At 70.7% G+C, this 226,338-nt stretch carries 211 protein-coding genes, 8 tRNA genes and 2 pseudogenes (2 of these 221 running past the window's edge); 144 read left to right on the forward strand and 77 right to left on the reverse strand.

Going from position 1 to position 226,338, the window contains the following annotated elements:
* Positions 1-537, forward strand: the 3' portion of a protein-coding gene (locus OIE74_RS31055; RefSeq protein WP_329389507.1) for a TetR/AcrR family transcriptional regulator. 177 nt of this gene lie to the left of the window's left edge; only the last 537 of its 714 coding nucleotides appear in the window; its start codon lies beyond the left edge, outside the window; the stop codon is at positions 535-537.
* Between the two features lie 30 nt (positions 538-567).
* Here OIE74_RS31055 and OIE74_RS31060 read toward each other — a convergent pair whose 3' ends face one another.
* From OIE74_RS31060 to hmgA, 3 genes are all read right to left on the reverse strand, one after another.
* On the reverse strand, positions 568-1,761 hold the full coding sequence (locus OIE74_RS31060) for a type ISP restriction/modification enzyme (RefSeq protein ID WP_329389510.1): 1,194 nt from the start codon (positions 1,759-1,761) through the stop codon (positions 568-570).
* 109 nt (positions 1,762-1,870) lie between these two features.
* The gene (locus OIE74_RS31065; RefSeq protein WP_329389512.1) at positions 1,871-2,620 is read right to left on the reverse strand and encodes a GntR family transcriptional regulator; all 750 of its coding nucleotides are present in this window, start codon (positions 2,618-2,620) and stop codon (positions 1,871-1,873) included.
* Positions 2,621-2,677: 57 nt separating this feature from the next.
* Positions 2,678-4,027, reverse strand: a complete 1,350-nt coding sequence (gene hmgA, locus OIE74_RS31070; protein ID WP_329389514.1) for a homogentisate 1,2-dioxygenase — start codon at positions 4,025-4,027, stop codon at positions 2,678-2,680.
* Positions 4,028-4,321: 294 nt separating this feature from the next.
* Between hmgA and OIE74_RS31075 the strand changes: the two genes are divergently transcribed.
* The 3 genes from OIE74_RS31075 to OIE74_RS31085 all read left to right on the forward strand — a co-directional run bounded on the left by OIE74_RS31075 (position 4,322) and on the right by OIE74_RS31085 (position 9,144).
* Positions 4,322-4,987 (forward strand): TetR family transcriptional regulator, encoded by a 666-nt coding sequence (locus tag OIE74_RS31075; protein WP_443076284.1) that lies wholly within the window; start codon positions 4,322-4,324, stop codon positions 4,985-4,987.
* A gap of 117 nt (positions 4,988-5,104) precedes the next feature.
* Positions 5,105-7,342: a molybdopterin oxidoreductase family protein gene (locus OIE74_RS31080; protein ID WP_329389516.1), complete on the forward strand. Its 2,238-nt coding sequence runs from the start codon at positions 5,105-5,107 to the stop codon at positions 7,340-7,342.
* Between the two features lie 389 nt (positions 7,343-7,731).
* Positions 7,732-9,144 (forward strand): aldehyde dehydrogenase family protein, encoded by a 1,413-nt coding sequence (locus OIE74_RS31085; protein WP_329389518.1) that lies wholly within the window; start codon positions 7,732-7,734, stop codon positions 9,142-9,144.
* Between the two features lie 55 nt (positions 9,145-9,199).
* Here OIE74_RS31085 and OIE74_RS31090 read toward each other — a convergent pair whose 3' ends face one another.
* Both OIE74_RS31090 and OIE74_RS31095 read right to left on the reverse strand, forming a co-directional pair.
* Positions 9,200-9,967, reverse strand: coding sequence for an ArsR/SmtB family transcription factor (locus OIE74_RS31090; protein ID WP_329389520.1), 768 nt, complete (start codon positions 9,965-9,967; stop codon positions 9,200-9,202).
* Between the two features lie 14 nt (positions 9,968-9,981).
* Complete coding sequence (locus OIE74_RS31095) at positions 9,982-10,638, reverse strand: TetR/AcrR family transcriptional regulator (RefSeq protein ID WP_189110462.1); 657 nt, start codon at positions 10,636-10,638, stop codon at positions 9,982-9,984.
* Between the two features lie 131 nt (positions 10,639-10,769).
* Here OIE74_RS31095 and OIE74_RS31100 point away from each other — a divergent pair, with 131 nt between their 5' ends.
* Complete coding sequence (locus OIE74_RS31100; RefSeq protein WP_329389525.1) at positions 10,770-11,420, forward strand: TetR/AcrR family transcriptional regulator; 651 nt, start codon at positions 10,770-10,772, stop codon at positions 11,418-11,420.
* Between the two features lie 3 nt (positions 11,421-11,423).
* Here OIE74_RS31100 and OIE74_RS31105 read toward each other — a convergent pair whose 3' ends face one another.
* Entirely contained in the window at positions 11,424-11,885 is a 462-nt protein-coding gene (locus OIE74_RS31105) for a MaoC family dehydratase (RefSeq protein WP_329389527.1), read from the reverse strand.
* A 141-nt stretch (positions 11,886-12,026) separates the two neighbouring features.
* Here OIE74_RS31105 and soxR point away from each other — a divergent pair, with 141 nt between their 5' ends.
* Entirely contained in the window at positions 12,027-12,497 is a 471-nt protein-coding gene (soxR, locus tag OIE74_RS31110; protein WP_329389529.1) for a redox-sensitive transcriptional activator SoxR, read from the forward strand.
* A gap of 36 nt (positions 12,498-12,533) precedes the next feature.
* Here soxR and OIE74_RS31115 read toward each other — a convergent pair whose 3' ends face one another.
* Entirely contained in the window at positions 12,534-13,145 is a 612-nt protein-coding gene (locus OIE74_RS31115) for a hypothetical protein (RefSeq protein WP_329389530.1), read from the reverse strand.
* 174 nt (positions 13,146-13,319) lie between these two features.
* Positions 13,320-14,585: an exo-beta-N-acetylmuramidase NamZ family protein gene (locus tag OIE74_RS31120; protein ID WP_329389533.1), complete on the reverse strand. Its 1,266-nt coding sequence runs from the start codon at positions 14,583-14,585 to the stop codon at positions 13,320-13,322.
* Between the two features lie 366 nt (positions 14,586-14,951).
* On the opposite strand from OIE74_RS31120, the gene OIE74_RS31125 reads away from it, so the two are divergent.
* Positions 14,952-15,716, forward strand: a complete 765-nt coding sequence (locus OIE74_RS31125; protein ID WP_329389535.1) for an SDR family oxidoreductase — start codon at positions 14,952-14,954, stop codon at positions 15,714-15,716.
* A gap of 134 nt (positions 15,717-15,850) precedes the next feature.
* Positions 15,851-16,444: a TetR/AcrR family transcriptional regulator gene (locus OIE74_RS31130; RefSeq protein WP_329389536.1), complete on the forward strand. Its 594-nt coding sequence runs from the start codon at positions 15,851-15,853 to the stop codon at positions 16,442-16,444.
* A gap of 12 nt (positions 16,445-16,456) precedes the next feature.
* Here the strand turns inward: OIE74_RS31130 and OIE74_RS31135 are convergent, their stop codons facing one another.
* From OIE74_RS31135 to OIE74_RS31160, 6 genes are all read right to left on the reverse strand, one after another.
* A complete protein-coding gene (locus OIE74_RS31135) occupies positions 16,457-17,671 on the reverse strand; it encodes an acyl-CoA dehydrogenase family protein (protein ID WP_329389538.1) in 1,215 nt (404 codons plus the stop codon).
* Between the two features lie 7 nt (positions 17,672-17,678).
* Positions 17,679-18,701 carry a phosphotransferase family protein gene (locus OIE74_RS31140; RefSeq protein ID WP_329389540.1) on the reverse strand — a complete coding sequence of 341 codons (1,023 nt, stop codon included), beginning with the start codon at positions 18,699-18,701 and terminating at the stop codon, positions 17,679-17,681.
* Between the two features lie 214 nt (positions 18,702-18,915).
* Complete coding sequence (locus OIE74_RS31145; protein ID WP_329389542.1) at positions 18,916-19,212, reverse strand: hypothetical protein; 297 nt, start codon at positions 19,210-19,212, stop codon at positions 18,916-18,918.
* Positions 19,213-19,295: 83 nt separating this feature from the next.
* Positions 19,296-19,616: a DUF202 domain-containing protein gene (locus OIE74_RS31150; protein ID WP_329389544.1), complete on the reverse strand. Its 321-nt coding sequence runs from the start codon at positions 19,614-19,616 to the stop codon at positions 19,296-19,298.
* Positions 19,616-20,008, reverse strand: a complete 393-nt coding sequence (locus OIE74_RS31155; protein ID WP_329389547.1) for a YidH family protein — start codon at positions 20,006-20,008, stop codon at positions 19,616-19,618. Before OIE74_RS31155 ends, OIE74_RS31150 begins: the two co-directional genes overlap by 1 nt.
* A 10-nt stretch (positions 20,009-20,018) precedes the next feature.
* The gene (locus OIE74_RS31160; protein ID WP_329389549.1) at positions 20,019-20,549 is read right to left on the reverse strand and encodes an NUDIX hydrolase; all 531 of its coding nucleotides are present in this window, start codon (positions 20,547-20,549) and stop codon (positions 20,019-20,021) included.
* Between the two features lie 91 nt (positions 20,550-20,640).
* Here OIE74_RS31160 and OIE74_RS31165 point away from each other — a divergent pair, with 91 nt between their 5' ends.
* A complete protein-coding gene (locus tag OIE74_RS31165; protein WP_329389551.1) occupies positions 20,641-22,296 on the forward strand; it encodes an FAD-binding dehydrogenase in 1,656 nt (551 codons plus the stop codon).
* 39 nt (positions 22,297-22,335) lie between these two features.
* Here the strand turns inward: OIE74_RS31165 and OIE74_RS31170 are convergent, their stop codons facing one another.
* Complete coding sequence (locus OIE74_RS31170; RefSeq protein WP_329389553.1) at positions 22,336-22,770, reverse strand: ASCH domain-containing protein; 435 nt, start codon at positions 22,768-22,770, stop codon at positions 22,336-22,338.
* Positions 22,771-22,916: 146 nt separating this feature from the next.
* Between OIE74_RS31170 and OIE74_RS31175 the strand changes: the two genes are divergently transcribed.
* Together OIE74_RS31175 and OIE74_RS31180 are read left to right on the forward strand one after the other, a co-directional pair.
* Positions 22,917-23,582, forward strand: coding sequence for a molybdopterin-dependent oxidoreductase (locus tag OIE74_RS31175; RefSeq protein ID WP_329392516.1), 666 nt, complete (start codon positions 22,917-22,919; stop codon positions 23,580-23,582).
* Entirely contained in the window at positions 23,524-24,225 is a 702-nt protein-coding gene (locus tag OIE74_RS31180) for a cytochrome b/b6 domain-containing protein (RefSeq protein ID WP_329389555.1), read from the forward strand. Before OIE74_RS31175 ends, OIE74_RS31180 begins: the two co-directional genes overlap by 59 nt.
* 46 nt (positions 24,226-24,271) lie before the next feature.
* Here OIE74_RS31180 and OIE74_RS31185 read toward each other — a convergent pair whose 3' ends face one another.
* Complete coding sequence (locus OIE74_RS31185; protein WP_329389557.1) at positions 24,272-25,678, reverse strand: GntP family permease; 1,407 nt, start codon at positions 25,676-25,678, stop codon at positions 24,272-24,274.
* A gap of 41 nt (positions 25,679-25,719) precedes the next feature.
* On the reverse strand, positions 25,720-26,259 hold the full coding sequence (locus OIE74_RS31190) for a gluconokinase (protein ID WP_329389559.1): 540 nt from the start codon (positions 26,257-26,259) through the stop codon (positions 25,720-25,722).
* A 131-nt stretch (positions 26,260-26,390) separates the two neighbouring features.
* Here OIE74_RS31190 and OIE74_RS31195 point away from each other — a divergent pair, with 131 nt between their 5' ends.
* The 3 genes from OIE74_RS31195 (at position 26,391) to OIE74_RS31205 (ending at position 28,888) form a co-directional block, all read left to right on the forward strand.
* Complete coding sequence (locus tag OIE74_RS31195) at positions 26,391-27,092, forward strand: FadR/GntR family transcriptional regulator (protein ID WP_329389561.1); 702 nt, start codon at positions 26,391-26,393, stop codon at positions 27,090-27,092.
* A gap of 66 nt (positions 27,093-27,158) precedes the next feature.
* On the forward strand, positions 27,159-28,244 hold the full coding sequence (locus OIE74_RS31200; RefSeq protein WP_329389563.1) for an S-(hydroxymethyl)mycothiol dehydrogenase: 1,086 nt from the start codon (positions 27,159-27,161) through the stop codon (positions 28,242-28,244).
* Positions 28,244-28,888 (forward strand): MBL fold metallo-hydrolase, encoded by a 645-nt coding sequence (locus OIE74_RS31205; protein ID WP_329389565.1) that lies wholly within the window; start codon positions 28,244-28,246, stop codon positions 28,886-28,888. The genes OIE74_RS31200 and OIE74_RS31205 overlap by 1 nt, the downstream gene beginning before the upstream one ends.
* Before the next feature lie 32 nt (positions 28,889-28,920).
* Here OIE74_RS31205 and OIE74_RS31210 read toward each other — a convergent pair whose 3' ends face one another.
* Complete coding sequence (locus tag OIE74_RS31210) at positions 28,921-29,706, reverse strand: thioesterase II family protein (RefSeq protein WP_329389567.1); 786 nt, start codon at positions 29,704-29,706, stop codon at positions 28,921-28,923.
* Positions 29,707-29,915: 209 nt separating this feature from the next.
* Positions 29,916-30,003 (reverse strand) — tRNA-Leu (locus tag OIE74_RS31215).
* 88 nt (positions 30,004-30,091) lie between these two features.
* On the opposite strand from OIE74_RS31215, the gene OIE74_RS31220 reads away from it, so the two are divergent.
* The 3 genes from OIE74_RS31220 (at position 30,092) to OIE74_RS31230 (ending at position 32,703) form a co-directional block, all read left to right on the forward strand.
* Positions 30,092-31,456: a M20/M25/M40 family metallo-hydrolase gene (locus OIE74_RS31220; RefSeq protein WP_443076287.1), complete on the forward strand. Its 1,365-nt coding sequence runs from the start codon at positions 30,092-30,094 to the stop codon at positions 31,454-31,456.
* A 133-nt stretch (positions 31,457-31,589) separates the two neighbouring features.
* Positions 31,590-31,823 carry a chaplin ChpH gene (gene chpH, locus OIE74_RS31225; protein WP_329389571.1) on the forward strand — a complete coding sequence of 78 codons (234 nt, stop codon included), beginning with the start codon at positions 31,590-31,592 and terminating at the stop codon, positions 31,821-31,823.
* Between the two features lie 133 nt (positions 31,824-31,956).
* Positions 31,957-32,703, forward strand: coding sequence for a chaplin (locus tag OIE74_RS31230; RefSeq protein WP_329389573.1), 747 nt, complete (start codon positions 31,957-31,959; stop codon positions 32,701-32,703).
* A gap of 111 nt (positions 32,704-32,814) precedes the next feature.
* Here OIE74_RS31230 and OIE74_RS31235 read toward each other — a convergent pair whose 3' ends face one another.
* A complete protein-coding gene (locus OIE74_RS31235; RefSeq protein ID WP_023542774.1) occupies positions 32,815-33,003 on the reverse strand; it encodes a DUF5703 family protein in 189 nt (62 codons plus the stop codon).
* Between the two features lie 47 nt (positions 33,004-33,050).
* Between OIE74_RS31235 and OIE74_RS31240 the strand changes: the two genes are divergently transcribed.
* Entirely contained in the window at positions 33,051-33,722 is a 672-nt protein-coding gene (locus OIE74_RS31240; protein ID WP_329389576.1) for a hypothetical protein, read from the forward strand.
* Positions 33,723-33,805: 83 nt separating this feature from the next.
* On the opposite strand, the gene OIE74_RS31245 is transcribed toward OIE74_RS31240, so the two are convergent.
* Both OIE74_RS31245 and OIE74_RS31250 read right to left on the reverse strand, forming a co-directional pair.
* On the reverse strand, positions 33,806-36,064 hold the full coding sequence (locus OIE74_RS31245; protein ID WP_443076389.1) for a helix-hairpin-helix domain-containing protein: 2,259 nt from the start codon (positions 36,062-36,064) through the stop codon (positions 33,806-33,808).
* Positions 35,995-36,978, reverse strand: a complete 984-nt coding sequence (locus OIE74_RS31250; RefSeq protein WP_329389580.1) for an aldo/keto reductase — start codon at positions 36,976-36,978, stop codon at positions 35,995-35,997. Before OIE74_RS31250 ends, OIE74_RS31245 begins: the two co-directional genes overlap by 70 nt.
* A gap of 150 nt (positions 36,979-37,128) precedes the next feature.
* Between OIE74_RS31250 and OIE74_RS31255 the strand changes: the two genes are divergently transcribed.
* A complete protein-coding gene (locus OIE74_RS31255) occupies positions 37,129-38,181 on the forward strand; it encodes an LLM class F420-dependent oxidoreductase (RefSeq protein ID WP_329389582.1) in 1,053 nt (350 codons plus the stop codon).
* A 270-nt stretch (positions 38,182-38,451) separates the two neighbouring features.
* Complete coding sequence (locus OIE74_RS31260) at positions 38,452-39,234, forward strand: ferritin-like domain-containing protein (RefSeq protein ID WP_329389584.1); 783 nt, start codon at positions 38,452-38,454, stop codon at positions 39,232-39,234.
* Between the two features lie 24 nt (positions 39,235-39,258).
* On the opposite strand, the gene OIE74_RS31265 is transcribed toward OIE74_RS31260, so the two are convergent.
* Positions 39,259-40,275, reverse strand: a complete 1,017-nt coding sequence (locus tag OIE74_RS31265; protein WP_329392517.1) for a magnesium and cobalt transport protein CorA — start codon at positions 40,273-40,275, stop codon at positions 39,259-39,261.
* Positions 40,276-40,408: 133 nt separating this feature from the next.
* Here OIE74_RS31265 and OIE74_RS31270 point away from each other — a divergent pair, with 133 nt between their 5' ends.
* The 4 genes from OIE74_RS31270 to mshC all read left to right on the forward strand — a co-directional run bounded on the left by OIE74_RS31270 (position 40,409) and on the right by mshC (position 43,967).
* Complete coding sequence (locus OIE74_RS31270) at positions 40,409-41,113, forward strand: histidine phosphatase family protein (protein WP_329389586.1); 705 nt, start codon at positions 40,409-40,411, stop codon at positions 41,111-41,113.
* Between the two features lie 106 nt (positions 41,114-41,219).
* Positions 41,220-41,810, forward strand: coding sequence for a DUF3090 domain-containing protein (locus OIE74_RS31275; RefSeq protein WP_078078138.1), 591 nt, complete (start codon positions 41,220-41,222; stop codon positions 41,808-41,810).
* Complete coding sequence (locus tag OIE74_RS31280; RefSeq protein WP_329389588.1) at positions 41,774-42,607, forward strand: SCO1664 family protein; 834 nt, start codon at positions 41,774-41,776, stop codon at positions 42,605-42,607. Before OIE74_RS31275 ends, OIE74_RS31280 begins: the two co-directional genes overlap by 37 nt.
* A gap of 130 nt (positions 42,608-42,737) precedes the next feature.
* The gene (mshC, locus tag OIE74_RS31285) at positions 42,738-43,967 is read left to right on the forward strand and encodes a cysteine--1-D-myo-inosityl 2-amino-2-deoxy-alpha-D-glucopyranoside ligase (RefSeq protein ID WP_329389590.1); all 1,230 of its coding nucleotides are present in this window, start codon (positions 42,738-42,740) and stop codon (positions 43,965-43,967) included.
* Between the two features lie 111 nt (positions 43,968-44,078).
* On the opposite strand, the gene OIE74_RS31290 is transcribed toward mshC, so the two are convergent.
* Complete coding sequence (locus OIE74_RS31290) at positions 44,079-45,116, reverse strand: PAC2 family protein (RefSeq protein WP_329389592.1); 1,038 nt, start codon at positions 45,114-45,116, stop codon at positions 44,079-44,081.
* 254 nt (positions 45,117-45,370) lie between these two features.
* Here OIE74_RS31290 and OIE74_RS31295 point away from each other — a divergent pair, with 254 nt between their 5' ends.
* From OIE74_RS31295 to OIE74_RS31315, 5 genes are read left to right on the forward strand one after another with little or no spacing between them, the layout of a single operon-like run.
* Positions 45,371-46,744 carry an enolase C-terminal domain-like protein gene (locus tag OIE74_RS31295; protein WP_329389594.1) on the forward strand — a complete coding sequence of 458 codons (1,374 nt, stop codon included), beginning with the start codon at positions 45,371-45,373 and terminating at the stop codon, positions 46,742-46,744.
* The gene (locus OIE74_RS31300; protein WP_329389596.1) at positions 46,741-47,529 is read left to right on the forward strand and encodes an SDR family NAD(P)-dependent oxidoreductase; all 789 of its coding nucleotides are present in this window, start codon (positions 46,741-46,743) and stop codon (positions 47,527-47,529) included. Before OIE74_RS31295 ends, OIE74_RS31300 begins: the two co-directional genes overlap by 4 nt.
* 58 nt (positions 47,530-47,587) lie before the next feature.
* Positions 47,588-48,658 carry a sugar ABC transporter substrate-binding protein gene (locus tag OIE74_RS31305; protein WP_329389598.1) on the forward strand — a complete coding sequence of 357 codons (1,071 nt, stop codon included), beginning with the start codon at positions 47,588-47,590 and terminating at the stop codon, positions 48,656-48,658.
* Between the two features lie 2 nt (positions 48,659-48,660).
* Positions 48,661-50,229 (forward strand): sugar ABC transporter ATP-binding protein, encoded by a 1,569-nt coding sequence (locus OIE74_RS31310; RefSeq protein WP_329389600.1) that lies wholly within the window; start codon positions 48,661-48,663, stop codon positions 50,227-50,229.
* Positions 50,226-51,257, forward strand: coding sequence for an ABC transporter permease (locus tag OIE74_RS31315; RefSeq protein ID WP_329389603.1), 1,032 nt, complete (start codon positions 50,226-50,228; stop codon positions 51,255-51,257). The genes OIE74_RS31310 and OIE74_RS31315 overlap by 4 nt, the downstream gene beginning before the upstream one ends.
* A gap of 131 nt (positions 51,258-51,388) precedes the next feature.
* On the opposite strand, the gene OIE74_RS31320 is transcribed toward OIE74_RS31315, so the two are convergent.
* The 5 genes from OIE74_RS31320 to OIE74_RS31340 all read right to left on the reverse strand — a co-directional run bounded on the left by OIE74_RS31320 (position 51,389) and on the right by OIE74_RS31340 (position 57,237).
* Entirely contained in the window at positions 51,389-52,060 is a 672-nt protein-coding gene (locus tag OIE74_RS31320; protein WP_329389605.1) for a FadR/GntR family transcriptional regulator, read from the reverse strand.
* Positions 52,061-52,213: 153 nt separating this feature from the next.
* Positions 52,214-53,827: a glycerol-3-phosphate dehydrogenase/oxidase gene (locus OIE74_RS31325; RefSeq protein ID WP_329389607.1), complete on the reverse strand. Its 1,614-nt coding sequence runs from the start codon at positions 53,825-53,827 to the stop codon at positions 52,214-52,216.
* Between the two features lie 27 nt (positions 53,828-53,854).
* Positions 53,855-55,408 carry a glycerol kinase GlpK gene (gene glpK, locus OIE74_RS31330; RefSeq protein WP_329389609.1) on the reverse strand — a complete coding sequence of 518 codons (1,554 nt, stop codon included), beginning with the start codon at positions 55,406-55,408 and terminating at the stop codon, positions 53,855-53,857.
* A 45-nt stretch (positions 55,409-55,453) separates the two neighbouring features.
* Complete coding sequence (locus OIE74_RS31335; RefSeq protein WP_329389611.1) at positions 55,454-56,245, reverse strand: MIP/aquaporin family protein; 792 nt, start codon at positions 56,243-56,245, stop codon at positions 55,454-55,456.
* Between the two features lie 227 nt (positions 56,246-56,472).
* Positions 56,473-57,237: an IclR family transcriptional regulator gene (locus tag OIE74_RS31340; RefSeq protein WP_329389613.1), complete on the reverse strand. Its 765-nt coding sequence runs from the start codon at positions 57,235-57,237 to the stop codon at positions 56,473-56,475.
* Between the two features lie 239 nt (positions 57,238-57,476).
* Here OIE74_RS31340 and metH point away from each other — a divergent pair, with 239 nt between their 5' ends.
* From metH to OIE74_RS31355, 3 genes are all read left to right on the forward strand, one after another.
* Positions 57,477-60,998 (forward strand): methionine synthase, encoded by a 3,522-nt coding sequence (metH, locus tag OIE74_RS31345; RefSeq protein ID WP_443076289.1) that lies wholly within the window; start codon positions 57,477-57,479, stop codon positions 60,996-60,998.
* Positions 60,999-61,334: 336 nt separating this feature from the next.
* Positions 61,335-62,036, forward strand: a complete 702-nt coding sequence (locus OIE74_RS31350; RefSeq protein ID WP_329389617.1) for an HAD family hydrolase — start codon at positions 61,335-61,337, stop codon at positions 62,034-62,036.
* Positions 62,037-62,501: 465 nt separating this feature from the next.
* On the forward strand, positions 62,502-64,106 hold the full coding sequence (locus OIE74_RS31355; RefSeq protein WP_329389619.1) for an ABC transporter substrate-binding protein: 1,605 nt from the start codon (positions 62,502-62,504) through the stop codon (positions 64,104-64,106).
* 72 nt (positions 64,107-64,178) lie between these two features.
* On the opposite strand, the gene OIE74_RS31360 is transcribed toward OIE74_RS31355, so the two are convergent.
* Together OIE74_RS31360 and OIE74_RS31365 are read right to left on the reverse strand one after the other, a co-directional pair.
* Positions 64,179-64,850 (reverse strand): response regulator, encoded by a 672-nt coding sequence (locus OIE74_RS31360; protein ID WP_023542799.1) that lies wholly within the window; start codon positions 64,848-64,850, stop codon positions 64,179-64,181.
* A gap of 86 nt (positions 64,851-64,936) precedes the next feature.
* Positions 64,937-65,839, reverse strand: a complete 903-nt coding sequence (locus OIE74_RS31365) for a RecB family exonuclease (protein WP_329389622.1) — start codon at positions 65,837-65,839, stop codon at positions 64,937-64,939.
* Positions 65,840-65,908: 69 nt separating this feature from the next.
* On the opposite strand from OIE74_RS31365, the gene OIE74_RS31370 reads away from it, so the two are divergent.
* The 3 genes from OIE74_RS31370 to OIE74_RS31380 all read left to right on the forward strand — a co-directional run bounded on the left by OIE74_RS31370 (position 65,909) and on the right by OIE74_RS31380 (position 68,929).
* Complete coding sequence (locus OIE74_RS31370; protein ID WP_329389624.1) at positions 65,909-67,195, forward strand: site-2 protease family protein; 1,287 nt, start codon at positions 65,909-65,911, stop codon at positions 67,193-67,195.
* Positions 67,196-67,248: 53 nt separating this feature from the next.
* A complete protein-coding gene (locus OIE74_RS31375) occupies positions 67,249-68,151 on the forward strand; it encodes a tRNA (adenine-N1)-methyltransferase (protein ID WP_329389626.1) in 903 nt (300 codons plus the stop codon).
* Positions 68,152-68,335: 184 nt separating this feature from the next.
* Positions 68,336-68,929 carry a hypothetical protein gene (locus tag OIE74_RS31380; protein WP_329389628.1) on the forward strand — a complete coding sequence of 198 codons (594 nt, stop codon included), beginning with the start codon at positions 68,336-68,338 and terminating at the stop codon, positions 68,927-68,929.
* A gap of 73 nt (positions 68,930-69,002) precedes the next feature.
* On the opposite strand, the gene OIE74_RS31385 is transcribed toward OIE74_RS31380, so the two are convergent.
* On the reverse strand, positions 69,003-69,323 hold the full coding sequence (locus OIE74_RS31385) for a ferredoxin (RefSeq protein ID WP_329389630.1): 321 nt from the start codon (positions 69,321-69,323) through the stop codon (positions 69,003-69,005).
* 253 nt (positions 69,324-69,576) lie between these two features.
* Here OIE74_RS31385 and arc point away from each other — a divergent pair, with 253 nt between their 5' ends.
* From arc to prcA, 6 genes are all read left to right on the forward strand, one after another.
* Complete coding sequence (gene arc / locus OIE74_RS31390) at positions 69,577-71,343, forward strand: proteasome ATPase (protein ID WP_329389632.1); 1,767 nt, start codon at positions 69,577-69,579, stop codon at positions 71,341-71,343.
* A 236-nt stretch (positions 71,344-71,579) separates the two neighbouring features.
* Entirely contained in the window at positions 71,580-73,091 is a 1,512-nt protein-coding gene (dop, locus tag OIE74_RS31395; RefSeq protein ID WP_329389634.1) for a depupylase/deamidase Dop, read from the forward strand.
* A gap of 133 nt (positions 73,092-73,224) precedes the next feature.
* Positions 73,225-73,443: a ubiquitin-like protein Pup gene (locus tag OIE74_RS31400; protein WP_329389636.1), complete on the forward strand. Its 219-nt coding sequence runs from the start codon at positions 73,225-73,227 to the stop codon at positions 73,441-73,443.
* A gap of 52 nt (positions 73,444-73,495) precedes the next feature.
* The gene (locus OIE74_RS31405; RefSeq protein ID WP_329389638.1) at positions 73,496-74,044 is read left to right on the forward strand and encodes an endonuclease VII domain-containing protein; all 549 of its coding nucleotides are present in this window, start codon (positions 73,496-73,498) and stop codon (positions 74,042-74,044) included.
* Entirely contained in the window at positions 73,996-74,841 is an 846-nt protein-coding gene (gene prcB, locus OIE74_RS31410) for a proteasome subunit beta (protein WP_329389640.1), read from the forward strand. Before OIE74_RS31405 ends, prcB begins: the two co-directional genes overlap by 49 nt.
* 53 nt (positions 74,842-74,894) lie before the next feature.
* Positions 74,895-75,668 (forward strand): proteasome subunit alpha, encoded by a 774-nt coding sequence (prcA, locus tag OIE74_RS31415; protein ID WP_329389642.1) that lies wholly within the window; start codon positions 74,895-74,897, stop codon positions 75,666-75,668.
* Between the two features lie 93 nt (positions 75,669-75,761).
* Here prcA and OIE74_RS31420 read toward each other — a convergent pair whose 3' ends face one another.
* On the reverse strand, positions 75,762-76,814 hold the full coding sequence (locus OIE74_RS31420; protein ID WP_329389644.1) for a LacI family DNA-binding transcriptional regulator: 1,053 nt from the start codon (positions 76,812-76,814) through the stop codon (positions 75,762-75,764).
* A 136-nt stretch (positions 76,815-76,950) separates the two neighbouring features.
* Here OIE74_RS31420 and OIE74_RS31425 point away from each other — a divergent pair, with 136 nt between their 5' ends.
* From OIE74_RS31425 to OIE74_RS31480, 12 genes are all read left to right on the forward strand, one after another.
* Positions 76,951-78,222: an MFS transporter gene (locus OIE74_RS31425; protein ID WP_329389646.1), complete on the forward strand. Its 1,272-nt coding sequence runs from the start codon at positions 76,951-76,953 to the stop codon at positions 78,220-78,222.
* Positions 78,223-78,231: 9 nt separating this feature from the next.
* Complete coding sequence (gene pafA, locus OIE74_RS31430; RefSeq protein ID WP_329389648.1) at positions 78,232-79,593, forward strand: Pup--protein ligase; 1,362 nt, start codon at positions 78,232-78,234, stop codon at positions 79,591-79,593.
* Positions 79,594-79,881: 288 nt separating this feature from the next.
* Positions 79,882-80,817, forward strand: coding sequence for an FKBP-type peptidyl-prolyl cis-trans isomerase (locus OIE74_RS31435; protein WP_329389650.1), 936 nt, complete (start codon positions 79,882-79,884; stop codon positions 80,815-80,817).
* Positions 80,818-80,860: 43 nt separating this feature from the next.
* The gene (locus tag OIE74_RS31440) at positions 80,861-81,235 is read left to right on the forward strand and encodes an FKBP-type peptidyl-prolyl cis-trans isomerase (protein WP_329389652.1); all 375 of its coding nucleotides are present in this window, start codon (positions 80,861-80,863) and stop codon (positions 81,233-81,235) included.
* 196 nt (positions 81,236-81,431) lie between these two features.
* Complete coding sequence (locus OIE74_RS31445) at positions 81,432-82,388, forward strand: helix-turn-helix transcriptional regulator (RefSeq protein ID WP_329389654.1); 957 nt, start codon at positions 81,432-81,434, stop codon at positions 82,386-82,388.
* A gap of 18 nt (positions 82,389-82,406) precedes the next feature.
* A complete protein-coding gene (locus OIE74_RS31450; protein WP_329389656.1) occupies positions 82,407-83,375 on the forward strand; it encodes a helix-turn-helix transcriptional regulator in 969 nt (322 codons plus the stop codon).
* Between the two features lie 14 nt (positions 83,376-83,389).
* Positions 83,390-83,665 (forward strand): hypothetical protein, encoded by a 276-nt coding sequence (locus OIE74_RS31455; protein WP_443076290.1) that lies wholly within the window; start codon positions 83,390-83,392, stop codon positions 83,663-83,665.
* 17 nt (positions 83,666-83,682) lie between these two features.
* Positions 83,683-83,880, forward strand: coding sequence for a hypothetical protein (locus OIE74_RS31460; RefSeq protein WP_329389658.1), 198 nt, complete (start codon positions 83,683-83,685; stop codon positions 83,878-83,880).
* Positions 83,881-84,086: 206 nt separating this feature from the next.
* Complete coding sequence (gene tatA, locus OIE74_RS31465) at positions 84,087-84,380, forward strand: Sec-independent protein translocase subunit TatA (protein WP_329389660.1); 294 nt, start codon at positions 84,087-84,089, stop codon at positions 84,378-84,380.
* A gap of 112 nt (positions 84,381-84,492) precedes the next feature.
* Positions 84,493-85,386 carry a twin-arginine translocase subunit TatC gene (gene tatC / locus OIE74_RS31470; protein WP_329389663.1) on the forward strand — a complete coding sequence of 298 codons (894 nt, stop codon included), beginning with the start codon at positions 84,493-84,495 and terminating at the stop codon, positions 85,384-85,386.
* A gap of 89 nt (positions 85,387-85,475) precedes the next feature.
* Entirely contained in the window at positions 85,476-88,304 is a 2,829-nt protein-coding gene (locus OIE74_RS31475) for a DEAD/DEAH box helicase (protein ID WP_329392519.1), read from the forward strand.
* A 143-nt stretch (positions 88,305-88,447) separates the two neighbouring features.
* Positions 88,448-88,729, forward strand: a complete 282-nt coding sequence (locus tag OIE74_RS31480; protein WP_329389665.1) for a DUF6355 family natural product biosynthesis protein — start codon at positions 88,448-88,450, stop codon at positions 88,727-88,729.
* A gap of 45 nt (positions 88,730-88,774) precedes the next feature.
* Here OIE74_RS31480 and OIE74_RS38695 read toward each other — a convergent pair.
* From OIE74_RS38695 to OIE74_RS31500, 3 genes and pseudogenes are all read right to left on the reverse strand, one after another.
* Positions 88,775-89,912: pseudogene (locus OIE74_RS38695) on the reverse strand (ADP-ribosylglycohydrolase family protein).
* Between the two features lie 53 nt (positions 89,913-89,965).
* On the reverse strand, positions 89,966-90,811 hold the full coding sequence (locus OIE74_RS31495) for a siderophore-interacting protein (protein WP_329389671.1): 846 nt from the start codon (positions 90,809-90,811) through the stop codon (positions 89,966-89,968).
* A gap of 165 nt (positions 90,812-90,976) precedes the next feature.
* On the reverse strand, positions 90,977-91,897 hold the full coding sequence (locus OIE74_RS31500) for a 5'-3' exonuclease (protein ID WP_443076291.1): 921 nt from the start codon (positions 91,895-91,897) through the stop codon (positions 90,977-90,979).
* Positions 91,898-92,177: 280 nt separating this feature from the next.
* Between OIE74_RS31500 and OIE74_RS31505 the strand changes: the two genes are divergently transcribed.
* The 4 genes from OIE74_RS31505 to OIE74_RS31520 all read left to right on the forward strand — a co-directional run bounded on the left by OIE74_RS31505 (position 92,178) and on the right by OIE74_RS31520 (position 97,541).
* Positions 92,178-93,335: a quaternary amine ABC transporter ATP-binding protein gene (locus tag OIE74_RS31505; protein WP_329389673.1), complete on the forward strand. Its 1,158-nt coding sequence runs from the start codon at positions 92,178-92,180 to the stop codon at positions 93,333-93,335.
* Complete coding sequence (locus OIE74_RS31510; RefSeq protein WP_329389675.1) at positions 93,328-95,949, forward strand: ABC transporter permease/substrate binding protein; 2,622 nt, start codon at positions 93,328-93,330, stop codon at positions 95,947-95,949. Before OIE74_RS31505 ends, OIE74_RS31510 begins: the two co-directional genes overlap by 8 nt.
* 281 nt (positions 95,950-96,230) lie before the next feature.
* On the forward strand, positions 96,231-96,779 hold the full coding sequence (locus OIE74_RS31515; protein ID WP_329389677.1) for a helix-turn-helix domain-containing protein: 549 nt from the start codon (positions 96,231-96,233) through the stop codon (positions 96,777-96,779).
* Positions 96,780-96,794: 15 nt separating this feature from the next.
* Positions 96,795-97,541 (forward strand): helical backbone metal receptor, encoded by a 747-nt coding sequence (locus tag OIE74_RS31520; protein ID WP_329389679.1) that lies wholly within the window; start codon positions 96,795-96,797, stop codon positions 97,539-97,541.
* Here the strand turns inward: OIE74_RS31520 and OIE74_RS31525 are convergent.
* Complete coding sequence (locus OIE74_RS31525) at positions 97,480-98,544, reverse strand: C4-dicarboxylate ABC transporter (protein ID WP_443076390.1); 1,065 nt, start codon at positions 98,542-98,544, stop codon at positions 97,480-97,482. The genes OIE74_RS31520 and OIE74_RS31525 overlap by 62 nt on opposite strands.
* Before the next feature lie 265 nt (positions 98,545-98,809).
* Here OIE74_RS31525 and OIE74_RS31530 point away from each other — a divergent pair, with 265 nt between their 5' ends.
* Positions 98,810-99,733: a LysR family transcriptional regulator gene (locus OIE74_RS31530; protein WP_329389683.1), complete on the forward strand. Its 924-nt coding sequence runs from the start codon at positions 98,810-98,812 to the stop codon at positions 99,731-99,733.
* 89 nt (positions 99,734-99,822) lie between these two features.
* Here OIE74_RS31530 and OIE74_RS31535 read toward each other — a convergent pair whose 3' ends face one another.
* The 4 genes from OIE74_RS31535 to OIE74_RS31550 all read right to left on the reverse strand — a co-directional run bounded on the left by OIE74_RS31535 (position 99,823) and on the right by OIE74_RS31550 (position 104,595).
* On the reverse strand, positions 99,823-101,283 hold the full coding sequence (locus tag OIE74_RS31535) for an alkaline phosphatase PhoX (protein WP_329389685.1): 1,461 nt from the start codon (positions 101,281-101,283) through the stop codon (positions 99,823-99,825).
* Positions 101,284-101,394: 111 nt separating this feature from the next.
* Positions 101,395-102,111: a gamma-glutamyl-gamma-aminobutyrate hydrolase family protein gene (locus tag OIE74_RS31540; protein WP_329389688.1), complete on the reverse strand. Its 717-nt coding sequence runs from the start codon at positions 102,109-102,111 to the stop codon at positions 101,395-101,397.
* Positions 102,112-102,183: 72 nt separating this feature from the next.
* Complete coding sequence (gene eat / locus OIE74_RS31545; RefSeq protein ID WP_329389690.1) at positions 102,184-103,665, reverse strand: ethanolamine permease; 1,482 nt, start codon at positions 103,663-103,665, stop codon at positions 102,184-102,186.
* A 177-nt stretch (positions 103,666-103,842) separates the two neighbouring features.
* Positions 103,843-104,595, reverse strand: coding sequence for a FadR/GntR family transcriptional regulator (locus OIE74_RS31550; RefSeq protein WP_329389692.1), 753 nt, complete (start codon positions 104,593-104,595; stop codon positions 103,843-103,845).
* 78 nt (positions 104,596-104,673) lie between these two features.
* On the opposite strand from OIE74_RS31550, the gene OIE74_RS31555 reads away from it, so the two are divergent.
* Genes OIE74_RS31555 through OIE74_RS31570 form a run of 4 tightly spaced genes read left to right on the forward strand, consistent with a single transcriptional unit; the run spans position 104,674 to position 109,221 of the window.
* On the forward strand, positions 104,674-106,044 hold the full coding sequence (locus OIE74_RS31555) for a glutamine synthetase family protein (RefSeq protein ID WP_329389694.1): 1,371 nt from the start codon (positions 104,674-104,676) through the stop codon (positions 106,042-106,044).
* Between the two features lie 11 nt (positions 106,045-106,055).
* The gene (locus OIE74_RS31560) at positions 106,056-107,432 is read left to right on the forward strand and encodes an aldehyde dehydrogenase family protein (RefSeq protein ID WP_329389696.1); all 1,377 of its coding nucleotides are present in this window, start codon (positions 106,056-106,058) and stop codon (positions 107,430-107,432) included.
* 3 nt (positions 107,433-107,435) lie between these two features.
* Entirely contained in the window at positions 107,436-108,239 is an 804-nt protein-coding gene (locus tag OIE74_RS31565) for a 3-oxoacyl-ACP reductase (protein ID WP_329389698.1), read from the forward strand.
* 31 nt (positions 108,240-108,270) lie between these two features.
* On the forward strand, positions 108,271-109,221 hold the full coding sequence (locus OIE74_RS31570) for a DUF2510 domain-containing protein (protein ID WP_329389700.1): 951 nt from the start codon (positions 108,271-108,273) through the stop codon (positions 109,219-109,221).
* 8 nt (positions 109,222-109,229) lie between these two features.
* Here OIE74_RS31570 and OIE74_RS31575 read toward each other — a convergent pair whose 3' ends face one another.
* On the reverse strand, positions 109,230-110,432 hold the full coding sequence (locus tag OIE74_RS31575; protein WP_329389702.1) for an amino acid deaminase/aldolase: 1,203 nt from the start codon (positions 110,430-110,432) through the stop codon (positions 109,230-109,232).
* A gap of 527 nt (positions 110,433-110,959) precedes the next feature.
* A pseudogene (locus OIE74_RS31580) lies at positions 110,960-111,112 on the reverse strand (helix-turn-helix domain-containing protein); the annotation flags it as partial.
* Positions 111,113-112,087: 975 nt separating this feature from the next.
* On the opposite strand from OIE74_RS31580, the gene OIE74_RS31585 reads away from it, so the two are divergent.
* Together OIE74_RS31585 and mycP are read left to right on the forward strand one after the other, a co-directional pair.
* Positions 112,088-112,900, forward strand: a complete 813-nt coding sequence (locus OIE74_RS31585) for a hypothetical protein (protein WP_329392521.1) — start codon at positions 112,088-112,090, stop codon at positions 112,898-112,900.
* The gene (gene mycP, locus OIE74_RS31590; RefSeq protein WP_329389703.1) at positions 112,897-114,111 is read left to right on the forward strand and encodes a type VII secretion-associated serine protease mycosin; all 1,215 of its coding nucleotides are present in this window, start codon (positions 112,897-112,899) and stop codon (positions 114,109-114,111) included. The genes OIE74_RS31585 and mycP overlap by 4 nt, the downstream gene beginning before the upstream one ends.
* On the opposite strand, the gene OIE74_RS31595 is transcribed toward mycP, so the two are convergent.
* Positions 114,086-114,805: a serine hydrolase gene (locus OIE74_RS31595; protein WP_329389705.1), complete on the reverse strand. Its 720-nt coding sequence runs from the start codon at positions 114,803-114,805 to the stop codon at positions 114,086-114,088. The genes mycP and OIE74_RS31595 overlap by 26 nt on opposite strands.
* 77 nt (positions 114,806-114,882) lie before the next feature.
* Here OIE74_RS31595 and OIE74_RS31600 point away from each other — a divergent pair, with 77 nt between their 5' ends.
* Positions 114,883-115,641 (forward strand): SseB family protein, encoded by a 759-nt coding sequence (locus OIE74_RS31600; RefSeq protein ID WP_329389707.1) that lies wholly within the window; start codon positions 114,883-114,885, stop codon positions 115,639-115,641.
* On the opposite strand, the gene OIE74_RS31605 is transcribed toward OIE74_RS31600, so the two are convergent.
* The gene (locus OIE74_RS31605) at positions 115,632-115,994 is read right to left on the reverse strand and encodes a DUF1844 domain-containing protein (protein ID WP_329389709.1); all 363 of its coding nucleotides are present in this window, start codon (positions 115,992-115,994) and stop codon (positions 115,632-115,634) included. The two genes, OIE74_RS31600 and OIE74_RS31605, sit on opposite strands and share 10 nt — an antisense overlap.
* 445 nt (positions 115,995-116,439) lie before the next feature.
* On the opposite strand from OIE74_RS31605, the gene infC reads away from it, so the two are divergent.
* The 9 genes from infC to OIE74_RS31650 all read left to right on the forward strand — a co-directional run bounded on the left by infC (position 116,440) and on the right by OIE74_RS31650 (position 126,400).
* A complete protein-coding gene (gene infC / locus OIE74_RS31610) occupies positions 116,440-117,111 on the forward strand; it encodes a translation initiation factor IF-3 (protein ID WP_329392522.1) in 672 nt (223 codons plus the stop codon).
* Positions 117,112-117,235: 124 nt separating this feature from the next.
* Entirely contained in the window at positions 117,236-117,430 is a 195-nt protein-coding gene (gene rpmI / locus OIE74_RS31615; RefSeq protein WP_078078233.1) for a 50S ribosomal protein L35, read from the forward strand.
* Positions 117,431-117,527: 97 nt separating this feature from the next.
* On the forward strand, positions 117,528-117,914 hold the full coding sequence (gene rplT / locus OIE74_RS31620) for a 50S ribosomal protein L20 (protein WP_242571084.1): 387 nt from the start codon (positions 117,528-117,530) through the stop codon (positions 117,912-117,914).
* 150 nt (positions 117,915-118,064) lie between these two features.
* Positions 118,065-118,904 (forward strand): TrmH family RNA methyltransferase, encoded by an 840-nt coding sequence (locus OIE74_RS31625; RefSeq protein ID WP_329389712.1) that lies wholly within the window; start codon positions 118,065-118,067, stop codon positions 118,902-118,904.
* Between the two features lie 95 nt (positions 118,905-118,999).
* A complete protein-coding gene (locus OIE74_RS31630; protein ID WP_329389714.1) occupies positions 119,000-120,241 on the forward strand; it encodes a sensor histidine kinase in 1,242 nt (413 codons plus the stop codon).
* A gap of 125 nt (positions 120,242-120,366) precedes the next feature.
* Positions 120,367-121,497, forward strand: a complete 1,131-nt coding sequence (pheS, locus tag OIE74_RS31635) for a phenylalanine--tRNA ligase subunit alpha (RefSeq protein WP_329389717.1) — start codon at positions 120,367-120,369, stop codon at positions 121,495-121,497.
* Positions 121,497-124,046, forward strand: a complete 2,550-nt coding sequence (gene pheT / locus OIE74_RS31640; RefSeq protein WP_329389719.1) for a phenylalanine--tRNA ligase subunit beta — start codon at positions 121,497-121,499, stop codon at positions 124,044-124,046. The genes pheS and pheT overlap by 1 nt, the downstream gene beginning before the upstream one ends.
* A 425-nt stretch (positions 124,047-124,471) precedes the next feature.
* Positions 124,472-125,809: a transcriptional regulator gene (locus OIE74_RS31645; RefSeq protein WP_329389721.1), complete on the forward strand. Its 1,338-nt coding sequence runs from the start codon at positions 124,472-124,474 to the stop codon at positions 125,807-125,809.
* Between the two features lie 51 nt (positions 125,810-125,860).
* Positions 125,861-126,400 (forward strand): NUDIX hydrolase, encoded by a 540-nt coding sequence (locus OIE74_RS31650; RefSeq protein WP_329389723.1) that lies wholly within the window; start codon positions 125,861-125,863, stop codon positions 126,398-126,400.
* Positions 126,401-126,614: 214 nt separating this feature from the next.
* Here OIE74_RS31650 and OIE74_RS31655 read toward each other — a convergent pair whose 3' ends face one another.
* Positions 126,615-127,475, reverse strand: a complete 861-nt coding sequence (locus OIE74_RS31655; RefSeq protein ID WP_329389725.1) for a 3-hydroxybutyryl-CoA dehydrogenase — start codon at positions 127,473-127,475, stop codon at positions 126,615-126,617.
* 158 nt (positions 127,476-127,633) lie between these two features.
* Between OIE74_RS31655 and OIE74_RS31660 the strand changes: the two genes are divergently transcribed.
* On the forward strand, positions 127,634-128,935 hold the full coding sequence (locus OIE74_RS31660) for a glycoside hydrolase family 10 protein (protein WP_329389727.1): 1,302 nt from the start codon (positions 127,634-127,636) through the stop codon (positions 128,933-128,935).
* Between the two features lie 25 nt (positions 128,936-128,960).
* Here OIE74_RS31660 and OIE74_RS31665 read toward each other — a convergent pair whose 3' ends face one another.
* Positions 128,961-129,857, reverse strand: coding sequence for a DMT family transporter (locus OIE74_RS31665; protein ID WP_329389728.1), 897 nt, complete (start codon positions 129,855-129,857; stop codon positions 128,961-128,963).
* Between OIE74_RS31665 and OIE74_RS31670 the strand changes: the two genes are divergently transcribed.
* From OIE74_RS31670 to OIE74_RS31680, 3 genes are all read left to right on the forward strand, one after another.
* Entirely contained in the window at positions 129,856-131,292 is a 1,437-nt protein-coding gene (locus OIE74_RS31670; protein WP_329389730.1) for an aminotransferase-like domain-containing protein, read from the forward strand. The two genes, OIE74_RS31665 and OIE74_RS31670, sit on opposite strands and share 2 nt — an antisense overlap.
* Positions 131,293-131,415: 123 nt before the next feature.
* Positions 131,416-131,868, forward strand: coding sequence for a GNAT family N-acetyltransferase (locus OIE74_RS31675; protein WP_329389732.1), 453 nt, complete (start codon positions 131,416-131,418; stop codon positions 131,866-131,868).
* A gap of 31 nt (positions 131,869-131,899) precedes the next feature.
* Positions 131,900-132,475, forward strand: a complete 576-nt coding sequence (locus OIE74_RS31680; protein WP_329389734.1) for a histidine phosphatase family protein — start codon at positions 131,900-131,902, stop codon at positions 132,473-132,475.
* 56 nt (positions 132,476-132,531) lie between these two features.
* On the opposite strand, the gene OIE74_RS31685 is transcribed toward OIE74_RS31680, so the two are convergent.
* Complete coding sequence (locus OIE74_RS31685) at positions 132,532-133,509, reverse strand: SDR family NAD(P)-dependent oxidoreductase (protein WP_329389736.1); 978 nt, start codon at positions 133,507-133,509, stop codon at positions 132,532-132,534.
* A gap of 200 nt (positions 133,510-133,709) precedes the next feature.
* Between OIE74_RS31685 and OIE74_RS31690 the strand changes: the two genes are divergently transcribed.
* Positions 133,710-134,357, forward strand: a complete 648-nt coding sequence (locus tag OIE74_RS31690) for an HD domain-containing protein (RefSeq protein WP_329392523.1) — start codon at positions 133,710-133,712, stop codon at positions 134,355-134,357.
* 43 nt (positions 134,358-134,400) lie between these two features.
* Here the strand turns inward: OIE74_RS31690 and OIE74_RS31695 are convergent, their stop codons facing one another.
* Positions 134,401-135,108, reverse strand: a complete 708-nt coding sequence (locus tag OIE74_RS31695; RefSeq protein ID WP_329389738.1) for an SDR family NAD(P)-dependent oxidoreductase — start codon at positions 135,106-135,108, stop codon at positions 134,401-134,403.
* A 102-nt stretch (positions 135,109-135,210) separates the two neighbouring features.
* Between OIE74_RS31695 and OIE74_RS31700 the strand changes: the two genes are divergently transcribed.
* Positions 135,211-136,050, forward strand: coding sequence for a helix-turn-helix transcriptional regulator (locus OIE74_RS31700; protein ID WP_329389740.1), 840 nt, complete (start codon positions 135,211-135,213; stop codon positions 136,048-136,050).
* Positions 136,051-136,481: 431 nt separating this feature from the next.
* Here the strand turns inward: OIE74_RS31700 and OIE74_RS31705 are convergent, their stop codons facing one another.
* Positions 136,482-137,060 carry a TetR/AcrR family transcriptional regulator gene (locus OIE74_RS31705; protein WP_329389742.1) on the reverse strand — a complete coding sequence of 193 codons (579 nt, stop codon included), beginning with the start codon at positions 137,058-137,060 and terminating at the stop codon, positions 136,482-136,484.
* A gap of 85 nt (positions 137,061-137,145) precedes the next feature.
* Here OIE74_RS31705 and OIE74_RS31710 point away from each other — a divergent pair, with 85 nt between their 5' ends.
* On the forward strand, positions 137,146-138,027 hold the full coding sequence (locus OIE74_RS31710) for an SDR family oxidoreductase (RefSeq protein WP_329389744.1): 882 nt from the start codon (positions 137,146-137,148) through the stop codon (positions 138,025-138,027).
* Positions 138,028-138,067: 40 nt separating this feature from the next.
* On the opposite strand, the gene OIE74_RS31715 is transcribed toward OIE74_RS31710, so the two are convergent.
* Positions 138,068-138,643 (reverse strand): CGNR zinc finger domain-containing protein, encoded by a 576-nt coding sequence (locus OIE74_RS31715; protein ID WP_329389746.1) that lies wholly within the window; start codon positions 138,641-138,643, stop codon positions 138,068-138,070.
* Positions 138,644-138,724: 81 nt separating this feature from the next.
* Between OIE74_RS31715 and OIE74_RS31720 the strand changes: the two genes are divergently transcribed.
* The gene (locus tag OIE74_RS31720) at positions 138,725-139,897 is read left to right on the forward strand and encodes an epoxide hydrolase family protein (protein WP_329389747.1); all 1,173 of its coding nucleotides are present in this window, start codon (positions 138,725-138,727) and stop codon (positions 139,895-139,897) included.
* A gap of 61 nt (positions 139,898-139,958) precedes the next feature.
* On the opposite strand, the gene OIE74_RS31725 is transcribed toward OIE74_RS31720, so the two are convergent.
* A complete protein-coding gene (locus tag OIE74_RS31725) occupies positions 139,959-140,900 on the reverse strand; it encodes an RNA-binding protein (RefSeq protein WP_329389749.1) in 942 nt (313 codons plus the stop codon).
* A 170-nt stretch (positions 140,901-141,070) separates the two neighbouring features.
* On the opposite strand from OIE74_RS31725, the gene argC reads away from it, so the two are divergent.
* The 5 genes from argC (at position 141,071) to OIE74_RS31750 (ending at position 146,053) form a co-directional block, all read left to right on the forward strand.
* Positions 141,071-142,099 (forward strand): N-acetyl-gamma-glutamyl-phosphate reductase, encoded by a 1,029-nt coding sequence (gene argC / locus OIE74_RS31730; RefSeq protein ID WP_329389751.1) that lies wholly within the window; start codon positions 141,071-141,073, stop codon positions 142,097-142,099.
* 82 nt (positions 142,100-142,181) lie between these two features.
* A complete protein-coding gene (gene argJ / locus OIE74_RS31735; RefSeq protein WP_329389753.1) occupies positions 142,182-143,351 on the forward strand; it encodes a bifunctional glutamate N-acetyltransferase/amino-acid acetyltransferase ArgJ in 1,170 nt (389 codons plus the stop codon).
* Positions 143,348-144,295: an acetylglutamate kinase gene (gene argB, locus OIE74_RS31740; protein ID WP_329389756.1), complete on the forward strand. Its 948-nt coding sequence runs from the start codon at positions 143,348-143,350 to the stop codon at positions 144,293-144,295. The genes argJ and argB overlap by 4 nt, the downstream gene beginning before the upstream one ends.
* Positions 144,292-145,506: an acetylornithine transaminase gene (locus OIE74_RS31745; RefSeq protein WP_329389758.1), complete on the forward strand. Its 1,215-nt coding sequence runs from the start codon at positions 144,292-144,294 to the stop codon at positions 145,504-145,506. Before argB ends, OIE74_RS31745 begins: the two co-directional genes overlap by 4 nt.
* 7 nt (positions 145,507-145,513) lie before the next feature.
* Positions 145,514-146,053, forward strand: coding sequence for an arginine repressor (locus tag OIE74_RS31750; protein WP_329389760.1), 540 nt, complete (start codon positions 145,514-145,516; stop codon positions 146,051-146,053).
* A 25-nt stretch (positions 146,054-146,078) separates the two neighbouring features.
* On the opposite strand, the gene OIE74_RS31755 is transcribed toward OIE74_RS31750, so the two are convergent.
* Together OIE74_RS31755 and OIE74_RS31760 are read right to left on the reverse strand one after the other, a co-directional pair.
* Positions 146,079-146,792 carry a L,D-transpeptidase family protein gene (locus OIE74_RS31755; RefSeq protein ID WP_329389762.1) on the reverse strand — a complete coding sequence of 238 codons (714 nt, stop codon included), beginning with the start codon at positions 146,790-146,792 and terminating at the stop codon, positions 146,079-146,081.
* A 36-nt stretch (positions 146,793-146,828) separates the two neighbouring features.
* Entirely contained in the window at positions 146,829-147,458 is a 630-nt protein-coding gene (locus OIE74_RS31760) for a pyridoxamine 5'-phosphate oxidase family protein (protein WP_329389764.1), read from the reverse strand.
* Between the two features lie 65 nt (positions 147,459-147,523).
* On the opposite strand from OIE74_RS31760, the gene OIE74_RS31765 reads away from it, so the two are divergent.
* The 3 genes from OIE74_RS31765 to argH all read left to right on the forward strand — a co-directional run bounded on the left by OIE74_RS31765 (position 147,524) and on the right by argH (position 150,669).
* Positions 147,524-147,931 (forward strand): DUF488 domain-containing protein, encoded by a 408-nt coding sequence (locus OIE74_RS31765; protein ID WP_329389767.1) that lies wholly within the window; start codon positions 147,524-147,526, stop codon positions 147,929-147,931.
* 61 nt (positions 147,932-147,992) lie between these two features.
* A complete protein-coding gene (locus OIE74_RS31770) occupies positions 147,993-149,186 on the forward strand; it encodes an argininosuccinate synthase (RefSeq protein WP_329389770.1) in 1,194 nt (397 codons plus the stop codon).
* A gap of 55 nt (positions 149,187-149,241) precedes the next feature.
* Positions 149,242-150,669: an argininosuccinate lyase gene (argH, locus tag OIE74_RS31775; RefSeq protein WP_329389772.1), complete on the forward strand. Its 1,428-nt coding sequence runs from the start codon at positions 149,242-149,244 to the stop codon at positions 150,667-150,669.
* A 63-nt stretch (positions 150,670-150,732) separates the two neighbouring features.
* On the opposite strand, the gene OIE74_RS31780 is transcribed toward argH, so the two are convergent.
* Positions 150,733-152,952 (reverse strand): NADP-dependent isocitrate dehydrogenase, encoded by a 2,220-nt coding sequence (locus tag OIE74_RS31780; protein ID WP_329389774.1) that lies wholly within the window; start codon positions 152,950-152,952, stop codon positions 150,733-150,735.
* A 122-nt stretch (positions 152,953-153,074) separates the two neighbouring features.
* Here OIE74_RS31780 and OIE74_RS31785 point away from each other — a divergent pair, with 122 nt between their 5' ends.
* From OIE74_RS31785 to OIE74_RS31825, 9 genes are all read left to right on the forward strand, one after another.
* Positions 153,075-153,620 (forward strand): TetR/AcrR family transcriptional regulator, encoded by a 546-nt coding sequence (locus tag OIE74_RS31785; protein WP_329389776.1) that lies wholly within the window; start codon positions 153,075-153,077, stop codon positions 153,618-153,620.
* Positions 153,620-155,224 carry an MFS transporter gene (locus tag OIE74_RS31790; protein ID WP_329389778.1) on the forward strand — a complete coding sequence of 535 codons (1,605 nt, stop codon included), beginning with the start codon at positions 153,620-153,622 and terminating at the stop codon, positions 155,222-155,224. The genes OIE74_RS31785 and OIE74_RS31790 overlap by 1 nt, the downstream gene beginning before the upstream one ends.
* A 94-nt stretch (positions 155,225-155,318) precedes the next feature.
* Positions 155,319-155,564, forward strand: coding sequence for a hypothetical protein (locus OIE74_RS31795; RefSeq protein WP_329389781.1), 246 nt, complete (start codon positions 155,319-155,321; stop codon positions 155,562-155,564).
* On the forward strand, positions 155,561-156,616 hold the full coding sequence (locus OIE74_RS31800; protein ID WP_329389783.1) for an AAA family ATPase: 1,056 nt from the start codon (positions 155,561-155,563) through the stop codon (positions 156,614-156,616). Before OIE74_RS31795 ends, OIE74_RS31800 begins: the two co-directional genes overlap by 4 nt.
* Positions 156,613-157,620, forward strand: a complete 1,008-nt coding sequence (locus OIE74_RS31805; RefSeq protein WP_329389785.1) for a DUF58 domain-containing protein — start codon at positions 156,613-156,615, stop codon at positions 157,618-157,620. Before OIE74_RS31800 ends, OIE74_RS31805 begins: the two co-directional genes overlap by 4 nt.
* The gene (locus OIE74_RS31810; protein WP_329389787.1) at positions 157,617-158,567 is read left to right on the forward strand and encodes a VWA domain-containing protein; all 951 of its coding nucleotides are present in this window, start codon (positions 157,617-157,619) and stop codon (positions 158,565-158,567) included. Before OIE74_RS31805 ends, OIE74_RS31810 begins: the two co-directional genes overlap by 4 nt.
* A 15-nt stretch (positions 158,568-158,582) precedes the next feature.
* Positions 158,583-159,479: a S1C family serine protease gene (locus OIE74_RS31815; protein WP_329389789.1), complete on the forward strand. Its 897-nt coding sequence runs from the start codon at positions 158,583-158,585 to the stop codon at positions 159,477-159,479.
* 246 nt (positions 159,480-159,725) lie between these two features.
* Complete coding sequence (locus tag OIE74_RS31820) at positions 159,726-160,394, forward strand: response regulator transcription factor (RefSeq protein WP_329389791.1); 669 nt, start codon at positions 159,726-159,728, stop codon at positions 160,392-160,394.
* Positions 160,391-161,671, forward strand: a complete 1,281-nt coding sequence (locus OIE74_RS31825; RefSeq protein WP_329389794.1) for a sensor histidine kinase — start codon at positions 160,391-160,393, stop codon at positions 161,669-161,671. Before OIE74_RS31820 ends, OIE74_RS31825 begins: the two co-directional genes overlap by 4 nt.
* Before the next feature lie 29 nt (positions 161,672-161,700).
* On the opposite strand, the gene OIE74_RS31830 is transcribed toward OIE74_RS31825, so the two are convergent.
* A complete protein-coding gene (locus tag OIE74_RS31830; RefSeq protein WP_329389796.1) occupies positions 161,701-162,375 on the reverse strand; it encodes a lysophospholipid acyltransferase family protein in 675 nt (224 codons plus the stop codon).
* Positions 162,376-162,610: 235 nt separating this feature from the next.
* On the opposite strand from OIE74_RS31830, the gene OIE74_RS31835 reads away from it, so the two are divergent.
* The gene (locus OIE74_RS31835; RefSeq protein WP_329389798.1) at positions 162,611-163,777 is read left to right on the forward strand and encodes a glycerophosphodiester phosphodiesterase; all 1,167 of its coding nucleotides are present in this window, start codon (positions 162,611-162,613) and stop codon (positions 163,775-163,777) included.
* 351 nt (positions 163,778-164,128) lie between these two features.
* On the forward strand, positions 164,129-164,632 hold the full coding sequence (locus tag OIE74_RS31840) for a GNAT family N-acetyltransferase (protein ID WP_329389800.1): 504 nt from the start codon (positions 164,129-164,131) through the stop codon (positions 164,630-164,632).
* Between the two features lie 75 nt (positions 164,633-164,707).
* Here OIE74_RS31840 and OIE74_RS31845 read toward each other — a convergent pair whose 3' ends face one another.
* Entirely contained in the window at positions 164,708-165,043 is a 336-nt protein-coding gene (locus OIE74_RS31845; protein ID WP_329392524.1) for a hypothetical protein, read from the reverse strand.
* Between the two features lie 122 nt (positions 165,044-165,165).
* A complete protein-coding gene (locus OIE74_RS31850) occupies positions 165,166-165,525 on the reverse strand; it encodes a hypothetical protein (protein WP_329389802.1) in 360 nt (119 codons plus the stop codon).
* Positions 165,526-166,164: 639 nt separating this feature from the next.
* Between OIE74_RS31850 and OIE74_RS31855 the strand changes: the two genes are divergently transcribed.
* The 8 genes from OIE74_RS31855 to OIE74_RS31890 all read left to right on the forward strand — a co-directional run bounded on the left by OIE74_RS31855 (position 166,165) and on the right by OIE74_RS31890 (position 177,126).
* Positions 166,165-167,247, forward strand: coding sequence for a methionine ABC transporter ATP-binding protein (locus tag OIE74_RS31855; protein ID WP_329389804.1), 1,083 nt, complete (start codon positions 166,165-166,167; stop codon positions 167,245-167,247).
* Positions 167,244-167,912: a methionine ABC transporter permease gene (locus tag OIE74_RS31860; RefSeq protein ID WP_329389807.1), complete on the forward strand. Its 669-nt coding sequence runs from the start codon at positions 167,244-167,246 to the stop codon at positions 167,910-167,912. Before OIE74_RS31855 ends, OIE74_RS31860 begins: the two co-directional genes overlap by 4 nt.
* Positions 167,913-167,992: 80 nt before the next feature.
* Positions 167,993-168,853 (forward strand): MetQ/NlpA family ABC transporter substrate-binding protein, encoded by an 861-nt coding sequence (locus OIE74_RS31865; protein WP_329389809.1) that lies wholly within the window; start codon positions 167,993-167,995, stop codon positions 168,851-168,853.
* Between the two features lie 104 nt (positions 168,854-168,957).
* A complete protein-coding gene (locus tag OIE74_RS31870) occupies positions 168,958-169,596 on the forward strand; it encodes a GNAT family N-acetyltransferase (protein WP_329389811.1) in 639 nt (212 codons plus the stop codon).
* 175 nt (positions 169,597-169,771) lie between these two features.
* Complete coding sequence (gene cbiE, locus OIE74_RS31875; RefSeq protein WP_329389813.1) at positions 169,772-170,992, forward strand: precorrin-6y C5,15-methyltransferase (decarboxylating) subunit CbiE; 1,221 nt, start codon at positions 169,772-169,774, stop codon at positions 170,990-170,992.
* 336 nt (positions 170,993-171,328) lie between these two features.
* On the forward strand, positions 171,329-174,715 hold the full coding sequence (gene cobT / locus OIE74_RS31880) for a nicotinate-nucleotide--dimethylbenzimidazole phosphoribosyltransferase (RefSeq protein ID WP_329389815.1): 3,387 nt from the start codon (positions 171,329-171,331) through the stop codon (positions 174,713-174,715).
* A gap of 259 nt (positions 174,716-174,974) precedes the next feature.
* Positions 174,975-176,222, forward strand: a complete 1,248-nt coding sequence (gene cobA, locus OIE74_RS31885) for a uroporphyrinogen-III C-methyltransferase (RefSeq protein ID WP_329389816.1) — start codon at positions 174,975-174,977, stop codon at positions 176,220-176,222.
* Positions 176,215-177,126, forward strand: coding sequence for a TrmH family RNA methyltransferase (locus tag OIE74_RS31890; RefSeq protein ID WP_329389818.1), 912 nt, complete (start codon positions 176,215-176,217; stop codon positions 177,124-177,126). The genes cobA and OIE74_RS31890 overlap by 8 nt, the downstream gene beginning before the upstream one ends.
* Before the next feature lie 117 nt (positions 177,127-177,243).
* Here the strand turns inward: OIE74_RS31890 and OIE74_RS31895 are convergent, their stop codons facing one another.
* Positions 177,244-178,800 carry a Na+/H+ antiporter NhaC family protein gene (locus OIE74_RS31895; protein WP_329389820.1) on the reverse strand — a complete coding sequence of 519 codons (1,557 nt, stop codon included), beginning with the start codon at positions 178,798-178,800 and terminating at the stop codon, positions 177,244-177,246.
* Between the two features lie 129 nt (positions 178,801-178,929).
* Positions 178,930-179,916 carry an alpha/beta hydrolase gene (locus OIE74_RS31900; protein WP_329389822.1) on the reverse strand — a complete coding sequence of 329 codons (987 nt, stop codon included), beginning with the start codon at positions 179,914-179,916 and terminating at the stop codon, positions 178,930-178,932.
* A gap of 216 nt (positions 179,917-180,132) precedes the next feature.
* Here OIE74_RS31900 and OIE74_RS31905 point away from each other — a divergent pair, with 216 nt between their 5' ends.
* Positions 180,133-180,594 carry an Lrp/AsnC family transcriptional regulator gene (locus OIE74_RS31905; RefSeq protein ID WP_329389824.1) on the forward strand — a complete coding sequence of 154 codons (462 nt, stop codon included), beginning with the start codon at positions 180,133-180,135 and terminating at the stop codon, positions 180,592-180,594.
* A gap of 32 nt (positions 180,595-180,626) precedes the next feature.
* Here OIE74_RS31905 and OIE74_RS31910 read toward each other — a convergent pair whose 3' ends face one another.
* Positions 180,627-181,976, reverse strand: a complete 1,350-nt coding sequence (locus OIE74_RS31910) for an aspartate aminotransferase family protein (RefSeq protein WP_329389826.1) — start codon at positions 181,974-181,976, stop codon at positions 180,627-180,629.
* A 193-nt stretch (positions 181,977-182,169) separates the two neighbouring features.
* The gene (locus OIE74_RS31915) at positions 182,170-183,414 is read right to left on the reverse strand and encodes a serine/threonine-protein kinase (protein ID WP_329392525.1); all 1,245 of its coding nucleotides are present in this window, start codon (positions 183,412-183,414) and stop codon (positions 182,170-182,172) included.
* 205 nt (positions 183,415-183,619) lie between these two features.
* On the opposite strand from OIE74_RS31915, the gene OIE74_RS31920 reads away from it, so the two are divergent.
* The 4 genes from OIE74_RS31920 (at position 183,620) to OIE74_RS31935 (ending at position 185,862) form a co-directional block, all read left to right on the forward strand.
* Positions 183,620-183,877, forward strand: coding sequence for a hypothetical protein (locus OIE74_RS31920; RefSeq protein WP_329389828.1), 258 nt, complete (start codon positions 183,620-183,622; stop codon positions 183,875-183,877).
* A 188-nt stretch (positions 183,878-184,065) separates the two neighbouring features.
* Positions 184,066-184,272 carry a hypothetical protein gene (locus OIE74_RS31925; RefSeq protein WP_329389831.1) on the forward strand — a complete coding sequence of 69 codons (207 nt, stop codon included), beginning with the start codon at positions 184,066-184,068 and terminating at the stop codon, positions 184,270-184,272.
* A 226-nt stretch (positions 184,273-184,498) separates the two neighbouring features.
* A complete protein-coding gene (locus OIE74_RS31930) occupies positions 184,499-185,509 on the forward strand; it encodes a phosphotransferase family protein (protein WP_329389833.1) in 1,011 nt (336 codons plus the stop codon).
* 68 nt (positions 185,510-185,577) lie between these two features.
* The gene (locus OIE74_RS31935; protein WP_329389835.1) at positions 185,578-185,862 is read left to right on the forward strand and encodes a TFIIB-type zinc ribbon-containing protein; all 285 of its coding nucleotides are present in this window, start codon (positions 185,578-185,580) and stop codon (positions 185,860-185,862) included.
* Between the two features lie 56 nt (positions 185,863-185,918).
* Here OIE74_RS31935 and OIE74_RS31940 read toward each other — a convergent pair.
* The 5 genes from OIE74_RS31940 to OIE74_RS31960 form a co-directional block, all read right to left on the reverse strand.
* A tRNA-Val gene (locus tag OIE74_RS31940) sits at positions 185,919-185,990 on the reverse strand.
* A 23-nt stretch (positions 185,991-186,013) separates the two neighbouring features.
* Positions 186,014-186,085: transfer RNA gene (locus OIE74_RS31945), tRNA-Val, on the reverse strand.
* 20 nt (positions 186,086-186,105) lie between these two features.
* Positions 186,106-186,177, reverse strand: a tRNA-Val gene (locus OIE74_RS31950).
* Position 186,178: 1 nt separating this feature from the next.
* Positions 186,179-186,252: transfer RNA gene (locus OIE74_RS31955), tRNA-Cys, on the reverse strand.
* 36 nt (positions 186,253-186,288) lie between these two features.
* Positions 186,289-186,361: transfer RNA gene (locus OIE74_RS31960), tRNA-Gly, on the reverse strand.
* Between the two features lie 179 nt (positions 186,362-186,540).
* Between OIE74_RS31960 and OIE74_RS31965 the strand changes: the two genes are divergently transcribed.
* The 3 genes from OIE74_RS31965 to OIE74_RS31975 are packed head-to-tail and all read left to right on the forward strand — an operon-like array spanning position 186,541 to position 189,300.
* Positions 186,541-187,596, forward strand: a complete 1,056-nt coding sequence (locus OIE74_RS31965; protein ID WP_329389836.1) for a chorismate-binding protein — start codon at positions 186,541-186,543, stop codon at positions 187,594-187,596.
* Positions 187,597-188,418, forward strand: coding sequence for an aminotransferase class IV (locus tag OIE74_RS31970; protein ID WP_329389838.1), 822 nt, complete (start codon positions 187,597-187,599; stop codon positions 188,416-188,418).
* A 42-nt stretch (positions 188,419-188,460) separates the two neighbouring features.
* Positions 188,461-189,300: a GNAT family N-acetyltransferase gene (locus OIE74_RS31975; protein ID WP_329389840.1), complete on the forward strand. Its 840-nt coding sequence runs from the start codon at positions 188,461-188,463 to the stop codon at positions 189,298-189,300.
* Between the two features lie 37 nt (positions 189,301-189,337).
* Here OIE74_RS31975 and OIE74_RS31980 read toward each other — a convergent pair whose 3' ends face one another.
* Entirely contained in the window at positions 189,338-189,850 is a 513-nt protein-coding gene (locus tag OIE74_RS31980; RefSeq protein ID WP_329389842.1) for a DsbA family protein, read from the reverse strand.
* Between the two features lie 172 nt (positions 189,851-190,022).
* On the opposite strand from OIE74_RS31980, the gene OIE74_RS31985 reads away from it, so the two are divergent.
* Positions 190,023-190,484 carry a hypothetical protein gene (locus OIE74_RS31985; protein ID WP_329389844.1) on the forward strand — a complete coding sequence of 154 codons (462 nt, stop codon included), beginning with the start codon at positions 190,023-190,025 and terminating at the stop codon, positions 190,482-190,484.
* Positions 190,485-190,612: 128 nt separating this feature from the next.
* Positions 190,613-190,765 (forward strand): hypothetical protein, encoded by a 153-nt coding sequence (locus OIE74_RS31990; RefSeq protein ID WP_189109258.1) that lies wholly within the window; start codon positions 190,613-190,615, stop codon positions 190,763-190,765.
* A 3-nt stretch (positions 190,766-190,768) separates the two neighbouring features.
* Here the strand turns inward: OIE74_RS31990 and OIE74_RS31995 are convergent, their stop codons facing one another.
* Entirely contained in the window at positions 190,769-191,326 is a 558-nt protein-coding gene (locus OIE74_RS31995) for a CGNR zinc finger domain-containing protein (protein ID WP_329389847.1), read from the reverse strand.
* A 209-nt stretch (positions 191,327-191,535) separates the two neighbouring features.
* Positions 191,536-191,949 (reverse strand): SsgA family sporulation/cell division regulator, encoded by a 414-nt coding sequence (locus tag OIE74_RS32000; RefSeq protein WP_078078286.1) that lies wholly within the window; start codon positions 191,947-191,949, stop codon positions 191,536-191,538.
* A gap of 190 nt (positions 191,950-192,139) precedes the next feature.
* Between OIE74_RS32000 and OIE74_RS32005 the strand changes: the two genes are divergently transcribed.
* A complete protein-coding gene (locus tag OIE74_RS32005; RefSeq protein WP_329389848.1) occupies positions 192,140-192,598 on the forward strand; it encodes a TIGR02611 family protein in 459 nt (152 codons plus the stop codon).
* Positions 192,599-192,653: 55 nt separating this feature from the next.
* A tRNA-Val gene (locus tag OIE74_RS32010) sits at positions 192,654-192,725 on the forward strand.
* 88 nt (positions 192,726-192,813) lie between these two features.
* Here the strand turns inward: OIE74_RS32010 and OIE74_RS32015 are convergent.
* Complete coding sequence (locus OIE74_RS32015; RefSeq protein WP_329389849.1) at positions 192,814-195,264, reverse strand: SCO7613 C-terminal domain-containing membrane protein; 2,451 nt, start codon at positions 195,262-195,264, stop codon at positions 192,814-192,816.
* Positions 195,265-195,378: 114 nt separating this feature from the next.
* Here OIE74_RS32015 and OIE74_RS32020 point away from each other — a divergent pair, with 114 nt between their 5' ends.
* Both OIE74_RS32020 and OIE74_RS32025 read left to right on the forward strand, forming a co-directional pair.
* Positions 195,379-195,834 (forward strand): SRPBCC family protein, encoded by a 456-nt coding sequence (locus OIE74_RS32020; RefSeq protein WP_329389852.1) that lies wholly within the window; start codon positions 195,379-195,381, stop codon positions 195,832-195,834.
* A 39-nt stretch (positions 195,835-195,873) separates the two neighbouring features.
* Positions 195,874-195,945: transfer RNA gene (locus tag OIE74_RS32025), tRNA-Val, on the forward strand.
* A 99-nt stretch (positions 195,946-196,044) separates the two neighbouring features.
* Here the strand turns inward: OIE74_RS32025 and OIE74_RS32030 are convergent.
* A complete protein-coding gene (locus OIE74_RS32030) occupies positions 196,045-196,770 on the reverse strand; it encodes an exonuclease domain-containing protein (protein ID WP_329389854.1) in 726 nt (241 codons plus the stop codon).
* Positions 196,771-196,963: 193 nt separating this feature from the next.
* On the opposite strand from OIE74_RS32030, the gene thrS reads away from it, so the two are divergent.
* Entirely contained in the window at positions 196,964-198,946 is a 1,983-nt protein-coding gene (thrS, locus tag OIE74_RS32035; protein WP_329389856.1) for a threonine--tRNA ligase, read from the forward strand.
* A 37-nt stretch (positions 198,947-198,983) separates the two neighbouring features.
* Here the strand turns inward: thrS and OIE74_RS32040 are convergent, their stop codons facing one another.
* Positions 198,984-199,697, reverse strand: coding sequence for a potassium channel family protein (locus OIE74_RS32040; RefSeq protein WP_329389858.1), 714 nt, complete (start codon positions 199,695-199,697; stop codon positions 198,984-198,986).
* 66 nt (positions 199,698-199,763) lie between these two features.
* Between OIE74_RS32040 and OIE74_RS32045 the strand changes: the two genes are divergently transcribed.
* Entirely contained in the window at positions 199,764-200,330 is a 567-nt protein-coding gene (locus OIE74_RS32045) for an HIT family protein (protein WP_329389860.1), read from the forward strand.
* A gap of 28 nt (positions 200,331-200,358) precedes the next feature.
* On the opposite strand, the gene OIE74_RS32050 is transcribed toward OIE74_RS32045, so the two are convergent.
* Together OIE74_RS32050 and OIE74_RS32055 are read right to left on the reverse strand one after the other, a co-directional pair.
* Positions 200,359-202,014, reverse strand: a complete 1,656-nt coding sequence (locus OIE74_RS32050) for a hypothetical protein (protein WP_329389862.1) — start codon at positions 202,012-202,014, stop codon at positions 200,359-200,361.
* 169 nt (positions 202,015-202,183) lie between these two features.
* Positions 202,184-204,397 (reverse strand): elongation factor G-like protein EF-G2, encoded by a 2,214-nt coding sequence (locus tag OIE74_RS32055; protein WP_329389864.1) that lies wholly within the window; start codon positions 204,395-204,397, stop codon positions 202,184-202,186.
* A gap of 208 nt (positions 204,398-204,605) precedes the next feature.
* Here OIE74_RS32055 and pgsA point away from each other — a divergent pair, with 208 nt between their 5' ends.
* The 15 genes from pgsA (at position 204,606) to OIE74_RS32130 (ending at position 220,319) form a co-directional block, all read left to right on the forward strand.
* The gene (gene pgsA / locus OIE74_RS32060; RefSeq protein WP_329389866.1) at positions 204,606-205,316 is read left to right on the forward strand and encodes a phosphatidylinositol phosphate synthase; all 711 of its coding nucleotides are present in this window, start codon (positions 204,606-204,608) and stop codon (positions 205,314-205,316) included.
* Complete coding sequence (locus tag OIE74_RS32065; protein WP_329389868.1) at positions 205,313-206,314, forward strand: phosphatidylinositol mannoside acyltransferase; 1,002 nt, start codon at positions 205,313-205,315, stop codon at positions 206,312-206,314. Before pgsA ends, OIE74_RS32065 begins: the two co-directional genes overlap by 4 nt.
* Positions 206,311-207,474, forward strand: coding sequence for a glycosyltransferase family 4 protein (locus OIE74_RS32070; protein WP_329389870.1), 1,164 nt, complete (start codon positions 206,311-206,313; stop codon positions 207,472-207,474). The genes OIE74_RS32065 and OIE74_RS32070 overlap by 4 nt, the downstream gene beginning before the upstream one ends.
* Positions 207,475-207,550: 76 nt before the next feature.
* Positions 207,551-208,093, forward strand: a complete 543-nt coding sequence (locus OIE74_RS32075; protein ID WP_329389872.1) for a hypothetical protein — start codon at positions 207,551-207,553, stop codon at positions 208,091-208,093.
* Between the two features lie 131 nt (positions 208,094-208,224).
* Entirely contained in the window at positions 208,225-209,139 is a 915-nt protein-coding gene (gene pdxS / locus OIE74_RS32080; protein ID WP_329389874.1) for a pyridoxal 5'-phosphate synthase lyase subunit PdxS, read from the forward strand.
* A complete protein-coding gene (gene pdxT / locus OIE74_RS32085) occupies positions 209,129-209,734 on the forward strand; it encodes a pyridoxal 5'-phosphate synthase glutaminase subunit PdxT (protein WP_329389877.1) in 606 nt (201 codons plus the stop codon). Before pdxS ends, pdxT begins: the two co-directional genes overlap by 11 nt.
* A 62-nt stretch (positions 209,735-209,796) precedes the next feature.
* Positions 209,797-210,549 (forward strand): YebC/PmpR family DNA-binding transcriptional regulator, encoded by a 753-nt coding sequence (locus tag OIE74_RS32090; protein WP_329389879.1) that lies wholly within the window; start codon positions 209,797-209,799, stop codon positions 210,547-210,549.
* A 185-nt stretch (positions 210,550-210,734) separates the two neighbouring features.
* Entirely contained in the window at positions 210,735-211,292 is a 558-nt protein-coding gene (ruvC, locus tag OIE74_RS32095) for a crossover junction endodeoxyribonuclease RuvC (RefSeq protein ID WP_329389881.1), read from the forward strand.
* Complete coding sequence (gene ruvA, locus OIE74_RS32100; RefSeq protein WP_329389883.1) at positions 211,289-211,915, forward strand: Holliday junction branch migration protein RuvA; 627 nt, start codon at positions 211,289-211,291, stop codon at positions 211,913-211,915. The genes ruvC and ruvA overlap by 4 nt, the downstream gene beginning before the upstream one ends.
* Before the next feature lie 118 nt (positions 211,916-212,033).
* Positions 212,034-213,140 carry a Holliday junction branch migration DNA helicase RuvB gene (gene ruvB / locus OIE74_RS32105; RefSeq protein ID WP_329389886.1) on the forward strand — a complete coding sequence of 369 codons (1,107 nt, stop codon included), beginning with the start codon at positions 212,034-212,036 and terminating at the stop codon, positions 213,138-213,140.
* 164 nt (positions 213,141-213,304) lie between these two features.
* Positions 213,305-213,856 (forward strand): preprotein translocase subunit YajC, encoded by a 552-nt coding sequence (gene yajC, locus OIE74_RS32110; RefSeq protein ID WP_329389888.1) that lies wholly within the window; start codon positions 213,305-213,307, stop codon positions 213,854-213,856.
* 144 nt (positions 213,857-214,000) lie between these two features.
* A complete protein-coding gene (gene secD / locus OIE74_RS32115) occupies positions 214,001-215,779 on the forward strand; it encodes a protein translocase subunit SecD (RefSeq protein WP_329389890.1) in 1,779 nt (592 codons plus the stop codon).
* A gap of 1 nt (position 215,780) precedes the next feature.
* Positions 215,781-216,923, forward strand: coding sequence for a protein translocase subunit SecF (gene secF, locus OIE74_RS32120; RefSeq protein WP_329389892.1), 1,143 nt, complete (start codon positions 215,781-215,783; stop codon positions 216,921-216,923).
* On the forward strand, positions 216,920-217,465 hold the full coding sequence (locus tag OIE74_RS32125) for an adenine phosphoribosyltransferase (RefSeq protein ID WP_329389894.1): 546 nt from the start codon (positions 216,920-216,922) through the stop codon (positions 217,463-217,465). Before secF ends, OIE74_RS32125 begins: the two co-directional genes overlap by 4 nt.
* Positions 217,466-217,670: 205 nt before the next feature.
* Entirely contained in the window at positions 217,671-220,319 is a 2,649-nt protein-coding gene (locus OIE74_RS32130) for a RelA/SpoT family protein (protein WP_329389896.1), read from the forward strand.
* A 75-nt stretch (positions 220,320-220,394) separates the two neighbouring features.
* Here OIE74_RS32130 and OIE74_RS32135 read toward each other — a convergent pair whose 3' ends face one another.
* Positions 220,395-221,624, reverse strand: a complete 1,230-nt coding sequence (locus OIE74_RS32135) for a DUF349 domain-containing protein (protein ID WP_329389898.1) — start codon at positions 221,622-221,624, stop codon at positions 220,395-220,397.
* 248 nt (positions 221,625-221,872) lie between these two features.
* The gene (locus tag OIE74_RS32140) at positions 221,873-222,661 is read right to left on the reverse strand and encodes a peptidylprolyl isomerase (protein ID WP_329389900.1); all 789 of its coding nucleotides are present in this window, start codon (positions 222,659-222,661) and stop codon (positions 221,873-221,875) included.
* Between the two features lie 203 nt (positions 222,662-222,864).
* On the opposite strand from OIE74_RS32140, the gene OIE74_RS32145 reads away from it, so the two are divergent.
* From OIE74_RS32145 to OIE74_RS32160, 4 genes are all read left to right on the forward strand, one after another.
* Positions 222,865-223,578, forward strand: a complete 714-nt coding sequence (locus OIE74_RS32145; protein WP_329389902.1) for an MBL fold metallo-hydrolase — start codon at positions 222,865-222,867, stop codon at positions 223,576-223,578.
* Between the two features lie 13 nt (positions 223,579-223,591).
* Positions 223,592-224,854 (forward strand): histidine--tRNA ligase, encoded by a 1,263-nt coding sequence (gene hisS / locus OIE74_RS32150; RefSeq protein WP_329389904.1) that lies wholly within the window; start codon positions 223,592-223,594, stop codon positions 224,852-224,854.
* Between the two features lie 116 nt (positions 224,855-224,970).
* Positions 224,971-225,606, forward strand: a complete 636-nt coding sequence (locus OIE74_RS32155) for a vitamin K epoxide reductase family protein (protein WP_329389906.1) — start codon at positions 224,971-224,973, stop codon at positions 225,604-225,606.
* A 74-nt stretch (positions 225,607-225,680) separates the two neighbouring features.
* Positions 225,681-226,338, forward strand: partial view of a replication-associated recombination protein A gene (locus OIE74_RS32160; RefSeq protein ID WP_329389908.1) — the beginning only. The gene runs 710 nt beyond the window's last position; the window shows 658 of its 1,368 coding nt (coding positions 1-658); the start codon lies at positions 225,681-225,683; its stop codon lies beyond the right edge, outside the window.

The raw sequence follows: 226,338 nt of genomic DNA on the forward strand, positions 1-226,338 counted from the left end.
ACGATGTCGCTCTACAACTACGTGCCGCGCAAGGAGGACCTGTACGAGCTGATGGCCGACGTGGTCGCCGCCGAGTACGAACTGCCCGAGCGGCCCACCGGCGACTGGCGGGCCGATCTGACGGCCCTGGCCCACCGCGCTCGGGCGATGATGCGGCGCCATCCGTGGATGTCGCGCCTGATGTCGGCGACGTACGGCTTCAGCCCGAACGCGATGAAGTTCCTTGAGTTCAGCCTCTGGTGCCTGGACCCGCTCGACCTGCCGTACGGCCGGAAGATGGAACTGGTGGCCATGGTGAACGGCATCGTCACCACGTACGTCGCCAACGAGATCCAGACCGCCGAGCGCACCCGGTCACTGCCCTGGTCGGCCGAGCGGGAGCACGAGATCCGGATGGCCTATCTCTTCCAGCAGATCTCCTCCGGGCAGTACCCCCGGATGGCGGCGGCCTTCGCGGAGGACTCGGGACCCGTCGACATGGAGGCCTACTTCGACCGGGCGCTGAACCGGGTGCTGGACGCGTTCGGGAGCGACTGACACCCCGTCGGTGAGGGTGCGGCCGTCCGATCAGATGAGGGCGAACTGCCCCTCCGGGCCCTCCTCGTGGTGGTCTAGCACGGAGGCGGGCCGCCGGGCGGTGTCCGGTACGGGGAGCACCCCCGCGGCCCGCAACTCGTCGGTGCCGATCACCGGACCCGCCTCCAGCGCCTCGCCCAACTCCCGCTGCCGGGGCCGCAGTCCGGCGAGCAGCGCCAGCACCGTGATCAGATCGAGAAGCTCCGAGGTCCACCCCTGCGGCCAGGCACGCGGACCGATCGCCTCCAGGGTGCCGGGCTCAGGTGGCTCGGCGCGGCGCTCGAACCACAGCTCGATCATCCGTACGCCGCCCACCTGGAAGTCCCACGCCTCCGCCGGCACGGGTGAGATCCGGCCGTCACCCAGGTGGAGCGTCTCGTCCTCGGAGTCGTAACCGATCGTCGTGGGGCGGGCGGGGATCGCGGCGCGTACGTACGGGCGCCGGCCGCCGGGCAGCCGGCGGCGCTCCCCGCCCCGGGCGCCGCGCAGTTGGACGCCGGTCAGCAGAGCGCCGAGCTCCACACCGGTGGTCCACAGGTCCGGGTCGGTGGTCAGCGGCACCACGCAGCCGCGCGGCGAGGGCCGGGCAGCCGCGACCGCCCAGTCGAGCAACCGCCCCGGTGTGACCTCGATTCCCAGGCGCCCGCTCAGCGACGCCAGGAGGCCGGGCGTCACATTGGGTTCGACGCCGCCCGGCCGCCGGTAGAGCGGCCGGATCCGGCCCGGCCGCCCGGCGGGCGAGCGCCCGTCCGGCAGCAGGGCGCTCACCAGCAGCGCCGGCCCCTTGGCGCCGGGGACGAACCCCTGCTCCACCGCGAAGAGCTGACGCCCGTCGGCGACCCGCCACAGCTCCGGCCTGGCCGCGTCGATCAGCCGGTGGTCGGGGATCAGATAGCGCTCGTCGAACGGTCCGTGCCCCACCCGCAACGGCTCCGGGCACCGCCCGGACTCCCGTGCGAACCTCCCCGTGCCGGTGAGCTGTCCCGGCAGCGCGGCGACCGCGCTGTGCGGCGTACGGGACCGGGTCGGCCGGAACAGCGCCTCGCGCTCGGCGCCCGTGGCCCGTATCAGCGTGTCCCAGCGCGCGGTGAGCGACGCGGCGTCGGGCGCCAGGATCCAGCCGCGGCCGAGCCGCAGCGGCGCCGCCGACCACGGCATGAGGTCGCTCAGCAGCGGGGCCGTCATACGGGCACACCCCTCCCCGGTCCGGTACGTGCCGTCGGCGAAAGCGTACCGACCGGGTCCGACGGCGGGCCTGCCCACCGGTCGGGGCGGAACCCGGCCGAGGTCCGGGTCAGTCCGTCTCCATGGTCACCGAGAAGGAGAAGCGGTCGCCCCGGTAGCGGATCCTGGCCACGTCCACCACCCGGCCGTCCGCGTCGCACGTGACACCCGTGTAGTGCAGGATCGGGCTGAGCAGCGGCACTTGGAGCAGACCGGCCGTGGCCGGGTCGGCGAGCGTGGCCTCCACCGTGTCCGTGATCCGGCCGATGCGCACCCCCAGCACGTCGCGCAGCACCTTGGTCATCGGCCAGCGCTCCAGATCGCCGGGATCGAGCCGGTCCGCGATCTCCGTACGGACAGCGTTCTCCGCCCAGTTGACCGGCTCGCCGCTCTCGCCGTCCCGGCGCAGCCGCCGGTAGAGGGCCACCTCATCGACACCGGGGAAGTACTCGGCCAGTTCGCCGGGCACCGGTTCCCGGCCGTGGCCGATCACCGTCGTCCGATCGCCCGACTGCTGTGCCACCACCGCGTCGACGGAGCCCAGCAGCCGGCGGGGCGCACCGCGCCGCGCGCCCGGCTCGATGAACGTGCCGCGCCGCCGGTGCCGGCTGATCAGGCCCTCCTGCTCCAGCTCCTTGAGGGCCTGACGCATCGTCAGCACACTGACGCCGTAGTGCTCCGCCAACTGCTCCTCCGTGGGAAGGCGCAGCGGATCGTGCGGGCGCCGGCCGAGTATGGAGGCACGCAGCGACTGCGAGACCTGATACCAGAGCGGCAGTTTGCGGTTGAGGACCAGCGAATCGGGTGCGAAGGCGGTCACGGCGGGCTCCGAGTCGGGCGGGTCGGTCCGGGACCGGTCCAGGTCGGTCCGGCCGGGTCAGGGTCTGTCGGTGGGGGCCGGTCCGGGCGTGGGCCTGAAGTGGCGCTCCAGACCCTGCCACACCTTGTCGTAACCCGTCTGACGATGTCCGGCCGTCGCCGCCTGGGCGGTGGCGGTCACCGGCCAGCGCGTCTCGAACATGAAGGCGAGCCCGTCGTCGATCCGCTGCGGCCTCAGCTCGGCGCCGCTGGCCCGGTCGAACGTCTCCCGGTCGGGCCCGTGCGCCGACATCATGTTGTGCAGCGAGCCGCCGCCGGGGACGAAGCCTTCCGCCTTGGCGTCGTACGCGCCCTCGATCAGCCCCATGTACTCGCTCATCACATTGCGGTGGAAGTACGGCGGCCGGAAGGTGTTCTCGCCGACCAGCCAGCGCGGCGCGAAGACCACGAAGTCGACGCCCGCCAGTCCCGGGGTGTCGGACGGCGAGGTCAGCACCGTGAAGATCGACGGATCCGGGTGGTCGTAGCTGATCGTGCCGATCACATTGAAACGGCGCAGATCGTAGACGTACGGCAGGTGGTTGCCGTGCCAGGCGACGACATCGAGCGGGGAGTGGTCGTACGTCGCGGTCCACAGGTTCCCGCAGAACTTGTTGATCACCTCGGTCGGGCGCTCGACGTCCTCGTAGGCGGCGACGGGGGAGAGGAAGTCCCGTGCGTTCGCCAGCCCGTTGGCGCCGATCGGGCCGAGATCGGGGAGGACGAACGGACGGCCGTAGTTCTCGCAGACGTATCCGCGCGCCGTCTCGTCCAGCAGCTCGACCCGGAAACGCACGCCGCGCGGGATCAGCGCGATGTCGCCGGGGCGGGCGGCCAGCAGGCCGAACTCCGTGACGATCAGCAGTCCGCCGTGCTCGGGGACGATCAGCAGCTCGCCGTCGGAGTCGCTGAACACCCGGTCGGTCATGGGGGAGTTGGCGTGGTACAGGTGCACGGCCATGCCCGTGCGCCGCGCGGCGTCCCCGTTGCCGCCGAGCGTCCAGAGGCCCGCCAGGAAGTCCGTGCCGGGCGCGGGCGCCGGCAGCGGGTTCCAGCGCAGCCGGTTGGGGTCGGGCACGGAATCGGTGAACGGGGCGCCGCGCAGCGTGCCGTTGCCGGTCCGGGTGAACGGCGGGTGCGCGGCCGACGGGCGGATCCGGTAGAGCCAGGAGCGGCGGTTGTGCGCGCGGGGCTCGGTGAACGCGCTGCCGCTCAACTGCTCGGCGTACAGGCCGAGCGGCGCTCTCTGCGGCGAGTTGCGTCCGACGGGCAGGGCGCCCGCGACGGCCTCCGAGCTGTGCTCGTTGCCGAAGCCCGTGGCGTAGGCCAGGCTCTCGGCCGTCTTCCTGGCCTGCTCGATGCCGCTCATCGTCGCTCCCGTGTCGCTCTTCGGGTATGGCAGCGTCCGCGTGCGCCTGTCCGCTGTCTGCCGCGTCCGCCCGGATCCATCAATCCTATGCAACACCGTAGGATTCCGCCGGTCGTGCGTCAACGGGGCAGGCCGCGTTGGCCGAAACAGGCGGCCGGGCGAAGAAAGGCGGCGCGCGGCAGGGGTGAACAGAAGTACGGTCGCGCCGTCTCGAACAGCGGCCCTCCGCGAGGGAGACTCCAAGGGGCGCGGTCGTACGCGTCCGTCACCACGTATCTCGCCGAAGGGTGGGCCTTGCCCGTGTACGGAGTCGGCGCCGACACCCACGAGGGCCTCCGCAGGGTCCCCGTGCAGCAGCGCAGCGCGGTGCGGCTCGCCCGGATCCTCGACGCCTGCGCCGAACTGCTGGACGAGACCGGCTACGAGGAGCTGTCCACCCGCGCCGTCGCCACCCGCGCGGGCGTGCCCATCGGCTCGGTGTACCGCTTCTTCGGGAACAAGCGCGCCATGACCGACGCGCTCGCCCGGCGCAATCTGGACAGCTACGCCGACCGCGTCGAGCGCCGGCTCGCCACGATCCCGGCCGCCGACTGGCAGGCCGCGCTGGACGCGGTGCTGGATGAGTACCTCGCCATGAAGCGCACGGTGCCCGGCTTCGGGCTGGTCGACTTCGGCACCAGGGTCCCGGCGGGGCCGCCCGGTCCGCCCGCCGCGCGGACCGCCGACGGCGAGCCGGTGCCCGACGCCAACCACCGGGTCGCGGACCGCCTCACCGCCCTGCTCGCCGCGCAGCTCGGCCGCTCCCCGGACGCCGTACCGCGCCGGATGGTCCTGGTCGCCGTCGAGGCGGCGGACGCGCTGTTCCAACTCGCCTTCCGTGACGACGCGTCGGGCGATCCGGACATCATCGTGGAGACGCGTGAGCTGGTCCGCGCGTATCTGGCGCGCACGCTGGGCTGACGTTCGGCGGGCCTTGCGGGGCCCCGGCGTACGGAACCGGCCATCCCCTTCCTTTGTCCGTACCGCTCGGTATGCTCAAGCGGCCCGCGCGTCGCCGCCGCCGCCCCTGGAGGACCCATGCCGCCCACCGGCACCGCCCGCACCGCCCTGCGCGTCTGCCCCCTCTGCGAGGCCACCTGCGGACTGACCCTCACGATCGAGGGGACCACGGTCACCGGAGCGCGCGGCGACCACGACGACGTGTTCAGCAAGGGCTTCATCTGCCCCAAGGGCGCCTCCTTCGGAGAGCTCGACGCCGACCCCGACCGGCTGCGCACCCCGCTGATACGCGAGAACGGCGAACTGAGGGAAGCGAGCTGGGACGAGGCGTTCGCCCTGATCGCCGCCCGGCTGCACCCCCTGATCGAGGAGCACGGAACCCATTCCGTCGGCGTCGTCCTCGGCAACCCCAACGTCCACACCATCGCCGGCACCCTCTATCCGCCCGTCCTGCTGGGCATGCTGCGCACCCGCAACCTCTTCACCGCCTCCACCCTCGACCAGATGCCCAAGCACGTCTCGTCCGGCCTGCTCTTCGGCGACGCCTTCGCGATCCCCGTGCCCGACCTGGACAACACCAGCCATCTGCTGCTCCTGGGCGCCAACCCGCTGGACTCCAACGGGAGTCTCTGCACCGCGCCCGACTTCCCCGGCAAGCTCAAGGCGCTGCGCGAGCGCGGCGGCACCCTCACCGTCGTCGACCCGCGCCGTACCCGCACCGCGCGCATCGCCGACCGGCACCTGGCGATCCGGCCGGGCACGGACGCGCTGCTGCTCGCCGCCCTCGTCCAGGTCCTCTTCGAGGAAGGGCTCACCGACCCCGGCGCGCTGGCCGGCCATCTCGAAGGGCTTGACGAACTCCGGGCGGCGGTAGGGGGCTTCACGCCCGAGGCCGTCGCGGCCGGCTGCGACCTGGACGCCGAGGAGATCCGTACCCTCGCGCGCGAACTCGCCGCCGCGCCCACCGCCGCCGTCTACGGACGCATCGGAAGCTGCACCGTCGAGTACGGCACACTCACCAGCTGGCTCATCGACGTCCTCAACGCCGTCACCGGCAATCTCGACCGGCCGGGCGGCGCCCTCTTCCCGCTCTCCGCCACCGACCGCGCGCCCCGCCCGGCGGCACCCGGCAAGGGATTCACGCTCGGCCGCTGGGCCAGCAGGGTCGGCGGCCATCCGGAGGTGAGGGGCGAACTGCCCATCGCCGTCCTCGCGGAGGAGATCGAGACACCCGGCGACGAGCGGATCCGCGCGGTGATCGCCGTCGCGGCCAACCCCGCGCTCTCCGCGCCCGACGGCAGCCGCATCGAACGGGCCCTGGACAGCCTCGACTTCATGGTCAGCGTCGATCCGTACCTGAACGAGACCTCGCAGCACGCGGACGTCGTACTGCCCCCGCCGCCGCCCTCCAGGAGCGCCCACTTCGACATCGTCTTCAACGGCTTCGCGGTACGCAACCAGGTCCGCTACAGCCCGCCCGCCATCCCTCTGGAAGCGGGCTCGATGGACGAGTGCGAGATCTTCGCGCGGCTCGCGCTCGCCGTGGGCGGGATGCACGGGGCCGACCCGTCGGCCGTCGACGACCAGGTGATCAGCCATACGCTCACAGAGGCGGTCGACGACCCGCTCTCACCCGTCCACGGACGCGACCCGAAAGAACTCGCCGCCGAACTCACCGGAACCGGCGGCCCCGAGCGCCGGCTCGACCTGATGCTGCGCCTGGGCCCGTACGGCGACGGCTTCGGTGCAGACCCGGCCGGACTCACCCTCGCGCGGGTCGCCGACCGGCCGCACGGCATCGACCTCGGGCCGCTGAAGCCCCGGATCCCCGGGATCCTCAAGACCCGCAGCGGACGCGTCGAACTGCTCCCCGAGCCGATCGCCGCCGACCTGCCCCGGCTGCGCGCCGCGCTCACCGGCGTCCCCGCGTCCCTGGTGCTCGTCGGGCGCCGTCATCTGCGCTCGAACAACAGCTGGATGCACAACGTGCCCACGCTCAACGGCGGTTCGAACCGCTGCACCGTCCAGGTCCACCCCGCCGACGCCGAACGGCTCGGCCTCGCGGACGGCCGGCCGGCGCGTATCACCACCGAGGCGGGCGAGATCACGATCCCGGTGGAGATCACCGACACGGTCAGGGCCGGGGTCGTGAGTGTGCCGCACGGTTGGGGCCACGACCGGCCGGGCACCCGGATGGCGGTGGCCCACGCGCGGCCGGGCGTCAACGTCAACCAACTGCTCGACGGCAGCCGCCGCGACCCGCTGTCGGGGACGTCGGTCCTCAACGGCTTCCCCGTCGAGCTGGCTCCCGCCTGACCAGCACTGACCAGCACCCTTTCGACCGGCGTCCGGAGCGGCACAGGTAGGGTCGAACGCATGGCTGACCGGTTGGCGAGCGACGCCCCCGAGGGCATGGGCCCGCACACAGGACCCGGCACCGTCGCCCGCGCCCCGCGAGGAGTGCCGCGACCCTCACTGAGGCCGCACCCCTAGGGTCTGTCGTTTGGATGGCTCCGCCATGTCTCCCTCCTCCGCCTTGCGACCGCACGCACCAACGGAACATCAGCCGCTGCCGCGGCGGGCGCTCCCTGATCCGGCCTGATCCAAACGACAGGCCCCAGGTCGTCGGCGACCCCCGGGTCCCTGGCGCCGGAAAACTAACGCCGCTAGTTTGGGTACGCGGCAGTCCCCCGGGAGGAACAGCGATGAAGGCACACGACAGCATGTACATAGGCGGCGAGTGGCGCCCCGCCGCCGGCCCCGACACCATCGCCGTCGTCAACCCGGCGACCGAGCAGGTCATCGCCGAAGTCCCGGCCGGCAGTGCCGAGGACATCGACGCCGCCGTACGTGCCGCGCGGGCCGCCTTCCCCGGCTGGGCCGCCACCCCGCCCGCCGAACGCGCGGCGCGCCTCGCTGCTTTGCGGGACGCGATGGCCGCCCGCAAGGACGAGATCGCCGGGACCGTCACCGCCGAACTGGGCTCACCGGTACGGCTGTCGAGGGCGGTGCACGCCGCCTCGCCGGTCACCGTCGCCGGGTCGTACGCCGACCTCGCCGCCTCCTTCGCCTTCGAGGAGCGGATCGGCAACTCGACGGTGCTGATGGAGCCGGTGGGTGTCGTCGGGGCGATCACCCCCTGGAACTACCCGCTGCACCAGATCGTCGCCAAGGTCGCCCCCGCGCTGGCCGCCGGCTGCCCGATCGTGGTCAAGCCCGCCGAGGACACCCCGCTGACCGCGCGGCTCTTCGCCGAGGCCGTCCACGAGTCGGGGCTGCCCGCGGGGGTCGTCAACGTGGTCACCGGCATCGGCGCCGTCGCCGGGCAGGCGCTCGCCGCGCACGAGGACGTCGACCTGGTGTCCTTCACCGGGTCCACCGCTGTCGGCCGCCGGATCGGCGCCACCGCCGGAGCGGCCGTCAAGCGGGTCGCGCTGGAGCTGGGCGGGAAGTCCGCGAACGTCATCCTGCCGAGCGCCGATCACGCCAGGGCCGTCAAGGCCGGGGTCGCCAACGTGATGACCAACTCCGGCCAGACGTGCAGCGCCTGGACCCGCATGCTCGTCCACGCCGACCGCTACGACGAAGCCGTCGATGCCGCCGTGGCCGCTGTCGCCTCGTACCGTCCCGGCGACCCGACGGACGAACTGTGCCGCCTGGGCCCCCTCGTCAACGCGGCCCAGCACGCCCGGGTGCGCGGCTATATCGCCAAAGGTGTCGCCGAAGGCGCCCGGCTGGTCGCGGGCGGAGCCCAACCGCCGCACGAGACCGGCTACTTCGTCGCCCCGACCGTCTTCGCAGACGTCACCCCGGAGATGACGATCGCGCAGGAGGAGATCTTCGGCCCCGTGCTGTCCATCCTGAAGTACGAGGACGAGGCAGACGCCCTGCGGATCGCCAACGGCACCGTCTACGGCCTCGCGGGCGCCGTGTGGGCGGGCGAGGAGAGCGAGGCCGTCGCCTTCGCCCGTCGGATGGACACCGGCCAGGTCGACATCAACGGCGGCCGGTTTAACCCCCTTGCCCCCTTCGGGGGTTACAAGCAGTCGGGCGTCGGCCGGGAATTCGGCCGGCACGGACTCGCCGAGTACCTCCAGACCAAGTCACTCCAGTTCTGACCCGGGAGAGAGGCCGGTTCGTCCCGGGCGCACCCGGCGCGTAACAGTTCGGCTGTCACCGGAGTATTGCCGCCTCGATCCCGAGGAGTTCGGCGAAGACGCGCTCCCCGGTCGGTGTCACCCGCACCGCCCGCTCCGTACCGATGCGTACGCACCACTTCGACTCCATGGCGAGCCGGCACAGACCCGCCCCCGCCACCCCCGCCAAGTGGCGCCGGCGCTCCGTCCAGTCCAGACACGAGCTGACCACCGGGCGCCGGCCGGCGCCCGTCAGCGCGATTCCCCGCTCGCCGAACCACTGGGTGCCCTGCTCGGTGAGAGCGAAGCCCGCGTCCATGAGCAGCAGCCCGCGCCGTGCCATGGCATCGGTGAGGGCCACCCCGAGCCGGCCCGCGAAGTGGTCGTAGCAGGTACGTCCCCGTGCCATGGCTCCGCTCGCCCCCGACGCGCGCACGATGTGCGGGCTGTCGCGGCCCGGCATGACGTGCGCGGCCAGCGACTCGACCAGTTCGGCGGTGGTCGCGTCGGCCAGCCGTACGTACCGGTGGCGCCCCTGCCGCTCCTCGGTGACCAGCCGGGCGGCGATCAGCTTCCCGATGTGCTCGCTGGCGGTGGACGCGGCGACACCCGCCTCCCGCGCCAGCTCGCCGGCCGTCCAGGCCCGCCCGTCCAGCAGCGACAGACAGAACACGGCCCGTGTCTCGTCGGCCAGCAGCGCGGCGAAGCCCGCGAGGAGCGAGCCGGGGGAGGCCGACGGGGCGGAGGGAAGCCCGAAGGAGTCGCCGTCGCCGGAGGCGGCGGTGGGCGCGGTGGTCTGCGGCATGCCTCCAGGGTGCCTCAGATACGCTTCGGTGTGGCCCGAACTGTCTCGTACTGGGCGGCCAGCCCGTCGATCAGTGCCCTGAGTCCCGTCTCGAAGGCCCCCTCGTCCACCCGCTGCTGCCGCTCGGCCAGCAGATGGGCCTGGCCGAGGTGCGGATAGTCGGCCGGGTCGTACGCCGTCTCGTCGTCCACGAAGCCCCGCGCGAACGAGCCGAGCGCCGAGCCCGTGATGAAGTACCGCATCAGCGCCCCGATATGGGTGGCCTGGACCGGTGGCCACCCCGCCCGGACCATCGCGCCGAACACCGTGTCGGCCACCCGCAGCCCCGCCGGGCGGCGGCCGGGCCCCTGGGCCAGCACCGGCACGATGTGCGGGTGCGCGGTGAGGGCGGCGCGGTAGGAGACGGCGTAGTCGTGCAGCGCGGTGCGCCAGTCCCGTACGTCGTCCGCGTCGAACATCGACAGGTCGACCTGCGCGCTGACGGAGTCCGCGACGGCGTCCAGGATCTCGTCCTTGTTGCGGAAGTGGTTGTAGAGGGACGGCCCGCTGACCCCCAGCTCCGCGGCCAGCCGCCGGGTGGAGACGGCCCCGAGCCCCTCGGCGTCCACGAGCGCGCTCGCGGTCGCGACGATGCGGTCTCTGCTGAGCAGCGGCTTGCGGGGTCGGGCCATGGCGCACATCGTATGGCTGTGGTCCCGGGTGCGGAGCGCCGCGGAGTGCGACGACAGTTCGACAAGCCCTAAGCGCTTGCTCAGCTTCGGGGGTAGGGTGTGCGTTCTGCCGACCGGAAGGGGCGAGAGCGATGCGTACGGCGGAACGGACGGCCGACGGCGAGGGCATGCCGTGGGGTGAGGTCACCCCCGAGGCGGCCAGAAGGCTGCTCGTCGCCGCCGTGGAGGCGTTCGCCGAACGCGGTTACCACGCCACCACCACCCGCGACATCGCGAGCCGCGCCGGGATGAGCCCCGCGGCGCTCTACATCCACTACAAGACCAAGGAAGAACTGCTCCACCGGATCAGCCGGATCGGCCACGACAAGGCCCTGGAGATCCTCACCGCGGCCGCCGACCGTGAAGGCACCGCCGCCGAACGGCTCACCGAGGCGGTCCGCTCGTTCGTCGGCTGGCACGCGGCCCGCCACACCACGGCGCGCGTGGTCCAGTACGAACTCGACGCGCTCGCCGAGGAGCACCGCGCCGAGATCGTCCAACTGCGCAGGCGCAGCGACGGAGCCGTACGCCGGATCCTCCAGGACGGCGTACGGGACGGGGAGTTCGACGTCCCGGACGTGCCGGGCACCACCCTGGCGGTGCTGTCGCTGTGCATCGACGTGTCGCGCTGGTTCAACGCGCGGGGGCGCCGGACGCCCGACGAGGTCGGTGCCCTCTACGCCGACCTCGTGCTCCGCATGGTGGTGGCACGCGACTCTCCGCCACCGTCCGCCGGGAGTTGAGGGTCAGAAGTAGTAGCGGGAGACCGACTCCGCCACACACACCGGCTTCTCGGCGCCCTCGCGCTCCACCGTGACCAGGGCCGTGACCTGCACACCACCGCCCGCCTCGGCGACCTCCTTCAGCACGGCCGTCGCGCGCACCCGGGAGCCCGCGGGCAGGGGGGAGGGGAAACGCACCCTGTTGGCGCCGTAGTTGACGCCCATCGTCACGTTCTCGACGGTCAGGATCTGCGGAAAGAGGACCGGCAGGAGCGACAGCGTCAGATAGCCGTGCGCGATGGTCGAGCCGAACGGGCCCTTCGCCGCCGCCTCCGGGTCCACATGGATCCACTGGTGGTCACCGGTGGCGGCGGCGAAGAGATCGATCCGCTCCTGGTCGACCTCCAGCCAGTCGCTGTGTCCCAACTGCTCGCCGACGGCGGCGTGCAGTTCCGCTGCGGAAGTGAAGATCCTCGGCTCAGCCATGTCTGTCGATCCCTGCCTCTCGGGCGCCGTCCGCAACGCCGTCTCCAGTGCCGTCCGCGCGGTGTCCAAGCGCTTGCTCAGCATGGTTGGGGCTTCCGGTCCTGTCAACGCGTGACACGGCGCCCCCGTAGGCTCGGTCGGGTGCCGCAGATTCCGGAGAAGATCCAAGAACTCACCGTCGGGCAGCTGTCAGCGCGCAGCGGCGCGGCGACGTCTGCCCTGCACTTCTACGAGACGAAGGGGCTGATCAGCAGCCGCAGGACCAGTGGCAACCAGCGCCGCTACAGCAGGGACATGCTCCGCCGTGTCGCCTTCGTGCGCGCGGCCCAGCGCGTGGGCATCCCGCTCGCCACCATCAGGGACGCGCTCGCGGAGCTTCCCGAGGGGCGTACGCCGAACCACGACGACTGGGCACGGCTCTCACAGGCGTGGCGCTCGGAACTCGACGAGCGCATCAGACAGCTCGGCCGGCTGCGCGACCATCTGACCGACTGCATCGGCTGTGGCTGTCTCTCGCTGGAGACCTGTGTCCTGTCCAACCCGGACGACCGGTTCGGTGACCGGATGACCGGTTCCCGGCTGCTGGCGGAGCGCAGGCGCGCGCCCAAGTAGCCGCCGTGTCCCGGCCTGTCCCGCCACCACGGCGGGTCAGGCCACCGAGGCCAGCTCCCGCTGCCGTACGCGCTTCGCCCGCTCCATGGCCTCGGACGTGAGAACGGGCCGCGGCACGACAATGCCACAGCCCTTGCACACCGGTCCCGACCAGGGAGCCTGCGACAGATCCGGCCGCCAGACGATCCCCTTCTCCGCGCACACCGGGCACGCGCCGCCCGGTCCCGACTCCAGCCCGGCGATCAGCCGGCGCAGCACCTCGGCCAGCGGCTCCGTCGGATGCACGGCCGGGTCGTCGCAGCGCGCCACCCCGTTGCCGCCCCAGGTCCGGCGGTGCCAGTCGTCGAACGTGCCCGGTCTTCTCAGCCCGTCGTGCTTCTCGCGCTTACGGCGCTGGGCGAACTGGACCTCGTAGGCCAGCCAGACGGCCCGCGCCTCTTCCAGTTCGTCGAGCGCGGCCATCAGCCGCGCCGGATCGGGAGCTCGGTCCTCCGGCTCGATGCCATGCCGTTCGCAGAGGTGGTCCCAGGTGGCCCGATGTCCGTAAGGGGCGAATCGTTCAAGGCACTTACGCAGTGAATACCGGCGTAGTGCCAGATCACATCGCGGATCACGCACCTGTCTCGCGAGACTCCGGAATCCGGCCATCGCCTGCCACCTCCGTCGGTTGCTGCATCGGCGTCATCCAATAGACGTACGCGTGCCCGATCCGGCTCCATCGAAAATCCGATGGCAGTCATCAGCCGGGTTTTCACCCTGAGGGCGCACGCCGGAGGTGGTCCGATTGACGGCGGGAGCCTGTCGTCCGGCTCAGGTTCAGGCTCAGCGGTACTGGAGGTACCGGGCCCGCGTCGCCCGGAACGCGGCGAGTTCGGCGCGCCAGGCCCCGACCACCTCGTCGGTGTCCGCGCCCGCGTCTATCAATGTGCGTACGGAGGCCGAGCCGGTCAGCTTGTCGATCCAGTTGTCCGGGCGCCAGGCGAAGCCGCTCCACGACTGCTTCGCCGTCACCAGCAGCGCGATGCCCGTACGTACCGGGTCGAACGACTCCCGGTCGTGGACGTGCAGTTGGACCCCGCCCACCGTCCTGCCCTGGAACTTGGAGAAGGTCGGCGCGAAGTACGCCTCGCGGAAGTGGACCCCGCGCAGCTCCTGCGCGTTGGCGGCCTCGGCCCACGCGCGGTCGACGCCCTCGGCGCCCAGGAGTTCGAAGGGGCGGGTCGTGCCGCGCCCCTCGGAGAGGTTGGTGCCCTCGAAGAGGCAGGTGCCCGAGTAGACCAACGCGGTCTCCGGCGCCGGCATGTTGGGGCTCGGCGGCACCCAGGGCAGACCGGTCCCGTCGAAGAAGTCGGCGCGGCGCCAGCCGGACATCCGCACGATGTCCAGCTCCACCGGCCGGCCGAGGAACTCACCGTTGAAGAGCAGCGCCAGTTCGGTGACCGTCATGCCGTGCGCCTGCGAGATCGGCCTGCGCCCGACGAAGGTCGCGAACTCCGGGTGCAGGACCGGTCCGAGCGCCGCCCGGCCGGTGACGGGATTGGGCCGGTCGAGTACGACGAAGCGCTTGCCGGCGATGGCCGCCGCCTCCATGCAGTCGTACAGCGTCCAGATGTAGGTGTAGAAGCGGGCGCCCGCGTCCTGGATGTCGAAGACGACCGTGTCGACCCCGGACGCGGTGAAGACGTCGGCGAGCCGCTGCCCGCTGATCTGGTACGTGTCGTACACCGGCAGCCCGGTCGCCGGGTCGTCGTACCTGCCCTCGGAGCCGCCGGCCTGGGCCGTGCCCCGGAAGCCGTGCTCGGGGCCGAAGACGGCGGTGAGGTCGACGCGTTCGTCCGGGTGCATGACGTCGACGATGTGCCGCACGTCCCGGGTCACACCGGTCGGGTTGGTGACGACCCCGATCCGCTGACCGGCCAGCAGCCGGTAGCCGTCGGCCGCCAGCCGGTCGAAGCCCGTGAGGACCCGCCCGCTGTCGCCGCCCCGGCCCCGGTCGGCCGCCGCGGCGGACGGTGCCCCGGCCGCGCGCGCCGCGCCTGCCGCCCCCACCGCGCTCGCGGCGAGCAAACCTCGTCTGGACAGGCTCATTCGGCCACCTCCGTGATCAAGCCAACTGTCATGGACACGGACTCTAGGGCGTGTTTGAGAAGTAGCGTCGTCCGCCCATCGGGCGGGGCCCACGGCGTCTGGTGCGTGCGATCGCAAGGCGGAGGATCATCCTCGTACTGGACGTACTTGGATGACTCCAACAACGCAGCGAGCGCGCGTGCCAGGCGTCGTGGGCCAGACGGGACTTCTAAAACACGCCCTAGTGCCGGGACCACGCCGGTTCACCAGGTCGGAGCGGGGGAGCACGGAGCCGTTCCGGTATGGGCTCTTCCCCGCGACATACCGACTGGTTAGTCTCTCTTGGTCGAGCGGTGGACACCGCGGGGAATCCGAGAGGCAGGTCCGATGAGTACGGTGCGGGGCGCGCGAGTGGTGGTCACAGGAGCCGGCGGCGGTATCGGTGCCGCGCTCGCCGGCAGATTCGCCGCCGGGGGCGCCCGCGTCGTCGTCAATGATCTCGACGCCGTCAAGGCCCATGCCGTCGCCGAGAGCGTCGGCGGCATCGCCCTGCCGGGCGAGGCCTCCGCCGTGGTCGAGCAGGCGCGCGACGCGCTCGGCGGCGCCGTCGACATCTACTGCGCCAACGCGGGCTACGGCACGGCCGGTGACCCGTTCGCCGACGAGGAGATCTGGGCGTCGGCCTGGGACGTCAACGTCATGGCACATGTCCGTGCCTCCCGGATCCTGCTGCCCGACTGGCTGGAGCGCGGCGAGGGCCGGTTCATCTCCACCGTCTCCGCCGCCGGACTGCTCACGATGATCGGCGCGGCGCCCTACAGCGTCACCAAGCACGGCGCGCTCGCCTACGCGGAATGGCTCTCGCTCACCTACCGCCACCGGGGGCTCAAGGTCCACGCGATCTGCCCGCAGGGAGTCCGTACGGACATGCTGACCGCCGCCGGATCGGCGGGCGAACTCGTCCTGGCCCCGACGGCGATCGAGCCCGAGGACGTCGCCGACGCGCTGTTCGACGCGATGGACGAGGACCGGTTCCTGGTGCTGCCGCACGCCGAGGTGGCCGAGTACTACCGGGCCCGCTCCGGCGACCCCGACCGCTGGCTGGTCGGCATGAACCAGATTCAGCAGAAATGGGAAGGAAGCGGGCGGTGAGGGAGGTCCTGGGCGGGCCGCCCGGCGCGACGAGTGGGAAGATCCTCGGGCGCGTACCGCGTTCACGCCATCAGAGGGCGGCGGACACCACGGCGGCGTACACCGTTCAGGACTGAGAAAGGCAGGTGGCGACAGTGGCCAGAAAGACGGACGGGAACTCCATCCCCGTACCCCAGCGGCTGCTGGCCGCCGCCACCCGGCTCTTCGCCGAGCAGGGCTACGGCAGCACGTCGGTCCAGGAGATCGTGGAGGCGGCGGGCGTCACCAAGGGCGCGCTGTACCACTACTTCGGCTCCAAGGAAGACCTCCTCCAGGAGGTGTACGCGCGGGTGCTCCGCCTCCAGCAGGAGCGGCTGGACGCCTTCGCCGACGCCGACGAGCCCGTGGAGCGGCGGCTGCGCGCGGCGGCGGCGGACGTGGTCGTGACCACCATCGACAACCTGGACGACGCGGCGATCTTCTTCCGCTCGATGCACCATCTGAGCCCGGAGAAGAACAAGCAGGTACGGGCCGAGCGGCGGCGCTACCACGAACGCTTCCGCGCGCTGGTCGAAGAAGGCCAGCGCGGCGGGGTGTTCACCGCCGCCACCCCGGCCGACCTGGTGGTGGACTACCACTTCGGGTCGGTCCACCATCTCTCCACCTGGTACCGGCCGGACGGGCCGCTCACCCCGCAGCAGGTCGCCGACCACCTCGCCGACCTGCTGCTGCGCGCACTGCGCCCCTGACCGGCCGCCGCGCTACAGGTACTTCTTCAACTCCCGGCGCGCCAGGGACCGTTGGTGCACCTCGTCCGGCCCGTCCGCCAGCCGCAGGGTCCGCGCCGCGGTCCACAGCTCCGCCAGCGGGTAGTCCTGGCTCACCCCGCCCGCGCCGTGCAGTTGCACCGCGCTGTCGATGATGTCGACCACCGCGCGCGGCGTCGCGATCTTGATCGCCTGGATCTCCGTGTGCGCGCCCCGGTTGCCCACCGTGTCCATCAGCCAGGCCGTCTTGAGCACGAGCAGGCGCAGCTGCTCGACCGTCACGCGTGCGTCCGCGATCCAGTTCCCCACCACACCCTGCCGCGCGATGGGCTTCCCGAAGGCCGTACGGGACACGGCCCGCCGGCACATCAGCTCGATGGCGCGCTCGGCCATGCCGATCAGCCGCATGCAGTGGTGGATCCGGCCGGGGCCGAGCCGGGCCTGGGCGATGGCGAAACCGCCGCCCTCCTCGCCGATCAGACTGGCCGCCGGGACACGGACGTCCGAGAAGACGACCTCGGCGTGGCCGCCGTGGGAGTGGTCCTCGTAGCCGTACACGCTCATCGCGCGGACGACGGTGAGGCCGGGGGTGTCGCGCGGGACGAGGATCATCGACTGCTGGCGGCGGGTGTCGGCGCCGTCCGGGTCGGTCTTGCCCATCACGATGAAGATCCGGCAGTCCGGGTTCATGGCTCCGGAGATGTACCACTTACGGCCGTTGATCACGTAGTCGTCGCCGTCGCGCTCGATCCTGGTCCGGATGTTCGTCGCGTCGGACGAGGCGACCTCCGGCTCGGTCATCGCGAACGCCGAGCGGATCTCACCGTCGAGCAGCGGTTCCAGCCACCGCTTCTTCTGCTCGTCGCTGCCGAACTGGGCGAGCACTTCCATGTTCCCGGTGTCGGGCGCCGCGCAGTTGAGCGCCGTCGGGGCCAACTGCGGGCTCCGGCCGGTGATTTCGGCCAAGGGTGCGTACTGGAGGTTGGTCAGCCCGGCGCCGTGCTCCGCGTCCGGGAGGAAGAGATTCCACAGCCCCTGCCTGCGCGCCTCGGCCTTCAGCTCACCCACGACAGCCGGGGTGTCCCAGGGATCGGCGAGCCGGGCCCGCTGTTCCCGGGCGATCGCCTCGGCGGGGAAGACATGCTCGTCCATGAACGCCAGCAGCCTGGCGCGGAGTTCCTCGGTGCGGGCGTCGAACGCGAAGTCCATGGCCGGGTCAGCCTTCCTGGAGGGTGGTGAGGCCGTGCTCGATGAAGACGGGGACGAGATCGCCGATGCGCTCGAAACCGCCGCCGACCGTCCGGCCCAGCGTGTAGCGGTAGTGGATGCCTTCGAGGATCACGGCGAGCTTGAACCAGGCGAAGGCCGTGTACCAGGCGATCGCCGAGGTGTCGCGGCCCGAACCGGCGGCGTAGCGCTCGACCAGTTCGGCCGGGTCGGGATGGCCGGCCGCGCCGGCGGTCGTACTGATCGGGGAGCCCGTGATCTCCAGCGGCGCGCTGTACATCACCAGCAGACCGAGGTCGGTCAGCGGGTCGCCGAGGGTGGACATCTCCCAGTCCAGCACGGCCTTGATCCGGTCGTCGTCACCGAGCAGTACGTTGTCGAGCCGGTAGTCGCCGTGGACGACGGTGGGCGCGGGGGAACCGGGCAGGGAGCGGCCCAGAGCTGCGTGCAACTCGTCGATGCCGGGCAGGTCCCGGTTGCGTGAGGCGTCCAACTGCTTGGCCCAGCGGCGCAGTTGGCGGTCGAGGAAGCCCTCGGGCCGGCCGAAGTCGGCGAGTCCCACCGCGGCGGGGTCGACCGCGTGCAGCTCGACCAGGGTGTCGACCAGGCCCAGGAGCGCGGTGCGGGTGCGGTCGGGGCCGAGCGGGGCGAGCTGTTCGGCCGTACGGTACGGGGTCCCCGCTACGTACTCCATCACGTAGAAGGGCGCCCCGAGCACGTCCGGGTCCTCGCACAGCAGCAGGGGCCCGGGCACCGGCACGGCCGTCGGGTGCAGCGCGCTGATCACCCGGAACTCGCGCGTCATGTCGTGCGCCGTGGCGAGGACATGGCCGAGCGGCGGCCTGCGGACCACCCACTCGTGGGTACCGTCGCCGATCAGATACGTCAGGTTCGACCGTCCGCCCTCGATCAGCCGGGCGCTCAGTGGTCCGCCCACCAGTCCGGGGCGCTCGCGGTCGAGGTGGCCGCGCAGCCGCTCCGGGTCGAGTCCTGGCGGGGGACTGGCGCTCATCGGTCGTACCTCCATGAGGGCGGGGGCGGGGGATGCCTTCGCCATTCATGATGCCGACCAGTCGGTATGCCGTCCAGTGCGCGGCGGGAAACCGTCCGCGTCTGTGACGGGATCGGCGCGCCGGGTCCGCGGGCGGACCCGGCGGTGTACGTCCGCGGCCGTACGCCGGGTCCTGTCGGGGGTGGCGTCGGGGGTGCGTCGGCTGTAGGTGGGGTCAGTGGTCGTCCCAGTGCCCGTCGTGGGCCGCGTGCCGGTGGCCGTCGTGCGCGTAGTCCAGGTGGTCGCCGTGTCTGACGGCGGGGTGGCCGCAGCCCTCGCCGTGCCGGTGGGGATGGCTCTCGTGGACGACATGGGCGGTGGTCTCGCACTCGTCCCAGTGCTCCGCGTGCCGCCGGTGCAGATGGCCGTCGTGGGCGTAGTCGACATGGTCGCCGTGCCGCACCTCGGTGTGGCCGCAGGTCGGTCCGTGGGAGTGCTCGTGCGTGGGGTGTTCCTGGTGAAGAGTCGTCATGATGTATACCTCTGCTGTGTTTTGGGGTGATTTGACCGGCCGGACGGGACGCTACCAGTCCTGTCCGCCGCCGGGTCGTCCCCTCAGAGCACGGTCACGCCGAACGCCGCCAGGCAGATCACACACACCACCGCCGCGACCCCCGCACCTGCCGGCAGCGGGCGCGGCTCCGGCGTGTCGAGGGCCGTCATCCGCCGGTGCGCCACCCAGAGGAACGCCAGCCAGACGAGCGCGCCCGCCACCGCCGCCGCGACGCCCGCGGCCGTCACCTCGTTCCGGAGGACCTGCCGCCCCGCGAGCACCGCCACGACCGTGTACGTCAGAGTCGTACGCCGCCAGGCCAGCCGGGTCCGCTCGGGCTGGAGGCCCGGGTCGCGCGCCGCCCCGGCGGCCGGGCTCCCCATCAGCGGGTCCCGCCCGCCAAAACCACGACCAGCATGATCACGGCGACGGCCGCGACCGACAGCCCCAGCAGCGTCGGGAACGCCGTCACCGGCAGATCCTCGCCCCGGCGCATCGCCCGCTCGCTGCGCACCCACTGGCTGATGGACCGCAGCGCGCTGAGCGCCCCGATCGCGAAGAGCACCACCGCAAGCCCCACCCGCACACCCCAGCGCAGGTCCGGCAGGAACTGGTCGACGGCGAATCCGCCGCCCACCAGGGCCAGTGACGTACGGATCCAGGCGAGGAACGTGCGTTCGTTGGCGAGCGAGAAGCGGTAGTCGGGGGTCGTCCCCTCGTCGCTGACCCGCCGGGGCGCGAACCACAGGCGCAGGCTCCGTACAAAATCGATCACCCGTCGCACCTTACGCGCGGGACGCTTTGAGCCGTTCGTACGCCGTCAGGCCGTCCGGCGTCCACCGCCACCCACCGTCGCCGGGGCGCTGCGCCAGACGCCGCTCCAGCTCCTCCTCCGTCAGGAACGCGTGCCAGTCGATCTCCTCCGCCTGCGGGGACACCGGCAGCACACAGCGGACCTCGTAGACGCGCGACCACCAGCTCAGCTGGCCGCCCCCGGCCTCGTACAGGAACGAGAACAGCGGTACCGGGCGCGGCAGGCCCGAGACCCCCAGTTCCTCCTCGGCCTCGCGCAGCGCCGCGTCGTCGTACGTCTCGCCCGCGCCGACCACACCGCCCACGAACATGTCGTGGTGGGACGGGAAGACGAGCTTGGTCGCCGTCCTGCGGTGGACGAAGACACGGCTCTCGGCGTCGCGCGCGAGGACGAAGACGCAGCGGTGCCGCAGCCCCTTCGCGTACACCTCGCCGCGCGGTGCCCGCCCCACGACGCGGTCCTGTTCGTCGACGATGTCGAGGATTTCGTCAGCGGCGCTCATGGGGGACAGCCTGGCATGCCGAACAGTTGACTCGTTACCGGCCCGTACGGAAGATCGGACCACCTCAGTCGCCCCGAGAAGGTGGGAACCCATGGCGTACGACGCTGATGTGATCGTGATCGGCGCGGGACTGGCCGGGCTGGTGGCCACCGCCGAACTCGTCGACGCGGGGCGCTCGGTCATCCTGCTCGACCAGGAGCCGGAGCGGTCCATCGGTGGCCAGGCGCACTGGTCCTTCGGCGGGATGTTCCTCGTGGACTCGCCCGAGCAGCGGCGGCTGCGGGTCAAGGACAGCAGGGACCTCGCGCTCCAGGACTGGCTCGGCACGGCCGGCTTCGACCGCGAGGAGGACCACTGGCCGCGCAAATGGGCCGAGGCGTACGTGGACTTCGCCGCCGGTGAGAAGCGGTCCTGGCTGCGCGAGCGGGGCATACGCTTCTTCCCGGTCGTCGGCTGGGCCGAGCGCGGCGGCTACGGCGCGAGCGGGCACGGCAACTCGGTGCCGCGCTTCCACATCACCTGGGGGACCGGCCCCGGCGTCGTCGAGCCGTTCGAGCGGCGGGTGCGTGAGGGCGTCGCCAAGGGACTGGTGACGTTCCGTTTCCGGCACCGGGTTACCGGACTCGGCGCGAGCGCCGGCGCCGTCGACACGGTGACCGGTGAGGTGCTTGAGCCGAGCGACGCCGAACGCGGCACGGCCAGCAGCCGCGTCACGACGGGTACGTTCGAACTCAGGGCGCAGGCCGTGATCGTCACGTCCGGCGGCATCGGCGGAAACCACGACCTCGTACGCGCCCAGTGGCCCGAACGCCTCGGCACCCCGCCCGGGAAGATGCTCTCCGGCGTACCCGCCCATGTCGACGGTCTGATGCTCGGCATCACCGAGCGGGCCGGCGCCCACCACATCAACCGGGACCGGATGTGGCACTACACGGAGGGCATAGAGAACTGGAACCCGATCTGGGCCAGGCACGGCATCCGGATCCTGCCCGGACCCTCGTCGCTCTGGCTCGACGCACGCGGCACGCGGCTGCCGGTGCCGCTGTTCCCCGGCTTCGACACGCTCGGAACGCTGGACCACATCATGCACAGCGGCCACGACTACACCTGGTTCGTTCTCAACCGGCGCATCATCGGCAAGGAGTTCGCGCTCTCGGGCTCCGAGCAGAATCCCGACCTGACCGGGAAGTCCGTCCGCGACGTGATCGACCGGGCGCGCCAGGACGTGCCGGGACCGGTCAGGGCGTTCATGGACAACGGCGCTGACTTCGTCGTGGAGAAGGACCTCGCCTCGCTCGTGCGGGGGATGAACGCGCTCACCGAGAAGCCGCTGATCGACGAGGACGGGCTGCGCCGGGAGATCGTGGCGCGCGACAGGGAGGTCGCCAACCCGTTCACCAAGGACCTCCAGATGACGGCCGTCCGAGGGGCGCGCGCCTATCTGGGCGACAAGCTGATCCGTACGGTGGCGCCGCACCGCATCCTCGACCCCAAGGCCGGTCCGCTGATCGCCGTACGGCTGCACATCCTGACCCGCAAGTCGCTCGGCGGGCTTCAGACGGACCTGTCGTCGCGGGTGCTGCGGCCGGACGGCACACCGCTGGCCGGGGTGTACGCGGCGGGGGAGGCGGCCGGCTTCGGCGGCGGCGGGATGCACGGCTACCGCTCGCTGGAGGGCACGTTCCTCGGCGGCTGTGTCTTCTCCGGGCGCGCGGCCGGGCGGGCGGCGGCGGAGGCGGTCGCCTAGGAAGTGTCTTTCGGATCAGGCCGGATCGCCGGACACGTACTACCGGCGCTCCACCACCCGGAAGCGCTCCGCCACCACCAGCGTCCCGTCGTGCACCGTGAACGACGGGTCGCCCATCGCCTCCCGCATCTCGTCGCTGTGCCAGAACGCCTCGTGGCCCGCGCGCCAGGCCGCCACCGAGTCGTACCCCTCGCCCTCGTCCAGCGCGTGCTGGAGATCGACCTGCCCCAGCGGCAGCACCCGTACCTCCGTCAGCTCCAGCACGGCGATCTCGCGGCCGGCCGAGTCGATCAGCGCCGAACGCTCCCCGACCGGCGGCAGCTCCTCGTTCTCCACCTCGTACTCGGCCAGCAGGCCCGTGGTCGAGACCTTCTTCCCGGACAGGACCGCCGCGACCAGCTGATCGCGCAGCGGCCCGGGGAAGGCCAGCAGAAAGGGCGGGAGGGCTTCGGGGTGTTCCTGGGGGGTCGCCATGGGTTAAGTCTGCCGGACTCTGACGAAACGATGACGGATCGCCGGCGCCCCTGGTTTCCGCGTCTCCACGGTGTTCGAATCAATGGGTGACCACTCCACACAACGACCGGGAGGGCACGCCCGTCGGGCGGCGCCTGGTGCTCTCCATGCTCGGTCTCGGCGCGGCGGGCGTCGTCACGGCGCCCTATCTCCAGCGGGGGCTCGAAGCCTTCCTCGGCTCGGTGGCCGACACCGACCCGACCGGGCTGACCGGCCTGCTGCCCAACGGGGGCGGGTTCCGCTACTACTCGGTGGCCAGCTCCGTACCCCGCAAGGGTCCTGAGAACTACCGGCTCACCGTGGACGGGCTGGTCGACCGGCCCACCACGTACACGCTCGACGCCCTGCGGAAGCTCCCGCAGACCCGCATGGTCCGTGACGTCCAGTGCGTCACCGGCTGGCGGGTGCCGGAAACGCCGTTCGAAGGCGTACGGCTGTCGCGGATCCTCGATGCCGCGGGGGTACGGCCGGACGCCAAAGCGGTCCGCTTCACCTGCTTCGACGGCACGTACAGCGAGAGCCTGACCATGGAGCAGGCCAGACGGCCCGACGTCCTGGTGGCGCTGAAGATGCGCGACAAGCCGGTCGAGCACGCGCACGGCGGTCCGGTACGGCTCTACGTGGCACCCATGTACTTCTACAAATCGGCGAAATGGCTCTCCGGGATCTCCGTCACCTCCGACGTCCGCCCCGGCTACTGGGAGGAGCGCGGCTATGACGTCGACGCCTGGGTCGGGCGGTCCAACGGCCGCACCGACACCCCGACCGTCTGACCGGCCCGGCGGCCCGCCCTCCGGCCGGCCGGAGCCGGCGCGACCCCGGCTGCGGCGGCGGTTCAGCCGCGCCGAGCGGATGGTCCACCGCGCGACCGGCGTGCTGATGCTGGTCTGCGTGGTGACGGCGGCGTCTCTGTACGTACCGCAGCTCGCCGAACTCGTCGGCCGCCGCTACCTGGTGGTCACCCTGCACGAGTGGTCGGGTCTGCTGCTGCCCGCGCCGTTCCTCCTGGGGCTCGCGTCCCCCTCCTTCCGCGCCGATCTGCGCCGGCTCAACCGCTTCGCGCCGCACGACAAGGAGTGGCTACGAGCCGTGCGGCGCCGCGACTTCCGGCCGGAGTCGCGCCCGGCGGGCAAGTTCAACGCCGGGCAGAAGGTGTACGGCGGCTGGATCGCGGGAGCCGTCCTGGTCATGCTCGCGACGGGCCTGATGATGTGGTTCACCTGGCTGACGCCGCTGGTGTGGCGGACGAGCGCCACCTTCGTGCACGACTGGCTGTCGCTGGCCGTGGGGCTCGTGCTCGTCGGGCACATCGGGATGGCGTTCGCCGACCCGGAGGCACGGCGCGGCATGCGGACCGGATCGGTGGAACGGCCGTGGGCGGAGCGGGAGCACCCTCTGTGGAAGGAAGAGGAGTGACCCGCCCCGCCCGGGGACGTAACCAGCTCAGATGCGACGTGACCGGCTAGACGATCAGCGAGAGCAGCATCACGAAGCCGAGACCGACGACGGAGATGATCGTCTCCATCACCGACCAGGTCTTGATCGTCTGACCGACGTCCATCCCGAAGTACTCCTTCACCAGCCAGAAGCCCGCGTCGTTGACATGGCTGAAGAAGAGCGAACCGGCGCCGATCGCCAGCACCAGCAGCGCGGTGTGGGAGGTGGACATGTCGGCGGCGAGCGGCGCCGCGAGCCCGGCGGCGGAGATCGTCGCGACGGTCGCCGAGCCGGTCGCCAGCCGGATCGCCACCGCGATCAGCCAGCCCAGCAGCAGCGCCGGGATCGACCAGTCCTCGGAGAAGTCGAGGATCATCTGGCCGACGCCCGCGTCGATCAGGGTCTGCTTGAAACCGCCGCCCGCGGCGACGATCAGCAGCACGCCCGCGATGGGCCCGAAGGACTTCTCGATGGTCGACGCGATCCGGTCCTTGGTGAATCCGGCGGCCCGTCCCAGTGTGAAGATGCCGACGAGCACGGCGGCGAGCAGCGCGATCAGCGGGGAGCCGATGACATCGGCGACCTTCTGGACCTGGTTCTCCGGGTCGTCCACGACGATGTCGACCAGTGCCTTGACCAGCATCAGGACGACCGGCAGCAGCACGGTCGCGACGGTGGCGCCGAAGCTCGGACGCCTGTCGCTCTCTTCGGACGGACGCTTCTCCAGCGTCTGGAGCATCCGCTCGGGCGGCTGGATGTCCACCCAGCGCGCGGCGTAACGGGAGAACAGCGGCCCGGCGATGATCACCGTTGGGATCGATATGAGGAGGCCCAGCGCCAGCGTCACGCCGAGGTCGGCGCCGATGGCGTCGATCGCGACGAGCGGACCGGGGTGCGGCGGGATCAGTCCGTGCATGACGGAGAGGCCGGCCAGCGCCGGGATACCGATCCGCATCAGGGAGAAGTTGCCGCGCTTGGCGACCAGCAGCACGACCGGGATCAGCAGCACGATGCCGACCTCGAAGAAGAGCGGCAGCCCGATCACCGAGGCGATGAGGACCATCGCCCACGGCATGGCACGCCCGCTCGCCCGGCTGAGGATCGTGTCGACTATCTGGTCGGCGCCGCCCGAGTCCGCGAGCAGCTTGCCGAGTATCGCGCCGAGCGCGATCAGCACACCGACACCCGCGACGGTCGAGCCGAGACCGGCGGAGAAGCTGAGGATCGTGTCGCCGAGGGACGCGCCGGCGAACGCGCCCAGCGCCAGCGTGCCGATGGTCAGGGCGAGGAAGGCGTGCAGTTTGAACTGGGTGATGAGCAGGACGATGACGGCAATACCGGCGAGAACGGCGATGCCCAGCTGCGTGTTGCCGGCCGAGGTGATCGGTTCCACGGCGTCCGCTGCCAGCGTCTCGACGCTGAGACTGGTCACGGGGGGATCCTTACGTATTGGGGAGTTGACTGGCTTGTCTGTCAGGTGAGTTCGGGCTCGTAGGGCCCTTGGGGACGGTCGAGTGCCGCCAGCGCGGCGACGCCCCGTTCGGTGATCTCCTCGGGGGTGCCCGCCACGTCGACGGTGACGCCCGCCTCGTCGTCGCCCAGGGGCTGCAACGTGGCGAACTGTGAATCCAGCAGGGCGGTGGGCATGAAGTGCCCCTTGCGGTCCGCCATCCGCCGTTCGATCAGGGCGCGGTCACCGGTGAGGTGCAGGAAGAGGACGTCGGGCGCCGCGGCCCGCAGCCGGTCGCGGTAGAGGCGCTTGAGCGCCGAGCTGCTGACCACACCGCCGAGACCGGCGCGGCTGTGCGCCCAGCGCCCGATCGCGTCCAGCCACGGCCGGCGGTCGTCGTCGTCCAGCGGGGTGCCGGCGGACATCTTGGCGATGTTCGCAGGGGGGTGGAAGTCGTCGCCCTCGGCGTACGGGACGCCCAGGGCGGCGGCCAGCAGGGGACCGACGGTCGTCTTGCCGGTACCTGCCACGCCCATCACCACGACGACGTGGGGGGTGTTCATCTGATGCCTCGCTGTCTTCGCATGCTCCGCTGCCTTCGCGATACTGAAACTCATATGTACGACGTATTCAAGGTGTCGTCACTCACTTGTCATATTTTTTCTTCACCCGACCCGCCCCGTAGGCTTCCGCCATGACCACAGAAGGCCGGGGCCTGCATACCCATGTGCTCGACACCCTCGGTCTCGCCATCACGGGGGGCGAATACCCCGAGGGCGGCGTCGTGCGCACCGACGAGGTCGCGCGGCGCTTCGACGTCTCGCGCACCGTGGTACGGGAAGTGGTCCGCGTCCTCGAATCGATGCACCTCGTCCAGTCCCGGCGCCGCGTCGGCGTGACGGTGCGGCCCGCCGCCGAGTGGAACGTCTACGACCCGCGGGTCATCCGCTGGCGCCTCGCGGGCAACGACCGGCCGCGCCAACTGCGTTCACTGACCGTGCTGCGCTCCGCGATCGAACCGGTGGCCGCCGGTCTCGCCGCCACCCATGCCACACCCGAGCAGTGCGCCGCCCTCACGGAGCAGGCGCTCGGCATGGTCGCCACCTCACGAGGACACCAACTGGAGGGCTATCTACGGCACGACGTCGCCTTCCACCGGGTGGTACTCGACGCGTCGGGCAACGAGATGTTCGCCCGGCTCGGAGACGTGGTCGCCGAGGTCCTGACGGGGCGCACGCGGCACGAGGTGATGTTCCACGACCCCGACCCGGCGGCCGTGACCCTGCATGTACAGGTCGCCGAGGCCGTACGGGAGCGGGACGCGGCCCGTGCCGAGGAGCTGACCCGGCAGATCGCCGTCGGCGCCCTCCAGGAACTCGACGTGCTCGCACCCTGACCAGGCGGCGCGTCGGCGCGATGTCAGACTTGGCCCTTCAGGCTCGATGGAGAGGCAGGTCCTGACATGTCGCAGCAGGTGCGAGGCGTTGTGGCGCCCGGCAAGAACGAGCCGGTGCGGATCGAGACGATCGTGATCCCCGATCCCGGCCCCGGCGAGGCCGTGGTGAAGATCCAGGCGTGCGGCGTCTGCCACACCGATCTGCACTACAAGCAGGGCGGGATCAACGACGACTATCCCTTCCTGCTCGGCCACGAGGCGGCGGGCGTGGTGGAGTCGGTCGGCGACGGCGTCACCGACGTCGCCCCCGGTGATTTCGTGATTCTCAACTGGCGTGCCGTCTGCGGCAGTTGCCGGGCATGTCTGCGGGGCAGGCCCTGGTACTGCTTCAACACCCACAACGCCGAACAGAAGATGACGCTGACGGACGGTACGGAACTGTCCCCGGCGCTCGGCATCGGCGCGTTCGCGGAGAAGACCCTGGTCGCCGCCGGACAGTGCACCAAGGTCGACCCGGTCGTCTCACCGGCCGTCGCCGGTCTGCTCGGCTGCGGTGTCATGGCCGGCATCGGCGCGGCGATCAACACCGGCAGCGTCGGCCGGGGCGACTCCGTCGCCGTCATCGGCTGCGGCGGTGTCGGCGACGCGGCGATCGTAGGATCCCGTCTCGCGGGCGCGGCCCGCATCATCGCCGTCGACATCGACGACCAGAAGCTGGCCACCGCCAGGACGATGGGCGCCACCCACACCGTCAACTCCCGCTCCACCGACCCCGTCGAGGCGATCCGCGAACTGACCGGGGGCTTCGGGGCGGACGTCGTCATCGAGGCGGTGGGCCGCCCGGAGACGTACAAGCAGGCGTTCTACGCACGTGACCTGGCCGGCACGGTCGTCCTGGTCGGGGTCCCCACCCCGGAGATGGAGCTCGAACTGCCGCTGCTCGACGTCTTCGGGCGCGGCGGCTCCCTCAAGTCGTCCTGGTACGGCGACTGTCTGCCGTCCCGCGACTTCCCCATGCTGATCGACCTGCACCAGCAGGGCCGTATCGACCTGGGCGCGTTCGTCACCGAGACCATCGGACTCGGCGACGTCGAGAAGGCCTTCGCCCATATGCACGAGGGCCACGTCCTGCGCTCGGTCGTGGTGCTCTGATGGCCGCCACCGGCGCCGCGGCGCGCGTCGACCACCTCGTGACCTCCGGCACGTTCTCGCTCGACGGCGGTACCTGGGACGTCGACAACAACGTCTGGATCGTCGGCGACGACACCGAGGCGATCGTCATCGACGCCGCCCACGACGCCACGGCCATCGAGACCGCGCTGGGCGGCCGGACGCTGCGCGCCATCGTCTGCACCCACGCCCACAACGACCACATCGACGCGGCCCCGGCGCTCGCCGCCACCACCGGCGCGCCGGTCCTGCTGCACCCGGACGACCTGCCGCTGTGGAAGCAGACCCACCCGGACCGGCTCCCGGACGGCGAACTGGCCGACGGCCAGGACCTGTCCGTCGCCGGGATCACCCTCACGGTCCTGCACACGCCGGGCCACGCGCCGGGCGCGGTCTGTCTCCACGCCCCCGAGCTGTCCACGGTCTTCACCGGCGACACGCTCTTCCAGGGCGGGCCCGGCGCCACCGGCCGGTCCTTCTCGCACTTTCCGACGATCATCGAGTCGATCCGCGAACGGCTGCTTACGCTGCCGCCCGGGACGGTGGTCCGTACCGGACACGGCGACTCGACCACCATCGGGGACGAGGCGCCGCAGCTGGACGAGTGGATCCGCTCCGGCGGCTGACCGGACCGTCGCGCGCGGGCCGTGTCGCCGTCTCAGGCGACGCGGTCCCGCAGCGCGCCCGCGGTGGACCACCGCGCGATGTGCTGCCTAACCGTGCTGACCACCGCGGCGGGCTGGTCGTTGAGGTAGAAGTGGCCGCCGGGGAAGACGTGCAGCTGGAAGTCCGCCTCCGTGTGATCGGCCCACCCGCGCGCGTCCACGACCGGCACCTGCGGATCGGAGTCGCCGATCAGCGCCACGACGGGATACGGCACGGTCGCCCCCGGCTCGCTCCGGTACGACATCACGGCCGCGTAGTCGTTGCGCAGAGCCGGCATGATCATGCGTACGACGTCGTCGTCACCGAGCACCTCCGCGTCCGTCCCGCTCATCCGGCGGACGTCGTCGAGGATGTTCTCGTCGCTGAAGAGCTGACGCGTGGTGATGCACCGGCAGCGCGGCGAGCACCGGCCGGAGACGATCAGCCCGAGCACCTCCACGTCCGTGTCGCGCAGCCGCCGGGCGACCTCGAACGCCACGGAAGCGCCCATGCTGTGACCGAAGAGGGTGATCGGGCGGTCCGCCCACTCCAGCAGCTCCCGCGCGACCGCGTCGGCCAGCTCCGGAATGCTCGGTATGCCCTTCTCGTCGCGGCGGTCCTGGCGGCCGGGATACTGCACGGCCAGCACGTCGGTCTCGGGGGAGAGTGCCTTGGTCACCGGAAGGAAGAACGGCGCGGACCCTCCCGCGTGCGGCAGACACACCAACTGGGTGGGCGCTTCGGGTGCCGGCTTGAAGCGTCGAATCCACGGCTTCGTTTCGCTGGGCGCGAGAGTCATGATGTTTCCGTCGCCTCATTCTGGGGGCACACGCCGACTGAGAATTGCATCGCAAACGTGCCAGCACGCCCCCCTGCGGGCAACCCCTATTCCGCTCGATCCCGGCCCCCACCTGGGAGTTCGGGGCGGATGTTAGGGGTGAAGGGGCGGGGCCGTGAAACGCGTAATGCCGACCGGGAAAGAGATCCCGACCGGCATTACGTCAACCATGGTGTCCGAGGGGGGACTTGAACCCCCACGCCCGATAAAGGGCACTAGCACCTCAAGCTAGCGCGTCTGCCATTCCGCCACCCGGACAAGGTGTCCGCCGGACGGCCGAAGGCCGTTCCGACGTGGAAAACCATAGCAAACATCGGGCACTGCCCGATCCACGCCCGGTGGGAGGATGGGGCGACCACCGGCAACGACAGCGGGAGTGAGCAGAGTGAGCGAGTCGAACACGGGCGGGACGGTCTCGGGCGAGGACGAGGTCGTCGATCTCTGCCGCGATCTGATCCGGATCGACACCAGCAACTACGGGGACCACTCGGGCCCCGGCGAACGGGCGGCCGCGGAGTACGTGGCGGAGAAGCTGGCCGAGGTGGGGCTCGAACCGCGGATCTTCGAGTCGCACAAGGGCCGTGCCTCCACCGTCGCCAGGATCGCCGGCGAGGACCCCTCCAGGCCCGCCCTGCTCATCCACGGCCACACCGATGTGGTCCCCGCCAACGCGGCCGACTGGACGCACGACCCGTTCGCCGGCGAGATCGCCGACGGCTGCCTCTGGGGGCGCGGCGCGGTCGACATGAAGGACATGGACGCCATGACCCTCGCCGTGGTGCGGGACAGGCTCCGCAGCGGGCGCAAGCCCCCGCGCGACATCGTCCTCGCCTTCCTGGCCGACGAGGAGGCGGGTGGTACGTACGGGGCGCGGTACCTCGTCGACAACCACCCCGACCTCTTCGAGGGCGTCACCGAGGCGATCAGCGAGGTCGGCGGCTTCTCCTTCACCGTCAACGAGAACCTGCGGCTGTATCTCGTCGAGACGGCGCAGAAGGGCATGCACTGGATGCGGCTCACCGTGGACGGCACGGCCGGGCACGGCTCGATGACCAACAACGACAACGCCATCACCGAACTCTGCGAGGCGGTGGCCCGGCTCGGCAGGCACGAATGGCCGGTGCGGATGACCAAGACCGTGCGGTCCTTCCTGGACGAGCTGTCCGACGCGCTGGGCGTCCCGCTCGACCCGGAGGACATGGAGGGCACGCTCGCCACCCTGGGCGGCATCGCGAAGATGATCGGCGCCACCCTGCGTAACTCCGCGGCCCCCACCATGCTCGGCGCGGGCTACAAGGTGAACGTGATCCCCGGCCAGGCGACCGCCCACGTCGACGGCCGCTTCCTGCCCGGCTACGAGGAGGAGTTCCTCGCCGACATCGACCGGATCATCGGCCCGCGCGTCAAGCGCGAGGACGTGCACGGCGACAAGGCCCTGGAGACCAGCTTCGACGGCCGGCTCGTGGACGCCATGCAGACCGCGCTCGTCGCGGAGGACCCCATCGCGCGGGCCGTTCCCTACATGCTCTCGGGCGGCACGGACGCCAAGTCCTTCGACGACCTCGGTATCCGCGGCTTCGGCTTCGCCCCGCTCAAGCTCCCGCCGGAGCTGGACTTCGCCGGGATGTTCCACGGCGTGGACGAGCGGGTGCCGCTGGAGGGACTGCGGTTCGGTGTACGGGTGTTGGACCGATTCATCGACGCCAGCTGAGCCGTATTCGGCAGTGCGTACGCACCTGACTGGAAAGAGTGAAAGCGACCATGGGCTCGTAGCCCCACTTCCTCCTGCTCGTTACAGATGTGCGGTCCGAGGTTGGGACCGCATTTGCCAACAAGGAGGAATAATGATCAAGAAGGTCGTCGCCGCTGCGGCTGCCACCGGCGGTCTCGTGCTCGCGGGCGCGGGAATGGCCGTCGCCGACTCCGGTGCCCAGGGTGCCGCCGTGGGGTCCCCCGGTGTGCTCTCGGGCAACGTCGTCCAGGCGCCCATCCACATTCCGGTGAATGTGTGCGGCAACACGGTCTCCGTGATCGGGCTGCTGAACCCCGCCTTCGGCAACACCTGCGTCAACGCGTGACGTTGTACCTCGTACCCGTAAGGGTCTGAGCCCGACGGCCCCGGAATGCGCGCCACGCGCTCCGGGGCCGTCGCGCTTCACACCCCAGGCGTTGTGCCGGGGGTCCCCGAAAGGCAGAAGGCAGGAACAAGCTATGAGACAGGTCACACGCAAAGGCCTGATCAGTGTGGCGGCGGCCGGCGGCGTACTCGCCATCGGCGGCGGCTACGCGCAAGCGGACTCGGGTGCCGACGGCACCGCGGCGAACTCCCCGGGCGTGCTGTCCGGGAACAACGTCCAGGTCCCGGTGCACGTCCCGGTCAACGCCTGCGGCAACACCGTCAACGCCGTCGGGGCGCTGAACCCCGCCACGGGCAACGCCTGCGCGAACAAGTCCGACGGCGGTCGCGGCCAGGGTGGCGGCTCCCAGGGCGGCGGCTCGCACGGCGCCGAGGGCCGCACCGACGGAAAGGGCGGCTCGCACGGAGGTTCCGGAGGCGGCGGCTCGCACGCCGACGGCGGAACCGCCAACTCACCCGGTGTCGGCTCCGGCAACCTCATCCAGGTGCCGCTGGACATCCCCCTCAACGTCTGCGGCAACACCGTGGACATCGTCGGCGTGCTGAACCCCGCCGTCGGCAACGAGTGCGCGAACGCGGACACCCCCGCTCCGCCGGCCAAGGAGACACCCGAGACCCCGGGCACTCCCGAGCCCCCGACGGACCGTACGCTCCCGCCGTCCCCGAACCAGCCCAAGGAGCAGACCGTCGAGCCGGCCGCCGAGGGCACCGACGTACTGGCGACGACCGGTGGCGACGGCCTCGGACTGATCATTCCGGCCGGTGCGGCCCTGCTTCTCGCGGGCACGGTCATCTACCGGCGCGCCCGGTCGGCCGCCTAGGCCGCCCTGGTCGCATAGGCCCCACAGGAGCGCGCGCGAGTACGGCACGTGTTCAGCCCGGTACGGCACGGGGCGGACCTCCGCACAGCGGGGGATCCGCCCCGTCGCCGTTCACCAGGTGGCGCGTACCTGACGGATGATGCGTCTGCGCAGCCGCACTCTGCGACTGCCGTCCCTGTGCAGGCTCAGTCGGTCCATTTCCCAGTGCCCGTACTCGGCGTGATCGGTCAGCAGGCGGGTCGCGTCGCTGCGGGACACCCCGCGCGGCACGTACACGTCGACAAATTCGTATTCCGGCATCGCATCTATTGTGCGGCCAGAGCCCCGGTACGGATAGCGTCTGCTCTATGTCTGATGCTGCGCAGCCCACGGCTGCCGAGGTACGTGCCGCCGCCGAGGCGGTCAAGGTCGCGCTGGACCGTCACCTCGCGGCGGTCGAACGCCGCACGGGTGAGGACGACCCGGCGGTTTCCGAAGCGTTCAACGCCCTTGCCACCGCGGCGGAGGCGTACGACGAGCGGCTCTACGATCTCTACGACGAGGTCACCCCGTTCGAGATCCCCGGCACGGACGACTCCCTGCCGCCCTACGCGGGGCCGGAGGAGCCGAACGCGCTCAGCGTGCTGATCCGCCGCGACTACGCGGTGGCGGAGCCGCGGAGACTGCTCGCTCAGGCACAGCGCATCGCCGATGTCGACGGTGACGCCGAGACCGTGGCGGTCGTCGGTGCCAGTGTGCACGCCGCTGTGGGCGTGCTCTTCGGCGAGTACGAGCCGGACGAGATCGCGTCCCGGCACAAGGAGTTCGGCCTGGAGGAGGGCGACTCGACACTCTGGGTGTCGGCCGCCGACGATCTTCCGGAGCCCGGCGAATGGCTCGGCGCCCCCTTCGAGCAGGCCGATCCGCAGCAGGTCGTCTGCCGCTTCGACGTCAGCTCCGTCTTCGATGACGAGGACTTCGACGGCGCCGGGGTCCGGGGCCGGGATCCCCTCGGTGACCTGGAGGAACAGGACGCCTGACCGCGCGGTCCGGCATCGCCGACGGCCCGCCGCCGAATTGGGGGGCGGGCCGTCGGCCGTTCGGGTCACCTGGGGTACCGGCGTCACACCGCGGGCGCCAGCAGCCCCTCCAGGAGCGTCCGGAGCCGCGTCGTCCGCTCGGCCGCAGGCACCTCCGCCACCGCGTGTGCGAGCGCCTGGTCGACGCCGTGGACCACCGACAGATGACGCTCGCCCCGGCCGAAGGCCGTGTAGACCCAGGGCCGGCTCAGGCCCTGCGCCGCGTCGCCGGGCAGGACCACGACGGCGGCCGGCCACCGCATCCCCGCCGCCTGGTGCGCGGTGAGGGCCCAGCCGTGCCGTACGACCGATTCGACGAGCTCCCTGGGCACCAGGACGGGCACCCCGTCGCAGTCCAGCCGCAGCCCCTCCGCGTCCGCCGACACGACCGAGCCGGTCAGCGTCCGGCCCGGTGCGGGTACATAGGCGACCCGGTCGTCCGGGTCGAAGCCGCCGAACCGGCCGGGGCCGGGATTCAGCCGCTCCTTGAGCGCCACGTTCAGCGCGCGCGTCCCCACCGCGCCGCCGTGCCCGACCGTGATCACCTGCGTCTGCCCGGACGGCACACCGATGGCGCGCGGCACGGAGTCGGCCACGAGCTGCACCGTACGGTGCACGGCCTCGCCCGCGTCGCGCACGGGCACGATCACGACCTCCTTGCCGGGCGCGTCGACCTGGTTCAGCTCACCGATGCCGATGCCGGAGACCAGCTCCCCGAGCGGCCCGGGGTCGGGCGTGCGCGAGGCGATCTGCGGGCACACCCGGGCGCCCAGCAGATCCGCGAAGACCCGGCCGGATCCCGCCGACCAGAGCACCCCGGGGTCGCCGCCGAGGACCAGCCGCGCGCCGTCGGGCAGCGACTCCACCAGCGTCGTCGCCGTCTCCACGTCCAGTTGGGGCGCGTCCAGGACGACGAGGAGGTCGAGGTCCAGCGCGCCGTCCGCGTCCCGCCCCGGTCCCTCCGCCCCGGACAGCAGCCCCGCGACCGTCACGGCGCCGTCACCGAGCCGGCGCCGGCCGTTCTCGCTGTGCGCGGCGACGACGGGCCGCAGACCGAGCGCGCGCACGGCATCCGCGAGGGCCACCGGCTCGGCGCGCGCGGCCTCGCCGCCCGTGTGGACCACCAGACCGTGCCCGGCGACCGCGCGGATCAGCTCGCCCGCCGAAGGGGAGGGCGCCCCCGCCGCGGCCTCGTCCCAGGACGCCTCCTGGGCGGTCTTCACCAGCCTGGCCAGACCGTCGGCGAGGCTCTCCTCGGCGAGCGCGTACCGGTCGAGACCGAGCAGGACGGGCGCGGCCTCGGCGACGTCCTCCGCCGCCTCCTCCGCGACCTCCTCCGCCGCCTCCTGCGTCTCCTCGTCGGTGTCCTCCGCGCCGTCCTGGAACACCAGCACGGCGCCCTCCGCGATGGCGTGCCGCAGCGCCCCGTCGGGGTCGGGCACCGACCGCTCCGCCAGTGCGGCGCGCACCGCCGGGAAGGCGAGCGCGGTGTGCCCCCGCAGAGCGGCGCGCTCCAGCAGCCAGCCGACGAGGGCGGCGGACCGCCGCTCGTCCCCGGGACCGCAGCCGTCGCCGAGCAGCGCGCGGGCGAAACCGTCGGCCTGCTCGGGCCGGACCCCGGGGACGGACAGCAGCAGCCACGGATCGGCGCGCAGCGCGTCACCGGCCCGCTCCCCGAGCACCGCCGTGGCCTGCGGGGCCAGCGCCGTCGGCGCACCGCCGTCGGCGAGCACGGCCTCGACGGCCGCCACGGCCTCCGGAGCGGTCACGGGAGCCACCGGGGCGGCCCGCGCGGGCTCGGGAGCCCGCGGCCCGCTCTGAGCCGGTACGGGGGCCCCGGCGGCAGGTACGGAGGGCGCGGCGGCAGCGGGCGCCACCGGAGGGGCCGGCGCCGCCTGACCGCTCTCCATGGCCCGTACGGCGGCGAGCAGATCCGCCGCCTGACCGCTCAGCTTGGCGCCCGCCGGGATGGGACCCTCCTTCTCGGCCTTCCGCTGTGCGATCCGGGCGCGCAGCTCACGCTGCGCGGCGATCTCGGCCTCCGCCTCGGACGGCTGCGCGGGCGCGTCCTCGGCGGACTTCGCCTCGTCCCCGCCCGCACCCTCAGCCCCGTCGCCGTCGCCGTCCCCGTCGCTGTCCTCGGCGACGACCGCCTCGGACGTGGCCTCCTCCGCGACCGCGGCGTCGCTGTCCTCGGCGGGGGATCCGGGGGTCGCCCCCGGGGAAGGCACAGTCACAGGGTGCTCCAGTCCTGATCGGGATAGCGGTGCACGGGCGCCGACACATCGTCGAGCGCCCGGCAGATCTCGTCGGGAAGCCTAAGGCTCTCCACTGACAACGCGGCCGTGAGCTGGTGCGCGTTGCGGGCCCCGATGATCGGGGCGACCACGCCGGGCCGGTCCCTGACCCACGCGAGCGCCACCTCCAGCGCCGTCGTCGCCAGTCCTTCGGCCGCGGTCAGCACCGCGTCGACGATGCGGCTCGCGGGCTCGTCGAGATACGGCTCGACGAACGGCGCCAACTGCTCGGAGGCGCCACGGGAGTCGGCCGGCGTGGAGTACCGGTACTTGCCCGTCAGCACACCCCGGCCGAGCGGCGACGAGGGCAGCAGCCCGACCCCCAGATCGACGGCGGCGGGCAACACCTCGCGCTCCACGCCCCGTTGGAGCAGGGAGTACTCCATCTGCGTGCTGGCCAGCCGGGTCCGTACACCGGGGGAGGCCAGCTGCCAGGTCGCCGCCTTGGCGAGCTGCCAGCCCGAGAAGTTGGACACCCCCGCGTATCTGGCCCGCCCGCTGCTCACGGCTATGTCGAGCGCCTGAAGCGTCTCCTCCAGCGGCGTCCCGGTGTCGAAGGCGTGGATCTGCCAGAGATCGACATGGTCCGTGCCCAGCCGCTCCAGCGAGGCGTCCAGGGCGGCGAGCAGATGCCCGCGCGAGCCGTTGAAGCGCCGGTAAGGATCCGGCACACTGCCCGCCTTCGTGGCGATTACCAGATCGCGGCGCGGCACAAGTCTCTCCACGAGCTGCCCGAGCAGATACTCCGCCTCCCCGCCCCCGTACACGTCGGCGGTGTCGACGAGAGTGCCGCCCGCCTCCCAGAAAGCCTTCAACTGGTCGGCGGCGTCGTGCTCGTCGGTGTCCCGCCCCCAGGTCAGCGTGCCGAGCCCGATCCGGGACACTCGCAGGCCGGTACGGCCGAGATGCCTCTGCTCCATGACCGCTGAGATTACTGGCCGGGGCCCCACTCGCAGTGAGCCTGTGGACAACCCGCCCCCGGCGGAGGCCCGATGGCGGCCCTGACGAATGCCCGCGCCACGCGCTAGAGTCCCGGCACAGAGACGTTACTGATCGGTAAGGGAGTGGTTATGCGGCTCGGCATCAATCTCGGCTACTGGGGCGCCGGCATGGACAGCGACAACCTCGCCGTCGCCCAGGAGGCCGACCGGCTCGGCTACGACGTCTGCTGGGCCGCCGAGGTGTACGGCTCCGACGTCCCCACGGTGCTGAGCTGGGTCGCCGCCCAGACCGAGAACATCGACATCGGTTCGGCGATCCTCCAGATCCCGGCCCGCCAGCCCGCGATGACGGCGATGACGGCCGCCACACTGGACTCACTCTCCGGCGGCCGGTTCCGTCTCGGCCTCGGGGTCTCAGGACCGCAGGTCTCCGAGGGCTGGTACGGCGTCAAGTTCGACAAGCCGCTGGCCCGCACCCGTGAGTACGTCGAGATCGTCCGCCGCGCGATGTCCCGCGAGCGGCTCTCCTACGAAGGCGAGCACTGGACCCTGCCGCTGCCGGGCGGCCCCGGGAAGCCGCTCAAGCTGACCGTCCACCCCGAGCGCGAGCACATCCCGCTCTACATCGCCGCGATCGGCCCCAAGAACCTGGAGCAGACAGGTGAGATCGCCGACGGCGCGCTGCTGATCTTCCCCTCGGCCGAGCATCTTGAGGAGACCGCGCTCAGCCATCTGCGCGCGGGCCGCGAGAAGGCCGGTCTGACGATGGACGGCTTCGACGTCTGCCCGACCCTGCCGATCGCGCTCGGCGACGACATCGAGGCCCTGGCGGACATGTTCCGCCCGTACACCGCGCTGTACGTGGGCGGTATGGGCAGCCGCAAGCAGAACTTCTACAACCAGCTCGCGCGGCGTATGGGTTACGAGCGCGAGGCGGTGGAGATCCAGGACAGGTATCTGACGGGCGACAAGGAAGGCGCCGGCGCGGCCGTCCCGCACCAGCTGATCGACTCGACCACGCTGCTCGGCTCGGTGGAGCGGATCGCCGACCGGATGACGGCGTACGACGCGGCCGGAGTCACGACGCTGACCCTGGCCCCCGCGGGCTTCACTCTCGACGAACGCCTCACGGCCCTGCGCGCCGGCACCGAGGCCCTGGAACTGGCCGGTCTCGTCACCTGAGGCGCTGAGACGCTGAGAGCCTGAGAGGCCCTGGAGGGCGGAGAAGTCTGCGGCCGTGGTGGGGGCTCGGGGGGTCTTCCCCGCCACGGCCGTCACAGAGGACAACGCCCCGGCCCCCACCGGGTTACGCAAGCCCGTATACGTACGGACGTGCGCCCGCCTCTCCCTCCAACGGCCGATTCCGGTACCTGAGCTGTTGCCCGCACCACGGTGTCGGATTTGAATCCTTGTGCGATGTCTGTGCGGACATCGGTATGGAGGTGGCATCCGATGCTCTCGGCCCGAGGCCTGTTCGAGGAAATCCTCGACAACGACGAGTCCTTTCAGCTCTTCTGCTCCATCGCGGCCAGCGGCGAGGCCCAGGGCGGCTGGGAGAACGGCCGTATCGCCGCCTTGGTACCCGAAGGAATGCGGGACCTCGCACCCAAGATCACGCGGCACGGCGCCGACGAGGACAAACACGGGCGGATCTTCCAGGCCATGCTGAAGAAGCGCGGTCTGGAGCCCGTCGACGTCCCGCCCGCCACCGACTACACGCTGCTGCTCGAACGGCGCGGTATCGGCCTCCCGCACGACAAGCTGCGCCGGAACGACGCGCTGACGGAGGACGACATCGTCGTCTATCTCTCGCACAGCCGGGTGACCGAGCAGCGCGCCTCCGACCAGATGGAGTTGCTGCGCAAGCACTTCGCGGACCACCCCGTCGTCGGCAAGGCCGTCCAGATGATCAGCGCCGACGAGGACAACCATCTGGCTTACTGCCACGAGGAGTTGCTGCGCCTCGCGCGCCAGGGCCACGGCCGCACCATCCAGCGGGTGCTCCAGGAGAGCGCGCACGCCGAGATCCGGATCTACCGCGACGTGAGCATCGCCGTGATGGCGCACATGGGCCGCATCCTGCGCTGGCCCCGCCCCAAGGCGGCGCTGCTGGCCGCGGGCATCCACGCCATGTACGGGGTCGAACGGGCGGGCCGCTGGCGGCGGATGGTCAGCCTCAGCATGCCGGAGCGCCGCGACGCGCTGGGCGGCCCGGCGACCGCGCCCGCCTTCTGAGCCGTACAGCGCGCGGGCGGCGGATCAGAGCCAGCCGTTGCGCTTGAAGAGCCGGTGCAGGAAGGTCACCGCGCCGACCATCACGGACAGCGCGGCCGGATAACCCCACACCTGGCTCAGCTCGGGCATGTGCTGGAAGTTCATGCCCCAGATCCCCGCGAGCAGGGTCGGCACCGCCGCCATCGCCGCCCAGGCGGAGATCTTGCGCATGTCGTCGTTCTGCCGTACGCCCATCTGCGCGAGATGGGCGTACAGGATGTCGGAGACCAGCCGGTCGAGCCCGTCCACCTGCTCGTTGACGCGCGTCAGATGGTCGTCCACGTCCCGGAAGAAGGGATGCGACTTCTCCCTGACGAACGGCACCCCGGCGCGCGTGAGGCGCGAGATGGGCTCGGCCAGCGGTCCGGCCGCCCGGCGGAACTCCAGCACCTGCCGTTTGAAGGTGTAGATCCGCTCCGCCGTCGGCTGGCCGCCCGTCCCGCGGCTCCTGCCCGAACCGTCCTCGTTCGGCGAGAAGACCTGCGCCTCCAGCTCCTCCAGGTCGACCTGGAGCTCCGAGCCGACATCGACATAGTGATCGACCACCGCGTCACTCACCGCGTAGAGAACCGCCGTCGGACCGTGCTTGAGCACCTTGGGCTCCGACTCCAGACGCATGCGTACGGCGTGCAGCGGCGCGCCCTCGCCGTGCCGGACCGTCACCACGAACGAGTCGCCGACGAAGACCATCAGTTCGCCGCTGGAGACGGTGTCGTGCTCGGAGTCGTACACCACCGGCTTGAGGACCATGAACAGCGAGTCGTCGTAGATCTCCAGCTTGGGCCGCTGATGTGCCTTGAGCGCGTCCTCGACGGCCAGCGGATGCATGTTGAACTCGCTGCTGACGAGGTCGAACTCCTGCTCCGTCGGCTCGTAGAGACCGACCCAGAGAAAGGCGTCCCCCTCGGCGCGCGCCTCGGCCAGGGCGTCGGACAGATCGGCGGGCCCGTCGGTGCGGCGCCCGTCGCGGTAGATGGCACGGTCGACGATCACCCCGTCCATATTCCCGGCCGAAGGGGTTCGACGCACGTCTGCCGCACCAGCGCCGGACTCCCGGACCGGCCCGCCGCCCGCTCCGAGTCCCGTCGTCCAGCTGGCCGGCCCGCCTTTCCCCGCACCGTTTAGGCTGGCCGCCATGGCCACCCTGATCCTCGTACGGCACGGACGCTCCACCGCCAACACCTCGGGCGTCCTCGCCGGCCGGACGCCCGGCGTCGCGCTCGACGAGCAGGGCCTCGCGCAGGCCGCCGCCCTGCCGGGACGCCTCGCCGACCTGCCGCTCGCCACCGTCGTCAGCAGCCCCCTCCAGCGCTGTCTGGAGACGATCCAGCCGCTCATCGACGCCCGCCCCGGCATCGAGACGCACCAGGAGGAGCGGATCAGCGAGTGCGACTACGGCGACTGGTCCGGGCGCAAGCTCGCCGAGCTGAGTGACGACCCCCTGATGGCGGTCGTCCAGCAGCACCCGTCGTCCGCCGCCTTCCCCGGCGGTGAGTCGATGCGCGCCATGCAGGCGCGCGCCGTCGAGGCCGTACGGGACTGGAACGCCCGCGTCGAGGCCGAGCACGGCGAAGGCGCCGTCTTCCTGATGTGCTCGCACGGAGACATCATCAAGTCACTGGTCGCCGACGCGCTCGGCATGCATCTCGACCTCTTCCAGCGGATCCACGCCGACCCGTGCTCGGTCACCGCCATCAGGTACACCCGGCTGCGCCCCTTCCTGCTGCGGCTGGGCGAGACCGGCGACCTCGGTTCCCTGACACCGCGTGAGAACGGCGCGGAGGGAAAGAAGGACAGCGGCGGTGAAGCCGTCGTGGGCGGCGGCACCGGCGCCGCGTGATCGCCGCGCGCAGTAGGGTGGACGGGCCGTCCGCGCCATCTCGGAGGATCGCTCTCCGGGAGCCCCCGGCCCGCCCCATTCCGTCAATTCCCAAGGGAGACAGGACGTGTCCCGTCAGGTGTTCCTCTACGACCCGCCGGACCGCTTCGTGGCCGGTACGGTCGGGCTGCCTGGCCGCCGTACGTTCTTCCTCCAGGCATCCGCCTCGGGCCGCGTCACCAGCGTGGCCCTGGAGAAGACCCAGGTCGCCGCACTCGCCGAGCGCATAGATGAGCTGCTCGACGAGGTCGTGCGCCGTACCGGCGGCAACGCTCCGGTGCCCGCAGTGGCCCCCACGGACGTCGCCGACGCGGCACCGCTCGACGCGCCCGTCGAGGAGGAGTTCCGGGTCGGCACCATGGCGCTGGCCTGGGACGGCGACGAACAGCGCATGATCGTCGAGGCCCAGGCCCTCGTCGAACTCGACGCGGACACCGACGAAGACCTCGCCGACGCCGAGGAACGGCTGCTCCAGGACGAGGAGAACGGTCCGCCGATGCTCCGCGTCCGGCTCTCCGGCGCCCAGGCGAGGGCCTTCGCCAAACGTGCCCTGGACGTGGTCAACGCAGGCCGGCCGCCGTGCCCGCTGTGCAGTCTGCCGCTCGACCCGGAGGGACACGTATGCCCGCGCCAGAACGGATACCGCCGGGACGCATGAGCGTGACAGCGGTGGATCTGATCACCAAGGGCGAACTGACCGTACGGGGCCGGATCCGTGCGGCCTCCAACGCGGTGCTGTACTGCTCCGTCTCGTACGAGGGCGAGGAGGGCTCCTGCGTCTACAAGCCCGTCGCCGGGGAGCAGCCGCTCTGGGATTTCCCCGACGGCACGCTCGCCCGGCGTGAGGTGGCCGCGTACGAGATCTCCGAGGTGACCGGCTGGGGTCTGGTGCCGCCCACCGTGCTGCGTGACGGTCCGTACGGCGAGGGCATGTGCCAGCTCTGGATCGAGGCCGACGAGAGCGACTCGGCGCCCCAACTCCTCGCCCTGGTCGAGGAGGAGGAGCCGGCGGAGGGCTGGAAGGCGATCGGCTTCGCCGAGGTCGGCGAGGATCGCACCGCGCTGCTGGTGCATGCCGACGACCCGCGGCTGCGGCGGCTCGCCGTCCTCGACGCCGTCATCAACAACGGCGACCGCAAGGGCGGCCACCTGCTGCCGGAGGCCGGGGGCCGGCTGTACGCGATCGACCACGGGGTGACCTTCAACGTGGACGACAAGCTGCGCACGCTGCTGTGGGGCTGGGCGGGGGAGCCGCTGCCCGCCGAGGCCGTGACCGTCCTGGACCGGCTGGCCGGCGAACTCGTCGAAGGCACCCCGCTCACCACCCGGTTGGCCGAACTCATCACACCGGCCGAGACCGAGGCCGTACGGTCCCGGGTCCAGGAGCTGCGCCGTACGGGACGCCATCCGAAGCCGTCCGGCCAGTGGCCCGCGATCCCCTGGCCGCCGGTCTGACCCAAGGGCACGTCGCCTGGATCAGGCGGCGCGGCCATGCATCAACCGGCCGATCACGCAAGGGCGCCGAATCGGTCAACAGCGGTGGTCCGGTTCGTATCCGGAAGCAACGTCCGGTTACGCTCATGACATGCATGCCTGGCCCGCTTCCGACGTCCCCGCCCTGCCCGGCAAGGGCCGCGACCTCCGGATTCACGACACAGCGACCGGTGGCCCCGTCACCGTCGCCCCCGGACCCGTCGCCCGTATCTACGTCTGCGGCATCACGCCGTACGACGCGACGCACATCGGGCACGCGGCGACCTACAACGCGTTCGACCTCGTGCAGCGCGTCTGGCTCGACACCAAGCGGCAGATCCAGTATGTCCAGAACGTCACCGACATCGACGACCCGCTCCTCGAACGCGCGACGCGCGACGGCGAGGACTGGACCGGGCTCGCGGAGCGCGAGACCGCCCTCTTCCGTGAGGACATGACGGCGCTGCGGATGCTGCCGCCGCAGCACTACATCGGCGCGGTCGAGGCGATACCGGGCATCGTGCCGCTGGTGGAGCGGCTGTGCGAGAGCGGCGCCGCGTACGTGCTGGAAGGCGACGTCTACTTCTCCGTCGAGGCAGACCCGCACTTCGGCGAGGTCTCCGGTCTCGACGCCGACGCGATGCGGCTGCTCTCCGCCGAGCGCGGCGGCGACCCGGAGCGCCCCGGCAAGAAGAACCCGCTCGACCCGATCCTCTGGATGGCCGCCCGTGAGGGCGAGCCGAGCTGGGACGGCGGCAGCCTCGGCAGGGGCAGGCCGGGCTGGCACATCGAGTGCGTGGCCATCGCCCTCGACCATCTCGGCATGGGCTTCGACGTCCAGGGCGGCGGCAGCGATCTGGCCTTCCCGCACCACGAGATGGGCGCCTCGCACGCACAGGCCCTGACCGGCGAGTACCCGTTCGCCAAGACGTACGTGCACGCCGGGATGGTCGCGCTCGACGGCGAGAAGATGTCCAAGTCCAAGGGCAATCTGGTCTTCGTCTCCACCCTGCGCCACGCGGGCGTGGACCCGGCCGCGATCAGGCTCGCCCTGCTCGCGCACCACTACCGCTCCGACTGGGAGTGGACGGACCAGGTGCTCGAAACGGCCGTGGCGCGTCTGGCGCGCTGGCGTGCGGCCGTGTCCCGGCCGGACGGCCCCGACGCGCAGGCACTGGTGGAAGAGGTCCGCGAGGCCCTGTCGGACGATCTGGACGCCCCGACGGCGCTGGCCGCGGTCGACCGCTGGGCCGCGCTCCAGGAGTCCACGGGCGGCACGGACGAAGGGGCGCCGGGAGTGGTGTCCCGCACGGTGGACGCGCTGCTGGGGGTCGCGCTGTAAGTCCTGCCGACGGAACCGACGGAACCGACGGAACCGACGGAACCGACGTCCGCCGGTGCGGCGCGTGGGCGTGCCACGCGCCGCACCGGCGACGTCCGTTCGGGAGCGTCCTCAGTCGTCCGAGGAATCCTCGTCGTCCCCGTCGCCCGGACCCGGCTCCCGGTCAGGGCCGGTGCCGGGGCCCGAATCGGGTCCGGGGCGGGGCGGCCGGGGCGGGCGCCCACGGCCCGGACCCGACGTGTCGCGCAGATACGTCCCCGAGCCCTCGCCGCTCTCCGTGGCGTGTCCGCCGGGCGACTGCCCCGGACCGCCGTCACGCCGGCGCAGATACCGCTCGAACTCCCGCGCGATGGCCTCGCCCGACGCCTCCGGCAGCTCCGCGGTGTCGCGCGCCTCCTCCAGCGACTGGACGTACTCCGCCACCTCGCTGTCCTCGGCGGCCAGTTGGTCCACGCCGAGCTGCCACGCCCGCGCGTCCTCCGCCAGCTCGCCCAGCGGGATCCGCAGCCCGATCAGATCCTCCAGCCGGTTCAGCAGGGCCAGCGTCGCCTTCGGGTTGGGCGGCTGCGAGACGTAGTGCGGTACGGCGGCCCACAGGCTCACCGCGGGCACCCCCGCGTGCGTGCACGCCTCCTGAAGGATGCCGACGATGCCGGTCGGGCCCTCGTACCGGGTCTCCTCCAGGTCCATCGTCCTGGCCAGGTCCGCGTCCGAGGTCACGCCGCTGACGGGCACCGGGCGGGTGTGCGGGGTGTCGCCGAGCAGCGCGCCCAGGATCACCACCATCTCCACGCCCAGCTCATGGGCGAAGCCCAGGATCTCGTTGCAGAAGGAGCGCCAGCGCATGGAGGGTTCGATCCCGCGGACCAGCACCAGGTCACGGGGTTTCTCGCCGCCGACCCGGACCACGGAGAGCCGGGTCGTGGGCCAGACGATCTTCCGTGCTCCGCCGTCCAGATAGACCGTGGGCCGGTTGACCTGGAAGTCGTAGTAGTCCTCGGCGTCGAGCGCCGCGAACACCTCGCCCTTCCACTCCCGGTCCAGATGTCCGACCGCGGTGGAGGCCGCGTCGCCGGCGTCGTTCCAGCCCTCGAACGCGGCCACCATGACCGGGTCGATCAGCTCGGGTACCCCCTCGAGCTCGATCACCCAGGCCTCCTTCCGAAGTGTGCTCTGAACGTACGGACCAACCTTACGGCTTCTCAGCTACCGGCCCGCAGCCCCCGTGCACGCGCGGGTGAACTTCCGCGTCGCTGGGCATGGCTGGGGGTGCCGACCCCGGAATCGGAGAATTCATCCGAGCTGTGACCGTAAATTTCGTTCCGCCCCTGGACGTTTACCCGTCAACGACGCTATACATCGGATGACCGAAGAGGTCCGATGTTCTTCTCAGGGGGCGTGCAGTGAGTCAGACCGTCACAGAGTTCGGGGTACACGACATCCGTTTCCCCACCTCGGAACAGCTCGACGGCTCGGACGCGATGAACCCCGACCCCGACTACTCCGCCGCGTACGTGGTCCTGCGCACCGGCGACGGCGCCGAGGGCCACGGATTCTGCTTCACCATAGGCCGCGGCAACGACGTGCTCGCCGCCGCCATCGAAGCCCTGCGGCCGTACGTCATCGGCCGCCGGGCACCGCGTACCGCAGCCGATCTCGCCGCGCTCCACATCGAGCTCACCCATGACTCGCAACTGCGCTGGCTCGGCCCGGAGAAGGGCGTGATGCACATGGCCGCGGGCGCGGTCATCAACGCAGCCTGGGATTTCGCCGCCAAGGCGGCGGGCCTGCCCGTCTGGGAGTTCCTGGCCGGCATGACGCCCGAGGAACTGGTCTCGCTCGTCGACTTCCGCTATCTCACCGACGCCATCACCCCGGTCGAGGCGCTGGAGATCCTGCGCGCCGCCGAGCCCGGCCGCGCCGAGCGCGCCGCCCGGCTGCGCGCCGAGGGCTACCCCGCGTACACCACATCGCCCGGCTGGCTCGGCTACGACGACACCAAGCTCGTCACCCTCGCCGAACAGGCCGTAGCCGACGGCTTCCAGCAGATCAAGCTCAAGGTGGGCGGCGATCTGGACGACGACGTACGGCGGATGAAGCTGGCCCGCGCGGCGGTCGGCCCCGACATCCGGATCGCCGTCGACGCCAACCAGCGCTGGGACGTGCCCGACGCGATCCGCTGGATGACCGCGCTGGCCCCGCACGAGCCGTACTGGATCGAGGAGCCCACCAGCCCCGACGACATCCTCGGCCACGCCGCCGTCCGGGCCGGCCAGCCGGTCAAGGTCGCCACCGGCGAACACGTCGCCAACCGCGTGGTGTTCAAGCAACTGCTCCAGGCCGAGGCCGTCGACTTCGTCCAGATCGACGCGGCGCGCGTCGCCGGCGTCAACGAGAACCTGGCGGTCCTGCTCCTCGCCGCCAAGTACGGCAAACCGGTCTGCCCGCACGCGGGCGGAGTCGGCCTGTGCGAACTGGTCCAGCATCTCGCCATGTTCGACTACGTTGCCGTCTCGGGCACCTGGGAGGACCGTGCGATCGAATACGTCGACCACCTCCACGAGCACTTCACCGACCCCGTGGTGATCGACTCCGGCCGCTATGTCGCGCCGGGCGCCCCGGGCTTCTCCGCGCGGATGCACCCGGAGTCGATGGCCGCGCACCGCTATCCGGAAGGGCCCGTCTGGCAGGCCCGCCTGTCGGGTCCTGTCCGGGCGACCTTTGCCGGGCCGACAAGATCGCCCGGACAGGACCCCACCGAGGAGGTCAACTCATGACCGCGGCACAGGACACAGGGGACTTCGCGGGCCTGGGCGCCCTCGTCACCGGCGGCGCCTCCGGCATCGGGGCGGCCGTCGCGACCCTGCTGCTCGCGCGCGGCGCGCGCGTCGCCGTACTCGACCGGGACACCGACTCCGCCCCCGAAGGCACCCTGGCGCTCAAAGCCGATGTGACCGACGACGCCGCCGTCCGCGCCGCGGTCGACGCTGCCGCCGCCGAGTTCGGCGCCCTGCACACCGTCGTCTCCAACGCCGGGATCGGCGCCATCGGCACCGTCACCGACAACGACGACGCCGAGTGGCTGCGGGTCCTCGACATCAACGTCCTCGGCATGGTCCGCACCGCGCGCCACGCCCTGCCCCATCTGCGGCGCGCCGCCGCCGGCCGGCCCGGCTGCGTCTCGATCACCCACACCTGCTCCATCGCCGCCACGGCGGGGCTGCCCCAACGCGCCCTCTACAGCGCCAGCAAGGGCGCCGTGCAGTCGCTGACCCTCGCGATGGCCGCCGACCACGTCCGTGAGGGCGTCCGCGTCAACTGCGTCAACCCCGGTACCGCGGACACCCCCTGGGTCGGCCGCCTGCTCGACCAGGCACCCGACCCGGCGGCCGAACGCGCCGCCCTCGAAGCGCGCCAGCCCACGGGACGGCTGGTCAGCGCGGACGAGGTCGCCGCGGCGGTCGCGTACCTCGCCAGCCCCGCCGCTGCTGCCGTCACGGGCACGGCACTCGCGGTCGACGGCGGAATGCAGGGCCTCCGTCTGCGCCCCGCCACGCCTTGAGCCCTGCCACGCCCTGAGCCTGAGTCTGAGCCGACACTCATCCAAGGACGGAAAAACCATGCTGCGACACCCAGTGGGGCGATCCCCACGCACCGTACTGCGTACGAGCGCCGCGGCCTGCGCCGCGCTGCTCGCCGTGACGGCCCTCGCGGGCTGCAACCGTGACTCGGAGAGCGGGGACGGCGGTGGCGGCAAGGTCGGCATCGACCTGCCGCGCAGTGACAGCGACTTCTGGAACTCCTACCAGCAGTACATCGAGTCCGGCGTCAAGGACGAGGAGATCGACGCGCTGTCGCTGACCAACTCGCAGAACGACATCGGCAAGCTCGTCTCCAACGTCCAGGCCTTCACCGACCAGGGCGCCAAGGCCGTGGTCATGGCCCCGCAGGACACCGGAGCGATAGCCGAGACGCTGGCCGAGCTGAACGACAAGGACATCCCCGTCGTCAGCGTGGACACCCGCCCCGACAAGGGCGACGTCTACATGGTCGTACGGGCCGACAACCGGGCGTACGGCCGGCAGGCCTGCGAGTACCTCGGCGAACAGCTGGGCGGCAAGGGCAAGGTCGCCGAGTTCCAGGGCGACCTCTCCTCCATCAACGGCCGTGACCGCTCCGAGGCGTTCAAGAGCTGCATGGACGAGAAGTTCCCCGGCATCAAGGTGTTCGAGCTGGCCACCGAGTGGAAGGGCGAAGTGGCGTCCGCCAAGCTCCAGTCCACGCTCGCCGCCCACCCGGACCTGAACGGCATCTACATGCAGGCCGGCGGCGTCTTCCTGCAGCCCACCCTCGCCCTCCTGGAGCAGAAGAAGCTCCTCAAGCCGGCGGGGGAGAAGGGCCACATCACGATCATCTCCAACGACGGCATCCCGGAGGAGCTGGACGCGATCCGCGAGGGCAAGATCGACGCCACCGTCTCGCAGCCCGCCGACCTCTACGCCAAGTACGCGCTCTACTACGCGAAGGAGGCGCTGGCCGGGAAGACCCCGAAGGAGGGTCCGACCGACCACGACTCCAACATCATCAAGATCCCGAACGGTTACGAGGACCAGCTTCCCGCGCCCCTGGTGACCAAGGAGAACGTGGACGACAAGGCGCTGTGGGCCAACCAGCTGGAGAAGAAGAGCTAACCATGAACCAGGCCCAGGCACCTGCGGCCGGGGCGCCGGCAGCGGCGGCGCCCGCCGTCCACGCGGAGGGCATCGTCAAGCGCTTCGGTCCCACCGTGGCGCTCGACGGTGTCCGGCTGACCGTCGCGCCCGGCGAGTCCCACGCACTCGTCGGGCGCAACGGCGCCGGCAAGTCCACCCTCGTCAGCGTCCTCACCGGACTCCACGAGGCCGACGCGGGAAAGGTGAGCTTCGGCGGCGAACCGGCGCCCGCCTTCGGCGACATCTCGGCCTGGCAGTCCAAGGTCGCCTGCGTCTACCAGAAGTCGATGGTCGTACCCGACCTGACCGTCGCCGAGAATCTCTTCCTCAACAACTACGGCCTGGACAAGGGCGGTTCGGGGATCGGCGGGCGCCTCATCAGCTGGCGCCGGCTCCGTGCCCGCGCCGAGGAACTGCTCGCCGAGTACGGCGTCAGCGTCGACCCGAACACCCGGGCCAAGGATCTCGCCGTCGAGCAGCGGCAGTTCGTGGAGATCGCGCGCGCCCTGTCGTTCGGTGCCCGGCTGATCATCCTCGACGAGCCGACGGCCCAGCTCGACGCCCGCGGCATCGACAGCCTCTTCGAGAAGCTCCGCGACCTCCAGAGCCAGGGGGTGGCGTTCCTCTTCATCTCGCACCACCTCCAGGAGGTGTACGAGCTGTGCAGCACCGTCACCGTCTACCGCGACGCCCGCCATGTCCTGACCGCGCCGGTCGCCGATCTGGCCAAGGCGGACCTCGTGACGGCCATGACGGGCGACGCGGCGAGTTCGGCGGCCGACTGGCACGCCGCCAACGCGGTGGCTCCGGACCGGACGGTGGAGCCCGTACTGACCACCGAAGGGCTCGCCCTGGAGGGCGAGTTCGAACCGCTCGACCTCGAAGTGCGGCCCGGTGAGGTCCTCGGCGTGGCCGGGGCCGCCGCCAGCGGCAACACCGCGCTGGGCGAGATCCTGGTCGGCATGCGGAAGGCGACGGCGGGCCGCGTCGCGGTGCGCGACCGGACGGTCAGGCCGGGCAGCGTCCCGGACTCGCTGGACGCCGGGATCGGCTACATCCCGGAGGACCGGCACCTCCAGGGACTCGTACTGAACCGCAGCGTCGCCGAGAACGCCACGCTCACGGTCGCCGACCAGCTCGGCCCGTGGGGGACCGTACTGCCCTCCCGTACACGGGAGTTCGCCCGGTCGATGATCGCCTCGCTGGACATCAAGACCACCGGGCCCGAGCAGCCGGTCTCGGGTCTCTCCGGCGGCAACCAGCAGAAGGTGGTGGTCGCGCGGGCGCTGGCCCGCGCGCCCAGCGTGCTGGTGGCCCTGCGCCCCACGGCGGGGGTCGACGTGAAGTCGAAGGATTCGCTGCTCGGTGTCGTACGCCGGGTGGCCGACGAAGGAAACGCGGCCGTGATCATCTCCGACGAGCTGGATGATCTGCGGGTCTGTGATCGCGTACTGGCCCTGTTCCACGGGCGAGTGGTGGCAACGTTCGGGAGCGGCTGGACCGACCGGGAACTGGTCGCCGCCATGGAAGGTGTGGGGGAGAACCGATGACCGGGACGATACGACCGCCGGTGCTCGACAAGGAGCGTGCCGACGACCATCCGCTGAGCCGGCTGAAGCTCATCAGGTGGAGCGACTTCTCGCTCGTGCCGGTGATCCTGGTGCTGATGGTGATCGGCTTCATCGTCTCGCCGGTCTTCCTCACCTCCAACAACCTGATCAGCGTCGTCCAGCAGTCGTCCGAGCTGAGTCTGCTGGTGCTCGGCCAGGCACTGATCCTGATCTGCGGCCGGATGGACCTGTCGCTGGAGTCGACCATCGGCATCGCGCCGGTCATCGCCATGTGGATGGTGCTGCCGAGCGAGGGCGGCCGGTTCGCCGGTCTGGATCTGCTGCCCGTCTGGATGGCCATCCCGGCGTGTCTGCTGGTCGGCATGATCGTCGGAGTCGTCAACGGCTTCCTGATGCTGAAGCTGCGGGTCAACGGGTTCATCGCGACCCTCGGCATGCTCACGATGCTGCGCGGCCTCCAGATCGGCATCACCGAGGGCAAGTCGATCACCGATGTCCCGGAGTCCTTCCGCTACCTCGGCAAGACCGACTGGCTGGGGGCGCCCGCCGCCGTCTGGATCTGTCTGGCGCTCTTCGCGATCGGCGGGGCCTCGCTCGCCTGGCTGCGGCACGGGCGTTCGCTGTACGCCATCGGCGGCAACCCGGAGGCGGCGCGCGCCGCCGGTATCCGGGTGGACCGGATCACCTGGATCGTGCTCGCGATCGGCGGCGTCCTCGCGGCCTTCGCCGGCATCCTCTACACCGGCCACTACGGCTCCGTCGCGGCGACCCAGGGCAACGGCTGGATCTTCCAGGTCTTCGCCGCCGCCGTCATCGGCGGCATCAGCCTCAAGGGCGGGCGCGGCACGCTCTTCGGGGCGCTGACCGGTGTGCTGACGCTTCAGCTGGTGGTGAACGTGATGACGCTGGGCGGGGTTCCGGCGCTCTGGAACCAGTTCCTGAACGGCGCGATCATCATCGTCGCCCTGGTCATCTCGCGGTTCGCGAGCGGCGAGAAGCAGGACTGACCGGGCAGGGCCACGGCCTCGCCGCCGAAGCGGGTCATGGACGCAGGCCACGGGTACGGGCCACGGACGCGGGCCTCCGGGGATGGATTCCTCTCCCGGGAGGCCCGTCGGCGTATGCCGCGCCGTCCCGCTCAGAGCGTCGAACGCAGCCACTGCTCCACACTCGCGACATGCACCGTCGCCCACGATCGGGCCGCCTCCGCGTCCCGGTCGCGCAGCGCGGCCAGGATCGCCCGGTGCTCGTGCAGGGTGCGGCTGACCGCGTCCTCCTGGGTCAGTCCGCGCCAGACCCTGGCCCGTGTCGTCGGCCCCGAAAGACCGTCGAGCAGCGAGCAGAGAACCGAGTTGCCCGAGGTCTGCACGATCCCTCGGTGGAACTCCAGGTCCGACGCCACCAGCTCCTCCACCGAGGGCTCCGGCCCCAGCGCGTCCAACTGCTCGCCCAGCGTGTCCAGTTCGGAGTCCTTGATCCGGGAGGCGGCCATCGCCGTCGCGGCCGGCTCCAGGATCCGCCGTACCGCCAGGAACTCCAGCACCGTGTCGTCACGGTGGAAGTCGACGACGAAACTCAGCGCCTCCAGCAGGAGCTGCGGATCGAGGCTGGTGACGTACGTCCCGTCCCCCTGCCGTACGTCGAGAATGCGGATCAGCGACAGGGCGCGTACCGCCTCGCGCAGCGAGTTGCGCGACAGGCCCAGTTCGGCGGCGAGCTCGCTCTCCTTGGGAAGGCGGTCCCCCGGGCGCAGCGCGCCCGAGACGATCATTCCCTTGATCTTCTCGATGGCCTCGTCGGTGACAGCCATGGGCGACCTCCATACATCCGATGTATCGGCCTCCATTATGCGTCTCCGCGCGCGCCCGGCGCCCCCTTCCCCCGGAGTTCCGCGAGAACGACGGCGCCGGGGACGGTCCTGCCGGCCCCGGCGCTGTTTCGGAACTTGGTTCGAGGCGTGACGTCAGCTGGGCCGCTCCGCGAGCAACCGCTCGACCCTGGCCCGGATCTCGTCGGTGGCGAGCCCCCGGATCGTCAGCGTCGTACGGCGCCGCAGTACGTCGTCCGGGGTCTCGGCCCACTCGTGGTCGCGCGCGTACACGACCTGCGCCCAGATCTCCGGGGCGTCCGGGTGGATACGCTCGCCCAGCTCGGGGTGCTCGTACGCCAGGCGCGCGATGTCGAACGCCAACGACCCGTAGTGCCTGGCCAGATGGTGGGCGGTGTCGCGCGCCATCCCGTCGCCGTGCGAGCCGCCGTCGATCAGCAGCCGGTGCGTCACCGCCTGCGGATTGGCGATGCCGGGCAGCGGCAGCATCTTCGGCAGCCGCGAGGTGGGTTCGATGTCGGAGCCGAGGGGACGGCCCGGCAGGGTCTCCAGCTTGTCCAGCACCGTACGGCCGATATGGCGGAACGTGGTCCACTTGCCGCCGGCCACCGACAGCATGCCGCCGCTGCCCTCGGTGACGACCGTCTCCCGTCTGGCGGTCGCGGTGTCACCGGGACCGCCGGGCAGTACCCGGAGGCCGGCGAACGAGTAGGTGATCAGCTCGCGCGAGAGCTGCTGGTCGCGGACGGACAGCGACGCCTCGTCCAGGATCTGCCGGATGTCCGCGTCGGTGACCGCCACATCCGCCGGGTCGCCCTCGTACGTCTCGTCCGTCGTGCCCAGGAGCAGCATGTCCTCCCAGGGGAGGGCGAAGGTGATACGGAACTTGTCGATCGGTGTCGCGAGCGCCGCGTTCCACGGGGCGGTGCGCCGCAGCACGAGGTGCGCGCCCTTGGAGAGCCGGATGGAGGGCTCGGACCTCGGGTCCTCCAGCTTGCGCAGCTGGTCGACCCAGGGGCCCGTGGCGTTAAGTACGAGCCGGGCGTCGACCCCGAACTCCGTACCGTCCAGGCCGTCCTTGAGGTCGGCGCCCGTCACCCGCCCGCCGGTGAACCGCAACCCGGTGACGTGGGCGTGGTTGAGGACGGCGGCGCCCGACTCGACGGCGGCGCGTACCGTCATGACGGCCATCCGCGCGTCGTTCATCTGGTCGTCGCCGTACACGGCCACGGCCCGCAGATTGTCCGTCCGCAGCTCGGGCACCGCGCGCCGCGCCTTCGCCGGGCTCAGCAGATGCCCCACGCCGTCGCCGAAGGCGGACAGCGCCGAGTACGCGAAGACACCGGCACCCAGCTTGGCCGCGCTGTGCGGCCCGTTCTTGTAGACGGGGAGATAGAAGGTGAGCGGGTTCGCCAGATGCGGCGCCACCCGGCGGGAGACCGCGCGGCGCTCGAAGTGGTTCTCGGCGACCAGCTTCACCTCACCGGTCTGCAGATAGCGCAGACCGCCGTGGAGCAGTTTGGAGGAGGCGGAGGAGGTGGCGCCCGCGAAGTCGCCACCGTCCACCAGGGCCACCCGCAGTCCCGACTGGGAGGCGTGCCAGGCGGTGGAGATGCCCAGGATGCCGCCGCCGATGACCAGCAGGTCGTAGGTGGCGCGGGACAGTTGCTCCCGGGTCTCGGCGCGGGTAGGCAGGGAGCCGCCGGCCGGATGCGTGCCCAGGGCGGGACCGCTGTGAAGGGTGGTCATGGTCTCTCCTCGATCGGACGGGACTGGTCAGCTGTCCTCGTCGTCGTCCAGCCAGGCCTTGGTGCGCTCGACGGCCTTGAGCCAGTTCTTGTATTCGCGCTCGCGCTTCGTCGCGTCCATGTCCGGTGTCCACTCCGCGGCCCGGCGCCAGTTGGCCCGCAGCGCGTCGGTGTTCGGCCAGAAGCCGACCGCGAGACCGGCGGCGTAGGCGGCGCCCAGGACGGTGGTCTCGGCGACCATCGGACGTACGACGGGCGCGTCGAGGACGTTGGAGAGCGTCTGCATCAGCAGGTTGTTGGCGGTCATGCCGCCGTCGACCTTGAGTGACGTCAGCTCCACCTTGGAGTCCTTGGTCATGGCGTCGCTGATCTCACGGGTCTGCCAGGCCGTGGCCTCCAGCACCGCGCGGGCGAGGTGCGCCTTGGTGACATAGCTGGTGAGACCGGCGATCACACCGCGGGCCGAGGAGTCCCAGTGGGGCGCGAAGAGCCCGGAGAAGGCGGGCACGAAGTACGCGCCGCCGTTGTCCTCCACGGAGGAGGCGAGCGTCTCGATCTCCGGCGCGGAGTTGATCAGGCCCAGCTGGTCGCGCATCCACTGCACCAGCGCGCCGGTGACGGCGATGGAGCCCTCCAGGGCGTACACCGCCGGCTGGTCCCCGATGCGGTAACCGACCGTGGTCAGCAGCCCGTTGTAGGAGTTGATGGGCTTGTTGGCGGTGTTCATGAGCATGAACGTGCCGGTGCCGTACGTCGACTTGGCCTCGCCCTCGGCGAAGCAGGTCTGGCCGAACAGGGCCGCCTGCTGGTCACCGAGCGCCGAGGCGACCGGGACCCCGTTCAGCGGGCCGCCCTTGGCCGTTCCGTACACCTCGGACGAGGAGCGGATCTTGGGGAGCATGGCCGTCGGGACACCGATCGAGTTGCAGATCTTCGGGTCCCACTCCAGGGTGTCGAGGCGCATCAGCATCGTTCGCGAGGCGTTGGTGACGTCGGTGACGTGCACACCGCCGTTGACGCCGCCGGTCAGATTCCAGATCACCCAGGAATCCATGGTGCCGAAGAGGATGTCGCCGCTCTCCGCGCGCTCGCGCAGGCCCTCTACGTTGTCCAGCAGCCAGCGGGCCTTCGGCCCGGCGAAGTAGGTCGCCAGCGGCAGTCCGGTGTCGCGGCGGAACCGGTCCTGGCCCACGTTGCGGCCCAGTTCCTTCACGAGCGCGCTCGTGCGGGTGTCCTGCCAGACGATGGCGTTGTGGACGGGCTCACCGGTGTTCTTGTCCCACAGCATCGTGGTCTCGCGCTGGTTGGTGATCCCGATCGCCAGGACGTCGGCCTTGGTGACACCGGCCTTCTCGACGGCGTTGGCCAGGACCTCCTGGACGTTGACCCAGATCTCCTTGGCGTCGTGCTCGACCCAGCCCGGCTTCGGGAAGATCTGCCGGTGTTCTTTCTGGTCGACGGCGACGATGCGTGCGTCGACGTCGAAGATGATGCAGCGGCTGGACGTCGTGCCCTGGTCGATGGCCGCGATGAAGGGTCCCGCTCCGCGGGAGGAAGTCCCGGTGCTCTGTGCGTCACTCACGGTGTCTGCTCCTGCTCGGTTCGGAGGGCGGAGGGAAGGCGGGGCCTACTTGAGGGCCCAGTTGAAGAAGCCGGCCGCGGCGGCGCCGCCGAGCAGCGGGCCCACGACGGGGATCCAGGCGTACGTCCAGTCGGAGCCGCCCTTGTTGGGCAGCGGCAACAGGGCGTGGACGATGCGGGGGCCGAGGTCACGTGCCGGGTTGATGGCGTATCCGGTGGGGCCACCGAGCGAGAGGCCGATGCCCACGACGACCAGTGCGACGATCAGCGCGCCCAGCGTGCCGAGGCCGTTGCCCTCGTTGTTCAGTCCCTGCGTGAGGATCGCGATCACCAGGACGAAGGTGGCGATGATCTCGGTGAGGAGGTTCTGCACGGTGTGCCGGATCTCCGGGCCTGTCGAGAAGATACCGAGGACCGGACCGGCCTTGGGCGCGGTCTTCTGGTCGACCAGACCCTCGACACTCGGCTGCGCGGCCAGGATCTCCGGGTCGGTCAGGTGCGCCTTGAACTGCCCCATGTACGTCAGCCACACCAGGGTGGCGCCGATGAGGGCGCCGAGCAGCTGGCTCGCCATGTAGAGGGGGACGTCCCCCCACGGCGTCGTGCCGGCTATCGCCAGACCGAGGGTGACCGCGGGGTTCAGATGCGCGCCGGAGACGCCGGTGGCGAGATAGGCGCCGGTGAGAACGGCGAGGCCCCAGCCGAAGCTGATGGCGACCCATCCGGCGCCGTGCGATTTCGAGCGCTTGAGGACGACGCCCGCCACCACACCACCACCGAGCAGCAGCAGAAGCGCGGTACCGACCATCTCGCCGATGAAGATGTCGTAGTGAGACACCCGAGACTCCTTCGTCCAGGGGAAGGCAGACCCGCGGCTCACACCGATGGTCCGCGCCCTCGGTTAAGGGCGTTGCCGGCCCTTGGCGTTGTCGTGCACTCAGGATGATCTGCCGATCAATGTTCGACAATGCCGACCGTTGAACGGCAGTGTCATCCTGCGATGGATACATCGTCAAGGGCTCCGCAGTCGGAACCTTGTACTTCTCAGATCATCAGCCATCCGGTTCAGAACCGCCCGGCGCCGACATCCCTGGACACCGAACGGGCACATTCGCGCACCGCCGTGATCAGCTCCGGGCGGACTTCGCCGCCTTCGCACAGCCGTTCCACCGCGCCGGTGAGAGCGATGGCTCCGACCGGCATCCGGCGCCTGCCGTGAATCGGCGCGGCCACCGCGGCCACCCCTTCCCAGGTCTCCTCGACGTCCGTCGCCCACCCTCGCGACCTGGTGAATTCGAGAATCGCCTCGAATTGCTCCAGATCGGTGACGGTGCGTGTGGTGAGCTCCTCGCGGGCGCCCCTGACGGCCTCGCCGCGGGCCACCGGGTCGTACGCGGCGAGCACCTTCCCGAGAGCTGTGGAGTGCAGCGGCTGCATCGCGCCCACTTCGAGGACCTGTCGGCTGTCGTCGGGCCGGAAGACGTGATGCACGATCAGTACGCCTTCCAGGTGCAGCACCCCCAGATGCACGCTCTCGCCGCTGGACCGCGCCAGATCGTCCGTCCACACCAGGGCGCGGGACCGCAGCTCATGGACGTCCAGATAGCTGTTGCCGAGCCGCAGCAGCTCGGCGCCCAGCTGATAGCGGCCGGAGACCTCGTCCTGCTCCACGAAGCCCTCGGCCTGGAGCGTACGGAGAATGCCGTGCGCCGTACCCTTGGCCAGCCCGAGCGAGGAGGCGATGTCGGACAGGCCGAGCCTGCGCTCACCGCCGGCCAGGAGCCGCAGCACCGCCGCCGCGCGCTGCAGCGACTGAATACTCTTCGCCATCGGCCGGGCCTCCACTACACAGTCGTTCGGCAATGCTGAACATTATGGGCCCATGCCGACTCCCCTCGAAGGTCACCGGATTCCTTCCCCGGGCAGGGACATGACAGTCCGCCTCATGGCGACAGTCCGCCCCGTGGTACGGAAACGCCGTACGGAGCCGTGCACCGCTACGCTTGCCGGGTGCCCCTTCCACCGGAAGGCGCAAAGCCGACAGCCGTCGCATCCCCGGGAGTATGTTCATGGCCCCGTCCTCCAGCCTTTCCGCCGACAGCCGGACCCGAATCGAAGCGCTGCGCGAGGCGCTCGCCACCCGTGTGGTGGTGGCCGACGGCGCGATGGGCACGATGCTCCAGGCCCAGGACCCGACGATGGAGGACTTCCAGAACCTGGAAGGCTGCAACGAGATCCTCAATGTGACCCGCCCTGACATCGTGCGCTCGGTCCATGAGGAGTACTTCGCGGTCGGTGTCGACTGCGTGGAGACGAACACCTTCGGCTCGAACTTCGCCGCTCTGGCCGAGTACGACATCCCCGAGCGGGTCTTCGAACTCTCCGAGGCAGGCGCCCGTATCGCCCGCGAGGCCGCCGACGAGTTCACGGTGTCGACGGGACAGCAGCGCTGGGTGCTGGGCTCGATGGGTCCCGGCACGAAGCTGCCGACGCTGGGGCACGTGGACTACCGGACGCTGCGCGACGCCTACCAGCGCAACGCCGAGGGCATGATCGCCGGCGGCGCCGACGCGCTGCTGATCGAGACGACGCAGGACCTGCTCCAGACGAAGGCGGCCGTCCTCGGCGCCCGGCGCGCCCTCGACGCCACCGGCACGAAGCTGCCGGTCATCTGCTCGGTGACCGTCGAGACGACGGGCACCATGCTGCTGGGGTCCGAGATCGGCGCCGCGCTGACGGCGCTGGAGCCGCTCGGCATCGACATGATCGGTCTGAACTGCGCCACGGGCCCCGCCGAGATGAGCGAACACCTGCGGTATCTGGCCCGCCACTCCCGTATCCCCCTCTCCTGCATGCCCAACGCCGGACTGCCCGTCCTCGGCAAGGACGGGGCGCACTACCCCCTGTCCGCCGGTGAACTCGCGGACGCGCAGGAGAACTTCGTACGCGACTACGGACTCTCGCTCGTGGGCGGCTGCTGCGGTACGACTCCGGAGCATCTGCGCCAGGTGGTGGAGCGGGTGCGCGGGGCCGGCATCACGGAGCGGGTGCCGCAGCCGGAGCCGGGGGTGGCCTCCCTCTACCAGAGCGTGCCGTTCCGGCAGGACACCTCGTATCTGGCGATCGGCGAGCGGACCAACGCCAACGGGTCGAAGAAGTTCCGTGAGGCGATGCTCGAAGGGCGCTGGGACGACTGCGTGGAGATGGCGCGCGGCCAGATCCGCGAGGGCGCGCACCTGCTCGACCTGTGTGTCGACTACGTCGGCAGGGACGGTGTCGCCGACATGGCCGAACTCGCCGGCCGGTTCGCGACCGCCTCCACGCTGCCGATCGTGCTGGACTCCACCGAACTGCCGGTCCTGCGCGCCGGGCTGGAGAAGCTCGGCGGGCGAGCGGTCATCAACTCGGTCAACTACGAGGACGGCGACGGGCCCGAGTCCCGTTTCGTGAAGGTCACCGAACTGGCGGTGGAGCACGGGGCGGCGCTGATCGCGCTCACCATCGACGAGGAGGGCCAGGCCCGTACCCCCGAGCACAAGGTCGCGATCGCCGAGCGGCTGATCGCCGATCTGACCGGCAACTGGGGCGTCCACGAGTCGGACATCCTCATCGACACCCTAACGTTCACGATCTGTACCGGTCAGGAGGAGTCGCGCAAGGACGGCATCGCGACGATCGAGGCGATCCGGGAGCTGAAGAGGCGCCACCCCGAGGTGCAGACCACACTCGGTCTGTCCAACATCTCCTTCGGCCTCAACCCGGCCGCCCGCATCGTCCTCAACTCGGTGTTCCTGGACGAGTGCGTGAAGGCCGGCCTGGACTCGGCCATCGTGCACGCCTCGAAGATCCTGCCGATCGCCCGGCTGGAGAAGGAGCAGGTCAAGGTCGCGCTCGACCTGATCTACGACCGCCGCGAAGAGGGCTACGACCCGCTCCAGAGGCTGATGGAGCTGTTCGAGGGCGTCAACACCAAGTCGATGAAGGACGGCCGCGCCGAGGAACTGCTGGCGCTGCCCCTGAACGAGCGCCTGGAGCGGCGCATCATCGACGGCGAGAAGAACGGTCTGGAGGACGACCTCACCGAGGCCCTGCGGGCGCGTCCCGCGCTGGAGATCGTCAACGACACCCTGCTGAACGGCATGAAGGTCGTCGGCGAGCTGTTCGGCTCCGGCCAGATGCAGCTGCCGTTCGTGCTCCAGTCCGCCGAGGTGATGAAGACGGCGGTGGCGTTCCTGGAGCCGCACATGGAGAAAGTCGCCGATGGCGAAGATGCTGTCGGCAAGGGCACGATCGTGCTGGCCACGGTGCGCGGCGATGTGCACGACATCGGCAAGAACCTCGTCGACATCATCCTCTCCAACAACGGCTACACCGTGGTCAATCTCGGTATCAAGCAGCCCGTCTCCGCGATCCTCGAAGCCGCCGAGGAGCACCGGGCGGACGTCATCGGGATGTCGGGGCTGCTGGTGAAGTCCACGGTGATCATGAAGGAGAACCTCCAGGAGCTGAACCAGCGCAAGATGGCGGCCGACTTCCCCGTCATCCTCGGCGGTGCCGCCCTGACCCGCGCCTACGTCGAGCAGGACCTGCACGAGATCTACGAGGGTGAGGTCCGCTACGCCCGCGACGCGTTCGAGGGCCTGCGGCTGATGGACGCGCTGATCGGCATCAAGCGCGGCGTCCCCGGAGCCGTACTGCCCGACCTCAAGCAGCGCCGCGTCAGGCCCGCCGCCACGGCGGTGGTGGAGGAGCGTCCGGAGGAGGGCGCGGTCCGCTCGGACGTGTCGGTGACCAACCCCGTTCCGGAGTCGCCATTCTGGGGCAGCCGCGTCATCAAGGGCATCCAGCTCAAGGAGTACGCGTCCTGGCTGGACGAGGGCGCGCTGTTCAAGGGGCAGTGGGGGCTGAAGGAGTCCCGCAAGGGCGGACCCAGTTACGAGGAGCTGGTGGAGTCCGAGGGCCGGCCGCGGCTGCGGGGCTGGCTGGAGAAGCTCCACACGGACAACCTGCTCGAAGCGGCCGTCGTCTACGGCTACTTCCCCTGCGTCTCCAAGGGCGACGACCTCATCCTGCTCGGCGAGGACGGCTCGGAGCGCACCCGCTTCACCTTCCCGCGGCAGCGGCGCGGGCGGCGGCTCTGCCTCGCCGACTTCTTCCGCCCCGAGGAGTCCGGCGAGACGGATGTGGTCGGACTCCAGGTCGTCACGGTCGGCTCGAAGATCGGCGGCGCGACGGCGGAGCTGTTCGAGAAGAACGCCTACCGGGACTATCTCGAACTCCACGGGCTCTCCGTCCAGCTCGCCGAGGCCCTCGCCGAGTACTGGCACGCCCGCGTCCGCTCCGAGCTGGGCTTCGCCGGCGAGGACCCGTCCGAGGTCGAGGACATGTTCGCCCTGAAGTACCGGGGCGCCCGCTTCTCGCTCGGCTACGGGGCCTGCCCCAACCTGGAGGACCGCGCCAAGATCGCCGGCCTTCTGGAGCCCGGCCGGATCGGCGTCGAGCTGTCCGAGGAGTTCCAGCTCCACCCCGAGCAGTCCACGGACGCCATCGTCATCCACCACCCCGAGGCGAAGTACTTCAACGCGCGCTAGGGCGTGTTTGAGAAGTCCCGTCTGGCCCACGACGCCTGGCACGCGCGCTCGCTGCGTTGTCGGAGTCATCCAAGTACGTCCAGTACGAGGATGATCCTCCGCCTTGCGATCGCACGCACCAGACGCCGTGGGCCCCGCCCGATGGGCGGACGACGCTACTTCTCAAACACGCCCTAGGCCGGCCGGGGCACCGCACGGCGCGGCAAGCCGCTGACCGCGCACTTCGCGTGGCCGAGCCGTACACTGGTCGGCCCAGTGCAGGCCGGTTGCCGGACCCGACGGGAATCCCGTCAGGAAAGGCGACCGGCCTTCTCGTCCCTCTCGGAGGTGTGCCGGATGACCAGTACGGTTCCCGCGTCCATGACCCGCACGGCCGAAGGATCCGCCCTTCAGGCCGTTCTGCTCGACATGGACGGCACCCTGGTCGACACCGAGGGCTTCTGGTGGGACACGGAGGTCGCGGTCTTCAAGGACCTCGGCCACCCCCTGGACGACGCCTGGCGGGACGTGGTCGTCGGCGGACCGATGACCAGGAGCGCCGGCTATCTCATCGAGGCCACCGGCGCCGACATCACCCTCGCCGAGCTGACCGTGCTGCTCAACGAGCGCTTCGAGGAGCGCATCGGCGCCGATGTGCCGCTGATGCCCGGCGCCGCCAAGCTCCTCGCCGAGCTGGCCCACCACGGCGTGCCCACGGCCCTGGTCTCCGCGTCCCACCGGCGCATCATCGACCGGGTGCTGGATTCCGTGGGACGCCACCACTTCTCCCTCACCGTGGCCGGTGACGAGGTGCTGAACACCAAGCCGCACCCCGACCCGTATCTGCTCGCCGCGCGCGGGCTGAGCGCCGCCCCCGCGAGATGCGCCGTCATCGAGGACACGGCGACCGGTGTGGCATCGGCCGAGGCGGCGGGCTGCCGCGTGGTCGCGGTGCCCTCGGTCGCGCCCATCGCGGCCGCCGCGGGACGGGTGATCGTGCAGTCCCTCGAAGAGGTCGATCTGGTATTCCTGCGTGGTCTGATCACGCATCAACACTGATACGCATACAGAGCGTGGCCCCTGAAACTATCGACAATAGGTGGCTTCGTATACACGCTCCGGGACTCCTTGTTGATCATTGCGCGAATGATCACGAGGGGCCTCAATTGAGCGCGAGTGATGTTGGTCACTCCCCGTCCTGTCGCCGCTGGCGGCCATGCCCGTTCGAGGGCTCCGGGTGGCCCGTTCGCCGCGCCGTTACGGGCATCCATGTGCCCGGTTTTATGGCTTTATGTGTGAATGATTCTGGCGTCCTGATACCGCTTCACGGCAATCCCTGATCACTTTGCGATGAGGCCCGAAGCAGGCCCGGTTCAGGACGTCCGCACCCGCCGACTAATCTCGTCGCGAGAACTTTCGCCACACGTTCGCCGCCTCAATGGTGTGATCCGACGGTCAATCACGTCGCGGAATTCTCAGCCACCGGTGTATCGCATGGTGTTCGGATGAGGGAGTACGTCCAGGATGAAGCGCAAGAGTCTCGTGCTGCCGGTTGTGGCCGGTCTGCTCGCCCCGGTGCTCGTCGCCTGCGGCGGCTCGGACAGCTCGTCGGACGACGGTGAGGCCATAGTCGTGGGCACCACCGACCAGTTCACCGCCACCAAGGAGTCCCCGGCGCCCCTGGACCCGGCGTTCGCGTACGACGCAGGCTCCTGGAACATCCTGCGCCAGACCCTCCAGACGCTGATGCACGTCCCGCGCGGCGGCGGCGCCCCCGTTCCCGAGGCCGCGTCGAACTGCCGCTTCTCCGACAACCAGAACGAGAGCTACCGCTGCGAGCTGCGCGACGGGCTCAAGTTCGCCGACGGCACCGAGGTCACCTCGGAGGACGTGAAGTTCTCCATCGACCGGGTCATCGACATCAACTCCGAGGCCGGCGCGGTGGGCCTGCTCGCGAACATCGACACGATCGAGACGCCCAGCGACGCCGAGGTCATCTTCCACCTCAAGACCCCCGACGCCACGTTCCCGTACAAGCTCTCGACGCCCGTCGCCGGCATCGTCTCCCCGGAGTCGTACGAAGGCAAGAAGCTCCGTGACGGCTTCGACCTGAGCGGCTCGGGCCCGTACAAGTTCAACGCCGAGGTGAAGGACGACAAGATCGTCAAGGCGGTCTTCACCAAGAACGACTCGTACAAGGGCGACCTCAAGCTCCGCAACAGCAAGGTCGAACTGCGCTCGTACGCCGACGCCGCCGCCATGGGCAAGGCCCTCGACTCCGGTGAGATCGACGTGATGGCCCGCACCATGGCCCCCGATCAGATCGAGCAGATGCTCGCGAAGCCCAAGGACAGCGTCGCGCTCACCGAGATGCCGGGTCTGGAGATCCGCTACCTCGCCTTCGACACCGACGAGCCGGTGGGGAAGGAGAAGGCCGTACGCCAGGCCGTCGCCTCCCTCGTGGACCGCGGCCAGATCGCCTCCGAGGTGTACGGCTCCACGGCCGAGCCGCTCTACTCGCTCATCCCGGCGACCGTCACGTCGCACACCAACTCGTTCTTCAACAAGTACGGGGAGCCGAACCGGGCCGAGGCCGAGAAGCTCCTCGAAGACGCCGGTGTGCAGACGCCGGTGAAGTTCACCATGCACTACACCACCGACCATTACGGCGAGGCCACCGCCAAGGAGTTCGAGATGCTCAAGGAGCAGCTCAACTCCAGCGGGCTCTTCCAGGTGGACACCAAGGGCGCCGAGTGGGCCAAGTTCCGGCCCGCCCAGACGCGCGGTGAGTACACCGTCTACGGCATGGGCTGGTTCCCCGACTTCCCCGACCCGGACAACTACATCGCGCCCTTCCTCGACACGGACAACTTCCTCAACGCGCCGTACGCGAACCAGAAGGTGATCAAGGAACTGATCCCGCAGTCGCGCAGCGAGGCCGAGCGCAGCGCCGCGGCCAAGGCCTTCTCGGACATGCAGGACATCGTTGCCGAGGACGTTCCGGTACTGCCGCTCTGGCAGGGCAAGCAGTACGTCGCCGCCGCCGACGACATCTCCGGTGTCGAGTGGGCCCTCAACCCCTCCGGCGAACTGCTGCTCTGGGAGCTGGGCACCGGCAGCGCGGTCTGACCGGCCCGACCGTCGTCATACAGAGAGGTCCCCGGCATCGACGTGATGCCGGGGACCTCTCCGTACGACCGGTTACTGGGCGCCCGGACGGACCAGACCGCTCTCGTACGCGTACACGGCCGCCTGCACCCGGTCGCGCAGGCTCAGCTTCGTGAGCACATGACCCACATGCGTCTTGACCGTCGTCTCACTCACGAAGAGGTCCGCCGCGATCTCCGCGTTGGACAGCCCGCGCGCCACCAGCTTGAGGACCTCCACCTCGCGCTCGGTCAGCGTGTGCAGGGTGTCCGGCACCTGCTCGTCGCCGGACGGCAGATGGTCCGCGTACTTGTCGAGCAGCCTGCGGGTGATGCTCGGCGCCAGCATCGCCTCACCGGCGGCCACCACCCGGATCGCCTGCACCAGCTCGTTGGCGGGCGCGTCCTTGAGCAGAAACCCGCTGGCCCCGGCGCGCAGCGCCTCCACCACGTACTCGTCCAGATCGAACGTGGTCAGCACCAGCACCTTCGCCGGACCGTCCTTGCCGGGACCGGTGATCTGACGGGTCGCCTCGACGCCGTCCATCCGGGGCATCCGGATGTCCATCAGTACGACATCGGGCTGGAGCGCCCGGACCTGGTCGATCGCCTGGAGGCCGTCCCCGGCCTCGCCGACGACGGCGATGTCCTGCTCGGCCTCCAGGATCATCCGGAAGCCGGTGCGCAGCAGTGGCTGGTCGTCGACCAGTAGGACGCGGATGGCCACGGGATCTCCTTCGGTGGGACTGATCCCGGTCCATTCTGCCCTGAGCGCCCGGCCGCGACCCCAGCGGGCACACGCCGCTCTTCCCGCTACGCCCCCTGAGCCGGCTCGGCGGAAGCCACCGGCCCGGCAGCGCCGACCGCCTCCGGAACGGCAAGCGGCTCGGCGCCCCGCCGCGGCGGCACCGTCAGCGGATACACCGGCGGAGTGCCCCCGAACTCCGGACACACCGCCTGGTGGTCGCACCAGCCGCACAGCTTCGTCGGCCGCGGCCGCCAGTCGCCCGTCTCCGTGGCCTGCCTGATCGCGTCCCAGAGCGCCAGAAGCTTGCGCTCCACGCGCTCCAGGTCGGCCTCGACCGGGTCGTACGTCAGCACGTCGCCGCTGCCCAGATAGACCAGCTGGAGCCGGCGCGGCACCACCCGCTTGAGCCGCCAGATCACCAGCGCGTAGAACTTCATCTGGAACAGCGCGCCCTCCGAGTACTCCGGACGCGGCGCCTTCCCCGTCTTGTAGTCCACGATCCGCACCTCGCCCGACGGCGCCACATCGACCCGGTCGATCACCCCGCGCAGCCGCAGCCCCGACTCCAGCTCCGTCTCCACGAACAGCTCACGCTCCGCCGGCTCCAGCCGCGTCGGATCCTCCAGCGAGAACCACCGCTCCACCAGCCGCTCGGCCTCCGAGAGCCAGCCCGCCAGCCGCTCCCCGCCCTCGTCCCCCGCGAACAGCTCGCCCAGCTCCGGTCTCGACTCCAGCAGCCGGTCCCACTGCCCGGGAACCATCGACCTGGCCCGCGGCGCCGTACGCTCGACAGCGGGGTCGTCGAACAGCCTCTCCAGCACCGCGTGCACCAGCGTCCCCCGGGTGGCCGCCTCGCTCGGCTTCTCCGGCAGCTTGTCGATCACCCGGAACCGGTACAGCAGAGGGCACTGCATGAAGTCGCTCGCACGCGACGGCGACAGCGAAGTGGGCTGCTGACTCGTACTCATGACGCAGACCCTACGGCCCGCCACTGACAGCGAGCGGAATACCATCGACGTAAGACCCTCGCGAACAGCATGATCGAGCGAGCGACGGTGCCGCAACGAAGGGATGACGTGAACAAGGACGACGAGAGCGGCGAGAGCAGGAGGCCGCGGTCCGGTCCTGAGGACGTGCCCCCCGGCGGCAAGCGCAAGCGGCCCGAAGACCCCGGCGGCGGGATCCTGATGGGCCGTCCCTTCGGCGTGCCCGTCTACGTCGCCCCCAGCTGGTTCCTGGTCGCCGCCCTGATCACCTGGGTCTTCGGCGGCCAGCTCGACCGGGTGCTGCCCGAGCTCGGCGGTGTCCGCTATCTCGTCGCGCTCTTCTTCGCCGTCGCCTTCTACGCCTCCGTACTGGTCCACGAACTGGCCCACACCGTTGTGGCGCTGCGCTACAAACTCCCCGTCCGCCGTATCCAGCTCCAGTTCTTCGGCGGCGTCTCCGAGATCGAGAAGGAGTCGGAGACCCCGGGCCGCGAATTCATGCTGGCCTTCGTCGGCCCCCTGCTCTCCCTCGTCCTCGCGGGCTTCTTCTACCTCACGATGCTGGCCGTGGAACCCGGCACCGTGCCCGGCGTCCTCCTCGCCGGCCTGATGATCTCCAACCTCATCGTCGCCGCCTTCAACCTGCTCCCCGGCCTGCCGCTCGACGGCGGCCGGATGCTGCGCGCCGTCGTCTGGAAGATCACCGGCAAGCCCATGACCGGCACCGTCGCCGCCGCCTGGGTCGGCAGGGCACTCGCCGTCGCCGTCCTCATCGGCCTGCCCCTGCTCACCCACACCGGCGCACTCGGCAACTCGACCAAGGACATCGGCGGCGTGGAGACCGTCACCGACGCGCTCCTCGCCGCCATCCTCGCCGCGATCATCTGGACCGGTGCCGGCAACAGCCTGCGCATGGCCCGCCTGCGCGAACACCTGCCCGACCTGCGCGCCCGCGCCCTCACCCGGCGCGCCGTCCCCGTCGAATCGGCCACCCCGCTCTCCGAGGCGCTGCGCCGCGCCAACGAGGCCGGAGCCCGCGCGCTCGTCGTCGTCGACGGCCAGGGCGAACCGACCGCGCTGGTCCGCGAGGCGGCCATCGTCGGCGTCCCGATCCACCGCCGCCCCTGGGTCGCCGTGAGCGGCCTCGCCCAGGACCTCACCGACGGGATGAAGGTCCCCGCCGAACTCGCCGGAGAAGCGCTCCTCGACCGTCTCAGGGCCAGCCCCGCCACCGAGTACCTGGTGGTCGAGGAGACCGGCGAGATCTACGGAGTCCTGTCGACTGCCGACGTGGAACGCGCCTTCGTCGCCGCCATGGCCAGGCCCGACAGCAAGTGAGGGCCGGTCAAGCCAGGTGAGGAAGGCCCAAATGGAGCAGGTAGTCTGACCGCATGTCCGAACCGACCGGTGCCGCCCGTCGTCGCGGCCCCTTCAAGGTCGGGGACCAGGTCCAGCTCACCGACCCCAAGGGACGCCACCACACCTTCACGCTCGAAGCGGGGAAGAATTTCCACACCCACAAGGGTTCCTTCCCCCATGACGAGCTGATCGGTGCTCCCGAGGGCAGTGTTGTCCGCACCACGGGAAACGTCGCCTACCTCGCGCTGCGCCCCCTGCTCCCCGACTACGTCCTGTCCATGCCCCGCGGCGCCGCCGTGGTCTACCCCAAGGACGCGGGCCAGATCCTGGCCTTCGCCGACATCTTCCCCGGCGCTCGCATCGTCGAGGCGGGAGTGGGATCGGGCTCGCTCAGCAGCTTCCTGCTGCGCGCCATCGGCGACCAGGGCATGCTGCACTCCTACGAGCGCCGCGAGGACTTCGCCGACATCGCCCGGCAGAACGTGGAGCGCTACTTCGGCGGACCGCACCCCGCCTGGCAGCTCACCGTCGGCGACCTCCAGGACAACCTCTCCGACACCGAGGTGGACAGGGTCATCCTCGACATGCTCGCGCCCTGGGAGTGCGTCGAGCCCGTGTCGAAGGCGCTCGTACCCGGCGGCATCCTCTGCGCGTACGTCGCCACCACCACCCAGCTCGCCCGCACTGTCGAGACCATCCGGGAGCACGGCTCGTTCAACGAACCGGCCGCCTGGGAGTCGATGGTCCGCAACTGGCACGTCGAGGGACTCGCCGTACGCCCGGACCACCGCATGATCGGCCACACCGGCTTTCTGATCACCGCCCGCCGTCTCGCCGACGGCGTGGAGCCGCCCCTGCGCCGCCGCCGCCCCTCCAAGGGCGCCTACGGCGAGGACTACGACGGCCCGGGAAGCGGCAGCGGCTCCCGAGGCTGAGCCCGCTGAGCCCTCGTCACCCCTCACAACACGACACCACCGCCGCCGAGTTCACGTCCACCCGACGCGAACTCGGCGGCGCAGTCTTTACGTTGGCCTTACGGACCCCGCTGTTCCACCGCACTGTGACGTGTGGCACCATTCACGCCACCCCCACCGGCACCGCCTTCACAGGAGTCACCGCGTGCAGATCTCCGACGTCCCGGACCTCGCGCACACCCAGCCGCGTCCGGTGCACTGGCTCGCCACGGCCACCGCGATGGCCGCCGTGGTGGCCTTCGCCGGTCTGCTCCAGCCCGACGCCGCCACGGCCGACCAGCCCGGCTCCGAACCCACCGCGCGCACCGCGCCGAACACGGCACCCCTGCCCGCGCCCGACACCGCCGCCGTGGACTTCCCACTGGAGTGCGGTGGCGCGAAAGCGCTGGTTACGAAGGAAGCCACCGGAGACCTCGACGGCGACGGCAGCCCCGAGACCGTGGCCGCCGCCCGCTGCGACGCGGGATCCGGCACCCCGCCGAGCGGTCTGTACGTCCTCACGGCCACGAAGGAGGGCGGTGCCCCTCGTATCGTCGCGACGCTCGTGGACCCGGCCGACCGGCAGAGCGTGGCCGACCTGGAGATGAGCGACGGCGTCGTCCGGGCCCGGCTGCTCGGCTACTCGGGACCCGACGTACCGGGCTGCTGCCCCGACGAGGAGACCCACCCCACCTGGGAGTGGAAGAACGGCGCCTTCGTACGGAGCGAAGGCGCACAGAACGAATCGCGGAGCGTCTGACCGGTCACCTCAGGTGATCTCACCATTGCCGCGCCGACGGCGTAACCTCTAACTCAGGAGCCTGCGGGGAGGCTCATTCCGCGTCGGGGCCGTACACCTCGACACTGTCCGAAACGCGCCGTACATGAATGCAGTCACCCGGGCATTCCTTCGCCGAGTCGACGACATCCCTGAGGATGGGCAGCGGCACCCGCGTGGTGGCCCCGGGGGACTGGAGAAGTTCGTCGTCGGCGCTCTTCACATAAGCGAGGCCGTCGATGTCGAGCTCGAAGACATCAGGGGCGTACTGGGCACAGATCCCGTCACCCGTGCAGAGGTCCTGGTCGATCCAGACTTCGAGCGGCTCGGAGCCCTCGGTGACGGCGTCTGTCGGAACCTGCTGCTGCACGGTCATATCTCCTGCCGTTTCCTGCTTGGGGTGAGGCAATCTCGGGCAAGTCGCGCCAGCCCGGACGGGTGTTGAACACTTCGACGATACAACCGGCCGCTTTCCGATGTTGAACGGTGGGTATTCCCCTGGCGTGAGGGAGAGCGCAAGGGTGAAGATCGGACACGCCCCGACAGTCTTTGTGATCTAGGGGTTTTAATCACCACCTACCCAGGTAGGGTCAGGAAGCGTCCAGCTCCCCTTGGAGGAGGTGAGGACCGTGGCAGCCCACGACGACGACATCAACCGCGGCATCCGGCCCGGGCGGGGGTCTGAAGACCCGGCCGGCCAGGTTGCCTATCTCGAGCAGGAAATCGCCGTCCTGCGACGTAAGCTCGCCGACTCTCCGCGTCATACGAGGATTCTCGAAGAGCGGATCGTCGAACTGCAGACGAACCTGGCAGGTGTGTCCGCGCAGAATGAGCGGCTCGCCAATACGCTGCGTGAGGCCCGCGACCAGATCGTGGCCCTCAAGGAAGAGGTCGACCGGCTCGCGCAGCCGCCGGCCGGCTTCGGTGTCTTTCTGCATGCGAACGAGGACAGCACGGCCGACATCTTCACCGGGGGCCGCAAGCTCCGGGTGAACGTCAGCCCCGGCGTCGAGCTCGAAGAGCTCCGGCGCGGCCAGGAAGTCATGCTCAACGAGGCCCTCAATGTGGTCGAGGCCATGGAGTTCGAGCGGGCCGGGGACATCGTCACCCTCAAGGAGATCCTTGAGGACGGCGAGCGCGCCCTGGTCGTGGGACACACCGACGAGGAACGGGTGGTGCGGCTCGCCGAGCCGCTGCTCGACATCAACATCCGCGCCGGCGACGCCCTCCTGCTCGAACCGCGCTCCGGCTATGTCTACGAAGTGGTTCCCAAGAGCGAGGTCGAAGAGCTCGTCCTCGAAGAGGTCCCGGACGTCGACTACAGCAAGATCGGCGGTCTGGGCGGCCAGATCGAGATGATCCGCGACGCGGTCGAGCTTCCGTACCTCTACCCGGACCTCTTCAAGGAGCACGAACTGCGCCCGCCGAAGGGCATCCTGCTCTACGGTCCGCCCGGCTGCGGCAAGACACTTATCGCCAAGGCTGTGGCCAACTCCCTTGCCAAGAAGGTCGCCGAGGTGAGCGGCCGGCCCGCGGGGAAGAGCTACTTCCTCAACATCAAGGGCCCCGAACTCCTCAACAAGTACGTCGGCGAGACCGAGCGGCACATCCGCCTGGTCTTCCAGCGCGCCCGTGAGAAGGCCAGCGAGGGCACGCCCGTCATCGTCTTCTTCGACGAGATGGAGTCCCTCTTCCGCACCCGCGGATCCGGTGTCAGCTCGGACGTGGAGAACACCATCGTCCCGCAGCTGCTCGCCGAGATCGACGGTGTGGAGGGCCTGGAGAACGTCATCGTCATCGGCGCGTCCAACCGCGAGGACATGATCGACCCCGCGATCCTGCGGCCCGGCCGGCTCGACGTGAAGATCAAGATCGAGCGTCCGGACGCGGAGGCGGCCAAGGACATCTTCGCGAAGTACCTCCGCTCCTCGCTGCCCCTGCACGAGGACGACCTGTCCGAACACAAGGGCTCGCCGGAGTCCACGGTGGAGGGCATGATCCAGTCGGTCGTCGAGCGGATGTACACCGAATCCGAGGAGAACCGCTTCCTCGAGGTCACGTACGCCAACGGCGACAAGGAAGTCCTGTACTTCAAGGACTTCAACTCCGGCGCGATGATCCAGAACATCGTCGACCGGGCCAAGAAGATGGCGATCAAGGACTTCCTCGACGAGAACCAGCGAGGACTCCGCGTCGCCCACCTGCTGCAGGCCTGCGTCGACGAGTTCAAGGAGAACGAGGACCTGCCCAACACCACCAACCCCGACGACTGGGCCCGTATCTCCGGCAAGAAGGGCGAGCGGATCGTATTCATCCGCACCCTCGTCACCGGAAAGCAGGGCGCGGACACCGGACGGTCCATCGACACGGTGGCCAACACCGGGCAGTACCTGTAAGGCACAGACCGGCTGCGGATGTCCGGACGGGCATCCGCAGCCGGTTGCTTTCCCCGTACCTTTCACCACACCAGGGCAATGACGGAAACGATCTCCCCACCAGTGCAAAGGCGTTCTAGGCTCTTCGGTACCGCCGCGTCGCGCAGTGCGGGGACAGGCACCGCACACGCACCGGAGAGACAGCGGTACTTGAGCGCCGTTCCCGAACGGGAGCGCCGCCGGGCAAGGAGGGCCGCATGACCGTACGGCGAGTAATGGGCATCGAGACGGAGTACGGCATCTCCGTCCCCGGCCAACCGAACGCCAATGCCATGCTCACCTCGTCCCAGATCGTCAATGCCTACGCGGCGGCGATGCACAGGGCGCGCCGCGCCCGCTGGGACTTCGAGGAGGAGAACCCGCTGCGGGACGCACGAGGCTTCGACCTCGCCCGCGAGGCCGCCGAGTCCAGCCAGCTCACCGACGAGGACATCGGGCTGGCCAACGTGATCCTCACCAACGGCGCGCGGCTGTACGTCGACCACGCACACCCGGAGTACAGCTCACCGGAGATCACCAACCCCCGCGACGCCGTCCTGTGGGACAAGGCAGGCGAGCGCATCATGGCCGAGGCCGCCGAGCGCGCCGGCCAGCTCCCCGGCGCCCAGCCGATCCTGCTGTACAAGAACAACACCGACAACAAAGGCGCCTCGTACGGCACGCACGAGAACTACCTGATGAAGCGGGAGACCCCGTTCTCGGACATCGTGCGCCACCTGACGCCGTTCTTCGTCTCGCGGCAGGTCGTCACGGGCGCCGGTCGCGTGGGCATCGGCCAGGACGGCCACGAGCACGGCTTCCAGATCAGCCAGCGCGCGGACTACTTCGAGGTCGAGGTCGGACTGGAGACCACCCTCAAACGGCCCATCATCAACACCAGGGACGAGCCGCACTCGGACGCCGAGAAGTACCGCAGACTCCATGTGATCATCGGCGACGCGAATCTCTCGGAGATCTCCACCTATCTCAAGCTCGGGACGACATCCCTGGTCCTGTCCATGATCGAGGACGGGTTCATCAATGTCGACCTGGCCGTGGACCAGCCGGTACGCACGCTCCACCAGGTCTCGCACGACCCGTCCCTGGGACAGCTGGTCACGCTCCGTAGCGGGCGGACACTCACCGCCGTACAGCTCCAGATGGAGTACTTCGAGCTGGCGCGCAAATACGTCGAGGAACGCTACGGCGCCGACGCCGACGAGCAGACCAGGGACGTGCTCGGCCGGTGGGAGGACACGCTCAACCGGCTGGAGAGCGACCCGATGAGTCTGTCGGGCGAACTGGACTGGGTCACCAAGAAGGAGATCCTGGAGGGCTATCGCCGCCGGGACGGCCTGGAGTGGGACGCGGCGCGGCTGCATCTGGTGGATCTCCAGTACTCGGACGTACGCCCCGAGAAGGGCCTCTACAACCGTCTGGTGGCCCGCGGGAAGATGGACCGGCTCCTGGACGAACCGGACGTGGAACGGGCCGAGACAAAGCCTCCAGAGGACACCCGGGCCTATTTCCGGGGCCGCTGTCTGGAGCAGTACGCGGACGACGTGGCCGCGGCCTCCTGGGACTCGGTCATCTTCGACCTCCCGGGCCGGGACTCGCTCCAGCGGGTACCGACCCTGGAGCCGCTGCGGGGCACCCGTAACCACGTGAAAGAGCTCCTGGACCGGTGCCGCACGGCCGAAGACCTCGTCCGCGTGCTCTCGGGCGGCTGAAATGGTCCAGGTCCGGGAATCATGAAGGTGGCCCCCGGACGTTGTACGAACTGCGGGGCCGATGTCGGACCCTGCTTGTAGGGTCGGATCTTGAAGGTCACATCGAGCGGGGCAACCGAGCGGGGTGAGGGATATGGCGACCAAGGACACCGACGGCGGGCAGCAGAAGGCGACGCGCTCCACCGAGGACGTCGAGGAGACGACCGAGGACGCACAGCAGTCCGAGGACCTCAAGGAACGCCAGGAGAAGCTGTCGGACGACGTGGACTCCGTGCTGGACGAAATCGACGACGTCTTGGAAGAGAACGCCGAGGACTTCGTGAGGTCCTTCGTGCAAAAGGGCGGTGAGTAGTTAGCGGATGTCCGAGTCGACCACCGAGAAACGGTGCTCAACCTGCCGGACGATGCTTCCTGTCAGCGCATTCGCGTCCAACAAGTCTCGGCCTGATGGGCTCCAGACCAACTGTCGCGAATGCGCTGCGGGATATCACCGCCGTCGTCAGGAGGCGCGAGGCAGGACGGTGAGGGCGAAGGTGCCTGTCCCGCGTGGGTATAAGCGTTGCCCACAGTGCGGCGAGGCCAAGGCCTACTCGGAGTGGGAGCTCAACCCAACGTCGTCGGACGGCTACGCGAGCTACTGCAAGCCCTGCCGGGCCACTCGGAATCGGCAGTCCTACTTCAAGCGGAAGTACGGCATCACGATGGCGGAGCGCGACGAGATGATCTCGTCGCAGATGGGTATCTGCGTCATCTGTCTCTCCGCCCCCGCCGCGCATGTGGATCACTGCCATGAGACGGGTAGGGTCCGAGGCGTACTGTGCTTCAACTGCAATTCGGCCATTGGCAAGTTGGGGGACAATCCCGACACGCTGCGCCGTGCCACCGCATACCTGGAGGGAAACGCGTGGAAGCCAACACTCGTAGCACCGGGCGTCTACCAGCTGCCTTCCTGACGCCCGGGTCGGCCTCGTTCATGGACTTCCTGGCCGTTCACTCGCCGGAGATCCTGCCGGGCAACCGGGTGCTGCCGCCCGTCCAGGGCGCGATCGAGGCGCCGCACGGTACGACGATCGTCGCCGTCACCTTCGAAGGCGGCGTGATTCTCGCCGGTGACCGGCGGGCCACCATGGGCAACATGATCGCCCAGCGCGACATCGAGAAGGTCTTCCCGGCCGACGAGTACTCGGCCGTGGGTATCGCGGGCACGGCGGGTCTCGCCGTGGAGATGGTCAAGCTCTTCCAGCTGGAGCTGGAGCACTTCGAGAAGGTCGAAGGCGCGCAGCTCTCGTTCGAGGGCAAGGCCAACCGGCTCTCCACCATGATCCGCAGCAATCTCGCCATGGCCATGCAGGGTCTGGCCGTCGTTCCGCTCTTCGTCGGCTGGGACGTCGACCGGGGCAAGGGCCGCATCTTCTCCTACGACGTCACCGGCGGCCGTTCCGAGGAGCAGGGGTACGCGGCGACCGGATCGGGCTCGCTCTTCGCGCGCGGTGCGATGAAGAAGCTCTTCCGTGAGGGACTGACGGAGGAGCAGGCCATCACTCTCGTCATCCAGGCGCTCTACGACGCGGCGGACGACGACTCGGCCACCGGCGGCCCGGACGTGGCCCGCAAGATCTATCCCCTTGTCAACATCATGAGTGACGAGGGCTTCCGCAGGGTCACCGAGGAGGAGTCCTCCCGGGTCGCCCGTTCCATCATCGAGCGCCGGCTGGAACAGCCCGACGGCCCGCGCGCCGAGCTGCTCTGACGCCCGGCCTCTTCTGATAAGACATGTCACTGACAGGAAGGGACGGATAGCCGGTGTCGACGCCGTTCTATGTCTCACCCCAGCAGGCCATGGCCGACCGGGCGGAGTACGCCCGCAAGGGCATCGCCCGCGGTCGCAGCCTGGTTGTGCTGCAGTACGCCGACGGCATCGTCTTCGTCGGTGAGAACCCGTCCCGCGCGCTGCACAAGTTCAGCGAGATCTACGACCGGATCGGTTTCGCCGCCGCCGGGAAGTACAACGAGTACGAGAATCTGCGCATCGGCGGTGTCCGCTACGCGGATCTGCGCGGGTACACCTACGACCGCGACGATGTGACGGCCCGTGGGCTCGCCAACGTCTACGCGCAGACGCTCGGCACGATCTTCTCCAGCGCCGGCGAGAAGCCGTACGAGGTGGAGCTGGTCGTCGCCGAGGTGGGTCCGACGGCCGACGGGGACCAGATCTACCGGCTGCCGCACGACGGATCGATCGTCGACGAGCACGGCTCGGTGGCTGTGGGCGGCAACTCCGAGCAGATCAGCACCTTCCTGGACCAGCAGCACCGTGACGGGATGACGCTCGCCGAGGTGCTGAAGCTGGCTGTGCAGGCGCTGTCCCGTGACACGAACGGGGGCGAGCGGGAGATTCCCGCCGAGCGGCTGGAGGTGGCGGTCCTGGACCGTACCCGGCCGCAGCAGCGCAAGTTCAAGCGCGTTGTGGGGCGTCAGCTCGCGCGTCTGCTGGAGGCGGACGGCGCGGCGTCCACGCCGACGGACGCTCCCTCGGACACCGAGGAGACGGAAGGATCCGGCGAGTCCGACGAGTGAGTGACGCGAGTCCTCCGGTGCCCCGTACCGCCCGTGCGGTCCGGGGCACCGGTCTGTCCGGGCACCTTCCGCGAGGCCGCCGGTCCGTCTCTCTCAGGCCGGCGGGGGCGCTGTCGAGCCGCGGGTCACCAGGGACACGGGCAGGACGGTGTTCTCGGGCTCGCGTCCGTCGAGGATGGCCAGCAGCGCCGACATCCCGTGCTCGCCGACCCGTTCGGCGGGCAGCCGTACGGTGGTCAGTTCCGGTTCCAGCGCGGTCGCGAGCCCCGAGTCGTCGAAGCCGGTGACGGAGATGTCGTCCGGCACTCGCAGGCCGAGTTTCCGGGCGGCTTTGACGGCGCCCGCCGCCAGTACGTCGCTGTCGCAGATCAGTGCCGTGGCGCGGGGCCCCGGGCCACGCAGGGCCCGTTCGGCCGCTTCTTGTGCCGCGTGCACCTCAAGGGCCGAGGGCACGGTGCGTACGACCGCCTCCGGCACCCCTCGTACCGCCTCGGCGAGGGTGTCGGCCCGCACGGTGAAGGTCCAGGACGTCACGGCCGAGGCCAGATGGACGATGCTGCGGTGGCCCTGCCCCAGGAGGTGGCCGGTCACCTGGCGCATGGCGTCCGCGATGTCGAGATTCACGTGCGCGGCGGCGCCGGATCCGGCGGGGTCGCTGTCGAGCATCACCAGCGGCAGGTCGGTGCCCCGGATCGCGGCGAGCGCGTCGGTGGCCATGGAGGAGGCGATCACGCCGTCCAGTGCCGCCCGTGCGGAGGCGAACGGGTCTCTGGCGGGTCCGACGCCCTCCGGTGACGGATAGAGGACCACCCCGAATCCGTGTTCGGCGGCGACCGACGCGGCGCCTGTGTAGACGCGGGCGAAGAACTCGTGGGTGAGTGCCGGGACGACCAGGAGCGCGGTCCTGGTCCGGCCGAGGCGGAGGCTGCGGGCGGCGAGGTTGGGCCGGTAGCCCAGCTCGCGTGCCGTGTCGCGGACGAGTCCGGCGGTGCGTTCGGAGACCCGGCCGGTCCACTTGTCGCCCAGCACGAGGGAGACCGTCGCCTGCGACACCCCGGCGGCGCGCGCCACGTCCCTGCTGGTCGGCCTCGCGGATCTCGCGGCGGTGCCGGGCCCGGACCGGTCCGTACGGGGCGGCTCTGTCATGGGTGTCGTCCTCCGCGGTGACTGCTGCGGCCCGAAAGCCGGTGGACCCGCGGGCTCCGGACATGGTACGTATGAGCCCGCACGTTATACGTAAAACCTGCCGTGCCGGGCGAACCGGGGGAGAGAAGGGGGAGCCATGGCCACCGGCTATGTGGAGATTCTCAGGGCACCGCACGCCGCGCGGCTGCTCGCGGGCACGCTCGTCGGGCGGCTGCCGAGCGCCACGGGCCATATCGCGATCGTCCTGTTCACCCGCGACGCGGGCGGCAGCTACACCCTCGCGGGCGTCCTGGCGGCCGTGTACGGGCTCTCCACCGCGATCGGCCAGCCGCTGCTCGGCCGTGCCGTGGACCTGGTCGGCCAGCCGCGGGTCCAGCTCCCCGCGGCCCTCGTCTCCGCCCTCGGCATGGCGTTCCTCGCCGCCAACGGCATCGACCCGCTGCCCCTCGCCTACGCGGCGGTGGTCGTCGCGGGCTTCTTCACCCCGCCCCTCGAAGGCGGTCTGCGGGCCCTGTGGCCCAGCGTGCTCGGCCGGGAGGACCGGGTGCACCGGGCGTACGCCATGGACGCCGTGGCGCAGGAAGTGATGTTCACGGCCGGACCGCTCTTCGTCACCCTCCTCGTGGCCCTCTGGTCCCCGGGCGCCGCCCTCCTGGTCATCAACGCCATAGGCGTCGTCGGCGCGCTCACGGTCGTGCTCTCCGAGCCCTCCCGCGCCTGGCGCTCGGCGCCCCGCGAGGCGCACTGGCTCGGCGCCCTGCGCTCACCCGGACTTCTCGCGCTTCTGGCCGCCTTCCTCTTCATCGGCCTGGCACTGGGCTCCATCACCGTCGCCGGCGTCGCGTACGCGGACGACCAGGGCCGCGAGTCGGTGTACGGCTGGCTGATGGCCGCTCTCGGTCTCGGCGCGCTGGTGGGCGGCCTCGCGTACGGGGCCAGACAGTGGACCGGCACCCCCGAACGCCGGCTGCTGGGGATCGCCGCTTTGCTCGCCGCCGGCTACCTCCCTCTGATGCTCACTCCCGGCGTCGTGGCCATGACCGGGCTCGCCGCCCTCGCCGGGGTCTTCCTGGCGCCCGCGCTGGCCTGTGCCTTCATCGTGGTGGACCGGCACGCCCCGCGCGGCACCGTCACGGAGGCCTTCTCCTGGCTCGTGACGACCTTCGGCGTCGGCGCCGCCTTCGGTACGGGGGTGGCCGGCCCGGTCGTCGAACTCGCCGGTACGTCGGAGAGCTTCGGCGTCGCGGGGGCGGGCGGCTGCGCCGCGCTGCTGGTTCTGCTGGCCACCCGGAAGGTCCTCGCGGCTCCCCGCGAGGACGCCGCGACCGGCCCCATTGGGGAAGCCGGTCTCGAAAATGATCGCAACGGTGCGGCCCAACACGGTTTCAGCTCAGGCCATCAGGCGTAATGTTCAGACATGGACCGCCGCATTTTCGGGCTGGAGAACGAGTACGGCGTCACGTGCACCTTCAGGGGACAGCGCCGGCTGTCCCCTGACGAAGTGGCGCGCTACCTCTTCCGCCGTGTTGTGTCATGGGGCCGCAGCAGCAACGTCTTCCTGCGGAACGGCGCCCGCCTCTACCTCGACGTGGGATCGCATCCGGAATACGCGACACCCGAATGCGACAACGTGACCGAACTGGTCACGCACGACAAGGCGGGCGAGCGCATTCTCGAAGGCCTGCTCGTCGACGCCGAACGCCGCCTGCACGAGGAGGGAATCGCGGGCGACGTCTATCTGTTCAAGAACAACACCGATTCGGCGGGAAACTCCTACGGCTGCCACGAGAATTATCTCGTCGCCCGCCACGGGGAATTCTCCCGGCTCGCGGACATCCTCATCCCGTTCCTCGTCACCCGGCAGTTGCTCTGCGGCGCCGGCAAGGTGCTGCAGACCCCGCGTGGCGCGGTCTACTGCGTCAGTCAGCGCGCCGAGCACATCTGGGAGGGTGTCAGCTCCGCCACCACCCGCTCCCGTCCCATCATCAACACCCGTGACGAACCGCACGCCGACGCGGAGCGCTACCGCCGGCTGCATGTCATCGTCGGCGACTCGAACATGTCCGAGACGACCATGCTCCTCAAGGTCGGCGCCACGGATCTCGTGCTGCGCATGATCGAGGCGGGCACGGTCATGCGTGACCTCACTCTGGAGAACCCGATCCGGGCGATCCGCGAGGTCAGCCACGACATCACGGGCCAGCGCAAGGTGCGCCTGGCCAGCGGGCGCGAGGCGTCCGCCATCGAGGTCCAGCGGGAGTACTACGAGAAGGCCGTGGACTTCGTCGACCGCCGGGGCATCCGCACCGGCACCGTGGAGCAGGTCCTGGAGCTCTGGGGCCGGGCGCTCGACGCGATCGAGGCCGAGGATCTGGACCGGATCGGCACCGAGATCGACTGGGTCATGAAGTACAAGCTCATCGAGCGCTACCGGGCCAAGCACAACATGACCATGTCCCACCCCCGGGTCGCCCAGATAGACCTCGCCTACCACGACATCCACCGCCGTCGCGGGCTCTACTACCTCCTGGAGAAGCGCGGCCAGGCGGCCCGGATCTGCAACGACATGAAGATCTTCGAGGGCAAGTCCGTGCCCCCGCAGACCACCCGGGCACGGCTGCGCGGAGACTTCATCCGCCGGGCCCAGGAACAGCGGCGGGACTTCACCGTCGACTGGGTCCATCTCAAGCTCAACGACCAGGCGCAGCGCACCGTGCTGTGCAAGGACCCGTTCCGATCCGTCGACGATCGGGTGGAAAAGCTGATCGCCGGTATGTGACAGTTCGATCACCGGTTCCGGCCGTCCGGAACGCGACTCGGGCCCCGTACGTTTCTCGTGCGGGGCCCTTGCCACGCCCCCAGGGGGTGTCTTGCCGATCTTGCCGGGCTCGCGGTCCCTGGCACGCACGCTCGCCGCGTTGTCGTCGGTCGCCGACGCTCCGCGTCGTCCCCCTCCTCCGCCTTGCGATCGCACGCACCAGACCCCGCTCCCTTATCCGGCCTGATCGACAAGACACCCCCTAGAGTGTCGAGGAACTTAACCTTCCGTCTGAGATCTGAGGAATTCGTGCGCCGACTTGCCGGCCTCATCGTCATCCCCCTCCTGCTGCTGTCCACAGCGGCCTGCGGTGACGACGGAGGCTCCGACTCCACCTCGTCCAAGAACGGGCTTCCCGAGATCACAGCGGGTGCCAAGTTCGGTGAGAAGCCGACTCTCGGGAAGGGTGAGGGGACCCCTCCGAAGGAGCTGCAGACCGACGTCATCAGTGAGGGTGACGGCGAGAAGCTCAAGAAGGGTGACGCGATCCAGGTCAATTACCTGGGCCAGTCGTGGGACTCGACCAAGCCCTTCGACAACAGCTTCGACCGCAAGGCCCCCTTCGACCTGACGCTCGGCGCCGGCATGGTCATCCAGGGCTGGGACAAGGGCCTGGAGGGCCAGCGGGTCGGCAGCCGGGTCGCGCTCGGCATCCCGCCGGAGCTCGGTTACGGGGCGCAGGGCCAGGGCGACATCAAGCCCAACTCCACCCTCGTCTTCGTCGTCGACATCCTGAAGGCGACCCAGGTCCCGACCACCGCCAAGGGCACCGAGGTCGCGCAGGACGACGCCGACCTGCCCAAGGTCGGGGTGAACGCCGACGGCAAGGCCCCCACGGTCAAGATCCCGAAGGTGGACCCGCCGGCCAAGCTCGTCTCCAACTACGTGCTGGAGAGCAAGGGCGAGGTCGTCAAGGACACCGACTCGGTCGTGCTGAACTACGAAGCGCTGCTGTGGAAGGACGCCAAGACCTTCGACAGCACGTACAAGAACGGCAAGACCGTCACGTTCCCGCTGCCGCAGCTCACCCTCAAGGGGCTGAAGGACGGCGTCGTGGGCAAGAAGGTCGGCAGCCGTGTGCTGGTCGTGATCCCGCCGGCGGAGGCGTTCGGAGACAAGGAGCAGCAGGGCATCCCCAAGAACTCCACTCTGGTGTTCGCCGTGGACATCCTGGCGAAGGTGTAAGACTGTCCCGGTTGCCCCGTTCATCATTTAGAGGAGCAGTTCAGTGAGCATCGAGAAGCCCGAGATCGACTTCCCGGGTGGCGAGCCGCCGGCCGACCTGGAGATCAAGGACATCTGGGAGGGCGATGGTGCCGTCGCCAAGGCGGGCGACACCGTCTCCGTCCACTACGTGGGCGTGGCCTTCTCCACCGGTGAGGAGTTCGACGCCTCCTGGAACCGCGGTGCGCCGCTGTCGTTCCAGCTCGGTCTCGGACAGGTCATCTCCGGCTGGGACCAGGGTGTCCAGGGCATGAAGGTCGGCGGGCGCCGTCAGCTGACGATTCCCTCGCACCTCGCGTACGGCGAGCGTGGCGCGGGCGGCGGTGCCATCGCCCCCGGCGAGACGCTGATCTTCGTCTGCGATCTCGTCTCCGTCTGACCGGTGTCTCCGGCCGGCGTCGCTGATCGACGCGGCCGATCGGCGTTGTCGGCGGAATGACGCACCTGTCCGATCACATACGGACACACCGAGGGCCCATGCTGTCCGGCGTGGGCCCTCGGCTTTTACCGCGGGACCGCCGGGCGGTACGGTCGACGCGCGGATCCGGCACTATCAAATGAGGTGTAGGGCGTCGATGGCCATTGCCAAGGCCGAGCGGTTGATGAATCTCGCGCTGTGCCTGCTCGGCACCCGGCGCCCGCTCAGCAAGCGCGAGTTGCGCGAGTCCATCGAGGCGTATCTGGAAGCCGGCTCCGACGACTCCTTCAACCGGATGTTCGAGCGGGACAAGGACGATCTGCGCGAACTCGGCCTGGTCATCGAGACCGTGGAGAATCTGGACGGCGAGACCGGCTATCTCGCCCGCCGCGACAGCAACCGGCTCCCCGCGATCACGCTGGACGCCGAGGAGGCCGCCGCGCTCGGTCTCGCCGCCAAGGTGTGGCAGCAGGCCCGGCTCGCGGGCGCGGCCAGTGGCGCGCTCCAGAAGCTGCGGGCCGCGGGCATGCCGGAGGCGGAGGACTCGTACGAGGCGCACCACAGCGCCCTGGAGCCGCGCATTCCCGTCCATGAGGCCGCGTTCGAGCCGCTGATGCTCGCCTGCCGCGACCGCAGGCCCGTGGTCTTCGACTACCGCAAGGCCAACGCCGCGAGGCCCGAGCAGCGCCAGGTCGAGCCGTGGACCCTGGAGTGCTGGCGGGGCCACTGGTATCTGGCCGGCTGGGACCGGGAGCGCCGGGCCGAGAGGGTCTTCCGGCTCTCGCGGATCACCGGCCGGGTCCGCTCCAGGGCGGGGGAGTTCACCGCTCCCGTCCCCGACGTGGTCACCGTGCGCGAGACCGTGGAGACCTGGGCGGGTGAGACGGCGACGCGCTCGGCGCTGATCCGGCTCCGTTCCGAGAGCGGATATCCGCTGCGCGCCAGGGCTGTGTCGTCGCGTGAACTGGGCGACGGCTGGGACGAGTTGGAGATTCCGTACGGTCACGGTCTGGACGCCTGGCTGGTGGAGTTCGGGCCCGACGTGGTCGTGCTGGAGCCCGCGGATCTGCGGGCCGACGTCGTGGACCGGCTGCGCGCCGTGGCCAAGGCCTGAGGGGACTTCGTACACACCATGGCAGCCAACGCCATCGACCAGACCCGCCGGATGCTCTCGCTGGTGACCTATCTGCGCGAGCGCCCGGGGGCGCACGTCCAGGACGTCGCACGCGCCTTCGGGATCACCGAGGACGAGCTGATCTCGGACCTCGACGTGCTGCCCATGTGCGGGACGAGTTTCCGCGGCGGTGACCTGCTCGACATCGACACCGACGGGGACCGCATCTGGTGGCACAACCCGGACGACGTCGCCGAGCCGCTGCGGCTCGCCGCGGACGAGGCCACCGCGCTGCTGGTGGCCGCCCGCGCCGTCGCCACCCTGCCGGGGCTGCGGGAGAGCGACCGGCAGGCGCTGCTGCGGGCCACCGCCAAGCTGGAGGCCGCCGCCGGGGAGGTGGCGGGTGCCAGCTCACGGCTCTCGGTCACCTTCGAGTCCGAGGGCGGCGTCTTCGCGGACGTGGACCGGGCCATCTCCGAGCGGCGCCGGCTCTGGCTGCGTTACTACTCCCCGGCGCGCGACGAGCTGACCGAGCGCGAGGTCGACCCGATCAGGCTGTTCGCCGTGGGTCACACGTACATGGAGGCCTGGTGCCGGCTCTCCGAGGCGCGGCGTACGTTCCGGCTCGACCGGGTCGCCGAGATCAGGCTGCTCGACGAACCGGCCGCGCCGCCGGAGCTGGAGCTGCGTGATCTCTCCGAGGGGCTGGTGCAGCCGGCGGCCGAGGATCCCGAAGTGGTGGTCGAGGTCGGGCCCGGCGGGCGCTGGGTCGCCGAGTACTACCCGCACGACAGCGCGGAGGAACTGCCCGACGGGGGCTTGCGGATCACGCTGCGCACGCCCGCGCCGGCCTCGCTGCGCCGGCTCGCGCTGCGTCTCGGCAGGGACGGCCGTATCACCTTCCCGCCGGATCTCGCGGAGAGCGCGCGGCTGGCGGCGGGCGAGGCGCTGGCGGCGTACGAAGCCGACGACTACCGACGCAACTAGGGGATTTGGGGGAGATGTCCGTGATGGGTGGTTTCTCGACGTCGGCGTCCATGGTGCCGGCGTCCATGGTGCCGGTCCTCTTCCAGGCCGCCTGCCCCGAGTGCCGGGCCCGCTTCGAACTCTCGGCCGGCGCGCTGCGGCTCGCGATCGGCGCCAGCCGCCGTACGACCTTCTACTCCTTCACCTGCCCCGAGTGCGAGACGGCGGTGCGCAAACCCGCCGGTGAACGCATCGTCGAACTGCTCACGGGCGGCGGTGTCCGGACGCTGCGCCTGCATTCGACTCTCTAGGGAAAAGGCTTCCTCGCGTGTTCTGGCCCATGTTCGCCATCGCCCTCGGATTCTGCGGACTCACCGTGCTCGGTGTCCTCGCGGTCCGTGTCTTCGTCGAGGCCCAGCGCCTCGGCCATCAGGTCGCCTCCACCACGCGGCGGATCAATCAGGCGGCCGAGGAGCTGGAGCTGGCCGCCACCCATCTCGCGAAGACCGGCGATGCCATCCGATAAATGAATGCACCCTCCCTCCATCACCAGTTCGGGCGGTAGGGTGACGAAGCGGTCTCGGACTGGAGGCGGGGGCCGTCGTAGGGAGTACGCACAGGCATTGCCCAGCGTTTACCCCTGCGGGTTACGATCGCTGCCAGCACGGTGGTCAGACAACTGTCCGGCTGTCGTCCAAGACTCCTGTCGCCTCGGTGAAGAAGGTAATCGCTATGGGTAGGCTCGGCCCCACCGAGATCATCCTCATTCTTGTCGTCATCATCCTGCTCTTCGGCGCCAAGAAGCTTCCCGACATGGCCCGTTCGCTCGGCAAGTCGGCGCGCATCCTCAAGAGTGAGGCGAAGGCGATGAAGACCGACGACAACAAGGGCGGCACCGTTCCGACGGACCCGCCGACCGCCTCCGCCGAGCCGGACCAGCCCGCGCCCCGGACGATCCAGGCCGCGCCCGGCGATGTCACGAGCTCGCGCCCCGTCGCCGAGCCGACCGACTCGACCAAGCGCTGATCCGACCCCTGGGCCGATGCACGCACCGGGCACGGTGACGGCCTTCCGCACGAGATGAGGACGTGGGTTGCCCAAGTCTGCCCGCACAGAAGAGAAGGATCCCGAGGGGCGCATGCCGCTCGTGGAGCATCTTCGTGAGCTGCGCAACCGGCTGTCGAAAGGGATCCTCGCGATCGTCGTGGTGACGATCGTGGCGGTGTTCTACAGCGAGCAGATCATGTCGTTCCTCTCGGAGTCGGTCCCCAAGTGTGAGAACGGGCTCCAGGAGAGCGACGGCGGCAATTGTGCCGTCGTCTCCTTCAACACCCTCACCTCGCCGTTCACCACGACGATCCGGGTCAGTCTCACCGCCGGCATCATCGTGTCCAGTCCGGTCTGGCTCTACCAGCTGTGGGCGTTCATCGCCCCGGGCCTGCACAAGAACGAGAAGAAGTACACGTACGCGTTCGTCGCGAGCGCGGTGCCGCTCTTCACGGCCGGTGCCTACCTGGCCTACATCATCCTGCCGATCAGCGTGAAGGTGCTCATCAGCCTCACGCCGGAAGGCTCGTCCAACATCCTCTCGCTCGACGAGGTCCTCGACTTCACCACCCGTATGGTGCTGGTCTTCGGTCTCGCCTTCGAGCTGCCACTGGTGCTGGTCATGCTCAACATGACCGGCATCGTGACCGGCCGCCGGATGGCCGGCTGGTGGCGCGGCGTCGTCATGGGCGTCTTCGTCTTCGGCGCGGTGATCACCCCGACGACCGACCCCGTGGGCATGCTCGCGCTGGCGGGTCCCATCGTCGTCCTCTACTTCGGCGCGGTCGGCTTCTCGCTCATCAACGACCGGCGCAGGCGCCGCAAGAACCCGGACGCGGATCTGGACGACGACGAGGCGTCGGATCTGGACCACACCCCTGAGAGCGTCGGCGATGTCGAACCGGTCCCGTCCGTGGCCGCACTGCCCGAGCAGGCGGACAGCGGCCGCACGGCCCGGGTGAACGGCTACGACGACATCACCTGACCTGGATCGGCGACCGCCGGTGGGCCGTGGTACCTCGCCCGTAAAGATCGCGCTGACTGTCAGAGGTGGCGGGTAGGCTCGTGAGCAAGATGACAGAGGACCTCACACCGGCCGAGCGGTACGCCGCAGCTCGGATCCGGGCAGCCGAGCAGGCCACCGCACTCGCACCGTTCCGCGAGATGTACGACTTCGGCCTCGATCCGTTCCAGATCGAGGCATGCCAGGCGCTGGAGTCCGGCAAGGGCGTCCTGGTCGCCGCGCCCACCGGCTCCGGCAAGACCATCGTCGGCGAGTTCGCCGTGCACCTGGCCCTCGCCGAGGGCCGTAAGTGCTTCTACACCACGCCCATCAAGGCGCTGTCCAACCAGAAGTACGCGGACCTGGTGAAACGCTACGGCGCGGACAAGGTCGGGCTGCTCACCGGCGACAACAGCGTCAATTCCGACGCGCCGGTGGTTGTCATGACCACCGAGGTCCTGCGCAACATGCTCTACGCGGGCTCCCAGTCGCTGACCGGGCTCGGCTATGTGGTGATGGACGAGGTGCACTACCTCTCCGACCGCTTCCGGGGCGCCGTCTGGGAAGAGGTGATCATCCACCTCCCCGAGTCCGTGACGCTGGTGTCACTGTCGGCGACGGTCTCCAACGCCGAGGAGTTCGGTGACTGGCTGGACACCGTCCGTGGCAGCACCGAGGTGATCGTCTCCGAGCACCGCCCCGTGCCGCTGTGGCAGCACGTCTTCGCGGGCCGCCGGATGTACGACCTCTTCGAGGAGAGCACCGACCACGGCGGCCGGGGCGGCGCCCGCCGCGAGGTCAACCCCGACCTCGTCCGGCTGGCCCGGATGGAGAATCAGAAAACGTACAACCCCCGCGACCGCCGCCGCGGGAAGATGGTCCGGGAGGCGGACCGGGAGCGCGAGCGCCGGCAGCGGGGCCGGATCTGGACGCCGGGCAGGCCCGAGGTCATCGAGCGGCTCGACGCCGAGGACCTGCTGCCCGCCATCACGTTCATCTTCAGCCGGGCCGGCTGCGAGGCCGCCGTACAGCAGTGTCTGCACGCCGGGCTCCGGCTGAACGACGACAGCAGGCGCGCGCGGGTCCGCGAGATCGTGGAGGAGCGCACCGCGTCCATCCCCACCGAGGACCTGCATGTGCTGGGGTACTACGAGTGGCTGGAGGGCCTGGAGCGCGGCATCGCCGCCCACCACGCCGGCATGCTGCCCACCTTCAAGGAAGTCGTCGAGGAGCTGTTCGTGCGCGGTCTGGTCAAGGCCGTGTTCGCCACGGAGACCCTGGCGCTCGGTATCAACATGCCCGCCAGGTCCGTGGTCCTGGAGAAGCTCGTCAAGTGGAACGGCGAGCAGCACGCCGACATCACGCCCGGCGAGTACACCCAGCTGACCGGGCGCGCCGGACGCCGTGGCATCGATGTCGAGGGCCACGCGGTGGTCCTCTGGCAGCGCGGCATGGACCCGGGCGCGCTCGCCGGTCTCGCGGGCACGCGCACGTATCCGCTGCGCTCCAGCTTCCGGCCGTCGTACAACATGGCGGTCAATCTGGTGCAGCAGTTCGGCCGTCACCGCTCGCGCGAGCTGCTGGAGACGTCGTTCGCGCAGTTCCAGGCGGACAAGTCGGTGGTGGGGATCTCCCGGCAGGTCCAGCGGAACGAAGAGGGGATGGAGGGCTACCGGGAGGGCATGACCTGCCACCTGGGGAACTTCGAGGAGTACGCGCGGCTGCGCCGCGACCTCAAGGACCGCGAGACGGAGCTGGCCAAGCAGGGCGCCGTGCAGCGGCGGGCCGCCGCTGCCTCCTCGCTGGAGAAGCTCAAGCCCGGTGATGTCATCCATGTCCCGACCGGAAAGTTCGCCGGGCTCGCGCTGGTGCTCGACCCCGGGCTGTCGGCAGGGCGGGCCAACGGACACCGGGGCATGGAGTATCACGACGGCCCGAGGCCGCTCGTCCTGACCGCCGAGCGGCAGGTCAAGCGGCTCGCGTCGATGGACTTCCCGGTGCCGGTCGAGCCGTTGGAGCGGATGCGGATCCCCAAGAGTTTCAACCAGCGCTCGCCGCAGTCGCGCCGGGATCTGGCGACCGCGCTGCGCACGAAGGCCGGTCACATCGTGCCGGAGCGGCACCGCAAGGGGCGGGCGCCGGCAGCCGACGACCGCGAGATCTCCCGGCTGCGCTCGGAGTTGCGCGCGCACCCGTGCCACGGCTGCGACGAGCGCGAGGACCACGCGCGCTGGGCCGAGCGCTACCACCGGCTGCAGCGGGACACCCGGCAGCTGGAGCGGCGGATCGAGGGCCGGACGAACACCATCGCCCGCACCTTCGACCGTATCGTCGCCCTCCTCACGGAGATGGACTATCTGCGCGGCAACGAGGTCACGGGCAACGGCAAGCGGCTCGCGCGGCTCTACGGCGAACTGGACCTGCTGGCCAGCGAATGTCTGCGCGAAGGTGTCTGGGAGGGGCTCTCCCCGGCCGAACTGGCCGCGTGCGTCTCGGCGTTGGTCTTCGAGGCACGCCAGTCGGACGACGCGGTGGCTCCCCGGCTGCCCACTGGCGCGGCGAAGGCCGCGCTCGGCGAGATGGTCCGTATCTGGGGCCGGCTCGACGCGCTGGAGGAGGACTTCAAGATCAACCAGGCGGAGGGCGTCGGCCAGCGCGAGCCCGACCTCGGCTTCGCCTGGGCCGTGTACATGTGGGCGTCGGGCAAGGGACTCGACGAGGTGCTGCGGGACGCCGAGATGCCGGCGGGTGACTTCGTCCGCTGGTGCAAGCAGGTGATCGACGTCCTCGGGCAGATCGCCGCGGCGGCGCCCCGCGAGAACAGCACGGTCGCGAAGAACGCGCGCAAGGCGGTCGACGCGGTGCTGCGCGGGGTCGTGGCGTACAGCTCGGTGGGGTGACGGCGGCCCGAGTCGCCCGATTCAGTGACCTGTTGGGCTCTTACGGGTGAATTGGGAAATCACTCAGGGTAGTTGATGGCATGCTCTCCGTGCGCACCGATGACCGGTGCCCGGGTTCCACGTCCTCAACAAGGAGCAGCCGCATGCGCGTTCGTCAGTCCCTCCCCGCCCTCGTCGGCGCCGTCGCCATGGTCCTGGGAATGTCCACCGCGGCGACGGCGGCCCCGTCCGCCGCGACGCCCTGTGGGTACTACGCGTCGTCCAGCGACTCGTACTACAACCACTGCACGAATGACGGCTCGCGCGTCGTCATCGAGGTCGAGGTCTCGGGCTGGAACTACGAGAAGTGTGTGGGCCCGGGTGTCACCTGGCTCGGCTCGACGAGCAAGGTCAGCGACGCCTGGTATGTGGGCCGCACCTGCTGACCTCCTCCGCGGAAGGGCCCGGACACCGAGTGTCCGGGCCCTTCGTCATGCGGCCAACCGCCGTGCGAGCCCGGCCAGTTCGGGCGTACGCAGCACACGGTCGCCGTATCCGGGCAGGGGCACATGGAGCGGGTCGGTCCAGCGGCGGGGGATCGCGGCAAAGCCGTAGGCGGCGCCGGCGAGCGCACCGGTGACCGCCGCGACCGTGTCCGTGTCCCCGCCCAGGTCGATCGCCGCGGCGAGGGAGGCCTCGAACGAGTCGGTGGTCCGCAGCGCCCAGAGGGCCGAGCCCAGACACGGCCACACCGCCCCGTTGAACTCCGTGGCGTCGTCCGGGTGCCAGCCGGGGTCGAGCACCGTCGCCCAGCGCGGACGGTGGTCCTCGCGTACGTCCCGGAGAGTACCGGGCACGGTGGCCACCGGGTCACCGCCGTCCAGCGCCACCCGGATCAGCTCGTGCAGCACGGCCGTGCCCTCCCACGCCGCCGCGTCACCGTGGGTGAGCGCCGCGATCCGGCGGGCGGCCGACATGGTGGCCTCGCGGCCGGCGGCGGCGAAGTACACGGCGGGGGTGGCCGCGCGCATCAACGAGCCGTTGCCGGCGGCACGTCCGGAGTGCTGGAAGTGGAGTGGGGCGGCGAGGTCCCAGGGATCGCCGCCAGGGCGTGTTTGAGAAGTAGCGTCGTCCGCCCGGTGGGGCGGGGCCCGCGGCGTCTGGTGCGTGCGATCGCAAGGCGGAGGATCAGCCTCGTACTGGACGTACTTGGATGACTCCGACAACGCGGCGAGCGCGCGTGCCAGGCGCCGCGGGCCAGACGGGACTTCTCAAACACGCCCTAGTCAGGACCTGTTCCGTCTGGAGCCCGATGTCCTTGGGGTCGGCCGCGGCCCAGCGTCTGAACCGGTCGAAGATGTCGGGCAGTTCGAGGCCGCCGCGCTCCAGCAGTGAGTCGCCGATCAGGACCGCCATCTGCGTGTCGTCGGTCGCCTCGCCCGGCTCCCAGCCGCCGCCTCCGCACATCTCGCCCACGCCGTCCGGGAAGCGGGCGGCGAAGACGCCGGCGGGGCCGAACTCGAAGGGCGCTCCGAGCGCGTCGCCGACGGCGGAGCCGACGACCGCTCCGCGCGCGCGGTCGTCGCGCGCGGTTCTGTCCGAGGGGGCCGGGTGGTCCGGTGGGGTCATCCGGCCAGGATAGGGAGGCCGGGCGCCGTCCGGCGATCGAGGGGAGTCCGGCCTCAGGCCGTCGGGTTCTCCTGCTCGCGCTCCACCCGCTCGTTCCATTCGCGCTTGACCGCCCTCCACGCCTCGTCGTTCTGGCCCAGCCGCCAGTAGCCCGAGATCGACAGCCGCTCGCGCGGGATCTGCCGGTCGTGCCGCAGATGACGGCGGAGCTCCTTCACGAAACCGGCCTCGCCGTGGACGAAGGCGTGCACGTCACCGGCGGGGAACTCCAGCGCCCGTACGGCGGCGACCAGCGCCTCGCCGACCGGACGGCCCCCGCGGTGCAGCCAGACGATCTCCGCGCCGGCGGGAGCGGCGATCTTCTGCTCCTCCTCGGGCGCCTCGACCTCGACGAAGACCTTGATCCTGGCGCCCTCGGGAGCCTGCTCGACCGACGCGGCGATGGCGGGCAGCGCGCTCTCGTCACCGACGAACAGATGCCAGTCGGCGGCCGGGTCGGGGGCGTACGACCCGCCGGGGCCCAGGAACCGCACCGTCTCGCCGGGCTTCGCGGCGGCGGCCCAGGGCCCCGCCAGGCCCTCGTCGCCGTGCACCACGAAGTCGATCGTGATCTCCCCGGCGGCCGGATTCCACTCGCGCACCGTGTACGTACGGGTGGTGGGCCACTGTTCGCGCGGGAAGTCCTCGCGGATCCGGTCCATGTCGAACGGCTCGGGATAGCTGACACCCTCGGCGGCGAACAGCAGCTTGACGTAGTGGTCGGTGAATCCGCCGGACCGGAGCCCGGCGGGTCCCTCGCCGCCGAGGACCAGGCGCACCATGTGCGGTGTGATGCGCTGGGTGCGTATGACCCGCGCCTCCTGGACCTTCGGTGACCTGCGGGCCGGCTCTGCTGCCACGGCGTCTCCCTCGACTCGTGCGGCACGCGACCGCCGCTCGGCGGGCGTGCGGTGCTTAGGTATGCCTAAGTTAACACCACGCTGTCGGCCCGCGCGCGATATGTGCGTACCGATGTGTGTACCGATACGCGTCCCCGATACGCGCCCCCGGTGTGCGCCGCGCCGTCACTTCCCGAGCGTGGTGAGCAGCCGGTGCATGGCGTTGTTCAGACCCCACCGCGCGGCCAGCGCCTCCACCAGCTCCGGGTCGAGCGGCTCGGAGGGCAGCGCCGGGTCGAAGTCCGGCAGCGGTACGTCCCCGGCGACCCGCACCACCTTGGGCGCGACCGCCACATAGGCCCTGGCCTCATCCAGCCGCTTGCGCTGCGAGGGCGTGAGCCCGGACCGCGGGTCGTCCACCGCCGCCATGATCCCCGCCAGATCGCCGTACGCGTCGAGCAGCTTGGCCGCCGTCTTCTCGCCGATCCCGGGCACGCCCGGCAGCCCGTCGCTCGGGTCGCCGCGCAGAAGCGCCAGATCGACATAGCCGGGCCCGTCGACCCCGTACTTCTCGCGCAGCCACGCCTCGTCCGTCACCTGGAGCGACCCGACCCCCTTCAGGGGATAAAGCACCCGCACCTGGCGGGCGTCGTCCACCAGCTGATACAGGTCGCGGTCGCCGGTGATCACATCCACCGGGCCGGCGGCGCGGCCGGTGAGGGTGCCGATCACGTCGTCCGCCTCGTAACCCGCCACGCCGACCCGGGCGATCCCCAGCGCGTCGAGCACCGCCTCGATTATCGGCACCTGCGGGGCGAGCGTGTCCGGGGTCTCCTCCTCGTCCGGACCCTCCGGCCGCTCCACCGCCACGCGATGCGCCTTGTACGACGGGATCAGCTCCACCCGCCACCGCGGCCGCCAGTCGTTGTCCCAGCAGGCCACGAGGTCGTCCGGATGGTGGTCCTGGACGAGCCGGGCGATGAAGTCGAGCAGGCCCCGGACCGCGTTGACGGGCGTGCCGTCAGGGGCACGCACCGAGTCGGGGACCCCGAAATAGGCCCGGAAGTAGAGGGAAGCGGTGTCGAGGAGCATCAGGCGTCGCGTCACACCCCGATGATGCCGTATCCCACTGACAGTGGCCGGACGGTGGACCGGTCCCGTCGGCACCGGCGCCCGTACCGGTCTGACCTGCGCGGCAGCGCGCCGAGTGGTGTGGACCACATAAATGTTTGGGTCATGAGGACCAGGGCAGGCGCGCACACGGAGCGGACCCGGACACGGACTCACGAAGACCGTCGACCGGACATCACGGGCAGACCCCGTGCCGCTCCACGGCCCGCCGGCGGGGGTGGCGGGCCGTTTCTCATTTCGACGGCGTGAGGTATATGTGTCCAGGCTGCAGGCGGAACACCTGTACAAGGTATTCGGCGCACGACCCGGTGAAGCGGTGGGGAAGCTCGAAAGCGGCGCGGACCGCGAGGAGTTGCGCGCCGAAGGTACGACCGCAGCGGTGATCGACGCCTCGTTCTCCGTCGATCCCGGTCAGATATTCGTCGTGATGGGACTCTCCGGATCCGGCAAGTCCACCTTGCTGCGGATGCTCAACGGACTGCTGGAACCGACGGCCGGCAGAGTGCTCTTCGACGGCCAGGATCTGACCGCCCTGAGCGCGGCCGAGCTGCGTACCGTGCGCTCGACCAAGATCAGCATGGTCTTCCAGCACTTCGCGCTCTTCCCGCACCGCAGCGTGCTGGAGAACGCGGGATACGGCCTGGAGGTGCAGGGCGTCCCACGCGCCGCACGGAACAAGCGCGCCACCGAGGCGCTGGAGCTCGCGGGGCTGGCCGGCTGGGAGAAGGCCTGGCCCGACGAGCTGTCCGGCGGTATGCAGCAGCGCGTGGGTCTGGCCCGCGCGCTGGCCACCGACGCGGACCTGCTGCTCATGGACGAGTCGTTCAGCGCGCTCGACCCGCTGATCCGCCGTGACATGCAGGACCAGCTCCTGGAGCTCCAGAAGCGGCTGAAGAAGACCATCGTCTTCATCACCCACGACCTCAACGAGGCCATGCGGCTCGGCGACCGGATCGCCGTGATGCGCGACGGCGAGATCGTCCAGCTCGGCACCGCCGAGGACATCCTCGTCACGCCGGCCAACGACTACGTCGCCTCCTTCACCCAGGACGTCGACCGCTCACGGGTGCTGACCGCCGGCGCGATCATGGCGGACGCCGACACCGCCCACGGCCTCCGTACGGAGGGCGGCAAGGAACTGCGTACCGATGAGGACGTGCTCGCGGCGGCGCCCGCCAGCGTCACCACGAGCACCCCGATCATCGAGCTGTTCACCCCCTGCTCCACCAGCTCGGTTCCCGTCGCCGTCACCGACGACGAGGGGCGGCTGGTCGGAGTCGTACCGCGCGCCAGGCTGCTCGCCGTGCTCGGCGAGCCGATGACGCCCGCCGACGCGCCCGTCGGTAAGCCGGCGCCGGTGACCGACGGCGCCCCGGCGGAGCTGTCCGTGGGCAAGGAGGCGGCCAGTGCCTAGGCTCCCGCTCGGCGAGTGGGTCGACAGCGGGGTCGACTTCCTCCAGCGCCATCTCTCCTGGCTGTTCGACGCCATCAGCTCGCTCGTCACCGGCATGTTCGACGCCGTCGACGCGGTGCTGAGCGGCCCCGAACCGCTTGTCCTCGCCGGCATCCTGGCCGTGCTCGCCTGGTGGCTGCGCGGACTGCTCGCCGCCGTACTCGCCTTCGCCGGGTTCGCGCTCATCGACTCGATCGAGCTGTGGGAACTCGCGATGTCGACGCTCTCGCTGGTGCTCGTCGCCACGATCGTCATCCTGGTCGTCGCGGTGCCGCTCGGTGTCTGGGCCTCCCGCTCGGCGACCGTCAGCGCCGTCATCCGGCCGGTGCTCGACTTCATGCAGACGATGCCCGCGATGGTCTATCTGATCCCCGGCATCATCTTCTTCGGCGTGGGCGTGGTGCCCGGCATCATCGCCACGATCATCTTCGCCCTGCCGCCCGGCGTCCGTATGACGGAGCTGGGCATCCGGCAGGTCGACGCCGAACTGGTCGAGGCCGCCGAGGCGTTCGGCACCAGCCCGCGCAACACCCTGCTGCGCGTCCAGCTCCCGCTCGCGCTCCCGACGATCATGGCCGGCATCAACCAGGTGATCATGCTGGGTCTTTCGATGGTCGTCATCGCGGGCATGGTCGGCGGCGGCGGCCTCGGCGGCGCCGTCTACCGTGCCATCGGCAACGTCGACATCGGCCTCGGCTTCGAGGCGGGCGTCTCCATCGTCATCCTGGCGATGTACCTCGACCGGATGACCGGCGCGCTCGGCAGGCACGTCTCGCCGGTGGGCCGCCGCGCGCTGGCCAAGGCGCAGGCACTGAGCGGTTCGTTCAAGATCTGGGACCACCGTCCGCGTCCCTCGGTCGCCGTCGTCGGCGTGGTCGTACTCGCGCTCGTCGCGGGCGGCATGAGCATCTTCGGCGGCGGCAAGACCTCGACGGTCGCGGGCGACGGCGACGTCGGCCAGGGCAAGAAGATCAGCATGGGCTACATCCCCTGGGACGAGGGCATCGCGTCCACCTTCCTCTGGAAGGAGCTGCTGGAGCGGCGCGGTTACGAGGTCGAGGCCACCCAGTACGAGGCCGGGGCGCTCTACACCGGCCAGGCCAACGGCCAGATCGACATCCAGACCGACTCCTGGCTGCCGACCACGCACGCCACCTACTGGGCCAAGTACCAGGACAAGCTGGAGGACATGGGCTCCTGGTACGACGAGACGTCCCTGGAGCTTTCCGTGCCCGGCTACGTCAAGGGCGTCGACTCCCTGGCCGATCTCAAGGGCAAGGCCGGCCAGTTCAAGGGCCGGATCATCGGTATCGAGCCCAGCGCGGGCGAGATGGGCATCCTCAAGGACAAGGTGCTCAAGGAGTACGGCCTCGAAGGCGAGTACAAGGTCGTCGACGGCTCCACGCCCGGCATGCTCGCCGAGCTGAAGCGCGCGTACGAGAAGAAGGAACCGGTCGTCGTCACGCTCTGGTCCCCGCACTGGGCGTACAACACCTACGACCTGAAGAAGCTCAAGGACCCCAAGGAGACCTGGGGCAAGGGCGACGGCGTGCACACGCTCGCCCGCAAGGGCTTCTCCGCCGACAACCCGGGAGTCGCCAAGTGGCTCAAGAACTTCGAGATGACCGAGGACCAGCTCACCAGCCTCGAAGCGGAGATCCAGGGCGCCGGCAAGGGCAAGGAGCAGGACGCCGTACGCGCCTGGCTCAAGGACAACCCCGGGCTGGCCGACAAGTGGACCCCGGTCGCCGGGGTCAGCAAGGGCGCCAACGGCAAGGACGAGCGTGAACGGCCCATCGAAGTCGCCTGGTTCCCCTGGGAGGAGGACATCGCCGCCACGTATCTGTGGAAGGCGGTGCTGGAGGAACGGGGCTACACGATGAACCTCAAGCAGTTCGAGGTCGGCCCGATGTACGCCGCGCTCTCCCGGGGGCAGATCGACGTCCAGTTCGACGGCTGGCTGCCCAACACCCAGAAGAGGTACTGGGACAAGTACGGCGACAAACTCTCCGACCTCGGTTCCTGGTACGGGCCGACGTCCCTGGAGATCGCCGTGCCCAGTTACGTCAAGGGTGTCGACTCACTGGAGGATCTGAAGGGCCGCGAGGACGAGTTCAAGGGCCGGATCGTCGGTATCGAGCCGGGCACCGAGACCATGAACCTCCTCAAGAACGACGTCCTGCCGGGCTACGGCCTGGACGGCGACTACAAGGTCGTCGACAGCTCGACGCCGGGCATGCTGGCCGAACTTGAGCGGGCGTACGGCAAGAAGGAGCCGATCGCGGTCATGTTGTGGACCCCGCACTGGGCCTACAACGAGTACGAGCTGACCAAGCTGAAGGATCCCAAGAAGGCCTTCGGCGATGGCGATCAGATCCGGACCGTGGCCAACAAGGACTTCCCCGAGAACTACCCGCAGCTGACCAAGTGGTTCAAGGACTTCAAGCTCAGCGAGCAGCAGCTCGCCGGTCTGGAGAACGAGATCCAGAAGCGCGGCGCGGGACATGAGGAAGAGGCGGTCAAGGCATGGATGGACAAGAACCCGGGCATTGCGGACCGGGTCGCCCCGCAGTGAGCGGTCGGCGCTGAGCCGTGGGCGGTAGGCCGTAGCGCTCAGCGGCAGTGGCGGAAAGTAGCGGGCGGACACCGTGAGAGACGGTGTCCGCCCGCTGTTTGTGCCCACCGCGCTCTGGGGGTGCGCTCGGCGCTGAGCGTCGTACGTTGGAGCTGTGGCCCTCGGACACGTCCTACGGGTCGGTAACCGGATCCGGACGGATCGGCGGCGGGTGAGACAGACCGTACTTACACGGCCGTCAACTCTGAGAAGATGACGATCCGGCCGGAGGGAGCCCAGACATGGACGACAAGGAAGCGCTCAGGGTGGGCGCCGCCGTCCGAAGACGGCGCAGGTCCCTCGGGCTGACGCTGGCGGCCGTCGCCGACCGCAGCGGACTGTCCGTACCCTTCCTCAGCCAGATCGAGAACGAACGGGCCCGGCCCAGCACCCGCTCGCTGGAGCGGGTGGCCGAAGCCCTGGAGACCACCACCGCCGCGCTGCACGCCGCGGCGGACTCGGCGCGCACCGTCGATGTCGTCCGGGCCCACGAGGGCGGCCATGGCGTGCGCAGGGTGGCACGCGGCGGACACCAGCTGCACGCCAAGGAGTACACCGGCGAGCAGGACACCGGGCGCGAGCACCAGCACCGCAACGACGAGGTCATGTACATCGCCGACGGTGCGGCCGAGGTCGAGGCCGAGGGGCGGGCCTACCGCCTGGAGCGCGGCGACACGCTGTATCTCTCGGGAGGCGTCAGGCACCGCTGGCGCGCCACCGAGCCCGGCACCCGCATCCTGGTCGTCGCCGTCGCCGAGCACATCGACGCGACGTTCGACACCCGGCGCTGAGCGGCGGGCGCCGCCGTGCGGACGGGGCACGCGGTGCGGGCGGACGGCGGGGGCCGCAGGATCGTCTCGCTCGTCCCCTCGCTCACGGAGGCCGTCGCGGTCACCGCGCCCGGACTGCTGGTGGGCGCCACCGACTGGTGCGTCCACCCCGTCGGCCTCGACGTCGTACGTGTCGGCGGCACCAAGAACCCCGACATCGCCGCGATCACCGCGCTCCGCCCCGATCTCGTCGTCGCCAACGAGGAGGAGAACCGCGGGCCCGATCTGGCCGCGCTGCGGGCGGCGGGCATCGAGGTGCTGGTCACCGAGGTGCGCGACCTCGACCATGCCTTCGCGGAGCTGGAGCGGCTGCTCGTGACGGGCTGCGGGCTCACGGTGCCGCGCTGGCTGGACGAGGCCCGCGACGCCTGGGCGGCGGTGCCCCCTCCGTACGGAGGGCGCCGGGCGGTCGTACCGATCTGGCGCAGGCCCTGGATGGTGCTCGGGCGGGACACCTTCGCCGGGGATCTGCTCGCCAGGCTCGGTGTCCACAACGTCTACGGCGACCGGGCCGAGCGCTACCCCCGTATCCCGCTGGACGAGCTGCGGGCCTCGGGGGCCGACCTGGTCGTCCTGCCCGACGAGCCGTACCGCTTCACCGCCGACGACGGCCCGGAGGCATTCCCGGGGCTGCCTGCGGCGCTGGTCGACGGGCGGTTCCTCACCTGGTACGGGCCGTCGCTGGCCCAGGCGCCGGCGGCGCTGCGGGCAGCACTCCGCTGACGAGACCGTGGACCGTACGGGTCCAAGCGACCGCCCACGCCGCTGTCAGCAGGGCGAACAGGGCGAACGCGAGCCAGGTCAGGGCGGCCGGGCCGGTGGTGCTGCCGAGCCCGGCGGCGCCGGTCACACAGGTGCCGACCGGGAAGGTGAAGGCCCACCAGGTCATCGAGAACGGCATTCCGCGCCGGGCGCCACGTACGACCATCGCGACCGCCAGGGCCAGCCACAGCAGCGCGAAGCCCAGCACCGGGACGCCGTACAGCAGCGCGAACGCGTCCAGCGCGGACAGGTACGGGGACGAGGACCCGAGCGCGCCGGGGGCGGCCTCGGCGAGATGGCCGACCGCCGTCGTGGACTGCCCGAGCGGCCCGAGTACGAGGAAGAGCGCCGGCGTCAGGGCGACGGGCAGCGGACCGAGGAGAACCAGCCGTCCGAAGATCAGCGGCAGCAGGGTGAGCGTGGCGAGCAGGCTCAGTCCGAACATCGCGTAACAGCCCAGCAGCAGCGTCCCGCGCCACTGCCCGGCGGGCAGATACGGGATCAGCGCCGGGCCGAGCGCCGCCGACACCATGGGGGCCACCACCGGCAGCAGCCACACCGGGGACGCGTCGGCCGCCCGTATCCGGTGGCGGACCACCATCAGATACGGGATGCCCACCGCCGCCGCCAGGCCGGCGAGCGTGCCGGCCGTGAAGAGCACGGCGTCCACGGCCACGGCCGCGCGTGCGCCGATCACGTGCCGGCCCACGGTGAGGGTGGCGCCGCCGACCGCGAGCAGGGCCATCGCGAGGCATCCGTAGAAGGGCGCCGCGGCGGGGTCGAGCAGCTGGGCGCGTGCCTGGTCGCGGTGGTGGATCCAGTGCCCGGCGCGGGCGGCGAGGACGAGCAGGAGCATCAGCGCCGACAGCGCCCAGACGGTGGCGCAGAAGGCGCGCGACGCGGGGGCGAGCGACGGGGCCCAGGGGAGTGCGGCGCCCGCGCTCGCGACGATCGCCGTCCCCATCACGCTCGCGTACCAGTTGGGGCCGACATGGCGCAGGGCCGGGAAGCGCCGGGGGGCCTGCCGCGCGGTCGGCTGGACGGCTGGGTCCAGCGTGGCGAGGACTACCGGGGCGGTGGGGGCGTTCGGAGCAGTCGGAGCAGTCGGAGCAGTCGGAGCAGTCGCGGCGTTCGGCGCGGTCGGGGCGAGGCTGGGCATACCCGCACCCTCCTCGCTCCGTGCCCTCCTCACCAGGCCCCTTGGCGCTATGAGGCCATAGCCTGCGTATATGACCGATGAGCCTCCTCCGACCCTCGCCCACCGGGTGCCCGAGCTGGGCGCGCTGGAACTGCTCATCGCCGTCGCCCGGCACGGCAGCATGGGCGCGGCCGCCCGCGAGCTGGGCATCAGCCAGCCTGCCGCGAGCAGCCGGATACGGTCCGTCGAACGGCAGCTCGGCGTCAGCCTCTTCGACCGGTCGCCCAGCGGCTCCCGGCTCACCCGCGCCGGCGCGCTCGTCACGGACTGGGCCCGGCGGATCATGGAGGCGGCGGAGGCCTTCGACGCGGGCGCGCAGGCGCTGCGCGACCGGCGTGACTCACGGCTGCGGGTCGCCGCGAGCATGACCATCGCGGAGTATCTGCTGCCCGGCTGGCTCATCGCGCTCCGCGCGGCCCGGCCGGACACGGCCGTCTCGCTCCTGGCCGGCAACTCGGGCGCCGTGGCCGCGCGGCTGACCGGCGGCGAGGCGGACATCGGCTTCGTGGAGGGCCTGGCCGTGCCCGGAGGGCTGGACGGCACGGTGATCGGCCGCGACCGGCTGGTGGTCGTGGTGGCGCCGACGCACCCGTGGGGCGACCGGCGTACGGCTCTGACACCCGCCGAGCTGGCGGCGGCACCGCTGATCCTCCGTGAGGAGGGCTCGGGTACCCGGCAGGTGCTCGACGCCGCGCTCGCCTCCTACGGAGGTCCCGCCGAGCCGCTGCTCGAACTGTCCTCGACGACGGCGGTCAAGGCGGCGGTGGTGAGCGGCGCCGGGCCCTCGGTGCTCAGCGAACTCGCCGTGGGGGAGGAACTGGCGTCACACCGGCTGAGGGAGGTGGAGGTGGCGGGGATCCGGCTGCGGCGCGAACTGCGTGCCGTCTGGCCGACCGGGCACCGCCCCAGCGGACCGGCCCGCGACTTGCTGGCCCTGACACGCGCGACCCCTTGACCGCTCACGTCGCGCCCCGAAAGCCCCGAGAGCCGTACCCCGAAAGCCGCGCCCCGGACGATCGGGGCGCGGCCATGAGCGGCGGAGCGTCAGCGCTGGTGGCGCCAGGGGCCGGTGATGGCCACCTGGATGCCGGGGCCCTGGATGCTCGCGTACAGCGTCTTGCCGTCGGGCGAGAAGACCACACCGGCGAACTCGCTGTACTCGGGCTCCTCGGCGGTGCCTTCGTTCAGCTCGTTACGGGCGATCGGGTAGGTCCTGCCCTCGTCCGTCGCGCCGAACAGATGCTGGATTCCGTCGCCGTCCTCCGCCAGGATCACACCGCCGTACGGGGAGACCGTGATGTTGTCCGGGCCGTCGAAAGCGCCGTCCTTCGACGGGTCCTGGTTGATGCCCAGGATCAGCTTCAGGGTCAGCTTGCGGCGGGCCGGGTCGTAGAACCACACCTGGCCGTCGTGCTGCTTGGGGCTCTCCTCACGCGCGTAGGAGGAGACGATGTACGCGCCGCCGTCGGCCCACCACATGCCCTCCAGCTTGCGGGCGCGCGTGACCTGCGTGTCGGTGAACTGCTCGCGCACCGACACGGTCTTGGCGTCGCGGTCGGGCACGGTCACCCAGTCGACGCCGTAGACCGTCCCGGCCTTCGTGGCGCGGGAGAGGTCGTCCACGAACGCGCCCCGGGAGTCGAAGCACTTGAAGGCCTCCAGCACACCGGCGGTGTCGGAGAGCTCGCGCAGCTTGCCCCGGCCGTGGCGGAAGCCCTTCGGCGGAGTCCAGCGGAACAGCAGGCCGTTCGGCTCGTCGGCGTCCTCGGTGAGATACAGATGGCCGCGCTTGGTGTCCACGACGACGGCCTCGTGGTCGTACCGGCCGAGCGCCTTGATCGGCTTGGGATGCAGGTTCGCGCGGCGGTCGTACGGGTCCACCTCGAAGACATAACCGTGGTCCTTGGTCATGCCGTCCTCACCGGCCCTGGTGGTGTCCTCCTCGCAGGTCAGCCAGGTGCCCCACGGGGTGCGTCCGCCCGCGCAGTTCTCCTGCGTACCGGCCACGCCGACCCACTCGGCCACGGTCTCGCCGTGCTTGGAGACCTCGACCACGGTGCAGCCGCCGGGGGCGGCGGGGTCGTACACGAGTCCCGGCGTGAGCGGCACGGGGAAGTCGACCTCCGCGCGGTCGCCGCCGATCTCGTGGTTGGTGACCAGGAGCGTGGAGCCGCGCGTGCCCCGGAAGGCGGCCGTGCCGTCGTGGCTGGTCGGCGTGAACTCGCCGCTGTCCAGCTTGGTGACACCGGCGTGGGTGATGACCTTGTACGAGAAGCCGGCGGGGAGCGCGACCAGCCCCTTCGGGTCGTCGATCAGGGGGCCGTACCCGGTCTTGCTGCCGAGCGCCTGGGAGGACCTGGCCTCCTGGTCTCCGGTCGCGGCGGCTTCCGCGTCCTCGTCGGCGTAGGCGTACGCGCTGGCGGTGGAGAGGACACCGGCGGTACCGACGAGGGTGAGGCCCACGGCGGCCGAGTTCTTGGAGAAGTCTCTACGGGTGATGGGCACGTTCATCTCCTGGGGATGCGCTGTGGGGCGGCCGAGGTGACCGGAGCCTGGGCTACGGTTCCCTCCATCCGCGAACGGCGGGTGAACGGGACACCATCAACGCATGCTGTCTCACCGGCCGGGCGGCCGTGCGCCCACCCGCCCCCGCTCGCGCGCCGCGGCCACCAGTGCCGCCATCACGCGCACGTCCTCGCCCATCTCGGGATGCCACTGGACCCCCAGCACCCACCGCTCGTCCACCAACTCGACGGCTTCCACGGTCCCGTCGCCCGCGTACGCCGAGGGGATCAGGCCCTCGCCCAGCCGGTCCACCGCCTGGTGGTGCGAGGACGGTACGTCCGACTCCTCCGGTACGACGGTTCCGTAGCGCGTCCCCGGCACCGGCTTCACGGGGTGCTCGCCGAACACGCCGGGCGTCGTGGCCGTGTGGCCCTCCAGATGCTGGACGAGCGTCCCGCCGAGGGCGATGTTCAGCAGCTGCATGCCCCGGCAGATCGCCAGCAGCGGCGTTCCGGACGCCAACGCCGCCTCGATCAGGGCCAGTTCCCAGTCGTCCCGTTCCCGGGCGGGCGGTCCGGTACGGGGGTCGGGCTCGGCCCCGTACCGTACGGGCTCCACATCCGGACCGCCCGCGACGACCACCCCGTCGAGCCGGGCGACCACCGAGGCGGCGGTGGCCGACTCGTCCGGCGGGAGCATGACGGCCACACCGCCCGCGCGCTGGACGAGCCGGGGGTACCCCAGGGGCAGCAGGGCCGCGGGGAGATCCCAGACGCCCCACTTGGCCGACGTCTCCAGATACGTGCTGACGCCGATGAGCGGCTTCACTGAACGTTCCTCCGTTGTGGTGCTGTGCAGTGCTGTGGCGCTGTTCTGCGGTGCTGTCCGGTCAAACACGCCCTAGTCCCGTTCGAGCTCCGCCTCGGCCGCCGCGAGCGCGGCGAACTCCTCCTCGGGCGCGGCGGCGACCAGCCGGTGCCGACTGTAGAAGGCGAAGTAGGCGAGTGCCACGACATAGACGCCGAGCGCGATGAACGCGGCGTCCTTGTCCACCAGGAAGGTCGCCACCAGCGCGGACAGGGCCAGTACGAAGGCCACTCCGGAGGTCAGCATGCCGCCCGGTGTCCGGTACGGACGGTGCAGACCGGGCTCGCGGCGCCGCAGTACGAGATGGGAAAGGGCCATCAGGGCGTAGGAGATGGTGGCGCCGAAGACCGCGACGTTCAGCATCCGCCCGCCGTTGCCGCTGCCCGCGGCGAGGGCGAAGCCGATCGCGCCGGGGATCAGCAGCCCCAGATAGGGCGCCTTGCGGCTGCTCGTCAGGGAGAGGAAGCGGGGCAGATAGCCGGCGCGGGAGAGCGCGAACAACTGCCGGGAGCCGGCGTAGATGAGGGAGAAGAAGGACGCGACGAGACCGGCGAGACCCGCGTAGTTGACGAACCGGCTGAGCGCGGTGGGATCGCCGTCGCCCTGGAGCGCGACGACCAGCGGGTTGCCCGCCTCCTGGACTGCGGCGGAGCCGCGGGCGCCGGTGGCGGCGAAGAACGTGATCAGGGCCAGCAGCGCGAGGACGGCCATCGAGATCGACAGCGCCCTCGGCATCGAGTGCACCGGGTCCTTGGCCTCCTCGGCGGCCAGCGGCACACCCTCGACGCCCAGGAAGAACCACATGCCGAAGGGGAACGCGGCCCAGATGCCCAACAGGCCGTACGGCAGCCAGGAGTTGGAGCCGAAGGCGTCCTCCTGGACGGGGATGTCGTTGAGGTTGCCGCTGTCGAAGTCCGTGAAGGCACCCACGGCGAAGATCAGCAGCGCGGCCACGGCGATGGCCGTCACGACCAGGCTGAAGCGCAGCGCCTCGCCGACTCCCCAGAGGTGGATGCCGATGAAGATCGCGAAGCAGGCGAGATAGACGGGCCAGCCCGCGTCCAGCCCGAAGAGGTTGAGCGACTCGACGTAGTCACCGATGAAGATGGAGATCGCGGCCGGCGCCAGGATGTACTCGATGAGGATGGCCGTGCCGGTCAGGAAGCCGCCCCAGGTGCCGAGCGCGCGGCGGGCGAATCCGTAACCGCCGCCCGCCGTCGGCAGGATGGCGGACAGTTCGGCGAGCGAGAAGACGAGACAGGCGTACATCGCGCCCATCAGGAGCGTCGCGATGGCGAGTCCGCCGAAGCCGCCCTCGGAGAGTCCGATGTTCCAGCCGGAGAAGTCCCCGGAGACGACGTAGGCGACGCCGAGGCCGGTCAGCAGCAGCCAGCCGGCGCTGCCGCGCTTCAGGGTGCGGCGTCGCAGATAGTCCGTGGCGGCGTCCGGCGCGGGGCCGCCGGCCGGACGTGACGGATCGGCTGGTGGGATACGGGAGTCCGTGCCTTCGGCCATGAGCCGCTCCTGCCTGGGGTTCCTGCCACGGGTCAAAGGTGTGAGGCCATACCATTGCGGCCTCATACGCCCAGGCGCAAGCCCCCTGCGTTAAACGACTGTTACGGCGACCGCTACGGCCCCGCACGGTGGGGACGGTCGCGGCCCCGCGCGGCCCACCCCCCTCGCTACCCGCTCTCAGGCCAGAAAACCCCGCAGCAGCGCCGCCGTCCCGCCGCAGTGCTCGCGCATCACCTCGCGCGCCGCCTCCGCGTCGCCGTCCAGGACCGCCTCCACCAGCGCGGTGTGCTGCTGCTGGGAGTGCTCCAAGTTCCGTACCAGCAGCGGAATGCAGTCCAGCAGATCGTTCACCGTCGCGCGGACCGACACATAGCTCTCGGTCAGCCGCGCCGAGCCGGACAGCTCCGCGAGCGTCAGATGCAGCAGTGTGTCGCGGCGGCGGTAGTCGCCCAGCGGGGCGTCGTGCGTGGCCGCGAGCGCCGTACGCAGCCGGGCCGCCCCCTCGCCGGTCAGACCGTGCGCCGCGCACAGCCCGGCCGCCCCGACCTCCAGCACCTCGCGGAAGCGCAGCACGTCATCGATGTCGACCCCCGAGACGCGGCGGCGCAGCTCCTCCTCGGCCCCCTGCGACGGGGTGTCGGGCCGGCGCAGGACGAACGTGCCGCCGTAACGCCCCCGCCTGCTCTCCACCAGACCCTCGTCGGCCAGCACCTTCAGCACCTCGCGCAGGGTGACCCGGCTGATCCGCAGCCGCTCGGCCAGGTCCCGCTCCGCGGGCAGCCGTTCGCCGCCCGCCACCAGACCGAGGCGCAGCACCTGCATGATCTGCTCCAGCGCCTCCTCGAACCCGTTGCCCGCCCGTACGGGGCGCAGGACGGGCGTCAGCCGGTCGGCGGGCTCACTCTTCCTCGCCGCGTCCTTCTTCGCCACGTCGCCGTTTCCCCTTCCCAATCAATGGTCTCGCGGAATACCTTAAGGTCCCCGGCTGGCCGATGGAGGAGTTGTCCCGTGGCAGACCGCATCCCCCCGCTCTCCGTCGACGAGCTGCGTGCCCTGGTGGCGAGCGGCGAGATCGACACCGTTGTCCTGGCCTTCCCCGACATGCAGGGCAGACTCCAGGGCAAGCGGTTCGCCGCGCCCTTCTTCCTCGAAGAGGTACTGGAACACGGCACCGAGGGCTGCAACTACCTGCTCGCCGTCGATATCGAACTGAACACCGTCGACGGCTACGCGATGTCTTCCTGGGACCGCGGTTACGGCGACTTCGCCATGCGTCCCGACCTCGCGACACTGCGCCGCGTCCCCTGGAACGAGGGCACGGCGATGCTTATCGCCGACCTCGCCTGGAACGACGGCTCACCGGTCGTCGCCGCGCCCCGCCAGATCCTCCGCCGCCAGCTGGAGCGCCTCGCCGGCCACGGCTACACCGCGCATGTCGGCACCGAACTCGAATTCATCGTCTTCAAGGACACCTTCGAGCAGGCCTGGGACAGCGGCTACCGCGGCCTCACCCCCGCGAACCAGTACAACATCGACTACTCCGTCCTCGGCACCGGCCGGATCGAGCCGCTGCTGCGCCGGATCCGCAACGACATGACCGCCGCCGGCCTGACCGTCGAATCCGCCAAGGGCGAGTGCAATCCGGGCCAGCACGAGATCGTCTTCCGTTACGACGAGGCTCTGCTCACCTGCGACCAGCACGCCATCTACAAGACCGGTGCCAAGGAGATCGCCTCGCAGGAGGGCGTCTCGCTCACCTTCATGGCCAAGTACAACGAGCGCGAGGGCAACTCCTGCCACATCCATCTCTCGCTCCAGTCCGCCGACGAGCCCGGCACGAACGTCATGGCCGGCGACGACGCCCACGGCATGTCACCGGTGATGCGCCACTTCCTGGCCGGCCAGCTCGCCGCGCTGCGCGACTTCTCCCTGCTGTACGCGCCGAACATCAACTCCTACAAGCGCTTCGCGCCCGGTTCCTTCGCCCCGACGGCCGTCGCGTGGGGCAATGACAACCGCACCTGCGCGCTGCGGGTCGTCGGCCACGGCCGCTCCACACGGTTCGAGAACCGGCTGCCCGGCGGCGACGTCAACCCCCATCTGGCCGTCGCGGGCCTGGTCGCCGCGGGCCTGTACGGCATCGAGCACGAGCTCGAACTCCCCGAGCCCTGCACCGGGAACGCCTACACCTCCGAGTACGAGCAGGTCCCCACCACCCTGCGCGAGGCCGCCGGACTCTGGGAGCGCAGCCCCATCGCCAAGGCCGCCTTCGGGGACGAGGTCGTCGCCCACTACCTCAATCTGGCGCGTGTCGAACTCGCCGCGTTCGACGCCGCCGTGACCGACTGGGAGCTCCGCCGCTCCTTCGAACGCATGTGAGGAAACGAGCCGTGCCCGACCAGCCGCCCCACGCCCACCAGATCCTCGACCCGGCGACCGAGGAGGTCGTCGCCACCGTCCCCGCGACGACCACCGCCGAGGTCGACGCGGCCGTCGTACGGGCCGCCGCCGCCCAGCACACATGGGCCGGCGCCGCCCCCGCCGACCGCGCGCGCCTGCTGCGCCGATTCGCCGCCGTGGTCGACGGCCACCTCGAAGAACTCGCCGGGCTGGAGGTCAAGGAGGCCGGCCACACCGTCGGCAACGCCCGCTGGGAGGCGGGCAACGTCCGCGATCTCCTCGACTACGCCGCCGGGGGAGTGGAGCGACTGACGGGCCGTCAGATCCCGGTCGCGGGCGGGCTCGACATCACCCTCCTCGAACCGCTCGGTGTCGTGGGCGTCATCGCCCCGTGGAACTTCCCGATGCCCATCGCCGCCTGGGGCACCGCCCCGGCCCTGGCGGCAGGCAACGCCGTACTCCTCAAGCCCGCCGAGACCACCCCGCTGACCGCGCTGCGACTGGCCGAACTCGCCCTGGAAGCGGGCCTGCCGGAGCATCTGTTCCAGGTCCTGCCGGGTGCCGGAGAGGTCGCGGGCCGGGCACTGGTCGAGCACCCGGGCGTGGCGAAGATCGTCTTCACCGGCTCCACCCGGGTCGGCAAGGAGATCATGGCCACCGGCGCGCGCCTCGTGAAGCGCGTGACCCTCGAACTCGGCGGCAAGAGCCCCAACATCGTCTTCGCCGACGCCGACGTGGAGCGAGCGGCTGCGGAGGCGCCCATGGCCTTCCTCGACAACGCCGGACAGGACTGCTGCGCCCGTACCCGCATCCTCGTCCAGCGCACCGCGTACGACCGGTTCCTCGAACTCCTCGCCCCCGCCGTGCGATCGGTCGTCGTCGGCGACCCGTCGGACGAGAAGACCCAGATGGGCCCGCTGATCTCGCGCACCCAACTGGAGCGCGTGCGCGGGTACGTCTCCGATGACCGGGCGGCCGTCCGGGGCAGCGCCCCCGACGGGCCGGGCTTCTGGTTCCCGCCGACCGTCCTCACCGACCTCCCGGCCGACGACCCCGCCCTGACCGAGGAGATCTTCGGCCCCGTCGCCGTCGTGATCCCGTTCGACGACGAGGAGCACGCCGTCCGCCTCGCCAACGACACCGAGTACGGGCTCTCCGGCTCCCTCTGGACCCGCGACCTCGGCCGCGCGCTGCGCGTCTCGCGCGCCGTCGCCGCCGGCAACCTGTCCGTCAACTCCCACAGCAGCGTGCGCTACTCGACGCCCTTCGGCGGCTACAAGCAGTCCGGCGTCGGGCGTGAGCTGGGCCCCGACGCCCTCACCGCGTTCACCGAGACCAAGAACATCTTCATCAGTACGGAGGCCTGACCCATGCCCGACGAGATCAACCAGAGCGCCGAGACTCCCGTCTGCCGCCGGCTGGTCGGCCGCACCGCCGTCATCACCGGCGCGGGCAGCGGCATCGGTCTCGCCACCGCGCACCGGCTCGCCTCCGAAGGGGCGCACGTCGTCTGCGGCGACATCGACGAAAGCGCGGGCAAGGCGGTGGCCGACGACGTGGGCGGCGTCTTCGTCCAGGTCGACGTCACCGACGCGGAACAGGTCGACGCCCTCTTCAAGAAGGCGTTCGACACCTACGGCAGTGTCGACATCGCCTTCAACAACGCGGGCATCTCGCCCCCCGAGGACGACTCGATCCTCACCACGGGCATCGACGCCTGGCGCCGGGTCCAGGAGGTCAACCTCACCTCCGTGTACCTCTGTTGCAAGGCCGTCATCCCCTACATGCGACAGCAGCGGCGCGGCTCGATCATCAACACCGCGTCGTTCGTCGCGACCATGGGCGCGGCCACCAGCCAGATCTCGTACACCGCCTCCAAAGGAGGCGTGCTCGCCATGTCACGTGAGCTGGGCGTGCAGTTCGCCCGCGAGGGCATCCGGGTCAACGCGCTCTGCCCGGGGCCGGTCAACACCCCCCTGCTGCGTGAGCTGTTCGCGAGCGACCCGGAGCGGGCCGCGCGGCGGCTGGTGCACATCCCGGGCGGGCGGTTCGCGGAGGCGGAGGAGATCGCCGCGGCGGTGGCGTTCCTGGCCAGCGACGACGCGTCGTTCGTCAACGCGACGGACTTCATGGTCGACGGCGGTATCGGCGGGGCGTACGTGACCCCTCTGTAGGGCCGCCCCCGGGGGCTCTTAGGGTGGCGGAATGAGCATGACGACGCCGCCCGGCTGGTACGCGGACCAAGGCGTGCCCGGCACCGAGCGCTGGTGGGACGGGAACGCCTGGACCGCGCACACCCGGCCGCTCGGTGGTACGGCTCCTGTAGCGGGGCCGTACCAACAGCCGTACCGGCAACCGCCGACGGTGCCTCCCGGGCCGGCCGGCGGCCGGGGCGGCGGTCGCGCGCGGGGCCTCGCCGTGGCCGGAGTCGGCGTGCTTGTCGCAGCCGCGATCGTCGTCGGTGTCACGCTCCTCGGCGACGACGGGACCACGACCGTGCCCCGGTCCGCCCCCACCACCACCACCGGCGAGCCCGCGCCGGGACCGACGGCCGGCACCGGCGAGAGCCCCACGGCCGAGCCGAGCGCCGACCCCGACGTCCTGGTCGACCAGCTCAACGGCATCACGCTGCCCATCCCCGACGACTGGGAGAAGTCGGACAGCCTCGTGGACCGCGCGGTCACCATGACGACCGTGGCGGACCGCGAGTGCCCCGGCGAGACGAACCGGTACTGCCGCTACGGCCGGGTCATGTCCGCCACCGCCACCCAGACCGACGCGGACAGCCCCGAAGCCCTCGCCAAGGAGGACATCCAGGACGCGTCGGACGCCCTGTACGACGAGGACACCATCGGCAACACCCCCTACGGGAACGTCACTTCGCACACCGTCGTCAAGTCCGAGGCCGTCTCCGTCACCGGGCGCACCGGCTATCTGGTGCGCTGGAAGGTCACGACGGGCAAAGGCCAGGGCGGTTACGTCCAGTCGCTGGCCTTTCCCTCCGCCATCGGCGCGGGATCACTGGTCGTCGTCCGGTTCGCCTTCGACGCGGGGCCCGAGGGCCCGCCCGTCAGCGGAATGGACACGATCACCAAGGGCATCCGGACGATCGGTGACAGCACGGGCGGCGTCGGCAGCTCCATCGGCCCCTCCTGAGCGGTGCCTCAGAGGTACGTACGGCCCTCGCCCCGGTACGTCGGCACCGTCGCCGTCACCCGGTCACCCTCGATCAGCACCAACTCGTCGAAGCGCTCGCACAGTTCGCCGGCCTTCGCGTGCCGGAACCAGACCCGGTCGCCGATCAGCAGATCGTCGGCGGCCGAGCCGAGCAGCGGGGTCTGCACCTCGCCCGCGCCCTCCTGGGCGTCGTACCGCAGACCCTCCGGGAGATACGGCTCCGGCAGCCGGTCCCGGCCGGCCGGCCCCGACGCCGGATAGCCGCCGCCGAGCACGGTGACCACGCCGACACCGGGCCTGCGCACCACCGGCTGCGCGAAGAGCGCGGCCGGACGGCCCCTGAAGGACTTGTAGTTGTCGAACAGCCGCGGCACGTACAGCCCCGACCCGGCGGCGATCTCCGTGACCGAGTCCTCGGCCGCGGTGTGCTGCACACTGCCCGTGCCGCCGCCGTTGACGAACTCCAGCTCCGGCGCCACCAGCCGCACCGCGCGCACCACCGCCCTGCGCCGCTCGGCCAGTTCCTTGCGCGCGGCGGACTGCATCAGCCGCACCGCGCGCGAGCGCAGCGGGCGGCCCGCGACCGAGTCACCGACACCGGCGACATGCCCCTCGTACGCCATCAGCCCCACCAGCCGGAAACCGGGCCTGCGGACGACCGACCTGGCCAGCTCGGCCAGTTGCGCGGGCTCCCGCAGCGGTGAGCGCAGGGAACCGATCCGGACCCGCCCGCCGAACATGTGGAGCGCCGTGTCCAGCTCCAGACAGACCCGGATCTCCTCCGTGCCGCCCGCCCGCGACAGATCGACGAGGTCCAGCTGCGCCGGATCGTCGATCATCACCGTCACGGCGGCCGCGAGCTTCGGATCGGCCGCGAGCTCCGCGAACGCGCCCCGGTCGACCGACGGATAGGCGAGCAGCACGTCGTCGAAACCGGCACGTGCCAGCCACAGCGACTCGGCCAGCGTGAACGACATGACGCCCGCGAAGCCGTCGCGTGCCAGGACCCGCTCAAGCAGCGCGCGGCAGCGCACCGATTTGCTGGCGACCCTGATCGGTTTGCCCGCCGCCCGGCGGACGAGATCGTCCGCGTTGGCGTCGAAGGCTTCGAGATCGACGACGGCGAGCGGGGCGTCCAGATGTGCGGTGGCCCGGTCGTACCGGGCCCGGTCGGCGGCGCGGGGAGTCATCTTCCGAGCTTGCCAGACGGGCCTACCCGACGGTAGGGCCCGTCCTTCGGGTCTTGCCGGACTCGCGGGGTCCGGCACGCACGCCCGCCCCGTAGCCCTTCGGGCACGGGATGCCCGCCTCGCGCTCGCACGCACCGGTCGCCCTGCGGCCCGCCCGCCGTGCGGCCGGCGCTGGGCCGTGTCTGCGAACTCCCGCCCGGCGCGCGACGCCTGGCACGGCGTCTCACCGCGTTGGAGCACTCTCGAAGGCATCCGAGTACGTCCAGTACGAGAGCGATCCTCCGCCTTGCGAGGCACCGTACCAACGGGGCATCGGCCGCCCCGCGGCCGCGGCCGGCCCCGCCCTGCGGGCGGACGGGGCTACCAGGCCGTGTCTTCGAAGTCCCGCCTGGCCCGCGGTGTCTGGCACGGCACCTCGCCGCGTTGTCGGAGTCGTGCGAGTACGTCCGGTCCATCTACGGGGCTGATCCTCCGCCTTGCGATCGCACGCACCGGACGCCGCGCGCCCCGCCCTGCGGGCGGGCGGCGCCCTCCTCCCGCCACCGCCGTACCCACTTGTGAGCCGTGGGCCGCGAGACACCCGTCTCGGCCGCCACATGAGCAACCGGGCGACCGGAAAGCACACGCTCGACCAGCAACCGCCTCCCGAAAACAGTCAGCCGGGCATTACGGTGGGACACGAAGACCTCCGAGTGGTGCGGTCCTAGACAGCTCCACCACACCGGAGGTCTTCGCCATGATCAAGCCCGACCAGTGTCAACAACGCTCGTGATCAAGGGGGCACGGGAGGTGCCCGCCGCGTCGTCGGAGTCGGCCGAGTACGGCCGGGCCATCCGCAACGCGGATCCTCCGCCTTGCGATCGCGCGCGCCAACGGGACATCGGCTGCCCCGCAGCGGGCGCAAGTCCCGCCTTGCGGGCGGACCACGCCCATTGTCGGACATGGCCCAGGGGACGTTCTGGTCAGATCCGCCCCGACCTGCGGACCTGTTCCCGCGCGGTGCTCTCCAGCCCGTAGAGTGACGCCCACGCGGCGACGAACGGGCCTGCCCCGTCCGGCGATCCGCCGTGGACAAGGCCGTGATCACAGGGGGGCGGATGAGTACCGAAGCGCGGCGCGCGCCCTTGCCGCCCCGCCCCGCCGGCCCACCGCCACCGTCGGGACCCCCGCTCGCACAGCCCGCCCACGGTCGCGACGACGCCACCGGATCCGACCGCACCGAGAAGCCGCGCACCGAGCCCACGGAAGCGCCGGGCGGAGCGCCCGCCGGGGCATCGGGCCGGTCCTCCGGCGGGACGCCCGGCATACCCCCGCGACCGTCCGGACCGCCCCCACAGCGACCGCCCGCGCAGCGAACGGGCCCACGGTCCACCGTGCCGCCCGACGAGGACACGGCCCGCCTCCGCGCCGTACCCCCGGCGCCGCCCGCCGGCGGCGTACCGCCCCGGCCCGTCCGGCCGCCCGCGACACCGCCACCGCCGTCGGCGCCGACATCAGCGGCCACGGGCAGGCCCATCCCGCTCCCGCCGCCGCCCCCCGGCTACCAGATCTCCCGCGAGACCCCGCGCCGCCCGGCCGGGCCGCCCGCCCCGCCGTACCGAGGGCCCGCCCCCTCCGGCGGCCGGCCGCTCCCGCCGCCGCCCTACCGCTGGCCGGTGGAGCCTCCCGTAACCACCGCCGACACAACCACCCGGCTGGGCCCCGTCCCCGCCCGCCACCCCGGCAGGACAGCCGCCGCGATCGCCTGTGTCGTCCTCGGCCTCGGCCTGATCGGCGGCGCCGTCACCGGCAGCTGGCTGACCGGGGACTCGTCCGCCGACCCCGCCACGGGCGCCGGCTACGCACCGCTCCGTTCGCTCTGGCACAGCACCCCCGTCGACACGTTCTTCCCGCGCACCCTCAAGGGCGACGGCGCGGGCCCCGGCGGCGCCGACCGGACCTGGACCAGGGTCGCCGCGGCACCCGACAGCGGCTGTACGGGAGCCCTGGACCCGCTCCTCCTGAAGACGCTGCGCCCGGTCGGCTGCCAGCGGGTCCTGCGGGCGACCTACGTGGACGCCACCAGCAGTACGGTCACCACCGTCGGCATGATCTTCACGGAGGCCGAACCGGCGGGCATGGAAGCCCTGGACGCCCGGTTCACCGACGAGAAACTGGGCGAACGCACCGACCTGATGCCCCGCACCTATCCGGTCAAGGGCACCGTGGCCGCGGGCTTCGGCGACGGACAGCGCGCGAGCTGGACGGTGAACGTCCTCACCGAGGCCCCCGTCGTCGTGTACGCCGTCTCCGGCTTCGCCGACGGACGCCAGGTCCCCGACCCGCAGCCGGTCGACAAGGCCACCGCCGACGGCGCGAAGACCGCGGCGGCCCAGTCCGGGCTCGGCCACGACGCCAAGGGCATAGCCGAGGGGGTCGAGCGCGGACTGCGTACGACAGCGAGCAAGGCGACGGAGCGGCCCGAATGACCACGCCCCCGCGCGCGAGGCGCGCGTCCCGCCGCCACCGTTTCGCGGCCACGCTCGCCGCCGCCTCCTTCCTGCTCGCCGTCCCCGCGACGCCCGCCCACGCGGACGTCATACGCGCCCAGCAGTGGGCCCTCGAAGCGATGCACACCGACGACGCCTGGCGCACCACCAAGGGCGACGGGATCACCGTTGCCGTGCTCGACACCGGCGTCGACCCCACCCACCCCGACCTCGCCGGGCAGGTCCTGACCGGCAAGGACCTCATCGGCTTCGGCGCCGGGAGCGGCGACCGGGCCTGGGCCCGCCACGGCACGGCCATGGCGGGCATCATCGCGGGCCGGGGACACGGCCCCGGCCGCGAGTCCGGCGTCCTCGGGATCGCCCCCGAGGCGAAGATCCTCCCGGTCCGCGTGATCCTCGAAGGCACCGACCCGGACCGGGCCAAGGCCCGCAAGTCGCGCGGCGGTTCACTCGCCGACGGAATCCGCTGGGCCGCCGACAACGGCGCCGACGTCATCAACCTCTCCCTCGGCGACGACAGCGAGTCGGCCCACCCGGAGCCGGGCGAGGACGCCGCCGTCCAGTACGCGCTGTCCAAGGGCGCGGCCGTCGTCGCGTCGGCGGGCAACGGCGGTGAGAAGGGCGACCGCATCTCCTACCCGGCCGCCTACCCCGGCGTGATCGCCGTGACGGCCGTCGACCGTTACGGCACGCACGCCGCGTTCTCCACCCGCCGCTGGTACGCCACCGTCAGCGCGCCCGGTGTCGACGTCGTCATAGCGGACCCCGACCGGCGCTACTACGAAGGCTGGGGCACCAGCGCCGCCGCCGCCTTCGTCTCCGGCGCCGTCGCCCTCGTACGCGCGGCCCACCCCGGGCTCAAGCCGGCGCAGATCAAGAAGCTGCTCGCCGACACCGCACGTGACGCCCCGGACAACGGCCGCTCCGACTCGACCGGTTACGGCATCGTCGATCCGGCCGCGGCGATCAAGGCGGGCGGAAAGCCGACCACCACGGCCGCCGATCCGAAGGACAAGGCGACCGGCTACACGAAGAAGTACTTCGGCCGCGGCCCCGACAACGCCTCGGGGGACTCCGAGCCCGCCGCCTGGCTCGCCCCGGCCGCCGGCGGCCTCGGTGCGCTCCTGCTGGCCGGCGCCGTGGTGCTCTGGCGCGGCGGACCGGTCAGCGGTCGCCGTCGGCCGCACTGACGGTGGCCCGCGCCACCGCCTCGACCAGGGCGATGCCCGCGTCCTTCGTAGGATGACCGCCCGACAGGACGGCCACGAGGACGTCGCGGTCCCCCGCGGTGACGCGGCCGACCGAGTTGACCACCCACAGCCCGGTGGCGCTCAGCGGCATCCACCCGTTCTTCAGCGCCGGTGCGCCGCCCGCCGCCGAGACACCCCATGCCTGGTCCGGCACCACCCGGGTCATCAGGTCCGCCATGAAGGCGCGCGAGCCTTCGCTCAAGGGCGTCGTCCCGCCTCCGAACACGGCCTCCAGCAAGGCCAGTTGATCCGCCGCGGTGGTACGCGTGAGGCCCCAGGACTCCGCCGCCGCCGACTCGCGCAGCCCGAGGCGCCGGTGGGCGGCGTCCAGCCCCCCGGCGCCGCCGACCACCTTCAACAGCCCGGTGGCGGCGTCGTTGTCGCTCCGCTCGATCATGTCGGCGGCCGACGCGCGCTCGTGGGAGGTCGGCTCGCGGCCCGTGTCCTGGGCGCGCAGCAGAAGGGCGGCGAGAATGCCGAGCTTGACGACGCTGGCGGTGGGGTGCGTGTGGTGCGCCGGGCCGGAGGCGTGGCGGTACGCCGTGGTGCGCCCGGTGACCGTGTCGCGGACGGCGACGTCGTACGTGACGTTCGCGCCGGTCGTGACGGCGAGCGGTTCGCCAGGAGCGCGCATATGTCCCCCTCGGTCCGCCGCCGATTCTGCCCGGTGCCCGCGCGGGGCGTCGAGAGCGCGGACACTAGGCTCACTGCGTGGCCCTCAAGAACATTCCCGACCCCGGTTTCTCCGACGACGACGGCACCGCCGACCCCGTCCTCACCGAAGCCCTCGCCGCCTGGTCCGGCGACCGGACCGCCGAACCGCGCGTCCTCGCCGCCCTCAAGGGCGCCCGGCTGCTCGTCCCCGTCGTCACCGTCCTCGGCGAGACCGAGACGGACGCGCGGGGCCTGCGGCGCGAGAAGAACAGCGACATGGCCGTCCCCACGCTCCAGGCCGGTGGCCGGCGCGCTCTGCCCGCCTTCACCTCGACCGCCTCGCTGGCCCGCTGGGACCCGGGCGCGCGCCCCGTCGCCGTCCCGCTGCACCAGGCGCTGAGCGCGGCGGCGCACGAGAAGGCCGACACGGTCGTCATCGACATGGCGGGGCCCGTGCCGTACGAACTGGCCGGACCGGCCCTGTTCGCGCTCGCCGAGGGCCGTACGACCACCGACCCGCTCGACGATCCGGCCGTCGTCGCCGCGGTCAGGGACGTGGCCGCCGCCGAGCCCTCCGTACTGAGGGCCCATCTCGGCCCGGGTGAGGCCGACGGCACCCTCGCACTCGTCCTGCTGCCGGAAGCAGCCCCGGGGGACGCGGTCCGGCGGATCGCCTCCGCGCTCGCGGCCCACGACGTGCTGAGGGCCCGCTTGGTGCGAGGTCTCGACCTGGCACTGCTGCCGGCCGGTGTCACACCTCCGGGCGAGCCCCTCTTCGTACGGGAGTCCCCGGGAGTCCCGCGCGATCAGCCGTAGACCGGTCCCGTGTACTTCTCGCCCGGACCCTGGCCCGGCTCGTCCGGGACCAGGGACGCCTCGCGGAACGCCAGCTGGAGCGACTTCAGCCCGTCGCGCAGCGGCGCCGCGTGGAAGGAGCTGATCTCCGTCGCGCTCGCGTCCATCAGCCCCGCGAGCGCGTGCACCAGCTTGCGCGCCTCGTCCAGGTCCTTGTGGTCGCTGCCGTCCTCCGTGAGACCGAGCTTCACCGCCGCGGCGCTCATCAGATTGACGGCGACGGTCACGATCACCTCGACGGCCGGTACCTCCGCGATGTCGCGGGTCATCTCGTCGTAACTGGCGGGCGACGGAGACTGGGGTGTGTCGGTCATCGGGTCATCATCTCTCTGGGGGCGCGGAAAGGCCCTCAGCGTAGTTGACGGGGCCGTGCGCACCGGAGGCCGACAAGACAGAGGCCGACGAGACCAGAGGCCGAGGCCGCCCCGTTCCGGCCGGTGAGCATTCGTGCCAAGTGCTGATATCCTGTAGTTGACCGGTCGGCCACGTGTGCCGACCCACAAGTGGAGGCTCCGTTCTCCCACCTGGCCGCCCTCACGGGTGGCGGGTCACCGGTCAGGTGGTCACCATCGTTCCGTACGGACGATGGAACCACCCGATACGCCCCGCGGTTTCGACGCGGCGGTGTTCCGGTATTCATGGAGCTCCCGCCTGTGTCCCGTCCGGGGCATTTTTCGTTTCCCCCCGCGGTTGGTCTGACGAAACAGACGTTACGTGGCTGTCTGCCAGGCAGTCTCGTGGTGCTACTGAGGAGGATCCATCAGCGCTGAGCCCCGCATTAACGACCGGATTCGTGTTCCCGAGGTCCGCCTTGTCGGCCCCAGCGGCGAGCAGGTCGGCATCGTGCCGCTTGCGAAGGCCCTGGAGCTCGCGCAGGAGTACGACCTGGACCTGGTCGAGGTCGCGGCGACCGCCCGTCCGCCCGTGTGCAAGCTCATGGACTACGGGAAGTTCAAGTACGAGTCGGCCATGAAGGCCCGTGAGGCGCGCAAGAACCAGGCGCACACGGTCATCAAGGAGATGAAGCTCCGGCCGAAGATCGACCCGCACGACTACGACACCAAAAAGGGCCACGTCGTCCGGTTCCTCAAGCAGGGTGACAAGGTCAAGATCACGATCATGTTCCGTGGTCGCGAGCAGTCCCGCCCCGAACTGGGCTTCAGGCTGCTCCAGCGTCTCGCTTCGGACGTCGAGGAGCTCGGCTTCATCGAGTCGAACCCGAAGCAGGACGGCCGGAACATGATCATGGTTCTGGGCCCGCACAAGAAGAAGACCGAAGCCATGGCCGAGGCCCGCGAGGCCCAGGCGGCCCGCAAGGCGGAGCGCCAGGGTTACGCGAACGACGACCACGTGGACGAGTCCCCGGACGCCGCGAAGGCCCGTGCGGACGCCGCCGCCGAGGCTTCGGCCGAATCGTCCTCCGAGGCGTGACACAAGGGCCGCCGGCCAGGCGGCCCGCGGAGTCCCGCCCGGGTTCCATATACAGCAATCTGACGCTCCCGCCCGCCGGTCCGACCGACCGGCGGGGAGTGCCACTGATGAGGAGAACGGCGTTATGCCGAAGAACAAGACGCACAGCGGTGCGAAGAAGCGCTTTCGCGTGACCGGCTCCGGCAAGATCCTTCGCCAGCGTGCGGGCCGTCGCCACTACCTGGAGCACAAGCCGTCCACCCTGACGCGCCGTCTCGCCGGCACGGTGGAGCTGGCGCCGGGTGACGCAGCGAAGGCCAAGAAGCTTCTCGGCCTGTAGGCGCGAGCCCCGCCGTCGCGCGGGGCACGGCCGCATACCGACCACGCCGTTCTCGGGTCACGCCAACGCCAGTGACCCAGCTACAAGGAGTTAACAAGTGGCACGCGTCAAGCGGGCAGTCAATGCCCACAAGAAGCGCCGGGCGATTCTGGAGCAGGCCAAGGGTTACCGCGGCCAGCGTTCACGCCTGTACCGCAAGGCCAAGGAGCAGGTAACCCACTCCCTGGTCTACAACTACAACGACCGCAAGAAGCGCAAGGGCGACTTCCGCCGGCTGTGGATCCAGCGGATCAACGCCGCCGCCCGCCAGAACGGGATGACGTACAACCGCCTCATCCAGGGTCTCAACGCCGCCAACGTCGAGGTGGACCGCAAGATCCTGGCCGAGCTCGCGGTCAACGACGCCAACGCGTTCGCCGCGCTCGTCGAGGTCGCCCAGAAGGCGCTCCCGAGCGACGTCAACGCCCCGAAGGCCGCCGCCTGATCCCCTGCCGGATCACGGAGCAGAGCACTTCCCGCCGGACCCGCAGGCACACCGCCTGCGGGTCCGGCGCGTTCCACCCGTAACCGCAGCACGTACGCCCCGTCGCCCGCCACGCGCGCGTACGTCCGCACGAGAAGCGAGCCGCCGCCCATGGGCACCCCCGAGCTGATCTCTCCGCGTTCCCCGCGCGTCACCGCCGCCCGGCGGCTGGCCAGACGGGCCTTCCGCGGCAAGGAACGCCGGTTCATCGCCGAGGGCCCGCAGGCCGTACGCGAAGCGGTCGAGCACCGGGGCGACGACGGTGCCCCGACGCTGGTCGAGCTGTTCACCACCGTCGAGGCCGCCGAGCGGTACGCCGGCATCGTCGAGGCCGCCCACGCCGCCGGGGCGCGGGTGCACTACGCGGACCCCGCCGTCCTCGCCGACGTCTCCCAGACCGTCACTCCGCAGGGACTGCTCGGCGTCTGCCGCTTCCTCGACTCGCCGTTCGACGCGGTCCTGCGGGCGCGGCCCCGTCTCGTCGCCGTCCTCGCGCACGTACGCGACCCCGGCAACGCGGGCACCGTGCTGCGCTGCGCCGACGCGGCGGGCGCCGACGCCGTCGTTCTCACCGACGCGTCCGTCGACCTCTACAACCCCAAGTCGGTCCGGGCGTCGGTCGGTTCGCTCTTCCATCTGCCGGTCGCCGTCGGCGTACCCGTCGAAGAGGCCGTGGCGGGCCTGCGGGAGGCGGGCGTACGCGTGCTGGCCGCCGACGGCGCGGGCGACGACGACCTGGACGACGAGCTCGACGCGGGCACCATGGGCGGTCCGACGGCCTGGATCTTCGGCAACGAGGCATGGGGGCTGCCGGCCGAGACGCGGGCGCTGGCGGACGCTGTCGTACGCGTTCCGATCCACGGCAGGGCCGAGAGTCTGAACCTCGCGACCGCCGCGGCCGTATGTCTCTACGCCTCGGCCCGCGCGCAGCGTGTCCGCACTGTGAGCTGAGGGGGTCCGCGCAGTCACCTTGAGCGATGAGAACGAGTAGGGTGACCGGAAACTCGGGGGCCCACCGGGCTCTTCGGAAGAGGTGGGATACGGGCATGACGGTCGGGGCGAGCGGGTCGGCCATCACACGGGGACTCGTCAGGCCTGGTCCCGGCGGCACCGGCCCGCCGGGCCTCGCGCGGGAAGCACTCGCGCACCAATCGGGCGGCCTCGGCCAGGACCCCGGTCAGGGCTTCGGGATCGATCCCGACGACCTCCCCGACGGTCTCGTCGTCGCCGACGAGACGGGCCGCGTGATCTGCTTCAACGCCGCCGCCGCCCGGATCACGGCGGTCGTCGCCGCCGATGCCGTCGGTACCCCCCTGGAGCGCGCGCTGCCCCTCGAAGACCTCGAAGGCCGCCGCTGGTGGGCCCTCACCGATCCGTACGGCGGTCTCCTCACCCGCTACGGCCAGCCCGAACGCAATCTGCTGCTGCCCGGCGGCCGTGAGGTCCTGGTCTCCGCCCGCTACGTGCGCGCGTACCCCCAGGGGCCCGTCCGCAGGCTCGTCGTCAGTATCCGCGGCACCGAGGCCCGGCGCCGTACCGAACGCAGCCATGCCGAGCTCATCGCGACCGTCGCGCACGAGCTGCGCTCCCCGCTCACCTCGGTGAAGGGCTTCACCGCGACGCTGCTCGCCAAATGGGAACGGTTCACCGACGACCAGAAGCGGCTGATGCTGGAGACCGTCGACGCCGACGCGAACCGGGTCACCAGGCTCATCGCCGAGCTGCTCGACATCTCCCGGATCGACTCCGGACGTCTGGAGGTACGGCGCCAGCCGGTCGACATCGGCACCGCCGTGGGGCGCCACATCCAGTCCATCACCGCGTCCGGCCAGTCCCCGGACCGTTTCCTCGTCCGTATCCAGCAGCCGCTGCCCGCGCTGTGGGCGGATCCCGACAAGATCGACCAGATACTCGGCAACCTGCTGGAAAACGCGGTGCGCCACGGCGCGGGAACCGTCACCATCGAGGTGGCACCCGCCCACGTCAAACATGCCGAGCACCCGCACGCGGAGCACGGCGGCGCGGAGCACACCCACGCCGACGGCGGCGCGAAAGGAACAGCGGTCACCGTGAGCGACGAAGGCCCCGGCATCCCAGAGGAGTCGATGGCCCGCGTCTTCACCCGCTTCTGGCGGGGGAGCAAGCGCGGTGGCACGGGGCTGGGCCTGTATATCGTCAAGGGCATCGTCGAGGCGCACGGCGGGACGATCACCGTCGGCCGCGGACCCGGCGGCGGTGCCCAGTTCCGATTTATCCTGCCCGTCGGCGCCCCGGCCTATCTGGCCTGACCACCGGCGGGCTTACGCACTCCGCACGGCCTTTAGACTCGATCCTTGGCACCTTTGCGTCCTCGGCCATCGAGCGGGGTCGTTTTCGCCCGGGTCCTGTCAAACCAACGGAAGTACGGGAAGAGATGTCCGCACCCAACAAGTCGTACGACCCAGTCGAGGTCGAGGCGCTGAAGCCGGAAGAGATCGAGCGCATGCGGGACGAGGCGCTCGCCGCCTTCGCCGCCGCCGGCGACCTCGACGCGCTCGCCCACGCGAAGACGGCGCACGCCGGCGGCACCTCGCCCCTGTCGCTCGCCAACCGTGAGATCGGCGCGCTGCCCCCGCAGGCCAAGGCCGAGGCGGGCAAGCGCGTCGGCCAGGCCCGCGGCGCTGTGAACAAGGCACTCGCCGCCCGGCAGGTGGAGCTGGAGGCCGAGCGTGACACACGGGTACTGGTCGAGGAGGCGGTGGACGTCACACTGCCGTACGACCGCGTCCCGGCCGGCGCCCGGCACCCGCTCACCACGCTGATGGAGCGCATCGCCGACATCTTCACGGCCATGGGCTACGCGGTGGCGGACGGCCCCGAGGTCGAGGCGGAGTGGTTCAACTTCGACGCCCTGAACTTCGTGCCCGACCACCCGGCGCGCCAGATGCAGGACACCTTCTTCGTCCAGGACCGCGACGGCACGGCCGGCGACGAGTCCGGGGTGGTGCTGCGTACGCACACCTCACCGGTCCAGGCGCGCGCGCTGCTCGACCGTGAGCCGCCCGTCTATGTCATCTGCCCCGGACGCGTCTACCGCACCGACGAGCTGGACGCCACCCACACTCCGGTCTTCCACCAGGTGGAACTGCTCGCGGTGGACGAGGGCCTCACCATGGCCGACCTCAAGGGCACCCTCGACCACATGGTCCAGGAGCTCTTCGGCGGCGAGGGCATGAAGACCCGGCTGCGGCCGAACTTCTTCCCCTTCACCGAGCCGTCCGCCGAGATGGACATGGTCTGTTACGTCTGCCGCGGCGAGTCCGTCGGCAACCCGGACCGGCCCTGCCGTACCTGCGGCAGTGAGGGCTGGATCGAGCTGGGCGGCTGCGGCATGGTCAACCCGAAGGTGCTCGTCGCCTGTGGTGTGGACCCCGAGAAGTACAGCGGATTCGCCTTCGGGTTCGGCATCGAGCGGATGCTGATGTTCCGCCACAACGTCGAAGACATGCGAGACATGGTCGAGGGTGACGTCCGGTTCACCCGGCCGTTCGGGATGGAGATCTGATGCGCGTCCCGCTTTCCTGGCTGCGGGAGTACGTCGACCTGCCGGCCACCGAGACAGGCCGCGACGTGCAGGCCAAGCTCGTCCCCGCCGGTCTTGAGGTCGAGACCGTCGAACAGCTCGGCGCGGACCTCAAGGGCCCGCTCGTCGTGGGCAAGGTCCTCACCATCGAGGAGCTGACGGAGTTCAAGAAGCCCATCCGCTTCTGCACCCTCGATGTTGGGGATGCCAACGGAACCGGTGAGCCGCAGGAAGTCATCTGCGGCGCGCGGAACTTCGCCGTCGGCGACAAGGTCGTGGTGGTCCTGCCCGGCGCCGTGCTGGCCGGCGGGTTCGAGATCTCCTCCCGCAAGACGTACGGCCGGACCTCGCACGGCATGATCTGCTCCAGCGGCGAGCTGGGCATGGGCGACGACGGCAGCGGCGGCATCATCGTCCTGCCGCCGGAGTACGAGGTCGGCACCGACGCGATCGAGCTGCTCCAGCTCGTCGACGAGGTCCTGGACATCGCCGTCACACCCGACCGCGGCTACTGCCTGTCGCTGCGCGGCATCGCCCGTGAGACCGCCATCGCGTACGGCCTCCCGCTGCGTGACCCCGCGCTGCTCGACGTGCCGGCCCCGAACTCCTACGGCCACCGTGTCGAGATCGCCGACCCCGTGGGCTGCGACCACTTCACCGCCCGTACGGTCACCGGCCTGGACCCCGAGGCGCGCTCGCCGATCTGGCTCAGGCGCAGGCTCCAGAAGGCCGGGATGCGGCCGATCTCGCTGGCCGTCGACATCACCAACTACGTGATGCTGGAGATCGGCCAGCCGCTGCACGCGTACGACCGCAACCTGGTCGAGGGCGCGATCGGTGTCCGGCGTGCCGAGCAGGGCGAGGTGCTGACCACGCTCGACGGCGTCAAGCGCGTCCTGGACGCGGCCGACCTCGTCATCACCGACGACCGTGGCCCCATCGGCCTCGCCGGTGTGATGGGCGGCGCCGACACCGAGATCGCCGACGGCGAGATCGCGCCGAGCCCGCTCTCCTCGTCCGCCGCCGGGCGCGCGCCGCGCGGCACCACCGAGGTCGTCATCGAGGCCGCGCACTTCGACCCGATCTCCATCGCCCGCACCGCGCGCCGGCACAAGCTGGCGTCCGAGGCGTCCAAGCGCTTCGAGCGCGGCGTCGACCCGCACGCCGCGTCGGCTGCGGCGCAGCGGACCGTCGATCTGCTGGTGCTGCTCGCGGGCGGCTCGGCGGAGGCGGGTGTCACCGAGGCCGTCGCGCCGTCCGGGCCGCACACCATCACGATGGCCGCCGACCACCCCGACCGGGTGGCCGGTCTCGCGTACGGCAGGGAGACCGTCGTCCGCAGGCTCCAGCAGGTCGGCTGCGACGTCCAGGGACAGGACGAGCTGATCGTCACCGTCCCGAGCTGGCGTCCCGACCTGCGCGAGATCAACGACCTCGCCGAAGAGGTCATCCGGCTGGAGGGGTACGAGAATCTGCCCTCCACGCTGCCCAGGCCGCCGGCCGGGCGCGGGCTCACCGAGCGGCAGCGGCTGTACCGCAGGGTCGGCCGCGCGCTGGCGGGCGCGGGCTATGTCGAGGTGCTGAACTACCCGTTCATCGGTACGGCGCAGCTCGACCAGCTCGGACTGGACGCCGACGACGACCGTCGCCGTACGGTCGACCTCGTCAACCCGCTCGTCGACACCGAGCCCGCGATGCGCACGACCCTGCTGCCGGGTCTCTTCGGCGCGCTGCGCCGTAACGACGGCCGTGGCTCGCACGATCTGGCGCTGTACGAGTCGGGCCTGGTCTTCCGGCCCACGGGCGAGGAGAAGGTACCGGCCAGGCTGCCCGTCGACCGGCGCCCCACCCCGGAGCAGCTCGCGTCGCTCGACGCCGCGCTGCCCCGGCAGCCGCGCCACGCGGCCGTGGTCCTCGCCGGTGCGCGTGAGCAGGGCGGCTGGTGGGGCGCGGGCCGCCCCACCGACTGGGCGGACGCCGTCGAGGCGGCCCGTACGGTCGCCGCCGAGGCGGGCGTCGAGCTGACGGTGGAGACCGATCAGCACGCGCCGTGGCACCCGGGCCGCTGCGCGGCGCTGTACGCCACGGTGGACGGCGAGCGGACCCTGGTCGGCCATGCCGGTGAGGTGCACCCGCGCGTCATCAAGGCGTACGGCCTGCCGGAGCGCACCTGCGCGATGGAACTCGCACTGGACCTCGTGGAGCTGGCGGGCACCGGCCCGCTGCGGGCGCCGCGGATCTCGGCCTTCCCGGTCGCCACCCAGGATGTGGCGCTGGTCGTGGCCGAGGACGTGCCGGCCGCCCACGTGGAGCGGGCGCTTCGCGAGGGCGCGGGTGAACTGCTCGAATCCGTCCGGCTGTTCGACGTGTTCACCGGCGAGCAGCTGGGCGAGGGGCGCAAGTCCCTGGCGTACGCGCTCCGGTTCCGCGCCGCGGACCGGACGCTGACCGTGGACGAGGCGTCGGCCGCGCGCGACACCGCGGTGGCGCTGGCCGCCGAGCGCACGGGTGCGGTGCTGCGGGGGGCATGAGCCCGCGGACGGGACAGCGGAACGATCGAGGGGCGCGGCCGGATTCAGTTCCGGACGCGCCCGTCGGCCGTTCTTTCGGTGAGGTGGGACTCTCACGGATACCGGCGCAGGCCGGGGGGACGAACACTGCGCCGTATCCGCCTCGCAACCGCTGGCGCGGCCGGTGCGCCGCCCGCCCCGCCGCGGAGTAGGGCAGGTGGCGGGGCGGACGACACGAGGTGGGCCGCCGTACCGCACGAGGGGGAGTGCGGCGGCCCCGGCCGCTCTTTGCGAGGCGACCAGTCAACAGCGGCGGCGCCCGGCACTGCAGGGCGCACAACGGCCCGATCCGGGCATTACGTTCACACCCCGTGCGATGTCCCGCTCCATTACGCTGTGGCTCCCTGGGGGGTGTCCGGTGCACCCGCGGGTCTCCGGAGGGGCACATGCAGCCCAACACCCTGCTGGATTCGCTGATCGACGAGGCGGGCATGTCCCACGCCGGGTTCGCCGCCCGGGTCAACCGGGCCGGACAGACGCGCGGGCTCGGCCTCCGGTACGAACACACGTCTGTACTGCGGTGGTTGAGGGGCCAGCGGCCACGTGGCCAGGTGCCCGAGCTGATCTGCCAGGTGCTGGGCGAGCGCCTGGGACGCACCCTCACGCTGGACGACATCGGCCTGGGCGTGAGTCCGGGGACGCCGGGCCGCGACGCCACCCTCCCGGTCTTCGTGGAGCGGGCCACCGCGCTGTGGCGCTCCGACCAGCAGCGGCGGGGCCATGTGGTGGGCGCGCCCGCCGTCACCGGTACGCATGCCGTGATGCCCGTCTGGGAGTGGGAGAACCCTCCGGCGGACGCGGACGTCTCGCGCGGCGGCCCGAGCCGTGTCGGGCCGGCCGACATCGAACTGCTGCGGACGGCCAGGGCGCACTACGAGCTGATGTACCGCAGGGCCGGCGGTCTCGCCACCCACGCGCGGATCGTCGGCTTCCTCAACGCCGAGACGGCGCCCCTGCTGCGCGGCGGCTACAGCGACGCGACGGGCCGCCAACTGCACCGCGCCACGGGCGGGTTGGTGGCGGTGGCCGGTATCTGCGCGTACGACTCCGACGCACAGGGGCTCGCCCAGCGCTACTTCCACCAGGCGCTGCGGCTGGCGAAAGCCAGCGGGGACACGGGACTTGGCGCGTACGCCGTCGCGCTGCTCGTCAACCAGTCGCTGTTCATGGGGGAGTACCGGCAGGCGGTGGCCTTCGCCGAGGCGGCGCTGCGTACGGCGGGCCGGGCGATCACACCGGCGCTGGCCGCCGATCTGTACGCCATGCAGGCCAAGTCGTACGCCCTGCTGGGCGACGGGAGCGGGGCGCGGGCGTGCATCAGCCGGGCGGAGGCCGAGGCGGGGCGGATCAGACCGGGGCAGGAGCCTGACGAGACCGGCTATGTGGAGCCGGGTCTGGTCAATGTGCAGGTCGCCGAGGCGCTGCTGAGCCTCGGCGAGCTCGACGCCGCGCGGACGCACGCCGCCGAGGCGGTCGGCACGCCGGCGCACGACCGGGGGCGGGTGCACCGGCTCGCGATGCTCAGCCAGATCGAGCTGCGGCAGGGCGAACCGGACCGGGCGGCCCGTACGGCGCGGGAGATGACCGAGCGCGCCCGGGGGATGGAGTCGCTGCGGCTCAGGGACCGGATGGGCGTGGTGCGGCTGGGGCTGGTGGAGAGCGGCTCGGCGGAGGCGACGGAAGCGGCCGGATTCATCGCACGGGCCCTGCGCGTTCCCCTGTGAGGAGGCGACTGCTGCCATATTGCCAACTCCCAATCGGAAGGTGGCAAAACCGTGCAGTGGGCGAACTTAAGCGAACAGACTGTGTATGAGAATCGCTGGTTCCAGGTCAATCTGGCCGATGTCGAACTCCCCGACGGCCGGCATCTGGACCACTTCCTCATCCGGCTCCGCCCGGTGGCCGTGGCGACGGCGGTCAACGAGGCCAACGAGGTGCTGATGCTCTGGAGGCACCGCTTCATCACCGACAGCTGGGGCTGGGAACTGGCCGCAGGCGTCGTCGAGGACGGCGAGTCCGTCGAGACCGCGGCGGCGCGGGAGATGGAGGAGGAGACCGGCTGGCGGCCCGGCCGCCTCCGGCATCTGCTCACCGTGGAGCCGTCCAACGGACTCACCGACGCCAGGCACCATCTCTACTGGTCGGACGCGGCGACCTACACCGGCCACCCGAGGGACGACTTCGAGTCCTCGCGCCGGGAGTGGGTACCGCTCAAGCTCGTTCCCGACCTGATCGCGCGGGGTGAGGTGCCGGCCGCCAACATGGCGGCCGGACTGCTGATGCTCCATCACCTGCGCCTGGGAGGCGGCGGGTAGGGAGCCAGGGTCTGTCGTTTGGATCAGGCCGGATCAGGGAGTGGGGTCCGGTGCGTGCGGTCGCAAGGCGGAGGAGGGAGTCAACGCGGAGGGGGCACCTCCCGTGCCCCCCTCGGGGGCTACGGGGGAGGGCGTGCGTGCCAGGGACCGCAAGCCCGGCAAGATCCAAACGACAGACCCTGAGGCCCGCGTCGTCGCTGATGCGCCGGGCGGCTCAGCCGTACGGGTAGAAGCCCGAGCCCGACTTACGGCCGAGGCGCCCCGCGTCCACCATGCGCTGAAGCAGCGGGGGAGCGGCGTACAACGGCTCCTTGTACTCGGCGTACATCGAATCGGCGACCGAAGCGACCGTGTCCAGGCCGATCAGATCGGAGAGCTTGAGCGGGCCCATCGGGTGGGCGCAGCCCATCTCCATGCCGTTGTCGATGTCCTCGCGGCTCGCGATACCGGACTCGAACATCCGGATCGCGGAGAGCAGATAAGGAATCAGAAGGGCGTTCACCACGAAACCGGACCGGTCCTGGGCGCGGATGGCGTGCTTGCCCAGCACGTCCTGGACGACGGACTCGGCGCGCTTGACCGTCTCGTCGGACGTCGTCAGCGCCGGGATCAGCTCCACCAGCTGCTGGACCGGTGCCGGGTTGAAGAAGTGGATGCCGATCACCCGGTCGGGCCGGGAGGTCGCGACGGCCAGCTTGACCAGCGGAATGGAGGAGGTGTTGGACGACAGGATCGCGTCCGGGCGCGTCACGACCTGGTCGAGGACCTGGAAGATCTCCGTCTTGACCTGCTCGTTCTCGACGACGGCCTCGATCACCAGATCGCGGTCGGCGAACTCCCCGAGATCGGTGGTGAAACTGAGCCTGTCGAGCGTCGCGTCGCGCTCCTCCTCGGTGATCTTGCCGCGCTCGGCGGCTTTCGAGAGGGAGTTGAAGAGGCGGGTGCGCCCTATCTCCAGGGCCTCGCCGGTGGTCTCGGCGACCATCACCGCAAGGCCGCTGCGGGCGCACACCTCCGCGATGCCTGCGCCCATCTGGCCGCAGCCCACCACTCCGACGCGTTCGATGTCGGTCACATCGTGCCTTTCGCTGGTCCCGATCCTGCCGGGCCCCGTGTGATTCCGGTGCCCGCCTCGGCCCCCGACGTTACTCCGCGCAGGTGTGTGCACGGCGGGCCGGGGCGGGCATGCTGTGCGGCAACATCCGACCGAGATAACCGACGAGGGGTCAGTAAATGCGGCAAATCGGTAGAAGAGGGTTCGTGACGGCAACGGCCGGTGCGCTCACGTCACTGGCGGTGGCGGGCGACGCGGTCGCCGCGGCGGGTACGGCGGGGACGAGTGGGGAGACCGGAGCGGCGGCGGGCGCGGAGGGCGCCGCCGGGTCCGGTCGTCATGTCCCGCGCGGCGAACTGCGCGGGATGTGGCTCGCGACGGTCGTCAACCGCGACTGGCCGTCGAAGCCCGGACTGCCCGTGGCCGAACAGCGCGCGGAGCTTCTGAAGTTCCTGGACACCGCCGTCACGCGGAAGCTGAACGCCGTCGTCTTCCAGGTACGGCCGACCGCGGACGCGCTGTGGCCCTCGCCGTTCGAGCCGTGGGCCGAGTGCCTGACCGGCGTACAGGGCAAGGACCCGGGCTGGGACCCGCTGGGTACGGCCGTGAAGGAGGCCCACAAGCGCGGTCTCGAACTGCACGCCTGGTTCAACCCGTACCGCGTGGCCAACCACACGGACCCGTCCCGGCTGATCCCGAGCCACCCGGCCCGCAAGCACCCGGAGTGGATCCTTCCGTACGGCGGGAAGCTCTACTACAACCCGGGCATCCCCGAGGTCAGGAAGTTCGTCCAGGACGCCATGCTCGACGCCGTGCGGCGCTACGACGTCGACGCCGTGCACTGGGACGACTACTTCTATCCGTACCCGGTCGCCGGTCAGGTCTTCGACGACGACGCGCAGTACGCGAAGTACGGCGCCGGCTTCCCCGACAAGGCCTCCTGGCGGCGCGACAACACCGACCGGCTGGTGCGCGAGACGGCGGAGCGGATCAAGAAGATCAAGAAGCATGTCGCCTTCGGCATCAGCCCGTTCGGGGTGTGGCGCAACATCGCCACCGACCCGACCGGCTCCGACACCACGGCCGGCGTGCAGACCTACGACGATCTGTACGCCGACACCCGCAAGTGGGTCAAGGAGGGCTGGATCGACTACATCACCCCGCAGATCTACTGGAACATCGGCTTCGCCGCGGCCGACTACGCGAAGCTCGTGCCCTGGTGGAGCGAGGTGGTCAGAGGCACGGGCGTCGACCTCTACATCGGCGAGGCCCTCTACAAGGCGGGCGACCCCGCCCAGCCCGCGCCGTGGCAGGACGTGGCGGAGGTCTCCCGTCATCTGACCTTCGCGAAGCAGTACCGGGAGGTGCGCGGTCACTGCTACTTCTCCGCGCTGGAGTGCGTCAACGACAAGAACGGCGCGTTCGCGAGGGCGGTGGCCGACCACTACAAGTCCCGGGTACGCCCGCCCCGGCAGGGCTGATCCGGCCTGATCCAAACGACAGACCCTAGGCGCGGGCGCGCTGGGTGACCGCGATGCACAGCAGTACGGCGACGGCCGCCAGTGGCGCGGCCGTCGCCGGGCGCTCCCCGAGCAGCAGCACCGACCAGACCAGGGTCAGCAGCGGCTGGGCCAGCTGGAGCTGGCTCGCCTTCTCGACCCCGATCGTGGCCATGCCCCGGTACCAGACATAGAGGCCGAAGAAGGTCGACCCCGCCGCCACCCATACCAGACCGGTCACCCCCTGGGCCGTCAGCCGTACCGGCTCGAAGGACAGGGCGACGGCCGAGACCACCAGATTGAGCGGCAGGCACGCGACCAGCGCCCAGCCGATCACATGCCAGCCCGGCATCAGCCGCGCCAGTCTGCCGCCCTCCGTATAGCCGGCCGCGCACACCAGCAGCGCGCCGAACAGATACAGATCACCGGTCGAGACGGCCCCGCCGCTCTGCTGGAGGGTGAAGGCGATCACTACGCCCGCGCCCGCGACGGCCGCGCCCCAGAACGTGCGCGACGGGCGCCTGCCGGTGCGCAGCGCCGAGAACGCGGCGGTGCTCAGCGGCAGCAGCCCCACCACGACGGCGGCGTGCGCCGTGGTCGAGGTCTGGAGGGCCAGCGTCGTCAGCATCGGGAAACCGATGACCACACCGGCGGCCACCACGGCGAGCGCGCCCCAGTGCCGCCGCTCCGGGACCGGCACGCGCACCGCCAGCAGGAAGCCGCCCGCGATCAGCGCGGCCAGCACGCCGCGGATCGCGACCAGGGACCAGGGGCCGAAGCTCTCCAGGCCCCAGACGGTCGCGGGGAAGGTGAGCGAGAAGGCGAGAACGCCCCCCGCCGCGAGGAGGGTGCCGCCGGTGACCGCTACCGGCGTCGGACGAGTAGCGCTATCCTGTGCTGTCATGCAAGAGCGTAGCAGTGTGGCCGAATTGGCGAAGGCTCTACGGGAAGAGCTCAACCGCTACTCACCTGATGGAAAGCTGCCGTCCAGCAGGGAGCTGGTCGAGCGGTACCGCGTCTCCCCGGTGACCGTCTCCCGCGCACTGGCCCAGCTCTCCGCCGAGGGCCTGGTCGTCACCCGTCCCGGCGCCGGATCCTTCCGCGCGCCCGCCCGCCCCGGCACACCGCGGCCGGGGGACACCTCCTGGCAGGAGGTCGCGCTCAGCGCCGACGCCACCACCGAACTTGTCCCGCGCAGCGTCGACTCCTCCGCCGTACTGACCACCCTCGCCGCGCCCCCACCCGGGGTGATCGAGTTCAACGGCGGCTATCTGCACTCCTCCCTCCAGCCCGAACAGGCCATGGCCGGCGCCCTCGCCCGCGCCGGCAGACGCCCCGGCGCGTGGAGCCGCCCGCCCACCGACGGACTGCCCGAACTCCGCCAGTGGTTCGCCCGCGACATCGGCGACACCTGGACGGCCGCCGAACTCCTCGTCACCTCCGGCGGCCAGAGCGCCCTGACCACCGCCCTGCGCGCGCTCGCCCCGCCCGGCGCGCCCGTCCTCGTCGAATCACCCACCTATCCCGGCATGCTGGCCATCGCACGGGCCTCCGGACTGCGCCCCGTCCCCGTGCCCGTCGACCCCGACGGCGTACGCCCCGAACTCCTCGCCGCCGCCTTCCGGGCCACCGGCGCACGCGTGTTCGTCTGTCAGCCCCTCTTCCAGAACCCCACCGGGGCCGTCCTCTCCCCGGCACGGCGGCCCGAGGTGCTGCGCATCGCCCACGAGGCGGGCGCCTTCGTCATCGAGGACGACTTCGTACGTCTCCTCGCCCACGAGGACGCGGGCCCGCTGCCCCGCCCCCTCGCCGCCGACGACCACGACGGAGTCGTCGTCCATGTCCGCTCCCTCACCAAGGCGACCTCGCCCAGCTTCCGGGTCGGGGTGCTGGCCGCCCGGGGCCCGGTGCTCGAACGTCTCCGCGCCATCCATGTCGTCGACTGCTTCTTCGTCGCTCGCCCCCTCCAGGAAGCGGCCCTCGAACTGGTCGGCTCACCCGCCTGGAACCGCCATCTGCGCTTCCTCCCGGGCGAGTTGCGCGACCGCAGGAACGCCATGACCGGGGCCGTCGGCCGGCACCTGCCCGAACTGGCCCTCCCGTACATCCCGTCAGGCGGCTATCACCTGTGGCTGCGCCTGCCGGACGGCACCGACGAACAGGCCCTCGTCTCCGCCGCCCTGCGCGCGGGCGTCGCCGTCACCCCCGGCCGCCCGTACTTCTGTGCCGAACCCTCCGCAGCCCATCTGCGGCTGGGGTATGCGGCCGTCGCGGGACCGCAGGAGATCGCCGACGGCGTGCGGCGACTGCGGACCGCCTGCGACGAGGTGCTGAGCTGACCACATGCCTTGATCCCCCTTGCCCGCATTCCAGATGCCCGGATCCCAGATGCCTTGATCCCACATGCCTTGATCGTGGCATCCGCCACTGACAATCGGCCCGCCACCTGGCAGCCTTCCGCCATGACCGAGACGACGACCCCCGCGACCTCCGCCGCGTACGAGATCTCGACCGACCCCGCACGCCTCGACGCGGACCGGATCCACCAGTGGCTCTCGACGGACGCGTACTGGGCGCTCGGCCGCGACCGGGACGTCCAGGACAAGGCGATCGCCGGATCGCTCAACTTCGGTGCGTACGACGCCGACTCGGGCGAACAGGTCGCCTACGCCCGCGTCGTCACCGATCACGCCACCTTCGCCTGGCTCTGCGACGTGTACGTCGCCCCCGTCGCCCGAGGCAAGGGGCTCGGCACCGAACTCGTCGCCGCCGTACGTGATCACCTCACCCCCCTGGGGGTGCGGCGCATGATGCTGGCCACGGAGGACGCCCACGGCGTGTACGAGAAGGTGGGGTTCAAGTCACTCGAAAACCCCCTGATGTGGATGACTCTGGACCTTCAGGTCCCCTCTTGACCTGTGCCGTTTTGGGGATCACGATCCCGGCATGAGTGTTCGGGTCACGTTGGTCGCCGCCGCGCGCAGCTCAGCCCCACTTGCCGAACGATTCGACGACGACCGCCCCCTCGACCAGGCCGGCTGGCACGAGGTGCAGCTCGTCGCGCACTCGCTCGTGCCGCTGGCCGCCGCCGAGTTGCGCTACTGCTCGCCCACCGCGCGCAGCCGCGCCACCGGGGAGGCCCTCGGCTACGCGCCCCTGGTCCAGCCGGCCCTCCGGGACTGCGACATGGGCCGCTGGCGCGGCTGCACCTTCGCGGACGTCGCCGCCCGTGAACCCGCCGCCGTGGACGCCTGGCTCGCCGACCCGCGCTCGGCCCCGCACGGCGGCGAACCGCTGCTGGCGTTCATCTCCCGTATAGGCGGCTGGCTGGACACACGCCCCGCAGACAACATCGGCGCCATCGTGGCCGTCGCCGAACCGGCGGTCATCAGGGCGGCCATCGTCTACGCCCTGCACGCCCCCGCACCGACCTTCTGGAACGTGGACGTCCGCCCGCTCTCCACGGTCACTCTCATGGGCGCCCCGGGCCGCTGGAGCCTGCGCCTCGACGCCCGCGTCTGACCGGGGCGCGCCGTGTGCTCGGTGTGCGCTGTGTGCGTGCCCCTGGCGCGAAGCGCTCAGCCCGCCGTCGCGAACGCGTCGACGCCCGTCAGTTCGGCGGAGAGCCGCCAGAGCCGCGCCGCCTGCTCGGGGTCCGCCGCGTATGTACGTACCCCGCCCTTGAAGTCGTCCTCGTCGGCGGGGCCGGCGATGTCGCAGTCCTCGCAGTACACCCCGCCCGCACCGGCCAGTCGCGGTGAACCAGCCGCCCACACCTGTGTGGCCGCGCCCTGCTCGGGTGACTTGAAGGAGGGGTTGAGCGGGTTGCCGCCCTCGTCGATCCAGCCGAAGCCCACCATCTCCTCCTTGGGAAGATGGCGCTGAAGCGGCGTGAGGATGCCACCGGGGTGCAGCGAGAAGGCCCGGACCCCGGCGTCCTTGCCGAGCGCGTCCAGATGGACGGCGAACAGCGCGTTGGCGGTCTTCGCCTGCCCATATGCCTGCCACTTGTCGTAACCCCGCTCGAACCGCACGTCGTCCCAGCGGATGGGGGAGCGGCGGTGACCTGCCGACGACACCGAGACGACACGGGCACCGCCCGGCTCGATCGCGGGCCAGAGGCGGTTGACGAGCGCGTAGTGGCCGAGGTGGTTCGTCGCGAACTGCGCCTCCCAGCCCGGTCCGACGCGGGTCTCGGGGCACGCCATGATCGCGGCGTTGTTGATCATCAGATCTATGCCGCGCCCGGACGCGAGGAACCCCTCGGCGAACGCGCGGACGCTGTCGAGGTCACCGAGGTCGAGCTCGCCGACCTCGACCTTCCCCGCCGGTCCCTCGATCCCGGCGACGGCCTCCTCGGCGGCGGCGCGCCGCCTGGCGGGCACCACGACCCGAGCGCCCGCGCGGGCCAGCGCGCGCGTCGTCTCCAGCCCCAGCCCTGAGTAGCCGCCGGTGACGACCGCGAGCTTCCCGCCGAGGTCCACGCCCCGCAGAACCTCCTCGGCGGTGCTCGTCGCGCCGAAGCCTGAACCGATCTTGTGCTGAGGAGTAGTCATGGTCCGACGGTACGTATTGGAGCGTTCTTGAAGTCAAGCGGCCGACGGCGGTCGTGTACGGCGGCGCGCGCGTCCGGATCTGTGGGGCATCCGGCCCTGTGGTCATGGCACGCGCGTCACCGGCTCAGGAGACTGGAGAAGCGGGCCGGGGCGACCGGCTCCCCACACGGACCGGCGAGCAGAAGGACCAGGTGATGACGATGGCCTACGACCCCTCCGCACCGGCGGGCGTGAGCGTGCCGGACACGAAGCTCGCGCGGGCGGCGACCGAGCTCGTACGTGACACCGTGAGCGAACTGATCTACGACCACTCGCGCCGCGTCTACTTCTTCGGCAGCCTCCAGGGGCGCAACCGCGATCTCGCCTTCGACCCCGAACTCCTCTACATCGGGGCCATGTTCCACGACCTGGGCCTCGGCGAGCCCTTCCACACCAGCGGCCGGCGCTTCGAGGTCGACAGCGCCGACGAGGCACGCCGCTTCCTCCGGGCGAACCAGGTGCCCGAGGACAGCGTCCGGCGCGTCTGGACCGCGATCGCCCTGCACACGACCCCGGGCGTCCCCGAGTTCATGGAGCCGGAGGTGGCGCTGGTGACCGCGGGCGTCGAGTACGACGTCCTCGGCATCGGGTACCACGACATCGGCGAGGACGACCGCACCGCCGTCGTCGCGCTGCACCCGCGTCCCGGCTTCAAGCAGCGCATCCTCGGCGCCTTCACCGACGGCGTCCGGCACAAGCCGGAGACCACCTTCGGCAACGTCAAGGCCGATGTCCTCGCCCACTACGTACCCGGCTTCGAGCGCGGCGACTTCGTGCGCACGATCCTGGACTCGCCGTGGCCCGAGTGACGGTGGCCGTGGTGGCGTTCGACGGGGTGCGGCTTCGGTGCCTCTACCAGGGCAGCGGACCCGTCACGTCGAAGTAGCCGCCGGTCGGGCCGTCCGGGCACACCTGGGCCATCCGTACGATGATCTCCGCCCCCTCCTCGACGGTCTGCGTACCGGTGTTCCCGTTCAGGTCCGTCTTTGTGTAGCCGGGCTCCACCGCGTTGATCCGGATGGCCGGGAACGCCTTCGCGTACTGGACCGTGATCATGTTGACCACCGTCTTGGACGCCGGATAGGCCAGGCCCGGGTACGCGGCGGCCGGTGAGCCCGGCTCCGTCACCCTGACGATCGAGCCGAGGGAACTGCTGACGTTGACCACGACCGGGGCGGCCGACCGCTCCAGCAGCGGCAGGAACGCGTGGGTCACGCGCACCGTCCCGAAGACGTTCGTGTCGAAGACCGCGCGCACGTCGTCGGCGGTCACCTCCCCGGCGCCGATCACGCCTCCGTCCGGCGTCCGCCCTTCGACGCCCGCGTTGTTGATCAGTACGTCCAGTCCGCCGTCCGCCTCGACGGTCTTCGCCGCGGCGGCGACGGACGCGTCGTCGGTGATGTCGATGACGAGCGGCCGCGCGCTCAGCAGCTCGGCGGCGCGGCGTCCGCGCTCCGGGTCGCGGCTGCCCAGGTAGACGGTGTGGCCCGCGGCGACGAGGCGGCGGGCGGTCTCGAAACCGAGGCCCTTGTTGGCCCCGGTGATCAGTGTCGTAGTCATGGCTTCAGCCTCCTGCCGAGGCGGATCGTCAACCAGACGTCCCGTTTTCCTGGGACTGGCGGTACCAGGACGGTGCGCCGTCCGGGGCGCACACTGGTGGACATGGCGGAAGCGGAGTTCGGACAGGCGGTGCACCGGTGGCGCGACCGGGTCTCCCCGGAGGCCGCCGGACTGACCACCGGCGGGCACCGGCGCGCGCCGGGACTGCGCCGCGAGGAACTGGCCATGCTGGCCGGCATCTCCGCGGACTATGTCACCCGGCTCGAACAGGGCCGCGCGGCCAACCCCTCGACACAGGTCGTCGAGTCCCTGGCCAGAGCCCTGCGGCTGTCGGCCACGGAACGCGAGCACCTGTTCCGGCTGGCCGGGCTGGTGCCGCCGGGGGCGGACACCGTACCGGCGTATCTCAGCGCGAGCGTCCAGCGCCTGCTGGACAGACTCGCCGGGACGCCTGTCGCGGTGTACGACGCGTCCTGGACGCTGCTCACGGCCAACCCGCCGTACGCGGCGCTGATGGGAGATCCCTCCGACTGGCGCGGCAACGCGCGCAACGGCGTGTGGCGGCACTTCCTGGGCCCCGGCACGCGGGCACGGCACACGCCCGAGTCACTGCGCCTGTTCGAGACCGCGCTGGTCTCCGACCTGCGTGCCGCCGCCGGCCGCTATCCGGCCGACGGGCGGCTGCGGCGGCTGGTCGCGGAACTGCGCGCCGGCAGCGAGCGGTTCGCGGAGCTGTGGGACTCCGGGACCGTCGGCCGCCACGAGGCCGCGCGCAAGACGATCGACCACCCGCAGGTGGGGGCGGTGACGCTGGACTGCGACGTACTCACCGTGGCCGGGAGCGACCTGCGCGTCATGATCTACACGGCCGAGCCCGGCACGGAGGACGCGGAACGCCTCGCGCTGCTCACGGTGCTTGGCACACAGACGCTGGTCGGATAGACCGGGGCGGACCGCGCGTCCCGGAAGCACTCGCTCTCCGGGGTGACCAGCTCGGCGCCCTTCGTACGACGTCCGTCACCCCGTCCTCGTCCAGCTCCGCCGAGCTGCTGAACGGCATGCTCACCTCCAGGATCACGAAGCCGTACAGAAGCGACACCGCGTGGACCGTGGTGTGCGGCAGCACTCTCAAGGAGGGTGAGAGCGAGGGCCTGCCCGTCTGGAGCCGCCACGTCGGCGACCCGATCCTGGCCGGCGATCTGACCCGCCGCGTGGCCTACGCCCTGTTCATGGTGGAGGCGCTCACCGACGACACCCTGATCCAGGAGGCCCCGGCGATCGTCGGCTGCCGTACCCCCAGTGCCCTGGCCCACGCGAAGGGCCTCAACGACCGTGCCTGGCGGGCCGGTCGGGCCCTGTTACGACGCCGGGCCTCACCCCAGCGACGCGCTCGCCGCGCGCAGCTCGTCCAGGGCCGTCAGGACGTACCCGGCCAGTTGGTCGTCCGCGCCCCTGGCGCCGTCGGACCATTCGGCGTAGCCCCGTTTGAAGGCGAGGAGGCCCAGTTCACCGGCGAGCGCCGCGGTCGGACCCGGTATGCCGCGAGCCGCCAGAGCGGTTGTCATCGCGGCCGCGAGGCTGACGCTCTTGAGGGCGTCACGCTCCTGGAGCTCGGCGCTGGCGGCGACGGCGGCCTTCAGGCGAGGGGCGAGGTCCCGGTTCATGGCGCCCATCGCGCCGGAGGCACGCTCAAGACCGGCGGCGACCGCCTGGAGCGGCCCGGCGTCGTCGGGCGCTTCGGCGATCCCCTCGGCCAGCAGCCGGCTCAGCGTCTCCTGACCGGCCACCAGCAGTTCGCGCTTGTCGGGGAAGTGCCGGAAGAAGGTGCTCTTGGTGACCCCGGCGCGCTCGGCGATCTGCGCGACCGTCGTCGCGTCGTACCCCTGCTCGGTGAAGAGGTCGACCGCCGCGACGACAAGACGTTCGCGCGCCCCTGGTTCCCATCGGCCCATGGCCGCATTCTACGTGATGGGACTCTTGTCCCGTCACTCTGCTACAGTGACGGGATAAGAGTCCCATCGCTCGCGGGAGATTTCCATGCGCGTCTTTGTCACTGGCGGCACCGGTCTGATCGGTTCCGCCGTCGTCGCCGAACTGCTCGGCAACGGCCACACGGTCCTCGCCCTCGCCCGCTCCGACGCGTCCGCGCTGGTCGCCGAGACGGCCGGCGCCGAGCCGCTCCGGGGAGGGCTCGCCGATCTGGACGTCCTTCGCGTCGGCGCCGGCCAGGCCGACGGGGTGATCCACTTGGCGTTCGCCAACGACTTCAGCAGCCCGGAGGCCGTCGAGAAGGCGGTCGCCGAGGAAAGCGCCGCCATCGCGGCCCTCGGCGAGGAACTCGTCGGCAGCGACCGCCCCTTCGTCACCGCCTCGGGCACACCGCATGTGCCGGGCCGTGCCTCCACCGAGTCGGACCCGCCGGCGACCGAGGGTCCTGTCGGGGGTCGCGGTCGCGCGGTCATGGGGGCCCTGGGCCTGGCCTCGCGCGGGGTCAGGAGCACGGCCGTACGTCTGCCGCGTACGGTTCACCACCAGGGCGCGGGCGGGTTCGCCGGTCTGCTGACCGGCATCGCACGCCGGACCGGAGTGTCCGGCTACCCGGGCGATGGCGCACAGCGCTGGCCGGCCGTCCACGCGCTCGACGCGGCCGTGCTCTTCCGGCTCGCCCTGGAGGGGGCACCGGCCGGCAGCTCCTGGCACGCAGTGGCCGACGAGGGCGACAGTGTGCGGGACATCGCCGAGGTCATCGGCCGACGGCTGGGCGTGCCGGTCGAGTCGGTGCCGCCGGAGACCTACGGCGCTCTGGGCCCGATCTTCGCGGCGGACCAGCCCTCGTCCAGCGCCCACACCCGGGGGACCCTCGGCTGGGAGCCGAGGCACCCGAGCCTTCTGGCGGACCTGGAGAACATAAAGCCCTGACGGAGGCCGGAGTGGCGTGGCCGAGTGCCCGAGCTGACGGTCACTCCGCTGATCTGGGTTTTTTGCGCTGGTTGGCGTTGAACCGCGCTTTCTTCTGACGATTGCCGCACGTGTTCATGTCGCACCATTTGCGGGTGCGGCTTTGGCTGGTGTCGAAGAAGGCGGCTCGGCAGGTCGGTGAGGCGCACAGGGCCAGTTTTCCGTCTCGTTCCCCCGAGAGGATGCTGATCGCGTCGGCGGCGATCACGCTGAGGGCGTCTTCCACGCGGGAAGCCGGGCTGAGCTGCCATTGCCGCTTGCCCTCGGGCGTCAGGATGGCCGCGGCCCGACCCTGAGCACTGCGGTTGTTGATGACGTGGACGGCAGATGCGGGGAGAGCGTCCTGGATCGCGGCCGCTGTCGCGGCGGCGTGGATCGACTCCCTCAGTTCCCGGGCGAGGCCGAGCTGGGCGGTGGTGCAGGAGTCCACGGCGAGGCCGTACACGGCCAGCCAGTCGACGAGTCGCCGCGGTGTGGGAATGCGCTCCACGGCGTCGCCATGACGCTCCGACAGAGTCCCCGTGAAGCTGGTTGCCAGCACCGAACCGAGGCGGAAGTCAGGGAAGCCGGCACGCATGGAACCACCTTAGCCGGTTGCGGCGTGGCTCGGAGAGCTGTTAGAACCGTCTTAGCCGGTTCCAGGAAGCCAGGAGGTCTCATGCCCCGTCCGACCAGCGACGTGCAAGCATTTGAAGCCCACGTGACTGACGCCGACCTCGACGATCTGCGCGTACGACTGGCCGCCGCGCGACTGCCGGAGGCCGAGACGGTTCATGGCGCCGCGCCCGGCTCTCGCCGGTGGGAGCAGGGAGTTCCTCTCGCCGACCTTGTCGATGTCGTGAACTACTGGCGCACCGGCTATGACTGGCGGTCGTTCGAAGAGCGCCTTGATCGGATCGGCCAGTTCCGCACGACCATTGACGGTCTGGGAATCCACTTCCTGCACCGCCGATCCGCGCGCGCGGATGCCACTCCTCTGATCTTGACGCACGGCTGGCCGGGCAGCATTGCCGAGTTCGCCGATGTAGTCGAGGAGTTGGCGGATCCGAAGGACGCGGACGCGCCGGCGTTCCATGTCGTGGTCCCGTCGCTGCCGGGCTTCGGATACAGCGAGAAGCCGGCCACCACCGGGTGGGGAACCGAAAAGATCGCGGCCGCGTGGGTCGAACTGATGGGAAGGCTCGGCTACAGCGAGTTCGTGGCCCACGGCGGCGACTGGGGAGGCAACATCACCACGGTCCTCGGCGGCAGGTTCCCGGCGCACGTTCTCGGCATCCACACCACGTTCGCGGAGGCGCCGCCCGGGTTGACGACGGACGGGCTGACGGCGGTCGAGCGCCGGTGGACCGAGGAAACCCGCGATTTCTGGCACCACCGCGCGGCGTACGCGAAGCAGCAGGCGACCCGGCCGCAGACCATCGGCTACTCACTCGTCGACTCACCGGTCGGGCTTCTTGCCTGGATCCTCGACAAGTTCGCCGAGTGGTCGGACACCGAGGACAGCCCGTTCGAGACGATCTCCAGGGACCGCGTTCTTGACGACGTCACCCTGTATTGGCTGACGCGGACCGGTGCGTCGGCGGCCCGCATCTACTACGAAAGCCACAACTCACTCGACCCCGAACTCCGGGTCGACGTCCCTTCAGCGATCACGATGTACCCCCGCGACATCGAGAAGAGCCCGCGCATCTGGGCACAGGAGCGCTACCGCCGGATCGTCCGCTGGAGGTCACCCGAAACCGGGGGACATTTCCCGTCGCTGGAGGTCCCCGAGTTTTTCGTCAAAGACCTGCAAGAGGGCCTCGCGGCAGTGCTGGCCGCAAATCGGTGAACGGCGTTGCCCGAGCATGGCCGGCGTGCGGGTTTCGTTGGGGCGGCCTACACGAATCGGGTCACCATCGTGCGCGCAGCACGCCGTCGCCGTCGGGCAGGGCGGCGTGGAGGAGTGGGTGGCGTTCGTCGAGGTGGAGGGGCAGGGCGCGGGCCGCACGCGCATCGGCCAGCAGGGCGGCGAGTTCCTGGTACTCGGTCTCATCGACGACCACGTCTCTGATCGTTCCGTCCCGCGCCTCCCAGACGAACTCCATCTGCCATTCGGATGGCAGTGCGGCCAGGATCGCCCCGACGTCGGGTCGCAGGTCGGGCCAGACGGTCAGCAGGGCTCGCGGACCGAGACCGGCGCGGACCGCATCGAGGTTATCCGTGGTGAGGCGGTGCCGGCGTGTGGCGTTGACCATGTAGGTCTCCTCCAGGAGAAGCCCCTGTCGCGCCGCCAGCTCGGTGCGCACGGACGCCCAGAAGACGTCGTCGGCCACCTCTGTCACCTCTGGTTCCGCAGCGTAAGGGGAAGCCGTCAGCGGTTCCGGGAAGAGGCCGAGTGCGCGTGTACGGGCCACGGCGTCCGTGCAGGGCCGGTCGCTGCCCACGTACACGTACTGGTCCCACCCGACGTGCACGGTGAACGCGTCTCCCGCCTCCAGCCGACACCAGGCGCCCTGCTCGCGGAGCATGACGCGGATCAGCTCCAGGGCCACCGCCAGGGAGACCTCGGCCCCGTCGTGGTAGGCGGCGAGGCCGGCTGGGAAGAGCTCGCCGAGACCATGTCCCTCGACCGCCGGCCGGGCACCGAAGTGGACGAACCCGGCGACGGAGGGCTCACGGATCTCCAGCCGGTCAATGCCCGCGGCTTCCGCGAAGGCGGAGATCGCAGCCAGGTACGCGGCTTCGACCGGCCCGTGGTCGCTGACCGTATCCTCAGCGCCCCGGTAGCCGCCGTGTTCGTCACGGTCGGCGGGGTCGTACTTGGTGATCCGGTGAACGAAGGCGGGCGGCACGCTACTCCTGGACGGGGTCGAAGGTGGCGCCGGCCGGAACTCGCATTCCGGGCCCCCTTCGAACCTCACAACCGGCGCGGAACAGGCAGCCTTCAGGCGGGCCGGACAGGGACCCATTGCATAAAGCTGCGTAGTTACGTATAGTCATGCCATCGACGAGGAGGGCTTCGATGGCAGTACGTGCAGCGGTGGCGGGAGCCAGTGGATACGCCGGAGGGGAAGTGCTCCGGCTGCTCCTGGGGCACCCCGGCGTCGAGATCGGTGCTCTCACCGGGAACTCTAACGCCGGTCAGCGCCTCGGTACGCTCCAGCCCCACCTCGGGCCGCTGGCCGAGCGGGTCCTGGAGCCGACCAAGGCCGACGTGCTCGCCGGGCACGACGTCGTCTTTCTCGCCCTGCCGCACGGGCAGTCCGCCGCCGTCGCCCAGCGGCTCGGCGACGACGTGCTCGTGGTCGACATGGGCGCGGACTTCCGGCTGAAGGACGCCGCCGACTGGGAGGCGTTCTACGGCTCCCCCCATGCCGGTACCTGGCCCTACGGCCTCCCCGAACTGCCGGGCAGCCGCGCCGCGTTGGAGGGGTCCAGACGCGTCGCGGTGCCCGGCTGCTATCCGACGGCCGTCTCGCTCGCGCTCTTCCCCGCGTACGGCGCCGGCCTGGTCGAGCCGGAGGCCGTCATCACCGCCGCCACCGGCACCTCCGGCGCGGGCAAGTCCGTCAAGCCGCATCTGCTCGGCTCCGAGGTCATGGGCTCCATGAGCCCGTACGGCGTCGGCGGCGGCCACCGGCACACCCCCGAGATGATCCAGAACCTCAGCGCCGTCGCGGGCGAGCGCGTCGGCGTCTCCTTCACCCCCACTCTCGCCCCCATGCCCCGCGGCATCCTCGCCACCTGCTCCGCGAAAGCACGGCCTGACGTCACCGCTGCCGACATCCGCGGCGCGTACGAGAAGGCCTACGCCGACGAGCCGTTCGTCCAGCTCCTGCCCGAGGGCCAGTGGCCGGCGACCGCGTCCGTGTACGGCTCCAACGCCGTACAGGTCCAGGTCGTCCTGGACGAGAACGCCCGGCGCGTCATCGCGATCAGCGCCATCGACAACCTCACCAAGGGCACCGCGGGCGGCGCGGTCCAGAGCATGAACATCGCCCTCGGGCTGCCCGAGGAGACCGGGCTCCCGGCCACCGGCGTCGCACCGTGAGCCAGGCTCCCCACAGCCACGCCACGAAAGACACCACCACCCACACCGACACGCACACCACCCGGCCGAAGAAGGAGTTGCAGTGAGCGTCACGGCAGCAGGCGGATTCACGGCGGCGGGCATCACCGCCGGGATCAAGGACAGCGGCGCCCCGGACCTGGCCCTCGTGGTCAACACCGGTCCGCGCCGCGCCGCCGCGGGCGTCTTCACCTCCAACCGCGTCAAGGCCGCCCCCGTCCTCTGGTCGGAACAGGTCGTCAAGGGCGGCCGGATCTCCGCGGTCGTCCTCAACTCCGGTGGTGCCAACGCCTGTACGGGCCCCAAGGGTTTCCAGGACACCCACGCCACCGCCGAGAAGGTCGCCGCGGTACTGAACGAGGCCGACCCCGGGACCCACGGCCCCGGCGAGATCGCCGTCGCCTCCACCGGGCTCATCGGTATCAACCTTCCGATGGACAAGCTGCTGCCCGGCGTCGAGAAGGCCGCGGCCGAACTCTCCCCGCACGGCGGCGAGAAGGCCGCCATCGCCATCAAGACCACCGACAGCGTGCACAAGACCGCCGTCGCGGGCGGCGAGGGATGGACCGTCGGAGGTATGGCCAAGGGCGCCGGCATGCTCGCCCCCGGCCTCGCCACCATGCTCGTCGTGCTCACCACCGACGCCGACGTCGACAGCTCCGCCCTCGACTCGGCCCTGCGCGCGGCCACCCGTACCACCTTCGACCGCGTCGACTCCGACGGCTGCATGTCCACCAACGACACGGTGCTCCTGCTCGCCTCCGGCGCCGCCCGGGTGACGCCCGGCTACGAGGAGTTCGCCGAGGCCGTCCGCACCGTCTGCGACGACCTCGGCCGCCAGCTCATCGGCGACGCGGAAGGCGCCAGCAAGGACATCCGCATCGAGGTGATCAACGCGGCGAGCGAGGACGACGCCGTCGAGGTGGGCCGCTCCGTCGCCCGTAACAACCTCCTCAAGTGCGCCCTGCACGGCGAGGACCCCAACTGGGGCCGGGTGCTCTCCGCGATCGGCACGACCTCCGCCGCCTTCGACCCCGACCGGCTCAACGTCGCCATCAACGACATCTGGGTCTGTAAGAACGGCTCGGTCGGCGAGGACCGCGACCTTGTCGACATGCGCTTCCGGGAGGTACGGATCACCGCCGACCTCGCCGCCGGCAGCGAGTCGGCCGTCATCTGGACCAACGACCTCACCGCCGACTACGTCCACGAGAACAGCGCGTACAGCTCATGACCGCACGCAAGCACACCGCGCTGCCCAAGGCGCAGATCCTCATCGAGGCGCTGCCCTGGCTGACCCGCCACAACGGCAAGATCGTCGTCATCAAGTTCGGCGGCAACGCCATGGTGGACGAAGACCTCAAGGCCGCCTTCGCCCAGGACGTCGTCTTTCTGCGCCAGGCCGGTCTCAGGCCGGTCGTCGTGCACGGCGGCGGGCCCCAGATCAGCGCGCAGCTCGACCGGCACGGGCTGGTCAGCGAGTTCAAGGCCGGGCTGCGGGTCACCACACCCGAGGCGATGGACGTCGTACGGATGGTGCTCGCCGGCCAGGTCCAGCGCGAGCTCGTCGGGCTGCTCAACCAGCACGGCCCGCTCGCCGTCGGGATGACCGGCGAGGACGCGCACACCATCTCGGCGACCCGGCACCGGCCCCGTATCGACGGCGAGCTGGTCGACATCGGCAGAGTCGGCGAGATCACCGAGATCGACCCGGGCGCCATCGAGGCGCTGCTCGCCGACGGCCGTATCCCGGTCATCTCCTCCATCGCGCGCAGCGCCGACGACGGACACGTCTACAACGTCAACGCCGACACCGCCGCCGCCGCGCTCGCCGCGGCCCTCGGCGCCGAGACGCTGATGGTGCTCACCGACGTCGAGGGTCTGTACGAGGACTGGCCGAACAACGACGACGTGATCAGCAGGCTCACGGCGACCGAGCTGGAGAAGCTGCTGCCCGAGCTGTCCAGCGGCATGGTGCCGAAGATGGAGGGCTGTCTGTTCGCCGTACGCAACGGGGTCAACACCGCCCGCGTGCTCGACGGCCGCGTACAGCACTCGATCCTGCTGGAGATCTTCACCGACGAGGGCATCGGCACGATGGTCGTCCCCGACGGCCAGGAGCACGCGACCGCGGCGACATCCGGGACCACGGAGACCACGACAGGGGGAGCGTCATGACCGACGACAGCAACCAGGAACTCACGCGCCGCTGGCAGCACGTGATGGCCGACAACTACGGCACCCCGAAGCTCTCGCTCGTGCGCGGCGCCGGCGCCACCGTCTGGGACGCCGACGGCAACGCGTACGCCGACTTCGTCGGCGGCATCGCCGTGAACGCGCTCGGCCACGCGCACCCCGCCGTCATCGACGCGGTCACCCGGCAGATCTCGTCCCTCGGCCATGTGTCGAACCTCTACATCGCCGCCCCGCCCGTCGCCCTCGCCGAACGGCTCATCGACCTCGCCGACCGCCCCGGCCGCGTTTTCTTCTGCAATTCGGGCGCCGAGGCGAACGAGGCCGCGTTCAAGATCGGCCGGCTCACCGGCCGCCGCCACATGGTCGCCACCGACGGCGGCTTCCACGGCCGCACGATGGGCGCGCTCGCGCTCACCGGGCAGCCGCCCAAACAGGAGCCGTTCCTGCCGCTGCCCGGCGATGTGACGCATGTTCCGTACGGAGACGTCGACGCCCTCAGGGCGGCCGTCACCGAGGAGACCGCGCTGCTGATCATCGAGCCGATCCAGGGGGAGAACGGCGTGGTCGTCCCGCCCCGGGGCTATCTCGAAGCGGCCAGGGAGATCACCCGCGCCACCGGCACCCTGCTGGTCCTCGACGAGGTCCAGACGGGCGTGGGGCGCACCGGGCACTGGTTCGAGTACCAGGCGCACCAGAGCGTCGAGCCCGATGTCGTCACGCTCGCCAAGGGCCTCGGCGGCGGCCTGCCGCTCGGCGCGACGCTCGCCTTCGGCCCGGCGGCCGATCTGCTCAGGCCCGGTCAGCACGGGACGACCTTCGGCGGCAACCCCGTCGCCTGCGCCGCCGGACTCGCCGTCCTGGACACGCTCGGCGCCGACGGGACGCTCGACACGGTGAAGAGGCTCGGGGAGAAGCTGCGGGACGGAATCGAGGCGCTCGGACACCCACTGGTCTCGCATGTCCGTGGCGCGGGGCTCCTGCTGGGTATCGTGCTCACCGAGCCGCTCGCGCCGCAGGCGCAGCAGGCGGCTCAGGATGCCGGTTTTCTGGTGAACGTGCCAGCTCCCGATGTCGTACGGCTCATGCCACCGCTGATCATCGGCGACGACGAGGTGGAAACGTTCCTCCGGGCCCTGCCCGGCATCCTCGACACCACCCACGGGACCAACGGGGACGGACGATCCGGGGAATGAGACGACGATGACCGAGGCGCAGGCACCACCGGAGCACAACGGCCCCTCCGTCCCGCAGACCCGCACCGCGCGCCACCGCCGGATCGTGGACATCCTCAACCGGCAGCCGGTCCGGAGCCAGAGCCAGCTCGCCAAGCTCCTCGCCGACGACGGTCTGAACGTCACCCAGGCGACGCTCTCGCGCGACCTGGACGAGCTGGGCGCCGTGAAGATCCGCAACACCGGTGGTGAGCTGATCTACGCGGTCCCCAGCGAGGGCGGCTACCGCACCCCGCACGCCCCGCTCGGCGAGTCGGCGAAGGAGGAGCGGATGCGGCGGCTCTCCGGCGAACTGCTCATCTCCGCCGAGGCCTCCGCCAACCTGGTGGTGCTCCGTACGCCGCCGGGCGCCGCCCAGTTCCTGGCATCGGCCATCGATCAGGCGGAACTGCGGCCCATTCTCGGCACCATCGCGGGCGACGACACGCTGCTGCTGATCAGCCGTGACCCGGCGGGCGGCCAGGCGCTCGCGGACCATCTGCTGCGGCTTGCCCAGAAGGACGGCTGAACCCGCGCGCGGGTGTGCCGCCGGGTCAGTAGTTCGTGATGGCCGTACGGCCGGACGCCGTGCCCACCGCGATGTGCGGTGAGAGCCCGGGGTCGGCCCACGCCAGGATGCGGCTCATCGCGCCGGCCGGTACGGAGACACAACCGGCCGTCGCGCCCTTGCCGTTGACGTGCAGGAAGATCCCGGCGCCCCGGCCGCGCACGGGCCGGTCGTAGTTGAAGCCGATGACCAGGGCGCGGGCGTACTGCGCGCCGTACGCGCTCAGATGCTCGGCCTCCGCCGCACGGCAGTCGGCCGGCAGGCCCTCGACCCAGCGGTTGTACGCGCGCGAGTCGTTGTCCTGGCACCACCAGGACCGGTCGGTCACCGGGCGGTAGGCGAAACGGGTCCCCGCCGGGGCGGGCCGGATGCCGAAGGCGTACGGCAGGCCGTACAGCCCGGTCGGCGTGGTCGATCCGCCCTGTACGCGCTCGGTGCCCTTGACCAGCCCGCCGGCCCCGAACCGCGCGTCCGCCGACCCCGCCGCCACCCAGCGGTCCCCGCGCCGGTCCCACCAGGTGAGGCGCCCCGTCGTCGCGCCGGTGTCCGCGGCCTCGGCGGTGATCAGCTGGCTGCCGCCGCCGGTGTCGGCCATCCGCCCGGGGAGCGGCACGGAGGTGCCCGCGGGCGCGACGGGGCCGGCCGCGACCGTGGCGACGACGGCGAGCAGGACCGACCCGAGCGTGAGAAGGGTGCGCATGCTCGGACCGTACGCCGGTGACCGGGTGACGGCCTCTCAGGATCCCGCGGCTTGGTCCGTCCGGGGCGGGGAGCCCGCGCCGGCGCCGTCCGTGCGCGCGGGCAGCGGCAGCGGCAGGGCGGGCAGCCCGTCCAGGCTCACGCCCACGTACTCCTTCTTCTCGCAGTACTCCGCGAACTCGTCGTCCGTCTTCCGGGCGAAGTGCGTCGCGTGCTGGGTGCGCTCCTCCCGGTACTCCATGAAGGGAACGGCGAATCCGCACGAGTCGCTGATCCGTACCGCGCCGACCAGGATGATCGCCCGCGCGCTCGGCCCGTCCGCGTCCGCGAAGTGCCCGATGTACTCGGCCCAGCGCGGATCGTCCCGGAAGACCGGTTCCCCCCGCCCGTGCACCCGCAGGATCTTCGGCGGTCCGTCGAACGCGCACCACATCAGGGTGATGCGGCCGTTCTCGCGCAGATGGGCGATGGTCTCCGCGCCGCTGCCGCCGAAGTCGAGATAGGCGAGCGTCGACTCGTCCAGTACGACGAGGCTGCCGGAGCGGCCCTTGGGCGAGAGATTGACGTGACCGTCATCGGCGCGCGGGGCCGTTGCGGTGAAGAAGAGGGGCTGTTCCTCGATGAATGTACGGATGCGGCCGTCGATTCGTTCGTAGTGCTTTCCCATGGCATTTATTGTCGGCGCCGACAATCGCGCGCGTCGAGACCGAGGGACGGGATGGGCCGGGACGCATGACGAGGAAGAAGTCCACGCACGACGTACGCGTCCGACGGGTCTACGAGCCGCCGGCGCCGGACGACGGGACTCGGGTGCTCGTCGACCGGCTCTGGCCGCGCGGGCTCGCCAAGACCGAGGCCTCGTTCGACGACTGGCTCAAGGACGCGGCCCCCTCGGCCGAGCTGCGGAAGTGGTACGGGCACGACCCGGGGAAGTTCGAGGAGTTCGCCGACCGCTACCGCGCCGAGCTGGCGGCGGCCGGATCTGCCTCGGGCGACGCCCTGGAACGGCTCAGGGAACTGGCCACCGACGACACCCTCACCCTGCTCACCGCCACCAAGGACCTGGACCACAGCCACCCCCTGGTACTGGCGGCGGAGGTCACGGAGAGCACCGGGGGGACCACTCAGGGACTGCTTTGACAAAACATACGGAGGACTGCATAGTTATACCCATCAGCGTATGCACCGTAAGGAGAAACCCGTGACCGAGCGCGTCGTACTCGCCTACTCGGGAGGCCTGGACACCTCCGTCGCCATCGGCTGGATCGCCGAGGAGACGGGCGCCGAGGTCATCGCCGTCGCCGTGGATGTCGGTCAGGGCGGCGAGGACCTCGACGTCATCCGCAAGCGCGCGCTCGCCTGCGGTGCGGTCGAGGCCGAGGTCGCGGACGCCAAGGACGAGTTCGCCGAGGAGTACTGCCTCCCGGCGATCAAGGCCAACGCGCTCTACATGGACCGCTACCCGCTGGTCTCGGCGCTCTCCCGGCCGACGATCGTCAAGCACCTCGTGGCCGCCGCCAAGAAGCACGGCGCCGACACCGTCGCCCACGGCTGCACCGGCAAGGGCAACGACCAGGTCCGTTTCGAGGCCGGCATCGTCGCCCTCGCCCCCGGGCTGAAGTGCATCGCCCCGGTCCGCGACTACGCGATGACCCGCGACAAGGCGATCGCCTTCAGCGAGGAGAAGAGCCTCCCGATCGCGACCACCAAGAAGTCCCCGTACTCCATCGACCAGAACGTCTTCGGACGGGCCGTCGAGACGGGCTTCCTGGAGGACATCTGGAACGCCCCGATCGAGGACATCTACGAGTACACCTCCAACCCGGCGGAGCCCCGCGAGGCCGACGAGGTCGTCATCTCCTTCAAGGAGGGCGTCCCGGTCGCCATCGACGGCAAGCCCGTCTCGGTCCTCCAGGCGATCCAGCAGCTCAACGAGCGGGCGGGCGGCCAGGGCATCGGCCGGATCGACATGGTCGAGGACCGGCTCGTGGGCATCAAGTCCCGTGAGGTGTACGAGGCGCCGGGCGCGATCGCGCTGATCACCGCCCACCAGGAGCTGGAGAACGTCACCGTCGAGCGCGAACTGGCCCGCTACAAGCGGCAGGTCGAGCAGCGGTGGGGCGAGATGGTCTACGACGGCCTGTGGTTCTCCCCGCTGAAGCGGGCCCTGGACGGCTTCATCAACGAGGCCAACCAGCACGTCACCGGCGACATCCGGATGACCCTGCACGGCGGCCGGGCCGTCGTCACCGGCCGGCGCTCCGAGGAGTCGCTGTACGACTTCAACCTGGCCACGTACGACTCGGGCGACACCTTCGACCAGTCCAAGGCGCAGGGCTTCATCGAGCTGTTCGGTCTCTCGGCGAAGATCGCCGCGAAGCGCGACCTGGCCTGATCCGACCGAGCCCGTCCGGCGATCGACGACCGCACCCCCAAGGAGCACCCCCGCAGTGAGCAGCAACACCGGTGACGTCCGGCTCTGGGGCGGCCGTTTCGCCGACGGCCCCGCCGAGGCCCTGGCCAAGCTGTCGGCGTCCGTGCACTTCGACTGGCGCCTGGCGCCGTACGACATCGCGGGCTCCCGCGCGCACGCGCGCGTGCTCAGCAAGGCCGGCCTCCTCGACGAGGAGGAACTGGACCGGATGCTCGTCGGGCTCGACCGGCTGGAGGCGGCCGTCGCCGACGGCTCGTTCACCGGGACCATCGCCGACGAGGACGTCCACACCGCCCTCGAACGTGGTCTCCTCGAACAGCTCGGCCCGGACCTCGGCGGCAAGCTGCGCGCCGGCCGGTCCCGCAACGACCAGGTCGCCACCCTCTTCAAGATGTATCTGCGCGACCACGCCCGGATCATCGGCGGACTGGTCGCCGAGCTCCAGGACGCGCTCGTGGGTCTCGCCGAGGCGCACCCGGACGTGGCCATGCCGGGCCGTACGCATCTCCAGCACGCCCAGCCGGTGCTCTTCGCCCACCATGTGCTGGCACATGTGCAGTCCCTCTCGCGAGACGCGGAGCGGCTGCGGCAGTGGGACGAACGGACGGCGGTCTCCCCGTACGGCTCCGGCGCGCTGGCCGGGTCGTCGCTGGGGCTCGACCCGGAGGCGGTCGCGGCGGATCTCGGCTTCGAGCACGGCTCGGCCGCCAACTCCATCGACGGGACGGCCTCGCGGGACTTCGTCGCCGAGTTCGCCTTCATCACCGCGATGATCGGCGTGAATCTCTCGCGTATCGCCGAAGAGGTCATCATCTGGAACACGAAGGAGTTCTCCTTCGTCACCCTGCACGACGCGTTCTCCACCGGCTCGTCGATCATGCCGCAGAAGAAGAACCCGGACATCGCCGAGCTGGCGCGCGGCAAGTCGGGCCGGCTCATCGGCAATCTGACCGGGCTGATGGCCACGCTGAAGGCGCTGCCGCTCGCGTACAACCGCGATCTCCAGGAGGACAAGGAGCCGGTCTTCGACTCCTGCGACCAACTGGAGGTCCTGCTCCCCGCGTTCACCGGGATGATGGCGACGCTCACGGTCAACCGGGAGCGGATGGCGGAGCTGGCCCCGGCCGGGTTCTCGCTCGCCACGGACATCGCGGAGTGGCTGGTCCGGCAGGGCGTGCCGTTCCGCGTCGCGCACGAGGTCGCGGGGGAGTGCGTCAAGGTGTGCGAGCGGCAGGGGATCGAGCTCGATGAGCTGACCGACGAGCAGTTCGCCGGGATCTCGGAGCATCTGACGCCGGAGGTCCGTACGGTCCTCAATGTCACCGGCGCGCTGGCGTCGCGGGACGGGCGCGGCGGTACGGCGCCTTCGGCGGTCGCGGTCCAGCTCGCCGAGGTGAAGACGGACCTGGCGCTCCAGCACGCGTGGGCGACGGCCAAGAAGTAGCCGGCAGACCGTCGCCGGGCGGGCCGCTGCTGCGGCCCGCCCGGCGATTTCGTGTGCCCGGGATCAACCCAGCGTCGAGATCGCCTGGTTGAACGTCTTCGACGGCCGCATCACGGCCTCGGCCTTGGCCGGGTCCGGCTGGTAGTAGCCGCCGATGTCGGCGGGCGCCCCCTGCACGGCGAGGAGTTCGCCGACGATCGTCTCCTCCTGCTCGGTCAGCGTCTTGGCGAGAGCCTCGAACGCGGAGGCGAGCCGCGCGTCCTCGGTCTGCCCGGCCAGCTCCCGCGCCCAGTAGAGCGCCAGGTAGAAGTGGCTGCCGCGGTTGTCGATCCCGCCGACCTTGCGGCTGGGCGACTTGTTCTCGCTCAGGAACGAGCCGGTGGCGCGGTCGAGCGTGTCGGCCAGCACCTGGGCGCGCGCGTTGCCGGTGGTGGTCGCGAGGTGCTCGAAGCTGACGGCCAGCGCGAGGAACTCGCCCAGGCTGTCCCAGCGCAGGTAGTCCTCCTTGACGAGCTGCTGTACGTGCTTCGGCGCCGAGCCGCCCGCGCCCGTCTCGAAGAGCCCGCCGCCGTTGATGAGCGGCACGACCGAGAGCATCTTGGCGCTCGTACCGAGCTCCAGGATCGGGAAGAGGTCGGTCAGATAGTCACGCAGGACGTTGCCGGTGACCGAGATGGTGTCCTCGCCGCGCCGGATGCGCTCCAGCGAGAACGCGATCGCGTCCACGGGGTTCATGATCTCGATGCGCAGGCCATCGGTGTCGTGCTCGGGCAGGTACGCGTTGACCTTGGCGATCAGGTTGGCGTCGTGCGCGCGGCCCTCGTCCAGCCAGAACACGGCCGGGTCGCCGGTGGCGCGGGCGCGGCCGACGGCGAGCTTGACCCAGTCCTGGATCGGCACGTCCTTGGTCTGGCACATCCGGAAGACGTCGCCCGCGCTGACCGTCTGCTCCAGTACGGCGTTGCCCGCCGTGTCCACGACGCGCACCGTGCCGGTGGCCGGGATCTCGAAGGTCTTGTCGTGGCTGCCGTACTCCTCGGCCGCCTGCGCCATCAGACCGACGTTGGGCACCGAGCCCATGGTCGACGGGTCGTAGGCGCCGTTGGCGCGGCAGTCGTCGATGACGACCTGGTAGATGCCCGCGTAGCTGCTGTCCGGGATGACGGCGAGCGTGTCGGCCTCGGCGCCGTCCGGGCCCCACATATGGCCCGAGGTGCGGATCATGGCAGGCATCGAGGCGTCGACGATGACATCGCTCGGGACGTGCAGGTTGGTGATGCCCTTGTCGGAGTCGACCATCGCGAGCGCCGGGCCTTCGGCCAGCTCGGCGGCGAAGGAGTCGGCGATCTTCGATCCGCCGGGCAGCGACTGAAGACCCTTGAGGATGCCGCCGAGACCGTCGTTCGGGCTCAGACCGGCCTCGGCGAGCGCGTGACCGTGCTCGGCGAACGTCTTGGGGAAGAAGGCACGCACCGTGTGACCGAAGATGATCGGGTCGGAGACCTTCATCATCGTGGCCTTGAGGTGCACCGAGAAGAGCACGTCCTCGGCCTTGGCGCGGGCGATCTGCGCCGTCAGGAACTCACGCAGCGCGGCGACGCGCATCGCGGACACGTCCACGACCTCGCCGGCCAGCACGGGCACCGACTCACGCAGGACGGTGGTGTTCCCGTCGTCGCCCACCAGCTCGATGCGCAGCGAGCCGTCCTCCGCGATCACGGCGGACTTCTCGGTGGAGCGGAAGTCGTCGGCGTCCATGTGCGCGACGTTCGTCTTCGAATCGGCCGTCCAGGCGCCCATCCGGTGCGGGTGCGCCTTGGCGTAGTTCTTCACCGACGCGGGGGCGCGGCGGTCCGAGTTGCCCTCGCGCAGCACCGGGTTCACGGCGCTGCCCTTGACCTTGTCGTAGCGCGCCCGTACGTCCCTGTCCTCGTCGGACTTCGGGTCGTCCGGGTAGTCGGGGAGCGCGTAACCCTGCTGCTGGAGCTCGGCGATCGCGGCCTTCAGCTGCGGGATCGAGGCCGAGATGTTCGGCAGCTTGATGATGTTGGCCGCGGGGGTCTTGGCCAGGGCGCCGAGCTCGGCGAGTGCGTCGTCGATCCGCTGTCCCGGTTCGAGACGGTCGGTGAAACCGGCGATGATCCGGCCCGCCAGGGAGATGTCACGGCGCTCGACCGTGACCCCGGCCGTCGAGGCATAGGCCTCGACCACAGGCAGGAATGAGTAGGTGGCCAAGGCCGGGGCCTCGTCGGTGTGCGTGTAAATGATGGTCGAGTCTGTCACCGGGTGCTCCGCTCCACGTCTGCAACATTGCTCGACATCAAGATATCCCGTGGCGGGGCCCCACTCGACAGTGACCCGTGATCGATGAGACGTCGGTGTCTCATTTGGGTTATGGTTGTCTCATGACAGTCGATCGTGACCAGGTGCTGCGTACCGCCGCCGCCCTCCTCACCCGCAAGGCCACCGCCACCATGGACGAGGTCGCGCGGGCCTCCGGCATCGGCCGGGCCACCCTGCACCGGCACTTCGCGGGGCGTGACGCCCTGGTCAAGGCGCTGGAGGAGCTGGGCATCCGGGAGTGCGAAGCGGCGCTCGACGCGGCGCGGACGGACGAGGGAACCGCGAGCGACGCGCTCCGCAGGCTCATCGCCGAGGTCGAGCCCGCCGCCGGGCTCCTGGCCTTCCTGGTCACCGAGAACCAGCTCTTCGAGGACGACGTGAACGAGGGCTGGGACCGGCTCGACGCCCGGGTCTCGGCGCTCTTCCGGCGCGGACAGGAAGGGGGCGAGTTCCGGATCGACCTGCCACCCGCCTGGCTCACCGAGGCGTTCTACAGCCTTGTCGGCACCGCCGCGTGGGCCATCCAGGACGGCCGGGTCGCCGCGAAGGACTTCCAGTACATGATCGCCGAGCTGCTGCTCGGCGGAGCACGACGGAGCGTGGAGTGATGACCGGCACCGACCGGACGGCGAAGGTGGCGACGGGGAAGGCGAGGGCGACGGAGCTTACGGATGTGACGCACCGCCCGGGGCGCTGGCTCGCCCTGTCCGTACTCGTCCTGGCCGTGCTGCTGGTGGCGGTCGACGCCACGGTGCTCGGCCTGGCCACACCGTTCCTGAGCGAGGACCTCGAGCCGTCCGGCACCCAACTGCTCTGGATCGGCGACATCTACTCGTTCGTCATCGCCGGCCTGCTCGTCTCCATGGGCAGCCTCGGCGACCGGATCGGGCGGAAGAAGCTGCTGCTGACGGGCGCGGTGGCCTTCGGCGCCGTCTCCGTGATCAACGCCTACGCGACCAGCCCCGAGATGATGATCGTCGCGCGGGCGCTGCTGGGTGTCGCCGGTGCCACGCTGATGCCCGCCACGCTCGCCCTGATCCGCAACATCTTCCACGACCCCAGGGAACGCAGCCTCGCCATCGGTATCTGGGGCGCCGCGGCGTCGGCGGGCGCGGCTGTGGGCCCGGTTGTCGGCGGATTCCTGCTGGAGCACTTCTGGTGGGGCTCGGTCTTCCTGATCAACCTGCCCGTCATGGCGGTCCTCGTCGTCGTCGGCGTGAGACTTCTCCCGGAGTCGAAGAACCCCGCGCCCGGTCCCTGGGACGTGGCGAGCGTCGTGCTGTCGCTCGTCGGGATCGTCGGGATCGTGTACGCCATCAAGGAAGCGGCGGCGTACGGGCTGCGCTGGGACATCGCGGCGGCGGCGGTGATCGGCGTGGTGGCGCTCACCGGCTTCGTCCGCAGACAGCTGAGGATCCGTCACCCGCTGCTCGACATGCGGCTGTTCAGGAACCGCGGTTTCTCCGGCGCCGTCCTGGCCGACCTGCTGACGATCTTCGGTCTGTCGGGGCTGGTCTTCTTCCTCTCGCAGTATCTGCAACTCGTCCAGGGACGGGGGCCGTTGGAGGCGGGCCTGGCCGAACTGCCCGCCGCCGTCGGCGCCGTGACGGCGGGTCTGCTCGCGGGCCGGGCCGCCCGGCGGTTCTCCGTACGGCTGGTGGTCGCCGGCGGCCTGGCCAGTGTGGGCCTGGCGACCGCGGCCCTCGTCGCACTGACCGAGCACACCGGCTATCCGATGCTCGGCGCCGTGCTGCTCGTGGTCGGCGTCGGCGCGGGATTCTCCTTCACGGTCACGGCCGACGTGATCCTCTCCAGCGTCCCCAAGGAACAGGCCGGCGCGGCATCGGCGGTGTCCGAGACCGCGTACGAACTGGGCGCCGCCCTCGGCATCGCGCTCCTCGGCTCGATCGTCACGGGCGTCTACCGGGGCTTCCCCACCCCGCGGGACGTACCGGCCGGGACTGCCGACGCCGCGCACGAGTCCCTGGGCGGCGCGGTCGAGGCGGCGGGCACCGTCCCCGCCCACCAGGCGGCGGAACTGCTCGCGGCGGCCCGGGATGCGTTCGTCGACGGCCTGAGCATCGCGGCGGGCGCCGGGGCGGCGGTCCTGCTCGCGGCCTCGGTGGCGGCGTGGTTCCTGCTGCGCGGCCAGAAGCTGGCGGACCACACCGAGACACCCGCCGCACCGCCGGCCCTCCCGCACCGGCCCTGACCAGCGAGCGTCCCCCGCTTTAGGTCCGTTTTCGCCTTCGCCTGATGGTCTGTCCTCCGACACCGGCTTCCCAGCCCCAAGGAGCGAGAAGACCATGACACGTCGTACGCGCAGCACCGCCCTCGCCGCGATCACTGTTCTGGCCGCGGCGGGTATCACCGCCGTCGGCGGCGCCGCCCTCGCCGACGGCGGCAGCACGCCGCCCGACGAGGTGCGGCTCGTCGTCGACGAGGAAGCTCCCGGCGCCGCCGTCGCGGACAAGGACGACTGCCCGGAGAAGCAGGCTCCGCCGGCGCCCGCCGAGGCGGGGGACACGGCCAATCCCGCGGACGCGCTGTGACCGACGTCCACACCGACGCCCACACCGACGAGGAGAAGCTACTCGAAGAGGCGCTGTTCGAGGTCAAGCGGGTCATCGTCGGCCAGGACCGCATGGTGGAACGGATGTTCACCGCCGTACTGGCCCGTGGGCACTGCCTCCTCCAAGGCGTGCCCGGCGTCGCCAAGACGCTCGCGGCCAAGACCCTGGCCCGGGTGGTGGGAGGAGAGTTCACCCGGCTCCAGTTCACCCCCGACCTGGTGCCGTCCGACATCACCGGCACCCGGATCTACCGGCAGTCGACCGAGACGTTCACGGTCGAACCCGGCCCCGTCGTCGCCAACTTCGTCCTCGCCGACGAGATCAACCGGGCCCCCGCCAAGGTCCAGTCCGCCCTCCTCGAAGTCATGGCCGAACACCAGGTCTCCATCGGCGGCACCACCATCGAGGTGCCCCGGCCCTTCCTCGTGCTCGCCACCCAGAACCCCATCGAGTCCGAGGGCGTGTACCAGCTCCCCGAGGCCCAGCGCGACCGTTTCCTGCTCAAGGTCGACATCGCCACCCCCTCCGAGTCCGAGGAACTGGCGATCCTCTACCGGATGAGCGTCGACCCGCCGAAGCCCCGGCCCGTCCTCACCCCCGACCTGGTCATCGGCCTCCAGCGGGCCGCCGACAACGTGTTCGTCCACCACGCCGTGGCCGAGTACGCGGTACGGCTCGTCTGCGCCACCCGCGAACGCGCCCACGCCGACGGCCGGCTGGCGCACGGCGCGGGCCCGCGCGCCACGCTCGGCCTCGTCGCGGCGGCCCGCGCCACCGCCCTGCTGCGCGGCCGGCGCTACGTACTGCCGCAGGACGTCCGGGACCTGGCGCACGAGGTCCTCGCGCATCGCCTGGTGCTCTCCTTCGACGCGCTCGCCGACGGTGTCACCGCCGCCGAGATCGTCGACGAGGTCCTCGCGGTCGTCGACCAGCCCCGGATCACTCCCCGCCAGGACCCGGTGGCGGGCGAGACGCCCGTTGACGCCCCGGCCGGAGACTCCTGGACCGAGCACCGCGAGGACGCGGCATGACCGGTCCCACACTCCGCGAACTCACCCCCGAACAGGCCCTGCGCCATCTCGAACTCCTCTTCACCCGGCGCCCCGACGGGCTCCTCCAGGGCGACCACCCCGGCCGCCACGGCGGCCCCGGCAGTGAACCCGCCGAGACCCGTCTCTACGAGCCGGGCGTCGACGACGTCCGCCGGATGGACTGGAACGCCACCGCCCGCACCACCCGTCCCCATGTCCGCCTCACCCTGGCCGACCGCGAACTCACCACCTGGATCGTGCTCGACGCGACCGCCAGCATGGACTTCGGCACCGCGCGGATGGAGAAGCGCGACCTCGCCGTCGGCGCCGCCGCGGCCGTCGCCTTCCTCACCGAACGGACCGGCAACCGCGTCGGCGCCCAGATCACCGGCCCCGGCGGAATCCGGCGCATCCCGCCACGCGGCGGACGCCGCCAGCTGCTCGCCCTCCTGCGGGCCGTCCTGGAGCGCCCGCGCGAGCCCGCCGTTCCCGGGCAACTCCACGGGCACACCCTCGACACGGCGCTGCGCGCCCTGCACACCCTCCAGCCGCCGCGCGGTCTGGTCGCCGTCGTGTCCGACTTCCTGGAGACCGGCTGGGAACGCCCGCTGCGCGTGCTCGCCCACCGCCACCAAGTACTCGCCGTGGAGATCACCGACCCCCGGGAACTGGAGCTGCCCGACGTCGGGATGCTGACCCTCGTCGATCCCGAGACCGGGCGAAGCCGCGAAGTACCCACCCACTCAAGGAAGTTGCGCGCACGGTACGCCGAGGCCGCCCAGGAACAGCGCACCCTGATCAGCAAGTCGATCCGCCGCTCCGGCGCCGCGCATCTGCGGCTGCGCACCGACCGCGACTGGGTCAGGGACGTCGTACGGCACGTCGAGGCCCAACGCCGCGCCACCGGCGGCACGTTGGGCGGCGGCAGCGGCGGCACGTTGGGCTGCGGCAGCGGCGGCAGCGGCGGCGCGGCGGGCGGTCCGGGCGGGAGGGCCGGCACATGACGCTGCTCTCGCCCGGCTGGCTGCTCCTGCTCGTCCCCCTCGCGGGTCTGGTCGCCCTCTACGCCGTCGTACAGCGCAGACGCGGGCGTTACGCCGTGCGCTTCACCAACCTCGACCTGCTGGACAAGGTCGCGCCCGAGCAGCCGGGACGGCGCAGGCACATTCCCGCCGCCGCCTTCTGCGCCACCCTGGCCCTGCTCGTCGTCGGCTTCGCCCGGCCCACCACCGACGTACAGGTGCCGCGCGAACGGGCCACCGTCGTCGTCGCGTTCGACATCTCGGCCTCCATGGAAGCCACCGACGTCAGCCCCAGCCGCTTCACCGCCGCGCAGCGCGCCGCCCTCGACTTCGTCGACCGGCTCCCCGCACGCTTCAACGCCGGCCTCGTCCCCTTCAGCGGCTCCGCCACCGTCGCCGTAGCGCCGACCACCGACCGTGACGTGCTGCGCTCCGCCATCAGCGGACTGACCACCGGCGAGGGCACGGCGATCGGGGAGGCCGTCGTCGCGGCACGTGACGCGGTCAGGGACCTGGACGAGCGGGCGGAACAGGACCCGCCGCCGGCCCACATCGTGCTCCTCTCCGACGGCACCAACACCGCGGGCCGCTCGGTCGCGGAGGCCGCGCGAGAGGTGGCCGGAGACGCCATCCCGGTGTCGACCATCGCGTACGGCACGGAGGACGGCGTCGTGGAGATGCCGAACGGCACCACCCTGGAGGTCCCCGCGGACGGCCCCGCCCTGGAAGGGCTCGCCGCCGACACCGGGGGCGACTACCACGAGGCCGCGTCCGGAGAGGAACTCCAGCAGGTCTACGAGGACATCGGCAGCTCCGTCGGACACCGCACCGAGGAGCGCGAGATCTGGCAGTGGTTCGTCGCCGCGGGACTGCTCACGGCACTCGCGACCGCCGCCACCTCACTCCTCTGGTTCTCCCGGCTTCCCTAGGAAGGACGAACGACCATGTCCGACAACCGAGTTCACGGTCTTGGCGAACCACGCGGCCCGTCCTTCGTCCCCGGGCGTCCGCCGCCCCCGCGGCAGGCGGGGGCCCAACTCCCGTACGCCGACACGCCCGCGCCGTACGCCACCCCGGCCGGCATCCCGCGAACCTCCGCCCGCCCACGCCCCGTCCTCGCCGCCGTCCTCGCCGCGCTCCTCACCGGAACCGCCGCCGGGGCCGTCGCGGGTTACGCGAGCGGGTCGTCCGGAGCCGACAACGCCCCGCCGCCCGCCGCCGAAGCCGCGGGTGGCGCACCGGCGGGGCTCGAAGGCGTCGCCGCCCGCGTCCTGCCCAGCGTCGTGTCGGTCGGCGCGGGCGGCTCGGGCGGGTCCGGCTTCGTACTGGACACGCAGGGCCGCATTCTCACCAACGCCCATGTGGTCGCGGGCAGTTCGGAGGTCTCCGTGGTCCTCGACAACGGCCGCAGACTCTCCGCCGACGTACTCGGCAGGGATCCCGCGCACGACATCGCCGTCCTCCAGACGGAAACGACCGGCGGTCTGCGGCCCGCCCAGGTCGCCACCGGCACCGGACCGGCCGTGGGCGACGCGGTCCTCGCCATCGGCTCCCCGCTCGGGCTTTCGGGCACCGTCACCGCCGGGATCGTCAGCGCGCTCGACCGGGAGGTCAGCCTCGGCAGCGGAGGCGGCGGCCGGACCGCCCTCCAGACCGACGCCTCGATCAACCCGGGCAACTCCGGCGGCCCGCTCGTGGACGACCGGGGCCGGGTGATCGGCATCAACACCGCCATCGCGACGCTCGACCGCGGCGGCGGGGGCGGCTCCATCGGCATCGGCTTCGCGATCCCGGTGGACGAGGCGCTCCGGGCGGCGGAGTCCATCATCGACGGTGACTAGGGCGTGTTTGAGAAGTGGCGTCGTCCGCCCATCGGGCGGGGCCCACGGCGTCTGGTGCGTGCGATCGCAAGGCGGAGGATCATCCCCGTAGATGGACCGGACGTACGTGGATGACTCCGACAACGCAGCGAGCGCGCGTGCCAGGCGTCGTGGGCCAGACGGGACTTCTCAAACACGCCCTAGGTCCGGCCAGGCAGCGCTCAGCGGCACTCCCGGCCGCCGCCGTACGGAGGTTAGGTTCGCATCATGAGAATCCTCGCGGTCGAGGACGAGGCCGACCTGGTCGCCGCGCTCCGGGTCGGTCTCGTCCGCGCCGGTTACGCGGTCGACTGGGCCGGCGACGTCGACTCCGCACTGGAGAAGCTGTCCGTCAACGAGTACGACCTCGTCCTGCTCGACCTGATGCTCCCCGACGGCGACGGGTTCTCCGTCTGCCGCACCATCAGAGCCGTGCCCGGCGGCCCCCGCATCCTCATGCTCACCGCACGCGACCGGCTCGCCGACCGCGTACGGGGCCTGGACGAGGGCGCCGACGACTACCTGGTCAAACCCTTCGCCCTGCCCGAGCTGCTGGCCCGTATCAGAGCCCTGCTGCGCCGCGAGGACAGCGGCACCTCGGTCGTCACGGTCGGCGAACTGCGCCTGGACACCGCCAGGTTCGAGGCGTTCCGGGGCGAGCGCCCGCTCCGGCTGACGTCCAAGGAGTTCAGCGTCCTGCACTATCTGATGACCCGTCCCGGCCGGGTGGTCCCCGCCGAGGAGCTGCTCGAACACGTCTGGGACGAACACGCCGACCCGTTCACCAACACCGTGCGCGTCACGGTCGGTTCGCTCCGCAGAAAGGTCACCGGCGAGGACACACCGCTCATCGAGACCGTCATACGCCAGGGCTACCGGCTCATGGACGCCCCATGACCCGCGGCTCCGGGCGCTTCGGAAGGCTCGGCGGCGCGCGGGCCCGTGTCCCACTGCCCGCCTTCGTCCACACCGTCCGCTTCCGGCTCACCGTGATGTACTCCGCACTGCTCTTCGTGCTCACGGCGCTGGTGCTCGGCGGCGTCTACGTCGTCGTGGAGAAGAGCGGGGACGCGCACCCCGTCACCAACGAGTACACGGCGGAGAAGTACGTCGGCGGCCAGTACGTGGGCGACTTCGACGTCGTGAAGGTCCGCGACGTGGAAGCGGCGGTCAACTACCAGACGCTGCACAACCTCCGCCGATTCTCCTTCCTCCTCCTCGGCGGCATCGCCGTCGCCAGCTTCGGCATCGGCTGGGTGCTCTCCGGCCGCGCCCTGCGCCCCGTCCGGGCCATCTCCCGTACGGCGGCCGAGATCCAGGCCACCGACCTCTCCCAGCGCATCCGGCTGACCGGACCGCGCGACGAACTGCGCGAACTCGGCGACACCGTCGACTCCATGCTCGACCGGCTGGACGACGGCTTCCGCGCCCAGCGCCAGCTCATCGACGACGCGTCGCACGAACTGCGCAGCCCGCTCACCATCATCCGGGCGAATCTCGACGCCGTACTGACCGCCGAGGAGTCCGACGAACAGGAACGGCGCGAGGCGGTCAGGATCGTCGACCGGGCGACCACCCGGATGACCCGTCTGGTCGAGGACCTGCTGGCCACCGCCCGCCGCAGCGCACCGGCACTGGCCGACACGGACGTCGACCTCGCGGTGGTCGCCGACGAGGCCTGCGAGGAGTTCGCGGTCCTGGCCGCCGAACGGGGACTCGCCTTCGACCGCAGGCTGACCCGGGGCGACACCACGATCGGGGACCACGACGCGCTGCGCAGGGCCGTCGGCAATCTGCTGTCCAACGCGGTACGGCTCTCCCCGGCCGGCACCCGCATCGTGGTCTCGACGGGGCGGCGCGACAGATGGCTGTGGGTCTCGGTGAAGGACTCCGGGCCGGGCATCGACGCCGACGACCAGGGCCGCGTCTTCGACCGCTTCTGGCGCGCGGGGAACGGCGGTGGCACGGGCCGTGACAGGCACGCGGGCCTGGGACTCGCGATCGTCCGTCAGATAGTCGAATCGCACGCCGGACAGGTCAGGCTGACCTCTCGCAGAGGAGTGGGCAGCACCTTCGTGCTGTGGCTTCCGGCCGCGGGGGAGACGAGTGGGGAGCAGACCAGGCCGGGCGGGTCACCGCCCGACGGCCCGCCGGACGAAGGGCCGTCCGGCTGACCGCGCGCCCGAGCATGCGACGGAAGGCGTCAGGCGGCCTTCGCCTTGGTGGCGTACATGTCCACGTACTCCTGCCCGCCGAGCCGCATGACCTCCGTCATCACGGAGTCGGTCACCGCCCGCAGCACATAGCGGTCGCGGTCCATCCCGTCGTACCGCGAGAACTCCATCGGCGCGCCGAAGCGGACCGTCACCCTGCTCGGCCTCGGCATGCCCGCCCCGTTCGGCTGGATCTTGTCCGTGCCGATCATCGCGAAGGGCACCACGGGCGCGCCCGTCATCAGGGTGAGCCGCGCGATGCCCGTACGGCCCCGGTACAGCCGGCCGTCGGGGGAGCGCGTGCCCTCGGGGTAGATGCCGAACATCTGACCGTCCTCCAGCACCCGGCGGCCGGTCATCAGCGCCGCGACACCGCCGTGCCCGCCGTCCCGGTCCACCGGGATCATGCCGCAGCCGGTGAAGAACCAGGCCATCAGCCGGCCCTTGATCCCCTTGCCGGTGACGTACTCGTCCTTGCCGATGAAGAAGACCTGACGGCTGCCGCAGACGAGCGGCAGGATCATCGAGTCGATGAAGGTCAGATGGTTTCCGGCGAGGATCACCGGACCGGTCCCCGGGATGTTCTCGGCGCCCTCCACCCGTGGCCGGAACATCAGACGCAAGATCGGTCCGAGCACTGCTTTGACGAGCGCAAAGCGGGACAACGGGGTCCTCCGGTTGGTGAGCGGTTTCGTTAACGGGCCCTAACTCTCTGCAGGTGAGGACGATACTCGCGGGTCGGCCTCCCGCGCACATCGGGCCGGGCCCGACGCGCGGTGTTGACACGAGTTTCCGGTGTGTTCGCGCACGGTCTGCCCGCAGTAGGGGGCGACTCCCTACGATCAAGCCCTTGCTTGACAGGTGCGGGACAGCACATGGACATCACATGAAGGAGCGTTCATGACACAGGGTGCGCAGAACATCCCGGGGCGAAGGACCGTGCTCGGAGCGGCGGTGCTCGGCTCGGCCGCACTCGGTCTTTCCGCCGGTACGGCCGGCACCGCTCAGGCCGCTCAGGCCGGCGGACACGGTGGGCACCGCCCGCCGCAGAAGAGACTGCCCGTGCCGACGATCGTCGGCCACCGCGGCGCCAGCGGCTACCGGCCCGAGCACACCCTCGGTTCGTATCAGCTCGCGCTCGACCTCGGCGCGCACGTGATCGAGCAGGACCTCGTGCCCACCAAGGACGGTCACCTCGTCTGCCGCCACGAGAACGACATCACGGGAACCACGGACGTCGCCGACCACCCCGAGTTCGCCGGCCGCAAGACGACCAAGAGCGTCGACGGAGTCAGCCTCACCGGCTGGTTCACCGAGGACTTCACCCTGGCCGAGCTGAAGACGCTGCGCGCCAAGGAGCGCATCCCGCAGACGCGTCAGCACGGCACGGTCTACAACGGCCGCTGGGAGATCCCCACCTTCGAAGAGGTGCTGCGGTGGGCCGACGAAGAGGGCCGGCGCCGGGGCGAGCCCGTATGGCTGTACGTCGAGACGAAGCACCCCACCTACTTCCGTGGCCTCGGCCTCGGCCTGGAGGAGCGGCTCGCGAAGCTGCTGCGCCGCTATGGCAGGGACCGCCGTGACTCCCCGCTCTTCCTCCAGTCCTTCGAGCCCACCAGCATGCAGCGCATGGCCAAGCTGGTCTCGACCCCGCGCGTCGTGCTCTTCGACGCCGCGAACACCCAGCCGTGGGACCTCAAGCAGGCGGGCGACCCGCGTTTCGTGGCCGACCTCATCACGCCCAAGGGGCTGACGTGGATCGCGTCGTTCGCGCAGGGCATCGGCCCGTGGCTGGACCTGATCATCCCGAAGGACAAGGACGGCAAGCTGGGCAAGCCGACCACCCTCGTGCGTGACGCGCACGCCAAGGACCTGATCCTGCACCCGTACACGATGCGCAACGAGAACAGCTTCCTGCCGGCGGACTTCCGGGTCGGTACGGACCCCAACGCGTACGGTGACGCCTTCGGGGCCTTCAAGGTCTACTTCGAGCAGGGCATCGACGGCATCTTCACCGACAACCCCGACACGGGTCTGCTGGCCGCCGCCGACTTCAACAAGGACTGACGGCGGTCACCGGCAGTGAAGACTGACCGAAGCGCCTGATGGTGTGCCCCGGCCGGGTGCTGACCGCCGGGGCACAACCATGCGCCGTGGACGCCGGGTTGGGCGCCGGAGCCCAGAACGTACACCTGGCCCCTATCCCGCTCCGGCGGCTGGGAAGTTGCCGTTCGACGGCCCCACCACCCGTGAAATCGCAGGAGGGTTGGGTATCTCACAGGTGAGTTTGAGGTCAGTGCGTTCCGGATGCCTGTGATGCCTGGGCAGAATGCTCATCACAGAGGTTGCAGCTCCTGAACTCCGGGGAAAGGAGCGGTAGACAACCGGCGGCAGCAGGTGAGCGGGAGGCATGCACACATGGGCATGAGCGTGACCATCTCAGCAGCGAGTGCACAGGACGCGGAACACATCCTCAAGCTTCAGTACCTCTGTTACCAGAGCGAGGCGGAGCTCTACGGTGACTACACCATCGAACCGTTGACCCAGACCCTTGACGACCTCAAGGAAGAGATCGCCCGCGGCCACGCGCTCGTGGCCAGGCTCGGCGGCGAAGTCGTGGCCTCCGTGCGGGGCGTTGTCGACGCGGAGGGCACGGCCAGGATCGGCAAGCTCATCGTTCACCCGCGGATGCGGCACCACGGTCTCGGCGGCCGGCTGCTCGACGCCATAGAGGGCAGCTTCGCCGGCGACGAGGCGGCCAAGCGCTTCCAGCTCTTCACCGGCCACCGCAGCGAGGGCAATCTGCGGCTGTACCGGAGCAAGGGGTACGCGCCGGTGGCCAGCGAGCCGACCGGTCCCGGTCTCACACTCGTGACGCTGGAGAAGGAAGCGGCCACCGGAGCCTTCGCCGCCAGCGCCTGACCTACGGCGGGCGACCGCTCACGAGCCCACCGTTCATGAGCCCCCACGGCTGAAGAGCTCAACCGCTCGACCCGCTCAACTCCGTCGGGACCTGCGCAGCCACAGCATCCCCGTGACCGGCAGCAGCACGGGAATGAAGAGATACCCCCAGCCGAACCCGGACCAGACCGTCGCGTCGGGGAAAGCGGAGGGGTTCACGATCGTCCAGGTCCCGACGGTGAGCACACCGGCGAGTTCGCCCGCGCAGCACACCAGCGCGACCCTCCGGGCCGTCTCGCCGCCCCGTACCAGCGTGTAGGTGATGAACACGTACACGACGGCCGCGACACCCGACAGCGTGTAGGCCAGCGGGGCCCGGTCGAACTTGGTGGAGATCTCGAAGGCGGTCCGCGACACCGCGCCGACCGACATCACCCCGTACAGCCACACGAGCAGCAGTCCGGGCCCCTGGACCAGCCTGGTCCGCCCCGGGGGCCGCTCGTCCGTGCCCGCTCCGGTGCTCACTTCCGCGCCGCCCGTCCCGGTCTCCACCGTCAGCCTCCCCAGATGTCGTACAGACGCACTTCGAGTACGGCGAGGACGACGGCGCCCGCCGAGACAGTGGCCGAACCCCAGCGGGTCCGCTCGGCCAAGGACAGGAATCCGGCCGCGGGTACGGCCGCGAACGCGCCGATCAGATACGAGACGAAGATCACCGAGCTGTCAGCCGGCTCCTCACCGCGTGCCAAGTGAACGATTCCGACGACCAGTTGGACGAGTGTCAGCACCGTGACCACCGCCATGCCGATGAAGTGCCAGTCCTTGGTGGGCTGGTCCCGGTACGCGGCGTAACCGCACCAGGCGGCGAGGGCGAGGGCGGCCACGGAGACCGTGACCGTCAGGGCGACAAGCATGCGGTCGAGAGTATTACGGCCCGGTAAGCCCGGTGCGCCCACCCCTGCGAGGAACAGGCCACGGTACGCGGCGGGCCACGGGACCGTGGCCTTGGCCACAGCCCGCGACCGCCCCGAGTCCACCCCCGGCATCGCCTTCCACACCCGCTCGCCCATATATGCGCAGGTCAGAGCCGTGGAATCGGGGAGCGGCATGCCGTTCGAGGGGCGTTCGGTATTCGGACAGCAGGGTGGAGTCCGGACATGAGCATCTGCTTTACTTACCGACATGACCACGACGAACAGCCGCATGCATGCGACCGAGGCGACCATGACGCCCGGTGTTCGTTGTCTGTGTCGAATGTGCGCCCACTGAGGGCCCCTGCCTGAGCCTCGCGCCCCGAAGCGAGACCCGACAGACGCGACGCCACGTCCACGGTTACGTCCGTACCTCCCGTACGTCACGCACCCGGACCACGTACGCCCGTCGGCGGCCCCGCACGGTCACCCACCGCAGCGCCCGCGAACGGCCCTGAACCGGCCGCGGGCCGCCGCGGGCCGACGTGCCGTGCGGTGTCGCGCCGCGCCAGGTCGGACCACCCGAACTCCCCCTGCCCCGCCCGGCCTTCGTGCCGCGCACCCGACAGTGACGGAACCCCTGTGATCACCACTACAGGCCTGACCAAGGTCTACCGGTCCGGCCGGTCGCGCGGCCCTGAGATCACCGCTCTCGACGGTGTCGACCTGCGTGTACGCGAGGGCGAGGTCTTCGGAGTCGTCGGCCGCAGCGGCGCCGGTAAGTCCTCGCTCATCCGCTGCGTCAACCTTCTGGAGCGGCCCACCGCCGGCACCGTGACCGTCGACGGGACCGACCTGACGGCTCTCGCCGGGCGGGGGCGGCGGGCCGGCAAGGAACTGCGGCGCGCGCGCAGCTCCATCGGCATGGTCTTCCAGCACTTCAACCTGCTGTCGTCGCGCACCGTCCAGGACAACATCGAACTGCCGCTGGAGATCCTTGGCCACCCTGCGCGGGAACGCTCCCGCAGGGCGCTGGAACTGCTCGACCTCGTCGGCCTCGCCGACAAGGCCAGGGTCTACCCGGCCCAGCTCTCCGGCGGCCAGAAGCAGCGCGTCGGTATCGCACGCGCCCTCGCGGGCAACCCGAAGGTGCTGCTCTCCGACGAGGCGACGAGCGCCCTCGACCCCGAGACCACCCGCTCGATCCTGGGACTCCTGCGCGACATCAACCAGCAGCTCGGCCTCACCATCCTGCTGATCACGCACGAGATGGAGGTCGTCAAGACGATCTGCGACTCCGCCGCGCTCATGGAGAAGGGGCGGATCACCGAGTCCGGCACGGTCGGCGAACTCCTCGCCACCCCCGGCTCGCGCCTGGCCCGCGAGCTGTTCCCGGTCGACGGTGCCGTCGCCGGACCCGGCAGCACGGTCATCGATGTCACCTTCCAGGGCGCGAGCGCCACCCAGCCGGTCATCTCCCAGCTGTCGCGTACCTACAACATCGACATCTCGATTCTCGGCGCGGCCATGGACACCGTCGGCGGCCGTCAGATCGGCCGGATGCGTATCGAACTGCCGGGCGCCTTCGAGGAGAACGTCGTGCCCCTCGGCTTCCTGCGCGAACAGGGCCTCCAGGTCGAGGTCGTGGAGCCGGCCGCGGACACCGCCGGGACGTCCCTGGCCACCGAACCGTCCACCCCGCTCACCAAGGAAGATGCCAAGTGACCTGGTCCGAAATGCAGCCACTGCTCAGCCAGGGGACGCTCGACACCCTCTACATGGTGCTGTGGTCGGCGCTGGTCACCGTCGCCGGGGGACTGCCGCTGGGCGTCCTGCTCGTCCTCACCGACAAGGGCGGGCTGCTCCAGAACACCCCCGTCAACAAGGTCGTCGGCGTGATCGTGAACATCGGCCGTTCGCTGCCGTTCATCATCCTGCTGATCGCGCTGATCCCCTTCACGACCTTCGTCGTCGGCACCTTCATCGGCCCCACGGCCATGATCGTGCCGCTCGCCATCGGCGCGATCCCGTTCTTCGCCCGGCTCGTCGAGACGGCGATACGGGAGGTCGACCACGGACTGGTCGAAGCCGTCCAGGCCATGGGCGGCTCCATCCCCACCATCGTCCGCAAGGTGCTGCTGCCCCAGGCCCTGCCGTCGATCGTCTCCGGCACCACCACCACCGTCATCGCGCTCATCGGCTACTCCGCCATGGCGGGCGCGGTCGGCGGCGAAGGCCTCGGCTCCAAGGCCGTCACCTACGGATTCCAGCGGTTCGAGAACGGCTTCATGATCGCCACGGTCGTCGTGCTGATCCTGATCGTCACCCTGATCCAGCTGCTCGGCGACCTCGCCGTACGGCTGCTGACCCGCCGGACCCGAACGGCATAGGCGCCGCCATCCCAGATGTCCCACCGGCCCGCACTCCTTGTCCGGGCTAGAACCACCCACACCGGAAAGAGGCACTCTTCGTGCGCACTCACCTCAAGATCGCCGCCGCCGCGGCCACCACCGCACTCGCCATCGGCCTCAGCGCCTGCGGCACCTCGTCCGACCCGGCCGAGAAGACCGCGGACGGCGCCAAGCCCGACGAGTCCAAGCCCCTGCTCGTCGCGGCGTCCCCCACACCGCACGCCGACATCCTGAACTTCATCAAGGACGAACTGGCCCCGGACGCCGGACTCAAGCTCGACGTCAAGGAGTTCACGGACTACGTCCTGCCGAACACCGCCACCGAGAGCGGCGAGGTCGACGCCAACTACTTCCAGAACAAGCCCTACCTCGACGACTTCAACAAGAAGAACGACACCCACATCGTTCCGGTCGTCAATGTCCATCTGGAACCGCTCGCCCTCTACTCCAAGACGGTCAACGACCTCGGCGCCCTCAAGTCCGGCCAGACAGTGGCCATCCCGAACGACACGGTGAACGAGGGCCGCGCCCTGAAGCTCCTCGCCGACAACGACGTGATCACGCTCGCGGACGGCGTCGACGGCAACGGCACCCTGGCCGACATCAAGGACGACAAGGGCCTGAAGTTCAAGGAACTGGAGGCAGCCACCCTGCCCCGCGCCCTGAACGACGTGGACGCCGCGGTCATCAACGGCAACTACGCCATCGAGGCCGACCTCAACCCGGCCGAGGACTCCCTGGCCCTGGAGAAGACCGAGAACAATCCGTACGCCAATTTCCTCGCCGTCAAGGAGGGCAACGAGAAGGACCCGCGGGTGCTGAAGCTCGCGAAACTCCTCAACTCGCCCCAGGTGAAGAAGTACATCGAGGACACCTACAAGAACGGCGCCGTGCTGCCCGCCTTCGGTCCGCCCGCGTAACCGGCCGTCAATTCGGCGGGAGCCCCGTACACCCCGGCCGTGTGCGGGGCTCCCCCGATGCTGCATGCTGTGCATTTACGACGGACTGAGGCATGGAGCTGCGCATGACTACCACCTTTCCGGACGTCTCCATCAGCACCGAGCGGCTGGTGCTGCGCGCGTTCGAGGACGCGGACATCCCGGCGCACATCGAGATGATGAACGACGAACCGGTCATCGCGTGGACGTCGGCGCCCTGCCCGTACACCGTCCGGGACGCCGAGCAGTGGGTCCGCGCAATCGCCCCCGCGGAACGCACCGAGGGGCGCGGACTGGTCCTCGCCGTCACCGAGTTCCTCACTCAGCGCCTCGTCGGCCTCGCGCGCCTCCAGAACACCAACTGGCGCACCCGGGCGACCGAGATCTCCTACGTCACCGCCCCCTGGGCGCGCGGCGAGGGGTACGCCACCGAGTCGGTGCTCGCCGTCGCGCAGTGGCTCTTCCGCGACCAGACCTTCGAACGCATCGAACTGCGCACCGCAGCCGACAACACGGCGGCCCAGCAGGTCGCGCAGAAGGCCGGCTGCATCAGCGAGGGCGTCCTGCGCAACGCGTGGATAGCGCGTACGCAGACGGAGACCGGCGGCTGGATCGACATCCGTACGGACCTCATCGTCTGGAGCCTGCTGCCCGAAGACCTCGAAGGCGTGGCCGACCAGATGGCGGACGCGGGCGGCTACGGCTCCTTCACCGACTGGAACTGAACGCACGCGGCTTCCCTGTCCCCACCGTCCTCCCAGGACCCCTGTCGGACCGCGCGACGACCGGCGGGTACCCTCACACGCACCGCCACGGTGCGGACCCCACACGCGACACCGATCCGCAGCCGCTCCGGCCTGCGACAGAACGACCTGACGACCTCCCGGGAGACTGACGACGATGGCCGACCGCGTCACGGTGATCGGCTGGGACGGCTCGCCCCTGGCGCCCGCGGCCAGATCCGCCCTCGCCGCCGCCACACTGGTGGCCGGTGCCGCCCACCATCTCGCCCTGCCGGAGATCCCGCCGGACGCCGAACGTATCCGTCTCGGCAGCGTGGACCTCGCGGCCCGCAGGATCGCCGGGCACCGCGGCAGCGCCGTCGTGCTCGCCGACGGTGACCCGGGCTTCTTCGGCGTCGTACGCACCCTGCGCGCGCCCGAGCACGGCCTGGAGGTCGAAGTCGTACCGGCCGTCTCCGCCGTGGCCACCGCCTTCGCCCGCGCCGGAATGCCCTGGGACGACGCGCAGGTGGTGGTTGCCCAGCGGCGCACACTCCGGCGCGCGGTCAACGTGTGCCGGGCGCACACCAAGGTCGCCGTCCTCACGTCCCCGGGCGCGGGGCCCGCCGAACTCGCCCTGCTGCTCCAGGGAGTTCACCGCACCTTCGTCATCTGCGAGGAACTGGGCACCGAGCGCGAACAGGTCACCGTCCTGACCTCGGACAAGGCGGCCGACCACGTCTGGCGGGACCCCAACGTGGTCATCGTCGTCGGCGGCATCGGCACCGCGCCCGTCCGCACCGGCGGCTGGATCGCGGCCCACGACCCCGAGTTCCCGCCCGCCGCGCGGGGTTGGGCCCTGCCGTCCGAGGAGTACGGCGTCGAGCTCGACGAGGGCGAGTCGACCTGGCTGCGCGCGGCCCAACTCGCCCGGCTCGGGGCCCGTACCGGCGATCTGGTGTGGGACATCGGCTCCGGCAGCGGCGCGTTCGCCGCCGAGGCGGGGCGCTTCGGCGCGGCTGTGATCGCCGTCGACGCGGAACCGGGGGCGTGCGCGAGCACGGCAGCCGCCGCCCGGCGCGCCGGCGTACAACTGGAAGTCGTGGAAGGCCGCGCGCCCCACGTACTGGAGAATCTGCCCGAGCCCGACGTCGTACGCATCGGCGGCGGGGGAGTGGACGTCGTCATCGCGTGCGCCGACCGCAGGCCCGCGCGCATCGTCACCCACGCGGCCACACGGGACGAGGCCGAGGCCGTCTGCACCGCCCTGCGCGAGGGCGGTTACACGGTGGAATGCGTCCTGCTCCAGTCCGTCGACATGGACACCGGAGCCTGGTCGGAGCGTGAACGCTCGGTGGTTTTCCTGGTCTCGGGGAAGCGGCCGGACCGCGCCCCCTGACCCTGTTGTCAGAGGCGCGAGGTAGGCTGACCGATCGTTGTACCGCAGCCGGTCGTTCGTCGCTTCGTTCGTCAATGTCCGGAAAAGGGGGACGTTTTGGTCCCCCATGTGGTACGGCTGCACCGGGGGTCGCGCAACGTGGCGCAGCCCACAGACGGCCGCCGCGGATCTCCGTGTGTCGGCCGCGGACGGCCGGGAGAATACGTGAGGGCCGCGGCTCGATTCGTGCCGCGCGGCGCCCACGCTCGTTGTCACTGACGGGCGCCGGAAGCGCCGCGGAATCGGGCGCCCCGGTCGAAGGGCCGAAGGAGCACAACCAATGGGCGAGGGGTACGCATGACTGACACCGGCCAGATCCCGGCCAAGGGACAGCCGGAGAACGCAGGCATGGTGGAGCAGCCGGGCGACCCCGCTGCCGGCTCCTACGCCTACCTGGGCCCCTCCGAGAGTGCTCCCGAGGACGACGACCTTCTGCTGATGCCGAGTTCGCAGGGCGCGTGGGGCGATCCGCTGCCGGTGCCGCCGCCGGAGCCCGTCGCGCCGGTCGCTCATGCCGTGCCCGCTGCTGTGCCCGAGCCGGAGCCCGTTCCGGTGGGGCAGGGCGTGCGGCACATGGCGCAGGGCGAGTTCACGCAGCAGCCGCCGCAGTCGCCGCTCGCGGCCTACTCGGAGCCCGAGCTCCAGCACGGCGACTCGCCGGGGCACGGTCAGGTGTCGTACGGGACGCCGCCGGAGTTCCAGCCAGTGCCCGCGCCCGAGAGCCCCTCGGAGTACGCGGCGCCGGACCTGGCCCGGATGCCGGAGCAGGACGTGCAGCCCGTACAGCCCGTACAGCAGGCGGAGTTCGCGGTGGCACCGGAGGCGTACGCACCGGTGGACGCCCCTGCGGAGGTGCCCGTTCCGGACTCCGTACCGCAAGCTGCCGAGGCTCCCGCGCCTGTGGCCGCCGAGGAAGCTCCGGCACCCGTCGCCGCCGAACCGGGCGCGCATGAAGCCGGTGGCCGCGACACCGGCTCCGTCGACGTCGGGGCCGTACGGGCCCCGACCGCCACGTCCACGCCGACTCCGCCGCCCGCGCGCCGCCCGCTTCACCTGGGCCCGCCGATGCCCGACTCCACGGGTGGCGTGGTCCGTTCGCTCGCCGACCGGGGTCCCAGCAGTACGCCGCCGCACCCGATTCGCGTACGGACACAGGGCCCGCCGACCACCGGCCCCGAGTATCTGGACATCCCGCGCGAGGAGGCCGCCGCGCTGCCGGGGCCGCAGCTCGGCGCGATCCCCGTGCAGGGCGCCGACCCGTGGGCGTCGGTGCCGCCCCAGTCCGAGACACCGGTGGCGGAGACCGCGATCGCGGTGGCCGAAGTGATCGGCGAAGCGCAGGCGGTGGCCGGCGAAGCCGCTCCCGAGCCGGCTGCGGAGACGGTCGTGCCCGACTACGGACCGGAGTTCGCCCACGAACCGGTTCAGGAGCCGGTCCCGCTCCCGGAGCCGTCGCCGGTGCCGGAAATCGTGCCGGAGCCGGTGGCCGAGAACCCCGAGCCGGCTCCTGAGCCCGAGCCCCCGCTCCAGCCCGAGCCGACGCCCGCGCCGGCGGCCGAAGCCCCGGTGACCGAAGAGCCCGCGCCCGCCCCCGAATCCGTACCCGACGCGGTGGTGGTGGACGAGGCCCCGGTCGTCGAGCCGGCCGAGGCCGAGGAGCAGCGCGAGTCGATAGCGCTGCCCGGCGCGGCGCCCGTAGAGCCCGCGCCGGTCGAGCCGCCGGCAGCCGCCGAGCCGCAGCCCGAACCTGAACCTGAACCCGAGCCGGTACAGCCGGAGCCCGTACTCGCACAGCCGGAGCCGGAGCCGGAGCCCGTACCGCTCGCCGTGGTCGAGGAGCCCGCGCCGTCACCCGAGCCCGCGCCCGCCCCGGTGGCCGAGCCCGAATCCGAGCCTGCTCCCGCCCTCGTCGCCGGCCCCGAGCCGGCCCCTGCCGTCGCCGACGACGCGTCACCTCCCGCCCCCGGCTACGACGACGCCGAGCGCGAGGCCGTCCTGCGCGTCATGCGCGAACGCCGCGACATCCGCAACGGCTTCCGCTCCGACCCGATCCCGCACGAGGTGCTGCTGCGCGTCCTCGAAGCCGCGCACACCGCCCCCAGCGTCGGCCACTCGCAGCCCTGGGACTTCGTCGTCATCCGCTCCGCCGAGACCCGCCAGACCATGCACGAACTGGCGCAGCGCCAGCGCGACGCGTTCGCCAAGTCGCTCCCCAAGGGCCGGGCCAAGCAGTTCAAGGAACTGAAGATCGAGGCCATCCTCGACACCCCGGTGAACATCGTCGTCACGGCCGACCCCACGCGCGGCGGCCGGCACACCCTCGGCCGCCACACACAGCCGCAGATGGCGCCGTATTCGTCCGCCCTCGCCGTCGAGAACCTGTGGCTCGCCGCCCGCGCCGAAGGACTCGGCGTCGGCTGGGTCAGCTTCTTCGACGAGCGCGAGATGGTCCGCGCGCTCGGCCTTCCCGAGCACCTGGACGTCGTCGCGTATCTCTGCGTCGGATACGTCGACGAGTTCCCGGAGGAGCCCGAGCTGACCCAGGCGGGCTGGTCCAAGCGCCGCCCGCTCTCCTGGGTCGTCCACGAGGAGACGTACGGCCGCCGGGCCCTGCCCGGCGAGGAACCGCACGACCTCCTCAAGGAGACCATCGCCGGTATCCGTCCGCTCGACGCCAAGGCGCTCGGCGAGGCGTGGGAGCGGCAGAAGCGGATGACCAAGCCGGCGGGGGCGCTCGGCATGCTGGAGATCATCTCCGCACAGCTCAGCGGCCTTTCCCGGATGTGCCCGCCACCGATCCCGGAGCCCGCGGCCGTCGCGGTCTTCGCGGGCGACCACGGCGTGCACGCCCAGGGCGTCACCCACTGGCCCCAGGAGGTGACGGCGCAGATGGTCGCCAACTTCCTCGGTGGCGGTGCGGTCTGCAACGCCTTCGCCAATCAGGTCGGTGCCGAGGTCTGTGTCATCGACGTCGGCGTCGCGGGCGAACTGCCCGCCACCCCCGGCCTGTTGCCCCGCAAGGTCCGCGCGGGCACGGCCGACTTCACCACCGGGCCCGCGCTGACCCGCGAAGAGGTGCTGGCCGCGATCGACGTGGGCATCGAGACCGCCCGCGATCTGGTGGCGGCCGGCAACAAGGGCCTGCTCACCGGCGAGATGGGCATCGCCAACACCACGGCCTGCGCCGCGCTGATCTCGGTCTACACCGACCTGGACCCGTCCGAGGTCACCGGGCGCGGCACGGGCATCAACGACGAGACGCACGCGCGCAAGATCGATGTCGTCCGGCGCGGTCTCGAACTCCACCGCCCCGACCCCGCCGACCCCATCGGAGTCCTCGCGGCCTTCGGCGGGCTGGAGCAGGCGGCGCTCGTCGGTTTCCTGCTCGCCGGCGCGTCGCTGCGTACACCGGTCATCCTCGACGGTGTGAGCGCGGGGGCCGCCGCCCTCGTCGCGCGCGCCATCGCCCCCGAGGCGCTGGCGGCCTGCATCGCGGGCCACCGCAGCGCCGAGCCGGGCCATGTGGCGGCGCTCAACAAGCTGGGCCTGCGCCCCCTGGTCGACCTGGACCTCCGTCTGGGCGAGGGCACGGGCGCCCTGCTGGCCCTCCCGGTGGTCCAGAGCGCGGCGCGGGCGATGCACGAGGTGGCCACGTTCGACTCGGCGGGAGTGACTGAGAAGTAGCCGAAATCTCAGCCCCTCCGGCGTTTGAGGAGCGGGGTCCGGGGCGGAGCCCCGAAAATCAGCCCGCCCGGCGTTTGAGGGCACGGCCGGAGGCCGTACGGGGTCCGGGGCGGAGCCCCGGTTGAGGGAAGGGGCGGGTAGGGGAAAGCCTCCTCGGCAGTGGCGCTCCGCCCCCCATTAAGCTGGCACCCCGTCCCACCAGCACCTTCACCACCCACGACACCCCGCCCGCACCGTCCCCAGAGGAGCCCGTAGCGCCATGGCCGAGCACCCCGCCTACCCCGTCGGACTCCGTCTGGCCGGGCGGCGCGTCGTCGTCATCGGAGGCGGGCAGGTCGCCCAGCGCCGGCTGCCGGCCCTCATCGCGACCGGCGCCGACATCCTGCTCGTCTCGCCGTCCGCGACGCCCTCCGTGGAAGCCATGGCCGACGCCGGCGAACTGCGCTGGGAACGCCGCCCGTACGCCGACGGCGACCTCGGCGACGCCTGGTACGTCCTGGTCGCCTCCAGCGACACCGAGGCCAACTCCCGTGCCTCCGCCGAGGCCGAGCGGAACAGGACCTGGTGCGTACGGAGCGACGACGCCGGGGCCGCCACCGCCTGGACCCCGGCCACCGGCCGCAGCGAGGGCGTCACCGTCGCCGTCCTCACCGGGCGCGACCCGAGGCGTTCGGCCGGCGTGCGTGACGCCATCGTGGAGGGCCTGCGCGACGGCACCCTCGTCGCCCCCCGCCACCGCACCAGGACCCCCGGCGTGGCCCTTGTCGGCGGCGGCCCCGGCGACCCGGAACTGATCACCGTCCGAGGCCGGCGCCTGCTCGCCGAGGCCGACGTCGTCATCGCCGACCGCCTCGGCCCGCGCGACCTCCTGGACGAACTCCCGCCGCACGTCGAGGTGATCGACGCGGCGAAGATCCCGTACGGCCGCTACATGGCCCAGGAGGCGATCAACAACGCGCTGATCGAGCACGCCAAGGCGGGCAAGGCGGTCGTACGTCTCAAGGGCGGCGACCCCTTCGTCTTCGGCCGCGGCATGGAGGAGGCCCAGGCGCTCGCCGAGGCGGGTATCCCCTGCACCGTCGTGCCCGGCATCTCCAGCTCCATCAGCGTCCCCGGCGCTGCGGGCATCCCCGTCACACACCGGGGCGTGGCCCACGAGTTCACGGTCGTCAGCGGCCATGTCGCCCCCGAGGACCCGCGCTCCCTGGTCGACTGGCCCGCACTGGCCCGGCTGCGCGGAACGCTCGTCCTGCTGATGGCCGTCGACAAGATCGGCGCCATCGCGCGGACGCTCATCGCCCACGGCAGGTCGCCCGCCACCCCCGTGGCCCTGATCCAGGAAGGCACCACGGCGACACAGCGCCGCGTCGACGCGACACTCGAAACGGCCGCCGAAGCCGTCCGTACGGAGGACGTACGGCCCCCGGCCGTCATCGTCATCGGCGACGTGGTCTCGGTCGGCACCGGAGGTGGCACCGCGGCCTGCGGCGAGGCCGGCCATGGCTGAGATCGTCCCCGTCGAAGCGGCCCCCGACGGCTCCGCCGACCCCCGCCTCGCCGACTACACCGACCTCACGGACGTCGAACTGCGCCGCCGCCGCGAGCTCGCCGAGGGCCTGTTCATCGCCGAGGGCGAGAAGGTCATCCGCCGTGCCGTGGCCGCCGGTTACGAGATGCGGTCCATGCTCCTGACGGCCAAGTGGACCCATGTCATGCGGGACGTCATCGACGAGACCGCCGCACCCGTCTACCAGGTGGCCCCGGACCTGGCGGAGCGCGTCACCGGCTACCACGTCCACCGCGGCGCGCTCGCCTCCATGCACCGCAAGCCCCTGCCACCGCCCGCCGACCTCTTGAAGAAGGCACGCCGCGCCCTCGTCTTCGAGGACATGGTCGACCACGCCGACGTGGGGTGTTCCAAGATACGAGCGCGGGAACCGCAGGTCAGCGGCGCGCCGCTGCGATCGAGGATCGCCATCTTGGAAGGTTTGGTCGATCATACAAACGTAGGTGCGGCGTTTCGGTCTGCCGCGGCGCTCGGAGTCGACGCCGTGCTGGTGACACCGAGTTGTGCCGACCCGCTGTACCGTCGCTCGGTGCGCGTCTCGATGGGCACTGTCTTCCAGGTGCCGTGGACGCGCATCGAGCCGTGGCCCGACGGCATCCAGTTGTTGAAGGAGGCAGGTTACGTCGTGGCCGGCATGACGCTCGGAGAGGGTGCGATCACTGTCGATGAACTGGTCGCACAAGACCATCGGAACTTGGCGCTGGTCTTCGGCACCGAAGGGCATGGATTGACGCCTGGGGCCGATCGACTCCTCGACGCGCGGGTCACCATCCCCATGATGCGCGGGGTCGACTCGCTGAACGTCGCGGCGTCGTCCGCGGTCGCCTTCTACGCGACCCGGTAGAGACCGTCGTCTTGGCCTCATCGGGGAAGGGCCGGGAACCAGCGACTTCGGAGATGACACCGTCGGATGTGACAGTCGGCCGACGACGTGGACAAACTCGCCCAGGGGTCACCGGGATCAGTCGCTGTCGACTCGGCCAGGCGGCTCGCGCAACTCGGCTCCGCCCTCGCCCTCGAAGCGACGGCCCCACCCGGTCAGCACTGCCAGGAACATCACGACGGTGAGTACGAGTGGATAGAACGCTGTGGTGAAGATCGACACTGCGGACAACTCGGGCACGCCCTCTCCGACCCCCTGGGTCAGCTGGCTCGAGACCAGCAGAAACACGCTGGCCACCGGCACCACCGCCCCAATGCCGAGGGCAAAGCAATCCATCACGTTGGCCCGCCGGTATGGGTGCAACTGGGCCCGTGCCCCGAGCCGGTCAGCCACAGGGCCGAACATCAGCATCGACGGGCTGTTGGCTCCCGCGCAGACAGCGGCCGTGGCAGCGGCCCCCAGGCCAATGGCCAGCTCGGTTCTGACTGGTGTATCGGCCCGATCGGAGCGACTGGCAAGGTCGACGATGAGATCGAAGACTCCCGCGCCCTGGAATACGCCGACGATGCCGAAGACAACGATCCCCAGTCCGGCAAGCGGCAACATGTCGCTTATCCCGGTTACCAGGAAACCTCCCGGAGTTCCGTCATCGTTGGCTGAGATGACGTCGGCCGGGCTCAGTAGCCCGGTCGCCAGGCCGGTTGTGATGCCGACCAGCAGACCGATGGTCGTGGCCAGGAAGATGTCACGCTTCCAGAAGGCCACCACCAGCAGGGCGGCGATGGGCACGACCATAATCAGACTGAGCGGGTCGCCCTGTGCGCCGTCGACGGCGGAGGCGGCGACACCGTCGCCCGACCGGAGCAGCCCCAACACCAGGAACAGGATGCCGCTGACCCCGGCCGCCACCAGAGCGTATCGAGCTCGAGACCGCACCACCCCGCCGACCTCGGCAACCCCCTCACGGCGGCGATAGCGCTGCGTCGAGGCCGAGACGATGGTCGAGTCCGAGATGGGGGCAAGGTTGTCGCCGAACAAGGCTCCGGACAACACGGCTCCGGCCAACAACAGCGGATCTGCTCCGAGCAGGGCGCCGGCCGGGTAGAAGATCGGGAAGGCTGTGAACATGGTGCCGAGCGAGGTGCCCGTCGACATCGAGATGGTGCACGCCATCACGAAAGTCACCGCGACGAACTCGCCGCCGCCGATCCCGATCTGCCCCGCGAGCCATACGAACCCACTGGCGACGTCCGTCTGAGTGATCATCGCCGGGACCAGGCTCACTGAAAGAAGGATCAGCAGCAGAGTGACGGAGTTCCGCGAAGAGACACCAGTAATGACGCAATCCCAGAACCGGGAGTAGGACGTGGCGAACAGCGCGGCGACAAGCAGCCCGGCCAGCCCCGAGGCTGTGAGGGCGTTCATGTCGAAGACTCCGAATATCACGAAGTAGGCGACCACTCCGGCCAGGAACACCGCCGGGGCGATGAAAGCACCGAGGATTCCGATCCGGAACCTCAGTCTGTCCTCGGGAATGGGACTGGTATTCAGATCGCCGCGGCTTGTCGCGACAGGTTCCGGTGCTGGCGCGTGAGGTTCAGGGTGTCTCTTACGCCGAGGATGCTCTACCGACATGGCTGATCGTCTCCTGCTTTCAAAGGATGGGCGGTGGATCAGCGCGCACGGGACCGGCGCGGTGGGTTCTGCGATTTGACCTCGCTGGTCGATGAGCCGTGCGCCCGCATGTTGTTCTTCTTCGAGCTCTTAGGGAGATGTCCATGACGTCGGTGTCCTGGCTCGCAACCCTCGGCCCAACGCATCGATGATCTCCCGCTGAGCCCTGACGCTGCTCTTGGCGAGAGGCGCAAGCTCAGTCGACCCGTGGAATGCGCCGGGATGGGAGTGCAACTCCACGCTGACGCCTGCTTGGAGCAGGCGGAGCGCGTACTGGATGTTCTCGTCGCGCAGCGGATCGAGTTCCATCGCGACGATGTAGGTCGGCGGCAGACCGGACAGGTCGACGGCGCGTCCGGGCGCCGCGTAGACGGAGACATCGGGATCGTCCGGCCCGGTGTAGTCACCACCGAGGTAGTGCTGCCAGGACAGGACCCCGGTGCGGCGGTTCACCACAGGTGTGTCGACGAACTGGATCGACGACGGAGTGCTGAGACGATCGTCAAGCGCGGGGCTGACCAGGTACTGGAACGCGATCGGGGCGCCACCTTCGTCGCGCGCCTTCAGGACCGTTCCGGCGGCAAGTCCCCCGCCGGCACTTGAGCCACCCACGGCGATACGGGCCGGGTCGATCCCCAGCTTCTCGCTGTTGGCGTGGACATAGCTCAAGGCGGCGTAGCAGTCGTCCAGCGGACCGGGGAACGGCGTCTCCGGCGCGAGGCGGTACTCCACGTTGGCCACCGCGATCCCCAGCTCCCGGACGACGTCCAGACAGAAGTACTCGTAGTCCTGCGCACGCCCGAGCACGAAACCGCCGCCATGCATCGCGAGCACGACGGGAAGCTCACCACGTACGCCCGCAGGTCTCAGCAGCCGGATCGGGACATCGGGAGCATCGCCCAGGCCCGGGGCCGAGACCTCGGAGACGTCCACCCCGTCGTACGACAGGGCCGCCAGCGCGGGCTCGGACAGTGTGCTGTTCAGCTCGCGCGCTGCGGCGACATCCGAGATGTCGAGATAGGGGATCGTCGCGACGGCAGCCGCGAGCTCAGGGTCCAGTGTCGGGAACTTCGTCATGTTCGATACCTCGATACCTCGATGCGTTCGTCTTCTGAGCCACTGTTGCCTGAAGGAAGATGGGTCCCTGCCGCGGCCTACCAGCCGCGTTCGGTGAGGCAGTGGGCGCTGCATGTGTGGTGGAGGAACCGAAGTTGAGGCTGTTGCTCACATCGGTCCCTCCTGATATCCAGCTGATTGCTTGGTGGACTGGCGTCTTCGTGGCATAGTTCGCCAATGGACGGGATCGATCGCGCAATAATTGATCAACTCAGACGTAACTGTCGGCAGTCCAACCTCGAACTGGCCGATGCTGTCGGGCTGACGCCCTCGCCGTGCCTACGACGCGTCAAGCGCCTTGAGGACGAAGGCATCATCACCGGCTACCACGCGAGTTTCGCACCATCGGCCGTCGGTCGCGGATTCGAGGTACTGGTGGACATCGAGCTCGAGAATCAATCGCCCGCCACCACCAAGCGGTTCGAGTCGGAGCTGATCTCCTACACAGAGGTGATCGAGGCGCGGCGCATGTTCGGCTCGCCGGACTTCGAGGTGCTGGTCGCGACGAGGGATCTTGCCGCATACGAGCTGTTCATGACCACCAAGCTCCTGACGTTGCCAGGCTTCGGCAGGCTCCATTCGCGGTTCCCGATGTTGCTCATCAAGTCCGACATTCCCTCGCGAGCTCGCGCGACCTGACGACGCACATTCATCCGGGACCGCTCGCACGGCTATCCGCGTTTCCGGGCAATCGTGAGCGCTTCGTCGAGAATCGCCAGCCCCGAGTCGAGGGCAGCCTCAGGGATCGTCAGCGGGGGTGCGATGCGCAGGATGCTGTTGACGCCGGGCATCTGGGCGATGTTGAGGTGCAGGCCGAGCTCGAAGCAGGCCGCCGTGACCGCGGTGCCGAAGTTGTCCGCCGGTTCTTTCGTTTCCCTGTCCATGACGAGCTCGATGCCCTGAAACAGGCCCCGGCCACGAACGTCCCCGATGCGCTCGTGCCGGTTCTGAAGGTCCAGGAGTCCCTGTCGCAGTCGCTCGCCGAGCCGGCGCGCGGTGGCGTCGAACTTTTCTTCTTCGAGCGTCTGGACGACCGTCAGGCCCACAGCCGCGGCCAGGGGGTCGGAGACGTGGGTCGTCGTGAACATGAACCTTCGGTCACTGCACGTGGCTTCGATCTCCTCGGTGGTGACCACCGCCGACACCGGCAGACCCGCACCCAAGGTCTTGGACAGGGTAAGGATGTCCGGAACGATTCCCTGGTGTTGGAACGCGTACCAGTCACCGGTGCGGCACAGGCCGGTCTGTGCCTCGTCGATGATGAGGAGCATGCCGCGCTCGTCGCACTTCTTTCGCAGGGCGGCGAAGTATCCGTCGGGAGGGGCGATCAGTCCTCCGGTGCCGAGGATGGGCTCGGCGATGAAGGCCGCCAAACTGCCTACGGACTGACGGTCGACCATAGCGAATCCGAAGTCCAGCTCGGCCTCCCAGTCATGCGCTCCCTCCTCGTCCCTGAACACCGAGCGATACGGGTTCGGGGTGGGGATGATGAGATTCCCCGGGGCGAGGGGACCGTATCCCGCGCGAGACAGGCTGTAGGTCGCCGCCCCGGCCGCGTGCGTGGAACCATGATAAGACTGATCGAATGAGACGATCTCGTGCTTCTGCGTGTAGAGCTTGGCCATCTTGATGGCGGCTTCATTCGACTCGCCACCGGTACTGAGAATCATGGTCTTGCTCAACGCCTCGGGAAGCGTGCGCGACAGCGCTTCGGCCAGGTCGACGAGCGGGCGACTCAGCATTCCGCTGAACAGATGGTCCAGTGTGGCGATCGATCGCGACACGGTCTCCACGACTGCCGGGTGGGAATGGCCCAACAGAGAGCTCATCTGCCCGGACGTGAAGTCGAGAATGGCGCGTCCGCTCTCGTCATACAGGAAACAGCCATCCGCACGTTCGATGATCGACGGGATGAAGCCGGCCGGACCGTAGCGGATCAAATGACGCCGCGCGCTGCCCCAGAATTCCTCCGTTGACTGAGGGGAACTCTCGGCCTGGCGCGCACCCGGAACTGTCGTCATGTCTTGCCTCTCGTCGTCCACTGGTTGGGGAGCAACGTTAGGGCAGTTGGCACAGCACACGATTGCAAAGAATTACGTGAAGGACTTCCTGCGCGCAATAATAATGCGCGAAAGGCTTCCATTGCGCGATGTTTCGTCAGCGCCACCTCGGCCGTCGCCTTCTGCATGACGCGGCCGCGGGCCTGACCGGCTCCTACAACTGCTGTGCCGCGGCGATCCCCAGCGCGACGACCAGCGTCACCACCACGAACACGATCAACCGCTGCCGCAGCAGGCGCGGATTGGCCGGCCTGCGCCCGCCGCGTCCACCCGACGTCGTACGTGCACCGGGCCTGCTGCCCTGGCGGCCGCCGGTACGTGAACCCGTACGCGAACCGTCACCGGGCCTCGGCGCACGCCCGCCGCCACCCGTGCGGGGCGCCGAACCACGGGAGCCCTGCGCACGGGAGTCCGACCCGCCCGCCGTACGACCCTGGGTGGACCGGTCCGACCGCTCGACCCGATCCGTCCGATCCGTCCGCTGCGGCATCCGCGCCGTACGCTCCGGGATCCGGCCCGTCGCCACGTCGTGCCCGTTCCGCTCCCGCTGCACGGGCGGCCGTCCGTCCGGCAGCCCCTGTGCCTCCCGCGCCGCGATCTCCTTCAGCCGCATCGACAGCTGGAGCGTGCTCGGCCGCTCCTCGGGGTCCTTTGCCAGACAGGCCCGCACCAGCGGCGCCAGCGCGTCCGGCACCCCGTACAGCTGTGCCTCCTCGTGCACCACCCGGTAGAGCATGACCTCCGAACTGCCGTGCCCGAAGGGCGAGTCGGCCGTCGCGGCATAGGCCAGCGTCGCGCCCAGCGCGAAGACGTCGGTGGACGGGGTGACCGCCGCGCCGCGTACCTGCTCGGGCGCCAGGAAGCCGGGCGATCCCACCGCCGTACCGACGTGCGTGAGCGTGCTCGCCCCTGTCGCCCAGGCGATCCCGAAGTCGATGATGCGCGGGCCCTTGGGGGAGAGCAGGATGTTCGACGGCTTCAGATCGCGGTGGACGACCCCCGCCTCGTGCACCGCGAGCAGCCCCTCGGAGAGCGCCGCTCCTACGGAGGCGACCTCGGCGGCGGACAGCGGCCCGTCCTCGGCCACCTTGTCGTGCAGCGAGGGCCCCGGCACGTACTGGGTCGCGAACCACGGCCGGTCCGCGTCGAGATCGGCGGCCACCAGCCGTGCCGTACAGCCCCCGCGAATCCGCCGGGCCGCCGAGACCTCGCGCGCGAACCGCGAGCGGAACTCCTGATCCTCGGCGAGATCGGGCCTGATCACCTTCAGCGCGACCCGCTGCCCGCGCCGGTCCGAACCCAGATAGACGACGCCCATGCCCCCCTGGCCCAGCCGTCGGTGAAGCCTGAACGAACCGACGACACGCGGGTCCTCGCGCCGGAGCCGCATCATCGCCATGTCCATCCCCGCTGCCCGGTCGTCCGTGTGACGTGGCACAGCTTACGTACCCGCGCCCCGGGGCGCTCATAGGCCGCGCCCTCGCGGACGGATCGATTGTCAGTGCTGGGTGAGAAACTTGAAAGGTGGTCAGGGGACCGTGGATCCAAGGTCGTCGGGCCCGTGCGAGATCTCAAAGGTCGGTCGCAGAAGGGGGATTGGATCAATGAAGGGTGACCGCGTGGAGATAGTGGTGGACGCGGGTGACACGACGCGTACGTACGAAGTCGTGGCAAGTCGGGCAGGCCGCCGGGTGGAGACGGCGGTGCGTCGAGGAGTGGTGGAAGTGAGTGAAGTCACCCGCAACGGCTCGGTGGTGCGCACGGCGCGCTTCATGGCCACGCGCGTACTCGCTCTGGTGGAGCAGCCGGTCCCCAGGGAGGACCTCTCGGAGCGTCCCCTCAGGGAAGACCCCAAGGCCTGAGCCCCCCTCTCCACCCAGGGGAGTACGCGGCGGGGGTACCGGTCATCCTCCGGGAGGCCCGGCAATCGGTACGCGGGCATGACGACCCAGGCACGGCGCTTGCCTAATGTTGTTGTCAAGCGGCGGGTGGAGCACTCGTCCCCCGAGGTCAGACACTCGCCGCTGCCAGACTCGACGGGAGAAGGACCATGGCCGACACGGCATCGCGAGCGATGACCCGCACGCAGGGACGCAGGGCATTCGACGCGTTCGGCGGGCGGAGTTCCGGTCCGCGCCACCCCCTGGTGGCCACAGCCATGGTCCTCCCTCTCGCGGCCCTGCTGGTCGTCGTCTTCGGCGGCTGGGAAGCAGTGGTCACACAAGCGTCGTCCGTGGGCGTGATGCTGGGGCGCTGAGCGGCGCCCCAGGTTCGGGAGAGCGGCCCGAATCGTAGACATCCGGCCAACAACCCCGTGGGGACGGGGGTGCGGCGGACGGCAGCGTTTGGCCGGTCAGCTGGGGAGCTGACCGGCCATCGCGCTGTCCGGACGCGTTCCGGATCGCCCGTGGGATCCCTCGTCGAAGGGTCCCCGGCGTAAGCTGCCCGGCTGGAACACACCGCACCGGGGGACAGACAACACCGTGACCACATCCGCGACCGGCACCACGGGTCCCGCCCCCTCCGTCGTCCGCGCGCTCACCGCCGCCGCCCGTCACGCCGCCCACCCGGACGCGGGCCCCTTTGCCGTCCCCCAGGGGCCCTGCCGCGCCTGCGGGGGTGCCGAGACCGTCCTGGCCGACCGGCCGGACGCCACTGTCGTACGGCACGAGTCCGCCGTCGCCAAGGCGCACGCGCCCGCCACCGACCCGGCAGGCCACCGCGCCCGGCTCGCCGTCGCCGCTCATCCGCTGCTCGCGGGCATCCTGCTCGCGCCGCTCCCGGCGGCCACCCCGCAGTTCGCCGGCCGGCCCGTCACCGCCTGGCCCTACGGCGCCCCCGTCGACCCCGACCGCCCCGACGACGCGCCCTGGGAGGCGGCGGCGACGCTGCTGGCCCGGCTGCACGCGGTGGCGCCCGCCACTCTCGCGCCGTTGGCCGTCCCGCCCACGCGCGGCCCCCTCAAGGCCGCCCAGGCCCTCTCCCGGATGCGAACCGCCGGACGCCACCCGGCCGGCACCGACGTGGAGCGCGCCTGGGCGGGGCTGCCCGCCTGGGCCAGGGGCGAGGCGCCCGCCCCCGAGGGCGGCTCGCTCTGCCACGGGGACCTGCACCTCGGCCAGCTCGTACGGCACCCCGTACCGGACGGCCCCTGGCTGCTGATCGACGTGGACGACCTCGGACTCGGCGACGCCGCCTGGGACTTGGCCCGCCCGGCCGCCTGGTACGCCGCCGGACTGCTGGCCCCCGACGAGTGGCGGCGCTTCCTCGGCGCCTACCGGTCGGCGGGCGGCCCCGCCGTACCGCCCGATGGCGACCCCTGGCCCCGGCTCGACATCCCCGCCCGCGTCCTCACCGTCCAGACCGCCGCCCTGGCCGTCGCCAAGTCGGCCGAGCAGGGCCGTGACCTGGACGAGGTGGAGGAGACGATGATCGAGAGCTGTGCCCGAATTGCCACACTCCCAACGGAGTTGACGCCAGGGCCCTCGTCGTAAGGTGAACGGACCGTCGCCGGGAGGCATTCCGGCGATGCCGACCGAACGGCGAGGAGCTGAGCCGATCCATGCAGTGCCCCAAGTGTCATGCAGCGATGCATACCTACAACCGCAACGGTGTCCAGATAGAGCAGTGCAGCGGCTGCCGTGGGATCTTCCTCGACTACGGCGAGCTGGAGTCCCTCACCCGTCTTGAGGCGCAGTGGGGACAGCAGGCCCCGCCGCCGCCCGCGGCGCCCGGCGGCTACCCCCCGCCGGCGGCACCGGCTCCCGCGTGGGGCGCACCGCACGGCGGCCACCACGGCGGGCACCACCGTCAGAAGGGCTTCGGCCGGATGCTCTTCTCCTCCTGAGCGAGCGCCGGACACGACGAAGCCCCCGGCCGGGAAAGGCCGGGGGCTTCGGGCTGTGCGCGATACTGGGATTGAACCAGTGACCTCTTCCGTGTCAGGGAAGCGCTCTCCCGCTGAGCTAATCGCGCAGGGTGACCCCGCGTGTACTGCGTGCGCGATACTGGGATTGAACCAGTGACCTCTTCCGTGTCAGGGAAGCGCTCTCCCGCTGAGCTAATCGCGCGGGAATCCAGATGGATCCAGTGGACGATACTGGGATTGAACCAGTGACCTCTTCCGTGTCAGGGAAGCGCTCTCCCGCTGAGCTAATCGTCCTTGGAGGTGGAGACGGGATTTGAACCCGTGTAGACGGCTTTGCAGGCCGTTGCCTCGCCTCTCGGCCACTCCACCAGGAGTACGGGGGCGGGATAAGGATCCCCCATCTCGAGCGGACGACCAGGTTCGAACTGGCGACCTCAACCTTGGCAAGGTTGCGCTCTACCAACTGAGCTACGTCCGCGTGCCGTTTCCCGGCCCCTACTGCGCGGCCCGGCGACGTGGTGAACTCTAGCGGATTACGGGGCCAGTACAAAAACGCGTTTGTGCAGCGTGCTGCCGTGCGTTCACGCTGCGGCACCTTCACGACGCCGTCGTGACACGTTCGTGGTCCGCCGGACGAGCCGCCCTAGACTCACCATCGTGCACGACCTTCCTCCGCTGGCCCGATTCGGTGATCTCCGCGCCACCGATCTGCGCGATGTCACCGGCGACCCGGAAGCCCTGGACTCCACTGGCTTCTGGGCCGTCGCCATGGACTTCGAAGGCCGCCTGACCTGCGCCCGGTTCGGCGACGTCCGCCGCGAGCCGGTGCCGCCGCCCGTGCCGGGGCAGTGGCAGGGCCCCGCGCCGGGCGACTGGACGTCGTCGCTCGACCGGGCCGCGTACGTCTCCGGCGTACGGCGCGTGCGTGAACTCATCGCGGCCGGCGAGGTGTACCAGGCGAACCTCTGCCGGGTCCTGACGGCGCCGCTGCCCGACCCGGCCGCGGCCGACGTCGACGCGCTGACCGCCCTCCTGGCGCGCGGCAACCCCGCCCCGTACGCCGGCACGATCCGGCTTCCCGCGCACGGCGTGGAGATCGCCACGGCCTCCCCGGAGCTCTATCTGCGGCGCACCGGCCGCACCGTGGAGTCCGGGCCGATCAAGGGCACCGGCCGGACCGCCGCCGACCTTCTGGAGAAGGACCACGCCGAGAACGTGATGATCGTGGACCTCGTCCGCAACGACCTGGGCCGTGTCTGTGCCACCGGATCGGTGACCGTGCCCGCGCTCTGCGCCGTCGAGCCCCACCCCGGCCTCGTCCACCTCGTGTCGTCGGTACGCGGCGAACTCGCCGACGGCGCGGGCTGGCCGGAGCTGCTGGCCGCGACATTCCCGCCCGGGTCGGTCACCGGCGCGCCGAAATCCAGCGCTTTGAAGATCATCGAGGAGCTGGAGACCGCCCCGCGCGGGCCGTACTGCGGCGCCGTCGGCTGGGTGGACGCCGACCGCGGCACGGCCGAACTCGCCGTCGGGATACGAACGTTCTGGGTGGAACGTGACCCGCTGCGCGGGCCCGTCCTGCGCTTCGGCACCGGCGCGGGCATCACCTGGGGGTCCGACCCCGAGCGTGAATGGCAGGAGACGGAGCTCAAGGCTTCGCGGCTGCTGGCGGTAGCGTCGGAAGTGTACGAGGCGACGGGAAGGACCGGCTAGATGATGATCTGGGTCAACGGCGGACTGTGGGCGGCCGATGCCGCACAGGTGTCCGTGCTCGACCACGGGCTGACGGTGGGCGACGGAATCTTCGAGACGGTGAAGACCGTCCAGGGCCGGACCTTCGCGCTCACCCGGCACCTGGACCGGCTGACCCGCTCGGCGCGCGGTCTCGGCCTGCCCGATCCCGACCACGACGAGGTGCGCGCCGCGTGCGCCGCGGTCCTGGACGCCAACCCGGTCCCGATGGGCCGGCTGCGCATCACGTACACCGGCGGTCTCTCACCGCTCGGCTCCGACCGCGGCGACACCGGCCCGACGCTGGTCGTGGCCGTCGGGGAGACGAAGCGCCGCCCGGACACCACCGCCGTGATCACCGTCCCCTGGACGCGCAACGAACGCGGTGCGGTGACCGGGCTCAAGACCACGTCGTACGCCGAGAACGTCGTCGCCCTCGCGCGCGCCCGTGAACAGGACGCCTCCGAGGCGCTGTTCGCCAACACCGTCGGAGACCTGTGCGAGGGCACGGGCTCCAACGTGTTCGTCGTCCTGGACGGGCAACTGCACACCCCGCCCGTCTCCTCGGGCTGTCTGGCCGGCATCACGCGGGCGCTGACGGTGGAGTGGTGCGGAGCGCACGAGACGCGGATGCCGTTCGATGTGCTGGACCGTGCCGACGAGATCTTCGTGACGTCGTCGCTGCGCGACGTCCAGGCCGTCCACCGCGTCGACGGCCGCGAGCTGCCCGGCACCCCCGGCCCCGTCACCGCCAAGGCCATGCGTGTCTTCGACGAGCGCGCGGCGAGCGACCTGGATCCGTAAAACCTGATGACGCGTGCCCGCGAGATGGGTACAACTCCCCTGATGACCACGACTCTGCGGCCGACCGGGCCGCTTCAGCAGACCGATGACGGCATGAAGTCACGCGGCTACGAGGTGTGTGACAACAGCCGTCCCGTCGGCGTGATCGAACTCGCCATGGACGGTGCCTTCGGCACCCCGGCCGGTGTCCTGCGCCAACTGCGGATCGACGAGGCCGACCGGCGCCGCGGTCGCGGCACGATCGCCGCGCTGGCCGCCGAGGAGGTGCTCCGGGGCTGGGGCTGCGGCCAGGTGGTCGCCTCCGTCCCGGCCGAGGCCGATGGCCTGCTGCCGCTGCTGGCGAACCTGGGCCACACGGAGCGCAGCCGGAACATGCTCAAGGACCTCGCCCAGGAGCCTCCGGCCCTGCCGCCAGGACTGGTCGGCAGACCGATGGACGAGAAGGAGTACGAGACCTGGCAGGAGCATTCGTTCGACGGCTTCCGCCAGAGCTGGATCGACCGCGGCCTGCCACCGGCCCAGGCCCAGGCCAAGGCGGAGTCCAGCCGCCACCACCTCCTGCCCGCCGGCCTGTCCACCCCGGCCACCTCGATCGAGGTCCTGGTCCACGACGGGGCCGTGGTCGGCGACATCTGGGTGGGCAGCCGCGAGATCGACCCCGGGGTGGTCATCCCCTACGTATTCGCGGTGGAGGTCCCCGACACCCTGCGCGGCAACGGCTACGGCCGCGCCCTGATGCTCCAGGCGGAACGAATCGCCCACGACAGGGGCACGCCCACGGTGGGCCTGCACGTCTTCGCGGGAAACACCCCGGCGATCGGCCTCTACGAGTCCCTGGGGTACGTCACCACGCACCACAACGTGTTCAAGCCCCTGCTCTGAAGGCCAACCTGCGGCATCCGCTTCAGGAGAGCGGGTGTCATTCCTTCGCGAGCAGGCGGTCCGCGATTTCCTCGATGCGTTCGCGGAGGCCTTCCTGGCTCTTGCCGCCGTCGAGGCGTTCGCCGCCGATCACGTACGTGGGGGTGCCCGTCACGCCGATCGCCTTGCCCTCGGCCTGGTCCGCGTCGACGATCAGGGTGTGGCGGCCGTCGATCAGTGCGGTGTCGAACTCCTCGTCGTCCAGGCGCAGTTCGCGGGCGATCTCGACCAGCAGCGGCTCGCCCCGGGTGGCCAGTTCCTGGTGGCGGGCCAGGACCGCCTCGGCGTAGGGCCAGCCCTGGCCCTGTTCCACCGCCTCCTCGGCCGCCTGGGCCGCGGCGAACGCGTGGCGGTGCTTCTCCAGGGGGAAGTGCCGCAGGCGGATGTCCAGCCGGTCGCCGTAGCGCGCACGCAGCGCGTGCAGGTCCGCGAGGGCGGTGTGGCAGTCGGCGCACTCCAGCTCGCACCAGACGTCGAGCTGGACGGGGCCGGCGATGGGGGAGTCACTCATGTGACCAGTCTTCCAGGTCCCCGTGCCCGCTCCCGACCGGGACCTGGGGAGGAGGCGGATCCCGGAGATCTCCCTGAGGTGGCTCCGCACCGTGGCCCGTACCCCGTCGGGGGGTGCAGGATGGAAGAGAGCCGACCACGACCCACAACGGCCCGAACGCCTGGAGGACCGGATGATTGCCGAGACCATTTGTTCCGCGGTGTCCGCTGCCGGCCTCGGCATCGCGGCGATCACCGCCTACCGCAAGCGTTTCCTGGCGGCGACCAGGATCGCGGCGTACTCGCTGGTGCCCGTCGCGCTCGTGATGACCGGGGTGGTCCAGTGGCTCGCCGACAAGGCGTTCAGCCCGACCGCCTGGGTGGGTGTCGGACTCCTCGGATTCTCGTGGCTGCTGTTCATGACGACACGGATGGTGGAGCGGCGCGCCGGTGTCGGCAGCCGTAAGGAACGCAAGGCCGCGGCCAGGGCGGCGCAGCGTGACGCGGTCGCGCCCGCGGCCTCCGCGCCCTCACTCGGCGCGTCCACGGCCCCCTCGGCGCAGCCGCGGCCGGCCAAGGCGAAGAAGTCCGGCGGCACCGATTCCGGCGACGACTTCAGCGATGTCGAGGCCATCCTCAAGAAGCACGGCATCTGACCGGAAGCCCTTCCGGCGGCCCGACCGTCTCAGGGGTTGGACGTTTACCGGGAATCTGACGAACTCGCCTCACCGGGACGCGTGTTGGTTGTCCGGCTGACCTTCGGCTGCGTCATGATCACCCCGCGATGCTCGATACCTCACGGGGCCGAACCCCCGCACCCACCGAAGAGCCGCGCGGTTGCCTCTTCGCGCTCTCCCAGCCGCCGTTGATGATCTTTCTGACGGTGATCGGCACCCTGTTGCTGATGGCGGCGATCCACGATCTGTTCCTGCTGTGACGCTCAGCCGGCCGCTTCTTTGCGGCGTGCGCGGTAGGCCGCCACATGCAGCCTGTTGCCGCAGGTGCGGCTGTCGCAGTAACGGCGGGAGCGGTTGCGCGACAGGTCGACGAAGGCGTGCCCGCAGTCCGGCGCCTCGCAGCGCCGCAGCCGCTCCTGTTCGCCCGCCACCACGATGAACGCGAGCGCCATGCCGCAGTCGGCGGCCAGATGGTCGGCCATCGACGCGTCCGGCGCGAAGTAGTGCACGTGCCAGTCGTAGCCGTCGTGGTCCGTCAGCTGCGGGGTCGTCCCGGCGGCGGCCACCAGCTCGTTCAGCAGCCGGGACGCCTCGCGGGGACCGTCCGCCGCGAAAACCTCGGTGAAGCGCGTACGTACGTCGTGTACGGCCCGCAGATCACGGGGGCCTAGGTCACCGACGCCGCTCATCCGATGGGCCTGTGCGAAGCCGTACAGGGCCTCGACATCGGCGAGCCCGTCCGTGCCGTCTGCCTCGGGGACGGTGTTCACGAGACTGACGACGGTCTCAAGGGCGTTGCGGGTGTCGTGAGGGACCTGCACGATTCGCTCCCGGGCCTGCTGCGGGCCGGTGCCCGCGGGGTTCCGCAGATCCTAGGCCCAGGTTCTGTCCGGCGGATCCGGGCCCGAGCGCGGCGACGCCGTCGCCGCGGTGGATTCCGCGGCGACGGCGTCGTCGTTCGCCCGTATTCTGTTGTCCGCGCGGCGCCGTCTCCCCGAGTCGGACGGCGCCGAGCAGCTGTCGGCCTGGCTCAGCTGTCGGCCAGGATGTGAGACAACTCGGTGTCGAGGTCGAAGTGGCGATGCTCGGTGCCGGGTGGCACCGCGGCATCGGTTCGCTTGAGGAAGGATTCCAGGGCTCGCGCCGGGGCCTCCAGCAGGGCTTCTCCTTCAGGGGAGCTGAGTGCGATGCAGACGACTCCCTGGCCCTGGCTGCGGGAGGGCCAGACTCGGACGTCGCCGGTGCCGGTGGGCCGGTGCAGCCCCTCGGCCAGAAGGTCGCGGGCGAACACCCACTCGACCGTCTCCTCGGCTCCGGTGTGGAAGGTGGCGTGCACGGCATAGGGATCGGCCGTGTCATACCGCAGGCCCGCGGGTACAGGCAGTGAGGACTCGCTCGATACAACGAGGCGCAGGTGCAGCTCGCAGCTGACCGTGGTGTTCATAAGCGCCAGGGCCTTTCGCTCAGTGTGCGCTCGGGGATTCGCACGTCGGCGAAATCGACATGCCACCTACGGTGCCGTTGTAAACCCCTCTGTCTGTTTTGTGATCCTTCAGGTAGCTCGTACAGCGGTGCCTAACTTCGACTTATGCCGCCATTCCGGTGACGACTCGGCGTCCGGTAGGTTGGGAGCCATGCATGCGGAGAGTGACGAGCGGGGGGATGTCGTCGTACCGACGACAGTGAAATCCACGGGGGAATTGACCGAGGAGCCGCCGGAGCGAGCGCTTGGCTCACGCGCTCCGGGCTTTATCAAGGGTTCGAAGACGCTCCATATGAGCTGGCAGGTCGGCGTATTCGTCGTCGGGCTCGCGGTGGTCGGCGTGGGTGTCGTGCTGCTGCCGCTGCCCGGTCCCGGGTGGCTCATAATCTTCGGCGGTATGGCGATCTGGGCGACCGAATTCGTCTGGGCACAACTGGTGCTCCGGTGGACGCGGCGCAAGGTCACCGAGGCGGCGCAGAAAGCGCTCGATCCCAAGGTGCGCCGGCGCAACATCATCCTGACGACCGTCGGTCTGGTGATCATGGCCGTACTGGCCGGCATTTACCTGTGGAAGTTCGGATTCGTCATGCCCTGGAAGATCGACCAGTGACCGTGGAAGCGGTCCGGGGGAGGCACTGACATGGGGTAATGTTTGCCCTGCGTCCGGGCGATTAGCTCAGTGGGAGAGCGCTTCGTTCACACCGAAGAGGTCACTGGTTCGAACCCAGTATCGCCCACCCGGATCCGATGCCCCGGAGACTTCACCGTCTCCGGGGCATCGGTCGTTTCCGTACGTGCTCCGGGCCCTGACCGGTCGCCCGCCCGTCAGCGCATCCGGCCCAGCGACCGCCGCAGCCGTCTGGCGTCGTGCAGGCGCCGTTCGTACGTCGCGCCCAGGGCCAGGAGCAGCAGTCCGGCGAGTGCGGGCGGCAGCCAGCGGGGCAGGGCGCCGACGGCCTGGACGACGTACGGCGCCAGCTCGTGCAGCGTGTCCAGGGCGAGCACGCCGCCGCCGATGACCAGCAGCGCCTGGAGCCTCAGCCGGGCGCCGACGAGGGTGACCGCGAGCGCGGCGACCCCCAGCGCCAGCGGGCGGAGCCAGTGCGTGTCGCCCCAGGCGGCGGCGAGGCTCGGCAGGAGCGTCGCGGCGAGGCCGGGGCCGTACGCCGTCCAGGACGACGCCTCCAGGTCGCCGCGGCGCCGCAGGAAGCCCACGACGAGCGCGGGGACGGTCGCCGGGAGGGTGTACGCCTCGGGGGTCGACACGTCGGAGGCGTACAGCCGCACCCAGGTGGCCAGTACGAACAGCACCGCCGCGAGATACCCGGCCGCCGGGCGGCGGTCCGGGCGCAGCGCGGTGCCCGCGGCCACGACTCCGCAGAGGGCGAGCACGAGGGCGACGGTCTCCGGGTGGCCGGTGGCGAGGATGACCGCGAGGGGACCGGCCCCGGCCGACGTCAGCTCCATCGGCAGGGCCACCGGACGGCCGCGCAGGCGCGCGGCGAGCAGCGCGACGACGGCGGGCACGGCGAGGACGACCAGTGCGGTGCGCTCGCGCGGCAGCCCGGCGGACGCGCAGAGCGCGCACAGCAGCGCGACGGCTGTCGCGACGGCGACGCAGGTGAGGAGCGCCTGGAAGGACCGCGCCGGGAAGGCGGCGCGGGCGGAATCGGTGCCGGTGTCCTTGTCGGCTTCGGTCACGGCCGGGTTCAGGGCCACCGCGCCGCCGCAGAGCAGGGCGAGCAGTACCCCGAGGGTGATCAGCGTGGCCGGCTGCGTGGCCAGGGCCAGCAGCGAGACGCTCGCCGCGCCGGCCAGCGCGCAGACCACGGCCGTCGTCGGGACCGCCGACAGCGCGGCCGGCGGACGTGGGCGCACCGCGAGCGTCAACGCGCCCGCCGTCAGCGCGAGATGAGTCGCCACCGCCGCCGCGTACCCGAGGTCCAGCGCCCCGGGAAGCACCAGCAGCGCGGCCCAGGCGAGCGCCGTCGCACCGCCGAGCGCGGCGGGTCGTACGGAGGCGGGCAGATGGCGGTACGCGACGGCGAGGAGGCCGGCGGCGATCAGGAGCACCAGTGGCGCCGTGGCCATCGCGGACCACCCCGGATCCGTCCCGACCGCCTGCCGCGCGCTGCCCGGTGAGCCCGACCAGATGTCCTCCGCCAGGGACGCCGGGCCGAGCACCGTCAAGGCCACCGAGGGCAGCGTCCACAGGACGGCCCCGGCCACGACAGCTCCGGCCGCGGCGCCGAGCCCGCGCACCGCCATGCGGGGCAGCGGAGCCCGTACGGCCGTCAACAGGGCCGCGCCGCACAGCAGATACCCGACGACGGCCCAGCCGAGCGGTACGGAGGGGCGCGGCAGACCGCCCGTCGCGGCGACCGCGGCCAGACCGGCCACCAGGCCGCCGGCGAACGAGACGTCCGGCACGCGCATGGCGGCGAAGAGACCAAGACCGGCTCCGGCGAGCAGCAGCAGGCCGGGCCCGGCGGCGTCGAGCGGGGTGCCGGCGGTCACCGAGAGCGCGACCGCCATCAGCAGCGCCCAGCCGCCGGTCACCCACGCGGTGACGCCCGCGATCGACCTGGCAGGCGAGGGCCTGGTCCACAGCACGATCGCCGCGTCGGCGGCGGCGGTCGCCAGCAGCGCCCACGCGAGGGTGAGTTCGCTCGCGCCGGCGGCCAGCGCCCAGAGCGGCAGGGGGAGTTGGGCGATGAGGACCGCGGCGGGCAGCGGCGTACGCAGCCGGCTGACCAGCAGTCCGTACGCCGCCCAGAGCGCGGCCAGTACGGCGCAGGCGGTGGCCGTGTAGCCGAGCGGATCCGCGCCGGGCATCGCGGCGCGGTTCAGGGCGTAGGAGTCGAGGACCGTCAGGACCAGAGCCAGAGCGCCGACGGCTTCGGCGGTCGCGGCCAGGGAGCGGCGCAGCAGAAGGACCGGGGTGGCGAGCGCGGCCAGGGTGACGGTGCCCAGCACGACGGACCGGCCGCCGATGCCCATGGAGCCCCAGCTGACCACGGTGAAGGCGACGGCCGCGACGGTCAGCAGGACACCGCCCAGGGCGAGCAGGGCGTTCTGCACGCTCGGCGGGGACGTCTCGGGCGTCCGGGCGGCGGGCCGCGCCGCCGGGACCGGCCGCGCCGGTGGTGCCACCGCTGTCAGCAGCGTCAGCAGATAGGACCTGCGGGCGAGCAACTGTGCTCTGCGCGCCTCGATTCGGGCCAGCTCGCGATCGAGGACCGCGAGCTCCTCGGCCGGTCGCGGAAGGTTCTCCATGGCCTGGAGTGTGGTCCGGGCCACAGCACGGGCCATCGGCTCTCGTACTCAGATACGTGTCTGAGTACCCGTCCGGGAGCGCGCACCTGACCCCCGGGCGCGCACACTTGGTCCATGGACTGGCATCACTACCGCTTCCGCAGCGTCTGGGATCTCGACGCCGCCCCGGACACCGTGTTCGGCGTGCTGGAACGGGCCGGTGAGTACCCCGACTGGTGGCCCCAGATCCGGGAGGTGATCCCCGTCGACGAGCGCGGCGGGACGGCCCGGTTCCGGTCGGTGATTCCGTACGACCTCTTCGTCCACGCCCGCGAGAGCAGGAACGACCCGCGTGCCCGCGTCCTCGAAATCGCGATGACCGGCGATCTCGAAGGCTGGGCGCGCTGGACCCTGAGCGCCCGGGGCAGCGGCACCCGTGCCCTGTACGAGCAGGAGGTCGACGTCAACAAGCCGCTGCTGCGGCGCTTCGCCGTGCCCGGCCGGCCCTTCTTCCTCGCCAATCACGCGCTGATGATGCGGGCGGGGCGGCGGGGGCTGCGGAAGGTCCTCGCGGGCCGTCATACCGTTTGAACGAAACCCGCCGAGACCTGTATGGTTCAGTCCGTTCCCGGGCGATTAGCTCAGTGGGAGAGCGCTTCGTTCACACCGAAGAGGTCACTGGTTCGAACCCAGTATCGCCCACCGGGAAAGGCCGGTCTGTCGCTGACGGACCGGCCTCGCTGTTGTCGGACGTGCCTCGCCCCCGCCCCGGCACCCGCCCCCGCGCGGACGCCCGAACGGTCAGGCCACCACGGGCATTTGGGGCCGCAGCGGCCACGCCGGGCCGGCCGCCGCACGTGAGCCGCCCCGCGCGAACCACTCCGGCCGGCCGCGCGACTGCGCCGCGTGCCAGACCGCCTGCCTGGCGTGCAACTGGGCCGCGGTGAGCTGCTGTGTCGTCGTGGCGAACCGGCGCCCCAGCGACCGGACCACCTCCAGCGCCGCCACCGCGTCGGCCGCGGCGTCGTGCGAGCCGTCCAGCATCACCCCGTACAGCGAACAGAGGTCGACCAGCCGCCGCCGGCCCTTGCGGACGGGATCGAGATGCCGGTCGAGCACGCCCGGATCCAGGACGCAGAACGGCGCGTTCTCCAGATACCGCGCCATGGACGAGCCGCGATGGCGCCGCATCTCGCGGTCGAGCAGTGTCAGACCGAACGGCGCGTTCATCACCACCAGCGGCCGGCCCGCCATGCACTGCTCGGCGAGTCCCCGCCCGACCTCCTCGATCACCGGAGCCGGCCAGCGGCCCGTGCGCTGGACCAACGCGTCGGTGAGACCGTGCACTTCGGTCGCCTCGACCGGCACCGGGATCCCCGGGTTGACCAGCCAGCGGGTGACCCGGGCCCGGGAGCCCGATATGTCCTGGACGACGAGGGCGGCCGAGACTATCCGGTCCTCCTCGGCGTCGGTGCCCGTCGTCTCGATGTCGAATGCGGCCAGGGGGCCCTCGTACCAGTGCGTCATCCCCGAACTCCTCGCGCACGCGTGGCAGATGGCATCCGGCCGACCGCCCGGATCGGTCATACCCGCACCCTTTGCGGCGTACGCCGGAGATGGCGGCACAATTGAAGCGTTTAGCGAGTGACCCCTCGGGCTCGGTACGATTCCCGTCGCGTACGGAAACGAGCCTGCGCACCCCGTGAGTCAGGAGAGACCGGTGTCAGATGTCCGCGTGACCATCGAACGCGATTCCGAGCGGGAAGAGCGCGTGGTGACGACGGGCACTACGGCGGCCGACCTCTTCCCCGGCGAGCGCACCGTGGTCGCCGCCCGGGTGGGCGGCGAGCTGAAGGACCTTTCTTACGAGGTCGCCGACGGCGAGACCGTCGAGCCCGTGGAGATCTCCTCCGAGGACGGCCTGAACATCCTGCGCCACTCCACCGCGCATGTCATGGCGCAGGCCGTGCAGGAGCTGTTCCCCGAGGCCAAGCTGGGTATCGGTCCGCCGATCAAGGACGGCTTCTACTACGACTTCGACGTCGCCGAGCCCTTCACCCCCGACGACATCAAGGCCGTCGAGAAGAAGATGCAGGAGATCCAGAAGCGCGGCCAGCGGTTCTCCCGGCGGGTCACCACCGACGAGGACGCGCGCGTGGAGCTGGCCGGCGAGCCGTACAAGATCGAGCTGATCGGGCTCAAGGGCAAGGCCGCGGACGCCGCCGAGGGCGCGTCCGCGGAGGTCGGCGCCGGTGAGCTGACGATCTACGACAACCTCGACGCCAAGACCGGTGAGCTGTGCTGGAAGGACCTGTGCCGGGGCCCGCACCTGCCCACCACCCGTAACATCCCGGCCTTCAAGCTGATGCGCTCGGCGGCCGCCTACTGGCGCGGCAGCGAGAAGAACCCGCAGCTCCAGCGGATCTACGGCACCGCGTGGCCGTCCAAGGAAGAGCTCAAGGCCCACCTCGACTTCCTCGCCGAGGCCGAGCGCCGCGACCACCGCAGGCTGGGCAGTGAGCTGGACCTGTTCTCCTTCCCCGACGAGCTGGGCTCCGGTCTCGCGGTCTTCCACCCCAAGGGCGGGGTGATCCGCAAGGAGATGGAGCAGTACTCGCGCCATCGCCACGAGGTGTCCGGGTACGAGTTCGTCAACACCCCGCACATCTCGAAGAAGAAGCTCTTCGAGACCTCCGGGCACCTGCCGCACTACGCGGACGGCATGTTCCCGCCCATGGAGTTCGACGGCCAGGACTACTACCTCAAGGCCATGAACTGCCCGATGCACAACCTGATCTTCAAGGCGCGCGGGCGGTCCTACCGCGAGCTGCCGCTGCGCCTGTTCGAGTTCGGCACGGTCTACCGCTACGAGAAGTCCGGTGTCGTGCACGGCCTCACCCGCTCCCGCGGCTTCACCCAGGACGACGCGCACATCTACTGCACCAAGGAGGAGATGCCGCAGGAGCTGGACTCCCTGCTCACCTTCGTGCTGGAGCTGCTGCGCGACTACGGCCTGTCCGAGTTCGAGCTCGAACTGTCCACCCGGGACCCGGATTCGGACAAGTTCATGGGCGAGGACGCGGAGTGGGAGGAGGCCACGGCGGCGCTCCAGCAGGCCGCGGACAAGCAGGGTCTGCCGCTCGTTCCCGACCCGGGCGGCGCCGCGTACTACGGGCCCAAGATCTCCGTCCAGGCCAAGGACGCCATCGGCAGGTCCTGGCAGATGTCGACCATCCAGGTCGACTTCCAGCAGCCGAAGCGGTTCGAGCTGGAGTACACCGCGTCCGACGGCACCAAGCAGCAGCCGGTCATGATCCACCGGGCGCTCTTCGGCTCGATCGAGCGTTTCTTCGCCGTGCTCCTGGAGCACTACGCGGGCGCGTTCCCGGCCTGGCTGGCGCCCGTCCAGGCGGTCGGCATCCCGGTCGGCGACGCGCATGTGCCCTACCTCCAGGAGTTCGCGGAGCGGGCGAAGGCCAAGGGGCTGCGTGTCGAGGTGGACGCGTCGGCGGACCGGATGCAGAAGAAGATCCGCAACCACCAGAAGGCCAAGACGCCGTTCATGATCATCGTTGGTGACGAGGACGTCGCCAACGGCGCGGTGTCCTTCCGCTACCGGGACGGCACGCAGAAGAACGGCATCCCGGCCGACGAGGCGCTCGCGGAGCTGCTGGACGTCGTGGAGCGCCGCGTACAGGTCTGAGACGCCGGAGCGGGTCCGGTACGGCCTCCGGGAGGCATCAGCCCTCCGGAGGCCGTTCCGCGCTCTCTCCCCGGCCCCCCGATGGGTCCTGGTCCGCCGTCGTCGTCCGGTCCTCCCGGCCGAAGACCTGGATCAGCCACGACGAGAACGAACCGGTCACCGCGCCCAGCAGCGCCAGACCGCAGACCATCAGAAAGACCGCGAACAGCCGGCCCAGCGGCGTCACCGGGGTGACATCGCCGTACCCGACCGTGGTGATCGCCGAGCACGCCCACCACACCGAGTCCCCGAAGGTCCGGATGCTGGCCCCGGGCGCACCGCGCTCCTGCTGGTAGACCGCGAGCGCGCAGGCGAAGCTGAGCAGCACGGCCGTCACGCCCGCGTACGACATCACCCGCCCGTACAGACTCAGCCGCGGCTGGTCACGGCGGCGCTGGAGCGTCACATACGTGCTCACGATCCGCACCGGGCGCAGCAGGGGCAGCAGAAGGACGACCGTGTCGAGCCAGTGCTTCGTGACGAAGCGGGCACCCTGGCCGCTCAGCATCAGACGTACCGCGTAGTCACAGGCGAACAGCGCCCAGACGGCGAGCAGGACGCTCAGCGCGACATCGCCGAGGAGCGGATCGCGGCTGTGGTTCAGCACCAGCACCGCGTAACAGGCGAGGAAGAGCAGCGAGGCGATGAGCAGGGGCAGTTCGGCGCGCCGCTCCCAGTCACGCAGGCGGTTCGCTCGGTTCCGGACATGCATCGCGCCAGCATGGCCGCAGTGTGCACGGGGCGGGCCCGGCGACACGCGTCACCGGGCCGAAGTCATATGCTGCACAGCATGACGAGTGAGCCGGAGCAGCAGATCGGAGTGGGCAGCCCGGACGCGTTCCAGCGCCTGTGGACGCCCCACCGGATGGCCTACATCCAGGGCGAGAACAAGCCCACCAGCCCGGACGCCGGCGAGGGCTGTCCCTTCTGCTCCATCCCGCTCAAGTCGGACGAGGACGGGCTCGTCATCGCCCGCGGTGAGTCGGTCTACGCGGTGCTGAACCTGTATCCGTACAACGGCGGCCATCTCCTGGTCGTACCGTTCCGGCACGTCGCCGACTACACGGAGCTCGACGACGCCGAGACCGCCGAACTGGCCCTCTTCACCAAGCAGGCGATGACCGCGCTGCGTACGGCCTCCGGGGCGCACGGCTTCAACATCGGTATGAACCAGGGCACCGTGGCCGGCGCCGGCATCGCCGCCCATCTGCACCAGCACGTCGTGCCACGCTGGGGCGGCGACGCCAACTTCATGCCGGTCATCGCCCGTACCCGGGTGCTGCCCCAACTCCTCGCCGACACCCGGGTGATGCTCGCCGACGCATGGCCGAAGGGCGACGCGTAGGGCCTGTCGTCGGGATCAGGCCCCCTCGCTACGCGTCGTACACGTCGGCCTTCTTCGGTGTCGGGTCCTGGACCGCGCCGCTGAGGGACGAGGAGCGGCTGCCGAAGCGCGCCGTGTCCACGCCGTTCTCGTCCAGCACGCGCAGGGCCGCCGCGTGCGCCACCCGCAGTACCGGCGTCGCCGCGCGCATCGCGTCGTCGGCCATGAAGCGGTGGCGCCACGGCTTGTCCGCCCAGACGTGCCGCAGACCGAACGGCTCGGGCAGCGACAGCTTCCCGCCGAGGAAGTCGAGGATCGGCGGATACCAGGTGAACGGGGCGCGCACCGCCAGCCGCACCGCCTCCTTCGCCTCCACCAGCGGCAGGTTGCGCGTCCTGGTCTCCCAGAAGCGGACCGTCTTGGCCGTCGTGACCGTCTTGGGCGAGGGCTTCGAGAAGAAGATGCCGTTCACCGGCCCCAGCGCGTGACCCGTCACCTCGATACGCAGTGTCTCGTGCAGGACCGTCACCGTGATCATCATCGTGATGACCAACTGGCCGTCCCACAGCACGAACTGCACGCCCAGATAGTGCCTGTCACCCGCGCCGAACTGCTGGTGGTTGCAGATCCGCTGTATCTCGTGCGGCTTGACCTGGTACGTCTCGACGTCCTGGCCTTCCGGCCTGCTGACCGATCCGGCGTTCTCGGCGACCGGCCGAACGATCCAGTGCTTCACCTCGGGCTTGGGGAAACCACCGGAGTTGAGCGGGCCGCGCTCCAGCATCTTCAGCTGGTCGTGCATCGCCCGTATCACGTCGTAACTGCGGAACTGGTGGATCTCCTTGCCGGCCTCTTTAGGAACCAGGTCCTCCGCGAGCGTCCAGCTGCCCCACCGGGTGCCCATGCCCAATATGCCCTTGGGACCGGCGTAGAAGACCGCGTTGGAACGCTGTTCGGCCGTCAGCTTCTCAAGACCGTGGCGCAGTTCCTCCCGCGCGGTCTCGTCGGGATGCCCAGGCACCGCTTCGGGCACCTTGGCGCCGAGGCCGCCGCCCGACAGGAGATCGCTCCAGCGGGCCCGCAGGTCCTTGGCCGTCGTCTCGCAGATCCGCTTGGCGAGCAGCCAGCCGATGACGGGCGCCACGATCACACCGCGCAGATACCAGCCGAGGAAGCCCGTGAACGGCAGCGCGATCAGAAAGACCACGGCCAGCGCGGCGACACCGAACAGCAGCGCGCCGCCGATGGCACCGGCGTTCTTGTCCTTCGACCCCGCCAGCGTCCTGCGCAGCTGGAAGACGCCGATCCACAGCAGCATCCCCGGCAGGAACAGCAGGCCGAACACGACGGCCACCACGGTGAGCCGGGTGTCACGCTCCTTACGGATGCGGATCGCCGCCAGACAGTGCTCGACCACCGCCTGCGGTTCCGTACCGAAGGACTGGATCAGCGCGGCACGGCCGCCACCCAGCATCCGCGTCTGCACCGCGCGCGAGAACGCCTCACCCAGATTCGGCTCGAAGAGCGACACCTTGCCCTTCTTCACCGTCGACTTGTGCCACTCGCTGTCGGCCTTGAGGATCTCCTCGACGGAGCTGTCGCGATACGCCGCCGAGGCAAGGGCATGCGTCGCCGCCGTCTGCCCCGCCGACCCCTGGAGCGGAACCTGAGCCCCCGGAGAGAAATCGAATCCGTCCTGCGCCACTGTCCGCCCCCATCGCCGCGAGCATCCGCTGCTGCGCCCTTTTCCCAACTACCGTGCCCCGCACACCTGCTGAGCTGGGGCGCACCACAGCGTAACCCGGGGCACACACCCCGCGTCAGGGCGAAACCGGTCCCGGCACCGCGCGGCTCCCGTCTCCCGGGCGCCGCCCTCAGGCCATCACCTCGGCGGCGGCGCTCTCCCGGATCCGGTCGGCCACCTGGGCCGGCATCGCCTCGTGCCGGGCGTACGAGCGGCTGAACCGGCCCGTGCCGTGCGAGACCGACCGCAGATCGATCGCGTACCGGCCGATCTCGATCTCCGGCACCTCCGCCCGTACGACCGTCCGTCCCGTCCCCGCCTGATCGGTGCCGACCACCCGGCCGCGCCGTGCCGACAGATCGCTCATCACGGGGCCCACGTACTCGTCGGGGACCACGACCTCCACGGTGGCGACCGGCTCCAGCAGTTCGATACGCGCCTGCCCGGACGCCTCACGCAGCGCGAGCGCGCCCGCCGTCTGGAAGGCGCCGTCCGAGGAGTCCACCGAGTGCGACTTCCCGTCCACCAGCGTCACCCGCACGTCGACCAGCGGGTGCCCGGCGGCCACACCGCGCGCCGCCTGCGCCCGGACGCCCTTCTCCACGGCGGGGATGAACTGCCGCGGCACCGCGCCCCCGACGACCCGGTCGATGAACTCGACGCCGGAGCCGACGGGCAGCGGCTCGACCTCGATCTCGCAGATCGCGAACTGGCCGTGCCCGCCGGACTGTTTGACGAGCCGGCCGCGCCCGGACGCGGGCTCGCCGAAGGTCTCCCGGAGCGAGACCTTGTGCGGTACGACGTCCACCTGGACGCCGTACCGGTTGCGCAGCCGCTCCAGGGCCACGTCCATGTGTGCCTCGCCGAGGCACCAGAGGACCACCTGGCGGGTGGCCGGGTTCTGTTCCAGGCGCATCGTCGGATCCTCGGCGGCGAGCCGGGCGAGACCCTGCGAGAGCTTGTCCTCGTCCGACGTGCTGTGCGCCTCCACGGCGAGCGGCAGCAGCGGATCGGGCATCGTCCAGGGCCGCATCAGCAGCGGGTCGTCCGTGGCGGAGAGCGTGTCGCCCGTCTCGGCGTGCGACAGCTTCGCCACACACGCCAGATCGCCCGCGATACAGCTGTCCAGGATCCGCTGCTGCTTGCCGAAGGGCGCCGACAGCGCGCCGATCCGCTCGTCCACGTCGTGGTCCTCGTGGCCTCGGTCGGTGAGTCCGTGGCCGGAGACATGCACCGTCTCGTCGGGCCGCAGCGTGCCGGAGAAGACCCGGACCAGGGAGAGCCGGCCCACGTACGGGTCGGACGCCGTCTTGACCACCTCGGCGACCAGCGGGCCGCCCGGGTCGCAGCTCGGGCGCGGGCGCGCGGATCCGCGCGGTGTCGTCACCTCGGGCGCCCGGCGCTCCAGCGGGGTGGGGAAACCGCGCGTGATCAGTTCGAGCAGCTCGACCGTCCCGAGACCTTGGCGCGCCCCGTCGGCGGCCGGCGCGGCCGCGAGGACGGGGTGGAAGACACCGCGGGCGACGGCCTTCTCCAGATCGTCCACGAGCGTGCGCTCGTCGATCTCGGCGCCGTCCAGATAGCGCTCCATCAGGGTCTCGTCCTCGCTCTCGGCGATGATCCCCTCGATCAGCCGGTCGCGGGCACCGTCGATGAGCGGCAGCCGGCCCGGGTCGGGCGCCAGCACCTCGCGGGCGCCGGACGAGTAGTCGTAGATCTTCCGTGTGAGGAGTCCGGTGAGCCCGGTGACCGGCGCGTGCCCGTCGGGGCCCTCGGTGCCGTACACGGGGAGATACAGGGGCAGGACGGCGTCGGGGTCGGCACCGCCGAAGATGCCGCCGCAGACCCGCGTCAGCTCGTCGAAGCCCGTGCGCGCGGTCTCCAGATGCGTCACGACGATCGCGCGCGGCATGCCGACGGCGGCGCACTCCTCCCACATCGCGCGGGTGGAGCCCGGCACCGCCTCCGCCTCCTGGGCGGCGGACACAACGAAAAGGGCCGCGTCCGCTGCGCGCAGACCGGCCCTGAGTTCCCCGACGAAATCCGCGTAGCCGGGGGTGTCCAGCAGATTGATCTTGCACCCTCCCCACTCCAGCGGGACGAGGGACAGCTGTACGGAACGTTGCTGCCGGTGCTCGATCTCGTCGTAGTCCGAGACGGTGCCGCCGTCCTCCACGCGGCCCGCCCGGGTGAGAGCCCCGGCGGTCAGTGCCAGGGCCTCGACCAGCGTCGTCTTGCCGGATCCGCTGTGGCCGACCAGCACCACGTTCCGTACGGAGGAGGGCCGGCCGGCCGTCGGCGCCCTGCCGGCGGCCCCGGGATGTCCGTTCGTCCTGTCGCCCATGATCATGCCTCCCGATCGATCGCACGGTGAGGAGTCGGGCGCGGGCAGTGGGGGCCGCGCGTGGCAGCTCCAGCGATGCCCACGGTGGTCCTTCGAGCTTTCCACTCGCGTCGGCCCGCGTCCATACGTCGGTCACCAAGTCGGGCGGGACCGCCCGTTCCGCCCGAGCTTGGCTCCCCGGCGGTGGAGCGCCGCCGTCCTGGCTACGATGGGCCAGCCGGTGGCCGATGGGGCCGCCTGCCCAACGACCGTCGGGAAGGCCATGCTGAACAAGTACGCGCGTGCATTCTTTACGCGTGTCCTCACCCCGTTCGCCGCGTTTCTGCTCCGCCGGGGGGTGAGTCCCGACGCTGTGACGCTCATCGGTACCGCGGGAGTGATGGCGGGAGCGCTGTTCTTCTTCCCCCGCGGAGAGTTCTTCTGGGGCACGATCGTCATCACGCTCTTCGTCTTCTCCGACCTCATCGACGGCAACATGGCGCGGCAGGCCGGGATCTCCAGCCGGTGGGGGGCCTTCCTCGACTCCACGCTCGACCGGGTCGCCGACGGCGCGGTCTTCGGCGGATTCGCGCTCTGGTACGCGGGGACGGGCGACAACAACGTGCTGTGCGCCGTGTCGATCTTCTGTCTGACGAGCGGCCAGGTCGTCTCGTACACGAAGGCCCGCGGTGAATCCATAGGGCTGCCGGTGGCCGTCAACGGGCTGATCGAGCGCGCCGAGCGCCTCGTCATCTCGCTGGTGGCGGCGGGGCTCGCCGGCATGCACAAGTTCGGGGTGCCCGGTATCGACATCCTGCTGCCGATCGCGCTGTGGGTGGTGGCCGCCGGCAGTCTGGTGACACTCGGTCAGCGAGTGGTGACCGTACGGCGCGAGTCCGCCGAGGCGGACGCGGCCAGGGCCGGCGGGTCGGCCTCATGAGCGGCGGGCGGGACCGGCTGGTCGACGCTCTCTACGGGCTCGGCTGGAGCACCGTCAAGACGCTCCCCGAACCGGTGGCCGTCGCACTCGGCAGGACCATCGCCGACACCGTGTGGAGACGGCGCGGCTCGAACGTGCTGCGGCTCGAATCGAATCTGGCGCGCGTGGTGCCGGACGCGAGCCCCGAGCGCCTCGCGGAGCTCTCGAAGGCCGGCATGCGCTCGTACATGCGGTACTGGATGGAGTCGTTCCGGCTGCCGGTCTGGAGCGCGGAGCGGGTGCGGGACAGCGTCGAGATCAAGGACATTCATCTGCTGACGGAGGGTCTGGAGAGCGGGCGGGGCGTTGTGTTGGCCCTGCCGCATCTGGCCAACTGGGATCTGGCCGGGGCCTGGCTGACCCGGGGGATGGGTGTTCCGTTCACCACCGTCGTGGAACGGCTCAAGCCCGAATCGCTCTTCGACCGTTTTGTCGAATACCGCGAGAGCCTCGGTATGGAGGTGCTGCCGCACACCGGGGGCACCGCCTTCGGGACGCTCGCCCGACGGCTGCGGTCCGGCGGGCTTGTGTGCCTGGTGGCCGACCGGGATCTGTCCGCGTCGGGCGTCGAGGTGACGTTCTTCGGGGAGAAGACCCGGATGCCGGCCGGGCCCGCGATGCTCGCGCAGCAGACCGGGGCACTGCTGTTTCCGGTCTCGCTCCACTTCGACGGGCCGAAACTGATGCGGGGACGGGTGTATCCGGCCGTCGAGGTGCCGGAGACAGGTAAACGTGCCGAGAAGTCGTCTGTGATGGCACAGGCCGTGGCGGACAAGTTCGCCGCCGGTATCGCGGAGCACCCGGAGGACTGGCACATGCTGCAACGTCTCTGGCTCGCCGACCTCGAACCACGACCCGGGGCGGGGGCCGGTCCCGGCTCCGGCGGCGGCTCAGGCTCCGGCAGCGACTCCGGCTCAGGCTCCGGCGGGAGTCCCGAGAAAGTCGGTGGGGCCGGGTGAAGATCGGCATTGTCTGCCCGTACTCCTGGGACGTGCCGGGCGGAGTGCAGTTCCACATCAGGGATCTCGCGGACCATCTGATCCGGCTGGGCCACGAGGTCTCGGTGCTCGCGCCCGCCGACGACGAGACACCGCTCCCGCCGTTCGTGGTCTCCGCCGGGCGGGCCGTTCCCGTGCCGTACAACGGCTCCGTCGCCCGGCTGAACTTCGGCTTCCTGGCCGCGGCCCGGGTACGGCGCTGGCTGCACGACGGCACCTTCGACGTCATCCACATCCACGAACCCACCGCGCCCTCGCTCGGGCTGCTCACCTGCTGGGCGGCGCAGGGGCCGATCGTCGCGACGTTCCACACGTCGAACCCGCGCTCGCGGGTGATGCTCGCCGCGTACCCGATCCTCCAGCCGGCGCTGGAGAAGATAAGCGCACGGATCGCGGTCAGCGAGTACGCCAGGCGCACGCTGGTCGAGCATCTGGGCGGCGACGCCGTCGTCATCCCCAACGGGGTCGACGTCGACTTCTTCGCCAGGGCCGGGATCAACCCTCAGTGGCAGGGCGGCACGATCGGCTTCGTCGGGCGCATCGACGAGCCGCGCAAGGGGCTGCCCGTCCTGATGAAGGCCCTGCCGCGGATTCTCGAAGCGTTCCCCGGTACGAGGCTGCTCGTCGCCGGGCGCGGCGACGAGAAGGAAGCGGTGGAGTCGCTTCCCCAGGAGATGCGCGGCAGCGTCGAATTCCTCGGCATGGTGAGCGACGAGGACAAGGCACGGCTGCTGCGCAGCGTCGACCTGTACGTGGCGCCCAACACCGGGGGCGAGAGCTTCGGCATCATCCTGGTCGAGGCGCTGTCGGCGGGTGCCGCGGTGCTGGCGAGCGACCTGGACGCGTTCGCGCAGGTCCTGGACCAGGGCGCGGCCGGGGAACTGTTCGCCAACGAGGACGCGGACGCGCTGGCGGAGGCGGCCGTACGGCTGCTGGGGGACTCGCGGCGCCGCAAGGAGCTGGGTGAGCGCGGCAGCGCGCATGTGCGGCGCTTCGACTGGTCGACGGTGGGGGCGGACATCCTCGCGGTCTACGAGACGGTGACGGACGGCGCGGCGTCGGTGGCCACGGACGAACGGGTCGGCCTCCGCGCCCGCTTCGGGCTGGCGGCCCGGGACTAGAGCGTGTCCGGGGCCCGGCTCCCCGATTTGGGACGGGGTGGGGGAACACGCCCCCACCACCAGTAGCCTGCCGTGCGTGACCGAAACCCTGATCTGGATCTTCGCCGGGCTCTTGGCGATCGGCCTGTACCTCAGCTGGACCGCCGGCCGCCTCGACCGACTGCACGCGCGGATCGACGCGTCACGGGCCTCCCTCGACGCCCAGCTGCTGCGCCGCGCCTCGGTCGCCCAGGAGCTGGCCACCGCGGGCCTCCTCGATCCCGCGGCCTCGATCGTCCTCTACCAGGGCGCGCACGCCGCGCGTCAGGCCGAGGACGAGCAGCGTGAAGTGGCCGAGAGCGAGCTGAGCGAGGCGTTGCGGGCCGTCTTCGGAGAGCCCGCGCAGGTCGAGACGGTACGGGCGGCTCCGGGCGGCGACGAGGCCGCCGACGAGCTGGCCGCCGCCGTACGCCTCGTCCCCATGACCCGGCGCTTCCACAACGACTCCGTACGGGCGGCCCGCGCGCTGCGCCGGCACCGTACGGTCCGCTGGTTCCGGCTCGCCGGGCACGCGCCGTTCCCGCTCGCCTTCGAGATGGACGACGAGCCGCCGGTGGCCCTCGCGAACCGTCCCGCGTAGCGGGAGCCGGGGGAGGGGGCCGCGAGAACGATCCACAGGCCTTCCATTGGCCCTTGCTGTGGACTGGTCCGGAGAGGTTTGCTTCGCCTCGTCAACCGCTCCCGTCCCGTCCAACCAGTGAGGTCGTTCCCGTGTCCAGCACGCTTATCCCCACCAGCCAGACCCCCGAGACCGGCACCGCGCGCGTGAAGCGTGGCATGGCCGAGCAGCTCAAGGGCGGCGTGATCATGGATGTGGTCACCCCCGACCAGGCCAAGATCGCCGAGGACGCCGGCGCGGTCGCCGTGATGGCGCTGGAGCGTGTGCCCGCCGACATCCGTAAGGACGGCGGCGTCGCGCGGATGTCCGACCCCGACATGATCGAGGGCATCATCGAGGCCGTCTCGATCCCGGTGATGGCCAAGTCCCGCATCGGCCACTTCGTGGAGGCCCAGGTCCTGCAGTCCCTCGGCGTCGACTACATCGACGAGTCCGAGGTCCTCACCCCGGCCGACGAGGTCAACCACGCCGACAAGTGGGCCTTCACCACGCCGTTCGTCTGCGGCGCCACCAACCTGGGCGAGGCCCTGCGCCGTATCGGCGAGGGCGCGGCCATGATCCGCTCCAAGGGCGAGGCCGGCACCGGCAACGTCGTCGAGGCGGTCCGTCATCTGCGCCAGATCAAGAACGAGATCGCCCGGCTGCGCGGCTACGACAACAACGAGCTGTACGCAGCCGCGAAGGAGCTCCGCGCCCCGTACGAGATCGTCAAGGAGGTCGCCGAGCTGGGCAAGCTGCCCGTCGTGCTCTTCTCGGCCGGCGGCGTGGCCACCCCGGCGGACGCCGCCCTGATGCGCCAGCTCGGTGCCGAGGGCGTCTTCGTCGGCTCCGGCATCTTCAAGTCCGGCGACCCAGCCAAGCGCGCCGCCGCCATCGTCAAGGCCACCACCTTCTACGACGACCCCAAGATCGTCGCGGACGCCTCGCGCAACCTCGGCGAGGCCATGGTCGGCATCAACATCGACACCCTGCCCGCGTCCGAGCACTACGCGAACCGTGGCTGGTGACCAGGACGCCGCGCGCGGCCCGCTGATCGGCGTCCTGGCCCTCCAGGGCGACGTACGGGAGCACCTGGCCGCCCTAGCGGCGGCCGGTGCCGTGCCGACGACCGTACGGCGCCCGGACGAACTGGCCGCCGTCGACGGCCTGGTGATCCCCGGCGGCGAGTCGACGACCATGTCCAAACTGGCCGTCCTCTTCGGGATGCTGGAGCCGCTGCGCGAGCGCGTACGCGAAGGGATGCCCGTCTACGGCACCTGCGCCGGCCTGATCCTGCTCGCCGAGAAGATCCTCGACCCGCGCTCCGGGCAGGAGACCGTCGGCGGCATCGACATGATCGTCCGCAGGAACGCCTTCGGGCGGCAGAACGAGTCCTTCGAGGCGGCCGTCGACGTGGCCGGTGTGGGACCGGTGGACGGGGTCTTCATCCGGGCCCCGTGGGTCGAGTCGGTGGGCGCCGATGTGCGGGTGCTGGCCGAGCACGAGGGGCATGTCGTCGCCGTACGGCAGGGCAACGCCCTCGCGACGGCGTTCCATCCCGAACTCACCGGCGACCACCGGCTGCACGGCTTCTTCACGGAGATGGTGCGCTCCGCGGGGTGAGGGGATCCCGGTAGGATCTCTGCCGAACGGAGCAGGATTGGTTACGCGAAGGAGACAGGCAGATGTCCGGCCACTCTAAATGGGCTACGACGAAGCACAAGAAGGCCGTGATCGATGCCAAGCGCGGCAAGCTCTTCGCGAAGCTGATCAAGAACATCGAGGTCGCGGCCCGCACCGGGGGCGCCGACGTCGACGGCAACCCGACCCTTTTCGACGCCATCCAGAAGGCGAAGAAGAGCTCGGTGCCGAACAAGAACATCGACTCGGCCGTCAAGCGCGGCGCCGGCCTGGAGGCCGGTGGCGCCGACTACGAGACGATCATGTACGAGGGTTACGGGCCCAACGGTGTCGCCGTGCTCATCGAGTGTCTGACCGACAACCGCAACCGTGCCGCCTCCGACGTCCGCGTCGCGATGACCCGCAACGGCGGCTCGATGGCCGACCCCGGCTCCGTGTCGTACCTGTTCCACCGCAAGGGCGTCGTGATCGTCCCCAAGGGCGAGCTGGGCGAGGACGACGTCCTCGGCGCGGTCCTCGACGCCGGCGCCGAGGAGGTCAACGACCTGGGTGAGTCCTTCGAGGTGCTCAGCGAGGCGACCGACCTGGTCGAGGTCCGCACGGCGCTCCAGCAGGCCGGCATCGACTACGACTCCGCCGACACCAACTTCGTGCCGACCATGCAGGTCGAGCTGGACGAGGACGGCGCACGGAAGATCTTCAAGCTGATCGACGCGCTGGAGGACAGCGACGACGTGCAGAACGTCTTCGCCAACTTCGACGTCTCGGACGAGGTCATGGAGAAGGTCGACGCCTGACCGGCGGGCGCGCCGGCGCGCGTCGCCGGCGTCAACTCGGCTGTACGCGGCGGGCCGACGGGGACACACCTCCCGTCGGCCCGCCGCGTTGTCGGTGCCGACCGATACTGTGCTGATCAGGGGTTCTGACTCACCGGCAGAACTGGTGACCGGGCGGGACCGGGAGTGTGAGGGGGAGGGGCGCGATGCGGGTACTGGGCGTGGACCCCGGACTGACGCGATGCGGTGTCGGCGTCGTCGAGGGCGTCGCGGGACGCACGTTGACGATGCTCGGCGTCGGTGTGGTGCGCACACCCTCCGACGCGGACCTCGGATCGCGCCTCGTCGCCATCGAGCGGGGAGTGGAAGCCTGGCTGGACGAGCACCGGCCCGAACTGGTCGCCGTGGAGCGGGTGTTCAGCCAGCACAACGTCCGTACGGTGATGGGGACGGCCCAGGCCAGCGCGGTCGCCATGCTGTGCGCGGCCCGCCGCGGCATCCCCGTCGCCCTGCACACCCCCAGCGAGGTCAAGGCCGCCGTCACGGGCAGCGGGCGCGCCGACAAGGCACAGGTCGGCGCCATGGTGACCCGGCTGCTGCGACTGGACGCGCCGCCCAAACCGGCCGACGCCGCCGACGCCCTCGCCCTCGCGATCTGTCATATCTGGCGCGCCCCCGCCGTCAACAGGCTCCAGCAGGCGCACGCCGCGGCGAAGGCGTCCCGCCCCGCCGGCTACACCCCCGTACGGAAGGTTCCCCGATGATCGCCTTCGTCAGCGGCCCGGTGGCCGCGCTCGCCCCGACCTCCGCGGTGATCGAGGTCGGGGGCGTCGGCATGGTGGTCCAGTGCACCCCGGCCACCCTCGCCGGGCTGCGGATCGGTGCGGAGGCGAAGATCGCCACCTCGCTGGTCGTCCGGGAGGACTCGCTCACGCTGTACGGCTTCGCCGACGACGACGAGCGCCAGACGTTCGAGCTGCTCCAGACCGCCAGCGGTGTCGGTCCGCGCCTCGCCCAGGCGATGATCGCGGTGCACTCGCCCGACACCCTGCGGGTCGCCGTCGCCACGGGCGACGAGAAGACGCTGACCGCTGTCCCCGGCATCGGTAAGAAGGGTGCGCAGAAGCTGCTGCTGGAGCTGAAGGACCGGCTCGGCGAGCCCCTCGGCACGCACATCGGCAGACAGGGAATCGGCGCCCCCGTCTCCGCCGGCTGGAACGATCAGCTGCACTCGGCGCTGATCGGTCTCGGTTACGCGACGAGGGAGGCCGACGAGGCGGTCGCGCTGGTCGTCCCCGAGGCCGAGGCGGCGATCGAGGCTGGCGAGGCGCCCGCCGTACCGCGACTCCTGCGGGCGGCGCTCCAGTCGCTGAACCGCACACGCTGACCCGGCGACGTCGCCGGGCGCGGACGGGGCCGGCCGCCCCGGTCGCCGCCCGGCCGGCGCCGGAGCCGAACTCCACGGGACCGTCCAGGGACGTCCCGATTCCATGAGGTGAGCCACAGTGAACTGGGACGACAGCAGCACAGGGACGCCGGGAGGCGGCCCTCCGCCGACGGACGCGGCCGACGGGCCCGAGCGGCTCGTCGCCGCGTCCGCCGACGGCGAGGACCAGGCGGTCGAGGCGGCGCTGCGCCCCAAGTCGCTGGACGAGTTCGTCGGGCAGGAGCGCGTACGGGAACAGCTCGACCTCGTCCTGAAGGCGGCGCTCGCCCGGGGCGCCACCGCCGACCATGTCCTGCTCTCGGGCGCGCCCGGTCTCGGCAAGACCACCCTCTCCATGATCATCGCGGCCGAGATGGGCGCCCCCATCCGCATCACATCGGGCCCCGCCATCCAGCACGCGGGCGACCTCGCCGCGATCCTCTCCTCCCTCCAGGACGGCGAGGTCCTCTTCCTCGACGAGATCCACCGGATGTCCCGGCCCGCCGAGGAAATGCTCTACATGGCCATGGAGGACTTCCGCGTCGACGTCATCGTCGGCAAGGGACCGGGCGCCACCGCCATCCCGCTGGAGCTGCCGCCCTTCACCCTCGTCGGCGCCACCACCAGGGCCGGCCTGCTGCCGCCCCCGCTGCGCGACCGTTTCGGCTTCACCGCGCAGATGGAGTTCTACGAGCCCGTCGAGCTGGAGCGGGTCATCCACCGCTCCGCGCACCTCCTGGACCTGGAGATCGACGCGGACGGCGCCGCCGAGATCGCCGGACGCTCGCGGGGCACGCCACGTATCGCCAACCGTCTGCTGCGCCGGGTCCGCGACTACGCGCAGGTCAAGGCCGAGGGGTACATCAACCGCGACATCGCCTCCGTCGCCCTTCAGGTGTACGAGGTGGACGAACGGGGCCTGGACCGGCTCGACCGGGCCGTGCTCCAGGCCCTGCTCAAGCTGTTCGGCGGTGGCCCGGTCGGTCTGTCGACCCTTGCCGTCGCGGTGGGTGAGGAGCGCGAGACGGTCGAGGAGGTCGCCGAGCCCTTCCTCGTACGGGAGGGACTGCTCGCCCGTACCCCTCGCGGCCGGGTCGCGACCCCGGCGGCATGGGCCCATCTGGGGTTGACGCCACCCCCGCGGAGCCCGGGCGCAAGCGGACAACCGGGGCTGTTCGGGGCGTGAGCGCACAGGCACTCGCCCGAGCAGGAACCCCGGTGCCATGCTGGGCGTTGTTCCATTGATGCGGACTCGCTTAGACTCCGCCGATGCCGCCCGTAACGGTCGGCTACCCACCCCCGTATATCAGGCCGCCCGACAGCGCGGTCGTGCGAAGGAAGTTCCCTCCCGTGAGTCCTGTGACCCTCCTCCCCTTCATCGTGCTCATCGGGGCCATGTTCCTGATGACCCGGTCCGCCAAGAAGAAGCAGCAGGCGGCTGTGCAGATGCGCAATGAGATGCAGCCCGGCACAGGTGTCCGGACGATCGGGGGCATGTACGCCACCGTCAAGGAAGTTCACGACGAGACGGTCCTGCTGGAGGTCGCGCCGGCCGTCCACGCCGTGTACGCGAAGAACGCCATCGGCGCGGTCCTGACGGACGAGGACTACAACCGCATCGTCCACGGCGACGAGGACGAGTTCGAGGTCGACGGCCACGTCGTGCCCGACGACGCCTCCTCGCTGGTCGACGACGACGTTTCGAAGATCGACCTGGGCAAGAAGGACGGCCCGGAAGACGCCGAGACGGAGGCCGAGACCACGGCCGACGCCGACGCCACCGCCGACGCGGCCAAGGCTGACGCGGCCAAGGCTGACGCGGACGTCGACTCGAACGACGCCGAGAAGGAGTCGGTCGAGGCCAAGGACGCCAAGGCCGACGGCGAGAGCGGCGCGAAGTAGTCCCGTCCGGTCCCGCACCACGTCCCCGGGCGTGCCGCGGTCCCCGGACGGCGTCGGCTTTCGCGTGGGCACGTCCCCACAACACTTCGTTGCCGCTCCGTCGCTCACCCGGCGTGGGGCGGTTGGACAGGGAGAAACGAAAAGGTGGCAGCACCTCAGAAGGGCCGAAGGCAGACGGGGGCCCCGGGAAAGCCGGGGCGCACCCTGATCCTGTTCCTGATCGCGATGATCGCCCTCATCGGCGGGATGTTCGGGGCCGGCGAGCTCACGCCGCGCCTCGGTATCGACCTCGCCGGCGGCACGACCATCACGCTCAAGGCCAAGAGCTCGCCGGGCCAGGCGAACGCGGTCAACGAGACCAACATGAACACCGCGGTCGGCATCATCGAGCGTCGTGTCAACGGTCTCGGCGTTCAGGAGGCCGAGGTTCAGACCCAGGGATCCGACAACATCATTGTCAACATCCCCAAGGGCACGAACTCGCAGCAGGCCCGTGAGCAGGTCGGCACCACCGCTCAGCTGTACTTCCGGCCGGTCCTGACCCTCGGCCCCGGTGACCCCGCCGCTCAGCAGCCGCCGCCGGACGCGAACCCGACCCCGAGCGCCGGTGCGAGCGAGAGCCCGAGCCCCTCCGGGAGCGAGAAGCCGAAGGAGACCGCTTCCCCTTCGGGTGACAACGCCCCCAGTCCCTCGGAGACGACCCAGGGCCGTCCCCTCACGGAGGACCTGAAGGCCGACGCGACGCCCACACCGACCGGCTCGGCCTCCGACAAGCCCAGCCCGTCCCCGAGCGAGCCCGCGACACCGCCCGCGGACCCCGCGACGGAGAAGCTCCAGGCCGACTTCGCGGCGCTGGACTGCACGAACGAGAAGGCCAGGGGCGCCCTCGGCGACAACGCGAAGCCGGACCAGCCGACGCTCGCCTGCGGTGAGAACGACGGCGTGTGGGAGAAGTACGTCCTCGGCCCCGCCGAGGTGGGCGGCAAGGACGTCGACGACGCCAACGCCACCATCAACCAGCAGACCGGCCAGTGGATCGTCCAGATGGACTTCACGGGCGGCGGCTCGAAGAAGTTCCAGGCGATCACCAGCAAGCTGTCGCAGCAGCAGGCCCCGCAGAACCAGTTCGCCATCGTCCTCGACGGCGAGGTCGTCTCGGCGCCCTCGGTGCGCCAGACGCTGAGCGCCAACGCCGAGATCTCCGGCAACTTCACCCAGGAGTCCGCACAGGACCTGGGCAACATCCTGTCGTACGGCGCGCTGCCGCTCACCTTCCAGGAGGAGACCGTCACCACGGTCACCGCCGCGCTCGGTGGTGAGCAGCTGCACGCCGGTCTGATCGCGGGCGCCATCGGCCTCGCACTGGTGATCATCTACCTGGTGCTCTACTACCGGGGTCTCGCGCTGATCGCCATCGTCAGCCTCCTGGCCTCGGCGGTCATGACGTACGCGATCATGACCCTGCTCGGACCGGGCATCGGCTTCGCCCTCAACCTCCCCGCGGTGTGTGGTGCGATCGTTGCGATCGGCATCACGGCAGACTCGTTCATCGTGTACTTCGAACGAATCCGTGACGAGATCAGAGAGGGCCGTACGCTGCGGCCCGCCGTCGAACGGGCCTGGCCGCGCGCCCGGCGCACGATCCTGGTGTCCGACTTCGTGTCGTTCCTCGCCGCGGCCGTGCTGTTCACCGTCACCGTCGGCAAGGTGCAGGGCTTCGCGTTCACGCTCGGCCTGACCACGGTCCTCGATGTCGTCGTCGTCTTCTTCTTCACGAAGCCGGTCATGACCCTGGTCGCCCGCACGAAGTTCTTCTCGGGCGGTGGTTCCTGGTCCGGTCTCGATCCGAAGCGCCTCGGAGCGAAACCACCGTTGCGCCGCACACGCCGTATCGGCGCCCCCACCGACCCGAAGGAGGCGTGAGATGTCGCGACTCGGCGAACTCGGCGCGCGGCTCTACCGCGGCGAAGTCGGCTACGACTTCATCAAGAAGCGCATGTTCTGGTACGCGCTCTCGATCCTCATCACCATCACGGCCATCGCGGGCCTGGGGGTGCGGGGGCTCAACATGGGCATCGAGTTCAAGGGCGGTGCCGTCTTCACCACCCCCAAGACGAGCATCTCCGTCTCGGAGGCGCAGGAGCACGCGGAAGCCGCGTCCGGCCACGACGCGATCGTCCAGCAGCTCGGCAACGGCACCCTGCGCATCCAGGTCACCGAGCTGAACACGGCGCAGGCCGACAAGACGCAGACGCAGCTCGCCGAAGACCTGAACATCCCCAAGGAGAAGATCAACGCCGACCTGGTCGGGCCGAGCTGGGGCAAGCAGATCGCCAACAAGGCCTGGACGGGACTCGGGATCTTCATGATCCTGGTGGTGATCTATCTGGCGATCGCCTTCGAATGGAGAATGGCGGTCGCCGCGCTGATCGCCCTGATCCATGACCTCACGATCACGGTGGGTGTGTACGCGCTGGTCGGCTTCGAGGTCACACCGGGCACGGTGATCGGTCTGCTGACCATTCTCGGTTACTCCCTCTACGACACGGTCGTGGTCTTCGACAGCCTCAAGGAGGGGTCGAAGGACATCACCAAGCAGACGCGCTTCACCTACAGCGAGGTCGCCAACCGCAGCATCAACTCGACCCTGGTGCGTTCCATCAACACCACCGTGGTCGCGCTGCTGCCGGTCGCCGGTCTGCTCTTCATCGGTGGCGGATTCCTCGGCGCCGGCATGCTGAACGACATCTCGCTGTCGCTGTTCGTCGGCCTCGCCGCTGGTGCGTACTCGTCGATCTTCATCGCCACTCCGCTGGTCGCCGACCTCAAGGAGCGCGAGCCGCAGATGAAGGCGCTGAAGAAGCGCGTCCTGGCCAAGCGGGCCGCCGCGGTGGCCAAGGGCGAGGCGGCCGAGTCGGCGCACGAGGGTGCCGACGGGCCGGGGGACGACGAGCCGGACGACGGCGAGGGGCCGCACGACGCCCCGCCCGCAGCCGCCGCCGCGGTCGCGGGTCCCCGGAGCCACGGCGGCCGTGGCCGGGGCCGTCCGTCGGGGAAGCGTCGATGACCGACGACAGCACGAGGGAACTGCTCCTCAGCCGGATCCGTGATGTGGCGGACCATCCGAAGCAGGGGGTGATGTTCAAGGACATCACCCCGCTGCTCGCGGATCCGAAGGCCTTCACGGCGCTCACCGACGCGCTCGCGGAGCTGGCCGTGCGGCACGGCGCCACGAAGATCGTCGGGCTGGAGGCGCGCGGCTTCATCCTGGCCGCGCCGGTCGCGGTCCGGGCCGGCATCGGCTTCATCCCCGTCCGCAAGGCGGGGAAGCTGCCCGGAGCGACGCTGTCGCAGACGTACGACCTGGAGTACGGCAGCGCCGAGCTGGAGGTCCACGCCGAGGACCTCCAGGAGGGCGACCGCGTCATCGTCATCGACGACGTGCTCGCCACCGGCGGCACCGCCGGGGCCTCGGTCGACCTGGTCCGCCGGGCCGGAGCCGACGTGGTGGCCGTGGCGGTCCTGCTGGAGCTGGGCTTCCTCGGCGGCAGGGCACGTCTGGAGCCGCACCTGCGGGACGCTCCGCTGGAGGCACTGATCCAGCTCTGACCTCGTCGGCGACGAGCGATGAAATGCGGTGAAAACGGATGCCCCGGGAATTCCACCCGGGGCGTCCGCGTTCTCCCATTCATCAACCCGAAATCCCTCCATGCCCCCGCGCGGTCAACGGTCTCGTGAGCACCCGCGGCACGAGGTCGATACCATGGCCGTTCCGCACCTACCGGGGGACCCCGGAAACGCACGAGGAGCGCTCTTGCCAGACGAGGCCCAGCCACTCGCCGCCGCCCAGCCCGATCCGCACGCAGACCAGGCCATGGCGGCGCCTGCCCCGCCGCAGGACCAGGCGGACGGGTCGAGGACGGCTGCGCGGACGTCTGCCGAGCGGAACGGGTCCGGGCACAGCGCCACCGAGCGGCACGGGTCCGACCTCGATCGCTCCGGCCACGATCGCTCCGAGCGCAACGGGTCCGACCCGAGCCGGGCATCCTCGAAGCCGGCCGACCCGGCCCCCGCAGCCGCGCCGGGCTCGCCCCCGAAGAGCCAGCTCCCGGTCCCCGTCACCGCGCCCAAGCCCCCGCCGGCCGCCCCCTCCCGCTCCGGCGGCTCCTCCAACCGCGTACGCGCCCGGCTGGCCCGTCTCGGCGTGCAGCGCTCGTCGCCGTACAACCCGGTCCTCGAACCGCTGCTGCGGACCGTACGGAGCAACGACCCCAAGATCGACACCGCCGTCCTGCGCCAGATCGAGCGTGCCTACCAGGTCGCCGAGCGCTGGCACCGCGGCCAGAAGCGCAAGAGCGGCGACCCGTACATCACGCACCCCCTCGCCGTGACCACGATCCTCGCCGAACTCGGCATGGACCCGGCCACGCTCATGGCGGGGCTGCTGCACGACACGGTCGAGGACACCGAGTACGGCCTCGACACGCTCCGCAAGGACTTCGGCGACCAGGTCGCCCTCCTCGTCGACGGCGTCACCAAGCTCGACAAGGTCAAGTTCGGCGAGGCCGCCCAGGCGGAGACCGTACGCAAGATGGTCGTCGCCATGGCCAAGGACCCCCGCGTCCTGGTCATCAAGCTCGCCGACCGGCTGCACAACATGCGCACCATGCGCTACCTCAAGCGGGAGAAGCAGGAGAAGAAGGCCCGCGAGACGCTGGAGATCTACGCGCCGCTGGCCCACCGCCTGGGCATGAACACCATCAAGTGGGAGCTGGAGGACCTCGCCTTCGCGATCCTCTACCCCAAGATGTACGACGAGATCGTCCGGCTCGTCGCCGAGCGGGCGCCCAAGCGCGACGAGTATCTGGCCATAGTGACCGACGAGGTCCAGTCCGATCTGCGCGCCGCCCGTATCAAGGCCACCGTCACCGGCAGGCCCAAGCACTACTACAGCGTCTACCAGAAGATGATCGTGCGAGGCCGTGACTTCGCCGAGATCTACGACCTGGTGGGTATCCGCGTCCTCGTGGACACGGTCCGCGACTGCTACGCGGCGCTCGGCACCGTCCACGCCCGGTGGAATCCGGTCCCCGGACGGTTCAAGGACTACATCGCGATGCCCAAGTTCAACATGTACCAGTCGCTGCACACGACGGTCATCGGGCCCAGCGGCAAGCCGGTCGAGCTCCAGATCCGTACGTTCGACATGCACCGCCGCGCCGAGTACGGCATCGCGGCGCACTGGAAGTACAAGCAGGAGGCCGTCGCCGGGGCGTCCAAGGTCCGTACCGACGTGCCCAGGAACGCGGGCAAGGGCGGCGGCCAGGACACCGTCAACGACATGGCGTGGCTGCGCCAGCTGCTCGACTGGCAGAAGGAGACCGAGGACCCCAGCGAGTTCCTGGAGTCCCTGCGCTTCGACCTGTCGCGCAACGAGGTCTTCGTCTTCACGCCCAAGGGCGATGTCATAGCGCTGCCCGCCGGGGCCACCCCCGTCGACTTCGCCTACGCCGTCCATACGGAGGTCGGCCACCGCACCATAGGAGCGCGGGTCAACGGACGGCTCGTCCCGCTCGAATCGACCCTCGACAACGGCGATCTCGTGGAGGTCTTCACCTCCAAGGCGTCGGGCGCCGGACCCTCACGGGACTGGCTGGGCTTCGTCAAGTCGCCACGGGCCAGGAACAAGATCCGCGCCTGGTTCTCCAAGGAACGCCGCGACGAGGCGATCGAGCACGGCAAGGACGCCATCGCCAAGGCGATGCGCAAGCAGAACCTGCCGATCCAGCGGATCCTCACCGGCGACTCGCTCGTCACGCTCGCGCACGAGATGCGCTACCCCGACATCTCGTCCCTGTACGCGGCGATCGGCGAGGGCCATGTCGCCGCACAGGGCGTCGTACAGAAACTCGTCCAGGCGCTCGGCGGCGAGGAGGCGGCCAACGAGGACATCGCCGAGAGCGCGCCGCCCTCGCGCGGACGCTCCAAGCGCCGCTCCAGCAGCGACCCCGGCGTCGTCGTCAAGGGCGTCGAGGACGTGTGGGTCAAGCTCGCCCGCTGCTGTACGCCGGTCCCGGGCGACCCGATCATCGGCTTCGTCACCCGCGGCAGCGGCGTCTCCGTACACCGCGCGGACTGCGTGAACGTCGACTCGCTGTCCCAGCAGCCGGAGCGGATCCTCGAAGTCGAGTGGGCGCCCACCCAGTCGTCCGTCTTCCTCGTCGCCATCCAGGTCGAGGCGCTGGACCGGTCCCGGCTGCTCTCCGACGTCACCCGCGTCCTGTCCGACCAGCACGTCAACATCCTGTCGGCGGCCGTGCAGACATCCCGCGACCGGGTGGCCACCTCGCGCTTCACCTTCGAGATGGGCGACCCGAAGCACCTCGGGCACGTGCTGAAGGCCGTACGGGGCGTGGAGGGCGTCTACGACGTCTACCGCGTCACGTCTGCCCGCAGACCGTAAGGGCGGTTCGTACGTCGACGGAGCGGCCCGGCGGTGATCCCACCGCCGGGCCGCTCCGTCGTCAGCGTGCGGGTGTCAGCCGCCGAACTCCTGCAGGCCCTTCAGCGCCTGGTCCAGCAGTGCCTGCCGGCCTTCGAGCTCCTTCGCCAGCTTGTCCGCCCTGGCGTTGTTGCCCGAGGCGCGTGCCGTGTCGATCTGCGTGCGCAGTTTGTCGACGGCCGCCTGGAGCTGGCCCGTCAGACCCGCGGCACGCGCACGCGCCTCCGGGTTCGTACGGCGCCACTCGTTCTCCTCGGACTCCTGAAGCGCCCGCTCGACCGTCTGCATCCGGCCCTCGACCTTGGGCCTGGCGTCGCGCGGCACATGCCCGACCGCCTCCCACCGCTCGTTGAGGGCCCGGAACGCGGCGCGGGCCGCCTTCAGGTCCTTCACCGGGAGCAGCCGCTCGGCCTCGGCCGCCAGCTCCTCCTTCAGCTTCAGGTTCTCGGTCTGCTCCGCGTCCCGCTCGGCGAAGACCTCACCACGGGCGGCGAAGAAGACGTCCTGGGCGCCGCGGAAGCGGTTCCACAGGTCGTCCTCGGCCTCGCGCTGCGCGCGGCCGGCGGCCTTCCAGTCGGTCATCAGCTCGCGGTAGCGCGCCGCCGTCCCGCCCCAGTCCGTGGAGCCCGACAGCGACTCGGCCTCGGCGACCAGCTTCTCCTTGGCCTTACGGGCCTCCTCGCGCTGCGCGTCCAGCGAGGCGAAGTGCGCCTTGCGGCGCTTGGAAAACGCCGACCGCGCGTGCGAGAAGCGGTGCCACAGCTCGTCGTCGGACTTGCGGTCCAGCCGCGGCAGACCCTTCCAGGTGTCCACCAGCGCGCGCAGCCGCTCCCCGGCGGACCGCCACTGGTCGCTGCGCGCCAGCTCCTCGGCCTCCGTGACCAGCGCCTGCTTCGCCTCACGCGCGGCGTCCGTCTGCTTGGCCTTCTGGACCTTGCGCTCCTCGCGCCGCGCCTCGACCGTCGCGACGAGGCCGTCGAGCCGCGTACGCAGGGCGGCGAGATCCCCCACGGCGTGATGCTCGTCCACCTGCGACCGCAGATGACCGATGGCGGCCTGCGCGTCCTTGGCCGAGAGATCGGTGGTCTTCACCCGCCGTTCGAGAAGGCCGATCTCGACCACCAGGCCCTCGTACTTGCGCTCGAAGTAGGCCAGAGCCTCCTCGGGAGAGCCTGCCTGCCACGATCCGACGACCTGCTCGCCCTCGGCCGTGCGCACGTACACGGTGCCTGTCTCATCGACACGGCCCCACGGGTCGCTGCTCACAGCGCCTCCTCCACCTGATGCCTGCGAGGGGTGCCCCCCGGGCATCGTCCACAGTTTCCTGGACGGGCCACGCCCGTCTTCCGCGACGCGAAAGCGGATCCGGCAGAGCCGTCCCGCACGTCGCACAACGCCAATCTAGGTGACCGGCGGCCCGGCTGTCCGCACTCCGCACGGCCGAAATTCGCGGGGTGCGGTGCGGGGCCCTCGAACTGCCCCGCACCTCGGGCCGCGCCGCCGGTCGCCGGTGGTCACGTCTTGTCGACGGTCCCCTTCGAGATGGTGACGGTCTTCTTCGGCGCACCGTCTCCCTTGGTCTCACCGGTGACGCCCCCCGCCGCCACGTCCTTCACGGTCTTCAGACCCGCGGCGTCCATCGTCCCGAACGGGGTGTACGAGGGCGGGAGCTTGGTGTCCTTCCACACGAGGAAGAACTGGCTGCCGCCGCTGTTCGGCTGGCCGGTATTCGCCATCGCCACCGACCCCGCGGGATAGGTCACCGCGCCGTCCGCGGCGGGCTTGCCGAGCGCGTCGAGGTTCTCGTCCGCGATGGTGTAGCCGGGACCGCCGGTGCCGTCGCCCTTCGGGTCGCCGCACTGGAGCACGAAGATGTTCTCCGTGGTCAGCCGGTGACACTTCGTGCCGTCGAAGAACTTCTTGTCCGCGAGGGACTTGAAGGAGTTCACCGTTTCCGGGGTCTTCGCGGCGTCCATCGCGATGCCGATGTCGCCCTGGTTCGTCTTCAGGGACATCGTGTACTTGGCCTTGGCGTCGATCGTCATCTTCGGCCCGGCCGGCTTGCTCTCGGTCGGGGACGGCGGCGCCGACGGACTGTCCTGCGCGACGTCCTTCTCACCGTTGTCGTCCGTCAGGCCCGCGATGGCGTACGCGCCGCCCGCCGCCGCCAGTACGACGGCCAGGGCGGAGGCGATGATCGCGTTACGGCGCTTGGCGCCCTTGCGGATCTCCGCCCGGCGCTGCTGCTGCCGCTCGAACTTCTCCCTGGCAAGCTGGCGCCGGCGCTGCTCGCTGTTGACCACCGGGTCGTCTCCTCGTGTCTTCGTGGGCTCTGTTGAAAGCGGTGCTGAGCCGGCGTCGAGGCGGTGCTGAAGGCGGTGCTCAGAACCAAGTCCCATGAACGCCGGGCTAGCCCCGTACGGTATATGGGTTACCTGTGGAATGAGGAGCGCCGGTAGGCTCTGATCTGCTGCAATCTCCCGACGGACGACATTTGAGGACGATCGTGCTTATTGCCGGGTTCCCGGCCGGGGCCTGGGGGACCAACTGCTATCTGGTCGCCCCCGCCGCGGGCGAGGAGTGCGTGATCATCGACCCGGGCCACCAGGCCACCGAAGGCGTCGCCGAGACGATCGGGAAGCACCACCTCAAGCCGGTCGCGGTCATCCTCACCCACGGCCACATCGACCACGTCGCTTCGGTCGTCCCCGTGTGCGGCGCCCACGACGTGCCCGCGTGGATCCACCCCTCGGACCGGTACATGATGAACGACCCCGAGAAGGCCCTCGGCCGCAGCATCGGGATGCCGCTCATGGGCGAGCTCACCGTGGGGGAGCCCGACGATGTCAAGGAGCTGGCCGACGGTGCCGAGCTGGAGCTGGCGGGTCTGCGCTTCGGCGTCGCGCACGCACCCGGCCATACGAAGGGGTCGGTGACCTTCGGGCTGCCCGAGGCGGCGGACATTCCGCCCGTCCTGTTCTCGGGCGACCTGCTGTTCGCCGGCTCCGTCGGACGATCGGACCTGCCCGGCGGCGACGCGGCCGAGCTGCTGGAGTCGCTGGGCCGGGTGTGCCTGCCGCTCGACGACTCGACCGTGGTGCTGTCCGGCCACGGCCCCCAGACGACCATCGGCCGGGAGCGAGCCACCAACCCGTATCTGCGCGAGGTGGCCGCAGGCTACGGCAGCGGCCCCACCGCCGCTCCGCGACGAGGAATGTGACGCAGCGAATTCCATGAACACCTTTCAGGCCCCCAAGGGCACCTACGACCTGCTTCCGCCGGACTCCGCCGTGTTCCTCGCGGTGCGCGAGGCGATCTCCGCACCGCTGAAGAACTCCGGTTACGGCTACATCGAGACGCCCGGCTTCGAGGACGTCGAACTCTTCGCCCGCGGCGTCGGCGAGTCCACCGACATCGTCACCAAGGAGATGTACACCCTCACCACCAAGGGCGGCTCCGAGCTGGCGCTGCGCCCCGAGGGCACGGCCTCCGTGCTGCGGGCCGCACTGGAGGCGAATCTGCACAAGGCCGGCAACCTCCCCGTCAAGCTCTGGTACTCCGGCTCGTACTACCGCTACGAGCGCCCCCAGAAGGGCCGTTACCGCCACTTCTCGCAGGTCGGTGCCGAGGCCATCGGCGCCGAGGACCCCGCGCTCGACGCCGAGCTGATCATCCTCGCCGACCAGGCGTACCGCTCGCTCGGGCTCACCGGCTTCCGCATCCTGCTGAACTCCCTGGGCGACAAGGAGTGCCGCCCCGTCTACCGCGAGGCGTTGCAGACCTTCCTGCGGGATCTCGACCTGGACGAGGACACACGGCGGCGTATCGAGATCAACCCACTGCGGGTCCTCGACGACAAGCGCCCGGCCGTACAGAGCCAGCTCACCGACGCCCCCAAGCTGCGCGACTATCTGTGCGACGCCTGCCGGGAGTACCACGCGCAGGTGCGCGACCTGCTGACCGCGGCGGGTGTCGCGTACGAGGACGACGAGCGGCTCGTACGGGGTCTCGACTACTACACCCGCACGACCTTCGAGTTCGTCCACGACGGTCTCGGCGCGCAGTCCGCGGTGGGCGGCGGCGGACGCTACGACGGGCTCTCGGAGATGATCGGCGGCCCCGCGCTGCCGTCCGTCGGCTGGGCGCTGGGCGTGGACCGTACGGTGCTGGCGCTGGAGGCCGAGGGCATCACGCTCCAACTGCCGCCCGCCACCAGCGTGTTCGCGGTGCCGCTCGGCGAGGAGGCGCGCCGGCTGCTGTTCGGCGTGGTCACCGAGCTGCGCAGGGCCGGGGTCGCCGCCGACTTCAGCTACGGCGGCAAGGGACTCAAGGGCGCGATGAAGAACGCCAACCGCTCGGGCGCCCGGTTCACGATCGTCGCCGGTGAGCGCGATCTCGCCGAGGGTGTGGCGCAGGTCAAGGACATGGAGAGCGGCGAGCAGAAGCCCGTACCGCTCGACGGCCTGGTGGCCGACCTGACCGCGAGACTCGTCTGACACGGGGGCGGCCGTGCGTACGTCCTTATGTCCATCGAACGGTGGACATGAGGACGGGTGCGGCAGAATTGACCGGACCCTCCGCAGCGGCGGACCACGAGTGAGGGAACGGCGATATGACGAGTACGGCGCTGGACGACGTGTCGGCCGACCGCGCGGAGCGTGACGCCCCGGGGGTTTTCGGTGCGGGGCGGGTGCTGGCGTGGTTGTTGGTGGTGTCGGGTGCGGCGGGTGTGCTGGCGTCGTGGGTGATCACGATCGACAAGTTCAGGCTGCTGGAGGATCCGGGTTTCACGCCGGGGTGCAGTCTGAATCCGGTGGTGTCGTGCGGGAACATCATGAAGAGCGAGCAGGCGTCGGTGTTCGGGTTCCCGAATCCGATGCTGGGGCTGGTGGCGTACGGGGTCGTGGTGTGTGTGGGGGCGGGGCTGCTGGCGGGGGCACGCTACCGGCGGTGGTTCTGGCTGGGGCTGAACGCGGGGATGCTCTTCGGTGTCGGCTTCTGTACGTGGCTGCAGTACCAGTCGCTGTACAGCATCGGCTCCCTCTGCCTCTGGTGCTGTCTCGCGTGGGTGGCGACGATCGTGATGTTCTCGTACGTCACGACGTACAACGTCACGCACCGGATCCTGCCGGCGCCGCGGTGGCTGCGCAGCGGGCTGGGGGAGTTCCACTGGGTGCTTCCGGTGCTCTGGACCGGGATCATCGGGATGCTGATCCTGACCCGCTGGTGGGACTTCTGGACCAGCTGACCCGCCCGCCGGGTTCGCGGGCCGTACTGATCGCGCCGGTCGTCCTGTCAGTGGGCTGGCATAGGCTCTGAGGTGTGGAGCCCGACCTCTTTACCGCAGCAGCCGAAGACCGCCAGGAGAAGGACCCGTCCAGCAGCCCGCTGGCCGTCCGGATGCGCCCGCGCGTCCTGGACGAGGTGGTCGGCCAGCGGCATCTGCTGAAGCCCGGCTCCCCGATGCGGCGCCTGGTCGAACAGGCCGCTCAGGGGAGGGGACCGGCAGGCCCCTCGTCGGTGCTCCTCTGGGGCCCGCCCGGCACCGGCAAGACGACGCTCGCCTATGTCGTCTCCAAGGCCACCGACGCGCGCTTCGTCGAACTCTCCGCGATCACCGCCGGTGTCAAGGAGGTCCGCGCCGTCATCGACGGCGCCCGGCGCGCCTCCGGCGGCTACGGCAAGGAGACCGTCCTCTTCCTGGACGAGATCCACCGCTTCAGCAAGGCCCAGCAGGACTCCCTGCTGCCCGCCGTGGAGAACCGCTGGGTCACGCTCATCGCGGCCACCACCGAGAATCCGTACTTCTCGATCATCTCCCCGCTGCTCTCGCGGTCCCTCTTGCTGACGCTGGAGCCGCTCACCGACGACGACCTGCGCGCCCTGCTGCGGCGCGCGCTCACCGAGGAGCGCGGGCTCGGCGGCGCGGTCTCCCTGCCCGACGACTCCGAGGCGCATCTGCTGCGGATCGCCGGGGGAG

The organism is Streptomyces sp. NBC_01716 (assembly GCF_036248275.1).
GTDB lineage: Bacteria > Actinomycetota > Actinomycetes > Streptomycetales > Streptomycetaceae > Streptomyces.

What these genes read in the sequence shown, in the direction of transcription:
- OIE74_RS31060 (WP_329389510.1), bottom strand. Translation starts at nt 1,761, where the DNA reads ATGACGGCCCCGCTGCTGAGCGACCTCATGCCGTGGTCGGCGGCGCCG.
- hmgA (WP_329389514.1), bottom strand. Translation starts at nt 4,027, where the DNA reads ATGAGCGGCATCGAGCAGGCCAGGAAGACGGCCGAGAGCCTGGCCTAC.
- OIE74_RS31080 (WP_329389516.1), top strand. Translation starts at nt 5,105, where the DNA reads ATGCCGCCCACCGGCACCGCCCGCACCGCCCTGCGCGTCTGCCCCCTC.
- OIE74_RS31085 (WP_329389518.1), top strand. Translation starts at nt 7,732, where the DNA reads ATGAAGGCACACGACAGCATGTACATAGGCGGCGAGTGGCGCCCCGCC.
- OIE74_RS31090 (WP_329389520.1), bottom strand. Translation starts at nt 9,967, where the DNA reads ATGCCGCAGACCACCGCGCCCACCGCCGCCTCCGGCGACGGCGACTCC.
- OIE74_RS31095 (WP_189110462.1), bottom strand. Translation starts at nt 10,638, where the DNA reads ATGGCCCGACCCCGCAAGCCGCTGCTCAGCAGAGACCGCATCGTCGCG.
- OIE74_RS31100 (WP_329389525.1), top strand. Translation starts at nt 10,770, where the DNA reads ATGCGTACGGCGGAACGGACGGCCGACGGCGAGGGCATGCCGTGGGGT.
- OIE74_RS31105 (WP_329389527.1), bottom strand. Translation starts at nt 11,885, where the DNA reads ATGGCTGAGCCGAGGATCTTCACTTCCGCAGCGGAACTGCACGCCGCC.
- OIE74_RS31115 (WP_329389530.1), bottom strand. Translation starts at nt 13,145, where the DNA reads ATGGCCGGATTCCGGAGTCTCGCGAGACAGGTGCGTGATCCGCGATGT.
- OIE74_RS31120 (WP_329389533.1), bottom strand. Translation starts at nt 14,585, where the DNA reads ATGAGCCTGTCCAGACGAGGTTTGCTCGCCGCGAGCGCGGTGGGGGCG.
- OIE74_RS31125 (WP_329389535.1), top strand. Translation starts at nt 14,952, where the DNA reads ATGAGTACGGTGCGGGGCGCGCGAGTGGTGGTCACAGGAGCCGGCGGC.
- OIE74_RS31135 (WP_329389538.1), bottom strand. Translation starts at nt 17,671, where the DNA reads ATGGACTTCGCGTTCGACGCCCGCACCGAGGAACTCCGCGCCAGGCTG.
- OIE74_RS31140 (WP_329389540.1), bottom strand. Translation starts at nt 18,701, where the DNA reads ATGAGCGCCAGTCCCCCGCCAGGACTCGACCCGGAGCGGCTGCGCGGC.
- OIE74_RS31145 (WP_329389542.1), bottom strand. Translation starts at nt 19,212, where the DNA reads ATGACGACTCTTCACCAGGAACACCCCACGCACGAGCACTCCCACGGA.
- OIE74_RS31150 (WP_329389544.1), bottom strand. Translation starts at nt 19,616, where the DNA reads ATGGGGAGCCCGGCCGCCGGGGCGGCGCGCGACCCGGGCCTCCAGCCC.
- OIE74_RS31160 (WP_329389549.1), bottom strand. Translation starts at nt 20,549, where the DNA reads ATGAGCGCCGCTGACGAAATCCTCGACATCGTCGACGAACAGGACCGC.
- OIE74_RS31165 (WP_329389551.1), top strand. Translation starts at nt 20,641, where the DNA reads ATGGCGTACGACGCTGATGTGATCGTGATCGGCGCGGGACTGGCCGGG.
- OIE74_RS31170 (WP_329389553.1), bottom strand. Translation starts at nt 22,770, where the DNA reads ATGGCGACCCCCCAGGAACACCCCGAAGCCCTCCCGCCCTTTCTGCTG.
- OIE74_RS31175 (WP_329392516.1), top strand. Translation starts at nt 22,917, where the DNA reads ATGCTCGGTCTCGGCGCGGCGGGCGTCGTCACGGCGCCCTATCTCCAG.
- OIE74_RS31180 (WP_329389555.1), top strand. Translation starts at nt 23,524, where the DNA reads ATGACGTCGACGCCTGGGTCGGGCGGTCCAACGGCCGCACCGACACCC.
- OIE74_RS31190 (WP_329389559.1), bottom strand. Translation starts at nt 26,259, where the DNA reads ATGAACACCCCCCACGTCGTCGTGGTGATGGGCGTGGCAGGTACCGGC.
- OIE74_RS31195 (WP_329389561.1), top strand. Translation starts at nt 26,391, where the DNA reads ATGACCACAGAAGGCCGGGGCCTGCATACCCATGTGCTCGACACCCTC.
- OIE74_RS31200 (WP_329389563.1), top strand. Translation starts at nt 27,159, where the DNA reads ATGTCGCAGCAGGTGCGAGGCGTTGTGGCGCCCGGCAAGAACGAGCCG.
- OIE74_RS31205 (WP_329389565.1), top strand. Translation starts at nt 28,244, where the DNA reads ATGGCCGCCACCGGCGCCGCGGCGCGCGTCGACCACCTCGTGACCTCC.
- OIE74_RS31210 (WP_329389567.1), bottom strand. Translation starts at nt 29,706, where the DNA reads ATGACTCTCGCGCCCAGCGAAACGAAGCCGTGGATTCGACGCTTCAAG.
- OIE74_RS31220 (WP_443076287.1), top strand. Translation starts at nt 30,092, where the DNA reads ATGGGGCGACCACCGGCAACGACAGCGGGAGTGAGCAGAGTGAGCGAG.
- chpH (WP_329389571.1), top strand. Translation starts at nt 31,590, where the DNA reads ATGATCAAGAAGGTCGTCGCCGCTGCGGCTGCCACCGGCGGTCTCGTG.
- OIE74_RS31230 (WP_329389573.1), top strand. Translation starts at nt 31,957, where the DNA reads ATGAGACAGGTCACACGCAAAGGCCTGATCAGTGTGGCGGCGGCCGGC.
- OIE74_RS31235 (WP_023542774.1), bottom strand. Translation starts at nt 33,003, where the DNA reads ATGCCGGAATACGAATTTGTCGACGTGTACGTGCCGCGCGGGGTGTCC.
- OIE74_RS31240 (WP_329389576.1), top strand. Translation starts at nt 33,051, where the DNA reads ATGTCTGATGCTGCGCAGCCCACGGCTGCCGAGGTACGTGCCGCCGCC.
- OIE74_RS31250 (WP_329389580.1), bottom strand. Translation starts at nt 36,978, where the DNA reads ATGGAGCAGAGGCATCTCGGCCGTACCGGCCTGCGAGTGTCCCGGATC.
- OIE74_RS31255 (WP_329389582.1), top strand. Translation starts at nt 37,129, where the DNA reads ATGCGGCTCGGCATCAATCTCGGCTACTGGGGCGCCGGCATGGACAGC.
- OIE74_RS31260 (WP_329389584.1), top strand. Translation starts at nt 38,452, where the DNA reads ATGCTCTCGGCCCGAGGCCTGTTCGAGGAAATCCTCGACAACGACGAG.
- OIE74_RS31265 (WP_329392517.1), bottom strand. Translation starts at nt 40,275, where the DNA reads ATGGACGGGGTGATCGTCGACCGTGCCATCTACCGCGACGGGCGCCGC.
- OIE74_RS31270 (WP_329389586.1), top strand. Translation starts at nt 40,409, where the DNA reads ATGGCCACCCTGATCCTCGTACGGCACGGACGCTCCACCGCCAACACC.
- OIE74_RS31280 (WP_329389588.1), top strand. Translation starts at nt 41,774, where the DNA reads ATGCCCGCGCCAGAACGGATACCGCCGGGACGCATGAGCGTGACAGCG.
- mshC (WP_329389590.1), top strand. Translation starts at nt 42,738, where the DNA reads ATGCATGCCTGGCCCGCTTCCGACGTCCCCGCCCTGCCCGGCAAGGGC.
- OIE74_RS31300 (WP_329389596.1), top strand. Translation starts at nt 46,741, where the DNA reads ATGACCGCGGCACAGGACACAGGGGACTTCGCGGGCCTGGGCGCCCTC.
- OIE74_RS31305 (WP_329389598.1), top strand. Translation starts at nt 47,588, where the DNA reads ATGCTGCGACACCCAGTGGGGCGATCCCCACGCACCGTACTGCGTACG.
- OIE74_RS31310 (WP_329389600.1), top strand. Translation starts at nt 48,661, where the DNA reads ATGAACCAGGCCCAGGCACCTGCGGCCGGGGCGCCGGCAGCGGCGGCG.
- OIE74_RS31315 (WP_329389603.1), top strand. Translation starts at nt 50,226, where the DNA reads ATGACCGGGACGATACGACCGCCGGTGCTCGACAAGGAGCGTGCCGAC.
- OIE74_RS31320 (WP_329389605.1), bottom strand. Translation starts at nt 52,060, where the DNA reads ATGGCTGTCACCGACGAGGCCATCGAGAAGATCAAGGGAATGATCGTC.
- OIE74_RS31325 (WP_329389607.1), bottom strand. Translation starts at nt 53,827, where the DNA reads ATGACCACCCTTCACAGCGGTCCCGCCCTGGGCACGCATCCGGCCGGC.
- OIE74_RS31340 (WP_329389613.1), bottom strand. Translation starts at nt 57,237, where the DNA reads ATGGCGAAGAGTATTCAGTCGCTGCAGCGCGCGGCGGCGGTGCTGCGG.
- metH (WP_443076289.1), top strand. Translation starts at nt 57,477, where the DNA reads ATGGCCCCGTCCTCCAGCCTTTCCGCCGACAGCCGGACCCGAATCGAA.
- OIE74_RS31350 (WP_329389617.1), top strand. Translation starts at nt 61,335, where the DNA reads ATGACCAGTACGGTTCCCGCGTCCATGACCCGCACGGCCGAAGGATCC.
- OIE74_RS31355 (WP_329389619.1), top strand. Translation starts at nt 62,502, where the DNA reads ATGAAGCGCAAGAGTCTCGTGCTGCCGGTTGTGGCCGGTCTGCTCGCC.
- OIE74_RS31365 (WP_329389622.1), bottom strand. Translation starts at nt 65,839, where the DNA reads ATGAGTACGAGTCAGCAGCCCACTTCGCTGTCGCCGTCGCGTGCGAGC.
- OIE74_RS31370 (WP_329389624.1), top strand. Translation starts at nt 65,909, where the DNA reads ATGATCGAGCGAGCGACGGTGCCGCAACGAAGGGATGACGTGAACAAG.
- OIE74_RS31375 (WP_329389626.1), top strand. Translation starts at nt 67,249, where the DNA reads ATGTCCGAACCGACCGGTGCCGCCCGTCGTCGCGGCCCCTTCAAGGTC.
- OIE74_RS31385 (WP_329389630.1), bottom strand. Translation starts at nt 69,323, where the DNA reads ATGACCGTGCAGCAGCAGGTTCCGACAGACGCCGTCACCGAGGGCTCC.
- dop (WP_329389634.1), top strand. Translation starts at nt 71,580, where the DNA reads ATGACCGTACGGCGAGTAATGGGCATCGAGACGGAGTACGGCATCTCC.
- OIE74_RS31400 (WP_329389636.1), top strand. Translation starts at nt 73,225, where the DNA reads ATGGCGACCAAGGACACCGACGGCGGGCAGCAGAAGGCGACGCGCTCC.
- OIE74_RS31405 (WP_329389638.1), top strand. Translation starts at nt 73,496, where the DNA reads ATGCTTCCTGTCAGCGCATTCGCGTCCAACAAGTCTCGGCCTGATGGG.
- OIE74_RS31420 (WP_329389644.1), bottom strand. Translation starts at nt 76,814, where the DNA reads ATGACAGAGCCGCCCCGTACGGACCGGTCCGGGCCCGGCACCGCCGCG.
- OIE74_RS31425 (WP_329389646.1), top strand. Translation starts at nt 76,951, where the DNA reads ATGGCCACCGGCTATGTGGAGATTCTCAGGGCACCGCACGCCGCGCGG.
- pafA (WP_329389648.1), top strand. Translation starts at nt 78,232, where the DNA reads ATGGACCGCCGCATTTTCGGGCTGGAGAACGAGTACGGCGTCACGTGC.
- OIE74_RS31445 (WP_329389654.1), top strand. Translation starts at nt 81,432, where the DNA reads ATGGCCATTGCCAAGGCCGAGCGGTTGATGAATCTCGCGCTGTGCCTG.
- OIE74_RS31450 (WP_329389656.1), top strand. Translation starts at nt 82,407, where the DNA reads ATGGCAGCCAACGCCATCGACCAGACCCGCCGGATGCTCTCGCTGGTG.
- OIE74_RS31455 (WP_443076290.1), top strand. Translation starts at nt 83,390, where the DNA reads ATGTCCGTGATGGGTGGTTTCTCGACGTCGGCGTCCATGGTGCCGGCG.
- tatA (WP_329389660.1), top strand. Translation starts at nt 84,087, where the DNA reads ATGGGTAGGCTCGGCCCCACCGAGATCATCCTCATTCTTGTCGTCATC.
- tatC (WP_329389663.1), top strand. Translation starts at nt 84,493, where the DNA reads ATGCCGCTCGTGGAGCATCTTCGTGAGCTGCGCAACCGGCTGTCGAAA.
- OIE74_RS31475 (WP_329392519.1), top strand. Translation starts at nt 85,476, where the DNA reads ATGACAGAGGACCTCACACCGGCCGAGCGGTACGCCGCAGCTCGGATC.
- OIE74_RS31480 (WP_329389665.1), top strand. Translation starts at nt 88,448, where the DNA reads ATGCGCGTTCGTCAGTCCCTCCCCGCCCTCGTCGGCGCCGTCGCCATG.
- OIE74_RS31515 (WP_329389677.1), top strand. Translation starts at nt 96,231, where the DNA reads ATGGACGACAAGGAAGCGCTCAGGGTGGGCGCCGCCGTCCGAAGACGG.
- OIE74_RS31525 (WP_443076390.1), bottom strand. Translation starts at nt 98,544, where the DNA reads ATGGGGACGGCGATCGTCGCGAGCGCGGGCGCCGCACTCCCCTGGGCC.
- OIE74_RS31530 (WP_329389683.1), top strand. Translation starts at nt 98,810, where the DNA reads ATGACCGATGAGCCTCCTCCGACCCTCGCCCACCGGGTGCCCGAGCTG.
- eat (WP_329389690.1), bottom strand. Translation starts at nt 103,665, where the DNA reads ATGGCCGAAGGCACGGACTCCCGTATCCCACCAGCCGATCCGTCACGT.
- OIE74_RS31565 (WP_329389698.1), top strand. Translation starts at nt 107,436, where the DNA reads ATGCCCGACGAGATCAACCAGAGCGCCGAGACTCCCGTCTGCCGCCGG.
- OIE74_RS31570 (WP_329389700.1), top strand. Translation starts at nt 108,271, where the DNA reads ATGAGCATGACGACGCCGCCCGGCTGGTACGCGGACCAAGGCGTGCCC.
- OIE74_RS31575 (WP_329389702.1), bottom strand. Translation starts at nt 110,432, where the DNA reads ATGACTCCCCGCGCCGCCGACCGGGCCCGGTACGACCGGGCCACCGCA.
- mycP (WP_329389703.1), top strand. Translation starts at nt 112,897, where the DNA reads ATGACCACGCCCCCGCGCGCGAGGCGCGCGTCCCGCCGCCACCGTTTC.
- OIE74_RS31595 (WP_329389705.1), bottom strand. Translation starts at nt 114,805, where the DNA reads ATGCGCGCTCCTGGCGAACCGCTCGCCGTCACGACCGGCGCGAACGTC.
- OIE74_RS31605 (WP_329389709.1), bottom strand. Translation starts at nt 115,994, where the DNA reads ATGACCGACACACCCCAGTCTCCGTCGCCCGCCAGTTACGACGAGATG.
- rpmI (WP_078078233.1), top strand. Translation starts at nt 117,236, where the DNA reads ATGCCGAAGAACAAGACGCACAGCGGTGCGAAGAAGCGCTTTCGCGTG.
- OIE74_RS31625 (WP_329389712.1), top strand. Translation starts at nt 118,065, where the DNA reads ATGGGCACCCCCGAGCTGATCTCTCCGCGTTCCCCGCGCGTCACCGCC.
- OIE74_RS31630 (WP_329389714.1), top strand. Translation starts at nt 119,000, where the DNA reads ATGACGGTCGGGGCGAGCGGGTCGGCCATCACACGGGGACTCGTCAGG.
- pheS (WP_329389717.1), top strand. Translation starts at nt 120,367, where the DNA reads ATGTCCGCACCCAACAAGTCGTACGACCCAGTCGAGGTCGAGGCGCTG.
- pheT (WP_329389719.1), top strand. Translation starts at nt 121,497, where the DNA reads ATGCGCGTCCCGCTTTCCTGGCTGCGGGAGTACGTCGACCTGCCGGCC.
- OIE74_RS31645 (WP_329389721.1), top strand. Translation starts at nt 124,472, where the DNA reads ATGCAGCCCAACACCCTGCTGGATTCGCTGATCGACGAGGCGGGCATG.
- OIE74_RS31660 (WP_329389727.1), top strand. Translation starts at nt 127,634, where the DNA reads ATGCGGCAAATCGGTAGAAGAGGGTTCGTGACGGCAACGGCCGGTGCG.
- OIE74_RS31670 (WP_329389730.1), top strand. Translation starts at nt 129,856, where the DNA reads ATGCAAGAGCGTAGCAGTGTGGCCGAATTGGCGAAGGCTCTACGGGAA.
- OIE74_RS31665 (WP_329389728.1), bottom strand. Translation starts at nt 129,857, where the DNA reads ATGACAGCACAGGATAGCGCTACTCGTCCGACGCCGGTAGCGGTCACC.
- OIE74_RS31675 (WP_329389732.1), top strand. Translation starts at nt 131,416, where the DNA reads ATGACCGAGACGACGACCCCCGCGACCTCCGCCGCGTACGAGATCTCG.
- OIE74_RS31680 (WP_329389734.1), top strand. Translation starts at nt 131,900, where the DNA reads ATGAGTGTTCGGGTCACGTTGGTCGCCGCCGCGCGCAGCTCAGCCCCA.
- OIE74_RS31685 (WP_329389736.1), bottom strand. Translation starts at nt 133,509, where the DNA reads ATGACTACTCCTCAGCACAAGATCGGTTCAGGCTTCGGCGCGACGAGC.
- OIE74_RS31690 (WP_329392523.1), top strand. Translation starts at nt 133,710, where the DNA reads ATGGCCTACGACCCCTCCGCACCGGCGGGCGTGAGCGTGCCGGACACG.
- OIE74_RS31695 (WP_329389738.1), bottom strand. Translation starts at nt 135,108, where the DNA reads ATGACTACGACACTGATCACCGGGGCCAACAAGGGCCTCGGTTTCGAG.
- OIE74_RS31700 (WP_329389740.1), top strand. Translation starts at nt 135,211, where the DNA reads ATGGCGGAAGCGGAGTTCGGACAGGCGGTGCACCGGTGGCGCGACCGG.
- OIE74_RS31705 (WP_329389742.1), bottom strand. Translation starts at nt 137,060, where the DNA reads ATGGGCCGATGGGAACCAGGGGCGCGCGAACGTCTTGTCGTCGCGGCG.
- OIE74_RS31710 (WP_329389744.1), top strand. Translation starts at nt 137,146, where the DNA reads ATGCGCGTCTTTGTCACTGGCGGCACCGGTCTGATCGGTTCCGCCGTC.
- OIE74_RS31715 (WP_329389746.1), bottom strand. Translation starts at nt 138,643, where the DNA reads ATGCGTGCCGGCTTCCCTGACTTCCGCCTCGGTTCGGTGCTGGCAACC.
- OIE74_RS31720 (WP_329389747.1), top strand. Translation starts at nt 138,725, where the DNA reads ATGCCCCGTCCGACCAGCGACGTGCAAGCATTTGAAGCCCACGTGACT.
- argC (WP_329389751.1), top strand. Translation starts at nt 141,071, where the DNA reads ATGGCAGTACGTGCAGCGGTGGCGGGAGCCAGTGGATACGCCGGAGGG.
- argB (WP_329389756.1), top strand. Translation starts at nt 143,348, where the DNA reads ATGACCGCACGCAAGCACACCGCGCTGCCCAAGGCGCAGATCCTCATC.
- OIE74_RS31745 (WP_329389758.1), top strand. Translation starts at nt 144,292, where the DNA reads ATGACCGACGACAGCAACCAGGAACTCACGCGCCGCTGGCAGCACGTG.
- OIE74_RS31750 (WP_329389760.1), top strand. Translation starts at nt 145,514, where the DNA reads ATGACCGAGGCGCAGGCACCACCGGAGCACAACGGCCCCTCCGTCCCG.
- OIE74_RS31755 (WP_329389762.1), bottom strand. Translation starts at nt 146,792, where the DNA reads ATGCGCACCCTTCTCACGCTCGGGTCGGTCCTGCTCGCCGTCGTCGCC.
- OIE74_RS31760 (WP_329389764.1), bottom strand. Translation starts at nt 147,458, where the DNA reads ATGGGAAAGCACTACGAACGAATCGACGGCCGCATCCGTACATTCATC.
- OIE74_RS31765 (WP_329389767.1), top strand. Translation starts at nt 147,524, where the DNA reads ATGACGAGGAAGAAGTCCACGCACGACGTACGCGTCCGACGGGTCTAC.
- OIE74_RS31785 (WP_329389776.1), top strand. Translation starts at nt 153,075, where the DNA reads ATGACAGTCGATCGTGACCAGGTGCTGCGTACCGCCGCCGCCCTCCTC.
- OIE74_RS31790 (WP_329389778.1), top strand. Translation starts at nt 153,620, where the DNA reads ATGACCGGCACCGACCGGACGGCGAAGGTGGCGACGGGGAAGGCGAGG.
- OIE74_RS31795 (WP_329389781.1), top strand. Translation starts at nt 155,319, where the DNA reads ATGACACGTCGTACGCGCAGCACCGCCCTCGCCGCGATCACTGTTCTG.
- OIE74_RS31805 (WP_329389785.1), top strand. Translation starts at nt 156,613, where the DNA reads ATGACCGGTCCCACACTCCGCGAACTCACCCCCGAACAGGCCCTGCGC.
- OIE74_RS31810 (WP_329389787.1), top strand. Translation starts at nt 157,617, where the DNA reads ATGACGCTGCTCTCGCCCGGCTGGCTGCTCCTGCTCGTCCCCCTCGCG.
- OIE74_RS31815 (WP_329389789.1), top strand. Translation starts at nt 158,583, where the DNA reads ATGTCCGACAACCGAGTTCACGGTCTTGGCGAACCACGCGGCCCGTCC.
- OIE74_RS31820 (WP_329389791.1), top strand. Translation starts at nt 159,726, where the DNA reads ATGAGAATCCTCGCGGTCGAGGACGAGGCCGACCTGGTCGCCGCGCTC.
- OIE74_RS31825 (WP_329389794.1), top strand. Translation starts at nt 160,391, where the DNA reads ATGACCCGCGGCTCCGGGCGCTTCGGAAGGCTCGGCGGCGCGCGGGCC.
- OIE74_RS31835 (WP_329389798.1), top strand. Translation starts at nt 162,611, where the DNA reads ATGACACAGGGTGCGCAGAACATCCCGGGGCGAAGGACCGTGCTCGGA.
- OIE74_RS31840 (WP_329389800.1), top strand. Translation starts at nt 164,129, where the DNA reads ATGGGCATGAGCGTGACCATCTCAGCAGCGAGTGCACAGGACGCGGAA.
- OIE74_RS31845 (WP_329392524.1), bottom strand. Translation starts at nt 165,043, where the DNA reads ATGTCGGTCGGCGCGGTGTCGCGGACCGCCTTCGAGATCTCCACCAAG.
- OIE74_RS31850 (WP_329389802.1), bottom strand. Translation starts at nt 165,525, where the DNA reads ATGCTTGTCGCCCTGACGGTCACGGTCTCCGTGGCCGCCCTCGCCCTC.
- OIE74_RS31870 (WP_329389811.1), top strand. Translation starts at nt 168,958, where the DNA reads ATGACTACCACCTTTCCGGACGTCTCCATCAGCACCGAGCGGCTGGTG.
- cbiE (WP_329389813.1), top strand. Translation starts at nt 169,772, where the DNA reads ATGGCCGACCGCGTCACGGTGATCGGCTGGGACGGCTCGCCCCTGGCG.
- cobT (WP_329389815.1), top strand. Translation starts at nt 171,329, where the DNA reads ATGACTGACACCGGCCAGATCCCGGCCAAGGGACAGCCGGAGAACGCA.
- cobA (WP_329389816.1), top strand. Translation starts at nt 174,975, where the DNA reads ATGGCCGAGCACCCCGCCTACCCCGTCGGACTCCGTCTGGCCGGGCGG.
- OIE74_RS31890 (WP_329389818.1), top strand. Translation starts at nt 176,215, where the DNA reads ATGGCTGAGATCGTCCCCGTCGAAGCGGCCCCCGACGGCTCCGCCGAC.
- OIE74_RS31895 (WP_329389820.1), bottom strand. Translation starts at nt 178,800, where the DNA reads ATGTCGGTAGAGCATCCTCGGCGTAAGAGACACCCTGAACCTCACGCG.
- OIE74_RS31900 (WP_329389822.1), bottom strand. Translation starts at nt 179,916, where the DNA reads ATGACGAAGTTCCCGACACTGGACCCTGAGCTCGCGGCTGCCGTCGCG.
- OIE74_RS31905 (WP_329389824.1), top strand. Translation starts at nt 180,133, where the DNA reads ATGGACGGGATCGATCGCGCAATAATTGATCAACTCAGACGTAACTGT.
- OIE74_RS31910 (WP_329389826.1), bottom strand. Translation starts at nt 181,976, where the DNA reads ATGACGACAGTTCCGGGTGCGCGCCAGGCCGAGAGTTCCCCTCAGTCA.
- OIE74_RS31915 (WP_329392525.1), bottom strand. Translation starts at nt 183,414, where the DNA reads ATGGCGATGATGCGGCTCCGGCGCGAGGACCCGCGTGTCGTCGGTTCG.
- OIE74_RS31920 (WP_329389828.1), top strand. Translation starts at nt 183,620, where the DNA reads ATGAAGGGTGACCGCGTGGAGATAGTGGTGGACGCGGGTGACACGACG.
- OIE74_RS31925 (WP_329389831.1), top strand. Translation starts at nt 184,066, where the DNA reads ATGGCCGACACGGCATCGCGAGCGATGACCCGCACGCAGGGACGCAGG.
- OIE74_RS31935 (WP_329389835.1), top strand. Translation starts at nt 185,578, where the DNA reads ATGCAGTGCCCCAAGTGTCATGCAGCGATGCATACCTACAACCGCAAC.
- OIE74_RS31970 (WP_329389838.1), top strand. Translation starts at nt 187,597, where the DNA reads ATGATGATCTGGGTCAACGGCGGACTGTGGGCGGCCGATGCCGCACAG.
- OIE74_RS31975 (WP_329389840.1), top strand. Translation starts at nt 188,461, where the DNA reads ATGACCACGACTCTGCGGCCGACCGGGCCGCTTCAGCAGACCGATGAC.
- OIE74_RS31980 (WP_329389842.1), bottom strand. Translation starts at nt 189,850, where the DNA reads ATGAGTGACTCCCCCATCGCCGGCCCCGTCCAGCTCGACGTCTGGTGC.
- OIE74_RS31985 (WP_329389844.1), top strand. Translation starts at nt 190,023, where the DNA reads ATGATTGCCGAGACCATTTGTTCCGCGGTGTCCGCTGCCGGCCTCGGC.
- OIE74_RS31990 (WP_189109258.1), top strand. Translation starts at nt 190,613, where the DNA reads ATGCTCGATACCTCACGGGGCCGAACCCCCGCACCCACCGAAGAGCCG.
- OIE74_RS32000 (WP_078078286.1), bottom strand. Translation starts at nt 191,949, where the DNA reads ATGAACACCACGGTCAGCTGCGAGCTGCACCTGCGCCTCGTTGTATCG.
- OIE74_RS32005 (WP_329389848.1), top strand. Translation starts at nt 192,140, where the DNA reads ATGCATGCGGAGAGTGACGAGCGGGGGGATGTCGTCGTACCGACGACA.
- OIE74_RS32015 (WP_329389849.1), bottom strand. Translation starts at nt 195,264, where the DNA reads ATGGAGAACCTTCCGCGACCGGCCGAGGAGCTCGCGGTCCTCGATCGC.
- OIE74_RS32020 (WP_329389852.1), top strand. Translation starts at nt 195,379, where the DNA reads ATGGACTGGCATCACTACCGCTTCCGCAGCGTCTGGGATCTCGACGCC.
- OIE74_RS32030 (WP_329389854.1), bottom strand. Translation starts at nt 196,770, where the DNA reads ATGACGCACTGGTACGAGGGCCCCCTGGCCGCATTCGACATCGAGACG.
- OIE74_RS32040 (WP_329389858.1), bottom strand. Translation starts at nt 199,697, where the DNA reads ATGCATGTCCGGAACCGAGCGAACCGCCTGCGTGACTGGGAGCGGCGC.
- OIE74_RS32045 (WP_329389860.1), top strand. Translation starts at nt 199,764, where the DNA reads ATGCTGCACAGCATGACGAGTGAGCCGGAGCAGCAGATCGGAGTGGGC.
- OIE74_RS32055 (WP_329389864.1), bottom strand. Translation starts at nt 204,397, where the DNA reads ATGGGCGACAGGACGAACGGACATCCCGGGGCCGCCGGCAGGGCGCCG.
- pgsA (WP_329389866.1), top strand. Translation starts at nt 204,606, where the DNA reads ATGGGCCAGCCGGTGGCCGATGGGGCCGCCTGCCCAACGACCGTCGGG.
- OIE74_RS32065 (WP_329389868.1), top strand. Translation starts at nt 205,313, where the DNA reads ATGAGCGGCGGGCGGGACCGGCTGGTCGACGCTCTCTACGGGCTCGGC.
- OIE74_RS32090 (WP_329389879.1), top strand. Translation starts at nt 209,797, where the DNA reads ATGTCCGGCCACTCTAAATGGGCTACGACGAAGCACAAGAAGGCCGTG.
- ruvC (WP_329389881.1), top strand. Translation starts at nt 210,735, where the DNA reads ATGCGGGTACTGGGCGTGGACCCCGGACTGACGCGATGCGGTGTCGGC.
- ruvA (WP_329389883.1), top strand. Translation starts at nt 211,289, where the DNA reads ATGATCGCCTTCGTCAGCGGCCCGGTGGCCGCGCTCGCCCCGACCTCC.
- secF (WP_329389892.1), top strand. Translation starts at nt 215,781, where the DNA reads ATGTCGCGACTCGGCGAACTCGGCGCGCGGCTCTACCGCGGCGAAGTC.
- OIE74_RS32125 (WP_329389894.1), top strand. Translation starts at nt 216,920, where the DNA reads ATGACCGACGACAGCACGAGGGAACTGCTCCTCAGCCGGATCCGTGAT.
- hisS (WP_329389904.1), top strand. Translation starts at nt 223,592, where the DNA reads ATGAACACCTTTCAGGCCCCCAAGGGCACCTACGACCTGCTTCCGCCG.
- OIE74_RS32155 (WP_329389906.1), top strand. Translation starts at nt 224,971, where the DNA reads ATGACGAGTACGGCGCTGGACGACGTGTCGGCCGACCGCGCGGAGCGT.